This is a genomic window from Rhodococcus sp. WB9 (assembly GCF_007558985.1).
Classification (GTDB): domain Bacteria; phylum Actinomycetota; class Actinomycetes; order Mycobacteriales; family Mycobacteriaceae; genus Rhodococcus_F; species Rhodococcus_F opacus.
Map to the genome: position 1 here is coordinate 5,495,001 of NZ_CP041769.1, position 230,686 is coordinate 5,725,686.

The 230,686-nt window shown below is 67.6% G+C and carries 210 protein-coding genes, 2 tRNA genes, 4 pseudogenes and 1 riboswitch (2 of these 217 only partly in view); of the genes and pseudogenes, 98 read left to right on the forward strand and 118 right to left on the reverse strand.

Going from position 1 to position 230,686, the window contains the following annotated elements; translation table 11 throughout:
• On the forward strand, positions 1–338 hold the 3' portion of the coding sequence (locus FND50_RS25660) for a cob(I)yrinic acid a,c-diamide adenosyltransferase (protein WP_144287553.1). It extends 238 nt beyond the left edge of the window; 338 of the gene's 576 nt are visible here — the last part of the coding sequence; the start codon falls outside the window, past its left edge; it ends in the stop codon at positions 336–338.
• Here the strand turns inward: FND50_RS25660 and FND50_RS25665 are convergent, their stop codons facing one another.
• The 21 genes from FND50_RS25665 to argS all read right to left on the reverse strand — a co-directional run bounded on the left by FND50_RS25665 (position 339) and on the right by argS (position 22,064).
• A complete protein-coding gene (locus tag FND50_RS25665) occupies positions 339–761 on the reverse strand; it encodes a DUF2550 domain-containing protein (RefSeq protein ID WP_005571048.1) in 423 nt (140 codons plus the stop codon). It lies immediately after the preceding gene.
• Between the two features lie 48 nt (positions 762–809).
• Positions 810–1,178, reverse strand: coding sequence for a F0F1 ATP synthase subunit epsilon (locus tag FND50_RS25670; protein ID WP_005252961.1), 369 nt, complete (start codon positions 1,176–1,178; stop codon positions 810–812).
• Between the two features lie 6 nt (positions 1,179–1,184).
• On the reverse strand, positions 1,185–2,636 hold the full coding sequence (gene atpD / locus FND50_RS25675) for a F0F1 ATP synthase subunit beta (protein WP_005252960.1): 1,452 nt from the start codon (positions 2,634–2,636) through the stop codon (positions 1,185–1,187).
• 3 nt (positions 2,637–2,639) lie between these two features.
• Positions 2,640–3,620 carry a F0F1 ATP synthase subunit gamma gene (locus FND50_RS25680; protein WP_005264500.1) on the reverse strand — a complete coding sequence of 327 codons (981 nt, stop codon included), beginning with the start codon at positions 3,618–3,620 and terminating at the stop codon, positions 2,640–2,642.
• Between the two features lie 48 nt (positions 3,621–3,668).
• Positions 3,669–5,312 (reverse strand): F0F1 ATP synthase subunit alpha, encoded by a 1,644-nt coding sequence (gene atpA / locus FND50_RS25685; protein ID WP_005252958.1) that lies wholly within the window; start codon positions 5,310–5,312, stop codon positions 3,669–3,671.
• Positions 5,313–5,374: 62 nt separating this feature from the next.
• On the reverse strand, positions 5,375–6,202 hold the full coding sequence (locus FND50_RS25690; protein ID WP_186301153.1) for a F0F1 ATP synthase subunit delta: 828 nt from the start codon (positions 6,200–6,202) through the stop codon (positions 5,375–5,377).
• A gap of 5 nt (positions 6,203–6,207) precedes the next feature.
• Positions 6,208–6,768: a F0F1 ATP synthase subunit B gene (locus tag FND50_RS25695; protein WP_105422742.1), complete on the reverse strand. Its 561-nt coding sequence runs from the start codon at positions 6,766–6,768 to the stop codon at positions 6,208–6,210.
• 7 nt (positions 6,769–6,775) lie between these two features.
• Positions 6,776–7,021 carry an ATP synthase F0 subunit C gene (locus FND50_RS25700; RefSeq protein ID WP_005252955.1) on the reverse strand — a complete coding sequence of 82 codons (246 nt, stop codon included), beginning with the start codon at positions 7,019–7,021 and terminating at the stop codon, positions 6,776–6,778.
• 86 nt (positions 7,022–7,107) lie between these two features.
• On the reverse strand, positions 7,108–7,890 hold the full coding sequence (atpB, locus tag FND50_RS25705) for a F0F1 ATP synthase subunit A (RefSeq protein WP_005264492.1): 783 nt from the start codon (positions 7,888–7,890) through the stop codon (positions 7,108–7,110).
• Positions 7,891–8,217: 327 nt separating this feature from the next.
• Entirely contained in the window at positions 8,218–8,691 is a 474-nt protein-coding gene (locus FND50_RS25710) for a hypothetical protein (RefSeq protein WP_007300049.1), read from the reverse strand.
• Between the two features lie 38 nt (positions 8,692–8,729).
• Positions 8,730–9,911: a glycosyltransferase family 4 protein gene (locus FND50_RS25715; protein WP_144287555.1), complete on the reverse strand. Its 1,182-nt coding sequence runs from the start codon at positions 9,909–9,911 to the stop codon at positions 8,730–8,732.
• Complete coding sequence (locus FND50_RS25720; protein ID WP_011594474.1) at positions 9,908–10,564, reverse strand: L-threonylcarbamoyladenylate synthase; 657 nt, start codon at positions 10,562–10,564, stop codon at positions 9,908–9,910. The genes FND50_RS25715 and FND50_RS25720 overlap by 4 nt, the downstream gene beginning before the upstream one ends.
• Positions 10,561–11,490, reverse strand: a complete 930-nt coding sequence (gene prmC, locus FND50_RS25725; RefSeq protein ID WP_144287556.1) for a peptide chain release factor N(5)-glutamine methyltransferase — start codon at positions 11,488–11,490, stop codon at positions 10,561–10,563. Before prmC ends, FND50_RS25720 begins: the two co-directional genes overlap by 4 nt.
• Positions 11,491–11,543: 53 nt before the next feature.
• Positions 11,544–12,623 carry a peptide chain release factor 1 gene (prfA, locus tag FND50_RS25730; protein ID WP_144287557.1) on the reverse strand — a complete coding sequence of 360 codons (1,080 nt, stop codon included), beginning with the start codon at positions 12,621–12,623 and terminating at the stop codon, positions 11,544–11,546.
• Between the two features lie 92 nt (positions 12,624–12,715).
• Positions 12,716–12,958 (reverse strand): 50S ribosomal protein L31, encoded by a 243-nt coding sequence (rpmE, locus tag FND50_RS25735; RefSeq protein ID WP_005252948.1) that lies wholly within the window; start codon positions 12,956–12,958, stop codon positions 12,716–12,718.
• Positions 12,959–13,184: 226 nt separating this feature from the next.
• On the reverse strand, positions 13,185–15,287 hold the full coding sequence (gene rho / locus FND50_RS25740) for a transcription termination factor Rho (RefSeq protein ID WP_144287558.1): 2,103 nt from the start codon (positions 15,285–15,287) through the stop codon (positions 13,185–13,187).
• Between the two features lie 328 nt (positions 15,288–15,615).
• The gene (gene thrB / locus FND50_RS25745) at positions 15,616–16,560 is read right to left on the reverse strand and encodes a homoserine kinase (RefSeq protein ID WP_039952663.1); all 945 of its coding nucleotides are present in this window, start codon (positions 16,558–16,560) and stop codon (positions 15,616–15,618) included.
• Positions 16,561–16,604: 44 nt separating this feature from the next.
• Positions 16,605–17,687 (reverse strand): threonine synthase, encoded by a 1,083-nt coding sequence (gene thrC, locus FND50_RS25750; protein WP_005264471.1) that lies wholly within the window; start codon positions 17,685–17,687, stop codon positions 16,605–16,607.
• Entirely contained in the window at positions 17,684–18,997 is a 1,314-nt protein-coding gene (locus FND50_RS25755) for a homoserine dehydrogenase (protein WP_005252944.1), read from the reverse strand. The genes thrC and FND50_RS25755 overlap by 4 nt, the downstream gene beginning before the upstream one ends.
• On the reverse strand, positions 18,994–20,415 hold the full coding sequence (gene lysA, locus FND50_RS25760) for a diaminopimelate decarboxylase (RefSeq protein WP_144287559.1): 1,422 nt from the start codon (positions 20,413–20,415) through the stop codon (positions 18,994–18,996). Before lysA ends, FND50_RS25755 begins: the two co-directional genes overlap by 4 nt.
• The gene (argS, locus tag FND50_RS25765) at positions 20,412–22,064 is read right to left on the reverse strand and encodes an arginine--tRNA ligase (protein WP_144287560.1); all 1,653 of its coding nucleotides are present in this window, start codon (positions 22,062–22,064) and stop codon (positions 20,412–20,414) included. Before argS ends, lysA begins: the two co-directional genes overlap by 4 nt.
• Before the next feature lie 218 nt (positions 22,065–22,282).
• Between argS and FND50_RS25770 the strand changes: the two genes are divergently transcribed.
• Entirely contained in the window at positions 22,283–23,200 is a 918-nt protein-coding gene (locus FND50_RS25770) for a DUF3105 domain-containing protein (protein ID WP_144287561.1), read from the forward strand.
• Positions 23,193–23,903, forward strand: coding sequence for a DUF305 domain-containing protein (locus tag FND50_RS25775; protein WP_144287562.1), 711 nt, complete (start codon positions 23,193–23,195; stop codon positions 23,901–23,903). Before FND50_RS25770 ends, FND50_RS25775 begins: the two co-directional genes overlap by 8 nt.
• Before the next feature lie 9 nt (positions 23,904–23,912).
• Here the strand turns inward: FND50_RS25775 and FND50_RS25780 are convergent, their stop codons facing one another.
• A complete protein-coding gene (locus FND50_RS25780; protein WP_144287563.1) occupies positions 23,913–26,315 on the reverse strand; it encodes a phosphoketolase in 2,403 nt (800 codons plus the stop codon).
• Positions 26,316–26,481: 166 nt separating this feature from the next.
• Between FND50_RS25780 and FND50_RS25785 the strand changes: the two genes are divergently transcribed.
• Positions 26,482–26,557 (forward strand) — tRNA-Arg (locus tag FND50_RS25785).
• A gap of 211 nt (positions 26,558–26,768) precedes the next feature.
• On the forward strand, positions 26,769–27,929 hold the full coding sequence (locus FND50_RS25790) for a N(5)-(carboxyethyl)ornithine synthase (RefSeq protein ID WP_186301154.1): 1,161 nt from the start codon (positions 26,769–26,771) through the stop codon (positions 27,927–27,929).
• 29 nt (positions 27,930–27,958) lie between these two features.
• Here FND50_RS25790 and FND50_RS25795 read toward each other — a convergent pair whose 3' ends face one another.
• The 12 genes and pseudogenes from FND50_RS25795 to FND50_RS25850 all read right to left on the reverse strand — a co-directional run bounded on the left by FND50_RS25795 (position 27,959) and on the right by FND50_RS25850 (position 40,571).
• A complete protein-coding gene (locus FND50_RS25795) occupies positions 27,959–29,617 on the reverse strand; it encodes an AMP-binding protein (RefSeq protein ID WP_144287565.1) in 1,659 nt (552 codons plus the stop codon).
• Between the two features lie 53 nt (positions 29,618–29,670).
• The gene (locus FND50_RS25800; protein ID WP_144287566.1) at positions 29,671–30,459 is read right to left on the reverse strand and encodes a RhlG family 3-oxoacyl-ACP reductase; all 789 of its coding nucleotides are present in this window, start codon (positions 30,457–30,459) and stop codon (positions 29,671–29,673) included.
• Positions 30,460–30,470: 11 nt separating this feature from the next.
• A complete protein-coding gene (locus FND50_RS25805; RefSeq protein ID WP_144287567.1) occupies positions 30,471–31,454 on the reverse strand; it encodes an NADPH:quinone oxidoreductase family protein in 984 nt (327 codons plus the stop codon).
• Between the two features lie 35 nt (positions 31,455–31,489).
• Positions 31,490–32,590 (reverse strand): acyl-CoA dehydrogenase family protein, encoded by a 1,101-nt coding sequence (locus FND50_RS25810; RefSeq protein WP_144287568.1) that lies wholly within the window; start codon positions 32,588–32,590, stop codon positions 31,490–31,492.
• 56 nt (positions 32,591–32,646) lie between these two features.
• Positions 32,647–33,881, reverse strand: a protein-coding gene (locus tag FND50_RS25815) for an IS3 family transposase (protein ID WP_260850705.1) whose coding sequence is annotated in 2 segments (ribosomal slippage) — positions 32,647–33,560 and positions 33,560–33,881 — 1,236 coding nt in all. Because the reading frame shifts where the segments join, the coding sequence is not laid out codon by codon here.
• Positions 33,882–33,951: 70 nt separating this feature from the next.
• Positions 33,952–35,115, reverse strand: a pseudogene (locus FND50_RS25820) (acyl-CoA dehydrogenase family protein); the annotation flags it as partial.
• Positions 35,116–35,120: 5 nt separating this feature from the next.
• Positions 35,121–35,882, reverse strand: a complete 762-nt coding sequence (gene fabG, locus FND50_RS25825; protein ID WP_144287569.1) for a 3-oxoacyl-ACP reductase FabG — start codon at positions 35,880–35,882, stop codon at positions 35,121–35,123.
• 10 nt (positions 35,883–35,892) lie between these two features.
• Positions 35,893–36,927 (reverse strand): phosphotransferase family protein, encoded by a 1,035-nt coding sequence (locus FND50_RS25830; RefSeq protein ID WP_144287570.1) that lies wholly within the window; start codon positions 36,925–36,927, stop codon positions 35,893–35,895.
• A complete protein-coding gene (locus FND50_RS25835; RefSeq protein WP_144287571.1) occupies positions 36,920–37,702 on the reverse strand; it encodes an SDR family oxidoreductase in 783 nt (260 codons plus the stop codon). Before FND50_RS25835 ends, FND50_RS25830 begins: the two co-directional genes overlap by 8 nt.
• 1 nt (position 37,703) lies before the next feature.
• Positions 37,704–38,957 carry an acyl-CoA dehydrogenase family protein gene (locus tag FND50_RS25840; protein ID WP_065491809.1) on the reverse strand — a complete coding sequence of 418 codons (1,254 nt, stop codon included), beginning with the start codon at positions 38,955–38,957 and terminating at the stop codon, positions 37,704–37,706.
• The gene (locus FND50_RS25845) at positions 38,944–39,756 is read right to left on the reverse strand and encodes an enoyl-CoA hydratase-related protein (RefSeq protein WP_144287572.1); all 813 of its coding nucleotides are present in this window, start codon (positions 39,754–39,756) and stop codon (positions 38,944–38,946) included. Before FND50_RS25845 ends, FND50_RS25840 begins: the two co-directional genes overlap by 14 nt.
• Positions 39,753–40,571 carry an SDR family oxidoreductase gene (locus FND50_RS25850; protein ID WP_144287573.1) on the reverse strand — a complete coding sequence of 273 codons (819 nt, stop codon included), beginning with the start codon at positions 40,569–40,571 and terminating at the stop codon, positions 39,753–39,755. The genes FND50_RS25845 and FND50_RS25850 overlap by 4 nt, the downstream gene beginning before the upstream one ends.
• 162 nt (positions 40,572–40,733) lie before the next feature.
• On the opposite strand from FND50_RS25850, the gene FND50_RS25855 reads away from it, so the two are divergent.
• The 4 genes from FND50_RS25855 (at position 40,734) to FND50_RS25870 (ending at position 44,877) form a co-directional block, all read left to right on the forward strand.
• On the forward strand, positions 40,734–41,213 hold the full coding sequence (locus FND50_RS25855; protein ID WP_005252926.1) for a MaoC family dehydratase: 480 nt from the start codon (positions 40,734–40,736) through the stop codon (positions 41,211–41,213).
• Positions 41,214–41,267: 54 nt separating this feature from the next.
• The gene (locus tag FND50_RS25860; protein WP_144287574.1) at positions 41,268–42,788 is read left to right on the forward strand and encodes an AMP-binding protein; all 1,521 of its coding nucleotides are present in this window, start codon (positions 41,268–41,270) and stop codon (positions 42,786–42,788) included.
• A 5-nt stretch (positions 42,789–42,793) separates the two neighbouring features.
• The gene (locus FND50_RS25865; protein ID WP_144287575.1) at positions 42,794–43,807 is read left to right on the forward strand and encodes an NADP-dependent oxidoreductase; all 1,014 of its coding nucleotides are present in this window, start codon (positions 42,794–42,796) and stop codon (positions 43,805–43,807) included.
• An 86-nt stretch (positions 43,808–43,893) separates the two neighbouring features.
• Positions 43,894–44,877, forward strand: coding sequence for a zinc-binding dehydrogenase (locus FND50_RS25870; RefSeq protein WP_144287576.1), 984 nt, complete (start codon positions 43,894–43,896; stop codon positions 44,875–44,877).
• Positions 44,878–44,929: 52 nt separating this feature from the next.
• Here the strand turns inward: FND50_RS25870 and FND50_RS25875 are convergent, their stop codons facing one another.
• Positions 44,930–46,306 carry an MFS transporter gene (locus FND50_RS25875; RefSeq protein WP_144287577.1) on the reverse strand — a complete coding sequence of 459 codons (1,377 nt, stop codon included), beginning with the start codon at positions 46,304–46,306 and terminating at the stop codon, positions 44,930–44,932.
• Between the two features lie 192 nt (positions 46,307–46,498).
• Here FND50_RS25875 and FND50_RS25880 point away from each other — a divergent pair, with 192 nt between their 5' ends.
• Positions 46,499–47,125, forward strand: coding sequence for a TetR/AcrR family transcriptional regulator (locus FND50_RS25880; protein WP_144287578.1), 627 nt, complete (start codon positions 46,499–46,501; stop codon positions 47,123–47,125).
• Between the two features lie 6 nt (positions 47,126–47,131).
• Here the strand turns inward: FND50_RS25880 and FND50_RS25885 are convergent, their stop codons facing one another.
• From FND50_RS25885 to FND50_RS25920, 8 genes are all read right to left on the reverse strand, one after another.
• The gene (locus FND50_RS25885) at positions 47,132–47,770 is read right to left on the reverse strand and encodes a TetR/AcrR family transcriptional regulator (RefSeq protein ID WP_005252917.1); all 639 of its coding nucleotides are present in this window, start codon (positions 47,768–47,770) and stop codon (positions 47,132–47,134) included.
• A gap of 1 nt (position 47,771) precedes the next feature.
• Positions 47,772–48,764, reverse strand: coding sequence for a phosphotriesterase (locus FND50_RS25890; protein WP_144287579.1), 993 nt, complete (start codon positions 48,762–48,764; stop codon positions 47,772–47,774).
• A gap of 80 nt (positions 48,765–48,844) precedes the next feature.
• Positions 48,845–49,495 carry an SUMF1/EgtB/PvdO family nonheme iron enzyme gene (locus FND50_RS25895; protein WP_144287580.1) on the reverse strand — a complete coding sequence of 217 codons (651 nt, stop codon included), beginning with the start codon at positions 49,493–49,495 and terminating at the stop codon, positions 48,845–48,847.
• Between the two features lie 7 nt (positions 49,496–49,502).
• Positions 49,503–49,904 (reverse strand): nuclear transport factor 2 family protein, encoded by a 402-nt coding sequence (locus tag FND50_RS25900; RefSeq protein ID WP_005252906.1) that lies wholly within the window; start codon positions 49,902–49,904, stop codon positions 49,503–49,505.
• Entirely contained in the window at positions 49,901–51,031 is a 1,131-nt protein-coding gene (locus FND50_RS25905; protein WP_005264576.1) for a 3'(2'),5'-bisphosphate nucleotidase CysQ, read from the reverse strand. Before FND50_RS25905 ends, FND50_RS25900 begins: the two co-directional genes overlap by 4 nt.
• Complete coding sequence (gene cysC / locus FND50_RS25910; protein WP_144287581.1) at positions 51,021–52,871, reverse strand: adenylyl-sulfate kinase; 1,851 nt, start codon at positions 52,869–52,871, stop codon at positions 51,021–51,023. Before cysC ends, FND50_RS25905 begins: the two co-directional genes overlap by 11 nt.
• Entirely contained in the window at positions 52,871–53,788 is a 918-nt protein-coding gene (gene cysD / locus FND50_RS25915) for a sulfate adenylyltransferase subunit CysD (RefSeq protein WP_005264578.1), read from the reverse strand. The genes cysC and cysD overlap by 1 nt, the downstream gene beginning before the upstream one ends.
• 120 nt (positions 53,789–53,908) lie before the next feature.
• Positions 53,909–54,832, reverse strand: coding sequence for a helix-turn-helix domain-containing protein (locus tag FND50_RS25920; protein WP_144287582.1), 924 nt, complete (start codon positions 54,830–54,832; stop codon positions 53,909–53,911).
• Between the two features lie 92 nt (positions 54,833–54,924).
• Here FND50_RS25920 and FND50_RS25925 point away from each other — a divergent pair, with 92 nt between their 5' ends.
• Genes FND50_RS25925 through FND50_RS25935 form a run of 3 tightly spaced genes read left to right on the forward strand, consistent with a single transcriptional unit; the run spans position 54,925 to position 58,062 of the window.
• Positions 54,925–56,091 (forward strand): hypothetical protein, encoded by a 1,167-nt coding sequence (locus tag FND50_RS25925; RefSeq protein WP_144287583.1) that lies wholly within the window; start codon positions 54,925–54,927, stop codon positions 56,089–56,091.
• Between the two features lie 5 nt (positions 56,092–56,096).
• A complete protein-coding gene (locus FND50_RS25930; protein WP_144287584.1) occupies positions 56,097–56,885 on the forward strand; it encodes an SDR family oxidoreductase in 789 nt (262 codons plus the stop codon).
• A 19-nt stretch (positions 56,886–56,904) separates the two neighbouring features.
• The gene (locus FND50_RS25935) at positions 56,905–58,062 is read left to right on the forward strand and encodes a sulfotransferase (RefSeq protein ID WP_144287585.1); all 1,158 of its coding nucleotides are present in this window, start codon (positions 56,905–56,907) and stop codon (positions 58,060–58,062) included.
• On the opposite strand, the gene FND50_RS25940 is transcribed toward FND50_RS25935, so the two are convergent.
• Positions 58,046–58,714, reverse strand: coding sequence for a low molecular weight phosphatase family protein (locus FND50_RS25940; protein ID WP_144287586.1), 669 nt, complete (start codon positions 58,712–58,714; stop codon positions 58,046–58,048). The two genes, FND50_RS25935 and FND50_RS25940, sit on opposite strands and share 17 nt — an antisense overlap.
• 304 nt (positions 58,715–59,018) lie before the next feature.
• On the opposite strand from FND50_RS25940, the gene FND50_RS25945 reads away from it, so the two are divergent.
• Entirely contained in the window at positions 59,019–59,627 is a 609-nt protein-coding gene (locus tag FND50_RS25945) for a ClpP family protease (RefSeq protein ID WP_144287587.1), read from the forward strand.
• A gap of 4 nt (positions 59,628–59,631) precedes the next feature.
• The gene (locus FND50_RS25950) at positions 59,632–60,216 is read left to right on the forward strand and encodes an ATP-dependent Clp protease proteolytic subunit (protein ID WP_005264590.1); all 585 of its coding nucleotides are present in this window, start codon (positions 59,632–59,634) and stop codon (positions 60,214–60,216) included.
• 9 nt (positions 60,217–60,225) lie between these two features.
• Here FND50_RS25950 and FND50_RS25955 read toward each other — a convergent pair whose 3' ends face one another.
• From FND50_RS25955 to FND50_RS25975, 4 genes and pseudogenes are all read right to left on the reverse strand, one after another.
• On the reverse strand, positions 60,226–60,573 hold the full coding sequence (locus FND50_RS25955) for a helix-turn-helix domain-containing protein (protein ID WP_144287588.1): 348 nt from the start codon (positions 60,571–60,573) through the stop codon (positions 60,226–60,228).
• A 64-nt stretch (positions 60,574–60,637) separates the two neighbouring features.
• A pseudogene (locus tag FND50_RS25960) lies at positions 60,638–60,856 on the reverse strand (beta-ketoacyl-ACP synthase); the annotation flags it as partial.
• Between the two features lie 220 nt (positions 60,857–61,076).
• Complete coding sequence (locus FND50_RS25970; protein ID WP_144287589.1) at positions 61,077–61,925, reverse strand: alpha/beta fold hydrolase; 849 nt, start codon at positions 61,923–61,925, stop codon at positions 61,077–61,079.
• Positions 61,922–63,709 carry an amidohydrolase family protein gene (locus tag FND50_RS25975; protein ID WP_144287590.1) on the reverse strand — a complete coding sequence of 596 codons (1,788 nt, stop codon included), beginning with the start codon at positions 63,707–63,709 and terminating at the stop codon, positions 61,922–61,924. The genes FND50_RS25970 and FND50_RS25975 overlap by 4 nt, the downstream gene beginning before the upstream one ends.
• 99 nt (positions 63,710–63,808) lie before the next feature.
• On the opposite strand from FND50_RS25975, the gene FND50_RS25980 reads away from it, so the two are divergent.
• The 3 genes from FND50_RS25980 (at position 63,809) to FND50_RS37125 (ending at position 65,008) form a co-directional block, all read left to right on the forward strand.
• Complete coding sequence (locus tag FND50_RS25980; protein WP_005568289.1) at positions 63,809–64,417, forward strand: TetR/AcrR family transcriptional regulator; 609 nt, start codon at positions 63,809–63,811, stop codon at positions 64,415–64,417.
• A 31-nt stretch (positions 64,418–64,448) separates the two neighbouring features.
• Positions 64,449–64,688, forward strand: a complete 240-nt coding sequence (locus tag FND50_RS37120; protein ID WP_260850709.1) for a dihydrofolate reductase family protein — start codon at positions 64,449–64,451, stop codon at positions 64,686–64,688.
• Positions 64,689–64,873: 185 nt separating this feature from the next.
• Positions 64,874–65,008 carry a hypothetical protein gene (locus FND50_RS37125; protein WP_260850710.1) on the forward strand — a complete coding sequence of 45 codons (135 nt, stop codon included), beginning with the start codon at positions 64,874–64,876 and terminating at the stop codon, positions 65,006–65,008.
• A 41-nt stretch (positions 65,009–65,049) separates the two neighbouring features.
• Here the strand turns inward: FND50_RS37125 and FND50_RS25990 are convergent, their stop codons facing one another.
• Positions 65,050–65,568, reverse strand: a complete 519-nt coding sequence (locus tag FND50_RS25990; RefSeq protein ID WP_144287591.1) for an SRPBCC domain-containing protein — start codon at positions 65,566–65,568, stop codon at positions 65,050–65,052.
• On the reverse strand, positions 65,565–65,867 hold the full coding sequence (locus FND50_RS25995) for a helix-turn-helix transcriptional regulator (RefSeq protein ID WP_144287592.1): 303 nt from the start codon (positions 65,865–65,867) through the stop codon (positions 65,565–65,567). Before FND50_RS25995 ends, FND50_RS25990 begins: the two co-directional genes overlap by 4 nt.
• Before the next feature lie 196 nt (positions 65,868–66,063).
• On the opposite strand from FND50_RS25995, the gene FND50_RS26000 reads away from it, so the two are divergent.
• Positions 66,064–67,677, forward strand: coding sequence for a class I adenylate-forming enzyme family protein (locus FND50_RS26000; RefSeq protein ID WP_144287593.1), 1,614 nt, complete (start codon positions 66,064–66,066; stop codon positions 67,675–67,677).
• A 54-nt stretch (positions 67,678–67,731) separates the two neighbouring features.
• Positions 67,732–69,036: an MFS transporter gene (locus FND50_RS26005; RefSeq protein WP_144287594.1), complete on the forward strand. Its 1,305-nt coding sequence runs from the start codon at positions 67,732–67,734 to the stop codon at positions 69,034–69,036.
• 48 nt (positions 69,037–69,084) lie between these two features.
• Here FND50_RS26005 and FND50_RS26010 read toward each other — a convergent pair.
• Positions 69,085–69,156 (reverse strand) — tRNA-Cys (locus FND50_RS26010).
• A gap of 93 nt (positions 69,157–69,249) precedes the next feature.
• Here FND50_RS26010 and FND50_RS26015 point away from each other — a divergent pair.
• The gene (locus FND50_RS26015; RefSeq protein ID WP_043790418.1) at positions 69,250–70,500 is read left to right on the forward strand and encodes a multidrug effflux MFS transporter; all 1,251 of its coding nucleotides are present in this window, start codon (positions 69,250–69,252) and stop codon (positions 70,498–70,500) included.
• 54 nt (positions 70,501–70,554) lie between these two features.
• Positions 70,555–71,088: a MarR family winged helix-turn-helix transcriptional regulator gene (locus tag FND50_RS26020; protein ID WP_005252880.1), complete on the forward strand. Its 534-nt coding sequence runs from the start codon at positions 70,555–70,557 to the stop codon at positions 71,086–71,088.
• 57 nt (positions 71,089–71,145) lie between these two features.
• Here FND50_RS26020 and FND50_RS26025 read toward each other — a convergent pair whose 3' ends face one another.
• The 13 genes from FND50_RS26025 to FND50_RS26085 form a co-directional block, all read right to left on the reverse strand.
• A complete protein-coding gene (locus tag FND50_RS26025; RefSeq protein ID WP_065491826.1) occupies positions 71,146–71,922 on the reverse strand; it encodes an enoyl-CoA hydratase in 777 nt (258 codons plus the stop codon).
• Positions 71,919–72,818 (reverse strand): 3-hydroxyisobutyrate dehydrogenase, encoded by a 900-nt coding sequence (mmsB, locus tag FND50_RS26030; protein WP_144287595.1) that lies wholly within the window; start codon positions 72,816–72,818, stop codon positions 71,919–71,921. Before mmsB ends, FND50_RS26025 begins: the two co-directional genes overlap by 4 nt.
• Before the next feature lie 32 nt (positions 72,819–72,850).
• Positions 72,851–73,921, reverse strand: coding sequence for an enoyl-CoA hydratase/isomerase family protein (locus tag FND50_RS26035; RefSeq protein WP_144287596.1), 1,071 nt, complete (start codon positions 73,919–73,921; stop codon positions 72,851–72,853).
• The gene (locus FND50_RS26040) at positions 73,918–75,066 is read right to left on the reverse strand and encodes an isobutyryl-CoA dehydrogenase (RefSeq protein ID WP_144287597.1); all 1,149 of its coding nucleotides are present in this window, start codon (positions 75,064–75,066) and stop codon (positions 73,918–73,920) included. The genes FND50_RS26035 and FND50_RS26040 overlap by 4 nt, the downstream gene beginning before the upstream one ends.
• Positions 75,067–75,076: 10 nt before the next feature.
• Positions 75,077–76,579, reverse strand: a complete 1,503-nt coding sequence (locus FND50_RS26045) for a CoA-acylating methylmalonate-semialdehyde dehydrogenase (protein WP_005564060.1) — start codon at positions 76,577–76,579, stop codon at positions 75,077–75,079.
• 110 nt (positions 76,580–76,689) lie between these two features.
• Positions 76,690–77,181, reverse strand: coding sequence for a pyridoxamine 5'-phosphate oxidase family protein (locus FND50_RS26050; protein WP_144287598.1), 492 nt, complete (start codon positions 77,179–77,181; stop codon positions 76,690–76,692).
• 36 nt (positions 77,182–77,217) lie between these two features.
• Positions 77,218–78,540: an HNH endonuclease signature motif containing protein gene (locus tag FND50_RS26055; protein ID WP_144287599.1), complete on the reverse strand. Its 1,323-nt coding sequence runs from the start codon at positions 78,538–78,540 to the stop codon at positions 77,218–77,220.
• 78 nt (positions 78,541–78,618) lie between these two features.
• Positions 78,619–79,332: a copper homeostasis protein CutC gene (locus FND50_RS26060; protein ID WP_144287600.1), complete on the reverse strand. Its 714-nt coding sequence runs from the start codon at positions 79,330–79,332 to the stop codon at positions 78,619–78,621.
• On the reverse strand, positions 79,333–80,112 hold the full coding sequence (gene nagB, locus FND50_RS26065) for a glucosamine-6-phosphate deaminase (protein WP_005265206.1): 780 nt from the start codon (positions 80,110–80,112) through the stop codon (positions 79,333–79,335).
• A complete protein-coding gene (locus tag FND50_RS26070) occupies positions 80,100–81,284 on the reverse strand; it encodes an N-acetylglucosamine-6-phosphate deacetylase (protein ID WP_144287601.1) in 1,185 nt (394 codons plus the stop codon). The genes nagB and FND50_RS26070 overlap by 13 nt, the downstream gene beginning before the upstream one ends.
• Positions 81,281–82,960, reverse strand: a complete 1,680-nt coding sequence (gene ptsP / locus FND50_RS26075) for a phosphoenolpyruvate--protein phosphotransferase (RefSeq protein ID WP_144287602.1) — start codon at positions 82,958–82,960, stop codon at positions 81,281–81,283. The genes FND50_RS26070 and ptsP overlap by 4 nt, the downstream gene beginning before the upstream one ends.
• Positions 82,960–83,235, reverse strand: coding sequence for an HPr family phosphocarrier protein (locus tag FND50_RS26080; protein ID WP_005563035.1), 276 nt, complete (start codon positions 83,233–83,235; stop codon positions 82,960–82,962). The genes ptsP and FND50_RS26080 overlap by 1 nt, the downstream gene beginning before the upstream one ends.
• Positions 83,232–84,485 (reverse strand): PTS transporter subunit EIIC, encoded by a 1,254-nt coding sequence (locus FND50_RS26085; protein WP_144287603.1) that lies wholly within the window; start codon positions 84,483–84,485, stop codon positions 83,232–83,234. Before FND50_RS26085 ends, FND50_RS26080 begins: the two co-directional genes overlap by 4 nt.
• 247 nt (positions 84,486–84,732) lie before the next feature.
• Between FND50_RS26085 and FND50_RS26090 the strand changes: the two genes are divergently transcribed.
• Positions 84,733–84,963: a glucose PTS transporter subunit EIIB gene (locus tag FND50_RS26090; RefSeq protein ID WP_144287604.1), complete on the forward strand. Its 231-nt coding sequence runs from the start codon at positions 84,733–84,735 to the stop codon at positions 84,961–84,963.
• Positions 84,960–85,424, forward strand: a complete 465-nt coding sequence (locus tag FND50_RS26095) for a PTS glucose transporter subunit IIA (protein ID WP_144287605.1) — start codon at positions 84,960–84,962, stop codon at positions 85,422–85,424. Before FND50_RS26090 ends, FND50_RS26095 begins: the two co-directional genes overlap by 4 nt.
• Before the next feature lie 19 nt (positions 85,425–85,443).
• Here the strand turns inward: FND50_RS26095 and FND50_RS26100 are convergent, their stop codons facing one another.
• The 6 genes from FND50_RS26100 to FND50_RS26125 all read right to left on the reverse strand — a co-directional run bounded on the left by FND50_RS26100 (position 85,444) and on the right by FND50_RS26125 (position 95,143).
• Complete coding sequence (locus tag FND50_RS26100; RefSeq protein ID WP_005563042.1) at positions 85,444–86,187, reverse strand: GntR family transcriptional regulator; 744 nt, start codon at positions 86,185–86,187, stop codon at positions 85,444–85,446.
• Between the two features lie 113 nt (positions 86,188–86,300).
• Complete coding sequence (locus tag FND50_RS26105) at positions 86,301–86,780, reverse strand: DUF1990 family protein (protein WP_144287606.1); 480 nt, start codon at positions 86,778–86,780, stop codon at positions 86,301–86,303.
• Between the two features lie 69 nt (positions 86,781–86,849).
• Entirely contained in the window at positions 86,850–87,281 is a 432-nt protein-coding gene (locus FND50_RS26110) for a YkvA family protein (protein ID WP_144287607.1), read from the reverse strand.
• A gap of 10 nt (positions 87,282–87,291) precedes the next feature.
• The gene (locus FND50_RS37645) at positions 87,292–91,482 is read right to left on the reverse strand and encodes an AAA family ATPase (protein ID WP_144287608.1); all 4,191 of its coding nucleotides are present in this window, start codon (positions 91,480–91,482) and stop codon (positions 87,292–87,294) included.
• A 59-nt stretch (positions 91,483–91,541) separates the two neighbouring features.
• Complete coding sequence (locus tag FND50_RS26120) at positions 91,542–92,315, reverse strand: SWIM zinc finger family protein (protein WP_005563047.1); 774 nt, start codon at positions 92,313–92,315, stop codon at positions 91,542–91,544.
• Complete coding sequence (locus tag FND50_RS26125) at positions 92,312–95,143, reverse strand: DEAD/DEAH box helicase (RefSeq protein WP_144287609.1); 2,832 nt, start codon at positions 95,141–95,143, stop codon at positions 92,312–92,314. The genes FND50_RS26120 and FND50_RS26125 overlap by 4 nt, the downstream gene beginning before the upstream one ends.
• Before the next feature lie 353 nt (positions 95,144–95,496).
• Here FND50_RS26125 and FND50_RS26130 point away from each other — a divergent pair, with 353 nt between their 5' ends.
• The 3 genes from FND50_RS26130 (at position 95,497) to FND50_RS26140 (ending at position 97,557) form a co-directional block, all read left to right on the forward strand.
• Positions 95,497–96,399, forward strand: coding sequence for an NADP-dependent oxidoreductase (locus FND50_RS26130; RefSeq protein ID WP_144289160.1), 903 nt, complete (start codon positions 95,497–95,499; stop codon positions 96,397–96,399).
• Positions 96,400–96,470: 71 nt separating this feature from the next.
• Positions 96,471–96,788: a hypothetical protein gene (locus FND50_RS26135; RefSeq protein WP_005252838.1), complete on the forward strand. Its 318-nt coding sequence runs from the start codon at positions 96,471–96,473 to the stop codon at positions 96,786–96,788.
• Between the two features lie 64 nt (positions 96,789–96,852).
• Positions 96,853–97,557, forward strand: coding sequence for an HNH endonuclease family protein (locus FND50_RS26140; protein WP_144287610.1), 705 nt, complete (start codon positions 96,853–96,855; stop codon positions 97,555–97,557).
• A gap of 20 nt (positions 97,558–97,577) precedes the next feature.
• Here the strand turns inward: FND50_RS26140 and FND50_RS26145 are convergent, their stop codons facing one another.
• Positions 97,578–99,152, reverse strand: a complete 1,575-nt coding sequence (locus FND50_RS26145) for a molybdopterin-dependent oxidoreductase (RefSeq protein ID WP_144287611.1) — start codon at positions 99,150–99,152, stop codon at positions 97,578–97,580.
• Between the two features lie 85 nt (positions 99,153–99,237).
• Between FND50_RS26145 and FND50_RS26150 the strand changes: the two genes are divergently transcribed.
• From FND50_RS26150 to FND50_RS26175, 6 genes are all read left to right on the forward strand, one after another.
• Complete coding sequence (locus FND50_RS26150; RefSeq protein ID WP_005264949.1) at positions 99,238–100,053, forward strand: shikimate 5-dehydrogenase; 816 nt, start codon at positions 99,238–99,240, stop codon at positions 100,051–100,053.
• A gap of 1 nt (position 100,054) precedes the next feature.
• Positions 100,055–100,522, forward strand: coding sequence for a DUF6328 family protein (locus FND50_RS26155; protein WP_144287612.1), 468 nt, complete (start codon positions 100,055–100,057; stop codon positions 100,520–100,522).
• Between the two features lie 197 nt (positions 100,523–100,719).
• Complete coding sequence (gene uraD / locus FND50_RS26160; RefSeq protein WP_144287613.1) at positions 100,720–101,229, forward strand: 2-oxo-4-hydroxy-4-carboxy-5-ureidoimidazoline decarboxylase; 510 nt, start codon at positions 100,720–100,722, stop codon at positions 101,227–101,229.
• The gene (uraH, locus tag FND50_RS26165; RefSeq protein ID WP_144287614.1) at positions 101,226–101,570 is read left to right on the forward strand and encodes a hydroxyisourate hydrolase; all 345 of its coding nucleotides are present in this window, start codon (positions 101,226–101,228) and stop codon (positions 101,568–101,570) included. The genes uraD and uraH overlap by 4 nt, the downstream gene beginning before the upstream one ends.
• A 2-nt stretch (positions 101,571–101,572) precedes the next feature.
• A complete protein-coding gene (gene pucL / locus FND50_RS26170; protein WP_144287615.1) occupies positions 101,573–102,466 on the forward strand; it encodes a factor-independent urate hydroxylase in 894 nt (297 codons plus the stop codon).
• Between the two features lie 10 nt (positions 102,467–102,476).
• A complete protein-coding gene (locus tag FND50_RS26175) occupies positions 102,477–103,910 on the forward strand; it encodes a nucleobase:cation symporter-2 family protein (RefSeq protein ID WP_144287616.1) in 1,434 nt (477 codons plus the stop codon).
• Positions 103,911–103,955: 45 nt separating this feature from the next.
• Here FND50_RS26175 and FND50_RS26180 read toward each other — a convergent pair whose 3' ends face one another.
• The 3 genes from FND50_RS26180 to FND50_RS26190 are packed head-to-tail and all read right to left on the reverse strand — an operon-like array spanning position 103,956 to position 106,937.
• Positions 103,956–105,233 carry a sodium:proton antiporter gene (locus tag FND50_RS26180; protein WP_144287617.1) on the reverse strand — a complete coding sequence of 426 codons (1,278 nt, stop codon included), beginning with the start codon at positions 105,231–105,233 and terminating at the stop codon, positions 103,956–103,958.
• Positions 105,230–105,739, reverse strand: a complete 510-nt coding sequence (locus tag FND50_RS26185) for an O-acetyl-ADP-ribose deacetylase (RefSeq protein WP_005566675.1) — start codon at positions 105,737–105,739, stop codon at positions 105,230–105,232. The genes FND50_RS26180 and FND50_RS26185 overlap by 4 nt, the downstream gene beginning before the upstream one ends.
• Positions 105,740–105,746: 7 nt before the next feature.
• Entirely contained in the window at positions 105,747–106,937 is a 1,191-nt protein-coding gene (locus tag FND50_RS26190; protein WP_144287618.1) for a benzoate/H(+) symporter BenE family transporter, read from the reverse strand.
• 58 nt (positions 106,938–106,995) lie between these two features.
• Between FND50_RS26190 and FND50_RS26195 the strand changes: the two genes are divergently transcribed.
• The gene (locus FND50_RS26195; protein WP_144287619.1) at positions 106,996–107,457 is read left to right on the forward strand and encodes a thioesterase family protein; all 462 of its coding nucleotides are present in this window, start codon (positions 106,996–106,998) and stop codon (positions 107,455–107,457) included.
• 22 nt (positions 107,458–107,479) lie between these two features.
• Here the strand turns inward: FND50_RS26195 and FND50_RS26200 are convergent, their stop codons facing one another.
• Positions 107,480–108,508, reverse strand: coding sequence for a phosphotransferase family protein (locus FND50_RS26200; RefSeq protein WP_037206299.1), 1,029 nt, complete (start codon positions 108,506–108,508; stop codon positions 107,480–107,482).
• A gap of 115 nt (positions 108,509–108,623) precedes the next feature.
• Between FND50_RS26200 and FND50_RS26205 the strand changes: the two genes are divergently transcribed.
• The 6 genes from FND50_RS26205 (at position 108,624) to FND50_RS26230 (ending at position 114,517) form a co-directional block, all read left to right on the forward strand.
• On the forward strand, positions 108,624–108,992 hold the full coding sequence (locus FND50_RS26205; RefSeq protein WP_005262604.1) for a DoxX family protein: 369 nt from the start codon (positions 108,624–108,626) through the stop codon (positions 108,990–108,992).
• Positions 108,993–109,235: 243 nt separating this feature from the next.
• Entirely contained in the window at positions 109,236–110,333 is a 1,098-nt protein-coding gene (gene pdhA, locus FND50_RS26210) for a pyruvate dehydrogenase (acetyl-transferring) E1 component subunit alpha (protein ID WP_144287620.1), read from the forward strand.
• The gene (locus tag FND50_RS26215) at positions 110,330–111,313 is read left to right on the forward strand and encodes an alpha-ketoacid dehydrogenase subunit beta (protein ID WP_144287621.1); all 984 of its coding nucleotides are present in this window, start codon (positions 110,330–110,332) and stop codon (positions 111,311–111,313) included. The genes pdhA and FND50_RS26215 overlap by 4 nt, the downstream gene beginning before the upstream one ends.
• Positions 111,314–111,343: 30 nt before the next feature.
• The gene (locus FND50_RS26220; RefSeq protein WP_144287622.1) at positions 111,344–112,588 is read left to right on the forward strand and encodes a dihydrolipoamide acetyltransferase family protein; all 1,245 of its coding nucleotides are present in this window, start codon (positions 111,344–111,346) and stop codon (positions 112,586–112,588) included.
• 61 nt (positions 112,589–112,649) lie between these two features.
• Positions 112,650–113,798 carry an MFS transporter gene (locus tag FND50_RS26225; RefSeq protein WP_144289161.1) on the forward strand — a complete coding sequence of 383 codons (1,149 nt, stop codon included), beginning with the start codon at positions 112,650–112,652 and terminating at the stop codon, positions 113,796–113,798.
• An 86-nt stretch (positions 113,799–113,884) separates the two neighbouring features.
• Positions 113,885–114,517, forward strand: a complete 633-nt coding sequence (locus FND50_RS26230) for a hypothetical protein (protein ID WP_007300562.1) — start codon at positions 113,885–113,887, stop codon at positions 114,515–114,517.
• Positions 114,518–114,584: 67 nt separating this feature from the next.
• On the opposite strand, the gene FND50_RS26235 is transcribed toward FND50_RS26230, so the two are convergent.
• The 3 genes from FND50_RS26235 to FND50_RS26245 are packed head-to-tail and all read right to left on the reverse strand — an operon-like array spanning position 114,585 to position 117,451.
• Positions 114,585–116,009: an NAD(P)(+) transhydrogenase (Re/Si-specific) subunit beta gene (locus FND50_RS26235; RefSeq protein ID WP_144287623.1), complete on the reverse strand. Its 1,425-nt coding sequence runs from the start codon at positions 116,007–116,009 to the stop codon at positions 114,585–114,587.
• The gene (locus tag FND50_RS26240) at positions 116,009–116,338 is read right to left on the reverse strand and encodes an NAD(P) transhydrogenase subunit alpha (protein WP_144287624.1); all 330 of its coding nucleotides are present in this window, start codon (positions 116,336–116,338) and stop codon (positions 116,009–116,011) included. The genes FND50_RS26235 and FND50_RS26240 overlap by 1 nt, the downstream gene beginning before the upstream one ends.
• Complete coding sequence (locus tag FND50_RS26245) at positions 116,339–117,451, reverse strand: Re/Si-specific NAD(P)(+) transhydrogenase subunit alpha (protein WP_007300560.1); 1,113 nt, start codon at positions 117,449–117,451, stop codon at positions 116,339–116,341. It lies immediately after the preceding gene.
• Positions 117,452–117,720: 269 nt separating this feature from the next.
• Between FND50_RS26245 and FND50_RS26250 the strand changes: the two genes are divergently transcribed.
• Positions 117,721–118,122, forward strand: a complete 402-nt coding sequence (locus FND50_RS26250) for a DUF488 domain-containing protein (RefSeq protein WP_005254155.1) — start codon at positions 117,721–117,723, stop codon at positions 118,120–118,122.
• Positions 118,119–118,283 (forward strand): hypothetical protein, encoded by a 165-nt coding sequence (locus FND50_RS36335; RefSeq protein WP_172651258.1) that lies wholly within the window; start codon positions 118,119–118,121, stop codon positions 118,281–118,283. Before FND50_RS26250 ends, FND50_RS36335 begins: the two co-directional genes overlap by 4 nt.
• Before the next feature lie 27 nt (positions 118,284–118,310).
• Here the strand turns inward: FND50_RS36335 and FND50_RS26255 are convergent.
• Positions 118,311–119,851, reverse strand: a pseudogene (locus tag FND50_RS26255) (AMP-binding protein).
• Positions 119,852–120,017: 166 nt separating this feature from the next.
• On the opposite strand from FND50_RS26255, the gene FND50_RS26260 reads away from it, so the two are divergent.
• Together FND50_RS26260 and FND50_RS26265 are read left to right on the forward strand one after the other, a co-directional pair.
• Complete coding sequence (locus FND50_RS26260) at positions 120,018–120,836, forward strand: maleylpyruvate isomerase family mycothiol-dependent enzyme (protein ID WP_144287625.1); 819 nt, start codon at positions 120,018–120,020, stop codon at positions 120,834–120,836.
• A gap of 5 nt (positions 120,837–120,841) precedes the next feature.
• Positions 120,842–121,525, forward strand: coding sequence for a Type 1 glutamine amidotransferase-like domain-containing protein (locus FND50_RS26265; protein WP_144287626.1), 684 nt, complete (start codon positions 120,842–120,844; stop codon positions 121,523–121,525).
• Between the two features lie 29 nt (positions 121,526–121,554).
• Here FND50_RS26265 and FND50_RS26270 read toward each other — a convergent pair whose 3' ends face one another.
• Entirely contained in the window at positions 121,555–121,884 is a 330-nt protein-coding gene (locus FND50_RS26270; protein ID WP_011594545.1) for a hypothetical protein, read from the reverse strand.
• A gap of 513 nt (positions 121,885–122,397) precedes the next feature.
• On the opposite strand from FND50_RS26270, the gene FND50_RS26275 reads away from it, so the two are divergent.
• The 6 genes from FND50_RS26275 (at position 122,398) to FND50_RS26300 (ending at position 127,785) form a co-directional block, all read left to right on the forward strand.
• Positions 122,398–123,771 (forward strand): FAD-binding oxidoreductase, encoded by a 1,374-nt coding sequence (locus FND50_RS26275; RefSeq protein ID WP_144287627.1) that lies wholly within the window; start codon positions 122,398–122,400, stop codon positions 123,769–123,771.
• A 182-nt stretch (positions 123,772–123,953) separates the two neighbouring features.
• The gene (locus FND50_RS26280; RefSeq protein WP_043943812.1) at positions 123,954–125,069 is read left to right on the forward strand and encodes a DUF4185 domain-containing protein; all 1,116 of its coding nucleotides are present in this window, start codon (positions 123,954–123,956) and stop codon (positions 125,067–125,069) included.
• A 65-nt stretch (positions 125,070–125,134) separates the two neighbouring features.
• The gene (locus FND50_RS26285) at positions 125,135–125,410 is read left to right on the forward strand and encodes a GNAT family N-acetyltransferase (RefSeq protein ID WP_005252788.1); all 276 of its coding nucleotides are present in this window, start codon (positions 125,135–125,137) and stop codon (positions 125,408–125,410) included.
• Entirely contained in the window at positions 125,394–125,936 is a 543-nt protein-coding gene (locus FND50_RS26290; protein ID WP_144287628.1) for a DUF3558 domain-containing protein, read from the forward strand. The genes FND50_RS26285 and FND50_RS26290 overlap by 17 nt, the downstream gene beginning before the upstream one ends.
• Positions 125,933–126,460, forward strand: a complete 528-nt coding sequence (locus tag FND50_RS26295) for a DUF3558 domain-containing protein (RefSeq protein ID WP_144287629.1) — start codon at positions 125,933–125,935, stop codon at positions 126,458–126,460. The genes FND50_RS26290 and FND50_RS26295 overlap by 4 nt, the downstream gene beginning before the upstream one ends.
• Before the next feature lie 83 nt (positions 126,461–126,543).
• Entirely contained in the window at positions 126,544–127,785 is a 1,242-nt protein-coding gene (locus FND50_RS26300; RefSeq protein WP_144287630.1) for an MFS transporter, read from the forward strand.
• On the opposite strand, the gene FND50_RS26305 is transcribed toward FND50_RS26300, so the two are convergent.
• On the reverse strand, positions 127,778–129,331 hold the full coding sequence (locus FND50_RS26305; RefSeq protein WP_144287631.1) for a carboxylesterase/lipase family protein: 1,554 nt from the start codon (positions 129,329–129,331) through the stop codon (positions 127,778–127,780). The two genes, FND50_RS26300 and FND50_RS26305, sit on opposite strands and share 8 nt — an antisense overlap.
• Positions 129,332–129,443: 112 nt before the next feature.
• Here FND50_RS26305 and FND50_RS26310 point away from each other — a divergent pair, with 112 nt between their 5' ends.
• The 5 genes from FND50_RS26310 to FND50_RS26330 all read left to right on the forward strand — a co-directional run bounded on the left by FND50_RS26310 (position 129,444) and on the right by FND50_RS26330 (position 133,619).
• Entirely contained in the window at positions 129,444–130,121 is a 678-nt protein-coding gene (locus FND50_RS26310) for an NrtR DNA-binding winged helix domain-containing protein (protein ID WP_144287632.1), read from the forward strand.
• Positions 130,122–130,178: 57 nt separating this feature from the next.
• Positions 130,179–130,274, forward strand: a riboswitch (TPP riboswitch).
• On the forward strand, positions 130,268–130,990 hold the full coding sequence (locus tag FND50_RS26315) for a TenA family protein (RefSeq protein ID WP_144287633.1): 723 nt from the start codon (positions 130,268–130,270) through the stop codon (positions 130,988–130,990). It overlaps the preceding riboswitch by 7 nt.
• Positions 130,975–132,015 carry an ABC transporter substrate-binding protein gene (locus FND50_RS26320; protein WP_005254141.1) on the forward strand — a complete coding sequence of 347 codons (1,041 nt, stop codon included), beginning with the start codon at positions 130,975–130,977 and terminating at the stop codon, positions 132,013–132,015. Before FND50_RS26315 ends, FND50_RS26320 begins: the two co-directional genes overlap by 16 nt.
• Positions 131,993–132,814, forward strand: coding sequence for an ABC transporter permease (locus FND50_RS26325; protein ID WP_144287634.1), 822 nt, complete (start codon positions 131,993–131,995; stop codon positions 132,812–132,814). Before FND50_RS26320 ends, FND50_RS26325 begins: the two co-directional genes overlap by 23 nt.
• Positions 132,807–133,619 carry an ABC transporter ATP-binding protein gene (locus tag FND50_RS26330; RefSeq protein WP_005570526.1) on the forward strand — a complete coding sequence of 271 codons (813 nt, stop codon included), beginning with the start codon at positions 132,807–132,809 and terminating at the stop codon, positions 133,617–133,619. The genes FND50_RS26325 and FND50_RS26330 overlap by 8 nt, the downstream gene beginning before the upstream one ends.
• A gap of 13 nt (positions 133,620–133,632) precedes the next feature.
• On the opposite strand, the gene FND50_RS26335 is transcribed toward FND50_RS26330, so the two are convergent.
• The gene (locus FND50_RS26335; RefSeq protein ID WP_039952828.1) at positions 133,633–134,988 is read right to left on the reverse strand and encodes a wax ester/triacylglycerol synthase family O-acyltransferase; all 1,356 of its coding nucleotides are present in this window, start codon (positions 134,986–134,988) and stop codon (positions 133,633–133,635) included.
• A gap of 177 nt (positions 134,989–135,165) precedes the next feature.
• Here FND50_RS26335 and FND50_RS26340 point away from each other — a divergent pair, with 177 nt between their 5' ends.
• A complete protein-coding gene (locus FND50_RS26340; RefSeq protein ID WP_007300546.1) occupies positions 135,166–136,155 on the forward strand; it encodes an alpha/beta hydrolase in 990 nt (329 codons plus the stop codon).
• A 21-nt stretch (positions 136,156–136,176) separates the two neighbouring features.
• On the opposite strand, the gene FND50_RS26345 is transcribed toward FND50_RS26340, so the two are convergent.
• On the reverse strand, positions 136,177–136,509 hold the full coding sequence (locus FND50_RS26345) for a ferredoxin family protein (RefSeq protein WP_144287635.1): 333 nt from the start codon (positions 136,507–136,509) through the stop codon (positions 136,177–136,179).
• Complete coding sequence (locus tag FND50_RS26350; RefSeq protein WP_144287636.1) at positions 136,506–138,083, reverse strand: FAD-binding protein; 1,578 nt, start codon at positions 138,081–138,083, stop codon at positions 136,506–136,508. The genes FND50_RS26345 and FND50_RS26350 overlap by 4 nt, the downstream gene beginning before the upstream one ends.
• A 289-nt stretch (positions 138,084–138,372) precedes the next feature.
• Between FND50_RS26350 and FND50_RS26355 the strand changes: the two genes are divergently transcribed.
• The 5 genes from FND50_RS26355 (at position 138,373) to FND50_RS37135 (ending at position 142,300) form a co-directional block, all read left to right on the forward strand.
• A complete protein-coding gene (locus tag FND50_RS26355; RefSeq protein ID WP_144287637.1) occupies positions 138,373–138,921 on the forward strand; it encodes a hypothetical protein in 549 nt (182 codons plus the stop codon).
• Positions 138,922–139,046: 125 nt separating this feature from the next.
• Positions 139,047–139,964, forward strand: coding sequence for a PPE domain-containing protein (locus FND50_RS26360; protein WP_144287638.1), 918 nt, complete (start codon positions 139,047–139,049; stop codon positions 139,962–139,964).
• Between the two features lie 14 nt (positions 139,965–139,978).
• Positions 139,979–140,641, forward strand: a complete 663-nt coding sequence (locus FND50_RS26365) for an ESX secretion-associated protein EspG (RefSeq protein WP_144287639.1) — start codon at positions 139,979–139,981, stop codon at positions 140,639–140,641.
• Positions 140,642–140,711: 70 nt separating this feature from the next.
• A complete protein-coding gene (locus tag FND50_RS26370; RefSeq protein ID WP_144287640.1) occupies positions 140,712–142,070 on the forward strand; it encodes a T3SS (YopN, CesT) and YbjN peptide-binding chaperone 1 in 1,359 nt (452 codons plus the stop codon).
• Positions 142,071–142,165: 95 nt separating this feature from the next.
• On the forward strand, positions 142,166–142,300 hold the full coding sequence (locus FND50_RS37135) for a hypothetical protein (RefSeq protein ID WP_005254130.1): 135 nt from the start codon (positions 142,166–142,168) through the stop codon (positions 142,298–142,300).
• 51 nt (positions 142,301–142,351) lie between these two features.
• On the opposite strand, the pseudogene FND50_RS26375 reads toward FND50_RS37135, so the two are convergent.
• A pseudogene (locus tag FND50_RS26375) lies at positions 142,352–142,837 on the reverse strand (citrate/2-methylcitrate synthase); the annotation flags it as partial.
• On the opposite strand from FND50_RS26375, the gene FND50_RS26380 reads away from it, so the two are divergent.
• Complete coding sequence (locus FND50_RS26380) at positions 142,779–143,390, forward strand: short-chain fatty acyl-CoA regulator family protein (protein WP_397492563.1); 612 nt, start codon at positions 142,779–142,781, stop codon at positions 143,388–143,390. The pseudogene FND50_RS26375 and the gene FND50_RS26380 overlap by 59 nt on opposite strands.
• A gap of 117 nt (positions 143,391–143,507) precedes the next feature.
• Here FND50_RS26380 and FND50_RS26385 read toward each other — a convergent pair whose 3' ends face one another.
• The 6 genes from FND50_RS26385 to FND50_RS26410 form a co-directional block, all read right to left on the reverse strand.
• Positions 143,508–144,071, reverse strand: coding sequence for a TIGR03086 family metal-binding protein (locus FND50_RS26385; protein ID WP_313905287.1), 564 nt, complete (start codon positions 144,069–144,071; stop codon positions 143,508–143,510).
• Positions 144,072–144,616: 545 nt separating this feature from the next.
• The gene (locus tag FND50_RS26390) at positions 144,617–146,203 is read right to left on the reverse strand and encodes a glycosyltransferase family 39 protein (protein WP_144287643.1); all 1,587 of its coding nucleotides are present in this window, start codon (positions 146,201–146,203) and stop codon (positions 144,617–144,619) included.
• A gap of 79 nt (positions 146,204–146,282) precedes the next feature.
• Positions 146,283–147,416 (reverse strand): class I SAM-dependent methyltransferase, encoded by a 1,134-nt coding sequence (locus tag FND50_RS26395; protein ID WP_144287644.1) that lies wholly within the window; start codon positions 147,414–147,416, stop codon positions 146,283–146,285.
• 83 nt (positions 147,417–147,499) lie between these two features.
• On the reverse strand, positions 147,500–148,474 hold the full coding sequence (locus FND50_RS26400; protein WP_144287645.1) for an NADPH:quinone oxidoreductase family protein: 975 nt from the start codon (positions 148,472–148,474) through the stop codon (positions 147,500–147,502).
• Entirely contained in the window at positions 148,462–150,129 is a 1,668-nt protein-coding gene (locus FND50_RS26405) for an AMP-binding protein (RefSeq protein ID WP_144287646.1), read from the reverse strand. Before FND50_RS26405 ends, FND50_RS26400 begins: the two co-directional genes overlap by 13 nt.
• Positions 150,129–151,418, reverse strand: a complete 1,290-nt coding sequence (locus FND50_RS26410; RefSeq protein ID WP_144287647.1) for an MFS transporter — start codon at positions 151,416–151,418, stop codon at positions 150,129–150,131. Before FND50_RS26410 ends, FND50_RS26405 begins: the two co-directional genes overlap by 1 nt.
• A gap of 300 nt (positions 151,419–151,718) precedes the next feature.
• On the opposite strand from FND50_RS26410, the gene FND50_RS26415 reads away from it, so the two are divergent.
• From FND50_RS26415 to FND50_RS26445, 7 genes are all read left to right on the forward strand, one after another.
• The gene (locus FND50_RS26415; RefSeq protein ID WP_144287648.1) at positions 151,719–152,462 is read left to right on the forward strand and encodes an SDR family NAD(P)-dependent oxidoreductase; all 744 of its coding nucleotides are present in this window, start codon (positions 151,719–151,721) and stop codon (positions 152,460–152,462) included.
• 42 nt (positions 152,463–152,504) lie between these two features.
• On the forward strand, positions 152,505–153,692 hold the full coding sequence (locus FND50_RS26420) for an acyl-CoA dehydrogenase family protein (protein ID WP_144287649.1): 1,188 nt from the start codon (positions 152,505–152,507) through the stop codon (positions 153,690–153,692).
• Positions 153,693–153,728: 36 nt separating this feature from the next.
• A complete protein-coding gene (locus FND50_RS26425) occupies positions 153,729–154,922 on the forward strand; it encodes an acetyl-CoA C-acetyltransferase (protein ID WP_144287650.1) in 1,194 nt (397 codons plus the stop codon).
• Positions 154,923–154,926: 4 nt separating this feature from the next.
• Positions 154,927–155,511, forward strand: a complete 585-nt coding sequence (locus tag FND50_RS26430) for a TetR/AcrR family transcriptional regulator (RefSeq protein ID WP_007300526.1) — start codon at positions 154,927–154,929, stop codon at positions 155,509–155,511.
• A 54-nt stretch (positions 155,512–155,565) separates the two neighbouring features.
• On the forward strand, positions 155,566–156,141 hold the full coding sequence (locus FND50_RS26435) for a TetR/AcrR family transcriptional regulator (RefSeq protein WP_005252730.1): 576 nt from the start codon (positions 155,566–155,568) through the stop codon (positions 156,139–156,141).
• 110 nt (positions 156,142–156,251) lie between these two features.
• Complete coding sequence (locus FND50_RS26440; RefSeq protein ID WP_144287651.1) at positions 156,252–156,725, forward strand: helix-turn-helix domain-containing protein; 474 nt, start codon at positions 156,252–156,254, stop codon at positions 156,723–156,725.
• Positions 156,726–156,808: 83 nt separating this feature from the next.
• Positions 156,809–157,222 (forward strand): ester cyclase, encoded by a 414-nt coding sequence (locus tag FND50_RS26445; protein ID WP_037203123.1) that lies wholly within the window; start codon positions 156,809–156,811, stop codon positions 157,220–157,222.
• Positions 157,223–157,288: 66 nt separating this feature from the next.
• Here the strand turns inward: FND50_RS26445 and FND50_RS26450 are convergent, their stop codons facing one another.
• Together FND50_RS26450 and FND50_RS26455 are read right to left on the reverse strand one after the other, a co-directional pair.
• The gene (locus tag FND50_RS26450) at positions 157,289–158,383 is read right to left on the reverse strand and encodes a Glu/Leu/Phe/Val dehydrogenase (protein WP_144287652.1); all 1,095 of its coding nucleotides are present in this window, start codon (positions 158,381–158,383) and stop codon (positions 157,289–157,291) included.
• Positions 158,384–158,389: 6 nt separating this feature from the next.
• On the reverse strand, positions 158,390–161,902 hold the full coding sequence (locus FND50_RS26455; RefSeq protein ID WP_313905288.1) for an indolepyruvate ferredoxin oxidoreductase family protein: 3,513 nt from the start codon (positions 161,900–161,902) through the stop codon (positions 158,390–158,392).
• Between the two features lie 138 nt (positions 161,903–162,040).
• Between FND50_RS26455 and FND50_RS26460 the strand changes: the two genes are divergently transcribed.
• Both FND50_RS26460 and FND50_RS26465 read left to right on the forward strand, forming a co-directional pair.
• Positions 162,041–162,553, forward strand: a complete 513-nt coding sequence (locus tag FND50_RS26460; protein ID WP_005252722.1) for an Lrp/AsnC family transcriptional regulator — start codon at positions 162,041–162,043, stop codon at positions 162,551–162,553.
• Positions 162,554–162,576: 23 nt separating this feature from the next.
• Positions 162,577–163,038, forward strand: a complete 462-nt coding sequence (locus FND50_RS26465) for a 6,7-dimethyl-8-ribityllumazine synthase (RefSeq protein ID WP_073360679.1) — start codon at positions 162,577–162,579, stop codon at positions 163,036–163,038.
• A gap of 67 nt (positions 163,039–163,105) precedes the next feature.
• Here the strand turns inward: FND50_RS26465 and FND50_RS26470 are convergent, their stop codons facing one another.
• The gene (locus FND50_RS26470) at positions 163,106–163,747 is read right to left on the reverse strand and encodes a restriction endonuclease (RefSeq protein WP_144287654.1); all 642 of its coding nucleotides are present in this window, start codon (positions 163,745–163,747) and stop codon (positions 163,106–163,108) included.
• A 191-nt stretch (positions 163,748–163,938) separates the two neighbouring features.
• On the opposite strand from FND50_RS26470, the gene FND50_RS26475 reads away from it, so the two are divergent.
• A complete protein-coding gene (locus tag FND50_RS26475) occupies positions 163,939–164,994 on the forward strand; it encodes a 2,3-butanediol dehydrogenase (protein ID WP_005252717.1) in 1,056 nt (351 codons plus the stop codon).
• Between the two features lie 3 nt (positions 164,995–164,997).
• Here the strand turns inward: FND50_RS26475 and FND50_RS26480 are convergent, their stop codons facing one another.
• Positions 164,998–166,509, reverse strand: coding sequence for a PucR family transcriptional regulator (locus FND50_RS26480; protein ID WP_144287655.1), 1,512 nt, complete (start codon positions 166,507–166,509; stop codon positions 164,998–165,000).
• A gap of 121 nt (positions 166,510–166,630) precedes the next feature.
• On the opposite strand from FND50_RS26480, the gene FND50_RS26485 reads away from it, so the two are divergent.
• The 3 genes from FND50_RS26485 (at position 166,631) to FND50_RS36340 (ending at position 168,760) form a co-directional block, all read left to right on the forward strand.
• Complete coding sequence (locus FND50_RS26485; RefSeq protein ID WP_144287656.1) at positions 166,631–168,082, forward strand: cytosine permease; 1,452 nt, start codon at positions 166,631–166,633, stop codon at positions 168,080–168,082.
• The gene (locus FND50_RS26490; RefSeq protein WP_144287657.1) at positions 168,075–168,479 is read left to right on the forward strand and encodes a nuclear transport factor 2 family protein; all 405 of its coding nucleotides are present in this window, start codon (positions 168,075–168,077) and stop codon (positions 168,477–168,479) included. The genes FND50_RS26485 and FND50_RS26490 overlap by 8 nt, the downstream gene beginning before the upstream one ends.
• Positions 168,480–168,607: 128 nt before the next feature.
• Entirely contained in the window at positions 168,608–168,760 is a 153-nt protein-coding gene (locus FND50_RS36340; protein WP_005254109.1) for a hypothetical protein, read from the forward strand.
• Positions 168,761–168,769: 9 nt separating this feature from the next.
• On the opposite strand, the gene FND50_RS26495 is transcribed toward FND50_RS36340, so the two are convergent.
• The 5 genes from FND50_RS26495 to FND50_RS26515 all read right to left on the reverse strand — a co-directional run bounded on the left by FND50_RS26495 (position 168,770) and on the right by FND50_RS26515 (position 175,640).
• On the reverse strand, positions 168,770–170,131 hold the full coding sequence (locus tag FND50_RS26495) for a bifunctional lysylphosphatidylglycerol flippase/synthetase MprF (protein ID WP_144287658.1): 1,362 nt from the start codon (positions 170,129–170,131) through the stop codon (positions 168,770–168,772).
• Between the two features lie 97 nt (positions 170,132–170,228).
• Entirely contained in the window at positions 170,229–170,567 is a 339-nt protein-coding gene (locus FND50_RS26500) for a ferredoxin family protein (protein WP_144287659.1), read from the reverse strand.
• On the reverse strand, positions 170,564–172,159 hold the full coding sequence (locus FND50_RS26505; protein ID WP_144287660.1) for an FAD-dependent oxidoreductase: 1,596 nt from the start codon (positions 172,157–172,159) through the stop codon (positions 170,564–170,566). The genes FND50_RS26500 and FND50_RS26505 overlap by 4 nt, the downstream gene beginning before the upstream one ends.
• A gap of 141 nt (positions 172,160–172,300) precedes the next feature.
• The gene (locus FND50_RS26510; protein ID WP_005254105.1) at positions 172,301–172,729 is read right to left on the reverse strand and encodes a pyridoxamine 5'-phosphate oxidase family protein; all 429 of its coding nucleotides are present in this window, start codon (positions 172,727–172,729) and stop codon (positions 172,301–172,303) included.
• A gap of 1 nt (position 172,730) precedes the next feature.
• Entirely contained in the window at positions 172,731–175,640 is a 2,910-nt protein-coding gene (locus tag FND50_RS26515; protein ID WP_144287661.1) for an FAD-binding and (Fe-S)-binding domain-containing protein, read from the reverse strand.
• On the opposite strand from FND50_RS26515, the gene FND50_RS26520 reads away from it, so the two are divergent.
• Together FND50_RS26520 and FND50_RS26525 are read left to right on the forward strand one after the other, a co-directional pair.
• Positions 175,625–176,437, forward strand: a complete 813-nt coding sequence (locus tag FND50_RS26520; RefSeq protein WP_260850721.1) for a DUF998 domain-containing protein — start codon at positions 175,625–175,627, stop codon at positions 176,435–176,437. The genes FND50_RS26515 and FND50_RS26520 overlap by 16 nt on opposite strands.
• Positions 176,438–176,481: 44 nt before the next feature.
• Positions 176,482–177,264, forward strand: a complete 783-nt coding sequence (locus FND50_RS26525) for a DUF427 domain-containing protein (protein WP_144287662.1) — start codon at positions 176,482–176,484, stop codon at positions 177,262–177,264.
• Between the two features lie 2 nt (positions 177,265–177,266).
• Here FND50_RS26525 and FND50_RS26530 read toward each other — a convergent pair whose 3' ends face one another.
• On the reverse strand, positions 177,267–178,565 hold the full coding sequence (locus tag FND50_RS26530) for an NtaA/DmoA family FMN-dependent monooxygenase (protein WP_144287663.1): 1,299 nt from the start codon (positions 178,563–178,565) through the stop codon (positions 177,267–177,269).
• A gap of 79 nt (positions 178,566–178,644) precedes the next feature.
• Between FND50_RS26530 and FND50_RS26535 the strand changes: the two genes are divergently transcribed.
• From FND50_RS26535 to FND50_RS26545, 3 genes are all read left to right on the forward strand, one after another.
• Positions 178,645–179,535 (forward strand): IS982 family transposase, encoded by an 891-nt coding sequence (locus FND50_RS26535; protein WP_144287664.1) that lies wholly within the window; start codon positions 178,645–178,647, stop codon positions 179,533–179,535.
• Between the two features lie 105 nt (positions 179,536–179,640).
• Positions 179,641–181,152: an ATP-dependent DNA ligase gene (locus FND50_RS26540; protein WP_144287665.1), complete on the forward strand. Its 1,512-nt coding sequence runs from the start codon at positions 179,641–179,643 to the stop codon at positions 181,150–181,152.
• 88 nt (positions 181,153–181,240) lie between these two features.
• Positions 181,241–181,717, forward strand: coding sequence for a hypothetical protein (locus FND50_RS26545; RefSeq protein WP_144287666.1), 477 nt, complete (start codon positions 181,241–181,243; stop codon positions 181,715–181,717).
• Between the two features lie 6 nt (positions 181,718–181,723).
• Here FND50_RS26545 and FND50_RS37140 read toward each other — a convergent pair whose 3' ends face one another.
• The gene (locus FND50_RS37140; RefSeq protein ID WP_260850723.1) at positions 181,724–181,915 is read right to left on the reverse strand and encodes a hypothetical protein; all 192 of its coding nucleotides are present in this window, start codon (positions 181,913–181,915) and stop codon (positions 181,724–181,726) included.
• A 387-nt stretch (positions 181,916–182,302) separates the two neighbouring features.
• On the opposite strand from FND50_RS37140, the gene FND50_RS26555 reads away from it, so the two are divergent.
• Positions 182,303–183,031, forward strand: coding sequence for an SDR family NAD(P)-dependent oxidoreductase (locus tag FND50_RS26555; RefSeq protein WP_144287667.1), 729 nt, complete (start codon positions 182,303–182,305; stop codon positions 183,029–183,031).
• 2 nt (positions 183,032–183,033) lie between these two features.
• Here FND50_RS26555 and mddA read toward each other — a convergent pair whose 3' ends face one another.
• Positions 183,034–183,816, reverse strand: coding sequence for a methanethiol S-methyltransferase (gene mddA / locus FND50_RS26560; RefSeq protein WP_144287668.1), 783 nt, complete (start codon positions 183,814–183,816; stop codon positions 183,034–183,036).
• A gap of 134 nt (positions 183,817–183,950) precedes the next feature.
• Between mddA and FND50_RS26565 the strand changes: the two genes are divergently transcribed.
• From FND50_RS26565 to FND50_RS26605, 10 genes are all read left to right on the forward strand, one after another.
• Entirely contained in the window at positions 183,951–187,163 is a 3,213-nt protein-coding gene (locus FND50_RS26565) for a DEAD/DEAH box helicase (protein WP_144287669.1), read from the forward strand.
• A 19-nt stretch (positions 187,164–187,182) separates the two neighbouring features.
• Positions 187,183–188,502 carry a DUF2786 domain-containing protein gene (locus tag FND50_RS26570; RefSeq protein WP_144287670.1) on the forward strand — a complete coding sequence of 440 codons (1,320 nt, stop codon included), beginning with the start codon at positions 187,183–187,185 and terminating at the stop codon, positions 188,500–188,502.
• 45 nt (positions 188,503–188,547) lie between these two features.
• Entirely contained in the window at positions 188,548–190,044 is a 1,497-nt protein-coding gene (locus tag FND50_RS26575; protein WP_144287671.1) for a DUF3375 domain-containing protein, read from the forward strand.
• Positions 190,041–190,646: a DUF4194 domain-containing protein gene (locus FND50_RS26580; RefSeq protein ID WP_144287672.1), complete on the forward strand. Its 606-nt coding sequence runs from the start codon at positions 190,041–190,043 to the stop codon at positions 190,644–190,646. The genes FND50_RS26575 and FND50_RS26580 overlap by 4 nt, the downstream gene beginning before the upstream one ends.
• A complete protein-coding gene (locus tag FND50_RS26585) occupies positions 190,643–193,930 on the forward strand; it encodes an ATP-binding protein (protein ID WP_144287673.1) in 3,288 nt (1,095 codons plus the stop codon). Before FND50_RS26580 ends, FND50_RS26585 begins: the two co-directional genes overlap by 4 nt.
• Positions 193,927–195,078 carry a DUF3322 domain-containing protein gene (locus FND50_RS26590; protein WP_144287674.1) on the forward strand — a complete coding sequence of 384 codons (1,152 nt, stop codon included), beginning with the start codon at positions 193,927–193,929 and terminating at the stop codon, positions 195,076–195,078. The genes FND50_RS26585 and FND50_RS26590 overlap by 4 nt, the downstream gene beginning before the upstream one ends.
• 45 nt (positions 195,079–195,123) lie before the next feature.
• The gene (locus FND50_RS26595; protein WP_144287675.1) at positions 195,124–195,546 is read left to right on the forward strand and encodes a thioesterase family protein; all 423 of its coding nucleotides are present in this window, start codon (positions 195,124–195,126) and stop codon (positions 195,544–195,546) included.
• 42 nt (positions 195,547–195,588) lie between these two features.
• Positions 195,589–195,759 (forward strand): hypothetical protein, encoded by a 171-nt coding sequence (locus FND50_RS36345; protein WP_186301155.1) that lies wholly within the window; start codon positions 195,589–195,591, stop codon positions 195,757–195,759.
• A gap of 44 nt (positions 195,760–195,803) precedes the next feature.
• A complete protein-coding gene (locus FND50_RS26600) occupies positions 195,804–196,235 on the forward strand; it encodes a hypothetical protein (protein ID WP_144287676.1) in 432 nt (143 codons plus the stop codon).
• Positions 196,236–196,402: 167 nt separating this feature from the next.
• Positions 196,403–197,899: a stealth family protein gene (locus FND50_RS26605; RefSeq protein WP_186301350.1), complete on the forward strand. Its 1,497-nt coding sequence runs from the start codon at positions 196,403–196,405 to the stop codon at positions 197,897–197,899.
• Here FND50_RS26605 and ppk2 read toward each other — a convergent pair whose 3' ends face one another.
• The gene (gene ppk2, locus FND50_RS26610; protein WP_144287677.1) at positions 197,900–198,844 is read right to left on the reverse strand and encodes a polyphosphate kinase 2; all 945 of its coding nucleotides are present in this window, start codon (positions 198,842–198,844) and stop codon (positions 197,900–197,902) included.
• A 56-nt stretch (positions 198,845–198,900) separates the two neighbouring features.
• On the opposite strand from ppk2, the gene FND50_RS26615 reads away from it, so the two are divergent.
• Positions 198,901–199,254, forward strand: a complete 354-nt coding sequence (locus FND50_RS26615; RefSeq protein ID WP_144287678.1) for a helix-turn-helix domain-containing protein — start codon at positions 198,901–198,903, stop codon at positions 199,252–199,254.
• Here the strand turns inward: FND50_RS26615 and FND50_RS26620 are convergent, their stop codons facing one another.
• The 3 genes from FND50_RS26620 to FND50_RS26630 form a co-directional block, all read right to left on the reverse strand.
• Entirely contained in the window at positions 199,255–200,184 is a 930-nt protein-coding gene (locus FND50_RS26620; RefSeq protein WP_144287679.1) for a phosphodiesterase, read from the reverse strand.
• 137 nt (positions 200,185–200,321) lie between these two features.
• Positions 200,322–201,194: a slipin family protein gene (locus tag FND50_RS26625; protein WP_144287680.1), complete on the reverse strand. Its 873-nt coding sequence runs from the start codon at positions 201,192–201,194 to the stop codon at positions 200,322–200,324.
• The gene (locus FND50_RS26630; RefSeq protein WP_144287681.1) at positions 201,191–201,658 is read right to left on the reverse strand and encodes an NfeD family protein; all 468 of its coding nucleotides are present in this window, start codon (positions 201,656–201,658) and stop codon (positions 201,191–201,193) included. Before FND50_RS26630 ends, FND50_RS26625 begins: the two co-directional genes overlap by 4 nt.
• A 139-nt stretch (positions 201,659–201,797) precedes the next feature.
• Between FND50_RS26630 and FND50_RS26635 the strand changes: the two genes are divergently transcribed.
• From FND50_RS26635 to FND50_RS26655, 5 genes are all read left to right on the forward strand, one after another.
• The gene (locus FND50_RS26635; RefSeq protein ID WP_144287682.1) at positions 201,798–202,607 is read left to right on the forward strand and encodes a HugZ family protein; all 810 of its coding nucleotides are present in this window, start codon (positions 201,798–201,800) and stop codon (positions 202,605–202,607) included.
• Between the two features lie 279 nt (positions 202,608–202,886).
• Positions 202,887–204,686, forward strand: coding sequence for a phospholipase D family protein (locus FND50_RS26640; RefSeq protein WP_144287683.1), 1,800 nt, complete (start codon positions 202,887–202,889; stop codon positions 204,684–204,686).
• On the forward strand, positions 204,683–206,587 hold the full coding sequence (locus FND50_RS26645) for a DEAD/DEAH box helicase family protein (protein WP_144287684.1): 1,905 nt from the start codon (positions 204,683–204,685) through the stop codon (positions 206,585–206,587). The genes FND50_RS26640 and FND50_RS26645 overlap by 4 nt, the downstream gene beginning before the upstream one ends.
• Positions 206,575–207,909, forward strand: coding sequence for a helicase-related protein (locus FND50_RS26650; RefSeq protein ID WP_144287685.1), 1,335 nt, complete (start codon positions 206,575–206,577; stop codon positions 207,907–207,909). The genes FND50_RS26645 and FND50_RS26650 overlap by 13 nt, the downstream gene beginning before the upstream one ends.
• Positions 207,906–208,580 carry a hypothetical protein gene (locus FND50_RS26655; protein ID WP_144287686.1) on the forward strand — a complete coding sequence of 225 codons (675 nt, stop codon included), beginning with the start codon at positions 207,906–207,908 and terminating at the stop codon, positions 208,578–208,580. The genes FND50_RS26650 and FND50_RS26655 overlap by 4 nt, the downstream gene beginning before the upstream one ends.
• Positions 208,581–208,781: 201 nt before the next feature.
• On the opposite strand, the gene FND50_RS26660 is transcribed toward FND50_RS26655, so the two are convergent.
• Positions 208,782–210,095, reverse strand: coding sequence for a hypothetical protein (locus FND50_RS26660; RefSeq protein ID WP_260851064.1), 1,314 nt, complete (start codon positions 210,093–210,095; stop codon positions 208,782–208,784).
• 279 nt (positions 210,096–210,374) lie between these two features.
• On the opposite strand from FND50_RS26660, the gene FND50_RS36350 reads away from it, so the two are divergent.
• Positions 210,375–210,590, forward strand: a complete 216-nt coding sequence (locus tag FND50_RS36350; RefSeq protein ID WP_186301157.1) for a hypothetical protein — start codon at positions 210,375–210,377, stop codon at positions 210,588–210,590.
• Between the two features lie 56 nt (positions 210,591–210,646).
• Here FND50_RS36350 and FND50_RS26670 read toward each other — a convergent pair whose 3' ends face one another.
• The 10 genes from FND50_RS26670 to FND50_RS26715 all read right to left on the reverse strand — a co-directional run.
• Positions 210,647–213,097, reverse strand: coding sequence for an AAA family ATPase (locus FND50_RS26670; protein ID WP_144287687.1), 2,451 nt, complete (start codon positions 213,095–213,097; stop codon positions 210,647–210,649).
• A 70-nt stretch (positions 213,098–213,167) separates the two neighbouring features.
• Positions 213,168–214,163 carry an HNH endonuclease gene (locus tag FND50_RS26675; RefSeq protein ID WP_260850724.1) on the reverse strand — a complete coding sequence of 332 codons (996 nt, stop codon included), beginning with the start codon at positions 214,161–214,163 and terminating at the stop codon, positions 213,168–213,170.
• A 51-nt stretch (positions 214,164–214,214) separates the two neighbouring features.
• Complete coding sequence (gene mcrC, locus FND50_RS26680; protein WP_144287688.1) at positions 214,215–215,372, reverse strand: 5-methylcytosine-specific restriction endonuclease system specificity protein McrC; 1,158 nt, start codon at positions 215,370–215,372, stop codon at positions 214,215–214,217.
• Positions 215,372–217,549 carry an McrB family protein gene (locus FND50_RS26685; RefSeq protein WP_144287689.1) on the reverse strand — a complete coding sequence of 726 codons (2,178 nt, stop codon included), beginning with the start codon at positions 217,547–217,549 and terminating at the stop codon, positions 215,372–215,374. The genes mcrC and FND50_RS26685 overlap by 1 nt, the downstream gene beginning before the upstream one ends.
• A gap of 50 nt (positions 217,550–217,599) precedes the next feature.
• Positions 217,600–218,769, reverse strand: a complete 1,170-nt coding sequence (locus tag FND50_RS26690) for a TRAFAC clade GTPase domain-containing protein (RefSeq protein WP_144287690.1) — start codon at positions 218,767–218,769, stop codon at positions 217,600–217,602.
• Complete coding sequence (locus tag FND50_RS26695; RefSeq protein ID WP_144287691.1) at positions 218,766–219,788, reverse strand: hypothetical protein; 1,023 nt, start codon at positions 219,786–219,788, stop codon at positions 218,766–218,768. The genes FND50_RS26690 and FND50_RS26695 overlap by 4 nt, the downstream gene beginning before the upstream one ends.
• 28 nt (positions 219,789–219,816) lie before the next feature.
• Positions 219,817–222,561 (reverse strand): hypothetical protein, encoded by a 2,745-nt coding sequence (locus FND50_RS26700; RefSeq protein ID WP_144287692.1) that lies wholly within the window; start codon positions 222,559–222,561, stop codon positions 219,817–219,819.
• Positions 222,558–224,567 (reverse strand): hypothetical protein, encoded by a 2,010-nt coding sequence (locus FND50_RS26705; RefSeq protein ID WP_260850726.1) that lies wholly within the window; start codon positions 224,565–224,567, stop codon positions 222,558–222,560. The genes FND50_RS26700 and FND50_RS26705 overlap by 4 nt, the downstream gene beginning before the upstream one ends.
• 14 nt (positions 224,568–224,581) lie before the next feature.
• Positions 224,582–227,287: a magnesium transporter gene (locus tag FND50_RS26710; protein WP_144287693.1), complete on the reverse strand. Its 2,706-nt coding sequence runs from the start codon at positions 227,285–227,287 to the stop codon at positions 224,582–224,584.
• 1 nt (position 227,288) lies between these two features.
• On the reverse strand, positions 227,289–230,686 hold the 3' portion of the coding sequence (locus tag FND50_RS26715) for a tubulin-like doman-containing protein (RefSeq protein WP_144287694.1). The gene runs 178 nt beyond the window's last position; 3,398 of the gene's 3,576 nt are visible here — the last part of the coding sequence; its start codon lies off the right edge, out of view — the gene reads right to left on this strand; its stop codon occupies positions 227,289–227,291.

Below are 230,686 nucleotides of genomic sequence, written 5' to 3' on the forward strand. Positions count from 1 at the left end.
CGGTGGAGGCCGAACCGAAGTACCCGCCGCTGCGGATCTCCGACGAGTACATCGACCGCCTCGAGGGCTGGTGCGACAAACTGAACGAACGCCTGGCGCCGCTGAATTCCTTCATTCTCCCCGGCGGCACGGCACTGGGAGCTCTTCTGCACGTGGCGCGGACCGTGACCCGGCGGGCCGAACGGTCTGCGTGGGCGGCCGTGGACGCGAACCCGGAGACTACCCACGCACTCCCCGCGAAATACCTCAACCGGCTGTCGGATCTGCTGTTCATCGTCAGCAGGCTCGCGAACCCCGAGGGCGACGTGCGCTGGAAGCCCGGGGCCGGAAAGTCCTGATCAGAGTCGGCGACCGCGAACCGATCGGCCGGACGGCCGTGATTCGACCCAGGACAGGAACGCGGTCAACGCTCCACCGTCCAATGCGATCTCGTACGAGCTACCGCGGTCCTTGACCGACAGGATGATGATTTCCTCGGACATGATGTCGAATTCGGAGCCCTCCGGGCTGCGACGACCTGCGACTTCGATGCCCTGACGGTCGATGCGCGAATCAGGGCCCGGACGCAAACTCGACAGTTTGAAGAAGACGAGGGAACCCTCGCCGTAGCGGATGACGCCGTGGCGCCACCCGGTGTCCCCCGGGGCAGGCGTCACCCGGAGGATCGCCGCGGTGCCACCGCGGCGCAGTACTGCAAGCCGATACAAAAAGACCGCGACGAAGGCCGCGAGCAGCACAACCAGAATGATCAACACAGTCATTCCGATTGTCACTGTTCGTCGGCTCCGTCGCGGTCTTTCTCGTGCAGCCTAAGCGCGCTCTACAGCGCGGATCCGACCCTTGGCGACAGCAATCGCCTCGAGATCGTCTCCGCTCTCTGCGAGCACGGCCTTGGCCGCTTCCACATCGATGTCCTCTGCCAAGTCGGCTGACTCGGCGAGGATCGTGACTGTCTTCGCGGTCACGGACAGGAACCCGCCGTGCACAGCAGCGACGATACGCTCACCGTCGGCCGTCGTGATCGCAACCACTCCGGCCTCGACCAGCTGTCCGAGAACCGGCTCATGCCCAGGCATGACGCCGATCTCGCCCTCGGTCGTCTGTGCGCTGACGAGAGTCGCCGAACCAGACCACAACCGTCGCTCCACAGCGACGAGTTCCACGGTCATCTCAGCCATCGTCGACTACTTCCCGGCGATCTTCTTGGCTGCAGCCTCGACGTCGTCGAGTCCACCACAGCTGTTGAACGCTTGCTCGGGCAGGTGATCGAACTCGCCCTTGCAGATGCGGTCGAACGCCTCGATAGTGTCGCGGAGCGGCACCACGGAGCCGGGCTCACCGGTGAACTTCTCGGCGACGATGAAGTTCTGGCCGAGGAACTTCTGCAGACGGCGGGCACGGCCGACGAGGACCTTGTCCTCTTCCTGCAGCTCGTCCATACCGAGGATGGCGATGATGTCCTGCAGTTCCTTGTACTTCTGCAGGATGCGCTTGACCTCGTTGGCGACCCGGAAGTGCTCGGCACCGACGATGCCGGGCTCCAGGATGCGGGAGGTGGAGGTCAGCGGGTCCACAGCGGGGTAGATACCCATCTGCGAGATCGGACGCGACAGCTCGGTGGTGGCATCGAGGTGCGCGAACGTCGTGGCCGGCGCCGGGTCGGTGTAGTCGTCGGCGGGCACGTAGATCGCCTGCAGCGAGGTGATGGAGCGACCACGCGTCGAGGTGATGCGCTCCTGCAGCTCACCCATCTCGTCAGCCAGGGTCGGCTGGTAACCCACGGCCGAAGGCATACGACCGAGCAGGGTCGACACCTCGGAACCGGCCTGGGTGAAACGGAAGATGTTGTCGATGAACAGCAGCACGTCCTGGCCCTGGACATCGCGGAAGTACTCCGCCATGGTCAGCGCGGACAGGGCGACGCGCATACGCGTTCCCGGCGGCTCGTCCATCTGGCCGAAGACGAGGGCCGTGTCCTGGAGGACGCCCATCTCTTCCATCTCGAGGTGAAGGTCGGTGCCCTCACGGGTGCGCTCACCGACGCCTGCGAACACCGAGGTTCCGGAGAACTCGCGGGCGATACGGGTGATCATTTCCTGGATCAGAACGGTCTTGCCGACACCGGCGCCACCGAACAGACCGATCTTTCCACCCTTGACGTACGGGGTGAGGAGGTCGATGACCTTGATGCCGGTCTCGAGGATCTCCGTCTTACCCTCGAGCTGGTCGAAGGCCGGTGGCTTGCGGTGGATGCCCCACTGCTCGCCGTCGCGACCCGTTCCGGGAGCGTCGAGGCAGTCACCCAGCGCGTTGAACACGTGGCCCTTGACGACGTCACCGACGGGAACCGAGATCGGCTTGCCCGTGTCGGACACCGAGGTGCCGCGGATCAGGCCGTCGGTGGGCTGCATCGAGACGGTGCGCACCAGGTTGTCGCCGAGGTGCTGTGCGACCTCGAGGGTCAGCGTCTTGGCGACCGAGGGGAGCGTGATCTCGGCGTGCAGGGCGTTGAACAGTTCAGGAATAGCGCCACGCGGGAATTCAACGTCCACGACGGGACCGATGACCCGCACGACGCGGCCGGCAACGGACGAACCCGAGCCTGCCCCGTTGTTTTCGGTTACTGCTGCGGTCATTGCTTAGTCACTTCCTGCGCTCGAGGCAAGCGCATTCGCGCCGCCGACGATCTCGCTGATTTCCTGGGTGATCTGGGCCTGGCGAGCCTGGTTTGCCTGACGGCTCAACGTGTTCACCAGTTCGTTTGCGTTGTCCGTCGCCGCCTTCATGGCGGTACGACGGGCAGCCGACTCCGACGCCGCAGCATCCAGCAGCGAGGAGTAGATGCGGGTGCTGATGTACTTCGGCAGCAGGGCACCGAGCAACTTGTCGGGTTCCGGCTCGAAGTTGTATCCGGCGACCGGTTCCGAGTTGCTGGATCCGTGACCGTTGGACAGCATGTCTTCGCCGAGTTCGACGCGCTCCTCGGAGACCATCACCTCGAGGGGAGCCATCCGGCGAACCTCGGGAGACTGGGTCAGCATCGACACGAAGCGGGTGTACACGATGTGCAGCTCGTCGACGCCTTCGATGGTGCCCTCGCCGTTCGGCGCGGGGACCTCCGAGCCGGATCCGGCCATGAACAGGTCGACCAGGTGCCGGCTCGCCTTGGCAGCGTCGGAGTAGCCCGGATCCTGGGAGAACCCGGTCCACGCACCTCCCAAGTCGCGGCCACGGAACGTGTAGTACCCCAAGCCCTTGGATCCGAGCACGTAGATGACCGGATCCTTGCCCTCGCTGCGCAGCAGCTGGAACAGCTCCTCGGCCTCCTTGAGGACGTTGGAGTTGTAACCGCCGCACATACCGCGGTCGCTGGTGACGACCAGAACCGCGGCCCGCTTGGGATCGGTGCGCTCGTTGAGCAACGGGTGGTCCAGCGAAGCCGACGCGCTCGCCAGCTCCGACAGAACCTTCGTGATCTCTTCGGCGTACGGCTTCGCCGCGGCGACGCGGGACTGTGCCTTCGTGATGCGCGAGGTCGCGATCAGTTCCTGGGCCTTGGTGATCTTCTTGGTCGAGTTGACCGACTTGATGCGAGACCTCAGTTCGAGAATGCTTGCCATCGATCGATCACTCTCCCTTCATGTTTCGCAGCATCATGGGCAGGCCGCTCACTTGCTGACGGTGGTGCGCTTGACGTTGATCTGCTCGTGGCCGACCTCGCCGGCGTCCAGAGCTTCAGCCTCGGCCTCGTTCACGACCCGGCTTCCGTCGGACGCGATGAAGGTTTCCTTGAACTTGTCGGTGGCCTCGACCAGTGCCTTGGCGTTGTCGGCGTCGAGGGCCTTGCCGCCCTTGATGCTCTCGTACACGCCGGAGGCGGTGCGGTGCAGCTCGTCGAGCAGCTCGGCCTCGAAGCGACGGACGTCACCGACGGGCACGCTGTCGAAGACACCTTCGCCGGCGAGGTAGATCGACACGATCTGGTCCTCGACGGGGATCGGGCTGTACTGATCCTGCTTGAGCAGCTCCACCAGGCGGGCACCACGCTCGAGCTGTGCCTTCGAGGCGGCGTCCAGGTCGGAAGCGAAAGCGGAGAACGCTTCGAGCTCACGGAACTGAGCCAGTTCCAGACGCAGCGAACCGGAAACCTTCTTCATGCCCTTGGTCTGCGCGGCGCCACCGACTCGGGAAACCGAGATACCGACGTTGATGGCGGGACGGACACCCTTGTTGAACAGGTCCGACTCGAGGAACACCTGACCGTCGGTGATGGAGATGACGTTGGTCGGGATGTAGGCCGAGACGTCGTTGGCCTTGGTCTCGATGATCGGCAGTGCGGTCAGCGAGCCTCCACCCAGGGCGTCGGACAGCTTGGCCGAACGCTCCAGCAGGCGGGAGTGCAGGTAGAAGACGTCACCGGGGTATGCCTCACGTCCCGGCGGGCGACGCAGCAGCAGCGAGATGGCGCGGTACGCCTCGGCCTGCTTGGTCAGGTCGTCGAACACGACCAGGACGTGCTTGCCCTGGTACATCCAGTGCTGGCCGATGGCGGAGCCGGTGTAGGGCGCGAGCCACTTGAAACCGGCGGAGTCGGAGGCCGGGGCGGCGACGATGGTGGTGTACTCCATCGCGCCCTGCTCCTCGAGGGCAGCCTTGACGCCCGCGATGGTGGAGCCCTTCTGGCCGATCGCGACGTAGATGCAGCGAACCTGCTGCTTCTCGTCGCCGGTCTCCCAGTTGGCCTTCTGGTTCAGGATCGCGTCGATGCAGACGGCGGTCTTGCCCGTCTTACGGTCGCCGATGACGAGCTGACGCTGTCCGCGGCCGATCGGGGTCATCGCGTCGATGGCCTTGATGCCGGTCTGCAGCGGCTCCTCGACGGGCTGACGCTCGAGCACCGAGGCAGCCTGCAGTTCGAGGGCGCGGGTCTCGTTGCTCTCGATCTCGCCCAGGCCGTCGATCGGCTGACCGAGCGGGTTGATGACGCGGCCGAGGAAGGCGTCGCCGACGGGTACCGACAGCACGTCGCCGGTCCGCTTGACTTCCTGGCCTTCCTGGATGTTCTCGTAATCGCCCAGGATGACGGCACCGATCTCGGTGGCATCCAGGTTGAGCGCGACACCCAGAATTCCGCCGGGGAACTCCAGCAGTTCGTTGGCCATCGCCGAAGGCAGGCCACTGACGTGCGCGATGCCGTCGCTGGTGTCGGTCACAAGGCCGACCTCTTCGCGGGAGGCCTCCGGGGAGTAGCTCGCGGTGTAGTTCTCGATCGCACTACGGATCTCGTCGGAGGAGATCGTCAGCTCCGCCATGTTTTTCCTGCTCTCGGTGTCTGGTCTTCGAAAAGATCTGGGGTATGGGGTTCGGTTGCGGACTACTTGAGGGACTTCCGCAACGCTGCGAGACGTCCCGCGCCGCTGCCGTCGATCACCTCGTCGCCCACCCGGACGACCAAGCCGCTGAGGAGTTCAGGATCGACCTCCACGTGAACCGTCACCGGCTTCCCGTAGGTACGGGTGAGGGTGGCGGTCAGCCGATCCGACTGCTCACTGGACAGCGGAGCAGAGCTGCGCACCTTGGCGACAACTGCTTCCCGCTGTGCTGCTGCCAGATTCGACAGTTCGTCGAAGGCGTCCGCGGGTGCGGAGTTCTTCAACCGGCCCACTGCCTGGGTCGCCAGCGCCTCGGCGACAGCGGTGACCTTGCCGTACAGCAGCTTGGAGAGCAGTTCACGCTTCCTCTTAGCCGGCACGGAACGGTCGGACAGTGCCTGCTCGAGCTTCGGGTCACCGGCAACGATGCGGCCGAGGCGGAAGAGCTCGTCCTCGACAGCGTCGAGCTGTCCCTGATCGGCCGCTGCCTTCAGCAACGATTCCCGACCGACGAGCACCAGCGAGTTGAGCAGGTCGGAGGTGACGGACCAGTCCTGGCCCACCGCCGCCTTCAGGACGGCGAGGGTCTCGGCCGAGACCTTGCCACCGAATACCTGCTCGGCCAGACCTTCGCGAACGTTCCCGGGCGTCGAGGTGTCCGACAGGGCACTCCGGAGAGTGCGCTGCTCGTCCAGGACCTCGACGACCGAGAACAGCTCGGCCCCGATCTGGGCCGCGGCCGCTGTGGCTGCTCCGGCAGAGACGGATCCCAAGGCCGAAGACAACGCAGCACGGGTCTGCGTCAAGGCCTCACGGCTCGCTGCGTACATGGTGCTCACTTCCCTGCTGCGGAATTTGCGCCGATGGTGTCGAGCTCGTTCAGGAAGCGATCGACCGTGCCGGCCCGCTTGACGTCGTCGGCGAGGGACTCACCGATGACCTTCTCAGCGAGGTCGACCGCGGTGCGGCCGAGATCGGCGCGCAGTTCGGCGACAATCTGCTGACGCTGGGCAACCAACTGGTTGTTGCCGGCGGCCACGATGCGGTCGCTTTCTTCCTGAGCCTGTGCCTTCATTTCGGCGATGATCTGCTGCCCCTGGGTGCGCGCGTCCTCACGGATCTGCGCAGCCTCGGTGCGAGCTTCGGCGAGCTGGGCGCGGTACTGCTCGAGCGCCGCCTTCGCTTCGGCCTGGGCTTCTTCGGCCCGCTTGATGCCGCCGTCGATCTGCTCGGTTCGCTCGGCAAGGACCTTCTGGAACATCGGAAGGACGTACTTCCAGAAGACGAAACCAACGATGACCAGGCAGACGATCGACCAAACGATGTCATACGTCGCGGGGAGGAGAGGGTTGTGACTCTCTTCCTCTGCCGCGAGCAATGCGATGTTGGCTGCCATGACGGTCTTAGAAAATGAAGCCGGCGACGAGGCCGATCAGCGCGAGGGCTTCGGTGAAGGCGATACCGAGGAACATCGTGGTACGAACCTGTCCGGCCATCTCGGGCTGGCGAACCATTCCCTCGATCGCCTTACCGACGACGATGCCCACGCCGATGCCGGGGCCGATCGCGGCGAGACCGTAGCCGATGGCTCCGAAGCCCGTCGAGTTGGTTTCCTGGACAGCTTCCTGAGCGAGGTAGGCGAGGCTCATGGTGTTCCGTTCCCTTTCTGTTGACCTCCGCCGGATTCGGCGGGAGGCTCAGTTCTTGGTGTAGCTGGTCGTGAAAACTTGTGGTGCTAGTGCGAATCCGCGTGCAGCGCCAGATCGATGTACACCGATGTGAGCAGCGCGAAGACGTAGGCCTGCAGGAAGATCACCAGCAGTTCGAAGAAGGTGAATGCAATGCCGGCGGCAAGCGAGGCCACACCGAACACGGCCTGGAAGCCACCGGAGACGAAGAAGAAGTACTGGGTGGCGCTGAAGAACAGCACCAGCAGGATGTGGCCGGCCAGCATGTTGGCCATGAGACGAACCATGAGGGTGAACGGCCGGAGGACGAACGTCGAGATGAACTCGATCGGCACGAGCAGGAAGTGCAGCGGAAGCGGAACACCGGGGACCACGATGCTGCTCTTCACGTACTTGAAGAAGCCGTACTTCTTGATGCCGACGTAGTTGAACACGATGTACGCCAGAGCGGCGAGCACCAGCGGCATGCCGATTCGCGCGTTCGGCGAGATATTGATGAAGGGGATGATGCTGCCGAGGTTGCTGGCGAGCACCAGGAAGAAGATGGTGGTGATGACCGGCAGGAAGCGCTTGCCCTGCTCCTTGCCGAGAATCTCTTCCGCGATATTGATCCGGACGAAGTCGAGCGCGATCTCACCGATGTTCTGGACACCGCGCGGAATGATCTTCGGGCTGCGCATCGCGATGACGAAGAAGAGCATCATCAGTCCGGACAGCAGGATGCGAACCAGCATCAGGCGGTCGAGTTCGAACGGAGTCCCTTCGAACAGGACCGCGGGCGGGAAGAAGTCGTTCAGGGAAGGCGCGTGGAATTCTTCTCCAGCAGCCACGTTGATGACGCTCAGCGTTCTCTCCCGTAGTCGGTCCGCAGCCTTCGTTGACTGCGGTTCGATCGGACATTGACGATCAAACAAGTCGACAAGCTCGACTCGCGTATTCGTCAGCTGCTGCGGACTGATCGAGTCCAGCGTCTGTCGGTGTCGGCGACTCTCGTCGACTCGGCGGCCCTGAAAGCGCGGCCACCTACAAGCATGCAATACCGGCGAGTAACTTACTCGCACTCTCATTGCTCTCGCTTGACCCAGACCTTAGCAAGTCATCTACGACGTTGTGTAGACGGGGTCCGGGTCGATTCAATTTTACTACATCTCGTAGTACTACTTATCGTCCGATTCCGGCGATCCGGCGTCGTCCGACGGCGTGGGCTCGACGTACGGCGCCTTGGTTCCCAGAACTCCGAACGTCTCCGCCCCCAGCACGATCACCAGCGACAGCACCATGACCAGCACCAATGCCGTCTTGTCGTAGAAGTCGAGCGGTTTGAGGATCGCCAGGACCGTGATCGCGAGGATCATCTTCAACAACCACGTACCGAGCAGTACCGCTCCCGCCGTCAAGGCCGGAAGTTTCGCGGTGAACAGCACACCCAGTGCGGTGCACAGGATGAACCCTCCCCCGACTGCCGCACCGAGAAGAGCGCCGTACAGACCGGGCTTGCCCGCGACGAGAAACGCGATGATCGAGCCGACCACTGCCAGCACGATCAGACCGAGAACTCCGTAGCGGACGGCAGCCCGCAACGATGCGGTGTGATCAGGGGCGGAGGCGGGGGTGAACGTCACGGTCGCCAAGGGTAGTGGATCTTCGCCGGTCCGCCGCAACCCTCCGGTCAGCCGCGACGGTCGTGCTGCTGTCCGCGAATCGACGGAACGGCCGTGACGACCAGCGCGAAGACGAGGCCTCCCGCAACCAGGAGGACGACGACGCGACGGTCGAACAGGGCCGATCCGACCGCGCCGAACGCCAGGACACCGACCCACAAGTAGATGAGCAGCACGACGCGACGGTGCGAGTGCCCGATCTGCAGGAGCCGGTGGTGGAGGTGCATCTTGTCGGGACTGAACGGGCTCACCCCCGCACGGGTGCGCCGGACCACGGCGAGCAGCAGGTCGAGGATCGGGATGAACATGACGGCACCGACGAGGAGCAGCGGAGAGAGAAGTCCGAGCAGGTCGCGGGTGCCGTACGCCGTCAGCGGGATGCGACCGGACGCGCTGGTGGAGATGGCCGCGAGCATCAGGCCGATCAGCATGGAGCCGGAGTCGCCCATGAAGATCTTGGCGGGCTGGAAGTTGTGCGGCAGGAATCCGAGACACGCACCTGCCAGCGCCGCGGCGATCAGCGCGGGCGGATACGCGCTGACGTCGCCGCCCTGATCGTGCAGAAGCCCCACCGAGAACACGCAGATCGCGAGCGAGGAGATCAGACCGAGGCCCGCCGCGAGGCCGTCGAGGCCGTCGACGAAGTTCATGGCGTTCACCATCACGACCGCGACACCCACCGTGACGAGACCGGCCTGGAGCTGGTCGAGGATGACGGTGCTGCCGTCCCCGAACGGCATATAGATGATGAACCAGCTCACCCCCATCACGACGAGGATCCCCGCCGCCGTGACCTGGCCGACGAACTTGGTGAGCGCGTCCAGGCCCCACCGGTCGTCGACCACACCCACCAGCACGATCACGAACCCCGAGACCAGGGCCGCGGGTATGTCGGCGGTGAACTCGAATCCCCTGGTGAGGGCAGGTAACTGCTGCGCGAACAACAACGCGACGAGCATTCCGAGATACATGCCGACCCCGCCGAGGCGCGGCGTCGGAGTGACGTGGACGTCGCGGTCCCGCGGCACGGCCACCGCCCCGAACCGGAGTGCGAACAGCCGCACGGCCCCGGTGGCCAGGTAGGTGACCACCGCAGCGGTGAAGAGGACGAGCAGGAGTTCACGCAGCGGGACACCCGCGCCCCCACCTGCTTGGGCCAGCGCCACGCCGGCCGATTCGGCAGCACTCACTGGGCGGACAGGCTCTCCGCCGTCACTCCGAGCACGTCGGCGACATCGCCGGTGGGCACGGCACCTTCACGCAGAATCCGGGGGGTCGCACCGGTGAGGTCGACGATCGTCGATGCCTGCCCCTGCTCGGCCCGACCACCGTCGAGGTACACGCTCGCCGATCCGCCGAGTTGCTCGCGCGCCTCCTCCACCGTCGTCGCGGGCGGCTGCCCGGAGACGTTCGCGCTCGACACCGCCAGCGGTCCGACTTCACGCAACAGTTCGAGGGCGACCGGGTGCAGCGGCATGCGCAGCATGACCGTGCCCCGGGTGTCGCCGAGATCCCACGCCAGCGAAGGCGCTTGTTCCACAACGAGACTCAGCCCGCCCGGCCAGAACGCCCGGATGAGGTCGCGCGTCTGCGGGCGGACGCTGTACACCAGGCCGTCGATCGTGTTCCACGAGCCGACGAGCACGGGAACCGGCATGTCGCGTCCGCGACCCTTGGCCCGCAGGAGGGCGGCGACAGCCTCGCTGTCGAATGCGTCCGCGCCGATTCCGTACAGCGTGTCCGTGGGGAGCACGACGAGCCGCCCGGCCTTCAGCGCATTCTTGGCCGCACTCATTCCGGCGGAGCGTGAATCGGGAAGGCCACAGTCGTAAACGGTACTCACCCGCCCATTCTTTCACCCTCGGCGACGGCCCCTGCACGCCGCGCCTCGATATCCGTTGCGACGCGCCGGGCGACCACGAAGCGCGGCTTGCCTGCGAGGTCCGGGTGCTCCGCGACCTCGCCGAACACCCGGCGGGACGCGAACAGTGCCGCCACGTCGGACCCGTTGGAGTCGTCGTGCTCGATGCCGACCGCTCCCCCGATCCGCAACCAGCGCGCGACGTTGGAGATCATCGGCTTGATGACGGACAGACCGTCCGGTCCGGCGAACAGCGCGCTGTGCGGATCGTGGTCGGCCACCTCGGGTTCGAGCTCGACACCTTCCGGGATGTACGGCGGGTTCGCCACGATCAGGTCGACGCCGCCTTCGAGCCCGGCCAGCAACGTCCGATCGGTCACGTCGCCCTGATACAGCCGGATCGGTGCGTCACCTGCCTGTTCGCGGGCATCGGCGTTGCGCCGGGCCCACGCGAGAGCGTGCGGTTCGAGTTCGACGGCGTGCACGACGGCGTCGGGGCGGGCATTGGCGATCGCGAGCGCGAGCGCGCCCGACCCGGTGCACAGGTCGAGGACCACCGGCGGATGCTGATCGCAGCTTCCGAGGAACGCGAGCGCCCAGCCGAGCAGCAGTTCCGTCTCGGGACGCGGCACGAAGACCCCGGGGCCGACCTCGATGTCGATGTCCCCCATCGCGGCGGTACCGAGGATGTACTGCAACGGAATCCGCTTGGCGCGCTGGTCGACCATCTTCTTGTAGGCGTCGATCACCGACTCGTCGACCAGCGGGACGAGGCCGAGCCGGGTCCGCTCCACCCCCAGCAGGTGGGCCGCGAGCAGTTCGGCATCCGCACGGGAGCTACGCACCCCGGCCTCGTCGAGTTGCGCAGTTGCGTCGATCAGGGCCAGGCGAAGAGGAAGGCGACTCACAGGTACAGACTGCCACGCGGCTCGCCGTCCGGTGGCGCGGTCCCGCTTCGCGGTTACTCCGCGGCGAGCCTCGCCTCGCGGTCCGATTTGCCCAAGGCGTCCAGCAGAGCATCGAGGTCGCCGTCCAGGACCGCATCCAGGTTGTGGGACTTGAAACCGATCCGGTGATCGGTGATGCGGTTCTCCGGGAAGTTGTAGGTGCGGATGCGCTCCGAACGGTCGACGGTGCGCACCTGACTCTGCCTGCCCGCCGACGCCTCGGCATCCGCGGCTTCCTCGGCGGCGGCCTGCAGCCGCGCGGCCAGCACCTGCATGGCGCGGGCCTTGTTCTGCAGCTGTGAGCGCTCGTTCTGGCAGGTCACGACGATTCCGGTGGGCAGGTGCGTGATCCGGACCGCGGAGTCGGTGGTGTTGACACCCTGACCACCCTTGCCCGAGGAGCGGTAGACGTCGATGCGCAGATCGGTTTCGTCGATCTGCACCTCCTCGACCTCTTCCGGTTCCGGGTAGATGAGGACACCGGCGGCGGACGTGTGGACGCGTCCCTGCGATTCCGTGACGGGCACGCGCTGCACGCGGTGGACACCACCCTCAAACTTCAGTCGCGCCCATACCCCGTCACGCACATCGCCCTTCGACTTGATCGACAGCGTCGCGTCCTTGTATCCACCCAGATCGGACACCGTCGCGTCGAGGATCTCGACACGCCAGCCGTGACGCTCGGCGTACCGCACGTACATCCGGGCCAGATCGGAGGCGAACAGCGCGGATTCCTCGCCGCCCTCCCCCGACTTCACCTCGAGCACCACGTCGTCACCGTCGTGGGGATCGCGGGGGGCCAGAAGGTCGGTGAGGGTCTTGTCGAGTTCCAGGACCTGCGCCTCGAGTTCGGGTACCTCGGCGGCAAAGCTGGAGTCGTCGGCGGCGAGTTCGCGTGCGGCATCCAGATCGTCCTGCGCCGACTTGAGCCTGGTGTACGTCGCCATGATCGGCGCGAGCTCGGCGAATCGCTTGCCCGCCTTGCGGGCCGCGGAAGCGTCGTTGTGCAGGGCCGGGTCCGCCAACTGCTGCTCCAGGCCGGCATGTTCGGCCAGGATGTCGTCGATGGCCGACGGCTGGGTGGTCCCTGCCATGATTCGCTCCGCTCTGCGTTTCTTTCGGGAATGGGCACAAAAAAGCCGACGCCCGGCCTGCAATTATCGCAGGACGGGCGTCGGCGAAACAGCTAGGACTCTGCAGATTCCTTGGCTGCGCCCTTGCCGGCGCGCTTGCCGTAGCGAGCCTCGAAGCGGGCGACACGTCCACCGGTGTCGAGGATCTTCTGCTTGCCGGTGTAGAACGGGTGGCACTGCGAGCAGACCTCGACGTTGATACGTCCGGTCTCCTTGGTGCTGTGGGTCTCGAAGGTGTTTCCGCAACCGCAGACCACGGTGGTGGCCACGTAGTTGGGGTGAATGCCTGACTTCATGGTGTCCCTTTCAATGGTCGCCGGGTCGCCTTCGCCGTTCGAAGACGTGAACCGGAACCGGACTCAGCCGCTCAGTATGCCAGATCGCAGGTTCGCGATCCCAATCGGCATTTGTGCTTGCGGTGTGGTCAACGCGGGTGGTCCGCGTTTTGTTCCACGGTGATTCTCGAGGGAAAACAGCGGGGCCCGGCGACCGAGAGTCGCCGGGCCCCGCGTCGGGTCGAGATCAGTCGTCGATCGCGCCCGGAGCAGTCTTCGACACCTGCATGAGGAACTCGATGTTGCTCTTGCTCTTCTTGAGGCGGTCGATCAGCAGATCGATGGCCTGGTGCGAGTCGAGACCCGAGAGCACGCGCCGGAGCTTGTGCAGCACCGCCGCCTCGTCCGGGCTGAGCAGCAGCTCGTCCTTACGCGTACCCGACGGGTTCACGTCCACGGCCGGGAACACACGACGTTCCGCGATCTTGCGGTCGAGCTTCAGCTCGGCGTTACCGGTGCCCTTGAACTCCTCGAAGATCACGGTGTCGCCGGTGGAACCGGTCTCGACCATGGCCGTCGCGATGATCGTGAGCGAACCGCCGTTCTCGATGTTGCGCGCAGCACCGAGGAAACGCTTCGGCGGATACAGCGCGGTCGAGTCGACACCACCGGAGAGGATGCGTCCCGAGGCCGGCGACGAGTTGTTGTACGCACGGCCGAGGCGGGTGATCGAGTCGAGGAGGACGACGACGTCCTTGCCCGCCTCCACCAGACGCTTCGCACGCTCGATGGCCAGCTCGGCGACCGAGGTGTGGTCTCCCGGCGGACGGTCGAAGGTCGAGGAGATGACCTCGCCCTTCACCGAACGCTGCATGTCGGTGACCTCTTCGGGACGCTCGTCGACCAGCACGACCATGAGGTAGCACTCGGGGTTGTTGGTCGCGATGGCGTTGGCAATGGCCTGCAGAACGCTGGTCTTACCGGCCTTCGGCGGGCTCACGATCAGCGCACGCTGTCCCTTGCCGATCGGCATCACCAGGTCGATGACACGGGTCGTCAAGATGTTCGGCGTCGTCTCCAGACGCAGCCGCTGATTCGGGTACAGCGGGGTGAGCTTGCCGAACTCGGGGCGCTTCTTGGCCGCTTCCACGTCGCCACCGTTGACGGTGTCGATGCGGACCAGCGGGTTGAACTTCTGGCGCTGGTTGCCCTGCTCGCCTTCGCGTCCGACCCGGACGGCGCCGGTGATGGCGTCGCCGCGGCGGAGACCGTTCTTGCGGATCAGGTTCATCGACACGTAGACGTCGTTCGGTCCGGCCAGGTAGCCGGAGGTCCGCACGAACGCGTAATTGTCGAGGACGTCCAGGATGCCGGCGACCGGCTGCAGGACGTCGTCCTCGCGGATCTCGGTCTCGCGGGCGTCACCGCCGCCGCCTTCGCCGCGGTCGCGTCCACGACGACGTTCGCGGAAGCGACGTCCGCGGCGTCCGCGACCGCCTTCCTCGTCGTCGCCCGGGCGGTTGTCGTTGTTGCGCGGGCCGTTGCTGCCCTGGCTGCGGTCGCCACGGTTGTCGCGATCGCCCCGGTCACCGCGGTCGCCCCGGTCACCGCGGTCACCGCGGTCACCGCGAGTGTCGCCACGATCACCGCGGTCGCCGCCCCGCTCACGTCGGCTGCGGTCGCCGCCCTGTTCGCCGGAGCCGTCCTGCTTGGCCGGCTTCTCGGCGGAATCCTGACGGTCGTCGGCCTGCTTGCGCTCGGCCTGCTGCGTGTCGGTGGCATTCGCCGAGGCGGTGTCCTGAGCGTTGCTGCCCTGGTCACCCTGCTCGGGTGCGCCTGCCCGACGCGCGGATCCGCGGCGCTGACGCCCGCGACGGCCGCCTTCGGCGGTGTCGGAGTCGGTGGGTGCGCCGTCGCCCGTCGCGGGTTCGGCCGACTTGGGCTCGGCGGTCTTCTCCGTGGTCTCCGCCTGCGGAGTCACTTCGAGTTCGGTCTGAGCGGACTGTTCGCGCTTCGCGCGCGTGGCCCGGGTCCGGGGAGCGGCTTCCGTCGCGGCAGCGGCCGGGGCGGAAGAGCCGCCCTGACGCTCCTTGATCGCGGCAATCAGGTCGCCCTTGCGCATCCCCGAAATGCCCTTGATGCCCAGCTCACCTGCGAGAGTGCGGAGCTCGGTGAGCACCATTCCGGACAGCCCGGCACCCCGGCGCGCCTCGGCGCGCTTGGTGGAGGCTGTCACGGCACCGGTGCCGGGTGCGGTCGATGACGCCTGTGAAGAGTCGCCTGCCTGCGCGCCAACGGTATCCACCGAGGAGGCGCGCACAGGAGCGGCGATGAGGTCCGTATCGGTCACGGAGGTCCTTTCCTTCCCTCACTCGCGCTGCGCAGAGTCGAGGGTTCGTCCCGTAATTCGGTTTCGAATACCGAATTCGGATGTGCCGTACGTAGTTGCATGTGAAGAACTGCCGGCTTGCCCGCCATCACATCACCCTTGAAACAGGCGCGTACTCGCAATCCCTACACGACAGATAGTGCGGAGGATCGTGCCAGGAGCCGTCAACCCCGATTGACCTGGAGTAATTGCCCTGGTGAAGCACCGGCGTCTGATGCGCACGATGTACGGACATTGCCCAGGATAGCTGTGAACGACCGTAGGGGCAAGGAGACGCCCCTACGGCGTGTCAGCTGGTCCGGACGCCGTCCGCCACGTCCAGTTCGAGAACCTGCAACCCCTCGGCCTCGGCCTGCGCTCGAAGATCCACGGGGAAAGGCTCCGTGGTCAATGCGAGGACGGTCGGTCCGGCTCCCGAGACGGTGGCGGCGATACCCGCCTTGCGGAGGACGGCGATCCATCGCGTCGTGAGCGGGAGAGCCGGAGCGCGCTGCGTCTGATGCAGTCGGTCCTCGGTGGCCGCCATCAGGAGGTCGGGACGCTCTGTGAGCGCCACCACAGCGAGGGCCCCGCGGCTGACGTTGAACGCCGCGTCCCGGTGGGGAACCGTCTCGGGCAACAGACCCCGCGTGTGGGCGGTCGACGAGCGCTCCCCCGGCACGAGAGCGACGACGCGGATCGCTGGATGGACCTTCAGCGCGACCGCCGAGTAGATGTCGGTGGCCGCGGGCGCTCCGTCGGTCTGCTCGCCCGCGCAACTCCACGACACCACGGCACCGCCGAGCACGCTCGCCGACGCGTTGTCGGGGTGCCCTTCGAATTCGGACGACAGCTGGACGAGCTGATCGAGCGACAGTCCGAGTTCGGGGTCGAGCTTGATCGCCAGGCCGTTGGCGGCCGCCAGCCCCCCGACGACGGCGGAGGCCGACGAACCCAGGCCCCGAGAATGGGGTATCGCGTTGCGGCACACCACATCCAGGCCTTCAGCCCACACACCCGCCGATTCCAGGCCACGTTCGATGGCCCGGACCACGAGATGGGACGGACCCCACGGCACGTCGTCGGCACCCTCGCCTTCGACCCGGATCTTCAGCCCCGAACCCGTGGTGGTCACGGTGATCTCGTCGTACAGTCCGAGCGCGATACCCAGCGTGTCGAAGCCCGGGCCGAGGTTGGCGCTCGACGCAGGCACGCGGGCGGTCACGGTGAGGCCAGTGGGGAGGGTCTGTGTCATGGCAGCGGTGTGGTCCTGCGGCGTGGTGGGCGTGGGCGCCACCACTACGCCAGCTCGAGGGCCGACGCGACCGCGACAGGATCGACCGGGATCGGTTGAACCTCAGGCATACCCGCCAACGCCGTGTCGGGGTCCTTGAGGCCGTTACCGGTGACCGTGCAGACGACGGTCAGCCCCGAGTCCAGCCAGCCCTCCTTGCGGGCGGCGAGCAGACCTGCGACGCTCGCGGCCGAGGCGGGCTCGACGAACACCCCTTCGGTCCTGGCGATCAGCCGGTACGCCTCGAGGATCTCGTCGTCGGTCGCGGCCCGGAAAGCGCCGTGCGACTCTTCCTTGGCGGTGACCGCGCCGTTCCAGGACGCGGGCGAGCCGATGCGGATCGCGGTCGCGATCGTCTCCGGGTCCTTCACCGGTGCGCCGTGGACGAGCGGGGCGGCGCCGGCGGCCTGGACGCCGAGCATGCGCGGCTTCACGCTGGTGAGCCCGTCCGCGTAGTACTCGGAGTACCCGCGCCAGTACGCGGTGATGTTACCCGCGTTGCCGACCGGGAGCGCGTGCACGTCGGGGGCCTTGCCCAGTGCGTCGCAGATCTCGAAGGCCGCGGTCTTCTGGCCCTCGATGCGGACCGGGTTGACCGAGTTCACGAGCCCGATCGTGGGGAACTCCGCGGTGGTCTTGCGGGCCAGTTCGAGACAGTCGTCGAAGTTGCCCTGCACCTGGATGATCCGCGCGCCGTGCATGACGGCCTGCGCGAGCTTGCCCATCGCGATCTTGCCCTGCGGCACCAGCACGGCGCAGGTCATCTTCGCCTTGGCGGCGTACGCGGCGGCGGAAGCTGACGTGTTACCCGTGGACGCGCACAGAACAGCCTGCTGACCGCGGGCGAGCGCGTCGGTGACGGCCATCGTCATGCCGCGGTCCTTGAACGAACCGGTCGGGTTGAGCCCCTCGACCTTCAGGTAGACGTCGCAACCGGTGAGTTCCGAGAGGTGCCCGGCGGGCAGCAGCGGGGTACCGCCCTCGCGCAGGGTGACCGTCTTCCAGTTAGGTCCGATGGCGAGGCGGTCGCGGTAAGCCTCGATCAGCCCCGGCCAGGGGATGTGAACGGGGTTACGGGTGCCGGTCATTGTTCGGTGCCTTCCAGTCGCAGCACGCTGGTCACAGCGGTGACGAATTCGAGTTTGCTCAGTGCCTCAACGGTTTCCGACAGAGCAGAATCCGTCGCGACGTGGGTCACGACGACGAGGCGGGCACCGTCGCCGGCGCCTTCCTGCCGCACGGTGGAGATGCTGACGCCGTGCTGCGAGAATTCGGCAGCCACCGCCGACAGGACCCCGGCCTTGTCCGTCACCTGCATGTTGACGTAGTAGCGCGTGGGGATGTCGCCGATCGGCGCGATCTTCAGCTTGGCGTACTTGGACTCGCGGGGTCCGCGGCCACCGTTCACCTTGTTGCGCGCGGCCATCACCAGGTCGCCCATCACTGCCGACGCGGTGGGGGCGCCGCCTGCGCCCTGCCCGTAGAACATCAGGCGTCCGGCGTTCTCCGCCTCGACGACGACGGCGTTGAACGCACCGTTGACCGAGGCCAGCGGATGTTCCAGCGGCACGAGCGCCGGGTAGACCCGCGCGGAGATCCGCTCCTTGCCCTCGGGGGTGGTGATCCGCTCGCAGATGGACAGCAGCTTGATCGTGCAGTCGAGTGCACGAGCCGACGTCAGGTCGGCCGCGGTGATCTTGGAGATCCCCTCGCGGTACACGTCGGCGGCCGTGACCCGGGTGTGGAATGCGATCGACGCGAGGATCGCCGCCTTGGCGGCGGCGTCGTAGCCCTCCACGTCGGCGGTCGGATCGGCCTCTGCGTATCCCAGGCGTCCGGCCTCGGCGAGGGTCGCGGCGTAGTCCGCGCCGGTCTCGTCCATCGCCGACAGGATGAAGTTGGTGGTTCCGTTCACGATTCCGGCGACCTTGTTCACCCGGTCACCGGCGAGGGACTGGATGAGCGGGCGGATCACGGGGATCGCGCCGGCCACGGCGGCCTCGAAGTAGAGGTCGACGTTGTGCAGTTCCGCGGCCTCGGCCAGTTCACCCGTGTGATCGGCGAGCAGCGCCTTGTTGGCGGTGACGACGGACTTGCCGGAGTTGAGCGCCGAGAGGATCAGCTTGCGGGGCAGGTCCATGCCGCCGATCACCTCGACGACGAGGTCGACGTCGTCGCGGGCCACGAGTGACTCCGCGTCGGTCGTCTGCAACTCCTCGGGAATTCCGCGGTCCTTGCCGGGGCGGCGCACGGCCACTCCGCGCAGTTCCAGCGGGGCACCGACGCGAGCCTCGAGGTCTTCGCTGTGCTCCCGCAGGATGCGCACGACCTCGCTCCCGACGTTGCCGAGGCCGAGGACGGCCACACCGATAGCGCGATGCGCCGATTCGCTCGTCACTCCTGTACCTCCAAGCTCAGCAGGTCTTCCACGGTTTCCCTCCGGAGGATCACGCGCGACTGTCCGTCGCGCACCGCCACCACGGCAGGGCGGGCGAGCAGGTTGTACCTGCTCGACATCGAATAGCAGTATGCACCGGTGGCCGCGACGGCGAGCAAATCGCCGGCGTCGATGTCCTCGGGCATCCAGGTGTCGCGGATCACGACGTCGCCGGACTCGCAGTGCTTACCGACGACGCGGGACACCACCGGTGCCGCGTCGCTGACCCGCGAGACCAGTTTGGCCTCGTACTCCGCCTGGTACAGCGCGGTACGGATGTTGTCGCTCATTCCGCCGTCGACGCTGACGTACCGGCGGGTGAGGTTGGCGCCGACGGTGACGTCCTTGATGGTGCCGACCTCGTACAGCGTCACCGTGCCGGGTCCGGCGATCGCGCGTCCGGGTTCGACGGCCAGCGTCGGCTCCGGCAGACCGGCGAGCGCCGACTCGTTGCGCACGATGTCGCCGAGTTTGGCGGCGAGCTGGTCGACCGGCGGCGGGTCGTCGGTGGGGACGTAGGAGATTCCCATGCCGCCGCCGAGGTCGATGATCGAGATCTGGGCGGTCTTGTCCACGCCGAACTCCGCGACGACGTCCCGCAGCAGCCCGATCACGCGGTGTGCGGCCAACTCGAAGCCGTCGACGTCGAAGATCTGCGAGCCGATGTGGCTGTGGAGTCCGACCAGCCGCAGATTGTCGGCGGCGAAGACCCGGCGGACCGCGTCGATCGCCTTTCCGCCCGCGAGCGAGAACCCGAACTTCTGGTCCTCGTGGGCCGTGGAGATGAATTCGTGGGTGTGTGCCTCGACTCCGACCGTCACGCGGATCAGAACGTCCTGCAGCACACCGGCTTCGGCGGCCACCTTGTCGAGGCGGTCGATCTCCGTGGCGGAGTCGACCACGATGTGCCCGACCCGGGCCGACACGGCGGCGTTCAGCTCGGCGACCGATTTGTTGTTGCCGTGCATGGCAATTCGCTCCGCCGGGAATCCGGCGTGCAGGGCGACCGCCAGTTCACCGCCCGACGCGACGTCCAGGGACAGGCCCTCGTCGGCGACCCAGCGGGCGATCTCGCCGCACAGGAACGCCTTGGACGCGTAGTGCACCTTGGCGGTGGGCCCGAACGCACGGGCCATGTCGCGGCAGCGGGACCGGAAATCGTCCTCGTCGACCACGAACAATGGGGTGCCGTACTTCTCGGCCAGTTCGGTGACCGGGATGCCCGCCAGGCTGACGACTCCATCCGCGGCGCGGTGCGCGTTGCGGGGCCACACCTCGGGAGAGAGTGCGGCGAATGCGGCCGCGTCGGCGGGACGTTCGGGCAGACCTGGTGCGTGCAGCTGTTCGGCGTGCTTGGGACCTGCGGGGTGCGCGTTCACATCTGCTCCGGTGCGCTGACGCCGAGCAGGGCCAGTCCGTTGGACAGGACCTGACGGGACGCGTCGCACAGCGCCAGTCGCGCGATGTGCAGCGGGCCGATTTCCTCGTCGCCCTGGGGCAGGATCCGGCAGGCGCCGTAGAACCGGTGATAGGCACCGGCCAGCTCCTCGAGATACCGCGCAATGCGGTGCGGCTCACGCAGATTCGCGGCACTGGTGACGACGCGCGGGTACTCGCCGAGGGTGCGGATCAGATCGCCCTCCTGCTCCGAGACGAGCAGCGAGAAGTCGGGATCCGTGACCGCGACACCGAGGTCGGCGGCGTTGCGGGCGATGGCCGACAGGCGGGCGTGCGCGTATTGCACGTAGTACACCGGGTTCTCGTTGCCGGTGCTCGTCCACAGTTCGAGGTCGATGTCGATGCTCGAATCCACCGACGACCGGATCATCGCGTACCGCGACGCGTCGACGCCGATCGCCTCGACGAGGTCGTCGAGGGTGATGACCGTCCCGGCGCGCTTGCTCATCTTCACGGCCACACCGTCGCGGACGAGGTTCACCATCTGGCCGATCAGCACCTCGACGGTGTCGGGGTCGTCGCCGAACGCGGCCGCAGCCGCCTTGAGCCGGCCGATATACCCGTGGTGGTCGGCACCGAGCATGTAGATGCACAGGTCGAAGCCGCGGGAGCGCTTGTCCTGGAAGTAGGCGATGTCACCGGCGATGTACGCCGCGTTGCCGTCGCTCTTGATGACGACGCGGTCCTTGTCGTCGCCGAAGTCGGTGCTCTTGAGCCACCAGGCGCCGTCCTCCTGGAACAGGTTGCCGGAGTCCTTGAGCGTCTCGACGGCCTTCTCCACCGCACCGGACTCGAACAGCGAGTTCTCGTGGAAGTAGACGTCGAAGTCGACGCCGAACTCGTGCAGGGTGCGCTTGATGTGGGCGAACATCAGGTCGACGCCGATGGCGCGGAAGACTTCCTGTTGCTCGCCCGCGGGCAGTTCCAGCACGTCGGGGCGCTGCTGCTGCACCTGGGTGGCGATGTCGGCGATGTACGCGCCCGCGTAGCCGTCCTCGGGGGCGGGTTCGCCCTTGGCGGCCGCGATCAGCGAGCGGGAGAACCGGTCGATCTGGGCGCCGTGGTCGTTGAAGTAGTACTCGCGGGTGACTGCCGCGCCCTGGGTGGACAGGATCCGGCCCAGCGCGTCGCCTACGGCCGCCCAGCGCGTTCCACCGAGGTGGATGGGGCCGGTGGGGTTGGCCGAGACGAACTCGAGGTTGATCTTCTTGCCGTCGAGCGTGTGTCCGGACCCGAACGCGGCACCCTCCTCGAGGATCTTCGCGACGATCGCGCCCTGCGCGTCGGCGGCCAGGCGGATGTTGAGGAATCCCGGGCCCGCGATGTCGGCGCTGTCGATGCCCGCGGCCGCGGTCAGCGCCTCGGCGAGCCAGCCGGCCAGCTCACGCGGGTTGGTACCGACCTTCTTGGCCACCTGCATCGCGACGTTGGTGGCGTAATCGCCGTGCTCGGGATTGCGCGGACGCTCGACCGTGAGAGTTTCGGGGAGCACGGACACGTCGAGTCCGCGTTCGGCGAGCACTTTCGCGGCGGTTCCGCGGAGCAGTTCGGCAAGGTCAGCTGGAGTCACAGGTATCTATCCTATGGCCAACGCGTCCCGGGCGGTGATCCGCCTTCCCGCGAGTCCCGCCGCGGGCCCGGCGACCGCCGGCGAGCGTGGCCGCGGCCACTCTCCCAGGTTGCGCTCAGGGTGGGAAAGTACAGTGGTGTCGCCCTGAGTCCCGGCCCTCAGCTTCCGGTTACCGGGGGTCGAGCGCCCGTAACCCACACACCGAAAGATCACAATCGATGCCAAGCGGTTCGGAAAGTCGCGGTCCCGATAAGAACTCGGGCGCGAAGTCGGCGAAGGCCATCAAGGCCGCCAAGAAGAGGAGCGGCGGCGCGAAAGTCAAGGGTGGCGCGTCCGCTCCGCGGACCATCCCCTGGCTGACGATCGGCGCCGGAGCTGCCGTTCTCGCACTCGTGGCGATCCTCGCGATCAACCTGGTCCCCAAGTACCAGGCCAAGGAAGAAGCCGCGAAGTACGCGCCGAGCGCCGAGAATCCCGACCCGTCGGTCAACATCGACGGCGTCGTCAAGGTCGACTACCCGGCCGGCATCCACATCCAGCCGACGCAGCGCGTCGCGTACGACCAGTCGCCCCCGTTCGGCGGCCCGCACGACGCCATCTGGGCGACGTGCACCGGCACCGTCTACCCGAACGCGATCCGCACCGAGAACGCCGTGCACTCGCTCGAGCACGGCGCCGTGTGGATCGCCTACAACCCGGACGAGCTGTCCGCCGACCAGGTCGAGACGCTGAAGGACAAGGTGGACGGCGAGACGTACACGCTGATGTCGCCGTTCCCGGGCCTCGACAGCCCGGTCTCGGTGCAGTCGTGGGGCCACCAGCTGAAGCTGGACAGCGTCGACGACGAGCGCATCGACCAGTTCATCACCGCGCTGCGGATCAACAAGAACACCTACCCGGAGGTCGGCGCGAGCTGCTCATCCATCCCGGGCTCCGGTTTCGACCCCGACAACCCGCCGCCGTTCGACCCGAGCGCACCCGGCGCGGACGCGGTGCCGATGGACGGTGGCGGTATCAGCCCCGACCAGTCCGAGTCCGGTGGCGCGGGGACGCAGCTGCCCAGCGGCATGCAGCTCCCGAGCGACCTGCAGCTGCCGTCCGATCTGCAGCAGGCGCCGGAGGGCGGCAATGGCTAGTTCTGCCGAACCCGCAGACAATCCAGCCCCGTCCCGGCCCAGTCAGCGCACAGCGCTGCTGGTCATCGGGCTGATCGGCGCCATCGCCCTCGGATTCGCGCTCGGGTTCCTCGCCCGGCTTCCGCTCGACGACTCCGGCGCCCCGGTTCCCGAGGCCGGTTCCGTCGATGTCGGATTCGCGCAGGACATGAGCGTGCATCACAGCCAGGCGGTGGAGATGTCGGCGATCGCGCTGGCGGGCGCCACCGACCCGGCGGTGCGCGGCCTCGCGTACGACATCCTCACCACGCAGCAGAATCAGCTCGGGCAGATGCAGGGCTGGCTCGCGCTGTGGGATCAGCCGGCGCTGCCGTCCGGCGGCTACATGGGCTGGATGGAATCCGAGCACTCGGACGGTCACGACCACGGATCCGCCGACAGCGGGCACATGGGATCGATGTCGAAGATGCCGGGCATGGCGTCCTCGGAGGACATGGCCGCGTTGCGTCAGGCCACCGGTCCGGCCGTCGACGCCCTGTACCTCCAGCTGATGCTGCGTCACCACCAGGGCGGACTTCCGATGATGGAGTACGCGGCCCAGCACGCGTCGGAGGACGCGGTGCGCTCTCTCGCGCAGACGATGGTGGACACCCAGCAGAGCGAGTCGACGGTGATGACGAACATGCTCACCGCGAAAGGCGCTGCTCCCCTCCCGATGAACTGACTTCCGGCTTCACGACCACGTCCAGTCGCGCACCTCGGGCATGTCCTCGAGGTGCGCGACGACGTACTCGCCGTGCCGTTCGAGTTGCCGGAGGCAGAAATCGGCCAGTTCGCCGGCACCGGCCGGCTCTCTCCGCGTGCGTCGCAGGGCCTCGAGGACCAGGTGGTAGCGGCTCATCCGGTTGAGCACGACCATGTCGAACGGGGTGGTCGTGGTGCCCTGTTCGCTGAAGCCGCGAACGTGGAACCGGTCCGGGGCGGGACGCCCGTGGATCAGCTCGTGGACGGCGCGCGAGTACCCGTGGAACGCGAACACCACGTCCGTGTCCGCGGTGAACAGGTCGAGGAACATGCGTGCGTCGAATCCGTGCGGGTGTTCGGTGGGGGTGAGCAACCCCATCAGGTCGACGACGTTGACCACCCGGGTGACCAGGTCCGGCGTGTGTTCGCGCAGCAACTGCGCCGCGGCGAGGATCTCCTGGGTCGGGACGTCCCCGGCGGCGGCGAGCACGACGTCCGGGTCGGCGCCCACCGTGCCTTCCGTCCCCGCCCACTCCCACACCGACGCCCCGGCCGCGCAGTGCGCATGCGCCTCCGCGAGGGTCAGGTACTGCAGGTGCGGCTGCTTGTCGACCACGATGAGATTGACGTGGTCGGTGCTGCGGAGGCAGTGGTCGGCGATGGAGAGCAGAGTGTTCGAGTCGGGTGGCAGCCAGATCCGGACGACATCCGGTGCGAGCGGGATGACGGCGTCGATCATGCCCGGCCCCTGATGACTGAATCCGTTGTGGTCGTTGCGCCAGCACGTGCTGGTCAGCAGGACGTTCAGCGACGCCACCGGTGCCCGCCACGGCAGATCCACCGCGTGCTGCAGCCACTTCGTGTGCTGGACGAGCATCGATACGCTCACCATCGCGAACGCCTCGTAGCTGGCGAACAGCCCGTGCCGCCCCGACAGCAGATATCCCTCCAGCCATCCCTCGCAGAGATGCTCGCTGAGCACTTCCATCACCCGGCCGCGGGCTGACAGTCCGTCGTCGTAGTCGGTGACCGGCAGCTGCCAGCAGCGGTCGGTCACCTCGAACACGGCGCCCAACCGGTTGCTGGCCGTTTCGTCCGGGCAGAACAGCCGGAAGTATCCACCGCCGTCGGGCGTGGTGGTGGCGACGTACAGGTCGCGGAGCAGTTCCCCGAGCACCCGGGTGGTCTCGTGGAGGGTGGTGCCGGGCTTCTCGATCGCGAGCGCGTACTTCTCCAGCGGCGGCACGGGAAGATCGGCACGCAGGCGGCCGCCGTTCGCGTACGGCGACGAACCCATCCGCTTGTCGCCCTGCGGCGCGAGCCGCTCGAGGTCCGGAACGAGTGCGCCGGAGGAGTCGAACAGTTCACCGGGGCCGTAGGACCGCATCCACTCCTCGAGCTGACGCAGATGCGCCTCGTCGGTCCGCACTCCCGACAGCGGAACCTGATGCGCCCGGTGCGTGCCCTCGACGAGCACGCCGTCGACGGTGCGCGGACCGGTCCAGCCCTTCGGGGTCCGCAGCACGATCGCCGGCCACTTGGCTGCGCTGCGCCGGCCGGCCCGCGCCTCCCGCTGCAGGTCGGAGATCGCTGCGTGCGCGTCGGTGAGGGCGCGATGCAGCGCCGGGAAGACCTGTCTCGGGTCGTCGCCGGAGACGACGGTCGGCGCCCAGCCCTGACCGCCGAGGAACTCCTCGATGTCTGCGTCGCTGCTGCGACCGTAGACGGTGGGCCCGGCGATCTTCGCTCCGTTGACGTGCAGGATCGGCAACACCGCTCCGTCACGTTCCGGATCGAGGAATGCGGGGAGTTTCCACGAACCGGACAGTGGTCCGGTCTCGGCCTCGCCGTCTCCGATCACGCACGCCACCAATAGGTTCGGGTGATCGAATGCCGCCCCGGCGGCATGCGCGAGAGCGTAGCCGAGCTCGCCGCCCTCGTGGATGCTGCCCGGCGTCTGCACACTGACGTGACTCGGGATGCCACCCGGCGTCGAGAACTGCCGGCAGAGACGGTGGATACCGGCAGCATCGCGGGACACGCCCGGGTACACCTCCGAGTACGTCCCCTCCAGGTACGTGGCGGCGACGAGCGCAGGGCCACCGTGTCCGGGACCCGTCACGTAGAGACAGTCGGTATCGGTCCGGCGGATGAGACGGTTCAGCAGGGCGTAGATCATCGACAGACCCGGGCTCGTCCCCCAGTGCCCGAGGAGCCGGGGTTTGATGTGTTCGGGACGCAGCGGCGCACGCAGAAGCGCGTTGTCCTGCAGGTAGATCTGCGCGACCGTCAGATAGTTGGCCGCCGCCCACCACCGCAGGTCCAGATCGAGGTCGGAATCGGAATAGTGCCCGCCGGAATCCTGCGACCCGGCCTGCCGTCCATCGGTCATTCTCGACCCCTCCCCGAGAGTTCGCGAGCGTCCACGTCCTCCCGACACTAGGCGTGTTCGGGCCGCTACCGGGGCGAGTCCACGAAGTAGGGGGACCGATTTGGTCGATCCCACTACCCATGCGCTACGATTGGCCAGCCCAATCGGCACACCGAATTTCCGGTGCGCCCCCGTAGCTCAGGGGATAGAGCGTTCGCCTCCGGAGCGAAAGGTCGCAGGTTCGAATCCTGCCGGGGGCACCACGAGGAACTGCGTCGCCTGTCGCGGCGCAGCCTTTCTCTCTGGTGCTACCAGTCTTCCCCGAGTGATCTCCTCGGGCTTTGTCGAGAGCTGCAGCAGCGCCGGCAGATGCCGCGCACATCGATCGAACGCTGGCCTCCTCCATTGCGGGTTCCGCGGCAACAACTCTCTGCCGAAGACTCTCTCCGGCAGTGTCGACCAAGGGACACCCCTGTGCAGCAACACCGCTCTCATCCACTCACCCTCGGCGTCGTCGCGCGTTCGAGCAAAACCGACGAACGCCGGCTCCCGATCCACCCGCTCCACTTCGACCGGATCAACCCCGATCTCCGTGGCCGCATCCATCTCGAGTACGGCTACGGAGAGCCCTTCGGTGTCTCCGACGAGCAGCTTGCCCAGTCGGTGGGCGGTCTGCGCACCCGGGAGCAGCTGATCGAGCACAACGACGTCCTCCTGCTGCCCAAACCTCTCGCGAAGGATCTGGCGGATCTGCGTGACGGCCAGATCCTGTGGGGGTGGCCGCACTGCGTCCAGGACACGGAGCTCACCCAGGTGGCCGTCGATCGCCACCTCACGTTGATCGCGTTCGAGGCCATGAACCACTGGAGCGTCGAGGGGTCGTTCCAGCTCCATGTCTTCCACAAGAACAACGAGCTCGCCGGATACAGCTCGGTGCTGCACGCCCTGTCGATCGCGGGTTCGACCGGCGACTACGGCCGCCGTCTCCGCGCCGTGGTCCTCGGCTTCGGTGCCACCGCCCGCGGCGCCGTCACCGCGCTGAACGCCCTGGGCATTCACGACGTCCACGTCGTCACCCAGCGCGGGGTCACCGCCGTGAGCTCGCCGATCCATTCCGCGGAGATCGTGCAGTTCGATCACGACGACGCCGATCCGCGCCGCAGCCACGTCACCACGGACGAGGGCCGGATGCCGCTCGCGGGGTTCCTCGCCCGGCACGACATCATCGTCAACTGCGTCCTGCAGGACACGGAGTCGCCGCTGACGTTCCTGATCGACTCGGACGTCGAAACCCTCCTGCCCGGCAGCCTCGTCGTCGACGTGTCCTGCGACGAGGGAATGGGCTTCAGCTGGGCCCGGCCCACGTCGTTCGCCGATCCGACGTTCATGATCGGCGAGAACGTCCGCTACTACGCGGTCGATCACAGCCCGTCCTACCTGTGGAATTCGGCGACGTGGGAGATCAGCGAGGCCCTGCTCCCCCATCTGGGGACCGTCCTCGACGGACCCTCCGCCTGGGACCGCAGCGACACGATCCGGCGGGCCGTCGAGATCCGCGACGGGGTCGTGCAGAACCCCCGGATCCTGTCGTTCCAGCACCGCGCGGCGGACTACCCGCACCCCGTTCTCGCCTGATTGCCGGAGCGAACGGGACGGCGGCGGGCTCAAGCCGGGGTGCTGCGGCGCATTTCGCGTCGGAGGATCTTCCCGCTGGCCGTCTTGGGCAGTTCGTCGACGATCACGACCCGCCTCGGGGCCTTGTAGCTGGCCAGCCGCTCCCGGCAGTACTCGACGAGGTCGTCCGTCTCGACCGTCTGCCCGGGCCGGAGGCTGACGAACGCGGCGACGGTCTCGCCGCGGTAGCTGTCCGGCTCGCCGACGACGGCGGCCTCCCGGACTGCCGGGTGCCGGTACAGCACGTCCTCGACCTCGCGCGGCCAGACCTTGAACCCGGACGCGTTGATCATGTCCTTCTTGCGATCGACGACGTACACCCAGCCCTGGGCGTCCATGAAGCCCACATCGCCGGTGAGCAACCGGCCGCCGGGCAGCGACTGCGCCGTGGCGTCCGGTTTGTTCCAGTACGCGGGCACGACCATCGGCCCGTCGACGGCGATCTCCCCGACTTCGAGCGGGTCGAGGTCGTGCCCGTCCTCCCCGACGATCCGGATCACGGCGGACGGAAGGGGCAGGCCGATCGCCAGCGTGCCCGACGACGGATCGACCGGCGCCTCCAGGTTCGGCGGGACGACGACGCACGGTGCGCTGGTCTCGGTGAGCCCGTAGCCGTTGCGGATGTACTTTCCGGTCAGCTCCCGGAACCGTTCGACGATGGCAGGGGGTAGCGGGGCGCCACCGGACATCACGGCCTCCAATGAAGCGAAGCGCTCACCGGAGAAGTCGGGGTGGGCCATCAGCGCCATGTAGGCGGTGGACGGGCCGACCATGAACACCGGCCGCTCCCGCTCGAGGGCGTCGAGGACGACCCCTGCGTCGAACCGGTACGCGAGGATCAGCGGCGACGCCAGGTCGATCGCGGTGAGCAACTGGCACACCATGCCCGTGATGTGGAACAGCGGTGCGAGCGCGAAGATCGGCGAACCGGCGGGCTTGCTCTCGTACAGCCGCAGGATCGAACTGTTGACGGTGAGATTCCGGTGGGTGTTGGTCGCTCCCTTGGGGACTCCACTCGTTCCGGAGGTGTAGGACACGAGCGCGATGTCGTCCGGGACCAGACCGGGATCCGGCACGCCGGTACCCGCGCGCGCCCGGGCCACCTCGAGCAGGTCCGGCACGCCCTCGGCGCGCACCCGCGTCACGCCCCCGAACACCCGTGCGTCGCCGGACGTCTGGATGTCGAGTTCACTCGCGGTCAGCGCGATCCGCACCCCCGCGGCGGATGTCCGCTCCGCCACCCGATCGGCCCACGCGTTCTCGCTGCACACGATCGCGGTGACTCCGGCGTCGGTGAGGATGTGAGAGAGCTCGTCCCGGTACATCGGGTTCAGCGGGACGACGACACCGCCCGCCTTCCACGTGCCGAGCAACGCCAGCACGAACTGCGGGATGTTCTGCAGGTAGATCGCGAGCCGGTCGCCCTTCCCGAATCCGTTCTCGGTGAGGTAGGCGGCCACACCGTCGCTGAGTTCGTCGACCTCGCGGTAGTCGAGGGTGCCGCCGAGGTACCGGATGGCCGGCCCGTCCGGGGCGGATTCGACCGCGGCCGAGAACATGTGGAGCGCTGTCCGGGCGGGGATCTCCCCCACGGAACGCGTGTTCTCGTCGTACCGATCCATCCAGGGCCTGTCGTCGTACCAGCTCATCGCCGCCGTACCGCCTCTCGCTCGTTCCGTGTCCCGACTGTCTGACGTGCTGTTCAGCGTGTTCCCGACAACCCGCCGTCGACGGGGACGACGGTGCCGGTGAGGTAGGCCCCGGCACGCGAGGAGAGGAAGATCGCGGTGCCCGCGACGTCTTCCGGGGTGCCGACCCGGCCGAGCGGGACCGATCCCTCGACCGCCTCCTTCCGCTCCGGATCGTCCAGGACGAAGGCCATCATCTTGCTCGGAAACGGTCCGGGGGCAATGGCGTTGACGGTGATCCGCTCGGCGGCCAGTGTCGCTGCGAGCTTGCGGGTGAGCATGTGGACCGCGGCCTTGCTCGCCCCGTACGAGAAGTTCTCGCTACCCGACACCACGAGTCCGTCGATCGATCCGATGTTGATCACCCGGGCGGGGTCACCGTCCGTCGCCGCGGCCCGCAGACTCGGCAGCAATGCCTGGGTGAGCATGAACACGCCCTTGACGTTGATGTCGAAGATCTTGTCGAAACCGGCGGCGGGGAAATCGTCGACCGGCGCACCCCACGTCGCTCCGGCGTTGTTCACCAGGACGTCCAGTCGGGGCGACACCTCGGCGACCCGCGCGACGAGGCCCTCGATCCCCTCCTCGGTGGACAGGTCGGCGGGGTGTGCGTGACACGTCCCCGGCCCGGCGGCGGACAGTTCGGCCGCGGCCTTCTCGCACGCCTCGGCCTTGCGGGCGGAGATGATCACGGTAGCCCCGGCCAGGGCGAATCCTTGCGCGATCATCCGGCCGATACCCCGCGAACCTCCGGTGACCACCACTGTCTTGCCTGCGACGTCGAACAGTGAACCGATGTCCATGTGCGTTCCCTTCAGGGTTGGAAGACGAGGCGGCCGACGGTGCTGCCGTCACCGAGCCGGCCGATGCCGTCTGCGACGTCCGCGAGCGAGAGCCGCTCGCTGATGAGCGGCGTGATCGCACCGGAGTCGGCGAGACGGGTCAGTTCCTCGTGGCAGTCGGCGATCGCCTGCTGGTTGTACTGCTTGTACAGACCCCAGTGCAGGCCGATGATCGAGTAGTTCTTGATCAGGGCGTGATTGAGGCCGGGTGTCGGGATGGTGCCGCCGGCGAAACCGATGATCAGGATCCGGCCTTCGAACGCGATGCACTTGGCGGACTTCGCGTAGGCGTCGCCGCCGACCGGGTCGTAGACGACGTCCGCGCCGCGTCCGCCGGTGAATTCCTTGACCAGCGGAACGAAATCGTCGGTGTGCCGGTCGATCACCAGATCCGCCCCCAGCCGGCGGCAGTACTCGACCTTGTCGGAGCCTCCGACGACGCCGATCACCTTCGCTCCGGCAGCCTTGCCCAATTGCACTGCGGCGCTGCCCACTCCGCCCGCGGCGGCATGGACGAGCAGCGTCTCCCCCGGCTTCAGCTGGGTGCGCCGGTGAAGGGCGAACCAGCTCGTCTGGTAGCCGATGCTCAACGCCGACGCCTCGGCGTCGTCGAGCGCGGACGGGGCGGCGAACGTGTTGGCCTCGTCCATCACGGCCATCTGGGCGAATCCGCCGCCGGGCAGGTTGGGGTTACCGATCACCCGGTCGCCGACGGCGAAGCGGGTCACGCCGTCACCGACCTCCAGCACGTCACCGCACAGCTCGACTCCGGGTGTGAACGGCAGCGGCGGCTTGATCTGGTATTCGCCGCGGCACAGCAGCACGTCGGGGAAGTTCGCCGGGGCGGCGAGAACCTTCACCAGCACCTGGCCGGGGCCTGCCGTCGGATCCGGGACCTCCTCGAGTTGCAGCGCGGTGCGCGGCTCGCCGAGTTCGTGGACACGCCATGCCTTCATGGATTGCTTCCTGACTGTCGGTGGTGCGGCTCGGGTTACGCGGGCAGGTCGATCAGGTCGGCGAGGCGCGCGCGGTGACGGTAGGCGGTGCCGAACGCGAGCTGATCGCTCTTCGCCCTCTTCAGATACAGGTGCGCGGGGTATTCCCACGTCATGCCGATCCCGCCGTGCAGCTGGACGCACTCCTCGGCGGCGTGGACGGCGACGTCACTGCAGTACGCCTGCGCGACGGCAGCCGCGACCTCGGCGTCCGCGTCGCCCCGGGCGGCAGTGTCCGCGGCGTAGCGGGCAGCGGCGGCCGCGGAGGTGACCTCGAGCCACAGGTCGGCGAGGCGGTGCTTGATCGCCTGGAACGACCCGACGGCGCGGCCGAACTGGGTTCGCTCCTTGACGTACGCCAGGGTCGTCTCGAAGCACCACTGCGCGAGCCCGAGTTGCTCGGAGGCGAGCAGTGCGGCACCGACGACGAGGGCGTCACGGACCGCCGCCGCGGCGTTGCCGTCGTCGACGCGGGTGGATGCGGCGGCGTCGAACGAGACATCCGACAGTGGCCGGGTCATGTCGAGCGCGAGCACGGGCATGACCGAGACGCCGGCGGTGCCGGCGGGCACCGTGTGCAGTTCGAGTCCACCCGGACCCTCGACCGGCACGATCAGGATGTCGGCCTCCGAGACGCCCGCGACACTGGTCACGGTGCCGGTCAGGGCGTCGCCGTCCCGGCACACGGTCGGGGTGAACCGGCCCGGTGCGGTCGCGAGCCCGACCGTGAGCGCACCGGTGGTCGTCCCGTCGGCGAGTGCGCCGACCGTTCGCGTGTCTCCCGCCTTCAGCAGCGCGACCGTCGCGAGTACGGCGCTGGAAAGGTACGGGACGGGCGCGACGGCACGCCCGATCTCCTCCATGACCACCGCAGCCTCGCGTGCGCTCGCGCCGGCGCCGCCCAGGTCCTCGGGGACGAGCAGGCCCGCCAGTCCGAGTTCGACGGCGAGGGATTTCCACACTCCGGAGAAGTCGGCGGGTGCCCGGTCGTACGCCCCGACCACCAGTTCCGGTGGGCAGCGGTCGGCGAGGAGGCGGCGGACGGAGTCGCGCAGGGCGTCTTCCGTGTCGGAATACAGCAGATCTGCGGTGCTCATCGGGGCAGGTCCTTCCAGGCGATGTCGGGCGTTCCCCGAGATGTGGACACCTATTCCTATGCGGCGGTGGCCAGCGTAGCCGATCGCTGCTCGAACTCGACCGGACAGATTTGGCCGAGAGTGGAATGCCTCCTTCTGGTGTTGTATCGCGTGATCCAGCGGAACACGGCAGCGCGCGCCTCGCCCGCACTGTTCCAGCGTTTCCGCCCCTTCAGCGTCTCCCGTTTCAACGTCGCATTCAGCGACTCGGCGGCCGCGTTGTCCGCCGACGTTCCGACCGCACCCCGCGACCTGGTCACCCCCAACTCGCAGCAGAGTTCGGCGAATTCCGCCGATGCATATTGAGCTCCGTTGTCGGAGTGGAATATTGACCCATCGAGCCCGGCGGCGCCACGACAGGCGGCCGCCGCCCGCAGCGCATCGGTGACCAACTCGGTGCGCATATGGTCGGCGATCGACCACCCCGCCAACCGTCTCGAACCCAGGTCCAACACCGTCGCCAGATACAGAAATTCACCGTCACCCACCGGCAGGTAGGTGATGTCCCCGACGTACCTGGTGTTCGGTGCGCTCGCCGTGAAATCCCGCCGGACCAGGTCCGGCACCGGGACCGCGTCCGGGGCGGGAATCGTGGTGCGCACCGGTTTGCGCAGATGCAGCCCGACGATCCCCTTCACGCGCATGACCCGTTCGACCCGCTTGTGATTGACCTCGATCCCGGCATCGCGCAGTTCGGCGGTCACCCGTGGGGCCCCGTAGGTGCCGTCGGAGTCGTCGTGGATGGCGCGGATCCGGGCGGCCAACTCCTCGTCGGCGGAGGCGCGGGCGTCCCGGGCCGGCGCGGCGGCCCGCCACCGGTAGAACCCCGAGCGGGAGACCTCGAGGATCTGGCACAGCCACTTCACCGGAAAGGTGTCGCAGTGGTCGTCAACGAATTGGAAGTGGCTGCTCACCAATTCGTCTCCCCGGCGAAATATTTCGCGGCCCTCCGCAGGATCTCCCGTTCGGTTTCGAGCTTGCGGATCTGGGCCTTGAGCTGCCTGTTCTCTTCCTCCAACACGGACTCGGACGATACCCCGCCGGCCCGCGATGCCGGCCGCGCCGCCCCACTGGCCCGGAGCTCGGCCGCGGGAGCGCCGGTGCGTTTGCGTTCGGCCCGCACCCAGGTGCGCAGCGTCTCACGGCTGACTCCCAGATCCTTGCCGATGCCCTCGAACGTGTGGTTCGGATCGGACAGGTACAGCGCGACGGCATCGGCCTTGAACTCCGCCGAGTACGCCTTCATCGCCATCAGTGACATCTCTTCCTCTGGGTCTTAACGACCCAGTGTTCATGATGTCCTCACTCAGGGGGGAAGCCCCGTCCTTGTCGACGCGGTGTTCCGGCGGGAGGCCGAGGACGCGTTCTGCGATGACGTTGCGCAGGATCTCGGACGTGCCGCCCTCGATCGAGTTGCCTTTCGCGCGCAGGTACCGGTAGCCGGGTTCACGGCCGGTGAAGTCGACCTTGTCGGGGCGGCGCATGGTCCAGTCGTCGTACCGCAGCCCGGCCTCACCGTGGAGTTCGATGTCGAAACCCGAAATGGTCTGCGCGAGCTGGGCGAAGGCCAGCTTCAGGCCGGATCCCTCCGGGCCGGGTTGCCCGGCCTCGAGTTGTTGCCGCAGGCGTTCCCCGGTCAGCCGGGCGACCTCCGCTTCGACCCACAGCCGCAGCAGTTCGTCGTGCATCGCCGGATCGCGGAGTTCGGGTTGCTCCCGCCAGGCCTGGGCGACCGGTCCGATCATGCCGCTCTCGCGGGCGGCCGCGGAACCGCCGATCGCCACCCGCTCGTTGTTGAGGGTCGCGGTCGCCACCCGCCAGCCCTGCCCCTCGTCGCCGAGCCGATCGGTATCGGGAATGTGGACGTCGGTGAGGAACACTTCGTTGAACTCGGCCTCACCGGTGATCTGCCGCAACGGCCGGACGTCGATACCGGGATCGCTCATGTCGCACAGGAAGTACGTGAGCCCGGCGTGCTTGGGCACCGTCGGATCCGTCCGGGCCACGAGGATCGCCATCTGTGCATTCTGCGCCCCCGACGTCCACACCTTCTGCCCGTTGACAATCCAGCCGTCACCCTCACGGACGGCTCGCGTCGCGACCGCGGCCAGGTCGGAGCCCGCCCCCGGTTCGCTGAACAACTGGCAGTAGATGTGCTCGCTGGTGAAGATCGGCCGCAGGTACTTCTGCTGTTGTTCCTCGGTGCCGAACGCGGCGATGGTCGGCGCGGCCATACCCAACCCGATCCCGTTGCGGCCCTTGGCCGGACCGGGCGCTCCGGCGGCAGCGAGTTCGGCGTCGACCTGCGCCTGGAAGCTCTGCGGCAGACCGAGCCCGCCGCGCCCCGGCGGGAAGTGGACCCACGCGAGGCCGGCGTCGAATCGGGCTCCGAGGAACCCGGTCGGATCCGACAGGTCGTTCTGTTCGACGAGGGTCGCGACACGATCGCTGAGGTCGCGTGCGATCGCCTGTTCGTCAATGGTCATATTCCTCAGTCCTTCGGTCCGCCGGCGACGTAGATCACTTGTCCGGATACAAATCCGGCACCCTCACTCGCCAGGAACGACGCGGTGTTGGCGATGTCCTCGGGCAGCCCGACGCGGTTCACCGGGATCTGCGACGCCGCCGCCTTCTTGAAGTCCTCGAAACCGACACCCACCCGCTCGGCGGTGGCGGCGGTCATCTCGGTCTCGATGAAGCCGGGCGCGATCGCGTTCGCGGTGACACCGAACTTGCCCAGTTCGATGGCGAGCGTCTTGGTGAAGCCCTGCATGCCCGCCTTGGCGGCGGAGTAGTTGACCTGCCCGCGATTACCGAGCGCGGACGTGCTCGACAGGTTCACGATGCGCCCGAACCCGGCGTCGACCATGTGCTGCTGCACGGCCCGCGACATCAGGAACGCACCGCGCAGGTGCACGTTCATGACCGCGTCCCAGTCGTCGACGGTCATCTTGAACAACAGGTTGTCGCGGGTGATTCCGGCATTGTTGATCAGGATCGTCGGGGCACCGAGTTCGTTCACCACCCGCTCGACCGCCGCGGCGACCGACGCCTCGTCGGCGACGTTCGCGCCCACGGCCAGCGCCCGGCCGCCGGCGGACTCGATGGCGTCGACGGTTGCCGCACACGCGGACTCGTCGAGGTCGAGCACCGCCACCGCATACCCGTCGCTCGCCAGTTTCTTCGCCACCGCGGCACCGATGCCCCGTGCCGCACCGGTGACGATTGCCGTTCTCTTCATGAAGTTCTCCATCGTCGTTCGATCAGATTCCGGCCCGGGCGGCGATGTCGCACGCCTTGGCCACCAGGTCGTCGATGCGCTCGACGGTCGGGGTGCCCGCGGCCGCCTTGTTCTGCGGTTCGTCCCGCGCGCGGCGCATGACGCCCTCCGCGATGACCGCGACCTTCCACAGGCCGAGGACGTGCCAGAACGCGAGGGCTTTCGGGTCGCGGCCGGTCTCGTCGAGGTACACCCCGGCGATCTCCACCCGGTCCGGGAAACCGTCGAGGGTGGACGCAGGGAAGTCGCCGCCGGTCGTCTCGCCCGGCTCCGGCCAGTACGCGAGCAGGCTGCCGACGTCGGCGAGGGGGTCGCCGAGGGTGCACAACTCCCAGTCCAGGGCCGCGGTCACCTCCCCGGTCTCGTGGGAGGTGATGACGTTGCGCAGGTGGAAGTCGCCGTGCACCAGTGTCAGTTCCCGCTGCTCCGGCACCGAGGCGGCGAGCCGTCGCGTCAGGTCGTCGAGGGCGGGCAGCTCGCGGGTCTTCGACTTCTCCCACTGCCCCGACCACCGCTTGAGCTGACGCTGCGCGTACGGCTTGTGGCTGGCCAGGTCGGTCAACCCGGTCCGGTCGAGGTCCACCGCGTGGATCTTCGCGAGCGTCCGCGGCAGCGACAGACCGATCGCCCGGCGGCGTTCCTGGGTCAGGGACTCCGCGATCGACATGCGATCGACGACCTGTCCGTCGACGAACTCCATCAGCAGCAGCGGTACCTCGCTCACCTCCGGGTCGTCGGTGAGTCCGAACACCCGCGGGGTGGGCACCACGGTGTCCTCGAGGGCGGAGAGGACCCGAGCCTCGCGGGCGACGTCGTGGGCCGACGCCAGCAGGTGTCCGAGGGGTGGACGCCGGAGCACCCATCTGCCGCCCGCCCGGTCCTGGACCAGGTAGGTGAGGTTCGACTGGCCGAGTCCGATCCGGCCGAAGGTCAGCGGTCCGGCACTGTCGATGCCGAGCGTGCCGAACCAGCGGCTCACGGCCTCGGTGTCGATGCCGACGACGTCCACGCTAGACACCGAGCTGGGCCCCCTGCCGGAACGGGAGGGCGTCGCCGAGCAGTTGACCGCCGTCGATCACCATGGTTTCGCCGGTGATCCAGCTCGCGGCATCGGAGACGAGGAACGCGACCGCGGACGCGATGTCCGCGGGTTCGCCGATCCGCCCCAGCGCCGTGGACGCCGACACGGCCGGCTCGTGTTCCTTCCACAGCGCCTCGGCGAGCTTGGTCCGCACCACACCGGGAGCGACGGCATTGACCCGCACCCTCGGTGAGAGTTCCAGTGCCAGTTGCTTGGTGAGATGGATCAGCGCGGCCTTGGACGCGTTGTACAGACCGATGTTCGCCTCGAACGCCATGCCGCCGATGGAGGCGGTGTTGACCACGGCGCCGCCGTGCTCGCCCATCCATGCCTTCGTGGCGAGCCCCGTCCACAGCACCGGAGCCCACAGGTTCACGTCGAAGGTCTTGGCGAATCGCGCGTGGTCCTGGTCGATGATCGGCCCGAACGACGGGTTCGTCCCCGCATTGTTGACCAGGATGTCCAGGCTGCCGAAGCGTTCGAGGGTGACGTCGACGCAGCGCCGGGCGGCTTCTTCGTCGACGGCGTGGGCGGCGATTCCGATCGCGGTGCCCCCGACCTCGGCCGCGGCGGCATCGGCCGATTCCTGGGACCGTGAGGTGAGCACCACGTTGCCGCCGGCGGCCGCGATGGCCTTGGCGACGGCCAGGCCGATGCCCCGCGACGCGCCGGTGACGATCGCGGTGCGCCCGGTGAGGTCGAGACCGACCATGTCAGCTCACCGCAACCTTGTGTCCGTTGGTGGAGGCGCTGACGGCGGTGTCGCGGTACTGCCGGAGTTCCTGCCGCGCGATGGCGCGCTTGTGGACCTCGTCGGGACCGTCCGCCAGGCGCAGGGTTCGCAGGTGCGCCCAGGCCATGGCGAGCGGGAAGTCGTCGGTGACACCGGCCCCACCGTGCACCTGAATCGCCCGATCCACAATCTTCAACGCAATATTCGGAGCCGCCACCTTGATCGCCGCGATCTCCGTCCGCGCCTCCTTGTTCCCCACCGTATCCATCAGATACGCCGCCTTCAGCGTCAACAACCGGATCATCTCGATCTCGATCCGCGCCTCCGCAATCCAATCCTGAATATTCGCATTCTCACTGACCGGCTTCCCGAACGTCACCCGCGACGACGCCCGACGACACATCAACTCCAACGCCCGCTCCGCCATCCCGATCGCCCGCATGCAATGGTGAATCCGACCCGGACCCAACCGCGCCTGCGAAATCGCGAAACCCTCCCCCTCGCCCTTCAACACATCCTTGACCGGCACCCGAACATCCGCGAAGTCGATCTCCGCATGCCCCTCACGATCCTGATACCCGAACACCGGCAACCCCCGCATCACCGTCACCCCCGGCGCATCGATCGGCACCACCATCATCGACTGCTGCCGATGCGGCGCCGCCGACGGATCCGTCTTCCCCATCACGATCAACACCCGGCAATTCCGATGCAACGCATTCGACGCGAACCACTTCCGCCCGTTCAGCACATACTCGTCACCGTCCCGGACCATCGACAACTCCACATTCGTCGCATCCGAACTCGCCACCGCCGGCTCCGTCATCGCGAACGCCGACGCCATCGTCCCCTCCAGCAACGGCGTCAGATACTTCTCCTTGTGCTCGGCCGTACCGAACAACTCGAGCACCTCCATATTGCCCGTATCCGGCGCATTACAATTACACGCCTCCGACGCGATATGACTGCGCCCCATGATCTCCGCCAACGGCGCATACTCGAGATTCGTCAACCCCGCACCCGTCCCCGGATGCGGATGAAACAGATTCCACAACCCCCGACGCCGCGCCTCAACCTTCAACTCCTCCAACACCGGCGGCTGGAAATGCGGATCCCCCGACTCCCGCATCTGCTCCTCATACACCGCCTCCGCCGGATACACATGCGAATCCATGAACTCCAGCAGATCGATCTGCAACTGCTGGGCGCGATCCGAGATGTCAAACAGGGACATGGGAACTCCTGACGGGTAGTGAGGGAAACGTGGGTGTGCGCTTGTCGAGGTGACTCTGTACGCCCTCGACGAGATCGGCTCCGCGGAACGCCTGCAACATCAGGCCTTCCGCTCGGGCCACGGACTCGGCGTAGGTGCCGTCCGCATCGTTCTGCAATTGGTCCTTGATGACGGCCATCGACGTCGGGGAGCAGTGCGTCGCCAGCTGTTCGGCATAGGCGACCGCGGCGTCGACGACCGAACCGTCCGGCATGAGGTGGTCGACGAGTCCGATGCGCAACGCCTCCTCGGCATCGACCATGCGGCTCGACAGCAGCAGGTCGGTGGCGCGGCTGCGTCCCACGAGCCGGGGCAGCAGCCAGGAGATGCCGTATTCGGCGATCAGTCCCCGCTTGGCGAAGGCGGTCGTGAACCGGGCGGACGCCGAGGCGAACCGGACGTCGCAGTAGAGGGCCTCCACCATTCCGAGACCGGCGGCGACCCCGTTGATCGCCCCGATCAGCGGTTTACGCAGTGTCGCGGGAAGGTCGCGGGGGCGCGGCCGGAGGAGGTCCGCTTCGGACACGTCACCGACGGCCTGCAGGCGTCCGAGGTCGGCGCCGGCGCAGAACCCGCGCCCGGCTCCGGTCACCACGATCGCGCGGACGTCCGGGGCGTCCTCTGCGTCGCCGAGCAGCGTGAAGTACCGGTCCTCGAGGTCGTCGGTCCAGGCGTTCAGCTTGTCCGGCCGGTTGAACGTCAGCACCAGGACCGGTCCGCGCCGCTCGGCGAGGACCAGGTCTGCGTGCTCGGGTGTCACGCGCGCTCCAGCAGCGAACTCTGGTAGCGGCGCATCCCGCGCAGCCAGCGGTCGTAGTCGGATCCCTTCTGCCGGTACATGGTGAGGACGCTCTCGTGGGGCAGGATCAGGAACGTCTCCCGGTCCACGGCGTCGAGCACGATGTCGGCGACCTGCTCGGGCTGCAGCACGTCGCCTGCCGAGACGACGGCGCGGGTGGCCGCGACGCCGAGTGGATCACCCGAGTTCTCGCCGGAGCGCATCAACTTCGTCTCGACGCCCATCGGACAGAGGCAGCTGACGCGAACTCCGTTGTCCCCATAGGTGACCGACAGCCATTCGGAGAACGCTACGGCCGCGTGCTTGGTGACCGCGTAGGTGGCCGAGCCGATTTGAGTGAGGAGCCCGGCCGCGGACGCGGTCGACACGAAGTACCCCTCGCCCCGCTCGACCCACTTCGGCACGAGCTGCTGGGCGGCGCGGATGTGGGCGCGGACGTTGACGTCGATCGCGAGATCCCAGCCGGCGTCGTCGGCGTCGAGGCCGGGTGCTCCCGCGATGCCGGCGTTGGCGAAGTAGAGATCGACCGGGCCGAACTCGGTCTCCGCGCGATCGATGATGCGGCGGATCTGATCGGCGTCCGCGACGTCGGCGCCTTCGGCGACGGCCGTTCCGGGGTGACGTGCGTTGATTCCGTCCGCAACCGCGGCGGCGGCGTTCGGGTCGAGATCGGCGACCAGCACCTTGGCGCCCTGGTCGGCGAGACGGTCCGCGATCGCCCCGCCGATTCCGCCTCCACCGCCGGTCACGATGGCGACCTTCTGTGCAACCTTCACGAGGTGTCCTCTCCTTCGCCGTGCGTTGTGACTCGCGTCTCTCTTTTGTATAGTTGAATCCGTCGTCAAGTTCAAGTGTCGGAGTTCGGCGAACACCTCGAAGTTCGACGCAGCCAACGTGACACATCCAGGCCCTGCACCACCCGGAATCGAGGGAGACAGATGACCGACACCACCGCACTGCCCGTTCGCCCCGCGAGCTTCGACGAGCTCACGGCGTTGATCGGCAAGGAGCTGGGCCCCACCGACTGGCACGACGTCACCCAGGAACGCGTCAACGCCTTCGCCGACGCGACCGGCGACCACCAGTGGATCCACATCGATCCCGAGCGCGCCGCCGCCAGCCCACTCGGCGGCACCATCGCGCACGGGCTGTACAGCCTGTCCCTCGGACCGGCGCTGTCGGCGACCCTGCTGCGGTTCGACGGTTTCGCCCACAGCCTGAACTACGGCTACAACAAGGTCCGTTTCCCCGCGCCGGTGCCGGTGGGTTCACGCATCCGCATGCGCGCCACCGTGCAGTCCGCGGAACAGGTCGGGGGCGGCATCCAGGTGACGATGAGCCAGGTCGTCGAACGCGAGGGCTCCGACAAGCCGGTGGTCGTGTCCGAGTCCGTCGCCCGCGTCGTCGAGGCCGGATAACCGCCCGTGCCGTCGAGGCCGGAAAACCCCTGTACCGCGTCGGAGGTTGACGACATGGCAAATGTGATCGATCCGGTGTCCCGCCACGCGGACGCCACTCCCGGCAACATCGCACTACGGGGTGCGGACAGTACCCTGACCTACGGACAGTTGCGCGACGCGAGCACCCGGTATGCGGGAGCACTCACCGAAGCGGGCCTGTCCCCCGGCGACAGAATTCTCCTGGCCGCACCCTCCGTGCCCGAGTTCGTGGTGGCGTATCTGGGAATTCAGGCGGCGGGGTGCGTCGTGGTCCCCGTGAACACGATGTCCACCCGGCCCGAGTCCGAGTACGTTCTCACCGACGCCGGCGCCGCGCTCGCCGTCGTGTGGCACGAACTCGGGCCCGCGATCGGCGACGCCGCATCCGCGTTGGACATCCCCGTCTGGACGCTCGCACCCGACGCCGCCGCACCGGACGCCGAGCCGGTTCCCGTCGTCGAGCGGGACCGCGACGACACCGCCGCCGTCCTCTACACGTCCGGCACCACCGGGCGGCCGAAGGGCGCGGAGCTGACGGTCGGGAACCTGCTGTCCGGCGGTGAGATCGGCGCCGAATGCAGTCGCGGCTCGACCGACGACCGGACGGGCACCGGGCTTCCGCTGTTCCACGTCTTCGGCCAGGCCTCGGTCATGATGGCGACGTTCACGGGCGGCGGGTCGCTGTCGCTGCTGGCCCGGTTCGACCCGGCCGCGATGCTCGCTCTCCTCCGACGCGACCACCTCACGATCATGGCCGGGGTGCCGACGATGTGGAACGCGATGCTCCACGCCGCCGACGGCGCCGACTCGCAGGACTTCACGCAACTCCGCATCGCCATCTCCGGGGGCGCGTCTCTGCCGGGCGAAGTGGCCCGCGAATTCGAGTCCCGCTTCGGGTGCACCATCCTCGAGGGATACGGGCTCACCGAGACCACCGCGTTCGGCACGTTCAACGACATCGACCGCGGCGGAAAGATCGGCTTCACCGGACGCGCGGTTCCCCGGCTGGAGGTCCAGGTGCGGGACCACGACAACACCGCCTGCCCTCCCGGCACCGTCGGCGAGGTGTTCGTGAAGGGGGCGACCGTGATGAAGGGTTACTGGAACCGGCCGTCCGACACCGCGGCCGTCCTGGACTCGGACGGCTGGCTGCGCACGGGGGATCTGGGCGAGATCGATGCGGACGGGGATCTGCGCATCGTCGACCGGGCCAAGGACCTCATCATCCGCGGCGGCTACAACGTGTACCCGAGTGAAGTCGAGGAGGTGTTGTACACACACCCCGACATCCTCGAGGCCGCCGTCGTGGGTGTTCCCGACGATCACTACGGCGAGGAGGTGGCCGCGGTCGTGGCCACCGTCCCCGGTTCCGGTCTGGACGGCGGCGAACTGACCAGCTGGGCGCGGGAACGACTGTCCGCATACAAGATTCCCCGGATCGTCGCGATCGTCGATTCCCTCCCGAAGGGGTCGACCGGAAAGATCCTCAAGCGGTCGATCGACCGGACCGCACTGAAGAACGACGCACTGACCGCAGAGGTACCCGAAAGGTGAACACCGTGACATCCCTGAACAGACAGGTTCGACTGGCGAAGCGTCCGGTCGGCCGTCCCGACGACTCCACCTGGGAGATCACCTCGGAACCGATCCCCGAACCCGCGGACGGCGAATTCACCGTGAAGGTGGACTACGTGTCCCTCGATCCCGCGATGCGCGGGTGGCTCGACGACGTGAAGTCGTACGTGCCGCCGGTGGCGATCGGTGAGGTGATGCGCACCCACGCCGTCGGCCGGGTGGTGGCGTCGAAGAACGCGAAGTTCCCGGAGGGACAGCTCGTCTCCGGACAGTTCGGCGTGCAGGAGTTCGCGCTCTCCGACGGCCGCGGCGCACTCGCGGTCGACGAGTCGCTCGCCCCGGCGCCGACGTGGCTGGGCGCGCTCGGGTTCCCGGGGATGACCGCCTACTTCGGCCTCACCGACATCGGCAAGCTGGAGAAGGGGGACACCGTGCTCATCTCGGGGGCGGCCGGAGCGGTCGGGAGTATCGCCGGGCAGATCGCCAAGCTGAAGGGCGCCACGGTGATCGGCATCGCCGGCGGCCCGGAGAAGTGCGCGTGGCTGACGGAGGAGCTGGGTTTCGACGTGGCGATCGACTACAAGTCCGAATCGGTCGGCAAGGCCCTGCGCGCCGCCGCACCGGACGGAATCGACATCTACTTCGACAACGTCGGCGGCGAGATCCTCGACGCCGCACTGGCCCGGCTCCGCAAGAACGCCCGGGTCGCGCTGTGCGGTGCAATCTCCGGATACAACGCCACCGACCCGCAGCCCGGCCCGTCCCGGTACCTGTCGCTACTGGTCAACCGGGCGTCGATGACGGGGTTCATCGTGTTCGACTACCTCGACCGGTTCCCCGAGGGCATGGAGGCGATGTCGGAGTGGATCCGCGCCGGCGAGATCGTGACCCGCGAACAGGTCGAGACCGGGGGCGTCGAGGCCTTCGGCCGCACACTCAATCTGCTGTTCGACGGCGCCAACACCGGCAAGCTCGTGCTGCAGATCGGCAACCACTGACAGCACGCTCGGAAGGGCTCGTCGCGGCCGTCACCGTACTACGGTGGCGGCCGTACCCGTGCGACGACGAGATGACGAGGTAGGCCATGCGCGCGATCACCATTTCACGTTTCGGCGAAGTAGACGTCCTCGAGACGGCCGAGCTCGCCGTTCCGGAGCCGGGGCCCGGCCAGGTGAGTATCGATGTCTCGCACGCCGCGGTCGGGTTGGCGGACGTCCTCATGCGTCGTGGTGAGTTCGGCGGGACACCACCGATCGTGCCGGGCCTCGAGGTGGCGGGAACAGTGCGGGAAGTCGGTGCCGGCGTGCACCATCTGCGGGCCGGCCAGCCTGTCGTGACGCTCTCTCGCCCCACCGCGGGCGGCTATGCGGAGGTGTCGGTGGCCGATGCGGCCATCACGATCCCGCTCGATTCCGTGGACCCTCGCCTCGATGCCGCCGAGGCGGTGGCGCTGGTCCCGAACACCACTACGGCGCTGCTGTCACTGGAACTCGTGGGCAATGTCGGTCCGGGAAGCCAGGTGCTGATCCACGGCGCCGCAGGTGCCCTGTCGGGCATCACCGCGCAGGTGGCCCGTCGGCTCGGCACCGCGCAGGTGCTGGGCACGGTTCGGTCTGCCCGACGTGCCGCGGAGGCCGAGCGGTACGGATACGACCTGGTGGTGTCGAGCAACGGATTTCGCAGCGCCCTGTCGGACGCGGGCATCGATTCGGTGGACATCGTCGTGGACCCGGTCGGCGGCCGGCTGCGTGCCGAGAGCCTCGAGGTGCTCGCGCCGCTGGGCCGGCTTCTCGCCGTGGGCAATGCGAGCGGAGAGGACGACGTGCGAGTCGGTGCCAACGAGTTGTGGCTCGCCAACCGCGCCGTCCTGGGTTTCAACGTCGGCGGACTGCTGATGCAGGATCCGACCGCCGCGGAGGCCGCCGCGCGCCGCGCGATCGAGTGGGTGGCCGCGGGCACGGTGAGCATGCCGCACACCACGCTGCCGCTGGCGCAGGCCGCCGAGGCGCACCGCCTGCTCGAATCCGGGGACTGCGAGGGCCGGATCGTGCTGACGGTGCCGAACTGACGGCTGTGGGGTGGCTGGGTCCCAGCCACCCCACGTCGCCTTGTAGTGCCGGTCAGTAGAACTGGGCGCCGGGTACGGCGGTGGGATCGTTCCGCACCTCGGCGGTGTTGGTCTCGCGGAGCTTCCACGCGCAGAGGAACGTGACCAGCCCCATCAGTGCGACGAAGACGGCGACGAACGTGGTGGTTCCGGTCTTGGCGATCAGCGCGGTCATGATGAACGGAGTGCCGCCGCTGACCGTGATCGCCGCCAGCTGGTACGCGAGGGAGGCCGCCGAGTACCGGACGTTGGGAGCGAACAGTTCACCCATGTACGCGGCGATCGGCCCGTATGTCATGGACTGGAAGACGCTGCCGACCGTGACGGCGATGAAGAACAGCAGCAGGTTCCGGGTGTTGATCAGCCAGAAGTACGGGAACGCCCACACGATGATCATCGCCGCGCCGATCAGGATCATCGGCCTGCGCCCGATCTTGTCGGACATGTGCCCGGACCACAGCACGACACCGACCGTGAGTCCGGCGCTGAGCAGCGAGATCGCGAGCAGGTCGTTGCGCTTCATTCCCAGTTCCGCGGTGCCGTAGCTGAGCACACCGGCGATGGAGATGTAGAACAGGGAGTTGGTGGCCGCGAGCAGGCCGCAGCCGAGCAGGATCTTGCGCCAGTGTTCCTTGATCGCCTCCGTCAGCGGTGCGCGGACGACGGTCTCGTTCTTCTTCTGCGCCTCCTCCTGCAGGTCCCGGAATTCGGGGGTGTCCTCGACCTTGGTCTGGATGTAGAGCACGACCGGGAACAACAGTGCGCTCGCGAAGAACGGGATCCGCCAGCCCCAGCTGAGGAACGCCTCGTTCGAGATCGCCGCGGTGGCGCCGAGGAACACCAGGTTGCCGAGCAGGACGCCGAAGGAGACGCCCATCTGGCCGAAGGTCCCGGAGAATCCCCTGCGCTTGGGGCTCGCCGATTCGGTCAGCAGCAGGACGATCCCACCCCATTGACCACCGCACGCCAGGCCCTGGACGAACCGCAGGACCACCAGCAGGATCGGGGCTGCGACGCCGATGGTCGCGGCGCCCGGAAGGCAGCCGATGAGGAATGTCGCCAGTCCCATGAACAGCAGGCAGGTGACGACGGCCGGCTTGCGGCCGTACTTGTCGCCGAAGTGGCCGGCGACGAGGCCGCCGAGTGGGCGTGCGACGAAGCCCGCCCAGAACGTGCTGAACGAGAGCAGGGTGCCCATCAACGCCGACGAGTCGGGGAAGAAGACGTGGGGAAAGACCAGTGCCGCAGCGGTTCCGTACAGGAAGAAGTCGTACCACTCGATCGAGCTGCCGACGAGTCCCGCCGCAAGCAGTTTCCGATGCGCACGCTTGCGCGAGACGGCTGTGTCGCCGGCTGCGTCCTTACTCGGCTGCACCGCGGATGTAGTCATCCGATCACTCCTCGGGATAGGTCTTCGTATGGATGTGGGAGTCAGATTTTTCAGAACATGACGCCAACTTCAAGTCAGTGAGCGCTTGCTTAGTGTGTTTGAATAGCTGTGTGATGTCAATCACTCGAGGGGATTGATCTTGCCGGATCCCGCCGATGGCGACGAAGCTCGATGCGGCGGAGAGGACCACCGATGACCGAACTGCGAGACGACGTGTCCGCGACCGAGGAGCCGAGCCCTGGTCCGCCGACATCCGAGGAACGCCTGCTCCGGGCGGCGACGACACTGTTCTCCGACAAGGGTTTCGAAGCCACCCGCACGAGGGACATCTCCACCATGGCCGGGATGAGCCCCTCCGCGATGTACGTGCACTTCCCTTCCAAGGAAGATCTGCTGTTCCAGCTCGTCCGCCGGTCGAACGAGCGCGCGCTCGCGCTGGTGCTGAAGGCCGTGGCGCCGTTCACCGACCCCATCGACCGCGTCCGGGCACTGGTCCGCGAATTCAGCATCATGCACGCCCGGAACTTCCGCCGCGCGCGCATCGCCCAGTACGAGAGCAGACATCTCGACCCCGAACACCGCGAGGTGGTCGCCGAGACCCGGCTCCAGATCCGGGTCGCGGCAATTCGAGAGGTGCAGAACGGGATCGATCAGGGGGTGTTCCTGATCCCCGACCCCCGCGTCGCGGTTCTGGCGATCATGTCGCTCGCGGTGGACATCTGCCGGTGGTACAGCCCCGACGGCGAATTCACGCCGGAGGAACTGGGCGACATCAACGCCGACCTCGTTCTGCGCATCCTCCACGCACCCGGCTACTGACGGTCCTCACACGCGGTCGGGGACGCGCAGCGCGTTCGTCCACATCCGCGCGAGTCCGGCGGTCAACTGCTCGAACGTGAGCGATCGCCGCTCGCTCGGCGGTCCGACGAAATAGCTGTAGGCCATCCTTCCGACCATGGCGGACAACGCCTTCGACGTCAGCATCGGGTCGAGCGAGGCGTCGGCGAGACCGCGGTCCTGCAGGTCGGCGATCGCACGCGCGTTGCGCCGGTAGAACGTCTCGTCCCGCGAGCGTTCCAGTTCGCGGAATGCGGGGTCGACGTGCGCGACCTGCTCGAGCAGGGCCAGCAGTCGCGCGTTCCGGCGGCACGCGTGCAGGTAGGCGCGGATGCTCGCCTCCACGACCGCGTGCACGTCGCCTTCGTCCGCGACCCGTCCCATACCCGGATGCAGCAGGTCGTTCTGCGTCACCTCGACGACCGCCGCGAACGCCTCCTCCTTGTTGGTGAAGTAGGTGTAGAACGATCCGGTCGAGAGTCCGGCCTCCTTGCTGATGTCGACGAGACGGGCGTCGAGGTACCCCTCGCGCTCGAACACCACCCGGGCCGCGGCGACGAGACGATCGCGGGTGCGGACGCCCCGGGCCGTGACCGGTGGTGTGGGTGCAATTCGCGGGCGCGACATGTCAGTAGGGGTCGACGTTCTCGAAGTATCGCCGAGGCACCTCGACCAGCATCTCGGTGATCATCTTCTCGGTCACACCCCGCTCGCGGACGTAGGGCAGCACGTCGTTCTCGATGTGCAGGTAGTGCCACTGAGGGAGTGCGGCCATCAGGTTGGGGTCGATCCAGTCGATGTAGCAGGAGGCGTCCTGCGACAGGACCATCTGCCCCGCGAATCCCCGGCGGCACATCTCGACGAGCGTGTCGGCGCGGGCTTCGAACGTCGTCTCGAGGTTGATCCCGAACCGGTCCATCCCGAGGACGAAGCCGGCCTCGGCGAGGCTGGTCAGATGCTCGATGTCGGTGCTGTCTCCGCTGTGACCGAGGACGATCCGGTCCGGCCGCACCCCCTCCTCTTCGCACATCACGCGTGTGACGTGCAATCCGGCCTCGCTGCCGGGGTGAGTGTGCACGGTGATGGGCACGCCGGTGCGCCGATGCGCCTTCGCGACGGCCCGCATCACCCGCTCGACACCGGGCGTGGGCCCCTGATGGTCGATCGCGCACTTGAGCAGTCCCGCGCGGACCCCGGTGTCGGCGATCCCCTCTTCGATGTCCTTCACGAACATGTCCACCATCGGGTCGGGAACCTCGGCCCCCACGATCGCGTCCAGCGCCGGACCGCGGTAGTGGAAGAAGAACGGCACGTCGTCGTAGGTGTACAGCCCTGTTGCGGCAACGATATTCAGCTCGGGAAGCTGTTTCGCGACCCGCTGGATTCGCGGGATGTACCGGCCGAGCCCGACGACGGTGGGGTCGACGATGGTCCGGACACCCTGCTCCGCCAGCGCGCGCAGCTTGGTGACCGCGTCGGCGACCCGCTCGTCCTCGCTCCCCCACTCGTCCGGGTAGTTCTGTTGCACGTCGGGCGTCAGCACGAACACGTGCTCGTGCATGTAGGTGCGTCCGAGTTCGGCGCTGTCGATCGGCCCGCGGACCGTGTTGACCTGGCTCATGCAGACTCGCCCTCTCCGGGTGTGACCGTCGTCATATTCCCGAGCTCAGCCTAGAGCTAACTTGAACCTGACGTCAACATTTAGTCAGGAGTGGATGCACCCCGGGCGAGACGGAATCCGACGTCGTCGATGCGGTAGGTCGGGTGACTGCGCCTCCGCACGGAGGCACGGCAACTCCAGTGCTCGTCGAACCACCCACCGCCGCGCAGGACCCGGTACGTGCCGTACACCTCGGGGTCGTACAGATCCCAGCACCACTCCCACACATTGCCCAGGGTGTCGTGCAGGCCCCATGCGTTCGGCTGCTTCCCACCCACGTCCCGCGACCGGCCGTCGGAGTTGCCGCGGTACCACGCGATCGCGTCGAGCGGGCCGTACCGCGGACCCGTGGTGCCCGCCCGGCAGGCGCGTTCCCATTCGGCCTCGGCCGGAAGCCGGTACCCGTCGGCCATGGTGTCCCACACGACGTCGTCACCGGTCACCCGATAGGCGGTGGCGAGCCCGGCGCGCTCGGACAGGGTGTTGCAGAACAGGATCGCGTCCCGCCACGACACTCCGTCGACCGGCAGCCGCGTTCCCCGCGTCGTGCCCGGCCACTCGCCGGTGACCTCGGCGTACTCTCCCTGCGTCACAGGATGGACGGCGATCTCGAAGGCACCCAGCTCCACGCTCCAGCTGCGGGTGGTTCGGCGATCCGACAGCGTGACCCGCCCGGCCGGGACGGCGATCATCGGGCCGCTATCCACCGCCGGCAGCAGCCTGGATCGGTGCCATGTCGAAGTAGTCGCGCCAGGTGGTGATCTTGCCGTCGGTGATCTCGAAGACACCGACGACGGGCAGTTCGACGACGTTGCCGTTCAGCGTGAACACGTCGATCCGCTCGTTCATCACCACGCCACTCGATTCCTCGGCGTTGGGGCTCTGCCCGCCGTCGGTGACCTGCCGGTGCACCCGGAAGTCGATGCCGCCGAAGGCCGCGATGAAGCCGGCGACGAACTCGCGGATCGCGTCACGACCGATGACGGGTTCCATCGGAATGTTGTGATAGACGGCGTCTTCGGCGAAGTACTCCGCGATCTTCGCCGGATCGGGCTCGATCCACTCGGCACAGAATTGGGTGACCAGTTGATCCGGGGTCATCGGTTCTCCCTTTCGATCGCGGACGGTTCGATGATGGCCATGACGGACTGGATCGCCCCGGCCGGGATGTCGAAATGTTCCGTGATCCGGACGGACGTCACCTCGGTGGGCGTGGCCCCGAGGTCGAGCACGAACCGGGCCACCACGTTGTCGCCCCACTCGTGGAAGGAGAGTTCGCGCACGGCCTGGATGGCCTGATACTGCAGGCCGTTCTCGAGTTCGTCCCGGATGAACGCCCCCGATTCGCCCGTGTGCTGCCCGTTCTCCACCCGCCAGGCGTTGTCCGCAAGACGCACCTTGGTGGCGTCGTGGCTGACCAGTGCATCGATGTAGGCCCTGGCCATCGCGACCCGGCCGCTGTCGGCCGTGTCGGTGGCGTGTGTCGCGATCGCGGCGAGCAGCGGCCGGGCCAGCTCCGGACGGCAGATCAGGAGGTCGGGCAGGTACGGGTGGGATTCGTTGTAGTCCAACGGGGTTCCGTCGATCCGTGAGCAGTGCAGGCCCGCGGCCTCGGCGACGCCGACGGGTGCGGCCGAGTCCCATTCCCACTGCCCGCCCGAGTGGATGTAGGCGTCCACGTCTCCGCGGAGCACCGCCATCGCCTTCGCTCCGGCCGAACCCATGGTGGTGACCTCGGCGCCGATCTCCGTCGCGACGGCGTCGACGAAGGCAGGCGGCCTGCTGGCGGACACGACGATCCGTGGTCGTGCCGGGAGTTGTTCGGTATGCACCGCATGGCTGTCGTCGTCACTGGCATACACGGCGCCCAGTGCCGGTTGCGCGACCGCTGCCGCCGTGATGCCCCGACCGCGTTCCCACAGCGCGACGTGCACGGCCCAGTCCGAGTGCCCGGGCAGTCCATACTCCTTGGAACCGTCGAGCGGGTCGATGATCCACACCCGCGAACTCTCCAGCCGCGACCGGTCGTCGGCCGACTCCTCGGAGAGAATCGCGTCGCCGGGTCGCTCCGCGGAGAGCTTGCCGAGAATGAACGCATCGGCGGCGACGTCGCCCCGCCTGCCCAGTTCACGCCCGTCCGCCGATCCGAGTCCCGCGGTGCGGATGTCCAGCAGCAGGGCACCGGCACCGGAGGCGATGTCGGCCGCGAGTCGTGCGTCAGTGATCACGTCTCAACAATTCCATAATTCTCTCGGCTTGTTCGGTCGGCGTGCCGTCCCCGGGGCGGAGGACGAGTTCGGCGTTCTCCGGGGCCTCGTACGGGTCGTCGACCCCGGTGAATCCGGTGATCTCCCCCGCGCGGGCTTTCGCGTACATGCCCTTGGGGTCCCGCGCCTCGCACTGTTCCACCGGAGTGTCGACGAACACCTCGACGAAGTCGAGCCCGGCAGCCCGGTGCTGCTCCCGGACGCGGTCCCGGTCGGCGCGGTACGGGCTGATCAGCGACGCGATCGCGACCACCCCGGAGTCGGCGAGCAGTTGCGCCACGGCGCCGACGCGGCGCACGTTCTCGGCGCGGTCCTCGGCACTGAAACCGAGGTCGGCGTTGAGACCGTGACGCAGGTTGTCGCCGTCCAGCCGGTAGGCGGGCACCCCGGCCGCGACCAGGCGCCGCTCGAGTTCCACCGCGACCGTCGACTTTCCCGACGCCGACAGCCCGGTCAGCCACACCGTGCGACCCCGTGTCGCCCGCTCGTCCCGCGAGACGGCCGCGGCGTGCCACACCACCTTGGAACGCGACAGTGTCGGCCCGGTGATCATGCCGGCGGCGACGGTGTTGTGGGTCGACTCGTCCACGAGGATGAAACTGCCCGTCACGTGGTTGCGGCGGTACGGGTCGAACATCAGCGGCTGCGACGTCCTCAACTGGATACGGCCGATCTCGTTGAGCGAGAGCGACTGTGCGGACTCGTCGCGGTGCAGGGTGTTCACGTCGAGACGGTAGTCGAGCCGCACGACGGATGCCCTGGTGGCGCGGGTGGTGTGCAGCAGCGTGTACCGCGCATCCGGTGTCAGCGAGGACTGTACGCTGAACCAGCAGACCATCGCGTCGAGTTCCTGCCCGACGAGCGGACGGTTGTTGGGGCGGCACAGCACATCTCCGCGGCTCACGTCCAGTTGGTCGGCGAGCTGCACGCACACCGCCGACGGTGCGAACGCCTCGTCGAGACGGGTTCCGCCTGGACCCCAGATGGCGCTGACGGTGGAGGTGAATCCGGACGGCAGTGCCACCACCTCGTCGCCCGGCTTGAACACGCCGCTGGCGACCGTGCCTGCGTACCCGCGGAAATCGTGCAGCGCGGAATCGGTCCGGCGCTGCGGCCGGACCACGTACTGCACCGGGAACCGCGCGTCGATGAGGTTGCGGTCGGAGGCCACGTGCACCTGCTCGAGGTAGTGCAGCAGCGACCCTCCCTCGTACCAGGGCATGTTGACGGTGCGTTGCGCGATGTTGTCGCCGCGCAGTGCCGACACCGGAATGAACGTGAGGTCGTGGACCTCGAGCTTGATCGCGAACTGCCGGAACTCCTCCTTGATCTCCTCGAACCGGTCCTCGGACCACCCGACGAGATCCATCTTGTTGACGCACAGCACCAGGTGCGGAATTCCGAGGAGGCTGGCGATGAACGCGTGGCGGCGCGTCTGCTCGAGGATCCCCTTGCGGGCGTCGACGAGGATCAGGGCCAGGTCGGCGGTCGACGCGCCGGTCACCATGTTCCGGGTGTACTGCTCGTGCCCCGGCGTGTCCGCGATGATGAACTTGCGGTGCGGTGTGGCGAAGTAGCGGTGCGCGACGTCGATGGTGATGCCCTGCTCGCGTTCGGCGCGCAGACCGTCGGTGAGCAATGCCAGGTCGGCGTGCTCGTCGCCCCGCTCACGGCTGGTGCGTTCGACTGCCTCGAGCTGATCCTCGAAGATCGCCTTCGAGTCGTACAGCAGCCGGCCGATCAGGGTGGACTTGCCGTCGTCGACGCTGCCCGCGGTCGCGACCCGGAGTAGCTGCGGCATCAGAAGTACCCTTCCTTCTTACGATCTTCCATGCCGGCCTCGGAGATCCGGTCGTCGGCCCGGGTGGCCCCGCGCTCGGTCAGCCTGCTCGCGGCGACCTCGGTGACCACGGCCTCGGCGGTGGTTGCCGACGACTCGACGCAGCCCGTGCACGTGGCGTCGCCGACGGTCCGGAAGCGGACGAGTGCCTCGTACGGCTCGTCACCGGGAAGCAGGGTCAGGAACCGGGTGTGCGCCAACAGCATTCCGTCGCGGGGCACGACCTCCCTGCGGTGCGCGTAGTACAGGGGCGGCAGTTCGATCTTCTCCTCGCTGATGTACTGCCAGATGTCGAGTTCGGTCCAGTTCGACAGCGGGAACACCCGGATGTGCTCACCCTTGCGGTGCCTGCCGTTGTAGAGGCTCCACAGCTCCGGTCGTTGGGCCCGCGGATCCCACTGCCCGAACTCGTCGCGGAAGCTGAACACCCGCTCCTTCGCGCGGGCCTTCTCCTCGTCGCGGCGGGCGCCGCCGAAGATGGCGTCGAAACCGTTGTCCCGGATCCCGCGCAGCAGCGCCGCGGTTTGGAGCCGGTTGCGGCTGGCCCGCGGACCCGTCTCCTCGCTGACGCGGCCTGCGTCGATGTCGTCCTGCACGCTGGACACCACCATCCGCAGGTCGAGGCGGTCGACGGTCCGGTCGCGGAACTCGATGACCTCGTCGAAGTTGTGGCCGGTGTCGACGTGCATGACGGCGAACGGGAGAGGTGCGGGCCAGAACGCCTTGGCGGCCACGTGGAGCATCACCACCGAGTCCTTGCCGCCGGAGAACAGCAGAACCGGACGCTCGAACGTGGCGGCCACTTCTCGGAAGATGTGCACGGCTTCGGCTTCGAGCGCGCCGAGGTGGGACAACTCGTACACGGGCGGTGCGGTCATGGGCGACTCCTCGTCGCGAGTGCCTTACCGGTCACTGGTCCATATTTGGACCAGCTCGGTCGAAAATGATTGCACCTCCGAGAATAGAACGTGTTTCAGATTGCGGTCAATGCCCGTTCGTCACCGCGGTCGGCGGCCGCCCACCTCCGCCGTGATCGCGTCCGCGGCCGCGGCGAGAGCCTTGCCCCGCCGCGCGATGTCGGACGGCGCGAGTTCGGTGCCCACATAGAGCGTCAGGACCATGGCCTGATGGCCCTCGGCGTCGTACGTCGGCGCGGCGATGAGGCTGACGGGGTGCGGTGCGGCGGGGTCCGCGTGCTCGGCGTCCAGGTAGACCCGCTCCCCCAGGCTGGACACCATCTCACCGAGCACGTCGCGCAGCTCCGGCGGCAGGTCGTGCGCGGCGACCCCGGCCATGAGCGTGTGCAGGCGCTGACCGACCGGGGTGAGCGTCTCCACGAGATACCCGGTGCGGGAGCACTCGTCCACCACGGTGCGCAACCGGTCGCGGTCGAGGCGCACCGGCAGGGTCGGCTCCCGGCGCAACCACGACTGCAGCGCGTCGTCGCCGTCCCACAGCACGTACATCAGGCCGACGGGCGGCGCGAACGGGTACATCTCCCCCACCTTGGCGGCCGCCCGCACACCAGGCGGACTCGTCAGCTCCAGGACGGCGATGCGGTCGCCGACCACCGCCGACGCCGTGCACGTGGTCCGGAACTCCTCACTGAGCACGGCGAGATGCGTGCGCGCCACCGGCCCGGCCGCGAATCCTTGCTGCGCCGCGCGGCCGGCCGCGATGAGGGCGGGCCCGAGGCCGTACGTCTTCGTGGCGGGATCCCGGACGAGATAGCCGCCGCGGCACAGTTCGGTGAGGATTCCCAGGCAGGTGGGCTTGCTGATGTCGAGTTGCCGGGCCAGTTCCGACAAACCGAAGCGGTGCTCCTTGCGCGCCACCAGGAAGTCGAGCACCTGCACCACACGTTCGGTTGGCGGCGACCGTCTGCGCTGCGCCCTGTCGGGCGTCTCGTCCTCGTGTCCCATTGACCACTCCTTAGAACACGTTCTATTGTCGGTTCACAATGTTCTACCACGCAGGTACATATTTGTACCACCCCCATCGTGAGGAGCACGGTGTGCTGACCGACCCATTCGCCGACGCCATGGCCGAGGCCGAGAAACTGATCGAGAGCGCCCCCCACATCCGCACCGAGCAGGATCTGCTGGAGGGCTACCAGTACCTCGCCGGCGGCATTCTCGCCACGACGCACGCCGCCTGGGCCACCGAACGGTCGCACCCGACGTTCATCTCGGGCACCGGCCCGCACATGAAGATGGGCCTCGACAACCCCGACACCCTGTACTTCGGCGCGCGGATCGACGACGACGTCGAATACGTGGTGACCGGGCGGCGTGGCACCACGGCAGACCTGAGCTTCCAGGTGCTGAGCGGAAACTACACGGCCGCACACGTTCCCGGCAGCGTCACCGCGTTCGACGACCGGGAGATCGACATCGCCCCCGACGGCTCGTTCGAGGTGCGGTTCGGCCCGGGCGAGAGCGCCGGCAGGCGCAACTACTTCACCCTCGCGCCGGGTTCGTCGCAGCTGGTGGTCCGGGAGGTGTACAGCGACTGGAGTCAGCAGCGCGGCACCATCCGCATCGCCAGGGCGGATACGACGGGTACGGCTCCGGGTCCGCTCACGCGGGAAGCCGTCGAGAAGCGGTACGCCCGCGCGGGCACAGCCCTGGTGTCCCGGGTGAAGACGTGGCTGCAGTTCCCGGAGTGGTTCTATCTGAACCTGCCGGTGAACACGATGACCGAACCGCGGCTGACGCCGGGCGGCCTCGCCACGCAGTACTCGTCCGTCGGGCATTACGAACTCGCCGAGGACGAGGCCATCGTCATCACCGTCCCGAAAGCCGACGTGCCCTACCAGGGTTTTCAGCTGGGCAGCATGTGGTACATCTCCCTCGACTACGTCAATCACCAGACCTCGCTGAACGTCGCCCAGTCGCAGGTGGATCCGGACGACCACATCCGGCTCGTCGTCAGCGAGCGCAATCCGGGCGTCGCCAACTGGATCGCCACCGTCGGGCACCTCCGCGGCTACCTGCAGTTCCGCTGGCAACGCGTCTCCCGCGAACTGACCCCGGACGACGGCCCCCGCATCGAGGTCGTGAAGTTCGACGAGATCCATCGGACGCTGCCGTACTACGACTCCAACAAGATCTCGCCCGAGGACTTCGCCGCACGCATCGCCGCACGCCAGGCCGCGGTCGCCGACCGGATGCTGGAGTGAGCGCCATGACCACTCCGCAACTCCTGCAGGACAAGGTGGTCGTCATCTCCGGCGTCGGACCGGCCCTGGGCCGAACCCTCGCCGTCCGCTGCGCCGACGCCGGCGCGGACGTGGTGCTGGCCGCCCGCACCGCATCACGTCTCGACGAGGTGGCCAAGGAGATCATCGCTGTCGGCCGCCGCGCGGTGACCGTCCCGACCGACATCACGGATCAGGCATCGGCCGAGAATCTGGTGTCCGCGGCCGTCGACGCGTACGGCAAGGTCGACGTGCTGATCAACAACGCGTTCTCGGTTCCGTCGATGAAACCGCTGGCCCGCACGGAATTCGACCACATCCGCAGCAGTTTCGAACTGACCGTGCTCGGGGCGCTGCGGCTGACCCAGCTGTTCACCCCCGCACTCGCCGAATCGAACGGAGCGGTGGTGAACATCAACTCGATGGTGCTCCGGCACTCCCAGGAGCGGTACGGCAGCTACAAGATGGCCAAATCCGCCCTGCTCGCGACATCGCAGTCGCTCGCCACGGAACTGGGACCGCAGGGAATCCGCGTCAATTCCGTTGCTCCCGGCTATATCTGGGGAGAGACGCTGAAGCAGTACTTCACGCACCAGGCCGAGAAGTACGGAACGACCGTCGAGCAGATCTACGAACACACCGCCGCGAACACCGACCTGAAGAGGCTCCCCACCACCGAGGAAGTGGCCGACGCCGTGATCTTCCTGGCCTCGCCGTTGGCGAGCGCCGTGACCGGCCAGTGCCTCGACGTCAACTGCGGCGAATTCCATCACTAGCGACGAGAACCGGAGCATCATGAGCGAGCGCACCACCGTCGGCACGGTCGAGGACCTTCACGCCTCGGCCACCCGCCTGACCGGCCTCACCGACTTCGGCGTGGACGACTACACCGAGGCCCTCGGCGTCCTGCTGGACTCGTACCACGTCGACGAGCAACTGACCCCGCTCGGCAGCAAGGTGTCACGGGTGTTCCTCCGCGGCGCCCTGGTGGCGCGGCTGCTGAGCGAGGCGGCGTGGAAGCAGAACCCCGAGCACGCGGACGTGCGGATCGAGCGGCCGATCTTCGTCACCGGGCTTCCCCGCACGGGAACGACGGCGCTGCACCGGCTGCTCACTGCGGACCCGTCGCATCAGGGCCTGGAGATGTGGCTGACCGAGATGCCCCAGCCCCGTCCGCCGCGCGAGACCTGGGAATCGAATCCCGTGTTCCAGAAGATCGAGGAGGGTTTCAGCCGCCACCACATCGAACGCCCCGAATTCATGGGCGTGCACTACATGTCGGCGAGCGAGGTCGAGGAGTGCTGGCAGCTGCTGCGGCAGACGTTCAAGTCGATCTCCTACGAGTGCCTGGCGTCTCTCCCGACATATTCCCGCTGGCTCGAGGGCCAGGACTGGACGAACGCCTATCAGCGGCACAAGAAGAACCTGCAGCTGATCGGGCTTCCCGACCGGGACCGCCGCTGGGTGCTGAAGAACCCCAGCCACCTGTTCGCGCTCGACGAGTTGCTCGCCGTCTATCCGGACGCCCTGATCATCCAGACCCACCGGCCGCCGCGCACGATCGTCCCGTCGGTGTGCAGCCTGGCGGAACAGGCGACGGAAGGGTGGTCGGAGAAGTTCCGGGGCGGCGTCATCGGTGAGAGCCAGCTCGAGCTGTGGGCCCGGGGGCTCGAGCAGTTCACCGCGGCCCGCGCCCGGCACGATCCCGCTCAGTTCATCGACGTCGGCTACCACGATTTCGTGGCCGACCCGCTCGGCACCGTCGAAGGGGTCTACACACACTTCGGGCTCGAACTCAGCGCCTCGGCCCAGTCGGCGATGGAGGCGATGCACGCCGAAAGTCGCAGCGGCGACCGCCGCCCCTCCCACAAGTACACGCTCGAGGAATTCGGGCTCACGCCCGAGCAGGTGGACGAAAGATTCGCCAACTATCAGTTCAGCGCGACCAGCTGACGGGATAGTCGAGGATCGACGACGCCGCCCGCGCCGCGATCAACGGCCTGGGCGACAGCGGCAGGTGGACGACCGGAGACGGCCGCGGTCCGGGCTCGGGTTCAGGCTCGGGCTCGGGTTCCCGTTTCGTGCCGCTGCCGAGGTCGAGTGTGTCGAGCAGCGGCATCAGTTCGGCGGCGATCCGATCTCCCACCTGCGCGAACGCCGCCTCGCCGAGGCCGACGGGGTCGCTGATGTTCGCATCGTCGATCTCGCCGTACTTCCTTCGGGCGACGGCGAGTTCGGCGACGGTGCGGGCACCGGTGTCGGTGGCGATCTTGCAAGCCTCGCGAAGCGTGAACGTGCAGTGGCTCGTCCCGAGGAGCAGTTCCATCGAACGGTCCCGGATCTGCTCGGTCATCGCGAGGACGAGGTCGGCGCGTTTGATCATCTCGGGCCGCAGGCGACGCGCTCGGAACCCGTCGGCGCTCGCGCCGAGGCCTTCGACGACGCGGGCGGCGACGGGTTCGATCGGAAAGCCCACGAGGGCTCGGACACCGGCGCTCTCGGCGGTGAGGTGCGGCAGACCGTGGGCAAGCGCGTACGCGTGCGTCAGCCGCTCTGCGATCGGTGAGCGGCAGACGTTCCCGCTACAGACGAACAGAACGTGCATGAGGGCACCCTAACCAGCGAGTTCGACTTCGCGCGCGGGCAATTCCACTGGCCGAGCGGTCTGTTTCCGACGTTCACCTGCCCGTGGTGAGTCGTTCACCCACTGGATTCCTCGTGGCCACCTCGAATCACGAACGCCCAGTTCACGGCGCTCGACGCCGGAGTGTCGCCACGTACGCGATCTGCGTCACATTCCCGGGTGGGTGCGGTACCGTCGCCGGGGTTTCCGAACCTCCCGGCGCAGGTCGTCTGCCCACAGCAGACAATCGCCGGTCCGGCACCGGCGCAGCGGTAGTAATGGAGGCATGACCACAGCCGCACTACCCGACCTGAACTACCGCGACCTGTTGGCGGACAGACTGTTTCGCCAGCGCACGATCCTCCTCACCGGCGAGGTGGACGACGCCATGGCCGAGCGGGTCTGCTCCGAACTGGTGCTGCTCGCGGCCGCCGACCCCAAACGCGACATCGTGCTGTACATCAATTCACCGGGCGGCTCCGTCTTCGCCGGCCTGGCCATCTACGACACGATGAAGCTCGTTCCCAACGACGTGGTCACCGTCGCCATGGGTTTCGCCGCCAGCATGGGCCAGGTACTGCTGTGCTCGGGCACCCACGGCAAGCGGATCAGCCTGGCGCACAGCCGCATCATGATGCACCAGCCCTCGGCGGGCATCGGCGGCACCGCCGTCGACATCGCCATCCAGGCCGAGAGCCTCGAACGGATGAAACGACAGTCGCAGGAGATCCTCGCCGCCGAGACGGGGCATCCGGTCGAGCAGATCGCCGAGGACAGCGACCGGGACCGGTGGTTCACCGCCGACGAGGCCCGCGACTACGGGATCGTCGACCGCGTCGTGTCCTCGTTCGCCGAGATCGCCCCGCACACCACCGCCCCGAGAATTGGATTGTGAAGCCATGTCCCAATACACCATTCCCCACGTCATCGAGCGCACCCCGGCAGGCGAACGGTCGTTCGACATCTTCAGCCGACTGCTGAACGAACGGATCGTCTTCCTGGGCACCGAGATCGACGACGGAGTCGCCAATGTCGTGATGGCACAGCTGCTCCACCTCCAGGCGGACAGTTCCGATCAGGAGATCGGGCTGTACATCAATTCGCCCGGCGGCTCCACGACGGCGATGCTCGCGATCTACGACACGATGCAGTTCCTCCGTCCGACCATCGCCACGTACTGCATGGGCCAGGCCGCGTCCGCCGCCGCCGTGCTCCTGGCTGCGGGAACCAAGGGACACCGCCACGTCCTGGCCCACTCCCGGACGCTGCTGCACCAGCCGTCCACCCAGGGCAACGGCACAATCTCCGACCTGGCGCTCCAGGCCGCGGAGATCATGCGGGTCCGTTCGCAGACCGAGGCGATTCTGAGCAAACACACCGGTCAGACCGTCGAGCGGCTGCGGCGGGACACCGACCGGGACCGCATCTTCACAGCCGAGGAGGCCATCGAGTACGGCCTGGCCGATACGCTCGTCGCGGCCTGACGGACGGCGCTAGGCGGCGAGCAGCGTGGGCGCCTGCCGGTTCAGGCTCCTGGTCGCCGGGTTCCGGTTCGCCGCGCCGAGCCGGCGCCCGGACCGGAACAGCAGGTGTTCCACCGGCAGACCGAGCGCCCCACACACCGCGCGCAGCATTTCCGACGACGGCTCCTTCTTGCCACGTTCGATCTCGGAGAGGTACTGCTTCGACATACCGACGGCGGCTGCGACGTCCTCGAGGCTGCGATCCTGGTCCCGGCGAGCCTCGCGGAGCACTCGCCCGTACAGCTCACGCACCAGCGGCTCCTCCCGCGATTGCTCGGGAGCGGCCGTCACCAGCGTCAGTCTGCGCTGAGCTTCCATACCTTCGGAGTCTCCCAGACGACGCACCCGGCCGCGGCGGCGTTCACCGACAGCGGACAGCCGATCAGTACCGTCCGACGGCGAGCGCGACGTTGTGCCCGCCGAAACCGATCGAATTGCTCATTGCGTAATCGATGCGCTGACGGCGGGGTGACCCGGCGACGACGTCCAGGTCGATGGCGGGATCCTGGTTGTCGAGGTTGAGGGGCGACGGGACGATCTGTTCGCGCACCGTCAGAACGGTGAGAATCGCCTCGAGGGCTCCGACCGCGCCGAGGGAGTGCGCGCCGCTCAGTGCCTCACCGAACGCCCGTTCGCCGACTTCGCCACCTCGGCCATCCACACGCTGATCGACGCCGTCGCCGACGCGATGATCCGATGCGGGATCTCCACTCAGTCTCAGGACGCCCGCGAGAATGCGACGGTCGCGGTGTCCGGGCTGCGGGGGCATCCTCCTCGACCGCTTGGTCACCGGCGACGTGGCGCGGACGGACCGATCGGCGTCACGACTGATCGAGCAGGTGGCTGCCGAGTAGTCCGTCGACGCGCTCGGCCGCCTCGTCCGGAATCCAGTGGCTCACACCGCGGAACACCTCGTAGGTGTACGGGCCGTCGACGAAGCGTGCGGTCAGCGCGGGACCTACCGGCCCGATCGCCGAGTCGCCGTCGCTCCACACGAAGAGCGTGGGCACCCGGACCTTCCGGGAGGCCGAACGGGGTGCGGTGAACGGCATGGCCCGATACCAGTTCAGAGCGCCCCGGGCCCGCGTCCGATCGCGCATGGGTTCGAGGTCGCGCTTCGCCCGGTCCGCAGACTGGCCGCTGGCGAGCAGTGCCCGGTAGCCGTAACCGTCCGGGGTGATCAGCCGCTCCGGAATCCACGGCAGCTGGAACGCGAACATGTACCAGGACTTCAGGATCTGGCCACTGGTGAGCATCGCCCTTACGAACGCCGCCGGATGCGGCACCGAGAGCGCAGTGAGCGTGCGAACCCGGTCGGGCCGTTCCGCCGCGAGACCCCAGGCCACCACAGCGCCCCAGTCGTGCCCGACGACATGCGCCGGCCCGAGGCCCGCCTGGTCGATGAGCGCGACGATGTCCGCGACCAGTTCCGAGCCGCGGTACGCCCAGCGGGCGCGGGGCCGGGCCCCGGCAGAATAACCGCGCTGGTCCGGCGCGAGAGTGCGAAATCCCCGCCGGTGCAGCAGCGGTGCCAGTTCGTCCCACGACCGCGAGTCCTGCGGAAATCCGTGCAACAGCACCACCGGCGTGCCGTCGATCGGACCCTCGTCGCGAACGTCGAACACGAGCCCGTCCCGGGTGAACGTGCGGATCCGCTCCATGCCGCTCATCGGACGGCCGTCTCACGCTCGCTGTGGTCTGCGGCCGACGCACCGGCGCGGAGGAACCGTCCCGTCTTGGTGACGCCGAACCCGCCGGTGAACTCCCCGTCGCGATAGACGAGCCTGCCGTTGATCACCGTCGCGACCGCCGCGCCGTCGCTGCGGTTCACCATCCGGCGCAGACCGCCGTACTCGGGGACCTCGGCCTCGAACAATCCGTCCACGGTCGCGTCGAGACCCGCCGGATCGATGACGACGAGGTCGGCGCGGTCCCCTTCGCGCAGGTGGCCGGCATCGATGCCGTACCAGTCGGCCAGCTCGCCCGTCAGCCGGTGGACGGCACGCTCGACGGACAGGAACGGTGTGCCGTCGGATTGCGCGTCCTTGACCTTCTTCAGCAACCGGATCGGATAGTTGTAGAACGCCATGTTGCGCAGGTGCGCACCCGCGTCGCCGAATCCCATCTGCACGCCGGAACTGGCCGCGAGCTTCTTCGCGAACTTGGGACGATGGTTGGCGATGGTGGTCCGCCACCGCAGGTCGGCGCCGTACTTCACGACGAGATCGAGATACGCGTCGACCGGGTGCACGCCACGCAGATCGCCCACCGCGCCGAACGTCTTGCCGATCAGCGCCTCGTCGGGGCACCCGACGATCACCGCGTCGTAGAAATTGCGGTGCCAGATGCGGGGGCTGAACTTGTTGTCGTAATCCTTGCGGAACCGGCGTCGGTAGGACTCGTCCTGCAGCAGGGCGTTTCGCTCCACCTCGTCCTTCAGATGCAGTGCCGCCGCGCCGGCACCGAACTCCTCGAACACCACGAGGTCGATGCCGTCGGCGTAGACGGTGAACGGCACCGGGAGGTGCTGCCACTTGAAGTCGGTCTTGGCGAAGCGGTTGAGCAGCGGCGCCGCGGCGAGCATGAAGTACACGATCGGCGGGTAGGCCTTCGAGTCCGCGGCGGACAGCAGCGACGTCTTGAGGGGCTTGCGTCGTCCCAGACCCGAACTCTCCGCGAAGAATCCTGCGATGTTGGGGTGCAGGTTGATCGTCGGCGCGCTCTGCAGGATCTTGCCGCGGTCGCGCAGGATGCGGTTGAGGAAGCGGAACTCCTTCCACCGCGCATACGTGGACGGCAATGAGCGCGAACGGTATTCGTCGCCGTCGATCTTGTCGAGCGCATTGGTCATCGAGGACAGGCCGAGGAAGCCGGCGTCCACGGCCTCGGTGAGCATCGCGCCCATCCGCTCGAGTTCGCGGGTGCTCGGCTTGGTCCGCTTGTCGGTGCCCCGGCCGAGCCCGAGCACGTGGGTGCGGATGTCGGAGTGCCCGATGAAACCGGCGATATTGGGGCCGAGCGGCAGCGATTCGAGTGCCTCGACGTACTCCGCCGGGCTCTGCCAGATCTTGTTCTCGTCCAGGATTCTGAGCACGGAGTCGTGTGGTACAGCCTCGACCCGGCTGAACAGGTCGGCGCATTCACGCGGCGTCGAGTACACGGTGGACAGGGAGCAGTTTCCGAGGACGACGGTGGTCACGCCGTGTCGCACCGACTCCGGCAGTCCGGGGCTGACGAGCACCTCGGCGTCGTAGTGGGTGTGCACGTCGACGAATCCGGGGACCACCCATTTGCCTGCCGCATCGATGATCTCGGTGTCGGGCCCGACGGGCAGCGGACGGATCGATGCGCGGACGACGACGCCGTCGCGGATGCCGAGATTGCGGCGCCGGGGCGCGGATCCGGTTCCGTCGAACCACAGTCCACCATTGACGACGACATCGAAATCCGACATTGTTGCGCTCCTCACACTCGGTATGTGTTACCCGAGGTTACGTATCCCGTTGAGTAAAAGTCAATGGACGCTTCGAGGGTTCCTCAATAGAGTGCAGGGGTGGCCGCCGCACCCCGCTCTCCCGAAGATCGGCGCGCGCAGATCCTCGACGTGGCCGTCCGGCTTCTCGAGACGGTGCCGTTCGACGATCTGTCGATGGACCAGGTGGCGGCCGAGGCGGGCGTCTCCCCGCCCCTGCTGTTCCACTACTTCAAGAACAAGCAGGGCTTTCGCAACGCCGTCCTCGAGGCCTCGGCCTCCGAACTGCAACGCCGGATGACCCCCGACGCGACGCTGCCCGTGTCCGGGCAGCTCCGGGCCGGCGTCGAAACATTCGCGGACGCGGTGATCGAGCACCCGACCATCTACCTGGCGGTCATGCGGATGGCCGGTAGCGGTGACGAGCGGATGCGGCAGATCTACCGCGGCATGCGGCACACCTTCACCCGCTGGATAGGTGCGTCGCTGGCGGAGTTCGGGGTGCCGACGACACCCGCGCTCGAGGCTGCGATCTCGGGCTGGCAGGCGTTCATGGAAGAGGTCGTGCTGTCGTGGCTCGACGAGCCGACCATGGACCGCACGGACATGATCGATCTGTGCGAACGCGCTTTCTATCACCTGCTTCCGGCGGCAGGCGTCGATGTCGATGCACTCGACGTGACACGCTGATCCGGACCAGCAGACACGAGGGGGGTTCGCGGTGGGCGAGCTGATCTACTCGACGATCATGTCGCTCGACGGCTACATCGCCGACGAGGACGGCAATTTCGACTGGGCCGCACCCGACGAGGAGGTCCACAGCTTCGTCAACGACCTCGAACGTCCGATCGGCACCTACCTCTACGGGCGCCGGATGTACGAGACGATGACGTATCGGGAATCCGTACCCGACCTCGCGAGAGAGCCTGTCTGCGTGCAGGACTTCGCGGAAATCTGCTGAGCAGCCACCAAGGTCGCCTACTCCACGACACTGGAGGCGGCGTCCAGCGCCAGGACCCGCATCGAGCGGGAATTCGACCCCGACGCCGTCCGGCAACTGAAGGCGAGCGCGGCACGGAACATCAGCATCGGGGCCCGGGACTCGCCTCCCACGCCTTCGCGGCCGGGTCGGTCGACGCATGCCAGGTGTTCGTCGCACCCGTCGTCGTGGGAGGCGGCACCCGGTCTCTCCCGGAGCGCGTCCGGTGCAGGCTGGAACTGCTGGACGAGCGCCGTTTCGGCAGCGGCTTCGCCTCCCTCCACTACCGCGTCGCGAGCTAGGAATTCGGAATGTTTCGGGTGACCCTAGGGTCTACCGGATGTCATTGACCGGCCCGCTGAGCCGCCAGGAATTGCCGTCCCGGCGTCGGGTCGACGCCGAAGCGCTCGGCGTAGCTCTCGTGAACTTCCTCCCACTGATCCCACGAGCCGTGCGCCTCCGCCTCGGAGAGGTACCCGCCTGCGAGATGCGGCTCGAGCCGCGACAGGTAGGTCTCCCAGCCGGCCGCAGTCTGCGCTGCGATCGCTCGGTCACCGAAGACATGGATGAAGATCAACCGGCAGCCGTCTCCCTCAGCGGTCAGATCGAAGCTGTACTTCTCGCCGCCGAAGGTCCACGCCAGCCGATGGGGTGCATCGACCTCGGTCACCTCGCCGGTCGCGCCGTAGGCCTCGAAGGTCTCCCCCGTCGCCGGTGTCCACTCGGCGGCTGCGGGAAACCAGCGCTCGAGTTCCGCCGGCACGCTGACCGCCCGCCACACGCGCTCGATCGAGTGGGCGAGCGTGCGCTCGAAGCGCAGTGCCGGGCGACCATCGATCGTCTCCAGGGTTCCGTCGGTCATGGGTTCTCCTCCAGGTGTAGTTCGAGTGCGTCGAGGCGCCTCGACCAGAACGCGCGGTACGGCTCCAGCCACTGGTCGACCTCGGCGAGGGGTTCTGGCCGCAGCGCGTACAGACGCTGCCTGCCGTCCACGCGCACCACGACGAGCCCGGCCTCGCGCAGCACCTTGAGGTGCTTGGACACGCCGGGCTGACTGAGCGCGATGTGCTCCACCAGCTCTCCGGCGGGCCGCTCACCATCACGCAGCAAGTCGAGGATCTGTCTGCGGTGCGGCTCGGCCAGGGCGGCGTAGGCGCTCATTCCCTCATATTGCCAGACGGAAATATGAGCCGCAACCGTCGCCGCGGCCGTGACGGAATCAGCAGTCCCGCGGGCACCGACTTGACACACCCGGGTGTGACACACAACACTTGCCCACACAGACCGAGCGAGTGATCGGTCGGCCGCTCGAATTCGGACATCCCGTTCGGACCGGCGCCGGAGAAAGGAGACAGCGGTGTCGTCGACGTATACCAACGACGGAATCCAGGAGCCACCCGAAGCGACCACTCTCGACGCGTGGCGGTCGCGCGTGGAGGCCCATCCCGATCACCCCGCCGTGGCCTATTTCGATGGCACCCTCACAGCGCGCGAGGTCGACGACCTGTCGGATGCCCTCGCCGTCGCGCTGGACGAGTGGGGTGTGGGGCGCGGCGACCGGGTGGGCATCTACCTGCAAAATGTGCCGCAGTACGCCCTCGCCCTGCTGGCGCTGTGGAAGGTCGGCGCAGCGGCGCTGGTGCTCAATCCGATGTACCGCGGAAACGAACTCCGCCGCCTCGTCGACGATGCCGAACCGATCGGCATCATCTGCGAAGACGTGAGCGCCGCGGCCACGGCAGAAACCCTGCGCGGCAGCAGCGTGCGATTCTCGATCAGCACCAGTGCCCTCGATTTCCAGACCCGCAACGATCCGCGGGTGTTCGAGTCCACCACGCGCGCCACGCCGGCAGCCGACGGCGACCTCGTCGCACTCCTCGCACGCTTTCGCGGCAGGCGGCCTCCCCTGATCGAACTAGACGGCGACGATCTTGCGCTGCTCACCTACACCTCCGGGACCACCGGCCCGCCGAAGGGCGCGCTCAACTCCCACGCGAACGTGCTGGCCACCGCACTCGACTTCGGTGCCTGCGCCGGCGTCGTCGACGGGGACGTCGTGTTCGCCGTCGCGCCCCTGTTCCACATCACCGGTGCCGTGCTCAATGCCGGCGTGGCCCTCGTCCGGGACTGTGTGCTCGTCTTCGCGAACAGGTTCAACGCGGCCGTCGCACTGGAGACGTTCGTGGAACACCGGGTGACCTACACGATCGGCTCGATCACCGTGTTCAACGCACTCTCCGAGGTGCCGGGTGTGAGCGCGGACCACTTCGCCTCGGTCAAGACCCTCTACTCGGGCGGCGCGCCCATCCCGCCAGCGACAGTGGAGAAGTTCGAAGCCGGATTCGGCAAGTACATCCACAACGCGTACGGGATGACCGAGACCACCGCCGGAGTGATCGCGGTGCCACCCGGCCTGCGGGCGCCGGTCGACCCGGCGAGCGGCTCACTGTCCATCGGTCTCCCGCTGCCCCGGGTGGACATCCGCGCCGTCGACCCGAATGGCGACCCCGTTCCGCCCCACACCGCGGGCGAACTGGAAATCGCGGGACCGCAGGTTGTTTCGGGCTACTGGCGCAACCCCGACGCCTCGCGGGACACGCTGCCCGGCGGACGGCTGCGCACCGGGGACGTCGCGATCATCGACGAAGCGGGGTGGGTGTACCTCGTCGACCGGCTCAAGGATCAGATCAACGTCTCCGGCTACAAGGTGTGGCCCCGTGAGGTCGAGGACACCCTCTACGAACACCCGGCCGTGCACGAGGCCGCCGTCGTCGGTCAGCCCGACGACTACCAGGGCGAATCGGTGGTGGCCTACGTCTCGCTCCGCACGGGCGCGACCGCCACCGAGGACGAACTCGTCGCGTTCGCCCGCGACCGTCTCGCCGCGTACAAGCGGCCGCGGCTGGTGCACATCATCACCGACCTCCCGAAGACCCAGACGGGCAAGATCCGTCGCAGCGACCTGCGCTGACGACCCGACCTCTCCGACCTTTCGACTCCGCGACCCCGACGAAAGTGACTGCACGTGAACGTCGACCTCACTCGCCAGGCGCAGCCTGACACCCATTCCGGCCCCACCCTCGCCTCTCGCAAGAAATCGCTCCTCGCCAGCTCCGTCGGCAACGTCCTCGAGTGGTACGAGTGGAGCGCCTACGCGGTGTTCGCCCCGTTCATCGCGGCGGCGATGTTCAGCAACTCGGACCCGGTCTCCGCCCTGCTGTCCACGCTCGCCGTCTTCGCGGTCGGCTTCCTGATGCGCCCGCTCGGCGGGATCATCTTCGGCCGGATCGCCGACAAGCGCGGACGCAAATTCGTTCTCGTCACGACCATGCTGATGATGGCCACGGGCAGCTTGATCATCGGAGTGATGCCCACCTACTCGACCATCGGCGCATGGGCGTCCCTGATCCTGCTCGCGGCGCGCGTCATGCAGGGCTTCGCGCACGGCGGCGAGTCCGCGACCGCGTACTCCTACGTCGGCGAGATCGCGCCTCCGCACCGGCGCGGCATGTGGGGCAGCGTCGCGTTCATCGCGATCTTCGGCGGTTCGGTGCTGGCCTACACGGTCGGCGGTGTCGTCACCTCCTCCCTGTCCGACACCGCGGTCGGTCAATGGGGTTGGCGTATCCCGTTCCTCATCGGCGCGCTTCTGGCACTGTTCGCTCTGTATCTGCGCCGCAGCATGGAAGAGAGCGACGTCTTCGACGCAGCGCAGAACAACGACGATCAGCCGAGCATCCCCCGCCGTGCCGTCGTCCGGGCGATCCTCCTGATGATCGGGATGACCTCGGGCATCACGGCCGCGCACTACACCTGGACGTCGTACATCTCCACGTACGCGATCACACAGCAGGGCATGAATCCCGACACCGCGTACTGGATGCTGGTGATCGCTCAGCTGATCGCTCTGGTCTCGCTGCCGTTCCTCGGGTTGCTCTCCGACAAGATCGGCCGGCGGCCCATGCTGGGCGCCTTCGCGGTTCTGATGTTCGCCCTGCAGTTACCGCTGACGATGATGATCACGTCCGACGGGTGGACCCTGCTCGTCGCCACCACCGCCGCCCTGCTGATCGTCGCGGTCCCCGCGTCGATTCTGTCCTCCACGTTGTCGGAGAGCTTCCCGACGCGACTACGCACCCAGGCGATCGGATTCGCGTACTCGTTCTCCGTCGCGGTGTTCGGTGGCACCGCCCCGTACCTGAACCAGCTTCTCCTCGGACTCGACCTCGGCTGGGTGTTCGGCGTCTACATCATGGTGCTGGCCGCCCTCACCGGCGTCGCGTGCCTGTTCATGAAGGAGACCAAGGGCATTCGCCTCGAAGACGTGTGACCACGCGAAAGAGAACCGGCAGGTGCATCACCTGCCGGTTCTCACCCGAGCGAGTGACGGGATTCGAACCCGTGTGAACGGCTTTGCAGGCCGGTACCTCAACCACTCAGTCACACCCGCATCGATGATTACTGTGCCCGGCCGGTGCCCCGGGCGCGAGGGTTGCGCTCACGGTGATTCTGAAACCGACATGCCGCGGCGGGAACAAACCACATGCCCTCGTTGCTGTGTTGCTTCGTGACCGATACCGAAGAACGCGCCGCCCCGACCGCCGACCGGACGACGACCCGTCCCAGCCTCCGGGTGATCCTGGTACTCGGCGCGATGGTGGCCCTCGGCCCCTTCACCATCGACATGTACCTGCCTGCGCTTCCGGACATCGGAACCGACCTCGGCGCATCGTCGTCCGCGGTCCAGCTGACCATCACCGGCACTCTGCTCGGCCTCGCGCTGGGGCAGTTGATCGTCGGACCGCTCGCGGACAGCCTCGGGCGCAGGCGTCCCCTCATCGCCGGTATCGGTGTCCACGTGGTCGCGTCCGTGCTCGCTGTCTTCGCGCCGACCGTCGCCGTGCTGGGTGTGCTCCGCGTCTTCCAGGGCATTGGGGCCGCCGCCGCAGCGGTGGTCGCGCTCGCCGTCGTCCGCGACCTGTTCTCGGGGAACACCGTGGCCGTCGTGATGTCGCGGCTGATGCTCGTGCTCGGCGTCGCACCCGTTCTCGCCCCGAGTATCGGCGGGGCGCTCCTCATCGCCGTCGACTGGCGCGGCATCTTCGTCGTCCTCGCCGTGATCGGCACCCTGACGGCATTGATCGGGGTGTGGGGTCTGACGGAGACGCTGCCGCCGGAGCGGCGGCGCAAGAGCAGTCTGCGCGCCGTGCTGGGCACCTACAAGAGCCTGCTGGGTGACCGCGCGTTCATGGTGCTCGCACTCGTGTCGAGTGTGGCGATGGGATCGTTGTTCTCGTACGTCTCCGGTGCGTCGTTCGTGTTCCAGGACCAGTACGGCCTGGACGAGCAGCAGTTCGCGCTGCTGTTCAGCTCCGGCGCGATCGCTCTGATCGGCGCCTCGCAACTGAACGTCCGCGCCCTCGCACGGTGGTCACCGCTGCAGATCACGGTGTCGGCCCTCGCCTTCGCGACGGTGGCCGGGCTGGCGCTGGTCACCACCGCCCACTTCGAGTTCGGCGGGCTCGTCGGGTTCGTGGTTCCGCTGTGGTTCCTCCTCGCCGGTGTCGGCTTCGTCCTGCCCAACGCCCCCGCGCTGGCTCTCGGCCGCCACGGCGAGGCGGCTGGCACGGCTGCCGCGCTGCTCGGCGCCCTGCAGTTCGGTGTCGGCGCGCTGATCGCTCCTCTGGTCGGCGTGCTCGGCAACACCGGCGTCGCTCTCGCGGTCACGATGACGGCGTGCGCGGGACTCGGGTTGGTGGCGTTGGCGGCTGCCGCGAAGGCGGAAGCGCACTGACGACACGTTCGGCAGACTTTCGCGGCCCATCACCCGTCATGGGATGATCGACGCATGCCACCACCGTCACCACTTCATCTCGACCCCATCGAAGAGGCCCACCGGCAGTGGACCAAGCACGGCTGGGGTGATGTCGCCGACGGCATGGCTGCGGTGACCTCGGTGATGCGGGCACAGCAGATCATGATGGCCCGGGTGGAAGAGGTGCTCAAGCCGTCGGGGCTCACGTTCGCCCGGTACGAATTGCTGACACTGCTGACGTTCACGCGCACCGGCGCGCTCCCGATGGCGAAGGCCAGCGCGCGCCTTCAGGTTCACCCGACCAGCGTGACGAACGCCGTCGACCGGCTCGAGACGGCGAATCTCGTGCGACGTGTCCCGCATCCGAGCGATCGCCGCGCGACCCTGATCGAAATCACCGACGCGGGAAGGAAACTGGCCGTCGAGTCCACCGAGCGACTCAACGCCCAGGTGTTCTCGAGTCCCGGGGTGTCCGGCGACAAGCTGGAACAACTGGTCACGATCCTCGCCGAACTGCGCCGCGAGGCAGGCGATTTCGACACCGGAGACGCCCCCACCAAGTGGTGAGACGACTGTCGCCCCGCACCGGATCCCGGTGCGGGGCGACAGTCGTTCTCAGGGTTTCTAGCGGTGCTTGAACACGGGCGCACGCTTCTCGACGAACGCTGCCATGCCTTCCTTCTGATCCTCGGTGGCGAACGTCGAATGGAACACCCGACGCTCGAATCGGACGCCCTCGGTGAGGGTGGTCTCGAACGAGCGGTTGACGGCTTCCTTCGCCATCATCGCGACCGGAAGCGACATCTCGGCGATGGTTGTCGCCGTCTGCAGCGCCTCGTCGAGCAGATCAGCGGCGGGCACGATCCGCGACACCAGCCCGGCGCGTTCGGCCTCCTCGGCGTCCATGTTCCGGCCGGTCAGGCACAGTTCCATGGCCTTGGCCTTACCCACCGCCCGGGTCAGCCGCTGCGAACCGCCGATGCCGGGGATGACACCGAGCTTGATTTCCGGCTGACCGAACTTCGCCGTGTCGGCGGCGATCAAGATGTCGCAGAGCATCGCCAGTTCGCATCCGCCGCCGAGTGCGTAACCGGCGACGGCAGCGATCGTCGGCTTGCGGGCCGCGGCGAGACGGTCCCAGGCGGCGAAGAAGTCGTCCAGGTAGACGTCCATGTACGACTTGGGCTGCATCTCCTTGATGTCGGCACCCGCCGCGAACGCCCGATCGGAACCGGTGATCAGAATGGCACCGATCTCCGAATCCTTCTCCAACTCCTCCACCGCCGACACGACCTCGCGCATCAGCTCGGAGTTCAGTGCGTTGAGCGCCTTCGGACGGTTGAGGGTGATGATCCCCACCCGGCCCTTGCGGTCGAGCAGGATGGTCTCGAAGTCGGTCACTGGTCTCCCTTGGTAGAACGGTCGCGGATGTCGTTGATGATGGCCGAGAAGTCCTGACCACCACCACCGGCGGCGTGGAACCGGCTGTACAGCTCGGCGGCACGCAGCCCGAGGTCGGCCTCGACGCCGTTGGTCTTCAGCGCGTTCGCGGCGAGACCGAGATCCTTGTCCATCAGCGCGGCCGCGAAGCCCGGCTGGTAGTCGTTGTTGGCCGGGCTCGTCGGAACCGGTCCGGGCACAGGACAGTTGGTGGTGAGCGCCCAGCACTGGCCGGACGCGTTGGACGCGACGTCGAACAGGGCCTGGTTGCTCAGACCCAGCTTCTCGCCGAGGACGAACGCCTCGCTGATGGCGATCATCGACACGCCCAGAATCATGTTGTTGCAGATCTTCGCGGCCTGACCGTTGCCCGGGTCTCCGCAGTGAACGACCTTCTTGCCCATCACGTCGAGCAGCGGCTTCGCGGACTCGAAGTCGTCCGCCGTGCCGCCGACCATGAACGCGAGCGTTCCCGCGGTGGCGCCGACGACGCCACCGGAAACGGGTGCGTCCACCGAACGGTGGCCCGCCTCGACGGCCTCGTCATGCGCCGCCCGGGCGTCCGCGACGTCGATGGTGGACGAATCGATGAACAGGGTGCCCGGCTTCGCGGCGGGCAGGATCTCCGTGTAGAGCCCGAGAACGTGCTTTCCGCTCGGCAGCATCGTGATCACGACGTCCACCTCACGCACCGCCTCCACGGCCGAATCGGCGACGGTGACACCGTCTTTCACTGCCTGTTCGAGAGCGGCGGGCGCGAGGTCGAAACCGACCACCGTGTGCCCCGCCTTGACGAGGTTGGCCGCCATGGGGCCACCCATGTGGCCGAGTCCCAGAAATCCGACGGTAGTGCTCATAGCAGTCCCTCCTGGACGCGTGTAGCTGGTGGTCAATGCTGCGGCTGCGGGGCCGTCAGGCCGAGTTCGAGGTCGCCGAGTGGTGCGAAGAACGCGTCGACCTGCGCTGGGTCGACCTCCTCGATGGTGGCGGGCGACCATTGCGGGTTGCGGTCCTTGTCCACGACCTGCGCCCGGATGCCCTCGACGAGGTCGGGCGAGTTCAGGCAGGCGACGGACACCCGGAACTCGTCGTCGAGGACTTCCTCGAGACTGCCGGCCTGCCGGGCGCGGCGCAGCGATGTCAGGGTGACCGCGCACGCGGTCGGCGACTTCGAGCGCACCTGCTCGGCCGCCTTCTGCGCCTCGGGCACCCCACTGCCGCGCAACCGGGCGACGATGTCGGCGACCGTGTCGGCGGAGTACGCGGCGTCGATCCAGCCCTGCTGGCCCAGCAACTCCGATGCCGGTGCCGGTTCGGTGAACGCGCCGAGCGCCTCCTGAACGGTCGTCGTCGACAACGCCTCGATGAACTGCTCGATCTTCTCCGACGGGATGAAGTGGTCGGCGAACCCGCAGGCGATCGCGTCGCCGGCGCTGAGCCGGGCGGTGGTCAGGGCGATGTGGGTGCCCAACTCGCCCGGGGTGCGGGCGAGCAGGTAGGTGCCGCCGACGTCGGGGACGAACCCGATGCCGGTCTCGGGCATCCCGATCATCGACCGTTCGGTGACGATCCGCACGCTGCCGTGCGCCGACACCCCGACCCCGCCGCCCATCACGATGCCGTCCATGATCGCCACGTACGGCTTGCCGTAGCGCGCGATGGCCGCGTTGAGGATGTACTCATCGCGCCAGAACTCCCGCGAACCGGTGCCCCCGTCCTTCGCGTCGTGGTAGATCGACACGATGTCGCCGCCCGCGCACAGGCCCCGCTCCCCGGCACCGGTGATCACCACCGCCCGGACCGCGTCGTCGCCGGACCATTCGGCCAGGGCCGCCGCGATCTGCCGGACCATCGCATGATTGAGGGCGTTGATCGCCCTCGGCCGATTGAGCACGATCCGGCCCAGCCCGCCCCGCTTCTCGATCAGAACGTCCGGTTCCGTGGGTACCGCCTCGCTCATGCCGCTCCTCTGTTTCCGATGACGCTGCGGGCGATGACCACCCGCATGATCTCGTTGCTGCCCTCGAGGATCTGATGCACCCGCAGATCCCGGACGATCTTCTCGATTCCGTACTCGGCAAGATAGCCGTACCCCCCGTGCAGCTGCAGCGCCCGGTTGGCGACCTCGAACCCGGTGTCGGTGGCGAACCGCTTCGCCATCGCACACAGCTCGACGACGTCGGGGGCGCCGTCCTCGAGCGCCGCCGCCGCCCGCCACAGCAGGGTGCGGGCCGCCTCCAGTTCGGTGCGCATGTCGGCGAGCTGGAACTGCAGTGCCTGCGAGTCGATCAGCGGCGACCCGAACGCCTTCCGGTCCGTCAGGTAGGCGACGGCCCGCTCCAGCGCGGTCTGCGCGCCGCCCACCGAGCACGCCGCGATGTTGAGCCGGCCACCGTTCAGGCCGGCCATCGCGATCCGGAAACCACCACCCTCGGACCCGAGCAGGTTCGCCGCCGGCACCCGCACGTCCTCGAAGATCACCTGACGGGTGGGCTGGGCGTTCCAGCCCATCTTCACCTCGTTCGGCCCGAAGGACAGACCCGGCGACCCCTTCGGGACGATGAACGCCGAGATCCCGCGGGGACCGCTGTCCCCGGTGCGGGCCATCACCACGTACACCTCGGAGGTGCCGGCACCGGAGATGAACTGCTTGACCCCGGTCAGGACGTAGTCGTCGCCGTCCCGGACCGCCCGGGTGCTCAGCGCCGCCGCATCCGAACCGGCACCCGGCTCGGTGAGGCAATAACTGCCGAGCTGATCCATCGAACACAGCCCCGGCACCCACGCGCGCCGCTGCTCGTCGGTGCCGAACTTGTCGATCATCCAGGTGACCATGTTGTGGATGGAGATGTACGCGGCGATCGACGGGCACCCCTTCGCGAGCTGCTCGAAGATCCGGGCCGCGTCGACACGAGTCAACTCGGACCCACCCACGTCCTCGCGGATGTAGATCCCACCCATCCCCAAAGACGCCGCCTTACGCAGGACATCCACCGGGAAATGCTTGGCCTGATCCCACTCCACGGCATGCGGCGCGAGATGCTCGGCCGCGAAGTCGCGGGCAGTGTCGCTGATCGCCCGCTCGTCATCGGTCAAGGTGAACATGGAGGTCCGTTCAGTTCATGGTGGGGATGACGAAGTGGTTGGTCTCTTCCTTCTTGCCCGAGGGCCAACGCTGCGTCACGGTCTTGGTCTTGGTGTAGAAGCGGAACGAGTCGGGACCGTGCTGGTTCAGGTCGCCGAAGCCGGAGCGCTTCCAGCCGCCGAACGTGTGGTACGCGATCGGCACGGGGATCGGCACGTTGACGCCGACCATGCCGACGTTCACGCGGTTCGTGAAGTCGCGGGCGGTGTCGCCGTCGCGGGTGAAGATGGCGACGCCGTTGCCGTACTCGTGCTCGGTCGGCAGGCGGAGTGCCTCCTCGTAGTCCGCGGCACGGGCGACGAGCAGGACGGGCCCGAAGATCTCTTCCTTGTAGACGCGCATGTCGGTGGTGACCTTGTCGAACAGGGTCGCGCCGGCGAAGAAGCCGTTCTCGTGGCCCTCGAGGGTGAAGCCGCGGCCGTCGATCACGGCCTCCGCACCCTCGTCGATGCCGATCTGGATGTAGTTGTTCACCCGCTCGAGGGCGTCCTTGCTGACCAGCGGGCCGAAGTCGGCGGACTCGTCGTCGCTGCGGCCGATCGTAAGCTTGCCGACCCGTTCGGTCAGCTTGGCAACGAGCGCATCGGCCGTCTCCTCGCCCACCGGGACCGCGACGGAAATGGCCATGCACCGCTCACCCGCGGAGCCGTAACCTGCGCCGATAAGGGCATCGGCCACCTCGTCGAGGTCGGCGTCGGGCATGATGATCGCGTGGTTCTTCGCGCCACCGAAGCACTGCGCACGCTTGCCATGGGCCGCGGCGGTCTCGTAGATGTACTGCGCGATGGGCGTGGAGCCGACGAACCCGACAGCCTTGACGCGGTCGTCGGTGAGCAGAACGTCCACCACTTCCTTGTCACCGTTGACCACGTTGAACACGCCTGCGGGCAGACCGGCCTCGAGGAACAGCTCGGCCAGACGCAGCGGCACCGACGGGTCGCGCTCGGACGGCTTGAGGATGAACGCGTTGCCGGCGGCCAGCGCGGGACCGGCCTTCCACAACGGGATCATGGCCGGGAAGTTGAAGGGCGTGATGCCGGCGACGACGCCGAGCGGCTGACGCATCGAGTACACGTCGATGCCGGTTCCGGCGGATTCCGTGTACTCGCCCTTGAGCAGGTGCGGGGCGCCGAGGGCGAACTCGATGACCTCGAGGCCGCGCTGGATGTCGCCCTTCGCGTCGGGGATCGTCTTGCCGTGCTCGGACGACAGGAGGCGCGCCAGCGAATCCATCTCCTCCTGCACGAGCTGGAGGAACTTCATCAGGACGCGGGCCCGCTTCTGCGGGTTGAACAGCGCCCATTCCCGCTGAGCATCCACCGCGTTCGCGATGATCGCCTCGGTCTCGGCCTTGTCGGCGAGAGGCACACGCGCCTGCACCTCACCGGTGTTGGGGTCGTAGACGTCGCCGAACTTGTTGGAGGCACCGGGGACGCGCTTGCCGCCGACGAAGTGGGATAGCTCTTGAACCATTGTGCGAACCCGTTTCTTACTCGATGAGGGAGTTCCGAATATGTAGCCCATCCTATAGTTGGATGTCCATGTATGTCCAGACCGTGTCATGTCGCGGCAGGAGTAAGCAGTCAGTGCTTTCGCACGACGTGCTCGGGCTCGCCCGGTTTCCAGATGGTGATGTCCATGTGGCCGTCGCCGACCTCCACCGCCGAGCCGCCGGTCAGGTCGGCTCGGTAGCAGTGATCGAATTCCTGCCCCCGGATGTCGAACCCGGTCTCGTCGAACAGCGCCTGCGCGAAACGCTGGTGCAGGGCCTTGTCCTGGACGTCGTCGACGACACCCCACAGTTTTGCGTCGCCCTCCTTCACCTCGGTGTCGACGGTCGCGGTGTGGAGGCAGAAGCGCGGATCGCGAGCCAGATCCCGGAACTTCGTGGTGTTCGGCATTCCGGCGATCCACAACTGCTTCTCGAAGAATCTCGGCTCGACCGGGCTGATCCGCGGGAATCCGTCGGAGCGAAGCGTGCCAAGCATGCAGAGGTTTCCGGTCGCTGCATGTCGACGGGAGAAGATAGCGGCAATCCGCGGAGCAGCTTCGGCGAACTCGTTCCAGCTGGCCATGCACACGACCCTACGACCAATCCCGTGGCCGCCGGGTCAAGACGCACGCAATTGTGCGATGAGTACCGCCTCGACTCCCGACTGCCGTGCCGCGGCCGGGAGCGGTGGGGCCGCAGATCGGTAGAGGTGCCCGGTCGGGGTGCCGAGGTCGAGGAGATGGGTGCGGCCGGGGTTGTGCACCGGTCGGGCCGTCCAGCCTGGTCCTTCCTTCGCGTAGTTGCAGGCCTCGCAGAGCCCGGACCCGTTCTCCGCGCTGGTGGCACCGGATTCGCGGTGTGAGCGGATGTGGTCGTGGTGTCGAATCGGAGCGTCACACCAAGGGGTGCGGCACGTCTGATCCCGCAGGTCGATCAGCTTTCGCAGGCTTTTCGGAAATGTTCGGGATTGGGATTCCAGCGCGGTCAACGACCCCGACTGTGGGCATGCGTAGATGCGCTGCAACGACGTCTCGGCATCTCCATCGATGGCGTCGGCGACCAGTTGCCGCGCGATCCCCGCCGGCACCGGCCCGAAACCCTGCAGCTGCGCCGCCTCGCGCCCGCCGGTCAGCAACGTTTCGCCGGAGAGCACGAGGTTCACCGTCACCGGAATACCCGACGTCACTTCGGCTCCGGTGCCCCGGTCGAACAACAAGTCCACCATCAGCTGATTGCGGGTGCGGCCACCGCCGTTCCCGGTGGCGATCAGGCTGTCCGCGTCCCGCCCCAGGGTCGCCTGCAGGCAGACCGCCTGCTCAACCGGCATCAGCACACTCAGATACGCCGTCGAATCCGACGCGGGGCGTATTGTGACCCGCCGTTCGGACACAGCCTTGCGGTGCCGGGCCACGACCGCTGCGGCGTCGAGTTCCACCGCCAACGCCTTGGCCCATGCGATCAGGCCGCGGTCGCCGACACCGTCGAGAGTGGCCGGGTCCGAGCACAACCGGCGGTCCACAATTGCCCGATCGGCCGCCGATAGGCCGGCCGTTTCGCGCACCACCAGGGTGGCGCGCCATTCGTTCAGCCGGCCGGTCTGCAACATGGCCAGGGCGTGGGGCATCTCGTGCACCAGAGCGTGGGCGAACCCGAGGTATCGACCGCCCCGGTTCGGGGATTCCCTGCGCGCCAACGCAATCTGCGACGCGATGCCGCGGTCCCACTCGGCCCGCGGCAACCCCCGAGTCCTGCGATCCGCGCGGATACACGTGGCGACGTCGTCGGTGATCACCGCCTGCGCCGCACACCCGACCGACTTCAACGCCTCGATCGCGTCGAGCAGATCGATCCCCAACCCCGCATCCCCGTCAGCGGAAATTACCCGCAGCCGTGCCGCGAACGCCCGCAACTCGTCCAGATCCGGTGCCACCAATTCCCCCACGACCAACCTCCCCCAAGGCTATTCGAATACATGTTCGACTCTAACAGGCGAACCACACCTCGGCAATGACCGATGGAATCAGATCCCCAGCGCCTCCGCCGCTGCCCGGGCGAGGCTTTCGTCGACGGCGTCGTAGCCGCCGGACCCGCCGCCCGGACCGCCGCCGTCGGCGACGGTGCGGCGGGCGGAGAGATGCACGGCGTCGACGCCGGTGCCCGCGACCGCGGCGATGTCCTCGACGCGGATCCCGCCACCTGCCATCACTTGGATCCGGCCGAGCGCGTGGGCGACCATGCCGGACAGGGCGTCGAGGCCGTCGATGCACCGCGGCGCTCCGCCCGAGGTCAGGACCCGGATGATGCCCGACCGCGCGAGCGTATCGACGGCGGTCGCCCGGTCGTCGACGACGTCCATCGCACGATGGAACGTCACCTCCACCGCGTACGGGTCGATGCCATCGAGCAGGCGGCGCAGAGCGTCGCGGTCGACGGACATGTCGGGCGTGAGCGCACCGAGCACCACCCCGGACGCGCCGGCGCCCACCGCGGCCCGAACGTCGCGAGCCATCACGGCGATCTCGTCGGCGTCGTAGACGAATCCACCGGGCCGGCAACGGATCAGCGGGTGCACCGCGATCCCCTGGGCCGCAACCGCTTCGATCATGCCGATACTCGGGGTCAACCCGCCGGTCGCGCCGAGTGCGGTGCACAACTCGACGCGCACTGCGCCGGTGTGTCGGGCGATCCGGGCGCCCGCGACGTCCTGGACCGCCAGTTCGAGTACGGGTGTCATCTAGAACGACTGCCACGAAGGCTTGTGTTCCAGCGCATACCGATAGTAGTCGGCGAGTTGCAGCTTGCTCGCTGCGGCTTCGTCGATCACGACGGTGACGTGCCGGTGCAGCTGCATCACCGATGCCGGGCAGAACGCGGAGAGCGGTCCCTCCGCGGCGGCGGCGATCGCCTCGGCCTTGCCCTTGCCGAACGCGATCATCACCAGGTGCCTGGCCTCGCTGATGGTGCCCAGCCCCTGAGTGAGGACGTGGTGTGGGACGTCGTCGACGCTGTCGAAGAACCGCGCGTTGTCGAGGCGGGTCTGCTCGGTGAGGGTCTTGACGCGGGTGCGTGAGGTCAGCGCGGAGCCCGGCTCGTTGAATCCGATGTGGCCGTCGGTCCCGATGCCGAGAAGCTGCACGTCGACGCCGCCCGCGTCGGCGATGGCCGCGTCGTACCGCGCACCTTCCTCGGCGATGTCGGGCGATTCGCCGTTCGGGCTGAGCACGCGGTCGGTGTCGAGGTTGACGTGGTCGACGAACTCCGAGCGGATCACCGAGAAGTACGACTGGTCATGGGTTTTCGGAAGTCCGACGTACTCGTCCAGCAGGAAGGCGCGTGCGTCCGAGAAGTCCAGTCCGGACTCACGGTGCCTGCGGGCGAGTTCCCGGTAGCTTCCGAGCGGGGACGAGCCGGTCGCGAGGCCCAGCGTCGTCGGACCGCGTCGCACGTACCCCTCGACGATGTCCGCGACGGTCGAGCTGACGTCCGACGGCGTCTGCCGGATTACGATTTCCATGCGAGTCCTTCCCGTTCGGCGGGTATTCCGCCGACGAACACGCCGCGGGGGCGCAGTTGGTGATCGGTCACGACGATATCGGCGCGGCGGCCCGGGGCGAGGCTGCCGCGTTCGGACTCCAGGCCGAGCAGCCGGGCCGGAGTCCTGGTGGCGGAAGCGACGGCGTCGGCGAGTCGGATACCGCTGTCGACGACGGCGGTGCGGACCACGTCCAGCAGCCGTGCGGTGCCGCCTGCGATGGCCCCCTCGGACCCGTCGGTGGTCGCGAGCCGGGCGACACCGCGCGAGACGCGCACGTCCAGGGGCCCGAGCTGGTAGTCGCCGTCCGTGACACCGGCGGCGGCCATGGCGTCACTGACGAGGACGATCTGGTCGGGCCCGACGGTGTCGAACACCATCGACACGGTCTCGGGCGCGAGATGCACTCCGTCCGCGATCAATTCGACGACGATGTCACCGCGACCGGCTGCGGCCAGGAATGCCGCCACCGGTCCCGGCGCGCGATGGTGCAGTGGTGGCATCGCGTTGAACAGGTGTGTGGCGGTCAGTGGGCCGCCGGCGGCGTCGGCGATCCTCGCGGACGTGGTCGCCGCGTCGGTGTCGGTGTGACCGAGGCTCGGTAGCACGTCGCGCCGGCGCATCGCGGCGAGAAGTTCGCCGAAGTGCGCGGTCTCCGGCGCGAGCGTCATCGACCGGACGGTGCCGCGCGCGGCATCGCAGATCCTCGCGAACAGGCCGGGATCGCCGGGGATCACGGATGCGGGATCCTGCGCACCGCACCGGGCACCGGAAATGAACGGACCCTCCAGGTGGATCCCGAGGAGCTCACCGCGTTCCACCAGCTCGGCGAGAATCCCGGCCTGGCGGAGCAGGTCCTGCTCCCCCGCCGAGACGAGGCTGCCGAGCAGTCCGGTGGTGCCGTGCTCGCGGTGATGGTCCGCGGCCCGCCGGGCCCCGTCGGCGTCGGCGTTGGGAAACCCCGCGCCGGCGCCGCCGTGGCAGTGCAGGTCGATCAGGCCCGGCAGCAGTATCGACGAACTCGGTTCCGGTAGCGGCACTTCTCCGCGGTACCGCACGGCGGACCCGACCCAGGAGATTCGGTCGCCGTCGGTGGTCACCACACCGTCGGCGATGACGCCGTCCTCCACGACGACCTTGCCCCGCAGGATCATCGAGGCGCTCCGGATGTGAGAGCGGCGACCGCCGATCGTGCGGCCTGCGGGGACCGTGCGCCGCGTGCGGCGGCCGCCATCTCCCGGCACAGGCCGAGGTCGGTGGCTGCCAGACGGGCACGCACGGCACCCAGCGACGGGGCGACCATGGACAGGCTGGTGACGCCCAGCCCCACCAGCACCGGGGCCAGCGCGGGATCGGACGCGGCCTCCCCGCAGACACCGACGGGTGTGCCTGCATCCGCTCCTGCCGCGCCGACCAGGCCGATGAGGTCCAGGACCGCGGGCTGCCACGGGTCGAGCAGTGGGGCGAGACTGCCTGCCATCCGGTCCACGGCACACGTGTACTGGCTCAAGTCGTTGGTCCCGATACTGACGAAATCGAGGTGCTCGAGCAGGTCGCGGGCGCGCAGTGCTGCCGAGGGGATCTCGATCATCGCCCCGGCCTTGGCGATACCGCGTGAGCGGGCGAGCGAGGCGAAGCCCTCGGCCTCCTCGGCGGTCGCGACCATGGGAGCCATCACCCACAGGTCCGCGCCGGTGGCGGCCGCCGCGGCGCCGAGCGCTTCCAATTGGGTGGCCAGGACGTCCGGGTAGACGGTGCCGACCCGCAGCCCGCGCACGCCGAGTGCCGGGTTCTCCTCCGCGCCGAGGTCGAGGAAGGGCAGTGGTTTGTCGGAGCCGCTGTCGAGTGTCCGGACCACCACCTTGCGTCCCGCGAACTGCTCCAGCACCGACGTGTAGGTCGCGATCTGCTCGTCGAGGGTGGGCGCAATCTGCCTGCCGAGGTACAGGAATTCGGTGCGGAACAGCCCGACGCCCTCCGAATCCGCGCCGGCGGCACGCGCGGCGTCGTCGACGGTGCCGATGTTGACGAGCAGGCCGACGGGTGCGCCGTCCCGGGTGCGGCCCGGTCCACTCGTCGCGGCGACCCGCGCTCGCGCCTCGGCGACCTGCTCGGCCGCCTCTGCCTGTCGAAAGTCACTGGGGTCGACGACGATCTCGCCGGTCGTCCCGTCGAGCAGCACCGGCCTTCCCTCGGCCAACCGGTCGAGGTCGGCGCAGTTCACGATCGCGGGCAGGCCGAGCGATTTCGCCAGGATCGCAGTGTGACTCGTCGGCCCGCCCTCGGCGGTGAGCAGGCCGACCACGTCGCTGCCGCCGAGCATCGCGGTGTCCGCGGGCGACAGGTCGCGCCCGACGAGCACGAACGGGTACCCGGGATCGGGGATGCCGGGCATCGGGACTCCCAGCAGCACCGCGACCGCACGATGCCCGAGGTCACGCAGGTCCGCGACGCGTTCGGCCAGGTACCCACCAAGGGCCTCGAGTGTGGCGCAGTAGCCGTCGAACGCGACGCTCACGGCGTGTGCCGTCGGCATGCCGGCGAGAAGGTTCTCCTCGGCGGCGGACACGATTCCTGGGTCGCGGGCCATGGCCGCCGACACGAGCAGGATCTCGGACGCGACGCCGTCCACCTGAGCGGCGCGGGCTTCGAGGTCGGCGGACACGGTCGCGAGAGCGTCCCGCACCCGGGCGACCTCGGCCGTGACCGATTCGCCGACAGGGTCTTCGGCCGATGTCGCGACCGGTGCCCCGAACGCGAGCCAGGGTGCGCAGACCAGGCCCGGACTCACCCCGAGGCCGTGTACGAGAACTTCCGTAACCGTCGACATCAGGCGGCGTCGAGGTCGGAGGCGAGCAGGTCGGCGAGGCGGTCGAGGGCTTCCTCGCTGCCCTCCCCTTCCGCGGTGATCGTCACCTCGGTACCGAATTCGGCGCCGAGCGTCATCACCGCGAGCATGCTGCCTGCGTCCACCGGCGCGGATTCGCCGACCGCGATCTGCACTGCGACCGGTACCGCCGCGGCGGCCTGGGTGAACTTCGCAGCGGGACGGGCGTGCAGTCCGACCTTGGAACCGATGAGGACCGTTCGTGTAGCCATGCTCACTGACCTGCCTTTTCCGTGTCGGCGTTCGTGTCGGCGTTCGTTTCCGCGTCGTCCTCCCGACCGGGAGTGCGCAGGTTCCACTTCTTGATGACGAAGCTGAACAGGACGTAATAGATGACCGCGTACCCGAGCCCGATGGGGATCAGCATCCACGCGTTGGTGGCCTTGCCGAAGTTGAGCACGTAGTCGAAGAAGCCTGCGGAGAACGTGAATCCGTCGTGGATGCCGAGCGCGTTGACGAGCGCCATCGAGGTGCCGGTGAGGAACGCGTGGATCAGGTACAGCGGCCAGGCGACGAACATGAACGCGAATTCGAGGGGCTCGGTGATGCCGGTGAGGAACGCCGTCAGCGCGGTGGACAGCATGATGCCACCCACGAGCTTCTTCTGCGACGGCCGGGCGTTTCGCCAGATCGCCAGTGCGGCAGCAGGAAGGGCGAACATCATGATCGGGAAGAAGCCGGTCATGAAGATGCCTGCGCTCGGGTCGCCGGCGAAGAACCGGTTGAGGTCGCCGCGGACGAGTTCTCCGCTCGCGTTCTGGTAGTCGCCGACGAGGAACCACACGGTGGAGTTCAGGATGTGGTGCAGTCCGGTCGGGATGAGCAGACGGTTGGCCATCCCGTACACGCCGCCACCGATCACCGAGTTCTCGGCGACGGTCTCGCCCACCCACGTGAGGGCGGAGTTGAATGCCGGGTACACGAACGCCATGAGGACGCCGACGACGAGGCCGGTGACGGCGGTGAGAATGGGAACGAGCCTGCGCCCGTTGAAGAATCCGAGGTAGTCGGGCAGTTTGGTGCGGTAGAACCGCTGCCACAGGATGGCGGACAGCAGACCCATCACGATGCCTGCGAGCACACCGTAGTTGATCAGCGCCTGGTCGCCGTTCGGATCGGTCTTGCCTTCGAGGACGACCGGCGACATGGCTTCGAACACGCCGTTGATGACCATGTATCCGACCACTGCGGCGAGAGCGGTGGAACCGTCCGCCTTCTTCGCCCAGCCGATCGCGATGCCCACCGCGAAGATGAGGGGCAGCCAGGTGAACACTGCCTGGCCGGCTGCGGAGATGACGGACGCGGCGGTGTGCATCGAGTCGAACCGGCCGAGGAGGTCGTCCTGGCCGAGCCGCAGCAAGATGCCGGCCGCGGGCAGTACCGCGATCGGCAGCATCAGGCTGCGCCCGAGGCGCTGTAACCCGGCAAACACCGCTGATTCCTTTTTCGGGCTGTCTACGACAGTCATATCGGCCTTCTCTGTGCGCTTCGGTCGCCGAATCGGCGTCTGGTGAGTCCCGAAACCGGCGGCGGCGAGCGCGTCGTACGGCTTCGGGAAAACTATTGTGGACCAGCACCCCCAACGGGTACTGTCCGGTCATAACCAGTTGTTAGTTTGACCAGGTGAGCACAGGATGTCAACAGGCAAATGTGATCCAGCTAACCCATCCGGCACCATCACCTGCAGCTCGAACACGAACTACGAGGGAGAACCGATGTCCAAAGCGGACGCAATCATCAGCGGCCTCGGCGGTGCCGACAACATCGTCGAGATCGAGGCCTGCATCACCCGCCTGCGCACCGAGGTCAAGGACGGCGCCAAGGTCGACGAGGCCGCGCTCAAGGCCGCAGGCGCCCACGGCGTCCTCAAGGCGGGCAGCGTCGTGCAGGTCATCGTCGGCCCCGAGGCGGACACGCTGGCCGAGGACATCGGGGACATCCTGTGAGCCTGTCCGTGCAGGCTCCACTGCCCGGCCGCGTGCTTGCCCTGGCCGACGTGCCCGACCCCGTATTCGCCGGCCAGATGGTGGGTTCCGGAGTCGCGATCGAACCGGCGCGCGACCGTGGCGCCCTCGACGTGCTCGCGCCGATCCCGGGCAAGATCCTCAAACTGCACCCGCACGCGTTCGTCATCCTGGGCTCGGCGGGCGGCGGTGTGCTGGTGCACCTGGGAATCGACACCGTGAAGCTGAAGGGCGACGGGTTCACCCTGCTGGCAGCGGAGGGCGACGACGTCGACGCGGGTGATCCCGTGGTGCGGTTCGATCCGACCGAGATCGACGGCACCGGATACTCCGCCATCTGCCCGATCGTCGTGATGGACTCCAAGCCGGATTCGGTGTCAACCGACACCATCGGATCCGACGTGACCACCGGCGACACCCTGTTCGACTGGACGGCGCCGTAGAACGGAGGGGCGGCCGGGCTCAGACGCTGCGCTGAGTCCGCTCCCCCTGGACTTCCATCTGCAGTTGGTAGCGATCGGACCGGTACCAGCTGCGGGTGTGCTCGACCGGTGTGGGACCGCTGAAGGACACCCGGTCGAAGTACATCACCGGGGCGCCCTTCTTGATGCCGAGCAGGGTCGCGATCTCCTGACTCGCCCCATCGGCGCTCACGGTCTGCTCCGCCCGGTCGATCGGCATTCCGTACTTGTCGGCGGTCGCCCGGTAGATCGAGCCGGTGAGGTCGAGGTCCAGCAGGCCGGGAAGCAGCGCGGCGTTGAACCAGCCGTCGTCGACGCTGACCGGTTCGCCGTCCGCCAGCCGGAGCCGTTTGACGTGATAGGCGCTGGTGTCCGGCGCAATGCGCAGCGCCTTCGCGGTGGCCTCCGGCGCCGCGTCCTCCTCGCTCTGGAGCACCACCGTCGTCGGCTTGTGCCCCTGCGCCCGCATCTCCTCCGTGAACGAGGCCAGGTGGAGTTTCGACTGCACCGGACGATGCGCGACGAACGTGCCCTTGCCACGCACCCGCACCAGGTGACCCTCGTTGACGAGCTGCCCGATCGCCTCACGAACTGTGATGCGACTGACGCCGTAGTCCTGCATCAGTTTTCGTTCACTCGTCATCAGGTCGCCGGGCTGAAGTTCCTTGGTGCACTTGTGCAGCAGGATGGCACGGAGTTGCTCGTGCTTCGGAATCACGCTGTCGCGTAGATGTACGGGCATCATTCCGGCGGCTCCAGCTCTGTCAGGGGTCGGACACATCGGATCAGGCAGTCGGACTGCAAAGGTCCCGTCCGGTCCGGTCCAACCACGAGAATACGTGATCCGGGCGCTCCGGCCTACCGTGCGGCCTCGGCCAACGCCTCGAGATATTTGCGCGTCGTCACCCTCTGCACGACCCGGCCAGCGGGCCCGCCGAGCCGGGTGAACCACCGGCCCGGTTTCGAGAACGCCGAGATGGTCGCGAGGACGGTGCCGTCCGGCCGCTGCTCGACGACGAAGCTCTCCTCGCCGCGCTCGGGGTGACCCGGCAGCGTCCCGTACGCGAATCCCTTGCGACGCGGTTCGTCGAGCATGTACACGACGCGGCAGGAGAACGTCAGCCGGAGCGGACCGATGCCCCATCTCAGTTCGACCGTCGCGCCGGGCGAGGCCGTCGGAGCGTCGGCCCGCACGTCCAGCCCGGCGTCGCGGTGCATCCCCCAGGCGCACAGGTGGGCGGCGGCTGCGGCGAATGCGTCTGCCCCGGAGCCGATCACCTTCTGCTCGGTCAGATGGTGATATCCCGCAGGGAAGGGAACGTCGCGGCTCGCCCCCACCTCGGGGTACGTGAACGCGGGCAGGTCGTCTCTGGAGGTACTGATGGCGGGATCCTCCCGGTCCAGACGTCACGAGCAGGTGGGAAGGCAGGTTACCCGGCGCACGGCCTCGAGGCCTTCAGGGGTGCCCGGCCAGTGCCGATCCACCACCTGCGGACCTGCGCGGCGAATCACCGAGCGAAGCGTGAGGCCGATGATGATCACGTCGTCGGCGTATCCGATGACGGGGACGAAATCGGGTATCAGGTCGATCGGAACCGCGAGATAGACCAGCAGCAGGACGAGCCGGACGCGCACCCCCCGGGGCAGGTCGGGATCGGCTGCGAGGCGGCGCAGGAGACGGAGCACGTCCGAGAGCACCCGGATCGTCTCCCCGATCCGGGTGCTGTCGGGTCTCGATCGCCACAGCACGAGCGCCAGCACCACCCAGACGGCCAGCAGGCCCGCTGCCGCGCCGATCAGGACGGGCCATGCCGCCGCCCACACCTGCCCCGGATCCATGCGGCTGCGCCTAGTGCTCCGACCGGACCGCGGGACGGATGTTCTGGTTCACATGGAAGAGGTTGTCCGGATCGTACTTCGCCTTCACCTGCGCGAGCCGGTCGTAGTTGCCGAGGTAGGAGGCACGCACGCGGTCCTCACCCTCGGACATCATGAAGTTGACGTACGCCCCGCCCGCGGTCGTCGGGTGGAGGGCCTCCCAGTACCGCTTGGCCCAGTCCGTGATGACCTCGGCGTTGGCCGGATCCGGGTCGACACCGACGATCACCCCGGCCCAGCCGCCATCCCGGTACGCGAACGCCGTGGCATCCTCGGCGACCCGCGTCGCCGCGCCGTCGATGGGATACATGTGCATCGTCGAATGACCGGTGGGCAGCTGACGGCCGAACTCCAGATGGATGTCGATGGCGTCGTCGGAGATCTCCCGGACGAAGTCGGCGCGCCAGTACCACTGCAATCCGGCCGGGTACAGTCCGTCGAAGGCGGATTGCAATGCGGTGAAGGGCATTTCGTGGATTCCGACCAGCAGCGGGTTTCCGAAGTCGCGGATCGGTTCGAATACCGCGTCGGCCTTGTCCGGGTCGCCGGTGTAGCACCAGACGACGCCGCACGCCTTGCGTCCCCACAGTTCCTCCGGGAACGGCGGCGCGGGCGGAATGGTCAGCAGCCCGATCCAGCCGTTGAGTTCCTCGGGCAGCGACGGCAGGAGTTCGCGATACCACCGCATCACGTCGGGCGTGTCTTCCAGGTCGTACAGCACCGGCCCGCCGACGACGGTGCCGTGGTCGCCGATGTCGTGACACGCGAACTGGAACGAGGTGACCACACCGAAGTTTCCGCCGCCTCCCCGCAGCGCCCAGAACAGGTCCGGATGGGACCGTTCGCTCGCCGTCACCAGCGTGCCGTCGGCGAGGACGACGTCGGCGCTGAGCAGGTTGTCCACGGTGAGACCGAAACGGCGCGTCAGGTAGCCGATTCCGCCGCCGAGCGTCAGCCCGCCGACACCGGTGGACGCGATGAACCCGGACGGGGTGGCCATACCGAACGGCACGGTCGCATGGTCGACGTCGCTCCAGGTGCACCCGCCGTCCACCCGGACGGTCCGGTCGGCGGGCGACACCGTGGTTCCGCGCATCCCCGACAGATCGATCACGAGGGCACCGTCCCACACGCCGAGACCTCCCGCGTTGTGTCCTCCGCCGCGCACCGTTCGCGCCGGCGCCCCGCCCGCGAACGGTCCGGCGTCCGCGCGCAGTCGCAGCACCTGCGGCAACCACCAGCGGTCGTCGTGTTGCTCGGCGGCGATCCGGGCGGCATCGAGCGTGGCGCGGGCCGCGTCCCTCCACCCGACGCCGATCTGGACCTCCGCCAGCAGTGAGAGCCAGTACGGCATACGCGCGAACGCCCGCTGCCGGCGCAACTCGGCGAGCCCCTCGCGGATCTTCGCGATGCCCGGTTCGCCGCCGAGGAGCCGGCCTTCGAGGATCTGCGACCACTGACTGTAGTAGGCGAAGTGGTAGCGCTCGCACAGCTCCCGCAACTCGGTGAGCGAGGCGAGGAGCGCTGCGTCGTGGCCGCGGATCTGATACAGCACCGATGCGTATCCCAATGCCACCGCAAGACTGTAGGGGTGGCCGCAGGTCCTGCCCAATGCGAGGGCATCCGCACACGACCGCGCCGCCTTCTGCTCGTCACCGATCATCCAGTACGCGTGCGACTCCCACGCGTGGGCATGCACCTCGAGCCTGGTCCCGAGGATGAAGGAATAGTCGTCGGAGAACGATCGCAGCGCGACGTCGAAATGTTCGATCGCATCCCTCGGCCGGCCGAGACCGAGGGCAGCCCCCGCCACGGCGAACTGCGCCTGACCCTCGAACTCGGGATCGGCCGCGGACAGTTCGAGGGCACGCACGCCGATGCCGTGGGCCTGCGCGGTGTGCCCCTGCACGAAGTGTGCCGCGAACAATCCGATCAGGGCACCGAGCACGACTTTCGGCCGGCGTAGACGCTGCCCCAGCTCCACCGTGCGGTCCAGCGTCTGCTCGAGCTCGGCGGAAGAGTACCCGTACAGGGTGGTCAGCGGCGCCGACATGCCCTGCCGCACATCCACCTCGTGAGCGTCCCGGTTGCGGCCCACCGGCATCGCCTCGAGGAGGTCGAGGCAGTCCCGGAAATGCCGGAGAGCCTCCGCGTTCGCGAACACGCTGGCCGCCACCTCGGCGGCGCGCTGCAGATAGTGGAGCGCGCGGTCGGGGCGGCCGCCGCGCCGATACTGCTCTGCGAGTTGCGCTGCCACGTCGTCCGTGCGGCCCGCGTGGAGAAGTTCGAGTCCCTGCGCCAGCCGCCGATGCAGGAGCCAGCGTCGCGGCGGGCTGACCGAACGGTACGCGGCCTCCCGGACCAGGTCGTGCACGAAATCGTAGCCGGTGCCCGCCGGCCGGACGATCCTCCGCCGCCACAGTTCGTCCACCGCCTGGACGAGGGCATCCGCGTCCAGGTCGCTCGCCTCGCTGAGCAGGTCCAGATCGAAATCCGTGCCGAGCGCACCGGCGAGGCCGGCGACGTCCCGCGCGGGTTCCGAGCACTGTTCGAGCCGCCGCTGCAGCACCTCGCCGAGGTCGTCGGCGCCCCCGCCGCGCCCGGTCGCATCCATGCCCGGCACCATCCTGGCGGCCTCCACGACGTACAGCGGGTAGCCCCCGGTCGCGGCGTACAGGACCGCCTCCTCCGACGGATCCAGCGCCCGGCCGCCGAGGGACCTCGCCAGTTCCGCGGTCCCGTCCGCGGTCAACGGGTCCACCTCGACGTCCGTGACCAGCCGTGCCGACCGGAGGGCCCGCAGCGCTTCCCGCACATCGTGACGCGACCGCGCCTCGTCCGTGCGGGCGGTCGCAGCCACCAGTACCCGCATGTGGGTGTCGAGTGAGAGCAGGAAGGCCAGCCAGGCCGTCGTCTCCGCGTCGCACCACTGCAGATCGTCGAGGACGAGCAGGACCGGCCGGCCCGACGACAGAACCGCACGCGTCGTTCCCTCGAAGAAGCGGTGACGCTGCCATGCGTCGACCATCGCCCGGGACGTCGACGGTCGCGGCCCGGGCTCGGCGCTCGGGACGAGCCGTTCGACCTCGGCCCGCCACAACGGATTCAGAGACCCGATCGCGGACCGAAAATCCGGGCTGCGCAGCCACTCGGCGACGGGCGCCAGGGCGACGCGGCCCGGCAGTCCGAAACACCTCGTGGTCGCCACCACCGCTCCGTCTGCGCGAGCGATCTCCGCGAGTTCGGTGGTCAACCGGGTCTTGCCGACACCCGCATCCCCCGAGACGAGCAGCAGTCCCTGCCTGCCGTCGAGGGACTGCTGCCACCGCCGTTGCAACTCCCCGCGTTCACGCTCCCGCCCGATCAGAGCGGGCACCGCGGTGCGGACGCGTTCGGGCCGGCGAGCCGCGCCGGCACCGACCCTCGGGTGCTCCCCCAGCAGGTTGTCGAACAGCCTTGTGGTCGCCGCGCTCGGCGTGACGCCGAGTTCGGTCTCGAGAACGGCCGCGCATCGGTGGTAGGTGGTCATCGCCGCCGCCCGGTCGCCCGACGCGGCCTGCAGTTCCATCAGAGTCCGGTACCCGACCTCCTCCAGCGGGTCGAGCTGGATACGTCGGCGCGCGCACGCCGTGGCGGTCTCCACGTCACCTGACTCCCGCAACACCCGCACCGTCGCCTCGCAGAGTTCGACGCACTGCCTGCGCAGCACCTCGCGGTGCTCGAGGACCCAGTCTTCGTAGGTTCCGGGCATGAGTTCGCCGCGATAGGTGTCGATCGCGCGGTCGGCGTGATCGAGAAATGCCCGCGGATCGGAATCGGCGAGGGCCGCGACGGCGGCCGACCGCTCGTTGCGGAAGGTGTCGACGTCCACCCGGCACGACGACGAGTCCGTCCACGTGAGCGTCGGCCCGTCCGCCGCGAGCGCACCGTCCGATCCGAGGAGGCCGCGGAGATTGTGCAGTTCCCGCCGGAGGTTGGTGCGGGCCTGCTGCTCGCTCGACTCGGGCCAGAACAGCCCCGCGAGGCGGGTCCTGGACTGAGCGAGACCGGCGTGCAGCACGAGGTAGGCCAGCAACGCGATCGCCCGTGACGAGATGGGGCCGAGCCTGACATCCTCCGGGTTCGATACGCGCTGTTCGCCGAGCAGGTAGACCGTCAACATGACTGACCAGCTCCCGGTCGCGGAACGAGGCGAACTTCCGCGTTCTCATCATCGCACGGTCAGCGAAAGTGCTGGTACAGCGCTTTCAGCTCCCGGATCGCGGCGTCCACCGCGCGCTCGTCCTCGCTGACCGATCGGATCGCCTTCCGCAGCAGCAGCGGGTCGAGGTCGTCGATCGCCGCCCGGAAGTCGGCGTCGGGCAGGTCGGGCAGCTGGGACTCGTCTCCGAACCAGTCGTCGACGTCCGCGTCGGAGGAGTCGCCGCCGACGCCGTCGATCAGCATGTCCAGGTCGACGCCGCGCAGCGTCAGGATCTCGAGCGGGTTCTCGTCGATGCGTTCGGTGGTGAGGTACGCGACCGCCGCCGCATGCTTGCACGGCCAGCCGTCGTCCGGGCAGGTGCAGTCGTAGTTCAGCGCGGACGCCCCGGCGGGTAGCAGCAGGGGTCCGAGAACCTCCGGAACTCCGCCGCCCGCCAGCATCGCGAGACTGCCGGGTTGCCGACGCACCAGCGCGACGAGTTCCGCGACCTCCGCGTCGTCGAGGCGATCGATCGAGACGGTGGCGACGAACGGCTGGAGCTGACTGCCCTGGACCTCTCCCGTGACCATCCCCCCGGCGATCTCGAGCGAGATCACCTGTCCGCTGCGCGCGTAGCTCCGCCCGCGGCTCATCCGGCCCTTGTCGGCGACGAACTCGATGATGTCGACGAATTCGCGGCCCCACCACGTGCGCCCGAACGATCCGCGCTGGGATCGTGCCTCCAGCCCGCCCGTCACCGGTCGACGCTTGCCGTATTGGCCGAAGTACGGCCCGGGTCGCCGATTCGTCATTCGCCCACCGCCTCGTCGCCGAGCCGCAGCAGTTCACCGAGTTGCTCGGTGCTCATTTCCGTCACCCAGTTCTCGCCCGTCCCGACGGCGAGATCCGCCAGCTCCTGCTTGGTGGCGATCATCGCGTCGATCCGCTCCTCCAGGGTGCCGACGCACACGAGCTTGCGCACCTGCACGTCCCGCCGCTGACCGATCCGGAACGCCCGGTCCGTGGCCTGGTTCTCGACCGCCGGGTTCCACCACCGGTCGAGGTGAACGACGTGATTGGCCGCGGTGAGGTTCAGGCCCGTCCCGCCCGCCTTCAGCGAGAGCATCATGATCGGCGGCCCGTCGTCCCCCTGGAACGAGGCCACCATGTCGTCGCGTTTCTGCTTGGAGACGCCCCCGTGCAGAAACGGCACGGGGGTACCGAAACGCTCCGCGAGGTACGGGGTCACGAGGTCGCCGAATTCCCGGAACTGGGTGAACAGCAACGCCTTCTCGCCGTCCGCGACCACCGAGTCCAGGATGTCTTCGACGAGCCCCAGCTTGCCGGAGCGGTGCTGTCCGCGCCGCATCACCGCCGACCCGTCGCGCAGGAAGTGTGCCGGGTGGTTGCACACCTGCTTGAGTTTCGTCAGGGCGGCGAGGACGGCCCCCTTGCGCTTCATCCCCTTCTTGTCCTTGATCTGCGCCATCATGTCGTCGACCACCGCCCGGTACAGCGCGGCCTGCTCGGCTGTGAGGTTGGCACGGACCGTCATCTCGAACTTGTCCGGGAGGTCGGCGATGACCGCGGGATCGGTCTTGACGCGGCGCAGCACGAACGGCGACGTGACGGCGCGGAGCCGGGCGACGGCCGCCTCGTCCTGCTCCCGCTCGATGGGCACCACGAAGCGCTTGCGGAACATCGCCTCCGAGCCAAGGATGCCCGAGTTCGCGAAGTCGAGGATCGAGCGCAGTTCGTCGAGCCGGTTCTCGACCGGAGTGCCCGTCAGCGCGACGCGGTGCGCCGCCGGAATGCTCCGCGCCGCCCGCGCCTGCGACGTCTTCGCGTTCTTGATGTGCTGCGCCTCGTCCAGCACGACACGCCGCCAGTCCTGCTCCTTCAGGTGCGCGACGTCGCGGGCCAGCAGCGCGTACGTGGTGATCACCAGATCGCTCTGCGTCACGGCGGCGGTGAAGTCCTCACCGCTCAGCCGCTGCGGACCGTGGTGGACGAGCACCCGCAGCGAGGGAACGAAGCGTGCCGCCTCGCGCTGCCAGTTGCCGACCACCGACATCGGGCACACCAGCAAGGTGGGTGTCGCGGCGGTCTCGTGTGCCAGCAGTGCGAGCAACTGCAGTGTCTTGCCGAGACCCATGTCGTCGGCGAGGACGGCGCCGAGGCCGAGGCGGCTCATGAAGACCAGCCAGTCGAGTCCCCGCTTCTGATACGGGCGCAGCGTCGCGTCCAACCCGTCCGGGATCGGCACTACCTGCGGCTTCGTGTCGCTGTCCAGCAACGCGGCCGCCCAGCCGGTGGCCGTGACCTCCTCGACGGGAAGGTCGGAGAGATCGTCCGCGATCAGGTCCTTCAGCAGGTCCACGATGGCCCGGTCGCCGCTCGCGTGCCGCTCCGCCACGTACCGCGCGGCGCGGGAGAGCACCTCCTGATCCGCCCTCACCCACTCGCCGCGCAACCGCACGAGATCACTCTTCGAGTTGACCAGTCGATTCATCTCCGCGGCGGTGAGCACCGTGTCGCCGAGCGCCAGTTCCCAGTTGTACTGCACCAACTGGTCTTTGCCGACAGCCCGGTTCTCCGCGCTCGCCGGAGTGCTCGGCGAGCTCACCCTCAGGCGCATCGACGGCGACGCCACACTCCACGCCCGCGGCAGCAGCAGGCTGATGCCCTTCTCCTTCAACGCCACCGCACCGTGTCCGACGAGGTCGATGACCACGGCGGTGGGCAACATCAGGTCCAGGCTGTCGGGATCACTGGGGACGTCCTGCAGTCGCGGGTAGGCGGCCACGGCCTCCGTCAGCTTGCGCACCCCGATCTGCAGGCGACTCGCCTCCGTGTGATGCAACGGAATCGGCACCGGCGCTTCGCCTTCCGGACGAAGACAGACCTCCAGTCGCCACAGCACCGCGTCCGGATCCCAGTCCCCCTCCACGTCAACGTCTTCCGGCTCGAGGAGCCGCAGCACCAGTTCTGGTTCGTCCACTTTGAGGCTGTCGCGCCACCCGTCCAGCGAACCCGACAGCTGGGCGGTGCCCTCGTCGAACTGGTCGCCGCGCAGCAGCGCTTCGATCAGCGGATGGTCCGCGTCGGTGGCGGAATCGTCCGGATGCCGGCGTTCGAGGACACGGCGGGCGACGGGGTCGGTCAGCTCGGTGACCATGTCGTCGAGCACAGCTCGGGGGGTCGTGCCGTGACGCTGGACCGGCGGCATCGCGACGGCCAGCTCCGTGAGCCACGCACGCTGCCGCTCACCGCCGAGCAGCCGCCAGCGCGGCCACCAGCCGCCCTCCGCGCGGTGCACCTCGGGCACCACCCGGCCGGCGCGTGCCCACCGCTCGACACCGCGGGCGACGTGGGCGAGGTAGCGCAGATCCCCGGCGACCCGGGGGTCGCGGGCCGACACCGACAGCAGAAACTCCGTCGCGTCCGGCGGTGCGAGCGCGACCGCGGCCCACTCGAGCATCTCCGGCCCCGACGGCGTCGGCATCGGCACCTTCACGTGATGCCGGAACTTCCGTGCCAGCACCCGCCCGACCGCATCCGTCGGCTCCTCGGCGGCCGGATTCCGGTCCTCCACCCACAGCATGAGACCCGAACCCGGTGTCCAGAGGCCGTGCAGCATGCACCCATCCAAGCAGGTGCGGCCGACAGCGCGTGAAATCCCTGCTCGTGGCATGTAACCCTCGACCATATTCCACCGATGAACCAGTTGGCGGCTGTCCACGCCGGTAACTCACCGGGATCGCTGCCGTACGTGATCGCAGTGATCGGAGGAAGACAAAATGGACATGGAACAGATCTTGCAGGTCCTCGTTCAACTCATCCAGGTCCTCGGACCGTTGATGGGTGGCGGCGGAGGCACGGGCTCGTTCGGCTCCTGAGTTCTCACGAGAAAGGCCCGTCGACTCCACGTCGGCGGGCCTTCGTCGTGCCCGAATCCCGACCCCGGTTCGTGATAGGACTGTGGGCGTGAGCATGGCATACGGCTTCAGCGAGTACGGCGGCCCCGAGACGCAGCAGTTCTTCGACGTCCCCGTTCCCTCCCCCGGCCCCGGACAGTTGCTGGTCGCCGTCCACGCGGCCGGCGTGAATCCCGCCGATTGGAAGGTGCGGGCGGGAACGCGCAAGGACACCGTCCCCGTCACCCTTCCCGCCGTTCTCGGCCGGGAGGTCGCCGGTGTGGTCGCGGATGTCGGCCCCCGGGTGACCGGCTTCGCGGTCGGCGATGCCGTGTTCGGCGCGACCGCCACCGGCTTCGGCGGCTACACCGAATACACCCTGGTCAACACGGCCTCTGCGGCGCACAAGCCCGAGCCGGTCTCGTTCGCCGACGCGGCCACGCTCCCCGTCGCGGCGGGAACCGCGTACGACGCGCTGACCACCCTGGATCTGGCGCCCGGCAGCCGGTTGCTCGTCGTCGGCGCGGGCGGCGGTGTGGGGGTGGCGGCGCTGCAGTTGGCCGCGGCGTGGGACGTCACCGTGATCGGAGTCGCGAGCGAGAGCAAGCGAGAGGTCGTCGAATCGCTCGGTGCCATCTGGGTGGCGTCCGGAGACGGACTGGTCGCACGCATACCCGGCCCGGTCGACGCCGTCTTCGACCTCGTCGGGGGTGACGCGCTCGCCGAGGCGGCGCGGGTGGTCGCGGATCCGGCGGCGATCCTCAGCACCGGCGATCCGCTCGCCGCGCGGGATCTCGGCGGCTCGGGGGTGGAACGGCGCCGAACGTCCGCGGTGTTCGCGGAGCTGGCCGCGCTGGTGGCCGACGGGACCCTCGATCCGCGGGTCGCTCACCGATTCCCGTTCGCGCACGCCGGTGACGCTCTCGCGATGGTTGAGTCCGGTCACACGAGCGGCAAGGTCGTGATCGAGTTCGGTTAGCAGGTCTGGCTTTCACCGGTTCCGAGGTAGATGCTGGAGAGACGTAGCTGCCGGACACTCGGGAGTCGGTCATGAGCATCCTGATCCAGGTTCTCGAACAGGGGTACGCGCTCACCACTCCGTGGGAGCAACGGAAGTACGCCTTCGTCGATGCCACGCACATCGTCACGATTCGACTGGACGGACAGTCGGGTGTGTGGCTCGACGGGATGAAACACGGTGAGGCACACAGGCTTGCGGTCACCCCCACCCCCAGCGAGGCGATCTTCTTCCTCCTCCGCACCCTCGATCTGCTCGCGGAATGCCGGCAGAGCGGAGGTTCCTGGGTGATCGGCCACGATGGCACGCACCTGTCGTCGATCGCCGCGGTGCGCCTCCCCTTCACTTGACCTGTCGGGGGCCCGGTGCATACTCCCGGTGGTAGGGGGAGATGGGTCGAGCGCCGGGGGACGCATGAGACTTCTGTACGTGGCCGCGTGGCTGGTGGCGATCCTGACGGTCTGCGGTTGCGGGGTGTCGCTTCTCGACCTCAGCGGCCCCGGCCCCGCACCGGGCAGTCCGCCCCGCGCACACATCGAGGAGTTGCTCGGCCGGGTCGCGACGGTCGAGTCCCGTCCGCACCCCGGCGGATACCAGCGCGGGTGTTCCGGCAAGGAGTTGTGTGTTTTCGGCCCGTCCTGGACCGACGACCAGGACGCCGCCGCCGGCCACGACGGGTGCGACACCCGCAACAACGTTCTCGCGCTCGACCTCCGCTCGGTGGCGTTCCGCGACGGCACCCGCGGCTGCGTGGTGCTGAGCGGGGTCCTCGCCGATCCGTATTCCGGCGAGGTGCTCCAGTTCGACCGAGCCGACGCGAAAGCCGTTCAGATCGACCACGTCTACCCCTTGGCGGCGGCGTGGGACATGGGCGCGTCGACGTGGTCGCCCGAGCGTCGGCTCCGGTTCGCCAACGACGTCACGTTCAACCTGCTGGCCGTCAACGGTGCGGACAATCAGGACAAGGGCGACCGGACCCCGCAGGACTGGCTTCCGCCGAATCCGGCGTACCACTGCTTCTACGCGGGCAAGTACCTGTCGGTGGCGGTGGAGTACGGGCTTCCGGTGACGCTGGCGGACCGCGACGCGCTCGCCGAGGTGGCGGAGCGATGTCCGTGAGCACCTCGGAAGACGGTGCCTCAGGACACGGTGAAGGAACGCGTGTGCCAGCCGGTGGCGCCACCCGGGATCGGCGGCGTCCGCTCCTCCACCTGAACCTTGCCGTCCAGATCCGTGGCCCGCACCTGGAGGGTGTGCAGTCCGGATGTGGCCTGCCACTCCCAGGTCCATTGCCGCCAGGTGTCGATGGTGTACTGCGGGGCGAGGGTCGCGGCCTGCCATTCGCCGTTGTCGACCCGCACCTCCACCTTCTCGATGCCGCGGTGCTGTGCCCAGGCGGTTCCGGCGACGAGAACCGGCCCCGGCGCGGTGGGCGTGAACGATGCGGGCACGTCGATCCGGGACGCGGTCTTGATCGGACCTTTCGCGGACCATCCGCGCTTCGTCCAGTAGGCCTCCGCCTTGTCGAAGCGTGTGAGTTCCCAATCCACCACCCATTTGGTGGCCGACACGTAGCCGTAGAGACCGGGGACCACCTGCCGCACCGGATAACCGTGTTCGAACGGCAACGGCTCACCGTTCATCGCCACCGCGAGGATCGCGTCGCGTCCGTCCCGCAAGGCCTCGACCGGGGTGCCCGCCGTGAAGTCGTCGCTACTCGTGGACAGCAGCATGTCGGCGTCGGGGTGCACCCCGGCCTCGTCGAGGATGTCTTTGATCGGGTAGCCGATCCACGTGGCGTTGCCGGCGAGGTTTCCGCCGACCTCGTTGGACACGCACGTCAACGTGACCACCCGTTCCACAGGCGTCCTCGCGACCAAGTCGTCCCACGTCAGCGTGACCTCGCGGTCCACCATGCCATGGATGCGCAGTTTCCAGTCGTCCGTCGTCAACCGTGGGACCCGTAGTGCGGTGTCGATCCGGTAGAACTCCTCGTTCGACGTGACGAACGGGGTGGCGCCCGGCACGTCGATGTCGGTGCCCGGACCGATCGGGGCCGCCCGGTCCGTCACCTCGGGAACGGCGAAGGCGCTGCGGTTGTCCAGAGCTCCCGCGGCTTGCTGCCCGAGGTACCGGCCGGCGGCTCCCGCGGCCGCGGCGGTCGCGGCGGCGGCCGCGGCCAGCAGAAGAAAAGTTCGGCGCGGCAACCACGAATCCTCGGCGTCCGAGTGCTCGGGTGCCCGCGCGGCGGCCGTCAGCACCCGCAGAACCGCGATGCCGGCGACGACCCCCACCACGGTCGGCAGCGCACACATCCACGTGGCGCTGGGGCGCTGGGTCGAGGCGTAGATTCCCACCAGCCCGAGAGCCGCCAGGATCGCGCTGCCGAACGGGGCGCGGGGACGCTCGACGATGCCCGCGATCGCGGCAAGGAGCACGATGAGGATCGTCATGCCGACGAACAGGGCGGGTTTGTCGTTGGTTCCGAACGTGTCGATCGCGAACTCGCGAGCCCAGGCGGGACTGCGGTCCACCGTCGTCGATCCGACCGCATAGAACGGCGACGAGTTCGGGTCGATCAGCACCGACAGCAGTTCGCCCACCCCGAGCACGATGCCGGCGGCGATCACTCCGGCAAGCGCGCGGGAGAGCAGGTGCCGCCGTCTCCGGGGCGTCCGCGCCGCCTCGTGCCGGTCACCGATCGTCGTCGTCATCGCAGCCCTGCTCCTTTGTCGTCGTCACCGTGTATTCGGAGCTGAGAACGCGCACGGATGGGAGCCCACTACTAGTATTTACCGGATGAACCAGCTCGACAAAGACACTCTTCTCTGCATCTCGCTCTCCGGCCGACCGAGCAACATCGGCACCCGGTTTCACAATTATCTGTACGGCGAGCTGGGCCTCAATTTCGTCTACAAAGCGTTCACCACCAACGACCTCCAGGCTGCGGTCGGCGGCATCCGCGCGCTGGGGATCCGCGGTGCCGGTGTCTCCATGCCCTTCAAGGAGCGGATCATCGAGTACGTCGACGTGATGCACGAATCGGCGTCGGTCATCGAATCCGTCAACACGGTGGTCAACGAGGACGGGGTGTTGCACGCCTACAACACCGACTACCAGGCCATCGCGAACCTGTTGCGCGACAACGCATTGCACCACTCGCTGTCCGTGGCGGTGGCCGGGAGCGGCGGAATGGCCAAAGCTGTGGTCGCCGCCGTGCGCGACTACGGCTTCACCGACGTCACCGTGGTCGCCCGCAACGAGACGACGGGCGGCGCCCTCGCGAAGCAGTACGGATTCGACTGGCAACCCGAACTCGGCGCGGCACGGCCGGGGCTCCTGATCAACGCCACCCCCGTCGGCATGGCGGGCGGTCCCGAAGCCGAAGATCTGGCGTTCGAACTCGACGCGATCGACGCGGCGGAGGCCGTGTTCGACGTGGTTGCCATGCCCGCCGCGACGCCGCTGATCCGTGCCGCGGCCGAACGCCACAAGACCGTCATCACCGGTGCCGAGGTGATCGCGCTGCAAGCCGCGGAGCAGTTCGTCCTCTACACCGGCGTGCGCCCGTCCCCCGAAGAGATCCGCAGGGCCTCCGAGTACTCACGGTCGTGAGGTGAGCACCGCCGAGACACCCGCGCAACGGCTCGCACGCAACTTCAGCGAGCTGCTGCAGGAACTCCGTGTCGCGCAGGCAGGCGTGCAGATCCTGTTCGCCTTCCTCCTCGCGGTCGCCTTCACCGAGGCGTACGAGGAGCAGCCGTTCGGCCTGCGCATGCTCCATCTCGTCACGGTGCTCCTGGCAACGGTGTCCTCGGCCCTGCTCATCGCCCCGGCGGTCTGGCACCGGGTGCTGTTCCGCCAGGGCCGCCGGGTCGACATCCTGCGCAGGGCCAACCTGTTCGCACTGTGGGGTGTCGGATTTCTCGCCGCAGCCATGACCGGCACCGTGCTCCTGATTGCCGAAGTGGCAGTGGGCGGTCCGGCCGCGATCGTGATCGGCGTGGTGGCCGCGCTGATGTTCGCGACACTGTGGTTCGTGTGTCCCCGCCTGTTCGATCACGATATCGGCGGCGCGGACTAGAGACCCGCAATTCGGCGCGACCTTGTTCGTACACTGTTGTCCTACAACAGCTTTCACAGGTCATGACTCCAGCACGCCACGGATCGCACACGCATCCGAATCTGGATCAATTCAATTTTGGGTCTTGACATGAATTGTGACCCCTGTCACGCTTCTCTATACGGAATCATTATTTCGCATTGTGGAAGAAGGGTCGCATGGATCTCGACGCAGGACTCCAACGATTCAACGAGGCTTCACACTCCGAGGCAACGGAACTGGCGCGAATCTGCCTGGATATTCCCCGGTGGGCAGACGAACTCGTGGCCGCCCGGCCGTACACCGATCGCGCCTCGCTTCTCACCGCCGCCAGGTCGGGCGCCGGACCGCTCTCCGCGGACGAGATCGAGCAAGCCCTCGCGCACCATCCCCGAATCGGTGAACCCCCGGGAGGCGACGACACCCAGGCACACCTGGCACGCTCGGAGCAGTCGAACGTCGATTCGTCCGACGCGGCGGCGCACAAGCGGCTCACCGACGGCAACCGCGCCTACGAGGACAAGTTCGGCCGGGTCTTCCTCGTCCGCGCCGCCGGTCGCAGCACGTCCGACATCCTCACCGCACTCGACCGCCGGCTCCTCAACGACGAGGACAGCGAATTAGCCGTTGTCGCAGAGGAACTGCGCGACATCGCCGCACGTCGGCTCGCCGGGATGCTGGACGCATGAGCGAGATCAGCCACGTCACCACCCACGTGCTGGATGCGGCCGAAGGCATGCCCGCGCGGGAGGTGCCGGTCACGCTGACGGTCCAGCGGCAGTCCGACTGGATCACCGTGGCCGAGGCCGTCACCGACGACGACGGACGCGTCACAACTCTGGGTCCCGCCCGACTCGAGCCGGGCACCTACCGGGTCGTCTTCGACACCGGACGCTATTTCGCCGCGAAGGCACGTCCTGCGTTCTACCCCGACATCACCATCACGTTCGCGCTGACCGACAGCGAACAGCATTACCACGTACCAGTCCTTCTCAGCCCGTTCGCATACTCGACCTACCGAGGGAGCTAATCATGAGCAAGATCGTGCTCGGCCAGAACCAGTACGGCAAGGCAGAAGTCCGGTTGGTCAAGATCACCCGCGACACGAAGCGACACGAGATCGAAGACGTCACCGTGACGTCGCAACTGCGCGGCGACCTCGACGCGGTGCACACCGAAGGCGACAACGCGCACGTCGTGGCTACGGACACCCAGAAGAACACGGTGTACGCGTTCGCCCGCGACGGCGTCGGCTCGATCGAGACGTTCGCCATGCGACTCGGACAGCACTTCACGGGGGAATTCGAGTGGATCACCGGCGGCCGATGGGAGATCGAGCAGTACTCGTGGGCACGGATCCCCGTCGACGGCGAGGGCCACGACCATTCCTTCGTCCGATCGAGCGACGAACGGCGAAACACCGTGGTCACCATCGACGGCGACCGGACTTGGATCGTGTCCGGGCTCAGCAACATGGTGGTGCTGAAGTCGACGGGCTCGGAGTTCCGGGGCTACCCGAAGGACAAGTACACCACCCTGCAGGAAACGTCCGACCGGATCCTCGCTACGTCGGTGAGCGCCCGGTGGCGGTACCTCACCACCGACGTCGACTTCGACAAGACCTTCGAGAACGTGCGGGCAGTCATGCTGGAGGCGTTCGCCACGACGCACTCGCTCGCGCTGCAGCAGTCCCTGTTCCAGATGGGTTCGGCGGTGCTCGAGGCGCACCCCGAGATCGCCGAGGTGAAGTTCTCGATGCCGAACAAACACCACTTCCTCGTCGACCTGGAACCGTTCGGACTCGACAACCCCGGCGAGGTGTTCTTCGCGGCCGACCGCCCCTACGGGTTGATCGAGGCGACCGTCGAGCGCGAGGACACTCCCGACGCCGGCCGCGCCTGGGATTCCGTTCCCGGATTCTGCTAGGAGCGCGGCGATGAAACGGATCGGACACCGAGTTGCCGGAACTCCCGGACCCGAGGACGAGCGGTTGCCACTCGGAAAGTCGTACGTCTACGGGTTGCAGCACATCCTGACGATGTACGGCGGCGTGATCGCGCCTCCCCTGATCGTCGGCGGCGCCGCCGGTCTGACCGGCGTCGAGATCGGGCTGCTCGTGTCGGCGGCATTGTTCGTCAGCGGCGCGGCCACACTGCTGCAGACCCTCGGCGTCCCCTATTTCGGGGCAAAACTTCCCCTGGTGCAGGGCATTTCCTTCGCCTCGGTGTCCACCATGGTGGCGGTGGCCAGTGGTCCGGGCGGACTGCGATCAGTGTTCGGAGCCATCATGGTCGCCGGCGTGATCGGCCTGTTGATCAGCCCGTTCTTCTGCAGGATCGTGCGCTACTTCCCGCCCGTCGTCACCGGGTCGATCATCACGGTCATCGGCATCTCCCTCCTGCCGGTCGCGGTGCGCTGGGCGATGGGCGGCAACGCCAAGGCCCCGGACTGGGGGTCGATGTCCAACATCGGGCTCGCCGGATTCAGCCTGTTCGTCGTGTTGCTGGTGAGCCGGCTGGTCCAGGGAACCCTGTCGCGGCTGTCCATCCTGATCGGCATCGTCGTGGGAACCCTGTTCGCCGCACTGATCGGCAAGGCCGACTTCGGCGCCGTCGCGAAGGGCGCGATCTTCGAACTGCCGCAGGTGTTCTCGTTCGGCACTCCTCTGTTCCAGATCGGCGCGATCATCTCGATGACCGTGGTGATCCTCGTGATCATGACCGAGACGACGGCGGACATCCTCGCGGTCGGCGAGATCGTGGAAACGAAGGTCGATGCTCGCCGGGTCGGCGACGGTCTCCGCGCCGACATGCTCGCCACCACCGTGGCACCGGTGTTCGGCACGTTCCCGGCCAGCGCGTTCGCTCAGAACGTCGGGCTCGTCGCGATCACCGGGATCAAGAGCCGATACGTTGTCGCGGCCGGCGGTTCGGTTCTGTTCGCTCTCGGACTGTTCCCCGTCCTGGGCCAGCTGGTGGCCTCCGTGCCGCTGCCCGTCCTCGGCGGTGCGGGGATCGTCCTCTTCGGTTCGGTGGCCGCGAGCGGAATCCGGACCCTGTCCAAGGTGTCGTACGACGGCAACCTCAACCTGGTGATCGTCGCGGTGGCCCTCGGATTCGGTGTGATACCGATCGCGGTGCCCGAGTTCTACTCGGCCTTCCCGGAATGGGTGCACATCGTCTTCGACTCGGGAATCAGCGCGGCCAGCATCGTCGCGGTGCTGCTCAACATCCTGTTCAACGAGATCAAGGCCGGCAACCGGCCCACTCCCTCGGTGGTCTCGGCGGCGCCGCCCGTCCTCGTCCACCCAGCCGAGGACTCGGAGCACCCGGCAGACACGGCGCGCACCTCCGCCGTGCGCAATGAGTAAACAGCCGGAACAGGCCACCCCTGGTCGAGCGGTGCAGTCGCGACGCTATCGGTCCGCGACTGCACCGCCTTCCCTGCGAAGATCGAGCAGGCGCATCACCCGCGTCGCACTCACCCCGTGGACGAGGACGGAGAGGACGACGGTGAAGGCCACCGTCGACCACAACCACTTCTCGTCGTCCACGCCGGCTTCCGCAGCGGCGTAGGCGAGATAGTAGATCGACCCGATTCCGCGAACCCCGAAGAATGCGGTGACCCGGCGCTCGGGGCCGGACATCTCCTCGCAGCCCAGCAGCGAAAGCCATCCCACCACCGGCCGGATGACGAACACGAGGGCTGCCGCGACGAGAACCCCGCCCCACGTCAGTCCGGTCAGCAGACCGGAAGTGAGTGCCACCCCCAGCAGGAGCAGGACGGCGAGGGTGAGCACGTGTTCCAGTTGTTCGATCAGGCTGTGCATCTCGGCGTGGTAGTCGTGGGCCCGCTCCGTCCGACGGATGGCGACGGCGCAGGCGAAGACGGCGAGAAAGCCGTATCCCCCGGCCAGTTCGGTGAGTCCGTAGACGGCGAACGTGGCGGCGAGCGCGAAGATGGGTTCGCTGCGTTCGGCCAGGCGCATGTGTGTGATCGGGAAGCGGAAGACCGCGCGGCCGAACAGGTCACCGGCAATCCACCCCAGGGCTGCGCCGATGACGACCCTTCCGATCAGTTCCCAGGCCGCCCACTGCACGACCCACTGCTCGATCGGCCCCTTGCCGATCATGAACAGCGCCAGATACACGAACGGGAAGGCGAGAGCGTCGTTGAGCCCGGCCTCCGAGGTGAGCGCGAACCGGACCTCGTCGTCCTCCTGATGGGACTGGCCGCCCGACGTGGGACCTTCGACCTGCACGTCGGACGCCAGAACCGGGTCGGTGGGCGCGAGGACTGCCCCGAGCAGGATCGCGACGGCGGGGGTCAATGCCGCCACCCACCAGCCGAGCAGCGCGACAGCGGCGATACCGAGAGGCATCGCGATCAGCAGCAGACGCCACGTCGAATTCCACGTGCGCCAGCCCAGTGGTCTGTCGATCGCCAGTCCCACGCCCATCAAGGCGACGATGACGCAGGTTTCGCTCAGGTGTTCCGTCACGGCGGGATGCAGTGCCGGCGACAGGGTGTCCGTTCCCGACTCGCCGAGAAGCAGGCCGCCCCCCGCTCCGACCGCCAGGACGATCAGCGGCGCCGAGACGGCACGGTCCTGGAACAGGCGCGGAACGGTGGCGGCCAGCAGAAGAGCCAGTCCTGCCGTCAGATACGCGAGATCTGTGTTCAGCGCCGTCACCCCACCTCGCCGCGCAGCAGCGACGCCATCCGTGCGTCGAACGCCACGAACAGCACCCGGGGAATTCCGGCGTCCGACTCACGGACGGCACCGACCGCCTGCCGGACGGCGTCGTCCGCGGGCCAGCCGTACACCCCGGACGAGATCAGCGGGAACGCAACGGACAGGGCACCGAGGTCGGATGCCACCGCCAAGCTGGTGATGTAGGCGCTGCGCAGGGTGGCCGACCGATCGTCCGTAGCGGAATACACGGGGCCGACGGTGTGAATCACCCATCGGGCCGGCAACCGGCCCGCCGTCGTCGCGACCGCCTGTCCCGCCGGGAGTCCATCCTGGAACGTGGTGGCCCGCAGGTGCCTGCATTCGGCGAGGATCTCGGGTCCGCCGGCCCGGTGGATGGCGCCGTCCACTCCACCACCCCCGAGCAGTCCGGAGTTGGCGGCGTTGACGATCGCGTCGACCTCGATCGTCGTGATGTCACCGTGCACTACCTCGATGGTGGTCATCACCCCATTATCGCCGCGAGCTCACCGCGACCCGCACGATCAATCCGGCGACCAGCGCCCAGAACGCGGACCCGATGCCGAGGATGCTCACCCCCGACGCGGCGATCAGGAAAGTGACGACGGCGCCTTCCCGTTCGCGGACGTCGTCGAGGGCGGAGGCCAGTGCGCCGCCCAGGGTGCCGAGGAGGGCGAGGCCGGCGACCGCCTCCACGACGCCCTCGGGGGCCGCGGCGATGAGCGTGGCCACCGCTGCGGAACACGCGGCGAGCACCAGGTAGGCCCAGCCTGCCGTGAAGGCCGCGACCCAGCGCTTCCTGGGATCGGGATGTGCGGACGGCGCGGCGGCGAGGGCGGCGCTGATGGCCGCGAGGTTGATGGCGTGACCGCCCGCGGGCGCGCCCACCAGGGTCCCGACACCGGTCACCAGCATGGCCGGCCGCCACGGCACCCGGTAGCCGAAGGAATTCATGACGGCGGTCCCGGGGATGTTCTGGGACGCCATCGTCACGATGTACAGCGGGATCGCGATCCCGATCATCGCCTGCCACGTCCACGCCGGTGCCGTGACGTCGAGCCTCGGCAGGAGCGCGCTGGTGTCCAGTCCGTCGTTGCCGGAGGCGAGACCGATCGCGATCACCACTGCGGCAGCCGCGAACGCCGCCGGCACCGCCCACCGCGGCGAGTACCGCTGCAGAACCAGCCACACGAGAACCACGGGCGCGACGGCCAGCGGTGCGTCACGCAGCGCCAGCACCGGCGCCAGGCACAGCGGCAGCAGAACGCCCGCGAGCATCGCCTGCGCCAACGCCGGAGGGATGGCCGCGATGAGCCGTCCCAGCCGCGGCCACAGCCCAGTGAGAATCACCGCCGCCCCCACGACGACGAACGCCCCGACCGCGGCGGGCCAGCCGCCGCTCACCGTCCCCGCGCCGGCGAGGAGAGCGGCGCCCGGCGTCGACCACGCCAGCGTGATCGGCATGCGGTAGTGCCGCGACATCCACAACATGCCGAGCGCCTGCGTCACACACAGCGCCAGCAGTCCCGACGCGGCCTGGGCGGAATTCGCGCCCACCGCCGTCAGTCCGGTGAGTACGACCGCGAACGAACTGGTGAAGCCCACCAGGGCGGTGACGATTCCGGCGCTGATCGGCTGGGCCGCGGAATCGGGTGAACGCACATCGCTGTCGGGCACAGACATAGGACGCGATTCTGCCCGACGCGTGGTCCCGGCGATCCGTGGCATTAGGGTCGGCACGGTGAAACACGACGACGCCCCCGCCCTGCCGACCGCCGCCGACTTCCCCGCCCTGTGGCCGGTGCCGACCCGCTGGGAAGACAACGACCACTACGGGCACGTCAACAACGTCACGTACTACTCGTACTTCGACACGGCCGTCAACGGCTGGCTGATTGCGACGACGGGCACCGACATCCGCGATCTGCCCGCCATCGGTGTGGTCGCCGAGACGTCCTGCAAGTACGTCAGCGAACTCACCTTCCCGGACCGTCTGCAGGTGGGGTTGTCCATCGAGAAGCTGGGCACCCGGAGCATCGTGTATGCGCTCGCGATCTTTCGCGAGAACGACGACGCGCTCGAACTCGCGGCTCTCGGCCGCTTCGTGCACGTGTACGTGGACGCGAAGACCCGGAGACCGGTGCCGATTCCTGCCGAAATCCGGAGCGCTGCAACCCTTCTGGTGGCACCGGACGCCGTCTGACCGTCCGGCACCACCAGGGGGTTCAGCGCAGTCCCTCAGCCTCCGCCGTGGCCACCGCCCGGGCGATGATGCCGTCGATCAGCGCGACCGTGGGCGCACCGGTCTCGGCCTTGTTCCGGGGGTCGTCGATCACCCGGCGCAGGACGCCTTCGGCGATGATCGCCAGCTTCCACAACGCCAGAACGTGCCAGTACCCCACCTGAGTGACATCGCGTTTCGTGTGGTGGACGTAGGCCTCCACGAGTTCGGCCCGGGTGGGGAATCCCTCCAGAGTGGAGGCGGGGAACGGTCCGGCGTCCGCGTCGCCCGCCTCGGGCCAGTAGGCCAGCAACGCGCCGACGTCGGCGAGGGGGTCGCCCAGCGTGCACAGTTCCCAGTCGACCACCGCGACCACCTCACCCTCCTCGGGCGAGGTGATGACGTTGCTCAGGTGAAAATCACCGTGCACCAACGACAGTTCGGTCTGCTCCGGCATGTTGCGCTCGAGTATGCCCGCCAGGTCCTCGATCGCCGGGACGTCACGGGTACGGGACTTCTCCCACTGATCCCTCCAGCGCTTCAACTGCCGTGCCGCGTAAGGCTTGTGGCTGGCCAGATCCTCCAGCCCGGCATCTTTGAGATCGACCGCATGGATCTTTGCGAGAGCCTTCGGCATCGCCAGCCCGACGGCATTCCTCTGCTCGGGTGTCAGCTTCTTCGCCACACCGACATTGTCGATCACCACCCCTGCGACATAGCTCATCAGCACGAGCGGCGCGTCCGTGACCTCCGGATCGTCGGTGAGCCCGAGGATCTTCGGCACCGGTACGTCGGATCCCTGGAGAGAGGACAGAATCCGGTGTTCGCGGACCACGTCGTGCGCCGACGCGAGCAGATGCCCGAGCGGTGGCCGCCGCAACACCCACCGACCACCACCCGCGTCACTGACCGCGTACGTGAGATTCGACTGACCGTTCCCGATCCTCTCGAAGCTCAGCGGCGCGATAGCTCCCACACCGAGTCCGGCAATCCACGCAGAAACGGCATCTTCGTTCAGCCCCACAGCATTCACGCGCTCGATGCTAACCGCTCGGAAGCCCGATGCGGAGGGAACCGGTCCGCGCCGCAGGTCGCGGCCCTAGGGTGGCAACAGTGAGGCCGATTCGGCCGGAACTGGAGGGACCGACGTGGAAGTTTTCCTCATCGTGTGCGGCGTGCTCCTCGCCGTGAGTGCCGTCGCCGTGAGCATTCCCAAGCTGAGACTGAAGGGAACCGCGTGGACGGGGTTGCAATCCCGGGGCCTGAGCAGGCAACAGGTCCGGCTGATCGGCGTGGCGGAACTCGCCGGCGGTGTCGGTGTTCTCGCCGGCCTCTACTGGACTCCCCTGGGAGTGATCTCGACGGTGGCGCTGCTGATTCTCCTCTTGTGCGCAATCGCCTTTCACGTCCGACACGGTGACTACGGCAACCCCGACACCCGGGCCGTCGCAATGCCCGCGGTCTACCTCGCGATGCTGGCCGTCCTCGCCTCGATCGGGTTCGTGTTCGCGGGGTGATCCGGGGTTCTCGGACCCTTGCAGCAACAACCTGGCGTCGGTGATGTCCGAATTGGTCATTAGACGCAGCATGACACCCTCGCCACCCCCAAAACTGGGCATTTTGCTCGACGTCAGCGGTGCCACTTGCGCACTTCGCGTTCTCGTGGATGCTGTGAAGTAGGACACACACTTGCCCTACCGCAGTACCCGTCTCCTACGGACCCACAAGGTTCACGGACTCGACAACACGAGGTGACCCCGATGGTCGACAAGATTGCCTATCCGGTCCAGCTCATCCAGCCGGACGGCCGACGGGTCTTCAGACCCGACTACACGAGCCTGGTCCGCGACATCGGACCCGATCAACTGCGCGGCCTCTACGAAGACCTCGTGGTCGCGCGTCGGATGGATGTCGAAGCGGTCGCGCTGCAACGCCAGGGCGAACTGGGACTCTGGGCTCCCCTGCTCGGGCAGGAAGCCGCACAGGTCGGCTCCGCCCGCGCCCTCCGCCCCGACGACTACGCGTTCATCAGCTACCGCGAACACGCCGTCGCCTACTGCCGTGGTGTGGACCCGGGGGTGATGACCCGCATGTGGCGGGGATGCGCCCATTCCGCGTGGGATCCGAGTTCCGTGAACGTGACGAATCCCGCGATCGTCGTCGGCTCCCAGGGGTTGCACGCCACCGGGTACGCCATGGGCGCCCACCTGGACGGCGCGGAGATCGCGACGATCGCCTACTTCGGCGACGGCGCCACCAGTCAGGGCGACCTCGCCGAGGCCCTCGGCTTCTCGATGAGCTACAACGCGCCGGTCGTATTCTTCTGCCAGAACAACCAGTTCGCGATCAGCGAACCGGTCCACCTGCAGAGTCCCGTCCCCATCGCGCAGCGCGCCGCCGGTTACGGCATGCCCGCCCTCCGCGTGGACGGCAACGACGTCCTCGCGGTCCTCGCGGTCACCCGCCAGGCCACTCAGCGGGCGCGCGAAGGCAGTGGGCCGACGTTCATCGAGGCCGTCACGTACCGGATGGGTCCCCACACCACGTCGGACGATCCCACCCGGTATCGGGCGGCGGCCGAGACCGAGGTCTGGAAGGCCCGCGACCCGATCGACCGGATGAGGCGCCTCCTCGACCGGGAAGGCCTGCTCGACGACACGTTCCTCGCCGGGGTGCAGGCCACCGCCGACGACCTCGCGGCGCGACTGCGGTCCGGGACCATCGATGCGCCCGATCCCCAGCCGCTCGATCTGTTCGAGCACGTGTATTCCACCGACCACCCACTCATCGAGGAGGAACGCGAGCAGTACGCCGCGTACCTCGCGGGCTTCGCCGGCATCGAGGAGGCACTGTCATGACCACCACCACGCTCTCGCTCGGCGCCGCACTCAACGCGGGCCTCCGACGCGCCCTCGAACACGACCGCAAGGTCGTGATCATGGGTGAGGACGTCGGACGCCTCGGCGGTGTCTTCCGCGTCACCGACACCCTGCAGAAGGATTTCGGCGACAACCGGGTCATCGACACCCCACTCGCCGAATCCGGCATCATCGGCGCCGCGTTCGGCATGGCCCTGCGCGGTTACCGGCCCGTCTGCGAGATCCAGTTCGACGGCTTCGTCTACCCCGCGTTCGACCAGATCGTGTCCCAGGTGGCCAAGATTCACTACCGCACACAGGGCAGGGTCACAGCACCCCTCACGATCCGGATCCCGTACGGCGGCGGCATCGGTGCGGTCGAGCACCATTCGGAGTCGCCGGAGGCATACTTCGCCCACACCGCCGGACTGCGCGTCGTCACACCCAGCAACCCGGCGGACGCGTTCCACATGATCCAGCAGTCCGTCGCGGCGGACGACCCGGTGGTGTTCTTCGAACCGAAGCGGCGGTACTGGGACAAGGCCGAATTCGACGTGGACGCCGAACCGGACGTGCCGCTGCATCGGGCCCGGGTGGCCCGGGAGGGCACGGACGCCACCATCGTCGCGTACGGCTCCGTCGTGCCGACGGCCCTGTCGGCCGCGTCCATCGCCGCCGACGAGGGGCACTCCCTCGAGGTGATCGACCTGCGCTCCCTCTCGCCGATCGACTTCAACACCATCGAGGAGTCGGTACGCAAGACCGGAAGACTCGTCGTCGCGCACGAGGCGCCGACGTTCCTCGGCCTGGGCGCGGAGATCGCCGCCCGCATTTCCGAGCGGTGCTTCTACCAGCTGGACGCGCCCGTCCTGAGGGTCGGCGGATTCGACGTTCCGTATCCCCCGGCGAAGCTGGAACTGCACCATCTGCCGGACGCCGACCGCCTGCTCGACGCGGTCGATCGCAGCCTCGCGGCCTGATCGCACCCATCGGAGGAGAGGAGCCGTCCGTTGGCGCAGGAATTCCGCCTACCCGATCTCGGTGAGGGCCTGACGGAGGCCGAACTGGTCTCCTGGGCCGTCGAGGTGGGCCAGACGATCGAACTCAATCAGGTGATCGGAGAAGTCGAGACGGCGAAGGCGCTCGTCGAGTTGCCTTCGCCGTACGCGGGTGTCGTGGAGGAATTGCTGGTTTCGGCCGGTGCGACCGTGCCGGTCGGGACGCCGATCATCCGGATCGCGACGGATGCGGCCACCGAGGAACCTCCCACGCGCACGCCCGTTCTGGTGGGATACGGGCCCGAGGCCGCTGCCGAGAGCAAACGGGCCAGGCGGACGCTGGTGACCGCTCCGGAAACCGGCACGTCCGGCGCGGACCGTCGGCGCCCCGACGCCTCGCCGGCAGCCCGGGTCGCCGCACGTGAACTCGGAGTCGACCTCGCCGTCGTCGCGGGGACGGGGCCGTCCGGTGCCGTCACCCGGACTGACGTGGAATCCCATGCGGGTTCGGTCGGGCAGGCGGTGCCGTCGACACCGGACTCACCGGAGCCGTCGGAGCGCGAGACCCGCACCCCGATCCGCAGCATCCGGAAGCAGACCGCGGCGGCGATGGTCCGCAGCGCGTTCACCGCCCCGCACGTCACCGAATTCGTGACCGTCGACGTGACCCGGTCGGTGGAACTGCTAGAGCGCCTGCGGGACCTCCCCGCATTCGAGGGATTGTCGGTGACACCGCTGAGTCTGGTGGCGAAGGCGATGATCGTCGCGTTGCGGGAGAACCCCAGCCTCAACGCGTCGTGGGACGAGGAGAACCAGGAGATCGTCACCAAGCACTACGTCAATCTCGGCATCGCCGCGGCCACACCCCGCGGTCTGGTCGTCCCGAACATAAAGGAGGCGCAGTCGCTGAGTCTGCTCGAACTGTGCCGCGCGATCACCGAACTGACCGCGACCGCGCGCAGCGGCAGAGCCGAACCCGCGCAGCTCACCGGCGGGACGGTGTCGATCACCAACGTCGGAGTGTTCGGTGTCGACGCGGGCACGCCGATCCTCCACCCCGGCGAATCGGCCATCCTGTGCCTGGGCAGCGTCACCAGGCGACCGTGGGTGCACGAGGACGATCTCGCGGTGCGGTGGGTCACCACCCTGAGCGTGTCGTTCGATCACCGAGTGGTCGACGGCGAGGAGGGGTCGAGGTTCCTGTCGTCCGTCGCGGCGATGCTGCACGATCCCGCCTCACTGCTCGCGCACCTCTGATCCTCGGTACGTTTGGTCGGTGAATACTTCCCGAGCGTCCGCGGTCGACACCCGCGCACCAGTGGACGAGCTGCTCCGCCGGGCTCGTGCTGGAACGTTCGGAATCTTCGGGATCAACGGGTTCCTGCTCGGCATGTGGGTCGTGCACATTCCGGCGATCGAGGACCGGACCGGTATCAGCCACTCCACGCTGGGTTCGCTGCTGCTCCTGCTGGCGGTCGGTGCGATCGGCGGCATGCAGGTCAGCGGTCCACTGGCCGACCGATTCGGCAGCAGGCGGATGGTGATCATCGCCGGACTCGTACTGTCGGCCGCCACCGTGGGTCCCGGGCTGGCCTCCGCGGCCTGGCAACTCGGTCTCGCCCTGCTCGTGTTCGGCTTCGCGAACGGCGCACTGGACGTGTCGATGAACTCGCAGGCCGTCGAAGTCGAGCAGCGGTACGGGCGGCCGATCATGTCGGCGTTCCACGCCCTGTTCTCCGTGGGCGGGGTGGCAGGATCGCTGCTCGGGGCCGCGACGCTCGCCGCCGGATGGGCACCCGTGACGGCGCTGCTGGTCGCCGGCGGTGTCGGGGTCGTCACCGTCGCCGCGGGCTCACGGTGGCTGATGGCCGACCGTCCCCGCTCTCGGCACGACACCGCTCCCGCCGAGAAGGCACAGGGCCGGCTGTCCACGCGGGTCCTCGCACTCGGTGGCATCGCCTTCGTCCTCATGCTGTCGGAAGGGGTCGCGAACGACTGGAGCACCCTGCAGGTCAAGGAGCACCTCGGAACGTCCGATTCCGTCGCCGCCCTCGCGTTCGGAGCGTTCTCGGTGATGATGACGGTGGGCCGGTTCACCGCGGATCGCGTGAGCGGCGCGCTCGGTCCCGTCGCCGTCGTCCGCTACGGCACCCTGATCGCGGCCGTCGGAATGCTGCTCGTCGTCGTCTCGGGACTGCTCCCGCTCACCGTCCTGGGCTGGGCGCTGTTCGGCCTGGGATTGTCGGGCTGCGTGCCGCAGATCTTCACCGCCGCGGGCAACCTCGGCGCGGGTTCCGCGGGCACCAACATGTCCCGTGTGGTCGGGCTGGGGTACGTCGGATTCCTCGCCGGCCCGGCCACCATCGGCTGGATCACCCAGGTGGTTCCGCTGACCGTCGCGATGGTGGTGCCGCTGACCTGCGTGCTGGTGGCGGCCACGTTCGCGGGGGCGGTCCGGCACACCTGACACGTTTGCCGCACGAACAGGACCGTTCACCGACCTCACAGCGGCCTCTCATCGATCGTTCAGCGTCGGTTGGCACACTGTGTGGCGTGACCGAATCGACTAGCAGGCTGCGTCGCAGTGTTCGTCGCCTCGCCTTCGCCGCGGCGGGTGTGGTGGCACTGTGCGCGCTCTACCTCATCCGCCCCGAATCGTCGGGTCTCGTCCTCCCGGAGGCACTCCGACCCGTCGCCGAACCTGTGATCCAGGCGATCGACGTCACCACGGTGCTCGCAGCGACCGTGGTCCTCGCCATCGTCGCGGCGATGCGAAAACTTTCGTACGGCATGGGTGCGGTACTGCTGCTGTGTATCGGCGCGAACCTCACCAGTGCCGCAGTCCGGGCGTGGGAATCGGATGCGCCGTCGGTGCTCCTGCCGAGCGGGCACGTCGTCGCCGTCACCGCGCTGTACGGTTCGGCGCTGCTGGTCTCGGCACCGCGGTTCCGGCCCGTCATCGCGGGCCTGGGTTTCGCCGTCGTCCTCGGTGTCGCGGGGGCCGCCGCGCTGGTCGAACCCGTCGGCATCTTCGGCCTCGCGGCCGGCCTGATCATCTTGGCGATCTGGTGGACACTGGCGTCCACTCTGATGTTGTACTCCCCCGTGGCCGCCGAGCGTGAAGAGCGACGGCCCGACACCGCGGCCATCGCCTTCTCCCGGCACCGCGGCAGTCTGCGCCTCTGAGGCGCTTCGCGCCCGTGCGCCTTTCTGGTAGTTGGTGCTACCACAAAGGCGCACGGGCCCGGAGGGCCTACAGGGCCTTGAGTTCCTCGGTGACCTCGGCGACCGACTTCTTCGCGTCCCCGAACAGCATGGAGGTGGTGTCGGCGAAGAACAGCGGGTTGTCGATGCCGGCGAAGCCGGAGTTCATCGACCGCTTCAGCACGATCACCGACTTCGACTGATCCACATTCAAAATGGGCATCCCGTGGATCGGCGACGACGGGTCGTTGCGGGCGGCGGGGTTGGTGACATCGTTCGCACCGATCACCAGGGTGACGTCGGTGCGGGCGAACTCGTCGTTGATGTCGTCCATTTCCTTCATCGCGTCGTACTCGACGTCGGCCTCGGCGAGCAGCACGTTCATGTGCCCGGGCATCCGGCCGGCGACCGGGTGAATGGCGTACTTGACCTCGACGCCCTTCGACTCGAGCAGCTTGGCCATGTCCTTGACCGCGTGCTGGGCCTGCGCGACGGCCAACCCGTAGCCGGGGACCACGATCACCTGGTTGGCGTACGCCATCTGGATCGCCGCATCCGCCGCCGAGGTGGACTTCGCCGTCTTCACGGTCCCGTCCCCGACCGCCGCCGCGACGCCGCCGCCACCGAACCCGCCGGCCACGATCGCCGGGATGGACCGGTTCATCGCCTTCGCCATCAGGTTGGTCAGGATCGAACCCGACGCACCGACGATCATGCCGGCCACGATCATCGCCTGATTATTGAGCGCCAGACCGGCGGCCGCCGCGGACAGACCCGTCAACGCGTTCAGCAGCGAAATCACCACGGGCATGTCGGCGCCGCCGATCGGCAGCACCACCATCAACCCGAGCACCGCCGCCAGCACCAGCACACCCACGATCCACCACTGCGACGTGGGTCCGGTCGGCTCGATCGCCTTGATCCCGATGGCCACCGCCAACGCGACGGCCCCGATCAGCAGCACCGCATTGAGCGGCTGCTGCAACCGGCCGATGCCGATCGGCCGGCCCGGCAGGGTTTCCTGCAGCTTGAGGAACGCGATCACCGAACCCCAGAACGAGATCGACCCGATGATCGCCGCGAACAGCGACGCGATGACGATGTGCACCGTCGGCGACTCACCGTGCTGGAAGGCGGTGAACCCGTCCGAGTCCAGGAACTCGGCGTACGCGATCAGGGCGACCGTGCCGCCACCGACACCGTTGAACAACGCCACCAGCTGCGGCATCGCGGTCATCTTCGTCCGCAACGCCGGCGGCACACCCAAGATCACACCGATCACCAGACCGGCGACGATCAGCACCCAGTTGGAGGTGTCCCGGATCGCGATCAACGTCGCGACCACCGCGACACCCATGCCGACCGCGGCGATCTGGTTACCGCGGACCGCGGTCTTCGGGCCGGTCAGGCCCATCAGACCGTAGATGAACATCGCGAACGCCACGATGTACAGAACGTTGACCAAGTACTCCATTACCGGTCCCCACCCTTCTCGACAACAGCGGCAGGGGCGGTGGGCTTGGACTTGAACATCGCCAGCATCCGGTCGGTGACCACGAAACCACCGACCACATTGATCGTTCCGAAGACCAGCGCGACGAACAGGATCACCTGCAGGCCCCACGGCGGGTTGTCGACCTTGCCGAGCACCACCAGCGCGCCGAGGACGACGATGCCGTGAATGGCGTTCGTGCCCGACATCAACGGGGTATGCAACGTGTTCGGGACCTTCGAGATCACCGCGAACCCCACGAACCCGGACAACACCAGGATCGCGATGTTCGCCAACAATTCGGTATACATCTAGGACACACCCTCCTCACGGGTGACGCAGGACGCGGCGAGGACCTCGTCCGAGAAATCCGGGGCCAGCGCCCCGTCGACGAGCATCAACTCGAGCAGCGCGGAGATGTTCTTCGAGTACAGCTCCGAGGCGTGCTCGGGCATGGTGGCGGGCAGGTTCAGCGGCGAGCAGATCGTCACCCCGTGCTTGACCACGGTCTGACCGGGCTCGGTGAGCTCACAGTTGCCGCCGGTCTCCCCGGCCAGGTCGACCACCACGGAGCCGGGCTTCATGCCCTCCACCGCGGCCGCGGTCACCAACCGGGGGGCCGGACGGCCCGGCACCAGGGCGGTGGTGATGACCACGTCGAAGCCCTTGATCGCGTCCTCGAGCGCCTGCTGCTGCTGCGCCCGCTCCGCCTCGGTCAGCTCGCGGGCGTAGCCGCCCTCACCGGCGGCGTCGATCCCCAGATCCAGCCACTGCGCACCGACCGAGCGAACCTGATCGGCGACCTCCGGGCGCACGTCGTAACCGGTGGCCCGGCCCCCGAGACGCTTCGCCGTCGCCAACGCCTGCAGACCGGCGACACCGACACCGAGCACCAGCACCGTCGCCGGCTTGACCGTGCCGGCGGCGGTGGTGAGCATCGGGAAGAACCGGGTCGACTCCGACGCCGCGAGCAGCACCGACTTGTATCCGGACACGTTCGCCTGCGACGACAGCGCGTCCATCACCTGGGCGCGGGAGATCCGCGGGATCGCCTCCACCGCGAACGCCTGCACCCCGGCAGACTTCAGCGCGGCGACCTGATTGTCCTGGTTGCGGGGGGCGAGGAACCCGATCAGGGTCTGCCCGGCATGCAACCGGCCCACCTCCTCGTCCGACGGCGGCGCGACCTTCACGACCACGTCCGCCGACCACGGGTCGGCGATCTTCGCCCCCACCTCGGTATACAACTCGTCCGGGATCAGCGCGCCCAAACCGGCACCCGACTCGACCACCACGTCGACGCCCTTGGCGATCAACGACGCCACGATCTTCGGCACCAACGCCACCCGACGCTCACCGTCGTTCGACTCCCGAACGACGCCGACCGTCGGGCGCGCAGTGGACGCGCTCTGCGATGTATCCATGTATCGACTTCCTGCGGTAGATGGTGTGTGTGCCGCGACGAGCGGCGATCAACCGATGATGAGCGGAAATATTTCCCCCGACTCGACTGAGTTAGCTGATAGTAGCCAGAGAATGCGTGACGTAGGGAACAGAGAAGTCCGTGGGTAGGCGTCTGAATCGAGTCCGAACAGTCGTTCTCACAGATCTTTCTGCTCGTTTGTGAACCCGGTCACAGGGTGTTTGGTCGTAGTCTGACGGTAGACAGCCGCAAGGAAGCGGAGGTTCGGCCATGAGCACATCGAAGGAACGGAGCGCGGAGGACGTCACCGCGGATCCACCGGTCGTCGTCGAGCGGGTCTACGACCATCCGACCGAGGGCGACGGACTCCGACTGTTCGTGGACCGGCTCTGGCCGCGGGGGCTCCGCAAGGACGCGTTCCATTTCGACGACTGGGCCAAGGACCTCGCGCCGTCGACGGAGCTGCGTCACTGGTACTCGCACGACGTCGCCGCATTCAGCGAGTTCCGCGAGCGGTACGTCCACGAGCTCGACTCGCCGAGCGGACGGAAGGCTGTCGCGCGGGTGCAGGAACTCGCGCAGGGGCGGCCGATCGTTCTCCTGACCGCGACGAAGGACGTCAGTCACAGTCACGCCGAGGTGCTCGCCGAATACATGCTGGAACGGTTGTGACCACCCACCGCGACGAGGCCCCGCCCATCACCGACCCGGACGACGACCTCGGCGGCGATCCCGTCTGCTGGCTCGACCGCGTGTGCCCCGACTGCGGGTTGTTCCTCACCGATCACACCGCGAGCACCTGCCCGCGCTGCGGTTCGGCGCGGGAGAGGTGACGTGCGGGACAGGTGATGTGCGGGACTTCAGCCGGCGTTCAGGTACCGGGCACGAAGTTTGTGCTTGACGAGTTTGCCCGTGGGGGTGCGCGGCAGGTCGTCGGAGAAGTCGATGCTGCGCGGCGCCTTGAAGTGACTCACCCGGTCGCGCACGTAGTCGAGCAACTCGCGGGCGACGGCATCGGACGGTTCCACCCCTTCGACGAGTTGCACTACGGCTTTGACCTGTTCGCCCATCTCGTCGTCGGGCACGCCGATGACCGCGACATCGAACACCTTGGGATGCATAGTGAGGACGTTCTCCGACTCCTGCGGGTAGATGTTCACCCCACCCGAGATGATCATGAACGCGGCGCGGTCGGTGAGGTAGAGGAGCGGTCGGAGTCGATGTACCCGATGTCGCCGCTCGTGGTCCAGGTCGGATGGTCGGGGTGTGTCGCGGATTCGGTCTTGGCCGGGTCGTTGTGATACTCGAACGGCCGTTCCTCCCTCTCCCAGTAGACGGTTCCGATGTCACCGACGGGTACGTCCGCACCGTTGTCGTCGCAGATGTGCACGATGCCCATGACCCCGTCGTGGCCCACCGATCCCGGCTTGGCAAGGGCCTGGGCGCTGTCGATGAACGTGGCACCGGCACCCTCCGTGGACGCGTAGTACTCGTGGATCACCGGGCCCCACCACTCGATCATCGAGAGTTTCACGTCGGGCGGGCACGGTGCCGCAGCGTGAATGGCCACCTTCAGACTCGACACGTCGAATTTGTCGCGAACGTCTTTCGGCAGCTTGAGCATCCGGACGAACATCGTCGGCACCCACTGGCTGTGGGTCACCCGATATTCCTCGATGAGCCGCAGCGATTCCTCGGCGTCGAAGCGGTCCATCAGGACGATCGTGCCGCCGACGGAGGTGATGGTGCCGCAGAAGCGCAGCGGCGCTGCGTGATACAGGGGTGCGGGACACAGATAGACGGTGTCGGAATCGAATCCGTACATCGGGGCGAACACCGCGGTGTACGGATCCATCGTGGTGTCCACTTCGCCTTCGGGTAGAGCGGGTTTGATCCCCTTGGGCCTGCCGGTGGTGCCCGACGAGTACAGCATGTCCTGCCCGCGGGGCTGCGAATCGAGCGGTTCGGCCGACTGCGCCGCCACGGCGTCGTCGTAGCTGTCGAATCCGTCGAGCACGCCGCCGTACACGAGACGGTGCCGGACGCGGGGAAGCTGATTGGGGTCGCGCGGCACGGCGCCGCCCGCGTCGGCGGACACGATGAGCACCTCGGCTCCGCAGTCGTCCACGACGTAACCGGCTTCCTCCGGGGTGAGGTGCCAGTTCACCACGGTGATGTACAGCCCGGATCGCAGCGCCGCCCAGTACACCTCGAGGACCCGGAGGTCGTTGCTCGACACGAGCGCCAGGTGGTCGCCGACCTTCAGGCCGAGCGAGCGCAGATGCCGTGCGAGGCGGGTGGACCGCTCGTCCAACTCCCGGTAGGTCAGCCGCTCCCCCGTCGAGGGACGAATGACAGCAGGCTTGTCCGGGGTAGTCGCCACGAAGTTTCCAGGGAACATCCGCACTCCTTTGTTAATGGAGATTCTCACCATCGGTCTACCACACCGAACCCGGGACGGGGAGACCTTCGACGCCGTCACCGGCGCATTCGTCCGCCCGCGGCGAAAACGCTCGGACGCTCCGGCGGGAGGTCCTAGAGTTGAGGCAAAAGGAGGCGTACCACCCGTGAATGCCCTGCAGAAGGAACCGATCCTCGACGCATTGTTCGAGGAGTGGGATGTACTCGACGAGGTGTTGTCCTCGTTGTCCGGCGACGCGTGGTTCACGCCCACCGCGCTGCCCGGGTGGACCGTCCACGACGTGACCGCGCATCTCATCGGCACCGAGTCACTGCTTGCCGGAATCTCCGCACCGCACACCAGCATCGACGTCCGCGGCCTCGCGCACGTGCGCAACGAGATCGGGGCGTTCAACGAAGAGTGGGTCGAGGGCCTGCGGGGCTGCTCCGGCCCCGAGATGCTCGAGCGTTTCCGGGCGATTGTGGCCCGCAGGCGGTCGGAGCTGAGCGAGATGACCGACGAGGAGTTCGAGGCCGAGACCACCACACCGGTCGGTCCGGCGCCCTACCTCCGGTTCATGCGCATCCGCGTGTTCGACTGCTGGATGCACGAGCTCGACCTGCGCGACGCCCTCGCGCTGCCCGGCAACGAGGGCGGCCTGCGCGCGGAGACCGCGTTCGAGGAGATCGCGGGCGCTGTCGCGTTCCTCGTCGGCAAGCGCGGCAAGGCCCCGGACGGGTCGAGGATCACCCTGGAGCTGACGGGACCGCTCGCGCGCAACATTCACATCGCCGTCGACGGCAGAGCCGCGGTGGTCGACGAACTACCGTCCGAGGCCACCACGACCGTGACCGTCGACTCCCGACTCTTCACCCGGTTGGCGGGCGGCCGGACGACGGCGGCGGATCACCGCGACGAGATCGCATTGCGCGGCGACACCGCCGCGGGCAAGAGGATCGTCGACAACCTCGCGTTCACGATCTGACCGCGGTGCGCCTGTTCCTGGCCTCGTATCGGTTCGGTGCGGATCCCGCGCCTCTGCTGTCGCTGGTCGGCCGTCCGGGGCGCGTGGGGGTGATTGCCGCGGCCGCGGACGCGTGGCCACGGACGGCGCGGACGTCCGCGGTCGTGAGTGACGTGATGCCGCTGACGCGGCTGGGCTTCACCCCGGAGGAGGTGGATCTGCGCGACTACATCGGCAGCGACGGGCACGCGCGGTCCACCGCGCTGAAGGAGCGGCTGGAGGGGTTCGGCATGCTGTGGGTGCGCGGCGGGAACACGTTCGTGTTGCGCGCGCAGATGGCCCGGAGTGGGGCGGACCGGGTGATCCCGGAACTACTGCTGACCGATTCGCTGGTGTACGCCGGCTACAGCGCGGGGGCGTGTGTGATGACACCGACGCTGCACGGCCTCGACTCCTCCGATGACCCGGCGGAGGTGGTCGCAACCTGCGGCATGGAGCCGCTCTGGGACGGCCTGGGCGTGGTGAGCTTCGCGATCGTGCCCCATCACGCGCCTGCGGAGCTTCCAGGGGCCGAAGACGCCGTGCCCTTGGAGGACGCGGCCGCCGTTCGGCGCACTGTCAACGCTTTGAGGCTCGCCGGCATCGAGTACCGCACCTTGACGGACGATCAGGCGATCGTCGTGAACGGAGATCGAACCGAACTCGTGTGACGACGGCGAGCCCTGCGACGGGAAGGCCTTCAGCCGAAGACGGCGACCGGCACGGACGGAGTGAACGGGGCGACACGGTCGAGTGCGGCCCAGGTGACCTCGCAGCGCTTGGCGGTGACTTCGTCGGCGTCGGCGAGGAGCGTGTTCAGGAGGGTCTTCGGGTTCAGGCGCCATTCCTGCACCATGGACCGAACTTCCTCGTTGGTGAACAACCCCGAACCGGCCAGTGCGAAGATCCATTCGTCGAACTCGCCACGGTGGATCTGTTCGATGGAATCGTAGTCGATACCACCGTCGAGGAACTCGTACGAGAACATCGCGGAGATGTAGCTGCTGGGATCTCGGTGGAGTGCATTCATCGGTGCGGGTCCTTCCAGGGTCGGTGCGGCAAAACCCGGCCCCAACCGTGTTCTAGCTCACATTTCGTGAGAATCTCCGTTTGGGTGTAACGCCTCGCCGGTGTTTGACGATGCAAGACGCTAACCCGTAGAAGTGGGTTTTTGCATTGCCTGGTCGATACGATCCGGTAACGGAGTGACGAATGTGACCTGTGTTACACCCGATTCGTCCGGTTCCTCGCGGTTCGCGGGACGCCCCTACCTGCATTTTCTCCTCCGGACCCGGTTGCATACCCCATCGCCGGAACCTCGGAAAAAATTCACCCCCCTGATCCCACATCGTGAGACTCCTACGCGTAAGTAACCAACAGATGGACTATTGGGGTCTCACTTCCAGGCCGAACGTCCAGGTTGGAGCGATATCCGAACAATTGGGTCGGAATCGGTTCAGTTGGACGCCTGACCAATTCGAGGACACCGGTGGCCCGCTGGGTTACCGTCGGGGCCTCCGACACCCGCAGTTCAGGAGTCACGATGACGGTCACCGACGACGCACTCGCGACGCTCGCCGACGCGCTCCCCCAGGGATGCCTCGTCACCGATCCGGACATCCTGGTCTCCTACCGCCAGGACTGGGCGCGCGATCCCGACGCCGTCCTCCCCCTCGCCGTCGCCCGTCCGACCACCACCGAGGAAGTCCAGGTGGTGATGCGCTGGGCGACCGAGCACCGGGTCCCCGTGATCCCGCGCGGAGCGGGATCCGGGCTCAGCGGCGGCGCCACCGCCGTGGCGGGCTGCGTGGTGGTCAGCACCGAACGCATGCGCCGGATCGAGGTGGACCCTGTCACGCGGATCGCCGTCGTCGAACCGGGACTGCTCAACGCGGAGGTCAAGGCCGCCGCCGCCGAGCACGGGCTCTGGTATCCGCCGGATCCGTCATCGTACGAGATGTGCTCGATCGGCGGCAACGTCGCGACCAACGCCGGCGGCCTGTGCTGCGTCAAGTACGGCGTCACCACCGACTACGTCCTCGCATTGCGCGTCGTTCTCGCGGACGGGACGGACGTGCGCCTGGGCGGGCCGCGACTGAAGGACGTGGCCGGCCTGTCGCTGACCAAGCTGTTCGTCGGGAGCGAGGGAACCCTCGGCATCGTCACGGAGGCGACGCTGAGACTGATCCCGGCCCAGCCGCCGTCGAGCACCCTCGTCGCGTCGTTCGCCTCCGTCCAGGCCGCCGCCGACACCGTCCTGGCCATCACCCGCACGCTGCGGCCGTCGATGCTCGAATTCATGGACCGCACCTCCATCGGCGCCGTCGAGGACGCGCTGAAGATGGGCCTGGACCGGACGGCGGAGGCGATGCTCATCGCGCGCTCGGACGCGCCCGGTGCGATTGCGGCCGAAGAGATTTCCGTGATGGCGGACGCCTGCACGGCGAGCGGCGCGTCCGAGGTCTTCACCACCGACGACCCAGACGAGGGCGAAGCCTTCGCCGCGGCAAGACGATTCGCCATCCCCGCGGTCGAGCGTCTCGGCAGCCTGCTCCTCGAGGATGTCGGGGTCCCGCTCCCGAAACTTCCTGCGCTGGTGGAGGGAATCGCGGCGATCTCCCGCGAGCGTGACGTGATGGTCGCGGTGATCGCGCACGCCGGCGACGGAAACACGCACCCGCTCATCGTGTTCGATCCCGAGGACGCCCCAATGGCCGAGCGTGCTCACCTCGCCTTCGGCGAGATCATGGACCTCGCACTCTCTCTCGGCGGCACGATCACCGGCGAGCACGGCGTCGGCCGGCTGAAGAAGGCCTGGCTGCCCGACCAGTTGGGCGAGGACGTCATGGAATTGACGCAGCGGATCAAGAACGCACTGGACCCGCTAGGGATCCTCAACCCCGGAGCGATCCTGTAGCTACTCGGGCCGGGTGCGATACCCAATGGTTACCCTAGGGGCTGGTGTGACAGGTGAGGTATTGCTAGCGTGACCGGACCCGACTCCATTCCTCGCAGAGAGGTGCGCTCGTGACCAGACTCCGCCGTGTCGCCTCCCTGGCGATGCCCGCCTTACTCGCTTCTACCTGCACGTTTTTCACGATGACGCCCCCTGTTGCCACGGCTGCCCCGTGCCTCGGAACCGGCAGCCTCGGCTCGAGCGGCTCGAACCAGGGCATCAACCCCATTCCCTGGCTCAACGGAAGCGACGGTCGCCTTCCCGAGCTACGTGGCAAAACTCAGGCTATCGCGCACATCACCGGGCCGCGCAGCTCCAACGACACGATCGGCAGGTTCCGGGTGCTCGGCACCGACCTCGGCATCATGTGGGACAACGGCGGAGGTGAGATCCTCACCGCGTTCGGTGACACCGTCGGACTGAGCGACAATCCGCTGTGCGGTCTGGTCGGCGACTGGCGCAGCAACATCCTGTTGCGCAGCTCCGACAAGGACCTCACCGACGGAATGGGCATCGACAATTCCCCGATCGACACCCCGAACCACTCCAAGGAGATCATCCAGAGCAAGAAGATCCCGGGTGTGGAGCAGACCGTCATCCCCACCACCGGCATCTCGGTCGGCGAGGGTCCCGGTGCGACGCAGTACATCAACTACATGTCCGTGCGGAGCTGGGGCGCCCCCGGCGAATGGGACACCAACGCGTCCGGCATCGCATACTCCGTAGACAACGGCGAGAACTGGGTCACCGACCCCCTGACGCTGCGGCCCAACGTGCCCGGCACGGGCGCCGAGAACTTCCAGATGGGCTCGTACGTCAAGCACGACGGATTCGTCTACGCGTTCGGCACGCCGTCGGGTCGCTCCGGCGACGCCCGGCTGTCGCGGGTGAAGGAAGCGGACATCCGGAACCTCACGCTGTACGAATACTGGGACGGCAAGGCGTGGGTGAAGGCCAACGCCACCGTCGCCGCACCGGTCATCCCCGGACCCGTCAGCGAGTTGTCGGTGCAGTTCAACCAGTACCTCGGTCAGTTCGTGGCGATGTACACCGACGCCGGCAATTCGGTGGTCATGCGCCGGTCCGACCACCTCGAATCCGGCTGGAGCGAACCCGAGGTGCTCGTGAGCAGCCGGGACGTGCCCGAGTTGTACGGCGCGTACATGCACCCGTGGTCGCAGGGATCCGATCTGTATTTCCTGGCCACCACTTGGTCGGACTACAACGTCATGCTGCTGCGCACCAACCTCGCCGACTGACGGTAATCTGCGGGTGACAGCGTGCGCGGGACAGCGCGCACGCCACACGAGCAGAGGAGCGGTCTGTGGCGGCCACGGTGGAGCACGACGTGTCGGAATCCCGGTTCGAGATCTACCTCGACGGCCAGCTGGCCGGATACGCCGACTATTTCGAGCGGAACGGTGCCCGCGACTTCCACCACACCGTGACGTACCCCCAGTTCCGTGGTCAGGGTCTGGCCGCGGAAGTGGTGAAGGCCGCCCTCGACGACACGAAGGCCAGCGGGCTCACCGTGATTCCGTCGTGCTCGTACGTCGAGAAGTACATCGCCGAGAATCCGAGCTATGCGGAGCTCGTCTGACCCGGTCCGCCTGACCGTCCGCGCGATATGTGTGGTCGCCGCGGCGGTCGTACTGGTCGGCTGCGGTGCCGGCGACCGTTCCGAGACCGCTCCGGCGGCGTCCGCGCCGACGACGTCGGTGTCCGCGCAACCCGGCGCGTTCGTGGGGGAATGCGGCTCGCTGACCGACGCCGAGGTGTACGAGCGGGCCGGGATCACCGGGCTCACCCCGGTGTCGCGCAACGGCATCAAGTGCCGGTGGGAAGCGGACGGCGGCGAACGGTACGTGATGTTCACCTGGTACCGCGGCAGCCCCATCGACCGGGAACGGTCGGTGGCCAAGGGCATCGGTCACGAGGTCCACGACCTCGAGATCGCCGGGCACCGCGGGTTCTCCTCGCAGAACGTCGGGTTCTGCGAGGTCGCGCTGGGCACCGGTTCCGACTTCGTGCACTGGCTGGTCCGCTACGGCGCGGGCACCGCACCCTCCGATCCGTGCGCGGCCCCGACCGCGCTCGGCCGGCTGACGTTGGAGAAGGTCAGGTGAGCGCCGCCCGCCGGCTCGCCGCGGCGGTGGCGTCCGCGGTGGTGCTCGCCGGCTGCGGCACCTCCGTCACCGGCAGTCCCCTGCCCGAGGGCGCGGCCGCCTCCGAAGAGGGCGGCTCACCGCAGTTCGACAAACTCCTCCGCGAGTGCGACGCCGTCCCCAACGACAAGATCGCGGAGACCCTCCACGGCGCCGGCATCGACCAGTACTTCTTCGGCGCGGTGTGCATGTGGACGGTGTCGTCCGCCGCCGGATCCATCGACGTCACGTTCGGCTGGTTCGAGAACAACTCGCTGCAACGGGAGCGGAGTGTGGCGGACCAACTGGGCTATCAGGTGGAAACCACGTCGGTCGCGGGCACGTCGGCGTTCAGCGCCCGGCGTCCGGGTGATTCGGCGACGTGCGGGATCACCGCCGCCTACTCCGGCGTCATCACGTGGTGGGTGCAGCAGCGGTCGGGTACCGGCGATCCGTGCGACGGTGCGCGCACCCTCGCCGAACTGACCCTGCAACGCAACCAGTAGCGGCCGAAATTCGCTCGCGGTGGCCACGACCTCGCTGTTAGCGTCGAAGGACCACCGATCGAGCCGACCAGAGGACCCTTGCCGTGACCGCCACCGAGACGGCTGTGACTCGCCGGTTCGGGCCCCTGATCCTCCTGAACCTCGCGACGCTGTTCTCGTCCACGGGCAACGGCATCGCGATCGTCGTGCTGCCCTGGCTCGTGCTCGAGAGGACCGGTCGCGCGTCGGACGCCGCGATCGTCGCGGGCGCGGCCACCCTTCCGCTGCTGGTGTCGAGCCTGTTCGCGGGCACGTTCGTCGACCTGTTCGGACGTCGCCTCACGTCGATGATCTCCGACTGCCTGTCTGCCCTGTCCGCGGCGGCCATCCCGGTGATCGCGAACACGACGGGCCTCACCGTGACGGTGATCGCCGTCCTCGCCGCGATCGGCGCCGCGTTCGATCCGGCCGGGATCGCGGCGCGGGAGTCGATGCTGCCCGCCGCCACGAAGTCGGCGGGGTGGTCCCTCGACCGGATGAACAGCCTCTACGAGGCGAACTACAACGTGGCGTATCTCGTCGGTCCGGGCATCGGCGGTGTCCTCATCGCGACGGTGGGTGCGGTGAACACGTTGTGGGTCACCGCCGTCGGCTTCGTGCTGTCCGTGGTGACCATCGCGTTCCTGCGACTGGAGAACGCCGCCAGACCCGACACGTCCACGCGCCCGACGTCCATCTGGCACGGCACGCTCGAGGGGCTGAAGTTCGTGTGGCACAACCGGCTCCTGCGGACGATCGCGCTCGTGGACATGGCGGTGCTCGCGCTGTACATGCCCGTCGAATCGGTGGTGTTCCCGGTGTACTTCACCGAACTCGACAAGCCCGCCCAGCTGGGTTCGGTGCTGATGGCGCTCAGTATCGGCGGCGTGGTGGGCGCCCTCGCGTACGGACCGCTCGCGCCGTTCCTGTCGCGCAGGACGCTGATGGTGGTGGCGGTGACGGTGCTGGGCGCGGCCATGGTCGCGATGGCGTTCCTGCCGCCGCTGTGGGCGATTCTGGCGCTGGCCCTCCTCCAGGGTCTCGTGTTCGGTCCGGTCGGCCCGATCGCCAACTACGCCATGCAGACTCGCAGCCCGGAGCACATGCGCGGTCGGGTCACCGGCGTCATGACGTCCACCGCGTACGCCGCGGGCCCGCTGGGCTACCTGCTGGCCGGTCCCCTCCTCGACAAGTGGGGAATCCAGCCGACGTTCTTCGTGCTCGCGATCCCGGTCCTGATCATCGGGCTGGCATGCTTCGCGCTGCCCGTACTGAAGGAACTCGACGACAAGGTGCCCGTCAGTTGAACCCCATGACGTCGTTGCCCCAGGCGATCCGCATCTCGTGGTCCGGGTCCTTCACGAGGGTGTCCGCGCCGTCGATCAGCAACGTCGAGCGGTTCTCCTCGTCGTAGGGGGCCCAGTGCTTGGACCCGTCCAACGCGGCGGGGACACCGTGCCGCGCGAACGCGAGCCACCGGCGCTGGATCCGGCCCGACACCTCGAGCGCCGTCTTCCGGCCGCCGAGCCAGAACGTCGGGTCGATGTTGAGGGTGTCGAAATTGCCGAAGACGTACGGGAGTTCGGTGGCGTGGCCGGCTCCGATCCGTGCGGCCTTGAGCATCGGCGTGGCCTGATCGAACCGGTACATCCACGTCGGCGAGTGCCGGCTGTGGGCGTCGGCCACCCACAGGGCGGGCATCCGGAACGCGGCGTCCCGCGACATCGCGAGCGCGCCCTTCGCTTTTCCGCGGTCCGGGTACGCAGACAGGATGTCGGCGAGGCGGGCGGCGGGCAGTTCCGGGTGATCGGTCGCGATCGCCCTCAGCATCTCCTGCACCGAATCCGAAGTGACCGGCAGCAGAGGCGATTTCATGAACTTGAAGATCGACGACTCGTCCTTGTTGGAACCGATGATGAGGGGAATGCGGTGCGAGTAGCCCTTCTGGAACGCGGCCACCGGGTAGCGGGGCAGGAAGTCGCGGTCCACCACGGGTGCCATGGCGAGCGTGCCCGGGATCCTCGTCGGCACCTCGTTGACGAGTGTGTCGCTGGCCTCGATCACCGTGCGGTACGGAAGGTGCAGCAGTGTGTCGATCTGCCCGGGTTCCACCTCGAGGATGTCGAGGAACTGTTTCGCGACGGTGGCCGCCCGCTCGCTCCCGTAGACCGACGTGGCGGGCGGACTCTGGGCGATCGCGCGGTGGAACAGCCCCTCGGCGCTCGGACACGTCATCAGCGTGGTGATCGACCCGGCTCCGGACGACTCGCCGAACACCGTCACCTCGTCCGGGTCACCGCCGAACGATGCGATGTTGTCGCGCACCCATGCGAGGGCCGCGACCTGGTCACGCAGCCCGCAGTTGGTCTCGAACACCCGCTCGGCCGTCGAGAACGACGACAGGTCGAGGAAGCCGAGCGCTCCCACCCGGTAGTTGAACGAGACCAGCACGACGTCGCCGAGGGTGGACAGGATGCGCCCGTTGTAGATGCCCTGGGCTGCGGTTCCCAGGCAGTAGGCACCGCCGTGGATCCACACCATCACCGGCCGCGGAGTGCCGTCGGGTCTCGGGGCCCAGACGTTGACGGACAGGCAGTCCTCGTCCATCTCGAGTCCCGCATCGATGGGGACGGCGGTGCCATGCCCCTGCGGCGCCATCGGGCCGAAGTCGACGCAGTCGCGCACACCTTCCCACGGTGCGGGCGGGACCGGCGCGCGAAACCGCAGGTCGCCGACGGGCGCCGCGGCGAACGGAATGCCCTTCCACGCGTAGACGTCGCCCTCGGGATAGCCACGCACCTCGCCGTCCCGGGCACGGACGACGAGCGTGTCGCCGGACTTGTCGACCTCCACGGACGAATCTCCTCACGCAGCACGTACCGGGAATCTCTCGCCAAACTACCAACGAATAGCAGGCAGGACCGATCGAACGCGAGATAGATCAACCGTGCGCTAACATTCCTGCGTGGCCGCATGGACCGATTCCGACGGCAGGAGCCTCCTCGACTATCCGCGCCCCTCCGTGGCGGTCGACGTCGCCGTCCTCACCGTCGACGGAACGGAACTGAAAGTGCTTGTGGCTCTTCGCCGTTCAGGCCAATTTACCCTTCCCGGCACCTTCCTCCACGAGGGTGAACGACTGCGGGACGCCGCCGAGCGGTGCCTGCGCATCACGGCCGGGCTGACGGGCACCGAATTCCATCAGCTGGCGATGCTCGACGACCCCGGCCGCGACGATCGCGGGTGGGTGCTGTCGATGACGCACGGCGCCGCGCTGCCCCGCACAGCGCTCCCCCGCGACACGATGTTGATCACCGTCGACGACGACCGGGTGACGCAGGAGATGGCGTTCGACCACGCGGACGTCGTCGCCCTCGCCGTCGCCGACCTGCGCGAGCGGTACGCGCGGGCCGTCGACCCGTCCGGCCTGGCCGGCGACACGTTCACGGTGCTCGAACTCCGCCGGGTGTACGAGGTGGTGTTCGGACGTCCCCTGCCGAAGGACTCGTTCCGGCGGCACATGAGGCCGGCCCTGGAGAACACCGGCGACATGGCCGTCGTCGGGACCGGCCGGCCCGCCGAGATCTACCGGCGCGGCCCCGCGTCTCTCCCGCCGACCGCGGCCGCGTTTCTCGCCGGCTGAGCCCGTCGACCGACCCGGGCCTTTCCACCCGCGGCACGGCCGGTGCTAGGGTCGGCTTGTTCTGACACGGGGTGCTCCGCACAGGCGGGGCTGAGAACACACCCGGGAACCTGCTCAGGTAATGCTGACGAAGGGATGTCAACGTTGTGAATAGCTCTGTCCACGATGCTGCCGGCGCCGGCCAGCACGCCCGATTCACGGACCACTTGTGGGACCGGACCAAGGTGCTGCGCGAGGCGATCGACGAACTCGAGTTCCTGCGCCGCCTCGGCGACGGAACGCTGCCGCTGGACGTGTTCCGCACTTACATCGAGCAGGATTTCCTGTACCTGACCGGGTACGCGAAGGCTCTCTCACTGGTCGCCGCGCATGCGCCGGGCCCGGTCGAGGCCGGGTTCTGGGCGGGCTCGGCCGCCGAGGCCGCCACGGTCGAGGCGACGCTGCACCAGAATCTGCTGACCAGCGGACGACTCCCCGAGTCGGACGTGGAGCCGCAGCATTCGCCGGCCTGCCTCGGGTACATCTCGTACCTGACGGCCGTCGCCGCCACCGAGTCGTACGCGGTGGCTGCGGCCGCGGTGCTGCCGTGCTTCTGGATCTACGCCGATGTCGGGCACCGGCTCGCGGCGAGCGCCCGTGAGGTGCTCTCCGCCGACCCGTCGCACCCCTACGCACAGTGGGTGACCACCTACGACGCCGAGGAGTTCCACGCCGCCGTCGCGACGGCCCGCGAACTCGTGGACGCCGCGGCCGAGGCCGCGACCGATGCCCAGCGTGAGGCGATGGCGGAGGCGTTCGTGATCGCCAGCCGCTACGAACACATGTTCTGGGACACCGCTCTCAACAAGCAGGAATGGCCGGCGTCGTGACACTCTTCTCTCGTACCAAGCGCGCTGCCACCGCAGCCGTCGTCCTGGTCTCCGCCCTGTCGCTGCTCACCGGTTGCGCCGGTGACTCGCAGTCCGGCGACACCATCCGGTTCGCACTCGACTGGACACCGAACACCAACCACACCGGGCTGTTCGTCGCCCAGCAGGAAGGCTGGTTCGCGGACGCCGGACTCGACGTGCAGGTGCTGCCCTACAACGACACCTCGCCCGACACCCTGGTCGACGCCGGCAACGCGGAGTTCGGGGTGAGCTTCCAGAGTTCTGCGACGTTCTCGAAGGCCGCGGGCGCACAGACCACGTCGGTGATGGCTCCGCTGCAGCACTGGGCGACGGGCATCGCGGTGAAGGCGGATCGCGCCGACATCACCCGCCCCCGGGATCTGGACGGCAAGATCTACGCCGGGTTCGCGGACCCGGACGGCGAGGAGACGCTGAAGCAGATCATCCGGAACGACGGCGGCAAGGGCGAATTCACCACCGTCACGCTCGGCACCTCGGCGTACGAGGCCGTGTACTCCGGCACCGCCGACTTCACCGTCTCGTTCTTCGGCTGGGAGGGCATCGAGGCCGAGCACCAGGGCACCCCGATGCGCTACTTCCACTACACCGACTACGGCTTCCCGGATGCGTACGCGCTCGTCATCGAGGGCAACGAGCAATGGATGGCCGACCATCCCGAGCAGGCCCGCAAGTTCGTCCAGGCCCTGCAGCGCGGATACCAGTTCGCCGCCGACCGGCCGGACGAGGCCGCACAGATACTGATCGACGCCAACCCCGGCGCCTTCACGGACGAGTCCCTCGTGCGAGAGAGCCAGCAGATGCTGTCCTCCGAGTACATGAAGGACAGTTCCGGAAAGGTCGGGACACAGACGGCCGAGCAGTGGGCGGGTTACTCCGGTTTCCTGTTCAAGCACGGCCTGCTCACCGGCCCCGACGGGGCACCGCTGACCACGGAACCCGACTGGTCGACGTATTTCACCAATGAGTACCTCGCTCAGCCCTGACCCCAGTCTCCGCACCACGGCCCCGGGCGCGTCCCCGCTGCTGCGGCGGGTGCTGCCCGCGGTCGTGGTCGCGGCGCTGCTGGTCGTCGCATGGCAGGTGTACGTGACGGTCAGCGGTATCCGGCCGCAGGTGCTGCCGTCGCCGCTGCGGGTGGTCCAACAGGGCTGGCGGGCGCGGGACGCCATCTCCGGTCACGCCTCCGCGACACTCCAGGTGACGCTGATCGGGTTCGCCGTCTCCCTGCTCTTCGCGTGGGCGCTCGCCGTGCTCGTGGACTTCTCGCCGTGGCTGCGACGCGCGTTCGTTCCGCTGTTCGTCGTGTCGCAGACGCTGCCGATCATCGCGATCGCGCCGCTGATGATCATCTGGTTCGGATTCGGTCTGCTGCCGAAGATTCTCGTGATCGCCCTCGCCACGTTCTTCCCGATGACGATCGGTCTGATCGAGGGTTTCGCCGCGGCCGACCGGGAGGCGGGCGCGTTGTTGCGCAGCATGGGTGCCTCACGGTGGCAGGAATTCCGCTACGTGCGGCTTCCGTCGGCGATCCCCCGGTTCTTCACCGCCCTGCGCATCGGCATCACGTACGCCGTGGTGGGTGCCGTGTTCGCCGAGTACGTCGGGGCCACGTCCGGTCTCGGCATCTACATGGCGACGCAGAAGAACTCCTTCCGCACCGACCTCGTGCTGGCGGCGGTGCTCGTGACCGCCGTGATCAGCGTCAGCCTCTACCTGCTCACCTTCGCGGTCGAGCGCGTCGTCGCCCCGTGGATCAAGAACGAAAGGGCCCGGCATGAGTGAGACCGCGCGCGTCGCACTGTCCGGTCTGAGCAAGGGGTTCCCGGTCCGCGGCGGCATCCGGCCCGTCCTCGACGACGTCTCGTTCACCGTCGAACCGGGTGAGTTCGTGTCAGTGATCGGCCCGAGCGGGTGCGGGAAAAGCACCGCGTTCTCCATGCTCGCCGGTCTCGACCAACCCGACGCCGGCACCGTCACGATCGGCGGCGAACCGGTGCGTCCCGCGGGGAGTGGGCCCGCCAAGTGCGCGTACATGCCGCAGAAGGACCTGCTGTTCCCGTGGCGCACCGTCCTCGACAACACCACCCTCGGACTCGAGGTGCAGGGAGTGCCCCGGAAGCAGGCGCGGGACAAGGCCCGGGAGCTGTTCTCCGTGTTCGGTCTCGGCGGGTTCGAGGACGCTCGCCCCAGCCAACTGTCCGGTGGGATGCGACAGCGGGCCGCGATGCTGCGGACCGTCGTCCAGGACCGTCCGGTGCTGCTGCTCGACGAGCCGTTCGGCGCCCTGGATTCGTTGACCCGCACCGAGATGCAGACCTGGTTGCAGGACGTGTGGCAGCGCTACCGGTGGACCGTGCTGATGATCACCCACGACATCCGGGAGGCCGTCTACCTGTCGGACCGGGTGGTCGTGCTGTCCGCGCGGCCCGCGACCGTGCGGCGCGAGGTGACGGTGGGCCTGCCGCGTCCCCGCGAATTGTCGATGATGACGTCGCCCGAGTTCGCGGACGTCGAACACGAACTGCTCGGGGTGCTCCACGAGGAATCCCGGCGGGCACTCGTCGAGCAGGAGTCGGCCCGGCGCTGAAATACGCGGCCTCTCAGAGCAGTGCCGCCTCGAGTTCGCCGAGAGCCGTCTCGAGATAGAAGAGGATGCGTTGCAGGCTCGGCACCGAGCGGCGGCACCCGATGACACCGAAATCGAGGTTACCGCCGTTGGTGGTGAGTGTAATGTTGAGTGCCTGCCCGTCCAGCACCACCGATGTGGGGTAGATGCCGTCGAGCCGGGACCCGTTCCAGTACATGGTCTTCCGCGGTCCCGGGACGTTGGAAATGATCACGTTGAACGGCGGCGGCGTGAAGCGGACAAACCCTGGCACAGGCGTCAGGGCGATCGGCGACATGTTGAACGCGGACCACGCCAGCGCCTGCATCGAGGTGAGGCTGCCGAACAGTTCCTTCCCCTGGGACATGGAGGCGGAGATCGCCGTCAGACGCTCGGCCGGGTCGTCGACGTCCGTCGCCAGGTTGCACAACGTGACCCCGACCGCGTTGCCGCCGGCGTCGGCCTTCTGCTCGTCGCGCAGCGACACCGGAACCATCGCGATCAGCGGCTCGTCCGGTAGCGCATTCTGTTCCTCGAGGTACCCCCGCAACGCCCCGGCGCACATGGCCATCACCACGTCGTTGACACTGACCCCCGCCGCCTTCCGCACGGCGTGGACACGTTCGAGCGGCCACGACTGCGCGGCGAACCGGCGCGCGCCACCGATCGGGACGTTCAGCATGGTGCGGGGCGCCTCGTAGGGAAATCTCATGTCGTGCTGCCCCATCGCGGTGCGGGCGATGCGCAGCGACGCCGGTGCGAGACCGGCCACCTCACCGACCGTGCGACGGACCCCGTTCACCACCGACCAGAGGTCGGGGGCGGCTCCGTTGGCCGACGCTCTTCGCGGCAGGTTCCACGGCGGCGGTGCGTCGCGCACGTCCGGGTCGGTCGACAGCGTCCGCATCAGCAGCCGCAGCCCGGAGACACCGTCCATCAGCGAGTGGTGCAGCTTGGTGTAGATGGCGAACCGGCCGTCGCCGAGACCCTCGATCAGATACATCTCCCACAGCGGGCGATGACGGTCCAGGAGCGTGCCGTGCAACCGGGACGTGAGCGTCAGCAGTTCCCGGACGCGGTACGGGGCCGGGAGGGCCGAATGACGCACGTGGTATTCGAGGTCGACGTCCGACTCGTCGGCCCACCACAGGTTCCCGAGACTGCCGACGGGGCCCGCGGGCTTCTTCCGGAAAGTGGGGTCGACGTCCGTGTGCTTCAGCAGAGTTTCGTGCATCGACTTCACGTAGTCGGGGCCGGCATCCTCCGGCGGTGTGAACAATTCGAGCGATCCCACGTGCATCGGATGCTCTCGCGATTCGCCGAGAAGGAATATCGAATCGGTAACCGGCATGATCCCCACCTGGACGTTCACCCCCGCTCGGTCACTATCCCATTACGACTTTTGCCTGGATGCTACGTCGGGCGTAGCGTCCGTGCGACCAACTTCGATGTAGACCGTACGGCGCAAAGAGGTGGAAACCTAAAGGCAGCAAGTCGATGGGCACCGAGGCCGGATCGGAGGCAGGCTATGAGCACTGCGACTTTCGACTTCTGCCCGTCACCCCTCCCGGTGACGCGGCGGGAGTTCGCCGGGACCAGCCTGCAGTCGACGGCCCTCGCGCACACACTCCGCCGCACGGTCCGGCCGTTCCTGGACGGGTGGGCGCGCTACCCCGAACTGCCGTGGCCCACGGGAGTCGTCGACCTGTTCGGATACTCGCTCGGTCCCATCCGCGGAACTGTGCGCAGGCCCATCCGGCTGCCGAACTGCCGCGCCGAGTGGATCCGGCCCCCGGGTGAGCTCGCCGACCGGGCGATCCTCTACCTCCACGGCGGGGCGTTCCTGTGCTGCGGGATCAACTCCCACCGCCAGATGGTGTCCAGGATCTCGGCGGAGTCGAAGGCGTCGACGCTGAACGTCGCGTACCGGATGATCCCGCGGAACCCCATCCGGGCGGCCGTCGAGGACGGCGTCGACGGGTACCGGTGGCTGCTCTCGCACGGGTACACCGCCGACCGCATCGTCATCGCCGGCGACTCGGCAGGCGGATTCCTGACGTTCATGGTGACGCTCGAAGCCCTGCGCCAGGGGTTGCCGCGTCCCGCGGCCGACGTCGCGCTGTCGCCGCTGACCGACCTCGACCCGGTGAACAAGCTGGCCCATCCCAACGCCGACCTCTGCGCTGTCTTCCCCAAACGCGCGGTCGGTGCCCTGTCCAGGCTGATCGAAAGACTGGACACGAGGGGCGGGCACGAGCCGTCCACGTCACCCGTGGACGGCTCACTCGCCTCCATGCCGCCGGCGCTGATCCAGACCGGCTCGCGGGAAATGGTGTACGTCGACGCGGAACTGATGTCCGAGCGGCTGTCCCAGGCGGGTGTGCCGTGCGAACTGCAGGTGTGGGAACGGCAGGTGCACGTCTTCCAGGCCGCCGCCGGTCTGCTTCCCGAGGGCACCCGCGCCATCCGCGAGATCGGCCGGTTCATCCGCAAAGCCACACCCGTGAGTACTTCTTAACCGCCGGACGTTAACAAGTACTCACGGGGTGAAGAGGTGGTTCCGGTCGAGTGTGGAACCCGGCGTGCGACGGCCACCCCACCCGATCACGGCGCGGTAGGCGCCGAGCGCCCCCGACTCCGCCAAACCCTCGGCGTCGGTGTGCGTCGAGTCCTCGGGAACCGGGGTGTCGAACGGCGCGACGTACAGCGCGTCGGTGGGACAGTTCGCCTCACACATGAAGCACGTCTGACAGTCCTGCTGGTGCGCGACGACGGGTACCCCGTCCGCGCCGCGACGGAAGACGTCCGTCGGGCAGACCTTGATGCAGATGTCGCACCGCATGCAGCGGTCGGCGACGACGACCTCGATCACGACGCGACCGTCCGGGCCTCGGCGGTGCCGCGTTCCGGCCGCACCCACACCTCGCCCAGCCCGCCCGACAGCAGTCGACGGGTCTGCGCCGGATCGGTGTCCGGTAGGTCGGTGCGCACGTGCATCCCCCGGGTCTCGGTCCGGGCCAGCGCGGAGTGCGTCGCCCACCGCGCGACGGCGAGCATCGCGGCGGCCGACCGTGCCTGCAGCAGCTCCCGTTCGGTGCCGCCGAGCAGATCGGCGGCACCCGACCACGCCTCGTCGAGGGCTGTCACGCTGTCCCGCAGACTCGTCGCGCTGCGCCGGAAGCTGCGTCGCAGTGGCAGGGTGTGCTCCTGCACGAGTCCGACGATGGAGCGCGACGCCTGCCGGCGGGCCGACGGTCCGCGCAGTCCCGCCGCGCCCGCGCCGCGCACCCCGTCGGGGACGGGGCGCTTCCGAGCGAACCGGGCTGCACCCGCGCCGGCCCACGTCCCCGAGGAGATCGCCCACGCCCCGTTGTGGCTGCCGCCGCCGCTGCGGCCGCCGGTGACGAGTTCACGGGTGGCCGCGTCGCCCGCCACGAACAGGCCGGGAACGTCGCTGGCGCAGTCGGTGCCGGCGACCCGGATACCTCCGGTTCCGCGCACCGTGCCCTCCAGCACTGCCCGCACGGGATACTTCTGTGTGAACGGGTCGATGCCGGCCTTGTCCAGCGGCAGAAAGTAATTCGGTTGCGACGTGCGCATGGCCGCGCGGATGTCGGGCCTGGCTCGGTCCAGTCGCGCGTACACGGGGCGGCCGGCGGCGAGGTGCGCCATCGCGGCGCCGCGTGCGGAGAAACCGCCGTCCCCGAGAGTCCGACCGTCCGCGTCGTAGTACGTGGCGAACTGCATCATCAACCCCTTGGTGTGCCCACTCCACGCCGGTGCCAGCGCGTAGGCCGTAGAGAATTCCATGCCCGAGAACCACGCCCCGACCTCGGCCGCCATCAGGAGTCCGTCGCCGGTGTCGACGTTCGTTCCGAAGCTTCCCGACAGGAATGCGCAGCCGCCGGTCGCCACGACCACTGCCCCGGCACGCACCGACCACGGGGCGTATCCGTTCTGCCGTTGCAGACCCGCGGCACCGGACACGGTGCCGTCGCCGGTGGTGAGCAGTTCCAGGGCGGGGCTGTGGTCGAGGATGGTGACCCCGGCGCGGTGCACGCGCCTGCGCATCCGGCGCATGTACTCCGGCCCCTGCAGGCTGGTACGCACCTCCCGGCCGTCGTCGCCGGACGGAAACCGGTAGCCGGCGCCTGCCAGTTCATCCACCCGGTGGTGGGTTTCCTCGAGCACCCGGTACATCCAGGCCGGCTCGGACAGTCTGCCGCCGTCCTCGAAGCGGGCCTGCACCGACCGTTCGCGTGCCGGACCGGGCGGGACGTTCCACAGGTTGTTGCCGCCCGATGCGGTGGGGCCGCTGGTGCCGCAGTAGCCCTTGTCGGCATGGACGACCCGCGCGCCCGCCCGGGCCGCCGCCAGTGCCGCCCACGTTCCGGCGGGTCCGCCGCCGAGGACGAGGACGTCGGCGTCGATCTCGAGCCGGCTCACGAAGCGAACAGCATCGCCGACGCGGCGACGGCCGCCCCGGTTCGTTCGGACAGCGGACGGCGGAACAACCAGTCGAGCAGACACATCGTTACCCCCGGTCGGAGCGGTATGGACACCGCTCGATCGTCGGCTGACCGGCTCGCCCGAACAAGAGTTCTCGTCAGCGTGCGCCGAACCTCGGCAACCATCCAGCGAACCCGCCCGGACGACTCGTCTTCCGGACACATGCGGCAGCAGGCGGCACCGCCCTCTATGGTGGACGCATTTGCACGCCGAGGACGGGTAGCGCATGGACGACAGGACTGTAGCGATCGGGGCACTCGCGATTGCCACCGTGTCGGCGGTCTCCGGCTTGATGATCGGTGCCGCGGGCGGCGCGTTCGGCAACCGCGGGCCGGACGTCGTGCCGCCACCGCTGACGTCGGAGGGCCTGCAGGCCGCCGGGCCCTACAGCGCCGCACCGGCCACCTTCCAGGTGTTCGTCCCGCCGACCCCCACTTGGCAGATGGCCGACCTCACCACCCCACGGGCCGTCACGCTCACCACCGAACCGGCGCCGGTGACCACCGCGCCGCCGCCCGCGCCCTCGACGACCCCTGCCCCGCCACCGCCCGTCCGGACCACGGTCGCGCCGCCTCCCCCGACGATCAGCCTGGCCCCGGTCACCACACCCGTGACCCGGCCTCCCGTCATCACGACGACCGAGCAGACCGTCCCCCGGATCGCGGCCCCGCCGACGGCGTCACCCGCGGCGCCGACACTGCCGCCGGTCACCACCACGACGACGACGCGTCCGGTGATCACCATCCCGCCCGTCACCACCAGACCGCGGGGCTGAGGCTTACCCGAGCCTTTCCGAGATCGGGAGCGGTGACAAGCCCGGTACAGGAGTCGGTAGGGTGGCTTCCCGCCGGATTGGGGGGTCCACTCCGGGACCGTGAGTGTCCAGCATCGGAGGTCGGGATGAGTGGCGGGGAGAATTTTCGGTCGGGCGAGTGGGATCACCGAGCCATCAGGTGTGCGGTCGACGCGCTGAGGCCCGCCGAGTCCGGTGCGGTGGCCGCGGCCTGGGACGACCTCGGACGCCGATTCCAGGAGTCGGTCACCGAGTTCCACGACGCGACCCGTGCCGCCGTCGACACCGGCTGGCGTGGGCCGACCGCGGACGCGGTGGCGTCGGCGCTCGACCACTACGCCGCCCAAGCCGGGCAGGTCGGCGGCCGATTCACGGATGTGGCGGATGCGTTGCGGCACGCGACCACCGGAGCCGAAGCGGTCCGCGGCGCGGTGGGTCGGCCCGGCGAACACCCGACCGACTGGACCCGGGTGCTGCCCGTCAACTGGACTGCGGAAGCCGACGCCGACGCCGCAGAACAGAACGCGAAGGCCGCCATGGACACCTTCTACACCTCGGCGTATCGGGTCGCGGACGAACAACTCCCCGTTGCGGGCCTCGCCGCGACCGATGCCGCGGCAACGGCAAACGGTCAGCCGGTGGGCTTCGACATCGGACCGAACGGGGTGCACGGCATACCCAGCGATGAGCAGGTGGCCGAGCCCGAATCCGAAACCGTCCCGCGGAATGAGCACCGCAAGAGCGGCGAGGTGCTGCTCGAGGACTCGTCGGCGCCCGCACAGGCTGCGCCGGTTTCGATCGCGGGTGCGGCGCTGGCCGGGGCCGTCGGCGGCGGGGTGGCGCAGTACGCGCGCAGCATCGTGTCCTCTCACCAGACGACCACCCCCGAACGGCCGGGCGCTCCCGCCCTGCCAGCCGCCCGGGAAGACGAGGAGGAACCCCCGACGTACCTCGAAAGCATCGACGAGGGAAGCGAACTCGTCGGAAGATTGCCTCTCGTGACACCCGCGGTGATCGGCCGATAGTCGTGGGGCACTGGGTGTTGACCGGCCCGCAGTTCTCGGCATTGTGGGACCGGACCGGCCAGGACCGCATTCCGTATCCGTTCAGGGTCACGAGCACGCTGGCCACCGCCGACGAGTACGCGGCGGAGCAGCGCCGGATCCGCGCCGCCTTCTCCGGACCCGAACACGACGCGCTCGAGTCGGCGCTGCTGGTGCTCGCCGAACCCGACCTCCGGATCGAGATCTCCGGTTCGGCAGGTGCGGACGGCGGTACCCCGGTCCGCATGACGGGAGCCATTGCACGCGGGCACGGGATCGCGGCGGTGCAGCATCCGGGCGAAGTGGTGATCCGGAGCTGCGAACCGTACGACGTCGGCCGGCAGCTGATCGCTCAGCTCCCTGACACCGACGCCGGCGCGGCGACGGGCGTCGTGGTCCCGCCGACACCGGCCGGGAGCGCACGGGCGGCCCGGATCCTCGACCGGCCGTCGACGAGCCAGGGGGTCGTCACCGTGATCCGCGGCGCGCGGCACTCACCACGCCCCGTCGGCGGTCTGGCGTGGCGGGACATCGAGGGCGACGGCCGGTACCTCGTGTGGGGCGATACCGCCGTGGCGGTGGAACCGGGCACGTCGTGGGACCTCCTCGACGCCGTCACCCGGCTGACCGGACGGATCGCGGCCGGTCACCCCGTCTGAGCCCACCGCCCCCTCCTGCACTGCGGTCTCGACGATCGCCGCTACCGTATAGAGCGGAAGTAGGTGACTCGTGGCCGACCCGGACGGAGCAGACATGCAGGACTTCGATCTGGATTCGAGCGTGAACCGCGACTGGGCGGAGTTCCAGCGGCGCCTCGCGGACTATCTGGCAGCGATGCAGGACGAGGACCTTCTGGTCCTCGAATCGGGATTCGAGGAGCTCGACGAATCCCAGGGCCTGATGCCGTGCATTCAGTTCGTCGTGTGGGACGGTGACACGGTGCGCTGCGAGGTGCCGTCGAACCATTACCTGCACCCCGACCGCGCACTGACCGAGGCCGAGCAGACGTACCTCACCGAGCTGGGCTGGAACCGGCCGACGCGCGGCCCGGACGACGAACCCGACGACGGCTCCCCCGCGTTCTACGTCGACAAGAAGCTGTCGTGGTCGGATCAGCTGGCCGCGATGGCCGTGGCCGCGTTCCGCGACGTCTGGGGAATCACGCATCCCGCGTTCCTGAGCACCGAGACGTCGAGTACGGATCCCGAGGCCACGTTCGACCCGGTTTCGGTGCGGCCGCCGCTGGTCGCGCAACTCGACCCCGCGGCCGCCGTAGTCCCCCGCGACGTCGAGCATCTCCACGAACTGATCACGCTCGCGTTGGTGCCGATGCTCGGGCTGCTGCCCGAACGCGACCCGGACGGCGACGTCCCGATCCGGATGGGCAACACCATCCTGTTCGTCGGCCCGCTCGCCGACACCGTCGACGTGCAGCTGTTCGCGCCGCTCGTGCACGACATCAGCGACCGCACCCGGGCGGCCGAGGTCACCGCCGACCTCAACCGCACGTGGTCACGGATCAAGTTCGTGCTGGTCGACGACCGGTTGTCGGCGTTCCTGGAAGTGTCGGGCAACCCGTTCGTCCCGCAGCACCTCACGGACAGCTGCAAGGCGTTCTCCGATTTCCTGAGCACCGTCGACAACGAGTTCGCGTCGCGGTTCGGTGGCGAACTGTTCTTCCACCGCGACTCCGGCCCGGACGCCGAACCGGAGCCGGATGCGGCACCTCGCACCGAGAACCGGATGTCGTCCACCGACCTGCCGAAGGAACTCCAGACGCTGTTCCATCTCCATGCCGGGCCCGGAGGCGACACCGATCCGGCTGTCGTCACCGACGTCTGCGGTCACGACCGCGACCGGATCCTCGTGCTCCTGGACACCGGCATCGCCTGGGTGTCCCGGTTGCGTGAAACCGACGATGCGTCGGCGGACCAGTGGGAGCGCATCGTCGGCACCCTGCGCCACGCCCTCCGCACCGTCGTGCTGCCACCGGCGGCGAGCGCTCCCGACCCCAAGCCGCGGCCCGAGCAGATGGGGCTGTTCACCAACCCCGAGGAGCAGACCCTGTTCGACGATCCGTCGTCCTAGAAGCCGCCCTTTCGACGATCGGTCCGGGTTTCCCGGGATGTGGCGTACTGTCAGCACTATCGGAGCCGTCCAGGTTCCGCATTCAGGGATGGTCCATGGCTGACAAATCGCCCCGCAATTCCATGTCGAAGAAGTCCGGTAAGTCGCTGAAGGAGAAGCGCGCCGACAAGAAGATGAAGACCAACGGACAAAGCGATCCGGAAATCGTCTCGCACGTCAAAAAGCGCTAGCGCCCGTGCGCCTTTCTGGTAGCGGCAGCAACCACAAAGGCGCACAAGCCGTCAGGCGACGACGGAGCGCTGGGGGACGCCCGAGTGCTCGCTGAGCGGGCGAATCAAACTGTTCGACGCGCCCTGCTCGATGATGTGGGTGGTCCACCCGGTGATCCGGCTCATCACGAACATCGGCGTGAACATTTCCACGTCGAATCCCATCAGGTAGTACGCCGGACCGGTCGGGAAGTCGAGATTCGGCGCGATCCCGGTGGCGCCGGCCATCGTCTTCTCCAGGACGTCGTATATTCGCACCCACTTCTCACCGCCGGTGGCGGCTGCGATGTCGAGCAGTGCCGCCTTCATCGTCGGCACCCGCGAGTCGCCGCTCTTGTAGACCCGGTGGCCGAAACCCATCACCTTCTCCTTGGCGGCGAGTTTGCCCAGCAGCCACTCCTCGGCGCGGTCCGGATCGCCGATCTCGACCATGTCGTGCATGACGGCCTCCTTGGCGCCGCCGTGCAACGGATCCTTCAACGCCCCGATCGCCGCGGAGGACGAGTCGCTGACCGCCGAATCCGCCGCGCTCGCGCGAATCGGGTTGGCTCACTACTTCGCCGGGGCGCTCATCCTGCCGTACACGCTGTTCCTGGGTGCCGCCGAATCACTCCACTACGACATCGACCTGCTGGGCCTGAAGTTCGAGGTGGGGTTCGAGACGATCTGTCGCCTGCTGTCGACGCTGCACCGGCCGGGCCAGCGCGGCGTGTCGTTCTTCTCCGTCCGCACCGATCGCGCCGGGAACATTTCGAAGTGCCAGTCTGCCAACGCATTCCACTTCTCCCGAGCCGGCGGCAGCTGCCCGCTGTGGGTGGTCCACGAGGCGTTCGCGAATCCCGGCCGGATCCTCACGCAGGTGTCGAACGGGCGCGCCTACCTGTGGATCGCGCGCACCACCCACAGCGGCGGTCTCGGATATCTCGCCCCGGAACGCAATTTCGCGATCGGCCTCGGCTGCGACATCGGGTACGCCGATCGGCTGATATACTCACGCGTGCGCGCAACGCGCGTTCCCGCAGCTGGGCCGGTAGGCGCTCCGCGCCCGTGAGTGGTTGACGGGTCCAGGAACTCGTCAACCACTCACGGGCGTAACGCTACTCGTACCTGAACTTCGGCGATCGCCTCCGCCCTGTCGGTGGCATCGGCACGGATTGCAAGTAGTGCGCTAGGGCCGTCGCCCGAACCAGTCGAGGAGTCGAGTCTGCTGCGAAGCGTCGGGAGGCACTGTGCCACTCGGGCCCTCGCCGTACGCGCCGAAGGCGAGCATGTCGTCCAGATGTGGTTCGACCACACGAGACAGCCCGGCGACCACAGGCGGGTCGAGAGTTTCATCGAGGCCCGCCCCGCGGAGGAGGTCCCACCCGTGAACCACAAGGTCGACGAGCCGGAAGCGCAGGAACGCTTCGGCAGGGACGTCGCCCTTCGGGCCTGGAACTGGCTGTTCCGGTGGTGCGGCGGCGAAGGCCTCGGCCTGGTGTCGCGACGATTCGGCCACCGCGGCAACCGGGTCGTCTCCGAGCTGGTCGTCTGTGAGCATGTTCCGGGCTTGTTCACGACCGACGCCGGCAAGCAGGAGCGCAGTGAAGCGGTTTCCCACCACGACATGCTCGACCAGGTCACGCACCGACATCTGTGACGGTGTGGGCAGGTCCCATGAGTCCACCGGCAGGTGGCGCACCACGCGCTCGAATTCGGCCGAGGCAGCGAGAATGAGTTCCACCTCTCGCACGGTAGCGGTCGTGGACTAGCTCCGGAAAGGTGCGTCGTCGCGGATGTCCTTCTCGGGAACGGCGTACGGCCGGGTTTGCTTGCTGGGCTCGTCAACTAGCGGCGGCGGCAAGTGCCCGAGTCCGTCCCGCGGTGCCGTCGAGATTGTGCTCCGTCGAACAACGAGGCGACTGGACCGGTGGGCCTACCTGACCGGGGCCCTGTGGCTGCTTTCCGTAGAACCCGTAATTGGTTTGGTGCGCGGTACCGAGCAGCCTGTTTTGGGCGTCATACACCGTGCAAGACTCTTCCCGGTCGTTGCCAATTCTCTTCGTGGCGTAGACGCCGAGCACCGCCCCACTGGCGTATGCCCCCGGATGCGTGACGCAAGTGTCCTGAAATGTTGCTGCCTGGGCGGCGGGTGCGGCCACGGCCCTCGTGCCCACTGCCGCGGCGGCGGAAATCAGGGTGCTCGCCGCGATCTGACGCCAATGTGCGTCGCCCACCCTGCGAAAGCCCAGGCATGAGATGGTGGTCGAGGATCCGCCACCGGAACGGAAAAGCGCGCTAAGTGCCGCGCCGGACGAAGTGCACGACCTGGCTGACGTTGAGTTGCCACCGCTCGTCCACGTCGAAACCGTACGACCGCACGACGCGGAAGTTGGCGCCGAGCGCCACCGGATCACGGGAATCGAGGGCCGCCCCGGTGTGGCTGTCGACCCCCGCGGATCGGTCGGTGAGCAGCCAGATCGCCGGACAACTCCTGATCTGGTCCGCGATGCGGTCGGGCGCCAGCGTCTCGTCCCACAACTCGCCCAGTTCCGCGGCCGTCGATCCCCGCGAGATGTCGCGGAGAGCGGCGAAGGCGGGCGGATCGACGGTCTCGACGGTGCGCATCGGGCCGGGATTCCAGACGTTCTTCAGGTCGTAGAGCACGCAGTCGCCGGGTGCGGCCCCGGATTCGACGAGGTCGGCTACGCGGCTGTAATCCATGCCGCTCGGCTTGGCGTACGGTCCGCGCTGGACGAGGTAGTGCGGCAGGGCGATGGCACCGAACAGTGCGAGGATCACCGCGAGAAGCGGCAGCGATCGTCGTCCGGCGAGGCCGGCGATCCACACAATCGACTGTCCGAGGAGCAGTGCGCACGCGGGGGCGGTGAACGTGAAGTAGCGACCCAGATACACGTTCTGCGACGTCAGCGAATACAGCAGCACCAGCGCGGTGGGCACCACGAGCCAGGGCACCGCGGTCGCGAGAAGCCCGGCCTGGTCGCCGTCCCGGCGGTCACGCTCCCGGACGATGCCGACCGTCACTCCGGCGACGACGAGCAGTCCTGACACGACGGCGACGGGGAGGGCGTTGTCGAAGTACTGCTCGACGAGCACGATCCACACGAGATCGAAATTCCGGCCGGCGATCCACGAGACCTGATCCGCCTGCGATTGCACCAGCACGATCACCGGCGCCGCGATCGCGATGCCCGCGCCGGCAGCCAGGACGAACGACCCGACGCAGCGACGTCCGGTCTTCGTCACCGCCAGGGTCACGACGTGCGCGGCAACGATCAGGATGCTGTAGAGGAACACCGTGGTCGAGACCGCGACAAGCAGCGCATACAGCACCCAGGCGGTGCCCGTCCGCCTGCGCACGGCCACGACGAACACGACGGTCACCCACACCGCCAGCGCCGCGGACAGCGCGTACGAGCGTGCCTCGATTCCGGCGGACGTCACCCGCGGCAGGATCGCGAACACGAGCGCCGCGACCAACGCCACCCGTCGCGTGGACACCAGCCTTCCGAGCACGACGAGGCCGGCGGCGCCGATCCCCACGGCCAGCACACTGGGCAGTCGCAGCCAGAACTCCGTGAGCGGGACGACGCGCAGCCAGCCATGCATGCCCAGGTAGTACGCGCCATGGACGGCGTCGACGTCGAACAGCAACCGCACCATGGCGGGGATGTCGCGCCCGGCGACCGAGACGGTGGCCGCCTCGTCGTGCCAGAACGACGGCGACCAGGACCGGAATCCCGAGATCGCGACTGCCACGAGTCCGAGGAGGAGCGGGTCGCACCATCTCGTCCACCCGAGGGTTCCCCGCTCCGCACCGCTGCGCCGGGGCTCGGAAGCCAGCACGGGCAGGGGCGACGTCATTCCGCGGTTCCTCGAAGTAGGTGAAATCAGTGACCTACATGGAGACCGTTCCGGACCGCGTCGCCGTTACGTCCGGCTGCTACCCGGCGGGCGAGTCCTGCGCACCGAGCCGCCACAGCGACGTCACTTCCCGCTTGCGCGCGGCGTGCAACGCATCCGATCGGTCGGCGACCTTGCCGTGCCGGGGCACCACGTCCCGGCGTCCGAGGACGGTCAGTCCGGCGTCGTCGATCAGGGTCAGTAATTCCTCGCGGGTCCGCAGTCCGAGGTGCTCGGCTATGTCGGACAGGATGAGCCAGCCCTCTCCCCCGGGCTCGAGGTGCTCGGCCAACCCGGCCAGGAATCCGCGGAGCATCCGGCTGTCCGGATCGTAGATCGCGTACTCGATCGGCGAGGTGGGTCGGGCGGGAATCCACGGCGGGTTGCACACGACCAGCGGTGCCCGGCCGTCGGGGAACAGATCCGTTTCCACCACCTGGACCTGACCGGCGTAGCCGAGCCGGTCCAGATTCGCCCGGGCGCAGGCGAGCGCATTCGCGTCGAGTTCGGTCGCGATCACCTTCTCGACGCCGCGGTGCGCGAGGACGGCGGCCAGCACACCGGTGCCGGTACCGATGTCGAACGCCTGCGTGTGCGACGGCAGCGGGGTGTCGGCGACGAGGTCGACGTATTCGCCGCGAATCGGCGAGAACACGCCGTAGCCGGGGTGGATGCGCGCCCCAAGGGCGGGGATCTCGACGCCCTTCTTCTGCCACTCGTGGGCGCCGATCGCCCCGAGCAGGTCGCGCAGGGTGGTGACGGTGGGCTGGTCCGTGGGTCCGTACGCCTCGAGCACCGCCTGACGCACGTCGGGGGCGCGTCGCAGCGGGACGGTCTGGTCGGCGTCGAACGGCACCAGCAGCATCCCGAGGATCCCCGCCCTCCGCGACTGCGTCTGCCGATGCAGGTGGAACGCGGTGGCGGGGTCGGTGGACGTCTTGCGGGTCTTACGGTCGGTACGGGCGGCGACAGCGGTGCCGAGCTGGCGGGCGTTGTGGAAGTCGCCGCGCCACAGCAGCGCCGTCCCCTCGCACGCCAGGCGGTACGCCTCGTCGGCGGTCATCGAGTCGTCGGCCACCCGAATCTTCTTCGGGGGCGTCGCCCCGCTGGTGGACCGCCACACCGCCGAATGCTCGGTGCCGTCCTCGGTCCAGCGGACGAACTCGGTTTCCATGAGGGAGAGCCTAGGCGCTTCGCACCCGTGCGCCTTTTTGGTAGCTGCAACTACCAAAAAGGCGCACGGGCGGCGGAGCCGCCTCACCGGAGGGTGAGGACGCTCTTCCCGACGGTTCGGCGGTGTTCGAGATCGAGCAGGGCCTCGGCCGCCGCCTCGAACGGGTACCGCGTCGGCTCCGGTATTTTCAACGCGCCCGACGCGAGCAAGGGACATAATTCGCTCCACTGCGCGGACAGTCGTCGGGGGTCCCCGGCCCACCACGAGCCCCACGCGACTCCCACTGCGGACGCGTTCTTCAGAAGCAGCCGGTTCACTTTCACCGAGGGGATGTCCCGGCCGGTGAAACCCATCACGAGAATCCTCCCGCCCGTCGCCAGGGATCGGACGCTGTCGGTGAAACGATCGCCGCCGACGGGGTCGACCACGACGTCCACCCCGCGGCCGTCGGTGATCGCGAGGACCTCGTCCCGCCAGTTCCCGGTGGTCACGACGTCGGAGGCGCCGAGGCTCCGCACGTACTCCGCCTTCTCCTCACTGCTGACGACCGCGATGGTCCGCGACGCGCCGAGGTGGGGCGCCAGGGTCATCGCGGCGGTGCCGATGCCTCCGGCCGCGCCCTGGACGAGCACCGACTCCCCCGTCTCGAGGCGTCCACGACGTACCAGCGCGAAATGCACGGTGAGGTAGTTGAACAGCAGGGCGGCGCCCGCGGCCATCGAAATCATGTCGGGGAGGAGGAAAGTCGTCTCCGGCGGCAGTGCGACCACGTCGGCCATGGCGCCGCCCACCCCGGTCAATCCGACGACCCGGTCGCCCGGAAAATATCCGCTGTCGGCGGGTGCTGACCGCACGATCCCGGCGACCTCGCCGCCCGGGACGAAGGGCAGTTCCGGCTTGTACTGGTACCGGCCCTGGGTGAGGAGAAGATCCGGGAACGACACCCCGACGGCATGAACCTCGACCAGGATGGCGGATTCGTCCGCGTCGGGTTCGTCGACCTCGACCGGGGCGAGCGCCTGGGGACCGTCGAGCGCGGTGACCATCAGTGCGCGCATGCTGTTGCCCCCGCTGATGTGATCGGGAGTTCGCGGACCGCTGCCCGGCGCAGCTTGCCGACTTCGGTGCGCGGGAGTTCTGGCCGGAACTCGACGACTTTGGGTGCCGCGTAGGGTCCGACGCGCTGCGCGACGAGATGTGTGAGTTGCGTGACGAGGTCGCCCTCGTCGGCCCGGGTGTCCGCGCGGACGACGACGGCCCGGACCACTCCGCCGCGGATCGGATCGTCGTACGCGACTGCCGCGGCGTCGGCGACCGCCGGGTGCTGCAACAGCGCGTTCTCGACCTCGACCGGGCTGATGTTGTGCCCTGACGCGATGATCATGTCGTCGTCCCGGCCCAGAATCTGCCACCGTCCCTGGGGGTCTGTGACGGCTCGGTCCTCGGTGAGGAATACGTCGCCGCGCCAGCGGTCGGCCCACAGGTCGGGGGTGTTCTCGTAGCCGCTGGACATCTGGTGCCGGGGCCGCCGTACCGCGATCAATCCCGGTTGGCCGTCGGCCACCGGTTGCCCGTCCCGGTCCGCGAGGAAGGTGTCGAAACCCGGAATCGTGGCGGCCATCCAGCCCGGACCGGACCGCGTTTCGGTGCCCTGGGTGTCGCCTAGGAGCATGCCGACCTCGGACAGTCCGTACCCGTTGCGCACGGCGGGGGCACCGGTGCCGGCCCAGTCCGCGGCGACCGCCGCGGTGAGCGGTTCGCCGGCAGCGGCGACGGTGCGGAGCGTCGGCGGCACTCCCTCCTGTGCGAATGTCGCCGTCAGTCGCCGCAGGGCGGCCGGCGCGGTGGTGAGGATCGTGGCCTTCTCTTCCCGGATGACGCGATGCCAGGCCTCGGGGACGAACTTCCCGGAGTACATCACCCGCGGCACGCCCAGCGCCATGACGGCGGCACCGGTGCTGTACAGCCCGAACGCCCACGCCGGGTCCGACGTCGAGAAGACGACGCTGTCGCGGGTCGCCCCGAGAACGGCCTTCGCGTAGGGCATGACCGAGACGAAGGTGGCGTGGGTCATGGTGCACGCCTTCGGTGTTCCGGATGTTCCGCTGGTGAACAGCAGGGTGGCGGTGTCCCCGAGTGCCGTGGTCGCGAGCGGGCCGTCGGCGTCGGCCCGGTCGACCTCCGTCCAGAAGGACCGGTCGTCCGCGTCGGCCGCGACGTCGCCGACGACGAACACCGCGGGATCGAGTCCGTGGGTCGCCTGCGCTTCCGCGAGGGCCGGCCGGTACCGCTGATCGACCACGACCGCGCGGACTCCCGCCGCGTCGAGGCGCAGGCCGATCGCGTCCGGGGCGAACCCGCCGAACAGCGGCACGTACACGAGCCCGGAGCGCCACGCCGCCAGTGCGGTGATCCAACTCTCGACCTGTCGCGACAGCAGTCCGCCGACGCGATCTCCCCGCGTCAGCCCCGCGCGTGCGAACACCCGTGCCGCCTTGGCGGCGAGCCTGTCGAGTTCGCGGTACGTCCAGCGGTCGGCCGAGCCGTCCTCGTGCCGCACGGTCAGCGCCACCCGGTTCGGGTCGGCCGCGTAGCGGGTGCAGATTTCGTGGGCCGTGTTGAAGTCGCCGCCGAACGGGTCGCGGTCCAGCAGGGATTCGATGTCCTGCCAGGCACCGGCGAGTGCGGACGATGCGAGTCTGTCGAGAGACATCAGTGATTCACCTTTGCAGTTTTCGTCAGGGTCAAGACCAGGACCGTGATGGCACACGCCGCGGCGATGTACGCGGCCAGGGCCCACGAACCGTCCGTCTCGGCAGCGATCGCCACCGCGATGAACGGTGCGGGAGCACTGAACACGACACCACCGAACTGATAGGCGACGGACGCGCCGGTGTACCGGACTTCGGCCGGGAACAGACCGGTGACGTAGCCGGCCACCGCGGAATAGGTGACGGCGTGACCGATGGTGATGATCAAAATCATCGCCAGCAGGACGGCGACACCCACGCCGGTGGTCAGCAACCAGAAGAACGGGTACGCGATCGCGGCCATGTAGAGGGACCCGTAGATCAACATCTTCCGTGCTCCGATCCGGTCCGCGATCATCGACGCGTAGGGCACCGACAGGATGTCGAGAACACACGCGACGAGGATGCTCAACAGAATCGTCTGCCGCGAGATGCCGAGTTCCTTCGGACCGTACGACAGCACGAAGACGGTGACGAGGTAGAACGGCACGAGGGAGGCGGCCTGGGTGAGAATCCCGACGCCCAGCGCGCGCTTCTCACCCCGCAGGACCGCGAGGATCGGGAATTCGGCAATCTTCTTGTTGCGCTTGACGTTCTCGAATTCCGGCGATTCGACGACCTTCAGTCGCACGTACATGCCGACCGCGACCAACCCGGCACTGGCGAGGAACGGAAGCCTCCATCCCCACGCCTGCACCTGGTCCTCGGGAAGCTGCTCGACCAGAAGGAACGCGAGCGTCGCGAGCACGAGTCCGGCAGGCACGCCGGCCTGCGGCCAGCTGCCGTAGAACGCCCGCTTCTCGCGCGGTGCGTGTTCGACTGCCATCAGCACCGCGCCGCCCCATTCTCCGCCGACCGCGAAGCCCTGTGCCAGGCGCGCGAGGACGAGCAGCACGGGCGCCGCGAGACCGATCGCCCCGTAGGTGGGAATGAGTCCGATCGCGACCGTCGACGACCCCATCAGCACCAGGGAGAACACCAGCATCTTCTTGCGGCCGATCCGGTCTCCGAAGTGCCCGAAGACGATCGCGCCTGCGGGACGCGACACGAACGCGACACCGAACGTCGCGAATGCGGCCAGCGTTCCCGACAGCGGACTCAACGACGGGAAGAACGCCTTCCCGAATACCAGGGCGGCCGCTGTCCCGAAGATGAAGAAGTCGTACCACTCGATTGCCGTTCCGACGAAGGACGCGAAGGCAACCTTCCGCGGTTTGACCCGAGTGACCTCCAGGTCGTCGATGACTCTCATATCGAATCTCCCATCGCTGCTGATGTGGGGCGGTGCGGCTGCCGTGTCGATCCGGTGCCACCGCGGTTGTGATCGGGCCGTCGGGCCTCGCCCGGGGTTCGCCGATCGGACATCGCATCAGCACCGTCGCCCCGTGTGGCCACGGTCACAGGTCTAGCACAACCCGGACGTCGATAGCAAGCATTTTTGTACCGATCGATCCACTTTGGACTTCGCCCAAATATCGAGCTCAAACCCGAATTACCGCGAGTTTCACCAACACTCTGGACTATTTTTGGATCGATCAGTACATTCCTGGGAATGTACGACAACGATCACGACGCTCCCCGCGTCGCGCTAGTCTCCGGCGGCTCCCGCGGCATCGGAGCCGCCGTCACCACGGCACTGACGCAGCGCGGCTGCCGGGTGGGCTGCACGTACCGGACCAGACGTGACGGCGCCGAGAAGCTCGCCGCGGACGCCCCTGAACAGGTACTCCCGATCCGTTTCGACCTGCACGACGACACCACGGCGCCCACGGCGGTGGAGCGCGTCGTCTCGCACTGGGGACACCTCGATTCGCTCGTCCTGAACGCGGGCCAGTGGTCGGGCGGGCGGCTCGTCGAGACGGACCCGGATGCCTGGTGGAGCGTGATCGAGACGAACCTTCGCGGCACCGTCGCCCTCGCCCGGGCCGCGCTACCCCACCTCGCGCACGGCAGGTCACCGAGCATTGTGCTGGTGTCGTCGGTCGTCGGCCTGATCGGTCACGCCGGCGACACCGCGTACGCGGGTGCGAAGTCCGCGATGATCGGCTTCGGTCGCTCACTCGCCAAGGAGGTCGCGCGTGACGGCATCCGGGTCAACGTGCTGGCCCCCGGCTTCGTCACCACCGACATGACCGATGCGGTGCCCGACTCCGCACGCAAGCGCATCGAACGAGAAACCGTCCTCGGCCGATTCGGCACCGTCGACGAAATCGCCAAGGCCGCAGTCTTCCTCAGCGAAGACGCCACATTCTGCACCGGCTCCGTCCTCACCGCCGACGGTGGCTGGGCGCTGTGACACACCACGACTGCAACGACCAACAACGAAGGGACACACACCATGACCGCGACACTCACGCATTCGGTCGGCATTCCGGAGTCGGAGTACCTGGCGCTCCGGGACCGCATTTTCGAGGCGATCTGGTCCGAACTCGATCCACTCGAACAGCGGATCGAGGACGACGAGCAGGTTCCGCACGACATCGTCATGCCCATCCTCGAGCGGATCGGCGCACTCGGCCTGCTCGTCCCCCGCGAGTACGGCGGCAGCGGTCTCTCGATCGCCCAGTACCTGCCGATCATCGCCGAATTCGCCAAGGTGCAGGGCGGGCTCCGGGTCATCGTCCACGTGCACAACTCCTTCGCCCACGCACTCTCCGAGATCGGCAGCGACCGGCAGAAGGCGGACGTGCTGCCGGGCACGGCCACGGGCCGGAACTCGGTCGCGTTCGCGCTGACGGAGCCGGGTTTCGGGACGGGCGCCGACCTCGGGTCGACCGCGGTGCGCGAGGGCGACGACTACATTCTGAACGGCGAGAAGTGGTTGATCACCAACTCGGACATCGCGTCTCACTTCATCGTCTTCGCGAAGACATCCGACACCGACGTCTCCGCGTTCCTCGTTCCCCGCGCGACCGCCGGTCTCTCGATCGCAGCACTTCCCGAGACGATGGGATGCAAGGGCACCGAGCACGGACGCGTCACCCTCGACTCCGTCCGGGTGCCCGCCACCGCCCTCGTCGGCGTGGAGGGGCAGGGAAACGAGCACCTCGAACGCGCACTGGAGATCAGCCGGGTGTTCATCGCGGCAAGCTCCCTCGGCACGTCCGAGCGCGCCCTCGAACTGTCGATCGCCCACGCGAAGAGCCGTGTCACATTTGGCAAGCCGATCGGCACACGGCAGGCCATCCAGCGCTACCTGGCGGAGATGGCCACCGATGTCTACGCCCTGCGCGGGATCCTGGCCGACGCAGCACAGAAGTGGGATGCCGGCGAACGGATTCCCGCCGAGGCCAGCATGTGCAAGCTGTTCGGCCTCGAAGCCGTCGGCCGGGTGACCGACCGGGCTCTGCTCATCCACGGCGGAATCGGATACACGCGCGCGCATCCGATCGAGCGCCTCTACCGGGATGCCCGCCTCAACTGGCTCGAGGAGGGGACCCCGACGATCCAGTACCTGGTCACGGCGGGACGCCTGCTCGACGGGTACGCGTTCTCCGACGCCTTCGAGACGTCGCGTCAGCCCTGACATCCGCACGACAGCCGCCCTCGAAGGAGGAGAACAATGACGGACCACGACCCCACCGTCCTCGTCGCGGGGGCGCGAACCCCGTTCGGACGCTTCATGGGATCCCTGTCGAGCCTGAGCGCCCAGGAACTGGGTAGCCATGCGATCGGTGGTGCGCTGGAATCGGCCGGCGTCGCCGCACGCGCCGTCGACCACGTCGTCATGGGCCAGGTGCTCACCGCGGGCAGCGGCCAACTGCCGGCGCGCGTCGCGGCGGCAGCCGCCGGAATCCCCATGACCGCACCGGCACTGACCATCAATCGGATGTGCCTCTCGGGAATCGACGCGATAACGCTGGCGCACCAGATGATCTCCGCCGGCGACGCGGACATCGTCGTCGCCGGCGGTCAGGAATCGATGAGCACTGCGCCGCACCTGCTGACGAACAGTCGTCGCGGACACAGGTACGGCGACACGGTTCTGATCGACCACCTCGCGTTCGACGGGCTCCAGGACGCCTTCACCGGGTCGTCGATGGGGGCGCTGACCGAGTCGAGGAATCCCGAGTACGGGATCACCCGGGAGGCCCAGGACGAGTGGGCCGCACGCTCGCACCGTGCGGCCGCACGCGCGCGCAAGGACGGCGTCTTCGCGGCCGAGATCGTTCCCGTTCCGATCAGATCCGGGCGGGGTGAGTCGACCGACGTGAGCCACGACGAGGGCATCCGGGCCGACACCTCGGCGGCCGACCTCGCCGGTCTGCCTCCGGCTTTCGCCGCAGGCGGCTCGCTGACGGCGGGCAACTCGTCACCGATCTCCGACGGTGCCTGCGCCGTCGTGGTCACACGGAAGTCGACGGCCGTCCGGCTCGGACTGTCGTGGCTGGCCGAGATCGGATCACGCGCTGTGGTCGCCGGACCCGATTCGGGTCTGCACGAGCAGCCGTCGAACGCCATCCAGGCCGCGTGCCGACGCGAGGGGATCGCGCCTCGCGACCTCGATCTCGTCGAGATCAACGAGGCGTTCGCCGCCGTCACACTCGTCTCGTCCGAACGCCTCGGTCTCGACGCGGACCGGGTGAACGTCAACGGCGGCGCGATCGCGCTCGGCCACCCGATCGGCGTCTCGGGGGCACGGATCGTCCTGCACCTCGCGCTCGAACTGCGACGCCGCGGAGGTGGCGTCGGCGCAGCCGCGCTGTGCGGGGGCGGCGGCCAGGGGCAGGCCCTGATCGTGCACGTCGAACGGTGATTCGATGGGCACCAAGTACGACCTCAACCGCGCCGAAATTCTGCGCGTGTCCGCCGAGCTGTTCGCGAGGTCGGGCTACCACGGCACCGGGATCGCCGACCTGGGCACGGCGGTGGGGCTCGGCCGCGGGGCGCTCTACCACTACATCGGCAGCAAGGAGGAGGTCCTGTTCGCGATCAGCAGCCGGCAACTCGCGCAGATGAACACGGTCGCCGACGAACTCGCCCTGACCGAACCGGATCCGGAGCGCCGCCTCCGCGGTCTCGCGCGGGCTCTGCTCCGCAACATCGCCGAACACCGCGCGGAGTGGACGGTGTTCTTCCGCGAGTACCACGCCCTGACCGGTGATCGGCGTGTGCGAGTCGTCGCGGCCCGCGAACGGTACGAATCGCATTGGCGGCACGCGTTCGACCAAGGCGTCCGGGACGGGGTGTTCACACTGTTGCCGCCGTTGATGATCAAGGGTGTGCTCGGCATGTTCAACTACAGCTACCTCTGGCTCACCGCCGACGGGGCCCGCACCCCCGAAGAGATCGCCGACGGGTTTCTCGACGCCCTGATCACCGGGCTGGCCGCGCCGAACCCGTGATCTGGGCCGTCTAGACTCACATCTTCGACCGCCGGGAGACAAAGGGGCCCTTCGATGAGCGACAAGTACGACGCCAACCGGGACCGAGTCCTGCAGGTGGCCGCCGAATTGTTCGCGAAGTCGGGCTACCACGGCACCGGGGTCGCCGAGATCGGTGAGGCCACCGGGCTGGGCCGGGGCGCGCTGTACCACTACATCGGCAGCAAGGAGGCAATCCTCTACGAGATCAGCAGCCGGCAACTTGCGCAGATGAACACGGTGGCCGACGAACTCGCTTTGTCCGAGGCCGATCCGGAGAAACGGCTGCGTGGCCTCGCACGTGCGCTCATGCGGAACATCGCCGAGCACCGTGCGGAGTGGACGGTATTCTTCCGCGAGTACCACGCACTGACGGACGAGCGGCGGGATCGCATCATCGCCGAACGTGAACGCTACGAATCACATTGGCGGAACGCGCTGGAGCAGGGTATCCGCGACGGACAGTTCCGTGCTCTGCCGCGGCTGATGGTCAAGGGCCTGCTGGGCATGTTCAACTACAGCTACCTGTGGATCACCCCCGCGGGCGCCGAGACACCCGAAGAGATCGCGGACGAGTTCCTCGACGCCGTCGTCACGGGGATGCGGGCGTGAGGCGCTTCGCGCCCGTGCGCGGTTAGCGAGTCTCTGCACTCGTTCGCCGCGCGCGGGCGGCGGACCCACTGGCTTGGACCTGCCAAGCCAGGAAGGACTATCCTCGTTGCATGAGTCCGTCGTCGGCCACCCCTGCCCGTTGCTCCATCGCGCGCACCCTCGAACTCCTGGGCGACAAGTGGACGCTGCTCATCGTCCGCGAAGCCTTCTGGGGTCACAGCCGGTTCTCGGAGTTCACCCGCAGTCTCGGGGTGGCGTCCGACGTGCTCACCGCACGGTTGGCGATGCTCGTCGACGAAGGAATCCTCGAACGCCGCGCCTATCGTCAGGAGGGGTCGCGGGAACGTCAGGAGTACGTGCTGACCGAGAAGGGCAAGCAGTTGCATGTCGTGATCGGGGCGCTGGGCCAGTTCGGGCGCGACCATCTGCCGCGGCCGGGTAGCACCTCCCCCGAGTACACCGACGAGACCACCGGCGAGGCCGTGTCCCTCGCCTTCGTCACCGACGACGGTCGCCGCGTTCCGGCATCGACTCTGCATGTACAGCAGGGTGCTCCGGCCCCGGCCGGCAATCCGCAGGGTTAGCCGGAACTCGTGAGGAACGGGGCGCGACCGCGTCGTATCCATGCTAACTTGGAAATTCCAAGTTAGCGAGACGCAAGGCAACCATGTCTGTACAACACGGAGTTCACGCAGTCGAGAATTTCTGGGCCCGGGTGTGGCAGTCACCCCAGGATCCCCACGCGATCGACGAGCTCGTCGTCGACGATTTCGTCATCGTCACCGGTGGGGAGGCCATCCGCGGCCGCGACACCTTCAAGGAATGGGTGCTGAAGTTTCAGTCGACCGTCGAGGATCTGGAGTTCATCCCCGTCGAAACGTTCCAGAACGAGGACGGTTCCCGCGTCGCATCGCTGTGGGAAATGACCGGCCGCAATCGCGGATTCATGGGCACCGAACCGGACGGGCAACCGATCCATCTGACGGGTACCGCGGTGTGGAACGTCCGGGCCGACGGGATGCTCGAATCCAACCGCGTCGAGCGCAATGCCTGGGAGCTGCACCGGCGGCTGACGGCCTAGGCGCTTCGCACCCGTGCGCCTTTCTGGTAGCTGCAACTACCAAAAAGGCACACGGGCCCGGAGGGCCTACCTGGCTGCAGCGATCCGGGCCTCGGCGACGGCGTCGGCTGCGGCGCCGGCGAGGATGCCGTCTCGCTTCGCGACGTCGAGGATCTGCACGACGGTGGCGAAGATCTTCTCGACCTGCGCGCGGACGTCGTCGGCGGACGTGCCGAGCCGCTCGCCGGCGACCTGGATCAGTCCGCCGCCGTTGGCGACGTAGTCGGGGACCCAGGTGATGCCGCGTTCGCCGAGGTCGTGCTCGACCGCGGGGTGGGCGAGCTGGTTGTTCGCGGCCCCGCAGATCACCTGGGCGGTGATCGCGGCGACGGACTCGTCGGTGAGCGTGGCGCCCATCGCGCAGGGTGCGTAGACGTCGAGTTCCTGGTCGATGACGGTGGACGCGATCTTGACCTCGGGGAAGTCGCGGGCGACGCGGTCGAGTGCGGCGGCGTCGACGTCGGTGGCGACCACCGATGCGCCGTCGGCGAGCAGCAGCTTGATCAGCTGGTAGCCGACCTTGCCGGTGCCCTCGACGCCGACGGTGCGGCCGGCGAGGCTCGGGGTGCCCCACTTGGCCTGGGCGGCGGCGCGCATGCCCTGGAACACGCCGAGGGCGGTCATCGGGGCGCTGTCGCCGGACCCGCCGGCGGACGTGTTGCGTCCGACGACGTAGTCGGTGGCGCGGCCCATCACGTCGAGGTCGTCGGAGTTGGTGCCCACGTCGCCGGCGGTGATGTACCGGCCGCCGAGCGTCTGGACGAAGCGGGCGTACGCCTCGAGCAGTGCCTCCGACTTTCCGGTGGCGGGGTCGCCGATGATGACGGCCTTGCCGCCGCCGAGGTCGACTCCGGCGATCGCCGACTTGTAGGTCATGCCCCGCGACAGGCGCAGCACGTCCTTGAGGGCGGCGGCCTCGTCGGCGTACGGGTAGAAGCGGGTTCCGCCGAGGGCCGGTCCGAGGGTGGTGTCGTGAATCGCGACGATCGCCTTGAGCCCGGTGGCGGGGTCCTGGAAGAACGTCACCTGCTCGTGGGCGGTGTCGGTGGGGAAATCGGTGCGCTCGAACACTCCAGCGTTGTCGGGCAGTGCGGTGTCGTGACGTTCCGCGGTGAGAGTCATGTCTTCTCAGGACCTTTCCGGAGTGGTGGCGATCGTGATGGTGGAGGTGTCGACGCCGAGTTCGGCGAGACGCTGGAGGTAAACGGTGACGTTGCGCAGCTTCACGTCCTCGTAGCCCCGGACGAGGTCGGGGGTCGCGGCGATCAGCGTTGCGGTGTCGTAGGTGTCGGCGGAGAGGTCGGCGACGAGGCCGGCCACCGTGGTCTCGTAGTGCGCGAGCAGCTGACGCTCGAGACGACGGACCTTGGCGTAGCCGAACGGGTCGAACGCGGTGCCGCGCAGGAACTTCGCCTTGGCGAGGGTCTTGAGCGCGACGTGCGAGCGGGGGCCGAAACCGATCTTGGTCTTGCGGCCCATGGCCTTGAGGACGGGCGGGTGCAGCTTGTAGGTGAGCTTGCCCGCGCCGGGGACCTCGCCGGCGGCGGCGTCGAGGAACGCCTGGTCGGTGAGCATCCGGGCCACTTCGTATTCGTCCTTGTAGGCGGTGAGCTTGTGTAGGCCGGCGGCGACGGCCTCGCTGAACTCGGTCCGGCTGCCCAGCTCGCGCTCGGCGTCCCACGCCTGCTGCACCAGGGCGATGTAGCGGGCGGCGACGCGGTCGCCCTGGAAGGCAACGAGGTTCGCGGCGCGGCGTTCGGTGAGTTCGAGCGTCGTGCCGTCGAGGGTTGATCCGGCGAACAGGTGCGTCGGGACGACGGTGTCGCTGCGCTGCGGCACGGCGGCCGAGCTGGTGGCGGAAAGGAAGGCCTCCCGGTCGGCGACGGCGACGCGTCCCCAGTGGAACGCGGCCTTGTTGGACTCGACGGCCACCCCGTTGATCTCGAGGGCCTCCTCGATGAACCGGGCGGGGACGGGCAGTCCGCCGGCTTGGTAGGCGGCGCCGACCAGCAGGAAGTTGGCGGCGGCCGTGCTGCCGAACAGTGCGGTGGCGGCGGCGAGACCGTCGATGGCGGTCAGTTCGCGGGCCGAGACGTCGAGACGCTCGAGCAGCTTGTCCTCGTCCGGGTAGCGGACGGCGGGGTCGTAGACCATGTCGCCGGTCGGGGTCTGGCTGGTCGACGCGACGGTGATGGTCCGGTCGGAGCTGCCGAAACCGGCGTACTTGGCGTCGGCCGCGGTCAGCAGGTCGAATGCGAGGACGCAGTCGGCGGTCGCGGGGCTGATCCGGTTGGACGGCGCCGAGCTTCCCGACCGCGTCTTCTGATCGCTGAGCCGCAGGTGCGACGTGACGGGTCCGGCCTTCTGGCTGAGACCGGTCTGGTCGAGTCCCTCGACGTGCAGCCCGGCGCGCAGCGCGGCCATGCCGAGCACCTGGTTGACGGTGACGATGCCGGTACCACCGACACCGGCCATGAACAGGTTGTGCGTTCCGGTCCACACGGCGGGGTCGGGGTCGCCGACCTCCGGCGGAACCGGGATCTCGCGCAACGTCTTCGGCGCGCCTTCCTCGGGCAGCTGGACCGTCACGAACGACGGGCAGTCGCCCTCGAGGCAGGAGTAGTCGGTGTTGCAGCTGGTCTGGTCGATCTTGGTCTTGCGGCCGAATTCGGTGTCGACGGGCTGCACGGACAGGCAGTTGGACTTGACGCCGCAGTCGCCGCAGCCCTCGCAGACGGCCTCGTTGATGACGACGCGGGTGCGGCGGGCGGGCAGCTTGCCGCGCTTGCGCTTGCGGCGGGCCTCGGCGGCGCACTGCTGGTCGAAGATCAGCACGGTGACGCCCTCGATGTCGCGCAGGACGCGCTGCGCCTCGTCGAGCCGGGTCCGGTCCCACAGCAGCGTGTTGGCGGCGAAGTGGGCACCCTTGTGCCGCTTGGGGTCCTCGGCGCACACGATGATCTGCTTGACGCCCTCGGACGCCAGCTTGTGGGTCAGCTGCGGCACGGTCAGCCCGGCCTCGGCGTCCTGCGCCCCGGTCATCGCGACGGCGGAGTTGTAGAGCACCTTGTACGTGATATTGACGCCGGCGGCGACGCACGCCTGCACGGCGAGCTGACCGGAGTGGAAGTAGGTGCCGTCGCCGACGTTCTGGAACATGTGCTTGACGTCGCTGAACGGGGCCTGCCCGATCCACTGCGCGCCCTCGCCGCCCATCTGGGTGAGCATCGTGACGGCGCTGTCGGTGCGACCGGACATCGTGACCAGGGTGTGGCAGCCGATGCCGCCGCCCGCGATCGATCCCTCGGGCACCGCGGTGGAGCGGTTGTGCGGGCAGCCGGAGCAGAAGTACGGGGTGCGCGACGTCGGGAGGACGGTCAGCTCGAGGCGCGGCGGCGGGGCCGGCGTCAGCGCGACCCGGTCCTTCAGGACGCGGCGCAGCGGTCCGGTGAGACGGGCGGCGGTCAGTTCACCGTCGACGGGGATCAGGTTCTTGCCCTGCGCGTTCTTCTTCCCCAGCACCGCGGGTGCGCTGGCGCCGCCGTAGAGGATGTCCTTGAGCTGCGACTCGACGAACGGCATCTTCTCCTCGACGACGAGGACCTGCTCGACGCCGTCGGCGAGTTCGCGAACCTTGTCGGCGCCCAGCGGGTAGGGCATGCCGATGCGGAGGATGCGGATGCCGGCGTCCTCGAGCTGGGAGTCGCCGAGCCCGAGGTCGAGCAGGGCCTGGCGCAGCGAGTCGTAGGCGGTGCCGACGGCGGCGATGCCCAGCCACGCGGTGCGCGGGTTCACCTCGATCTTGTCGATTTCGTTGGCGGCGTTGAACGCCTCGACCATCGCCCAGCGCGGGCCGTACAGGTCGGCCTCGGCGTAGACGCTGTCGGGCGGGGACGCGAGCACGCGCTGCCGGTACGACCACGGCTTGCCGTTCCACTCGATCTCGGGGAGCACGATGTCGAGGTCGGCGAAGTTCCGGTCGAGAGTCCACAGCCCGTCGGCCACGTCGGCGACGATCTTCATGCCCGACCAGCAGCCGGAGATCCGCGACAGCGCCACACCGTAGAGGCCGAACGTGATGACCTCCTCGGCGTTGCGCGGGAAGAACACGGGCATGCCCATCGCGGCCATGGACCGCTCGCTGGCACAGGGGATGGTGGAGGACTTGGCGTTGGGGTCGTCGCCCACGAGGACGAGGACGCCGCCGCGGGCGTTGGCGCCGTACATGGCGGCGTGCCGGATGGAGTCGCTGGCGCGGTCGAGGCCGGGACCCTTGCCGTACCAGACGCCGACGACGCCGTCGTGGGTGCGCTCGCCCTGCGGGAGGTCGACCTGGCTGCCCCAGACGGAGGTCGCGGCGAGTTCCTCGTTCATGCCGGGCACGAACTTCACGTCGTGGTCGGTGCTCAACGTGGGGATGGCGGCGATGGTGCGGTCGAGGCCGGCGAGGGGGCTGCCCTGGTAGCCGGAGACGAACGTCGCGACGTTCAGTCCCGCGCGGCGGTCGCGTTCGTGCTGCTCCACCAGCTGGCGGGCGATGGCCTGGACACCGGTCATCAACACCGGGCCCGAGTCGGCCCGGTATCGGTCGGCGAGATCAAAGGATGCTGCACTGGTGCGAGCGTCGTCTAGCTGAGTCATCTGCGATTCCCGATCCGTCGCGTTGAGCATTTCGTGATCTTGATCCTGTATCTGGTCTAAGATTTGGTCAACGCAAATCGGATCAACTAATCATTTCACGCAACAGGTGACGGTCGTCACTTCCCGGAGGTACCCAAAGTGCTCAGCATCGACAAGCTCGACGTGCAGTTGCTCGGACTGCTCGGCAAGGACTCACGCATGAGCGTGGCCGAACTCGCCAACTCGCTGGGCGTCGCCCGCAACACCGTGCAGTCCCGGATGAAGCGCATGGAGACCAGCGGACTGCTCACCGGCTTCCGCCCCAACCTCGACCTCGCCGAGGTCGGGATTCCCATCCAGGCGTTCGTCGGGCTCGAACTCGAACAGGGCAAGCTCACCGCCGTCGGCAACCGTCTCGTCGACCTGCCGGAGGTCATCGAGATCCACGCGACCACCGGCCGCGAAGACCTGCTGGTGCGGGTGGCCACGTCCACGCACGCGGAGCTGCAGAAGTTGCTGGAGAAGATCGCGAACCTGCCCGGCATCACGCATTCGACCACCACGATCGCGCTGACCAGCCCGCTGCCGTACCGGATTCAGCCGCTGCTCGAGCACCTCACCGACGACTCCGGGTGGGGCCGGTCCACGGCACTGCCCCGTTCACAGCGCTAGCACCGGTGCAGTAGTTTCAGACCATGAGTGAGAGTCAGGGACGAATCGCGTTCATCCAGGCCACGTGGCACCGCAACATCGTCGACCGCGCACGCGAGGGCTTCACCGACGAGGTGACCACGCTGGGATATTCGAAGGACGAACTGGACTTCTTCGAGGTGCCGGGCGCGTTCGAGATCCCGCTGCACGCACGCCGCCTCGCCCTCACCGGGCGTTACGACGCCGTCGTCGCCGCCGCGCTCGTCGTGGACGGCGGCATCTACCGCCACGAGTTCGTCGCGACCGCGGTGATCGACGGCCTCATGCGCGTGCAACTCGACACGGATGTGCCGGTGTTCTCGGTTGTGCTGACGCCGCACCACTTCCACGAGCACGACGAGCACCTCAACTACTTCCACGATCACTTCGTGAAGAAGGGCGCCGAGGCCGCTCGCGCCTGCGTCGCCACCGTCACGTCGCTGAAGTCGCTCCCGACCGCGAACTGAGATTCGCCCACTCCGAACCCGATACGAGAAACCACCGTCAGCACGTTACTGACGGTGGTTTCTCGTCTTACCGGTCGTTCGCGTGCCGGTGCTGGACGTAGAGGAGCCAGAACACGGGCGCGCCGACGACGGCGAGGATGGTCGCGAACACGCGGAGCCCGACGTTCCCTTCGCCGAAGGGGGCGATCATGAGGACAATCGTGCAGACGACGGCGCCGAGGAGTCGCCAGTGCGCGCCGAAGAAGCCTGCGACCATCGCCCATGCGTTGCGGGCGACGATGCGCGCCGGCGATTCGGGCTCGGGTGGGGGCGGCGGGGGCGGGGCCACCGCAACCGTCGAGTTACGCGCGGCGGCCACCAGTTTCGGGGCGTGGGCGCCGACCGGCGGGGTTTCGCCGTCGGGCTCGCACCGGAACAGGGCGATACCCACCGCGTCCGCGTAGTCGACGGCCTCGTCGGTGTATCCGGGGCCGGAGAAGTACAGGAGTTTCCGGGCGTGGCTGGTTCCGCGGGTGTCGTAGAGGTTCGTGAGGTCCGACTTGCCTGCACTGCCGCCACGCCACTTCACCTGCGCGTATGCGCGTGACGAGTAGACGTCGATGCCGCCGTCCGCGCCTCCGAGTAGCGCTGTGGCGTCGCCGTAGCCGAGCTTCTGCATCTGCTCGGCGGCGTTGATTTCAGCTTCAGCCGCCGTGCGTATGCGTGCCATGCCTCACTCCCCCAGATCGAACCAGTCTTTCCCCTCGAAGGTACCCGCAGATCGGGCGAAACCAGCTATCCGCCGGTGAACGTCACACCGGCGCCATCGAATTGCAACACACTGCAACTCTTCCCGCTCCCGGCCGCGCGACCGTACCGTTCCCCGAATCAGCACATTCACAACGTAGTGAGGGCGGATTCATGAGGGCAGCACGCTTCCACGGGCGACGCGACATCCGGATCGACGACATCCCGGAGCCGGAATTGCGGCCGGGCGCGGTGAAACTCCGAGTCGCGTGGTGCGGCATCTGCGGCACCGATCTGCACGAGTACCTGGAGGGCCCGATCTTCATCTCCCCGCCGGGACATCCGCATCCGCTCTCGCACGAGAACGCGCCGGTGACGATGGGCCACGAGTTCTCCGGCACGGTGGAGGAGGTCGGCGAGGGCGTCACCGATGTCGCCGTGGGCGACAACGTGGTGGTGGAGCCGTACTTCGTGTGCAACGAGTGCGCGTCCTGCAAGGCAGGCAACTACCACCTGTGTACGAAGATGGGTTTCATCGGATTGGCCGGTGGCGGAGGAGGACTCAGCGAGAAGGTGGTGGTCGACCGCCGGTGGGTGCACAAGATCGGCGACATCCCGCTCGACGAGGCAGCCCTGATCGAACCGCTCAGCGTCGCACACCATGCGGTCGTCCGCAGCGGGGCCAAGGCCGGCGACGTCGCGCTGGTCGGCGGTGCGGGGCCGATCGGACTCCTCGTGGCCGCGGTGCTGAAGGGTCTGGGTGTCACCACGATCGTCACGGAACTCAGTGACGCCCGGAAGCAGAAGGCGCTGTCCAGCGGCGTCGCGCATCACGTGATCGACCCGTCGTCGGAGGACGTGAAGGCCCGGGTGCTCGAGCTGACCGACGGTGTCGGCGCCGATCTCGGGTTCGAGTGTGCCGGGGTCGACGTCGTCCTCGACACCATCCTCGACGCCGTCCGGCCCGCAGCCGTGGTGGTGAACGTGTCGATTTGGGGCAAGCCCGCGACGGTCGACATGCAGAAGCTCGTCCTCAAGGAGATCGACCTGCGCGGCACCATCGCCTACGTCCGCGATCACGAGGCGGTGATCGAGATGGTGCGCAGCGGCGTGATCGACCTTGCCCCGTTCATCACCGGGCGGATCGAACTCGACAATCTGGTCTCGGAGGGCCTCACGACGTTGATCGAGCACAACGATACGGCGGTGAAGATCCTGGTCCGGGCGTGACCGTCAGTCGGGTTCGTCCGAAGACGGGGTCACCGCCCTGGCCTTGAGTGCCAGCCACAGCTCCATGCGGTCGTCGGCCTGGTCGAGGTTCCGCCCGGTCAGTGCCGCGATCTTGTCGATCCGGTTCCGGACGGTGTTGCGGTGCACGGAGAGGGCAGCCGCGGCGGGGTCCCATGCCCCGTTTGCTCGCAGCCATTCCTCGAGCGTTCGCTGGAGTTCGACGCGTTCGCGCGGCTCGAGCTGATCGAGGGGTGCAAGGACGGCGGTGGAGAAGCCGCTGAGCACGTCGGCCGAGCCGAGCCGGAGCAGCAACTGGACGGTCTCCCCTTCCTTGGCGTCGACGGCGCGACCCAGTCGGGCGCTGACGGCGACGAGGGACCGCGCCTGCATCGCCGACACGGCCAGCGCGTCCACGGGAACCAGCGCGCCGATCCCGATCGCGCATCCCTCCGCCACGCTCGACAGCAGGTCCGCCAGCCCGGCGACCTCGGGGTGCGCGATCTCGAGGTCCGAGTTGCGCTGTCTCAGGACGGAATCCGGGAGGGCCGAACCGATCCGGACGGTCAGGTCGGCCACCGCCTCGGGAGTGGAGCGCACGACGGCGATCTGCAGGGGGTCCCGGGGCAGCCCGATGCCGGCCGCGATCTGATGCGCGCGCTCCCTCCGGAGTCCGGGTCTGAGCAGCTGCGCCAGCGCCGCCGCCCGCCGCTGCCGCTCGGGTTCGCCGGCCACGTGACGGCGTTCGAGTTCGAGCGACAGCAGCGAGACGAGAACATTGGACGCGTGCCGCAGCGCGTTGTCCGCCGACCGCTCGAGCACGACGAACGCGAGCGGGTTCTCGATGCGAACGGGATGCAGTTCGAGTTCCCGCCGATCGGCACCGCCGAACGCCGTCCAGCCCTTCGCGCGGGTGGTGTAGCGACCCACCTGGTCCTGGGCGTCCTGCAGGAACGCCGCATCGACGCCGTCGGAGAGTTGGACCACCCCGCCCGACGCGTCCAGCACTGCGCACAGTGAGCCGCTGACGGAACGCCATTTGCCGAGCAGTCCGCTCAGTGGCGACGGTCCGGCCGCGACCGCGGTGAGCTGATAGCTGAGTTCGATGGCGTCCTCGAGCGCGCGTTTCTCCTCCTCGGCGATCCGGGAGAAGATCCACTTGGTGATGGCGATGAACGGCACCGAGTCGGGGGCGATGAGCAGCGGGACGCCGAATTCCCGCGCCGCCGCGACGAGCGGCGCGGGTGGCGCCTGATAGGGCAGCCCGTGCCCCAGACCGAGGCACAGTGCGGCGACCCCGCCCGCGACGCAATCCCGCACGTAGTCGCGGCACCCGGATTCGGTGGTGGGAAGCATCAGGCCGACGGTCATCAGCAATTCGCCCCCCTGGAGCCAGTCCCGCGGACGCGTCAGTTCGGACACATGCGCTGCGGTGATGGGGTTGCCGACTCCCGCCGTCCCGCTCATCGACGTGAGCCGCAGTGTGGGAGCAGACAGGACGTCCTGGACGGTGATCACCGGCGACCTCTTGTACTCATTGCCCAACCGTAATAGACGAACTGTACATCTCGCCTCTGGTGCCGGGGCGGCGCAGTGCGCAGAGTGGTGATCAGAGCCACAGCACCTCCAAGGAGTTTCAGTGTCAGATCACTCCGGCGACACCGCCGCGCCCCTCGGTGGCACCATCGAGACCCGCTCGATCGACTACGTCCCCGAGGACGAACGTCACGGGAAGGTCCGCGACCAGGGCCCCTTCTGGTTCGTCGGAAACTTCCAGCCATTCACGGTGGCCATCGGCTTCGTCGGCCCCGCCCTCGGCCTGTCGTTGGGCTGGACGGTCGTCGCGGGCATTCTCGGCATCTTCTTCGGAACGTTGTTCATGGCGTTCCACGCGTCACAGGGGCCGGTGCTCGGACTCCCGCAGATGGTGCAGTCCCGCGCGCAGTTCGGCTATCGCGGTGTCGTCCTCGCACTCATCGGGACGTTGTTCACGTACGTCGGGTTCAACGTCGTGGACGTCGTCATCATCAAGGCGGGTCTGCACAGCATCTTCGGGTGGAACGCGGCCGTCATCGCCGTGGTGATCACCGCGGTCGCGACGCTGCTCGCGATCTTCGGTCACGATCTGCTGCACCTGTCGTTCCGGGTGCTGTTCTGGCTGTCGCTGCCGCTGTGGGCGATCCTCACGTGGGGCGTCGTGTTCGGGCACGCCGGCGGCGACGCGGGCGCCGCGACGGGCGGGTTCACCCTGCTGGCGTTCATCGCCCAGTTCAGTGTCGCAGCCTCCTACAACATCACCTACGCGCCGTACGTGTCGGACTACTCGCGGTACCTGCCGCGCAACACGCGCACGTCGGCCATCGTGTCGGCCGTGTTCCTCGGCGCCTCGGCGTCGCCGGTCTGGCTGATCCCGGTGGGCGCGTGGATGGCCACCCGGCTCGGAGCCACGGATGCGCTCGCAGGCATCCACGACGCCGGCAACTCGGTGGTGCCGTTCCTCGGCAGCGTGCTCGCCCTCGTCGCGACGCTCGTGCTGGTGGCGACCATGGGCCTGAACGCGTACAGCGGCATGCTGACCGTGATCACCGGCATCGACTCCTTCCGGAAGGTCACCCCGTCCCGCCGGATCCGGGTGGTGACCGTCCTCGCGCTGGCCGCGGTCTGGCTGGTGCTGAGTCTGCTGTTCACCGATTCGACGACCGTCCTGAACACGACGTTGCTGATCATGCTGTACCTCCTCGTGCCGTGGACCGCCGTCAATCTCACCGACTTCTTCTTCGTGCGCCGCGGGCATTACGCCATCACCGACCTGTTCACGCCGGACGGGCTGTACGGAATGTGGTCGTGGCGCGGTATGACGGCCTTCTTCGCCGGCATCGTCGCGTCCGTGCCGTTCATGGTGCTGCCGTTCTACGTCGGACCGATCGCCGCGGCCCTCGGTGACGTCGACGTCGCGTTCGCGGTCGGACTCGCCGTGTCCGGGATCGTGTACTGGGTCCTGTCCCGGTCGCTGGACCTCGACACCGAGGAACGGTTCATCGAAGACAGCCAAGCCGCCCTGGCAGTCGAGGAGACCCCGGCTCATGGCTGACACGACGACGGCAGACGTCCAGCACGCGATTGACGCGCTGATCCGGGCATTCGGCGAGCACGACACGACGGCCTACTTCGAGGCGTTCAGCCCGGACGCGACGTTCGTCTTCTACACCCACCCGGTGCCGCTGCCCAGTCGCGAGGCCTACCGCGACCTGTGGGCCGAGTGGGAGTCGGACGGGTTCCGCGTCCTGGCGTGCCGCTCCAGCGAGCAGAACGTCACGTTCCCGGCCCCGGATGTCGCGGTGCTGACGCATCGGGTCGGCACCACCGTTCGGGATTCGACGGGAACGGTCGAGCTCGACGAACGGGAGACGATCCTGTTCCGGCGGCGCGAAGAGTCGGGCTGGATCGCCGTCCACGAGCACTTGTCGCCCCAGTCGATCACAACTTGATAGCTGACCGATAGCTGGCTTGACGTGGACCGCGTCACATCAGGACCCCGTCGAGTTGCGGAGGCAGACGCCCGGCGGTGTACTGGTCAGTAAACCTGCCCGGCTCGGCCTATCGCGAAGGTGCACAGATGACGGACGAACGGCCCGGCAAGAATCAGACCCCACCGGACAAGACGACGCGACCGACACCGAAGGAGGCGACCCCGGACGTCTCCAAGACAGATCTCGCGGCCGTCGTCGATGCGCTCACCGCGACGAACGAGAAGAATTTCGACTTCTGACCTCGCGCCTCAGGCCCGCTCCCGATGCGGCACGAACTCGAACGTCAGGCACGCGAACGCCACGGGCAGCAGGTAACGGAACCGCAGGAGGACGTATCGCCGGTTCCCCACGGAATGGAATTTGCCGAGGTAGCGATACAGCGACTCGAGCGAGATCAGCACGTCGCCGAGGTGCAGGACACGACGGAAGAGCCGGGCACCGGCGCCGGATGCGTCGGGGTCGAGGAGTTCGGGGAACGCCGCGAACGACAGCGAGACGTATCGCGCACCGGACCGATCGGCGTACCGGATGACGTCGACGGTCATGCGTTCGTCGGTGCCGTTCGGCGCGCCCTCGCCGCGCCACGGAACGTCGAGGCTCAGTTCGCGGGCGGAATCGGCGGTGCCGTAACGCTGGAACGCGACGGCGCGCCCGGTGCAGTCGCGGGCGACGACGAGAAGAACACCGGGGAGCGTGCCGTCCAGCAGGTGGTCGAGGATCATCGAGAACCCGCGGTGCTGATGTCCGGCGCGTGCGTCCTCGACGATGTCCGTCAACTCCCGCCGCGTCGGTTCGTCGAGCGCGGCTTCGGAAACGATCTCGGTGGTCAGCCCGGCGTTGTGGGTGCGCTGCACGGCCTGCCGGAGGTTGCGGAACTTTCTGCCGTGCAGGGTGAAGTGTCCGACGTCGATCACCACGTCGCGGCCGATCGGGACCGCCGTCAACGGCTTCCGGGTGTCGCCGCCGATCTCCCACAGCCGGGCGACGCGCTCCCCCGCGCCGAGCACCGCGACGCGCCAACCACGTTCGGCGGCGAACTCGGAGAACTCGTCGAGGAGGGCACCGAATTCGAACGCGTTGCCGATGGGATCGCCGGAGACGACCGCTATTCCGGACCGCGCCCGATAGGCGATCGCCGCGGTGCCCGACGCGTTGAAGTAGTACGACTTCGCCGAATTGAGGGCGAACGGCGACAACGGGTCGTCCGTGGTCTGCTGGATCAGCGAGAAGACACGGGCACGGTCCTCGGGCTGCGGCACACTGCGCACCGGCAGCATCAGGACGGGTCCGGTGGCCACGAGGAGGAGGAATCCCGGAGTCGAATGTGCGCTGGTGTACGCCACATCCGCGGCCGCCACGAACAGCACCGCGGCCGCCGAATGTGTCATGGTGACGGGCCGCCGCAGGTGCAGACCCCGGGCCACCAGCAGGACGGCGATTCCGGCCGCCACCATCCACGTGCGAATCGGCCCCGACCGCCCGGCCATCCACAGGAGCACGAGGCCGACCACGACGGTTGCGCCGACGAGCGCCATCCGCGCCGCGGGCGATTCGGGCCGGTACACCCGCAGCCCGGGCACGGTCATCGGTGTCGACTTCGAATTCTGCATCCGCACCCCTGCCCCAGGTGGCGACTGTTCCGGTGCCTCCAATCTAGCGGCTCCACCGCCCGTGAGTGGTTGACGAGTCTCTGGACTCGCTACGCACTCACGAGTGCAGCCGCGGCGGCGGTGCCCCGTGCGGCAGGGACGGCCCGACCGCCGTGAGTGAGCCTGCGGCACGCCCCTTCCCCCAGCCGAGCTTCTCGCGGTACCGGCCGATGTGGTCCTGCGGGATGTCCTGCCCGTCGACGAGCGGCGTGGACTGCGGATCCACGTAGAGCGCGTCGACCGGGCAGTACGCCTCGCACATGAAGCACGTCTGGCAGTCTGATTGCCGCGCGATCACCGGGATCCCGGTGTCGGTGCGGTCGAACACGTTGGTGGGGCACGCGTCGACGCACTTGTCGCAGCCGATGCACGCCTCGGCCAGCAGCACCTCGATCACGAGGCCACCCGCAACAGCCCGCTGTGTGCCGCACCGGTCGCGGTCCAGACGTCGTCCAGCCCACCAGTGAGTACGTGGTGGTGCTGCGCGGGGTCGAGGTCCGGGTAGTCCGCGCGCTTGCTCATTCCACGGGATTCCGTCCGCGCGAGCGTCGAGTGGTACATCCACCGCCCCACCGCGGTGATCGCCGCGGCCTGACGGGCCCGGACACGGTCGTCGCCGGAGTCGCCGCCGAGCCCCAGCGACAACGCCGTCCACAACGACTCCAGCTCGTCGAGCGCACCCTGCACCCGCACACCGTCCCGCAGGTAGTTCTTCTCGTACGGGATGAGTTCCGCCTGCGCGGCCGCGACGACGGCGGACGCCTCCAGCCCCGACCGCTGCGTGGGCCGCAGACCGGCCCGCCCGGCGGGACGCAGTTCGCCAGGCCGGACCCGACGTTCGGTTCGCGCGAACCGCGCGGCCCCCGTGCCCGCCCAGCTGCCGGACGACATCGCCCACGCCGAGTTGTGGCTGCCGCCGCCGGTGAAGCCGCCGCAGATGCGTTCACGGGTGGCGGCGTCGCCCGCCGCGAACAGGCCGGGGACGGACATCGCGCAGGTGTCGTCGACCACGTCGATGCCGCCGGTGCCGCGCACCGTCCCCTCGGCGAGCATGCTGACCTCGAAGCGGTCGGTGAACGGGTTGATGCCGCGACGGTCGAATTGCAGGAAGAAGTTGGGCTGGCCGAGCCGCATCTTGCGCTGCACGTCGTCGTCGGCGCGGTCCAGTTGGGCGAACACCGGCTCGGACAGCAGCGTTTTCGCGATCACCGAACGCCCCTTGGTGGAGCCGGCGCCCTCGAGGACGCGCCCGTCGGCGTGGAAGAACGTGGCGTAGCCGTAGTAGGCGGTCTTGGTGATGGTGGAGTTGGCGGGGACGATCGCGTACGCGTTGGAGAACTCCATGCCGGAGAACGTGGCGCCCACCTCTGCGGCCATCAGCGCGCCGTCGCCGGTGTCGACGTTCGTGCCCAGGGCGCGGGACAGGAACGCGCAGCCGCCGCTCGCGATCACGACGGCGCCCGCGGTGATCCGGTAGTCGCGGTCGTCGTGGCGCTGGTAACCCGCCGCGCCGCGCACCTGGCCGTCGGCGTCGACGAGCAGTTCGAGGGCCGGCGAGTGGTCGAGAATCCGGACGCCTGCCTTCTTCACCCACGCCCGCATCCGCCGCATGTATTCGGGCCCTTGGAGTCCGGTGCGGATCTGCCTGCCGGTCTCGGGGCAGACGGGGAACGGGTACCGGCCTTCCTCGGCGAGGAGATTCATGTTCGCGTACGTCTGGTCGAGGACGCGGTCCATCCAGTGGTGGTCGGCGAGATGGCCGCCGAGCGCTTCACGGCTGGCCTTGGCCTTCGTCCGTGCGGACGGGTCGGGGTCGACGTACCAGACACCGGTGCCCGAAGGCGCGGTGGCGCCGCTGGTTCCGCAGTACCCCTTGTCGACGAGGACGACGTCCGCCCCGAATTGCCGTGCGCGCAGCGCGGCCCACGTTCCGGCGGGGCCGCCGCCGATGACGAGGACGTCGGTGCTCAGGTCGAGAAGTTCGGTCATGAAGGGCGCTCCTGTCGAGGCGGAACAATTGCCCTTCAACGCTTCCGCACATCGGCCCGTGCCGCCATCGTCAGAATCAGCGTGAGCTGAACGCCCGTGCGCCTTTCTGGTTGTCCCAGCTACCACAAAGGCGCACGGGCGCTACGCGCCCTTGCCGTAGTCGACGCTCAGCCAGTGCTCCGGTCGCATGCGGATGACGATGGCGCTGTCGTCGTACGCCTGCTCGACGAAACTGTCGACCTCCTCGGCGGGGAGGTAGCGGGTGGCGAGTTCGCGGACGACGTCGGCGGTGGGTGATTCGTCGAACTCCACCGGACCTTCGACGCTGACGTACCGGTAGGGCGGCTTCTCGTCCTGGGCGACGAGGCTGAAGCGGCCGGCGGCGCGGATCAGCCGCTCCTTCAGCGACCCGCGACCGGTCCAGACGTACACGTGGCCGCCGGGTTCGTAGCCGTACCAGATGGGCACGGCGAGCGGTGCCCGTCCGTCGCGGTCGACGGCGATCACCCCCACGTGCACGTCGGCGAGGAACTTCTCGCGCTGTTCACTGGTCATCGACAACTGCGACATGTCAGTCTCCGCTCTGGTGTTCGGGTTTCGACGGTGGTGCGGGGTCGAGCAGCTGGGCGAGGTGTTGCGACGATCGGGTCGGGTCGAGTTGCCGCACCTGCATGTGGCAGCTGAATCCGTCGGTCAGCACGACTGCGTCTTCGGGACTGTCCCGCAGTGCGGGGGCGAGTGCCTGTTCCGCGACCTGCATGCTGAGGTCGTAGTGGTCAGCTTCGAACCCGAAGTTTCCTGCGACGCCGCAGCATCCGGAGGCTTCGCGTACACGCTCGACGCCGATCGCTTGCAGCGCCTTCCGCTGACCGGCCGCGCCGAACACGGCGTATTCGTGGCAGTGGGTCTGCACGGTGACGTCCTCGGGCAGCGCCGCGCTCGGGGTCCAGCCCGCCTGTGCGCGCTCGAGGACCGCGCCGGCGAAGCTCTGCACGCGGGCGGCGACGCGGCGGGCGGCGTCGGTGTGGACGAGTTCGGGCAGGTCCTTGCGGAACGCGGCGGCGCAGCTCGGTTCGAGGACGACGATCGGACGGTCGGTGCCGTCGTCGAGGAGTTCGGCCGCCTTGGTGAGCGTCTTTTTCGCTTGCTTCAGCTGTCCGGTGGAGATCCAGGTGAGCCCGCAGCACACGTCGCTGCGGCACTGCGAGCTGAGGCCCGCCTCGGCGAGTACCCGCGACGCGGCGCCGACCACCTCGGGGCGGAATCCTCGGGTGAACGTGTCGGCGAGCACCACGACGTCCGCGGTGCCGTTCCGCGACGTCTCCCCGACCTCGCGTCGAATCTGCTTGCGGGACGCGAACTCCGGCATCGAACGGTGCGGGGTGAGACCACCCAGCTTGGCCGCGACCTTCGCCAGCCGGCCCGCGGTGAGCCGATTCACCACGGGGGCGGAGCGTTCGGCGATCTTCAGCCACACCGGCAGCCAGCCGAGGGAGTAGTGCGACAGCGGACGCACCCGGCCGCGGTAGTGGTGGTCGAGGAATTCGGACTTGTACGTGGCCATGTCGACGCCCACCGGGCAGTCGGTGGAGCAGGCCTTGCAGGACAGGCAGAGGTCGAGGGATTCCTTGACGTCCTCGGAGCGCCATCCGTCGGCGACGGTCGGCGAGTTGCGGACCATCTCCTGCAGGGCGCGGGCCCGGCCGCGGGTGGAGTCCTTCTCGTCGCCGGTCGCGCGGAAGCTGGGGCACATCACCCCGCCCGTCGACGCGCGGCAGCGGCCCACCCCGATGCACCCCTCGACGGCGTGGACGAACGGTGCGACGGGGACGTCGCTGGTGGGGGTGAGGTCGAAGGTGGTCTGCCACGCCCGCGGGTTCACGCCGTCGAGGGCGAGGCTACCTAGCAGCGGTTCGGGGTCGACGATGCTGCCCGGATTCAGCACGGCGGTCGGATCCCAGAGCCGTTTGAACGTCGCAAACGCCGCCATCATGATGGGGGTGTACATGATCGGCAGCAGCGCCGACCGCGCGCGACCGTCGCCGTGCTCGCCCGACATCGATCCCCCGAACCGCACGCACAGTTCCGCGGCCCGGTGGATGAACCGCGACATCACGTCCCGACCCTCCTCGGTGCGCTGGTCGAAGTTGATGCGGATGTGCATACAGCCGGCGCCGAAGTGCCCGTACATCACACCGGTGAGACCGAATTCGGCGAGCAGGGCCTTGATGTCGACGAGGTAGTCCGCGAGCTGGTCGGGTGCGACGGCGGAATCCTCCCAGCCCGTCCAGGATTCGCCGCCCTCGACGAGCCGGGCCGACAGTCCGGCGCCGTCCTCGCGTACCCGCCACAGCGACGCGCGTTCCGCTGGGTCTCCGACCACCCGCGAGTCGACGAGCCGTCCGGCCGCCCGCAGCTTCGAGACCAGTTCGGCCCCGCGCAGTTTCACCTCGGCGAGGTCCTCGCCGTCGAGGTCGACGTACAGCCAGGCCTCGCCGTCGGGCAGCCCGACCACGGAGTCGGCGCCGCGGAGGTGCCGCATGGTGTCGACGATCGCCGAGTCGATGCCCTCGATCGCGGCGGGTGAGTATTCGAGGATCAGAGCGTTGTCCCGGGCGGCGTCCACTAGGTCGCGGTATCCGAGGCACAGCAGCATCGCCGCGGGCGGCACCGGAACCAGCGCGACGGTGGCGGCCACGATCACCGCGCACGTCCCCTCGCTCCCCACCAGGGCGCGGGCCACGTCGAAGCCGTTCTCGGGCAGCAGGTTCGCCAGATGAAATCCCGACACCTGACGCGGGATCCGGCCGAGTTCGAGCCGGAAGTCGCCGAGATGCTCCTGCGTCAGCGCGCCCAGTCCGGCGGCGATCCGCTCGGCCTCGCTCACCGCAGACGCGTCGTCCGGATCGGTGGCCCACAGCCCGTCGCGGGTGGCGGTCAGCCGGTGCCCGTCCGCCGTCACCAGGTCGAGCGCGACGACGTGATCGGACGTGCGGCCGTAGCGGACGGAGTGGTTGCCGCAGGCATCGTTGCCGATCGCGCCGCCGACGGTGGCACGGGACTTGCTGGACGGGTCGGGCGCGAACGTGAACGCGCCGTCCGTCGCCAGTTGCACCTGCTTCTGCAGATCGGTGAGGACGATGCCGGGTTCGACGACGGCCGTTCGGGCGGACGCGTCGACGGCCCGCACCCGATTCATGTGCCGGGAGAAGTCGAGCACCACTCCCCTGCCGATCGCGTTGCCTGCGAGTGACGTGCCGCCGCCGCGGCTGGTGATGGGAATGCCGCGGTCCGTGCAGGCCCGGACGATCGCCACCACGTCGCCGGCGCTGCGCGGAAACGCCACCGCCAGCGGCGGCACCCGGTAATTGGAGGCGTCGAAGGAGTATTCGGCGCGCCGCCGCGATCCGATGTCGAGGTCGATGCCCAGCCCGGCGAGCGCGGCGCGCAGGTCGGCCGCGGGACGTGTCAGCGCAGCCACGCGTCGAGGTGTCCCGTCTCGTCGGAGTCAGCTACCGGGATTCGCGTCAACGGGGCCATCGCTACATCGTCGAGCCGCTCCCGAAGATTGTCAACAATCCACTCGGTGAGCCGGGTACGGTTCGGAGGGGTGAGCGTCGTGCGAACGCCGTCACCCGCCCAGCGACTGTCGGCTGTGCGGGCCGGAGCCACGGCCTGGTACTCATCGCCCTGTACTTCCTCGCGGAGGTCGTGACCGCGCGCGCCTGGCCGCGGCCGTACGAGGTGCGGACCAATTCGGTCAGCAACCTGGGCGTCACGGGCTGCGACGGTTCCGCGGCCCAGGCCGCCGCGGTCCGGCTCTGCTCGCCGCTGCACGCGGTGATCAACAGCGCGTTCGTGCTGACGGGGGTGCTCATCCTCGTCGGGGTGGTGTGCCTGCGGGAATTCCTGCCACCGGGACGGCTCCGACACACCGCGCTGGCTCTGTTCGGTGTGGCCGCCGTCAGCGCCGCCCTGACGGGTTTCATCCCGATCAATGTGGACGCGCACCTGCACCAGATCGTCGCGACCCCGACCTTCGTCGCGCGCAACGCCGCCATGATCGTCGTCGCGATTGCACTTTACGAACGATGGCGCATCTTCGCGCTCTGGACCGGTGTCTGCTGCCTCGTCGGGGTCGTCGGAATGGCGGCGATCCTCCTCCCCGGCGAACCGTTCGGCATCACCGAACGCCTGGCCCTCTACCCGTTCACGGTGTGGGTCGCGACCGCCGGTGTCGCCGCGCTCCGCACCCGTGCGCCGTTCCGGTTGCCCTGACTACCAAAAAGGCGCACGGGGCGCCGAAGGCGCACCATGGAGTGATGTCCACAGCTCTCACGCATGCCGCCGCCACCCAGCAGTTCGCGGAGAACGGCCGCATCTCCATCGAACCCAATCACAAGCGCATCCGGGTGGTCTTCGCCGGTCAGTTGGTTGCCGACACCACCCGTTCGGTGTACCTGTTCGAGAAGGGGCACCTGCCCGTCTATTACATTCCCCGCGACGACGTGAACTTCGACCTCCTGGAGCCCGTCGACGCGACCACGACGTGCCCGTGGAAGGGCAAGGCCCGGTATTGGGATCTCGTCGTCGGCGACCGTCGCGCCGCACAGTCCGTGTGGGGCTACGACGTACAACTGGACGACTCCCTCGACCTCAGCCCTTACGTCGCGTTCTACTGGCACAGGATGGACGCCTGGTACGAGGAGGATCAGCAGGTGTTCGTCCACGCCCGCGACCCGTATGTCCGGGTCGACGTGCTGCCGTCGTCCCGGCACGTCGAGGTGTTCATCGGGGACACGCTCGTCGCCGACACCGTCCGCCCGCGGCTGCTGTTCGAGACGTCACTGCCGGTGCGCTACTACATTCCCCACATCGACGTGCGATCCGAATTCTTCACCGCCTCCGACACCCGGACGTCCTGCCCGTACAAGGGGACGGCGTCGTATCTGTCGTTCACCGGGGCCGACGGCTCCGACCCCGTCGAGGATGCCGCCTGGTTCTACCCGTTCACCACCGCGGAGGCGTCGGGCATCGACGACCACGTGTCGTTCTACCCCGACCGCGTGCGGATCGTCGTGGACGGCGCAGAGGTGGAGAACTGACGTCAGTCGCGAGGGGGCAGCGGCGGTAGTTCCAGATTGTCCCGGAACGTGTCGCCCACGTAGTCGTTGCCGACGATTCCGCGACGCCGCAGTTCGGGCAGCAACCCGTTGACGACGAAGTCCCGGGTCCGTTCCTCGGCGAGCCCGCCGAGGGAGATGACGTCGAGAACACCCGCGTCGTAGCGTTCCTGGACGGCGTCGGCGAGTTGCTCGGGTGTCCCCGCGACCGCCCAGTGGCCGGTGTCCTTGGACGCGATGATCAGCTCGCGCAGGGTCCGCCCGGACGCGGCGAGCCGGCTGAAGATTTCGACCCGGCCGCGGCGGCGATTCACCGACCGGACGTCGGGCAGGACGTCGGCCGGGATCGGCTTGTCGAGCGGCAGCCCGGACAGGTCGATGTCGCCACCGAGCATGTCCTCGAGCCTGATCCGGCCGGCGTCGAGATCGGTGGCCTCTTCCTGTTCCCGGACCAGCCGGCGCACTTTCTCCTCGGACGCGCCGTAGGTGGCGTGGAAGGAGCTCATGATCAGCGGCAGTCCGTCGGCGCGGCCCAGTTCGGTGGCCCGCGCCCGAATGCTCTTGGTGTAGGTGACGGCGTCCTCGAGGGTCGGCAGCGATGTGAACACGACCTCCGCGAATCGGGCCCCGAGTTCGACGCCGGCTGCGGATTGGCCGGCCTGGAACTGCACGGGACGGCGCTGCGGCAGCGGCGGGATGTTCAACGGTCCCTTCACCGTGAAGTACGTGCCCGCGTGGTCGATCGGCCGCACTCGATCGACCGCGAGCGCGGTTCCTCCGGCACCGTCGGACGTGAGTGCCCCGGGTTGCCAGCTGTCGAAGAGCGCGTTGATGACTTCGAGGGATTCCGTGGCGCGGGCGTAGCGCTCCTCGGGGCTCGGCAGGTCCCGGTCGCTGTAGTTCTCCTCGCCCAGTGAGGACGTGACGGCGTTCCAGGCGGCGCGACCGTTGCTGACGTGGTCGAGGGTGCCGAACAGCCGCGCGAGGTTGTAGGGGTGGTGAAACGTGGTGGTCACCGTCGCGATCAGCCCGACGTGTGAGGTCACGGCGCTGAGCGCCGACAGGAAGATCAGCGGTTCCTGCGCGCCGATCGCGCCCTGCGCTCCGAAACCCAGGAGGTCGGCGGCGAACAGCGCGTCGAACTTGTTCGCCTCGGCGATCTTCGCGATCTCGATCGACGACGCGACGGTCGACTGCTGCGGATCGATGGCGGCGGCATAGGTGCTCACGGCGCCGCTGACTCCCGTGACCGTCTTCAGCGGCCGGCGACGTGGGGTGCTCATCGTCGATAGCCTAGATGGTTGATTCCTTGAAGGCGTGTCGCTGCGTGGGTGGTAGGCGGAGGGTTTCCAAGATCAAAGCGTGACCAAAGAACTGGAAACCCTCCTGACCGAACTCTATGTCCTCATCGATGATCATGTCGTCGAACCCCGCTCCGGGCGGGGCCGACGCCCCGAGCTCTCCGACGCCGAACTGCTGACCCTGGCGGTCGCGCAGATGCTGCTCGGATTCCACTGCGAGCGCCGGTGGATCCGGCACGCCCACCACGACACCGAGTTGCGCGCGATGTTCCCCTACCTTCCCGGCCAGTCGGGCTACCACAGACGCGTCAGAGCATCGAGAGGACTGCTGTGCAAGGCAATTCGGCTCCTCGCCGAGGCTACCCCGTCATGGTTCGACGACCTGTGGATCACCGACGCCACCCCGGTGCCGTGCGGGATGTCCCGGGAGACGGTGAAACGGTCGGATCTGGCCGGGCATGCCGGGTACGGCTACTGCGCGTCCCACTCGCGGTACTACTGGGGCCTGAAGCTGTACCTGGTCTGCGCCGGGGACGGGATGCCCATCATGTGGTGCCTGGCGCACCCGAAGATCGGCGAACGCGACGTCGTCGCGGCACTGCTGGACCGCAATCACCACCTGATCCGTTCCGGACAGGTGCTGCTCGCCGACAAGGGCTTCTCGGGCAAAGAGTTTGCCGCCACCACCGCGGCGATGGGCCTGCGGCTGCTGCGGCCGGACCGCAAGGACGAAACCTACAAGAACGGCAATCTCGGCGGGGTGCGGCAGTGGATCGAATCGGTCAATCACACGTTGAAAGGGCAGCTTGGCCTGGAAGAACACGGTGGCCGCACCACCCACGGGGTGTTCACCCGCGTCGCCCAACGCCTGCTGGCGATGGCCGCCGGCATCTGGCACAACTGGAACACCGGCACCCCCGCGAAACGATCACTGATCGCCTACGACCACTGACTCCGTCCAAGGAATCAACCATCTAGGAACGAGCGCCCGGTCCGCCCAGCGTTTCGATCAGGCGGATTCTGACCGCCTGCGGGACGTTCCGGTTACCGTCGGGGTGTGCTGTTCTCGCAGATCGTCGCGACGTCCCGGGACGTGGGGGCCACGCGGTCGCGCAAGGTGAAGGTCGCGGCGCTGCGCGAGGTCCTCACCCAACTGGAGCCGGCCGAGGTGGAACCGGTGGTGGCGTGGCTGTCCGGGGAGCTTCGGCAGGGCCGGATCGGGATCGGCTGGCGGACACTCGCCGACATTCCCGCCACCCCGGCCGACGTCCCGTCCGTGACGGTGTCGGACCTCGACGGGACCGTCACCGCCGTCGCCGGGATCTCCGGTTCCGGATCCGCCGCCCGCCGCCGCGAACTGCTCGCGGACCTCTTCGCCCGCACCACCGTCGACGAGCGGGACTTCCTGCTGCGGCTGCTCACCGGCGACCTGCGCCAGGGCGCGCTCGAGGGAGTGATGACCGACGCGATCGCGGCGGCCGCCGACCTTCCCGTCGAACCGGTGCGCCGGGCGTTCATGCTGTCGGGACGCCTTCCCGCGACGGCGGTCGCGGCGTTCGACGGCGGCGTCGACGCCCTCACCGCGTTCCGGCTGGAGGTGGGCCGACCGGTCCGGCCCATGCTCGCCTCCCCCGCCGAATCACTCACCGACGCGTGGACCGAACTCGGCGGCGACGTCAGCGTCGAATACAAACTCGACGGTGCGCGGATCCAGGTGCACCGCAACGGCGACGACGTGCACATCTTCACCCGCACCCTGCGCGAGATCACCGGCAGCGTGCCGGAACTCGTCGAACTCGTCGCCGGTCTGCCGTGCACGTCGGCGGTGTTCGACGGGGAGACGCTGGCGCTCACCGACAGCGGCCGGCCCCGACCGTTCCAGGAGACGATGAGCCGCTTCGGCGCCGAGTCCGCCCGCGACCTGCTGCTGCACCCCTACTTCTTCGACTGCCTGCACCTCGACGGCGTCGACCTTCTGGACGCACCGTTGGAGGAGCGGCTGGACGCCCTGGAACGCGTTGCCCCGCAACACCGCATCCCTGGGCTGATCCGGCCCGACAGCGACGGCGCCGCCACCCATTTCGACGACGCCCTTGCCGCCGGCCACGAAGGTGTGATGGTCAAATCGCTCGCCGCGCCGTATGCGGCGGGACGACGCGGCCGCGCCTGGCAGAAGGTGAAACCGGAGCACACACTCGATTTGGTGGTGCTCGGCGCCGAATGGGGTTACGGGCGGCGCACCGGCTACCTGTCCAACCTGCACCTCGGTGCGCGCGACCCGGACGGCGGCGAACCGATCATGGTGGGCAAGACGTTCAAGGGCCTCACCGACGCGCTACTGCAGTGGCAGACGGACGAATTCCCGCGCCACGAACGCAGCCGCGACGATCACACCGTATATCTGCATCCCGACCTCGTCGTGGAGATCGAACTCGACGGCGTCCAGGTCAGCCCGCGCTATCCCGGCGGACTCGCGCTGCGATTCGCGCGGGTCCTGCGCTACCGCCCCGACAAGACCGCCGCCGACGCCGACACCATCGACGCCGTGCGGGCCCTGCTGCCGGGCTGACGGGCGCTCGCTCGACCTGCGTGGCGGGCGTGTGCGCGGTAACCTCCCCGGCACAGATAAGGACGCCGTGCTGTGAGGGGGTCGACTGGTGAACTTCGTTTTCCGTTTCGTGCCGTCCCCCGTCGAGCGCACCGTCCGGAAAGTGGCCACTGCAGCCGAGGGACCGGTCCGCGTCGCCGTGTGCGCCGTGACCGTGCCGATCGAGGTCGCGAAGACGTCGTTCCACATCCTCCGGCTCACCGAGGAACTGCTCGAGGAGGTCGTGTTCCTGCTGCGGACGATGCGGCCGGTGGTCGAGGCGGTGAGCACCACCCAGCAGTCCGACAATTTCGACACGGTGTTCCGGACGCTCGAACAGATCCAGCAGTCGGCCGACGCGATTGCCCGCACCCCGATCGGGGTCGTCCGGAGCGTGTTCGCGCCGGCCCGACCGTCGCCCGAGCAGGTCGACTATCACCCCACGATCATCGACGCCGAGCCACCGAAGCCGTCCGGTGTGGCGGTCCGGATCGCGTCCGTCACGGTGACGGCGCCGAGCATCACGTTCGGCAGGCCGAATCGCTGACCCGGGCTATCGTCCGGGAAAGAAGTCGGCGCTCTGCACGTATTCCATTGCGGCGGTGAACGTCGGGTCGCCCATGCGCCTCGTCATCTCGGCCTCGTCGACGTCCTCGATGTGGGTCTGGACCCACCAGAGGTTGCCGAACGGGTCGCGGACGCGTCCCACGAGGTCGCCCCAGAACAGGTGCGTCGCCTTCGTCACCAGCGTGCCCGCCGGCGGCGACGGCCTGCGCGAGCACCGCCTCCGCGTCGTCGACGTACAGGCGGAGGAACCCGGGCGTCGGCGGCCAGTCGGGTCGCGCGTCGAACATCATCACGACAGCGTTCCCGATCCTCACCTCGGCGTGCCCCATGGTGCCGTCCTCGCTCACCATCCGTCCGAGTTCCTCGCCGTCGAACGCCGCCTTCACATAGTCGATGAGTGCAGCGGTGTCGCGGGAGATGATCCACGGCGTGACGGTGGTGTAGCCCTCGGGAATCGGATCGACGGTCATGCGGTCCTCCTGCGTCGGCGGATCGGTTTCTCTCACCGTAGAACCGATAGCGGTCAGCTGTGGTCCGCATTTGATCGCCCGGATACGCTCGTAGCGTGTCCGAACACATCCTCGTCACCGGTGGATCCCGCGGCATCGGCGCAGCGGTGGTGCGCCTCGCCGTCCATCGCGGCTATCAGGTGACGTTCACGTTCCAGAACGACGACGAGGCCGCGGAGCAACTCGTCCATCACTGCGGTGTCCGCGCCACCGCCGTGCGGGCGGACGTCCGCGACGCTGATGAGGCCGTCGCCGTCGTCGATGCGGCCGACCAACGCGGTCAGCTGGTCGCGCTGGTCAACAATGCGGGGACCACCGGCCCACTCGGCACGTTCCTCACCACCCCGGACGAGGTGGTGCGGGAGGTGTTCGACGTCAACGTGTTCGGGGCGATGAACTACGCCCGCGCGGCCGCCGAGCACTGGATCCGGCAGGGACGCCCCGGCGTCATCGTCAATCTCAGTTCGATCGCGGCCCGCACCGGCGCACCGGGCGAATACGTCGGGTACGCGGCCTCCACGGCGGCCATCGACAGTGTCACGGTGGGACTCGGGCGGGAACTGGCGAGCGCGAACATCCGCGTCGTCGGTATCGCTCCCGGTACGACGGACACCGACATCCACGCCGCGGCCGGCGATCCGGAACGACCCGGGCGAGTGGCCGGGAAGGTGCCACTCGGCCGGGTCGCGGAGCCCGAGGAGATCGCCGAAGCGGTGTTGTGGGCGCTGTCCCATCAGGCGTCCTATGTCACCGCCACGACCATCGACGTCGCCGGGGGTCTGTGACGCTAGCGCCCTCGCGAGCCGACCCTCGGGACGAGCATCGGCACCCGCGAGCGGTAGGTGCGGTAGTCGTCGCCGAACGTGTCGACCAGGTCGTGCTCCTCGAAGCGCACCGCCACCAGGATGAATCCGGTAGTCCCGACGGCGAACAGCAGTCGGCCCCAGGTCATCGTCGGCGCCACCCAGAACGCGATGATGAAGCCGGCATACAGCGGGTGCCGAATCACCCGGTACAACACAGGGGTCCGAAAGTGGCTGGGCAGGGCCGACTTTCCGCTCTGATTCCGCAGCACCTGGCGCAGCCCGAACAGGTCGAAGTGGTCGATGGCGAACGTCGCCGCCAGCACGAGTGCCCACCCGCCGAGCGACACGACGTAGATCACGACGCGGACCCAGTCGGTCTCCACGTCCCAGATCTGGTCGGGCAGCGGACGCCACTGCCACATCAGCAGCGCCAGCGCGGCCGTGGCGAACAGTACGTATGTCGAGCGCTCCATCGGTTGGGGGACGATCCTGGTCCAGCGTTTCTTGAACCAGGGCCTGGCCATCACCGAATGCTGCATGGCGAAGATCGTCAGCAGCACCACGTCGATGACCACGGCGACGGCGACAGGGGCGTCGGGACCATCGTTGATCGTGTGGGGCACCACGAGCCCCTCGACCCATCCGATCGCGTACAGGAACACGATCAGGAACGTCGCGTAGACGACCATTCCGTACACGGTGATCAGTGTTCGGGCAACACCACCTGTGCGGTGCGCCTGGGGTGATTCGACCATCTCGGCCATGCTGTTCTCTCCGATCGCTGGGATTCCCCCGACGCTCCGAAGTCTCCGATCGGGCGCGGTGCGGAACAAGGAACCCTGGGGTGGGAGTGACCGCACCCCGCGACCGTGTCGGATCGGTTGACTACTCTGTGGCCATGCTTCCCGGGGACTTGCGCGACATCGACGTGGCGTCGATCAAGGCGGTCCTCGGCACCACCACCTACACCCGCGGCGAGCAGTACGCCCGCGACCACGCGGTCATCCAGATGGCGTGGGATCCGGCGGCCAAGGAGCTGTGGGGTGAGGTGGCGGGCACGGCGAGGGAGCCGTACTCCACGTCGGCGTTCATCGTCTCCAGCAGCGGCCGCACCGTGTACCGGTACGGGATCTGCACGTGTCCGGTCGGCATGAACTGCAAGCACGTCGCCGCCCTGCTGCTCACCGCGATGAAACAGGCGAGGTCCCAGGCGCAGGCGGCGGTCGCGCCCACCTGGGAACGCTCGCTCGGTTCCCTGCTCACCGCCGATCCCTTCGGCGACTCCGGCAGGCGGTCGCCGCTCGCCATCCAGTTCCGGGTCCAGGCGTCGGCCGCCGACGCGGCACCCCAGTTGCTGGTGCGGCCCGTCCAACCGGGCAGCAAGGGCTGGATCGTCGGCGGGTTGGCGTGGAACAAGCTGGGCAGCCAGTTCCAGCATCCCGCCGAGCAGATCCGGGTGCTGCACGAGATCCATCTGCTGTCCGTCGGGGGTCTGACCTACCGCCGCCAGAACCACACCGATCTCGACCTCGGCGTCTTCCCCAGCCGCCAGCTGTGGTCGCTGATCGACGAGGCGACCCGGGTCGGTGTGGAGCTCATCCACTCCTCCAAGCGTCTGGGCGCACTCACCCCTTACCGCTCGGCCGAGGTCTGCCTCGACGCCACCCGCGACGACGCCACCGGCGCTCTCGTTGTACGGCCGGTGGTCCGCGTCGACGGCGAACCCGTCGACGCAGTGACCGTCGGCTTCATCGGAGTCCGGGCCCACGGCCTGTTCTACGTCGACGCGGACGAGCGCATTCACCTCGCGCGCCTCGACTCCGTCGTGCCCGGCCCCTTGCAGGATCTGATGCGCCGCCGCACGCCCATCGAGGTGCCCGCCGCCGAAGAGTCCCGTTTCCTGACGGACTTCCTGCCGAAGCTGCGCAACCTGGCCACCGTGATCTCCTCCGACGGCTCGTTCGTCCCACCCGCGATCTCCGAGCCCACCCTCGTGATGCGGGCGTCGTATCACCCCGACCACGAGGTCGCCGTCGACTGGGAATGGCTGTACACCGTCGGGGACGACGAGCACCGTGCGCCGCTGGCGGCCCGGACCCCCGGCGACGAGTACCGGGACGATGTCCGCGAACGCGCACTGCTCGACGAACTCGACATAGCCTGGGACAGATACGGGTTGGGGTCGGCCGGTCCCGAAGCGACGGCGTTGCGCGGACTCGACACGATGCGGTTCACCACCGAGGTCCTGCCCCTGCTCCACGGCAAGTCCGACGTGTCGATCGACGTTTCGGGCGAACCGGCCAACTACCGGGAGGCCGGCGATTCCCTGGCCATCGGGGTGTCGGTCACCGCATCCGAGGGCGGCACCGACTGGTTCGACCTCGGCGTCACCCTCACGGTGGAGGGCCGGGACGTACCGTTCGACCAGGTCTTCTCGGCGCTGGCCGCGGGGAAGACCGAGTTGCTGCTGCCCGACGGCGCCTACTTCTCCCTCGACAAGCCCGAACTCCACACGCTGCGGAAGCTGATCGACGAGGCGCGGGCCCTCCGCGACCGCGCGGACGGGACGTTGCGGCTGAGCCGTTTCCAGGCGAGCCTGTGGGACGAGTTCGCCGCGCTCGGCACCGTCGAACGTCAGGCGACGCAGTGGCGGCAGCAGGTGGACGGCCTGATGTCGCCGACCACCATCGGGCCCGCCGAAGCCCCGAGCACGCTCGACGCACAGTTGCGCCCCTATCAGCTGGAGGGGTTCCGCTGGCTGGCGTTCCTCTGGGAGCACGGGCTCGGCGGCATCCTCGCCGACGACATGGGGCTCGGCAAGACGCTACAGGCGCTGGCCCTGATATGCCATGCGCGGCAGTCAAATCCGGCCGCGCCGCCGTTCCTGATCGTGGCCCCCACCAGTGTTGTGTCGAACTGGGAGTCCGAATCGGCGCGCTTCGCCCCGGACGCGAACGTCGTCGCGATCGCCGACACCGTGAAACGCCGCAAGGTTCCGCTGGACGAGCTGGTACAGGGTGCAGACATCGTCGTCACGTCGTACACCCTGTTCCGCTTGGAGTTCGAGGCCTATGCGGAGTCCGCGTGGTCGGGGTTGATCCTCGACGAGGCGCAGTTCACCAAGAACCATCAGTCCAAGATCTATCAGTGCGTCCGCCGGCTCGAGACTCCGTTCAAGCTGGCGATCACCGGCACGCCGATGGAGAACAACCTGATGGAGCTGTGGTCGCTGCTGTCGATCACCGCCCCGGGACTGTTCCCGAATCCGGCCCGGTTCACCGACTACTACCGCAAGCCGATCGAGAAGCAGGGCGACACCGAGCTGCTGGCGCAGCTGCGCCGCCGGGTGAAGCCGCTGATGCTGCGCCGCACCAAAGAGCAAGTGGTGAAGGATCTTCCGGCCAAGCAGGAGCAGGTGCTCGACGTCGAACTGCACCCGCGGCACCGCAAGGTCTACGACACTCACCTACAGCGTGAGCGGCAGAAGATCCTCGGCCTGCTCGCCGACGTCGACAAGAACCGCTTCACGATCCTGCAGTCGCTGACCCTGCTGCGGCAGATGAGTCTCGACGCCGGGCTGGTCGACGACGAGTACCACGACGTCCCGTCCGCGAAGGTGGACGCCCTGCTCGAGCAGCTCGCGGACGTCGTCGCGGGCGGTCACCGGGCGCTGGTGTTCAGCCAGTTCACCGGATTTCTCGGCAAGATCCGGGACCGGCTCGCGGACGCCGGGATCGCGCACAGCTACCTCGACGGCAGCACCCGGCGTCGCGGGGACGTGCTCCGCGAGTTCAAGGAGGGCGCCGCCCCGGTGTTCCTGATCAGCCTGAAGGCCGGCGGCTTCGGGTTGAACCTCACGGAGGCCGATTACTGCTTCATCCTCGACCCGTGGTGGAATCCGGCGACGGAGGCGCAGGCCGTGGACCGGGCGCATCGCATCGGGCAGACGCGGAACGTGATGGTCTATCGGCTGATCGCGAAGGACACGATCGAAGACAAGGTGATGGCGCTGAAGGCGAAGAAGTCGGCGCTGTTCGCGAGCGTGATGGACGCCGATACCTTGCTGAGCTCCAGCCTCGACGCCGACGACATCAGGGGGTTGTTCGAATGATCGCAGTGAGGAGTTCGCGTTGAGCCGCAACAGTCAACAGAACCGCGCCGCACGAAAGCGCAAGAAGCAGCAACGCGGCAATGCCCGGGAACTTCGTGGGGTCCGTCACGACATCGAGGCCGAATCGCTGGTGTTTGCCGGAGTGGAGTTCGCTTACGGGCCCGCGGCGAATACCGGGTCACTTCAGCGGACGGTCCGTCAGCTGGCAGATCTCGAGGGTTCCGGTTTTGTGGACGCTCTTCCGGACTGGGTCTCGCAGATACTCGACGGGTCGATGGACCACGTATTCGACACGGGGTGGCAGCCGACGGAGTTCGTTCACGCGGTGCGCCGGGAATTCGGTACGCGCGCCGCTCGACTGACGGTAGCCGTGATCGGCGCGCACGCGGGTCGCACCTCCGCGCACAAGATCGCACCCGCGCCGTGGCGGGAGCAACTCGCCGAGTTGAACATCACCGCAGACAGCGCACCCGCCCGCGGCTGGTTGTCCGCCTGGCGTGCCACGGAGAACGCCGACCCCGCCGACATGTGGACGGCGATCCTGTCGTTCCTCGGCTACGTCAATTATCTGATTCCTATGAAGCCGCTGCTCGCGACCCCGGCGAACTGGAGCGCGGGCACGGCCTCCTCACCCTCCGCAACACACGGACCCGAACCCAAGATTCTGGCCCGCATCCGCGGCTTGCTCGCCAAGGCCGAAGCGACTCCCTACGCAGAGGAGGCAGAAATCCTCTCGGCGAAGGCGCAGGATCTGATGACTCGCTACGCCATCGACAGTGCCGTCGTCGACGCCGCCGCACACACCTCGCTGCGCGATCAGGTCGTCACCCGTCGATTGCTCGTCGACAATCCGTATCCCGAAGCGAAGGTTCAGTTGCTGCACTGCGTGGCAGAGTCCAACAGTGTCCGTGTCCTCTGGCATCAGCGGTTCGGCCTCGTCAGCATGGTCGGGATGCCGATCGACCTGGACCTGTGCGAAATGCTGTTCACTTCGCTGCTCGTTCAGGCTTCTCACGCGTTGAGTGAGGCAGGCGGCGACCGGGTGAAGCGCTCACCCAGCTTCCGCCGATCGTTTCTGCTCGCGTTCGCCTCGAGGATCGGGGAACGGCTGGCGATCGCCCGGGAACAAGCCGGTCGCGACGCATCCAGTCAGTACGGCAAGGAGTTGGTGCCGATCATGACCGAACGCACCGAGGCTGTGGGTTCGGTATTCGAGAAACAGTTCCCGTCCGTCGTCACGACGTCGCATTCAGTGACCAATGCACACGGTTGGCAGGCGGGTCGGGTGGCCGCCGAGTTGGCAGATCTCAGCGGTGGGAGAGAACGAATCGCTGAATGAGTCAGGGCACGATGTGCCCGGCTCGAAGACAACGGGAGGAAACCGATGTCCATCACCGCCGACGTTCATCGGCTTCTTCGTCTGCGCCAGGACCACGCAGCCTGGACGTTGCTGCGTGCCGATTCCGCGCCGGCAATTCTGGCGCTTTTGGGCCGTCACTTCGAGCATGGGACCCGCCGTCTCCCGGCTCCGGAACTCTTCGCCCGCTTGGACTCCGACCTTCAGATCATGCGCGACGAGGGCCTCGACTTCCCGCGAACCGGTCAGGCCTATTGCACCGAGTGGGTGCGGTCCGGTTATCTGCTCCGACGAGCAGCGGCCGGTACCCGTGAGGAGACTCTGGAACCGACGGAGGGCGCGTTCGCCGCGATGGCCTTCGTCGCGGGCTTCACCAGCCAGGCGAGTTCGGCAACCGAATCTCGCCTGACCACGCTCTCCACCCAGTTGCAGAGCCTCGCGCGCGATTCCGACCCCCGCGCGGAAACTCGTCTCGCCGCGCTGCTGACCGAACGGGCGTCGATCGATCAGCAGGTCGCAGCAGTGGAGTCGGGAGTATTCCCAGTCCTCGACGGCGAACGCGCTGTCGAGCGCTCTGCCGAGATTCTTGCGCTGGCCTCGGAGGTACCCGCCGACTTCGCCCGGGTCCGCGCCGAACTCGAGGAGCTCAACCGCGATCTGCGAGCCCGCATCCTCGATGACGAAGGTGACCGCGGCGACACTCTGGGAGATGTGTTCCGCGGGGTCGACCTGATCGGCGATTCCGATGCCGGCCGCAGCTTCACTGCCTTCTACGACATGATTCTCGATCCGGCGCGGTCGTCTCAGATCGACGAGTGGATCGATGCGGTGCTGCAGCGGCCGTTCGCCTCCCTGTTGACCAACGATCAGAAACGACGGTTCCGGGCGTTGCTGACCGAGATGGAAACCGCTGGTTCCGAGGTGCATTCGACGATGACATCGCTGTCACGGTCGTTGCGTCACTTCGTCCAGTCGCGTCACTACGAGGAGCACCGCCGGCTGCAGCGATTGCTGCGGAGCGTGCAGCAGAGTGCTGTCGCCGTGGCCGCACGTCGTCGTCCCTACGACCTGCTCGACCTCGAACTGGTGCGCGTGGGTATGAGCATCGAATCGGTCGCAGCTCTTCGCCTGCACAACCCCGCCGACAACCTCGTCACCGAACCGGTGCTGACCCACGACGCCGGTACCGTCGATCTCGACGAACTTCGAAAGCTCGTCCGAGAATCCGAGATCGATATGGACGAACTGTCCGACAACGTCGCGGCGACGCTGCGCGCGCACGGTCGCGCCACGATCGGTGACGTCCTGCGCGAGCACCCTGCCACCCAAGGACTCGCCAGCGCTGTGGGACTGATGGTCCTTGCCACCCAGCATGGGCACGCGATCGACGGCACCGAAGACATCCACTGGATCTCGGGAGCCGGAGTATCACGTCGAGCGACAATTCGTCGTCGCCTGTTCGATCCGGCCGCCGACGAGTTCACCGCTCGTCCGGCGTTCGCGCCCACGGGGAGTTCGGCATGAACGACGAGCCGATGGCCGGCGGCCATTACCCCGGAGACACCGGCGAACTGGACCTCGAGACGCGGCGCGCGTTGGTGCAGCTACTCAAGGGTCCGCTCGTCACCGCGGCCAAGCACCCCGAAGTGTGGCGCGCGGTGATCCGGGACGAGCGCCTCCTCCGGTCCCGACTCGCCGACGTCTTCCTCGATCTCGTCATCGACGACGAGAACGAGCTGGCGTTCACACGCCCCGCCGAGACCGGCAATGCCAATACTCCTACGGTGCTGCGTACCGAGCGTCTGACATTCATGGACACGGTCATGCTGCTCGCCTTGCGCCAGCGTCTGCTGCGCGCGCAACCCGGCGAACGGGTGATGGTCGACCTCGACGAACTGCGCGAACAGCTCGAGATGTATCGCCTGGCCGGCGACACCGACCCGGCCGGTTACGCGAAGCGGGTCAACGCGTCGTGGAAGAAGCTCGACAAGTACTCGCTGCTCACCAAGACGTCGACCGACGACCGGATGGAGGTCTCCCCCGTGTTGCGGCAGCTGTTCGACGCCGAACAGGTCGCTCTCGTCGAAGTGGAGTTCCGGCGGATTCTCGAGGAGGGCACACCGTGATCCATCCCGGTCAGCGTCGCCTCGCGCGCGTGCAGGTCGTCAACTGGGGGACGTTGCACGGCCACCACGATCTTTCCGTGGCCCGCAAGGGTTTCCTGATCACCGGTAATTCCGGCTCCGGCAAGTCCACGCTCATCGACGCCATCTCGGCTGTCCTCGTCCCGGGCAATCAGCTGCGATTCAATGCGGCCGCGCAGGAGGCCACGAACTCGGGACGCAACTTCGTCACGTACATCCGGGGCGCGTGGCGACGCGAGGCGGGCGCCGACACCGACGGTCTGGTCGCCTCGTACCTGCGCACCGGCGCGACGTGGAGCGGCGTCGCCCTCACCTACCGCGCCGACACCGACGATCCGCCGATCACCCTCGTCAAACTCATGCATCTGGGGCGGGGGCAGAACGCCGCAGCGGACGTCACCCACCTCCATCTGATTCTCGAACACGAACTCGACCTGACCGACTTCGCGTCGTTCACGACACGGGGCATCGACACGAGGGCCATCAGGAGGCGGTGGCCGGAGTCGACGGTCAGCCCGGCGTACGGGCCGTTTGCCCGCAGTTTCCGCTCCCGCCTCGGCATCTCGTCGGAGGGCGCTCAGCGCCTGCTGCACCGCACCTTGTCGGCGAAAAGCCTCGGCAGCCTCGACCAGTTGTTCCGCGACTACATGCTCGACACTCCGAACACCTTCACGATGGCCGAACGCGCGGTCAACCAGTTCCACGACCTGCAGGAGGCGCACCGCGTCGTTGTCGACGCGCGGCGTCAGGTGGAGATGCTCGCACCTCTCGTCGACCTTGCCGACACCCGGCAACGCGGGCTTCGGTCCCTGCGCGACACGGACGAGGAGAACGCGCACCTCGGAGCGGTCCACGCGGAGATGACCTTGTCGCTCCTGCGCGGTGAACGCACCGAACGCCATGCCCTGACGCCTCTGCTGGAGGCGGGTGCGAGCGAAGCCACCGCCGCAGCCGAGCGTGCACGGCAGGAGACCCTCGATCTGACCATGAAACTCGAGGGCATCGGGGGCGGCAGACTGGCCACCCTCCACGCGCAGCGAGACGCCGAACTGAAGACGCTGGCGCGCGTCCGAATCAGGCGCCAGCAGATCGCCGAGGCGGTGTCGGCCTGGGAGGGAACCGTTCCGGAGACCTCCGAGGAGTTCGCGCGACTGCGGGGACAACTCGAGGATCAGGCGCGTCAGGCCACCACCGCCCACGAGGAACGGCACGGCGCCCGCTACGCGATCGCCGAACAGCGCGGCACCGCGCAGAAGGGGCGCGCGGCGTTGATCGCCGATCGCGAGGTCGTCGCCCGTAGACGTTCCAACATCGATCCGACTCTGCTCCGCGCGCGCGAGTCGATCTGTTCCGCCGCAGGTGTTCCGGACGACGCGGTGCCCTTCGCCGGCGAGTTGATCGCGGTGCGGGACGAATACTCCGAGTGGACCGGACCCATCGAGCGAGTCCTCGGCGGCCTCGGCCGCACCCTGCTCGTCCCGGACGACGTGTATCCGGCGGTTGCCGCGGCCGTCGATGCCACCCACCTCGGCGCGCGCCTGGTGTATCGCCGAGTGCGGGTGGGCGTCACACCGTCGGCGGTGCCGAAGACCGGGGCGTTATCGCTGGTGCGTCGCGTGGAGGTCGCCGACGGTCCGCTCGCCGCGTGGATCCATCACCATCTCGCCGACCGCTACGACTATGCATGCGTCGACACCGCCGCCGGCTTCACGGATCACGCGCGCGCCGTGACACGCGCCGGGCAGGTCAAGCACTCCGCGGAGCGACACGAGAAGGATGACCGCAGCCGCATCGACGATCGCCGGCGGTGGATTCTCGGATTCGACAACGAAGCCAAACTCGAGGACATTCGCCGGCGAATCGCAGATCTCGATGTCACGATCGCAGGTGCGACGAGCCGACTCGACGCGCTGGATCGTGAGGACCAGCAGATCGCCGTGCAGAACCGCGCAGCACAGACAGTCCTCGATGCGCAGTGGGTGGATGTCGATGTGAGCGGTGCGCAGGCAGCCGTCGACGCTGTCGACAGCCGTCTCGAATCATGGCAGCAGGACAACCCGGAGCATTCTGCGGTGTCGGTCGCCCTCGAGCTCGCCAAGAAGGCGGAGAACGAGGCCGACGCGGCCCGGCGCCAAGCGGATACTGCGTTGACGGTGCACCGAACGGCGGTGACGGAACTCGAGACGCGAATCGCGCAGGCCGAACTCGACGCGGATGACGCGGCTCCCGATGCTGTCGCCGCGCGGATCAGGGCGCGATTCCAGAAATTCGCGCGCCGGGTCACGTCGGACAACATCGACAAGGCCCTGTTCGAGGTCGGCCAAGGCATCGGCAAGGACAGGGCCGAGGCGCAGAGCGCGGTGTCCGCCGCCGACGCGTCGATCGTCAGAATCCTCTCCCAGTATCTGGCGCGATGGGAGTCCCGAGGCGGTGAGCTGCGGATCCACGCCGAATATGTCGACGACGCACTGACAATCCTTCAACGCCTGCGCTCCGACGGTCTTCCCCGGTACGAAGATCGGTTCTTCCAGTTGCTGCACGACCAGTCTCACCGCAATATCGGCGAACTCGCTCGCACGATCCGCAAGGCGCCCGCCGAGATCCGTTCCCGCATCGATCCGGTGAACGACTCACTGCATCGTTCCGCGTTCGACACCGACCGGTGGTTGCGCATCGACGTCCGCGAGCGACGGTCGCCGGCGGCGGCCGATTTCCTCGACGACCTGACCCGGATCACGAGTGGTGGATGGGACATCGAGCAGCGTCCCGCAGCCGAGGAGAGATTCGAGCGGATGACGGCTGCGCTGGAGCGCCTGGCGTCGAAGGAACCCGCGGATCAGCGGTGGCAGCGCCAGGTCCTGGACACTCGCCTGCACGTCGGGTTCATCGGCGTGGAGGTCGACGGTGCCGGAGAGGCTCGCAACTACCACGATTCGAGCTCGGGATTGTCTGGCGGCCAGGCACAGAAACTCGTGTTCTTCTGCCTGGCAGCGGCGTTGCGGTATCAGCTCGCCCCCGACGGCGCAGACCTTCCCCGGTACGGCACCGTCATCCTGGATGAGGCGTTCGACCGGGCCGACTCCGCGTACACACGCCGAGCCCTGGACGTATTCGCGCAGTTCGGTTTTCACATGGTGCTCGCGACCCCACTCAAGTTGCTCGGCACCCTCGAGGAGTACATCGGCGGCGCTGTCACCGTGAGCATCCGCGACCGGATGCACACCGAACTCAGCCTCATCGAATTCGACGACGTGGGCACCACATGAGTGTGCGGTGTGTTCTGCCGCCCGCTGCCGCGGCGAAGACGCTGACCACCTACAGCAGTCGCCGACGTCGCTGGCTGGCCGATTCCGCACTTGCCGACCAGGATTCGCTGACGATTGCCCTGCATCCGCCGTCCGAGCACCAGATTGCCGAGGATCCCGACGCGGTCGTCGCGTGGGTCCGCTCCTGGCGCGCCTACACCGGCGCCGGCCACGTGGAGTGGGCGATACGCCGGTGGCCGAGCTTCGGCACACAGGACGTGCCAGTACGGCTGACACTTTCCGGGGCTGATCAGATTGCGTCCGCGGGTGGCCGCGAAACCGAATGGCACACTCTGGTGATGCGCCGTGACGCACTCGTCGACCGCCTGGGTCCCGGCACCCCGGCGTTGTCGGCGGCGGTTGCCGCGACCGCGGCGAAATGGCTCGACCTGGACGACGACGACTTCGTCAGGCTGACGACCATCGCGCGGTGGCTGAGCGACCATCCGAACTCCGGGTATTTCATTCGTCAGCTCCCCGTTCCGGGCGTCGACACGAAATGGCTCTCGCGTCATCGCGGAATGGTGGAGACGCTGCTCGAGGGCGTTCGCGGCAGCCGGGAACTCGGCATCCGGAGCCTGCCCAACCTGCGCGAAGTCGCACTGTGCGATCCCGAGCTCATGGGCGGAACTCCGAGGCGCTTCGCAACCTCGTTGGAGGAACTCACCGCGTTGCCGCTGGCCCCGGCGCGCACCCTGATTCTCGAGAACAAAGAGGGTCTGTATGCGCTACCTCGGCTGGCGGAGACGGTGGCGCTACACGGTGGCGGGTACACGGTTCACGAGTTGGCCGGAATCCCGTGGGTCGTCGACTCGGAGGTCTGGTATTGGGGCGACCTCGACAGTCACGGTTTCGCCATCCTCGACCGTCTGCGCCGACATCTTCCGCACGTGCGGAGTCTGTTGATGGACACGGACACCCTGGATCGGTGGCGGCCCCTCGCGGTCCGCGAGCACAAGCCCACCTTCAACGAGGTATCCCATCTCACCGTGTCCGAAGCCGCCGCCCTGCAGTCCCTGCGCGAGGGCGACCTCCGCCTGGAGCAGGAACGCATACCCTGGCCGTACGCCCTGGAGAGACTCCTCGCTGCAGTCGGTCCGGGTCAGTAGTCCCCGGGCGCGTGGTGACCGTTGCCCCTGGGTAATGTCCGAGTCATGCCTCGTTACACGATTGCGCTGCGGAACAACGCCGGGCCGGACGCGCCCGCGTCCGTGAGCCGCCATGTGCCGTTCTACTGCGTGCACGAGGCGGCGGGCGCGGCGTGGAAGCGGGCGCTCGTCGAGGCGTGCGGCGACCTGCTCGACCCGGTCACGCAGACCGCGGTGGTGAACGTCGTCAGCAACTTCGGACGCGAACTGTTCACCGGCGACGCGGACGTCGTCGTCACCCTGGACCGGATCGGCGCCACCTCGCTGACCTTCCTGATCACCCTCCACCAGGACGGCGTGCCGGCCGCGGAGCTGACCGTCGTGCTCGTGCACCTCGATTCGAGCCGGGTGAACTCGGCGCCGTGGTCGCCGGCGCAGATCGCGGCGCTCGAGGCGTTGCGGAGTGAACTGGCTGATCAGACGCTCTGACCTGCCGGCTCGGCCGTACGTAGAAATCTGTATTGTTTTTCTATGACGAGCTTGACCGACCTCCAGGCTCTGGAACGAGACCTGCGCGACCTCGCTTTGGTACTCGCTCGTGCAGCCACCGACACCGGCGTTCGCACCGATCTCGATGCGGCGATCGAGCGGTACGGCTTCACGCGCGCAGATCTGGGATCCGACCCGACGAGCCCCGCCTGACCTCGATCGATCGAAGTTTCAACAACGCGTGATCTGGGCATTTGATGCTTATGAGTATCGAAGACGGGCCCGGTGACACGCTGAGCCCCAGCGAGAGCCTGGACTCCGACGACGTGCGCAACAACGACGGCGACGACGTCGTCGATCCGCCCGACGGGTGGAGTGAGGCCGACAAGTTCGGCACCACGGCGCGCGAGGAGCGGGAGGGTGAGTCCCTGGACGAGAAGTTGTCCGAGGAAGAGCCCGACGTGATGCTCGAGGAGCAGAGCGAGGTGTCGTTGGCGGATCTCCCCGACGACCAGCTGACCGAGGACGTCGACCGTGTCATCGACGACGAGGAGATCGACATTCCGGTGTTCGGAAACAAGCACGCCGACGTGGTCGAGGGCGTCATCGTGCAGGACTCGCGCACCGACCGGGGGCAGATCGACGGGTCCGCGGAGGACGGCGACTCGTTCTTCACCGTCCTGGACTGACCGAGCCCCCGAAACGGGGGCCTACACTGGCACTGATCGCACTCGCGACAGCCACCGAAAGGCCCGACATTACGCAATCCTCCGCTCCGCATGACGTCTACTTCGTACCCCCGGAGCAGGAGACCGCGGACGCCGTCGCCCATGCCTCCGCCGCCGCGGCGTCGAGACTGCGCGACCGCGCCGACGTGGTCCGGTTCAAGGGCCGCTTCGCGCTGCCGATCACGCACACCACGCCGCACGAGGCGATGGTCGAGGACCTGCTGTTCGTCCGCGACGTCCTCGACGGCGCCGGGATCGAGTATCTGCTGGTGCGGGGCAACGACGAACGCCCGGTCATCGCGGTCAACTGGGCGCAGCGGAAGGCGTTGCGGGCGGCCCTGGTCGCCGCGTGTGAGGACCGTCCGTTCTACTCCAAGACCGTCGACGCGAAGGGCCCCGCGGTCCTGGTCTCCGACGGCAGCCTGTCCGCGACGTCGAAGGCCCGCATCTTCCGGCTGTTCCGTCCGCGCGTGCACCTGGCGAGCGGGCTGAGTTACGGGGCCTCGACGGGGGTGCAGATCGAGTTGTGGTCGATCAGCGACGACGAGATCGTGCTGCCGATGGAGAACTCCCTGACCCGGCGGGTGGTGCGCTCGGAGGAGGCCGTCCGCGGCACCGTCGAGCGGTTCGGACGGGTGTGGCCCACCATCGAGAACATGTTCGCCGACCATGCGTCGGACATCAATTTCGACGTCGACCTGGTGTTCTCCTGGGTGGACGGCTCGTCGGCGGAGTTCCAGGCGCAGCGCGCCAAGCGGATGCAGAGCTACGTGGTCGGCGAGGGTGACGATTCCGCCGCCCGGTTCCGGCAGATCGACGAGCTGAAGTACGCGCTGCGCTCGGTGCACATGTACGCGCCGTGGATCCGCCGCATCTTCGTCGCCACCGACTCCGACCGTCCGGCGTGGCTCGCCGACGACCCGCGGGTGACGTTCGTGCCGAGCGAGGAGTTCTTCGCCGACCCGTCGGTGCTGCCCACCCACAACTCGCAGGCCGTCGAGAGCCAGCTGCACCACATCCCCGGTCTCGCCGAGCATTTCCTGTATTCCAACGACGACATGTTCTTCGGCCGCTCGGTGGGTCCGCAGATGTTCTTCTCCCCCGGTGGGATCACGATGTTCATCGAGGCGAGCACCCGAATCGGGTTGGGCCACAACGACGACGAGCGCAGCGGCTTCGAGAACGCGGCCCGCGTGAATCGCCGGCTGCTGCAGGACCGGTTCGGTCTGATGACCACCCGGCACCTCGAACACGCCGCCACCCCGCTCCGCAAGAGCGTCATGGAGGAGATGGAGAAGGAGTTCCCCGACGAGTTCGCCGCTACGGCCGCAAGCACTTTCCGCGCCAGCTCGAACATTTCGGTGACGAACTCGCTGTATCACTACTACGCGTTGATGAGTGGCCGCGCGGTGGTGCAGACGTCGGCGCGGGTGAAGTACGTCGACACGACGATGAAGTCGGGGCTCCGCGACATGGACTCGTTGCTTGCGAAGCGGTCGATGGACTTCTTCTGTCTCAACGACGGCAGCGCGCCCGAGATCGACCTGGAGTTGCGGACCAGGAAGGTGACGCAGTTCCTGGAGAACTACTTCCCGATCCCGGCGCCGTGGGAGACCGGCGTCTGATCAGACGGCGGGAAACGCGTCTTCCGGGCGCTCGCCCTCGTCGTAGACCGTTGCGGGAGAGCCGATGAGGAGCGGGTCGGGGGTGCCGACCACCCGTAGGTCCTTTCCGGTGTAATCGAATTTGTGGAGCACCCACCGGATCGCCTCGATCCGGGCGCGCTTCTTGTCGTTCGATTTCACGACCGTCCACGGCGCCTGCGGGGTGTCGGTGTAGAAGAGCATCGCGTCTTTGGCCTCGGTGTAGGCGTCCCACTTGTCGAGGCTCGCGAGGTCGGTGGGCGACAGCTTCCACTGCTTGACGGGGTCGGTGCTGCGGGCGACGAACCGGGCGTGCTGCTCCTCGCGGCCCACCGAGAACCAGAACTTGACGATGTGGATGCCCGACTGCACGAGCATCCGCTCGAACTCCGGCGCAGACCGGGTGAACTCCAGGTACTCGTTGGGGGTGCAGTAGCCCATGACGCGTTCGACGCCGGCCCGGTTGTACCAGGAGCGGTCCATCATCACGATCTCCCCGCCCGCGGGCAGGTGCTGGACGTACCGCTGGAAGTACCACTGGGTGCGTTCGCGTTCGGTGGGCTTCTCCAGCGCCACCACCCGCGCGCCACGAGGGTTGAGGTGTTCGGTGAACCGCTTGATCGCGCCACCCTTGCCGGCCGCGTCCCGGCCCTCGAAGATGACGACGACCTTCTCGCCGTTCTCCTTCACCCACGCCTGGAACTTGAGCAGCTCGATCTGCAGTTTGCGTTTGCGGTTCTCGTACTGCCGCCGGGTCATCTTCTCGTCGTACGGGTACCCGTGCCGCCACGGCTCGTCGGTCTCGTCGATGGCGTGTTTGCGGCCGGACTTGCGCAGCAACTCCCCGATCTCGTCTATCTCGGCTGTCACGTCGATCTGACCGGCACGCGCGAGTTCGAAGGCGTCGGGATCGTGCAATTCGTCCACACAGCAAGACTACCGCCGCGAGGCCTCGCCGTCCGGGCTCATGAGATCGTGGACCCATGAGCATCGACCACATCGTTTCCGCGCTCGACCCGACGGTCGCGGCCGAGCTCGGGGCCGCCCTCGACGGGTCGCCGATCGTCACCCTCGACGGAACGGTTCTGCCCGACCCCGCGCGCGACGCGGTGCTCGAACTGCTCACCCTGCTCGCCGACGGGCAGAGTGTGGCGCTCGGTGCGGTCGCGGACCTGCTCACCACGTCGCGGGCCGCGGAGATCCTCGGCGTCTCCGACACCTACGTGCGCCGGCTCGCCGACTCCGGCGCCCTGCCCATCGAGATGCGCGGCACCCACCGCCGGTTCCGACTCTCCGACGTCATGGCGTACCGGGAGAAGTTCCCGCGCAGGAGCTGACTACACCCGCACCCGCGTGACGGCCTGTTCACCGGCGTCCGGGATCCGCACGCCCTCGGCTGCGAGCCGCTGCTCGGTTTCGTCGGCGGTGACGTATTCGCCGACGGTGTCGTAGCTGCCCATCGGGACCACCGAATGCACGATCGTCTCCGGGTACACGTGTACGAGGTTGTAGCCCTGGGCGCCGTCGCGTCCGCGCAGCGCCCCGGCCGGGACGTTGAGGTCCTGGGTGTAGCAGGTGGCCGACGCGACGGAGACGGGGATGCCCGCGAACGTCGCCGTTGTCGAGTAGTGCAGATGTCCCGCGAGGATCGACCGGACGTCGCTGCCGCGGAGCACGTCGGCGAGGCGCGGCTGATCACGCAGTTCCACCAGCACCGCCAGGTCAAGGACGCACGGCACCGGCGGGTGATGCAGTGCCAGGATGGTCCCGTGCGGCGCCGGAACCGTGAGTTGCTGTGCCAGCCAGATCAATTGGCTCTCAGAGATCTCGCCGTGGTGATGTCCGGGCACGGTCGTGTCGAGGGTGACGATGCGCAGTCCGTCGACGTCGTAGACGTGATCAATCGGCTCGTAGGACGGTTCCTGCCCGAGCAGTTCCGTCCGGAAATGGCCGCGATCGTCGTGGTTGCCCATCGCCCAGATCACCTGCGCACCGAGCGACGCGGCGACCGGTTCGACGATCGCCCGCAGCTTCTCGTAGGCGCCCGGCTGACCGCGGTCGGTGAGGTCGCCGGTGAACACCAGGGCGTCCGGGCGGGCGTGCGACGACTCGATCTCGGTGAAGATCTGCCGCAGGGTGGCCTCGCTGTCGACGGCCCCGTACAGCAGGTCGTCGTCGACGAGGTGGGTGTCGCTGAGGTGCAGCACGAAATGTGACGGTCGCGGATACTCGGCCGTCCGTATGTCGGCTGCCTCGGTGCCGCTCATCGGTCTCTCGCTTCCGCTCGCCCCGACGGGGGCAGGTGCCCGGGTGGACGCCACTGTGTGTCCACCCTAGCCAAGCGCACTCCGGTCACCTCCCGGGGCACGCGCGGTGGCCGGAGGGTGAACGGTGGGGCACGACGTCAGTTTCGTGCGTGGTGCGGTGTGCGCGCCTCCGGGCCGGCGGGCGGGATCATCGCGGCGAGGTTGGCCTGCGCCTCGAACCGGGCGCGCTCGTCGCCGTCGTCCGCCGCTGCCGCGTCCTTGGCCGCGGTGAGGAACGGGCGGACCAGGTCGAGGGGCATCGGGAAGACGACGGTGGAGTTGTTCTCGCCGCCCATGGCGCTGAGGGTCTGCAGGTAGCGCAGCTGCAGCGTCGTCGGGTTGCGGCTGATGACGTCGGCGGCCTCGACGAGTTTCGCGGAGGCCTGGAACTCGGCTTCGGCGTTGATGATCTTGGCGCGGCGCTCGCGTTCCGCCTCGGCCTGCCGGGCGATGGCCCGCTGCATGTTGGCGGGGATCTCGACGTCCTTGATCTCGACGGTGGTGACCTTCACACCCCACGGCTCGGTCTGCTGGTCGATGACCTTCTGCAGGTCCTCGTTGAGGCGTTCCCGCTCGCCCAGCAGGGCGTCGAGGTCGGCCTTGCCGAGGATCGAACGCAGGGTGGTCTGGGCGATCTGCAGGGTGGCGGCCAGGAAGTCCTCGACCTCGACGATCGCGCGGTCGGCGTCGACCACCCGGAAGTAGGCGACGGCGGTGACCTTGGCAGGCACGTTGTCGTGGGTGATCACTTCCTGAACGGGGATCTTGAGGGTCACCGTCCGCAGGCTGACCCGCTCCATCCGGTCGATCGCCGGGATCAGCAGCACCAGTCCCGGGCCCTTCAGGTCGACCAGCCGGCCCAGCCGGAACACGACGGCCCGCTCGTACTCGCGCAACACCCGGATCGAGCTGCTCGCGAGGACGGCGAGGAGGGTGATGACGACGCACAGGATGACGATGATGGTGGTCATAGTTGGAGCTCCCATGGTTCGCGGCGGCGCACGGTGAGGGTGAGTCCGCGGATCTGCTCGACGATGACGGAGTCGCCGGCGGTCGGTGCCTCGTCGTCCCCGAACAGTGTTTGCGCCTTCCACAGGCTGCCGGCGGCCTCGACCTGACCTTGCCGTCCCTTCCAGTTGCGGACGGTGGCATCGGATCCGATGAGGGATTGCATGCCGGTGCGCACGGGCGCGTGCCCGGCGGCGAGCGCCTTCCGGCCGCCCACCACCGCGAGACCCACCCCGACCACCGCGACTCCCGCGGCTGCCGGGATGGCGATCATCTGCGCGGTGTCGCTGGACGTGAACAGCAGCCACACCCCGGCGCCGACGAACAGTGCCCCGAGCCCGCCGAGCACACCCGCTGTCGGTGCGTGCGCCTCCACGACGATCAACAGCACACCCAGCACCAGCGCCAGCACGCCCAACGCGGTCATCTCGCATCACCCACGATCACGCTTCACGAGGACCCGGTCGCACTCGCATAGCCTCTTCGCGATCGAGCCCTCAGTTCAACGGTAAGCGCAGGTCGACGGCAATGCCACCGGCAATTTCCGGCGGGGTACCGTTCAACGAATGACGAACCTAGATCACGGAGATCCCGGTGACGCCCCGACCGTGCCGCCGCCGCTGGAGGAGGTCGCCAACCCGGCCCGCCCGTCCGCTGCCGAGGAGGCCCGGACGGTCGCGGCCACGACGAACGTAGGCACCCTCGCGAGCCTGACCAGGGACGGCGACCCATGGGCGTCGTTCGTCACCTACGGCCTGCTCGACGGCTCCCCCGTGCTGTGTGTGTCGCAGATGGCGGAGCACGGCCGCAACCTCGCGCACGATCCCCGCGCCAGCATCGCGATCGTCGCACCGAACCCGCCTGCCGATCCGCTGGCCAGCATCCGCATCACCCTCGCCGGGTACGTCTATCGCCCGGAAGGCGACGAACTCACCGCCGCGCGCGAGGCGCACCTGGCGGCTGTCCCCGCGGCGCACGTCTACATCGACTTCAGCGACTTCTCGCTCTGGGTACTGCGCGTGCAGCGCGTGCGCTGGGTCGGCGGCTACGGGCGAATGGACTCGGCGAGCGAAGAGGACTACGCCGCCGCGACAGCAGACCCCGTCACCCCGCATGCCGGCCCGGCGATCGAGCACCTCAACGCCGACCACGCGGACGCCCTGCGCGCGATGGCCCAGGCGCTCGGTGGTTTCCCCGATGCGAAGACGGTCACCTGCGAGGGCGCCGACCGCTACGGACTGGACCTGCGCGTCACCACCCCCCGCGGCGTGGCCGTGACCCGCGTCGGATACGCAGAGCCACTCGACTCCGTCGACGAGTTGCGCGCGGCGACAGTCGCTTTGACACAACAGGCCCGGGCGCTCACCGGTCGGTGAGCACGTGACGCCTGGGGCGACTCCCTCCCCGACCGACCAGCCCGGATGAGAGCGGCGAGCTTCGTGCTCGCCGCTCTCGCGGACCGAAAATGTGTGTGGTCGGTCCCTAGAATCCCCAATAGGCGCAACCATCTCCACTGACCAGACCGTCGCGGCACGCGCGATATGCCTCGAGGCAGCCTCCGGTCGCACAGCCAACTGGCCAGTCGCCGTTCGAATCCTGCGCGACATCATCGACGGATGTGAGAACTGATGCTCAGCCCTGATACACGGGTGCTCTTGACCGATGCCCTCCAGCCACCAACGGGGTATGAAGTCGACTCCGTGGTCACCACCACCTACTCGTTGGACCTGACCGCATTACTCGTTGCTCCGCTCGCCCTTGCGGCCCGCAGTCACGACGCCACGGACATCGAATCTTTGGCGCCGATCGCGATACTGGATTCGCTTCGCCGGTACGTGCGTTCGATGACGGTGTTCTGCCAGGCAGGTGCGCTTCGCACACCTGGGAAGTTTCGTTCGCTGATGTCGTTCGCCGAGGATGCAGTCGTCGAAGTTCAGGCACCCACCGAAGGCAGGTTATTCCATCCAAAGATTTGGCTGATTCGATTTGTCGATGAAGACAAAGGAGTATATCTGCATCGGTTTCTGTGTTCCAGCCGAAACCTCACCTTCGATGCTTCATGGGACACTCTCCTCGTCCTTGACGAAGAGGAGACCGCCCTCGACATCGTCGACCCCACACCTCTTGCGGACTTTCTCACAGCGCTTCCAGCTCTTGCGGTGACTCCCATGGCCGACGGGCGCTCTCGCTCGGTGCGCGACATCGCTGGCACCGTACGAGAAGCCCGCTTCACGTGCCCGGCTCCGTTCACCTCACTGGCCATGTACCCGTTGGGACTAATCGCGGACGCCGAATCATTGCCCGTGCCCCGGTCCGCCGATCGCGCGATAGTCATCTCTCCGTTCTTCGATGTGTCGACAGCTCGAACATTTTCTACTATTGGGTCGAATACACGTGTAATCTCCCGGGCCGAGACCTTCGACCGCACGGGATCTGCCGCGTTCACCAGTTCAGAAAACTACGTTCTGCAAAATGTCGCGGACCGGCCCGGCGGTGACGATGAACCGTCGGAATCTGCTTCCGAGATCGATGGCGTGCCTACAGGACTGCATGCGAAGACATTCCTCTTCGACCACGGCAAGGAAGCCCTGCTGATCACAGGATCTGCCAATGCCACCGGGGCGGCACTACACGGCAACGTCGAGTTCTCTGTTGGCCTTCGAGGCCCTGTCGCCAAGTGCGGCGTCAACGTCCTGTGGGACGGCGGTCGCGAGTCAACGGGCTTTGCCAAGATTGCGGAGCCCTATACGATCCCGTCTGCACAACCAGACGCTGAGTGCGAGGCGCTCGCCCATATCGAGAAGGACATGGCGGACTTTCGGGCAGAGTTTGCTGCCACCAGACCTGAGCTGCATTTCGACCTGCGTGGTGATGACACTGCCGAATGCGTCCTTCGAATTCCTGGGAACAGCACTCTCAGTTTCGATGGGGAAGTCCTGGTTACGCTCATTTCACTGCGAAATGAATACGTTCCGTTGAATTCTGCGGTGGCCTGGACGGGAGTCGCCACCTCAAATATCACACCGTTTATCAGTGTCCAGACGCGGCGCGGTTCGATTGTGCGCGTCGGGGTCGTCAAAGCCTCGCTATGTGGCGATACGACTGCACGGGACAAGTTCATTCTGCGCCAGCATATTTCCAATCAACGTGCTCTTACTCTGTGCTTGCTATTTCTCCTCGGCGGCGTAGTGCCCGGCGAACTGGACGAGCTGATCGAGATCCAGCGTGGCGAGCAGGGGCAGCTCGCCAGTCGCCATATCGATGACGCCGCACTCTTCGAGCCCCTTGTGCGAGCAGTGGTCGGGGATCGAGCCGCCTTGGAACGCATCGACAGCCTGATCCGCGACCTTGACGAACCCGCAACGGGAGGAACGCTCATCAACGATGAGCTGCGTAGCTTGCTCGACGCAGTCCGTGCCGCACACTCTGCAGTCGCGGGAGGAGTTCTCAAGTGACCGAGAAGCCCGACCTTGAAAGAACACTGGCACCGTTGAAGCAATTCCAACGGGACACCGTCGCGCATGTCGCCCGTCGATTATGGAAAGATCAGGACACATCCGATAGGTTCCTGGTTGCCGACGAGGTCGGACTCGGAAAGACCCTTGTTGGTCGTGGCGTGATCGCCGAAGCAATCGAGCACCTCTGGGACATTGAAGAACGAATCGACATCGTCTACATCTGCTCGAACGCGCAGATTGCACGGCAGAACCTCGCCAAACTCATTCCCGGCGGCACTCATGTTCCCCACGCGGACCGCCTGACCCTACTGCTCAGAAACATTGCTGAATTCCAGAGCCGCAAACTCAATTACATCTCGTTCACCCCCGGGACTTCTTTCACGGTGGGCGAGACGGGTGGTAGAGCGGACGAGCGTGTCCTGCTGTATCACCTCCTCCGGCGGGGTTGGAGCAAAGAAGAAATGACGTCGAAGGCTTGGCCGAAGTTCTTCCGCGGCGGCACCGGCAGGGAGTCCTTTACCGCGCAGATGAAAGCCTTCAACAGGGGAAGCATCACCGGCGAGGTAGCGGAGGCTTTCGTCGATGATCTCGAAACCGCTCCCGCGATAGATTCGGAGTACAAGTCCCTCGCTGACGAGATCTGGGGCGTTGCGCACGAACAGTTCGCGTACTTGCGAGGTGATCCGGACCCTGACCTACGTCGCTACCGCGATCGACTCATTGGCCGAATGCGAAACCTTGTTGCCCACGCGAGCATCCGAGCGCTCGAACCCGACCTCATCATCCTCGACGAATTCCACCGTTTCAAGGTGCTCCTCGATGATGAGAACCCTGAAGCGGAGCTCGCGAAGGCGCTGTTCAAACAGCCCACGGCCAAGGTTCTCATGCTTTCCGCAACCCCCTTCAGCATGTATACGCTGCCCGACGAGCCTGAGGGCGCCGACCACTACCAAGACTTCTTCTCCACTGTGAAGTTCCTACTCGGTGGACACAAAAATTCGAACGACGAGGTCGAGGTGCAACTGAAGAGTCTTGCGAGTGACCTCGAAACCATGCGCACCGCAGCAGTTTCGACCGAGAACTCCATCGACGCAGGGAAAGCGGCGCGCGATCGCGTCCAGGGCCTACTTACGCGCGTGATGTCGCGAGTCGAACGGCTGGCGTCAACACCGGATCGCGACGGAATGCTCACCGAGGTGTCGGTCCCGGTGAACGTGACATCGTCCGACCTCATTGCTTACGCCGGCACTCAGGGTATCGCGGATTCATTGGGTCGGGAACGCGGTCGTCGGGACATCTTCGAACTGTGGCGTTCGAGCCCATACCTCTTCAACATCATGGAGAATTACCAGGTCAAGCAAGCATTCAAGCGCGCCCTGGAATCACCAGATCCTTCCGTCCGCGCGAAGGTTAGTGAGGCCGTGAAGCAGGCTCACGGCCTATTGAATTGGTCCGATCTCGATGGCTATCGTCCCCTCGATGCCGGCAACGCGAAGATGCGAGCACTGCTGGAGGACACCGTCGACGGCGGGGCGTGGAAACTTGCGTGGCTACCGCCGTCACTCCCCTACTACTCACCAGACGGCGTGTTCGCAGACGAGGCATTGCAGACATTCACCAAGCGTCTTGTGTTCTCTGCATGGACGGTGGCGCCAAAAGCAATCGCGAGCGTGCTCAGCTACGAGGTAGAGAGGCGAGGAGTCGCAGCTGTCGCACCGGATCGTAGGTACCCGGATCGTGCCACCGTGAATCCGATCCGACAACCTCGCAACGAAGAAGCCACGAGAACCTTGCACCTGAAGCGCTGTTCCAGCCCTCTGCTGTCATCGCGGAACTGTGCGACCCCCTTTCGCTCGCACAAGAACTCGGCGACGGCCGGCACGACGTGTCCAGCCTGATCGACCTCGCCGCCGTTCGTGTACAGAGCAAATTCGACGAGTTGATCGACCAACAGAACATCACCCCATCGTCCCGCGCTCGCAGCGACCCTTCGTGGTACTGGGCCCTCCCTCTCCTTCTCGACGGACTGCAATATCCCGGACTACCAAGTCCTGTCGAGATTCCCACCTTCTTCGCCAAACGCGACATCCCGACAGAACTCGATGTCGAATCCCTCGGTGGATTCCCCGAAGACCTCATCAGGGTCGTCACCGAACTCGGAATCGGCTCACCCGCGAATTGTGTGTACCGCGCACTGCGTCGAGCCACCGGCGCATCCCACGAGCACGGCGATGAAGCCGTGTGGGATGCCGCTTACGACGCCTCCAACGCCTTCCGCACTCTGTTCAACCAAGCTGAAATCGTCACAGCCGTACGACTTGCCCATGACGGAGAGCAATATTGGCGGTTGGTTCTCGACTACTGTATCAACGGCAACCTGCAGTCAGTTCTCGACGAGTTCTTTGCTCTCGGCGGAATCGAGCGCACACACAACGACTGCGACCTGAGCCCCCTCACCGAGAAGCTCGCAACAGCGCTCAGAGTGCGAGCAGGTAGCGCCCAAGTCGATGTGTTCCGGACCGAGGGCGAGGATGTGATTCTCGATCCCTCACACTCGATCCGCCATCACTTCGCGATGCGAATGGGGCAACGGGGCACCGAGACTGAACAGTCGCGCGAGCGAGCGGTTGACGTTCTGTCGGCCTATAACTCCCCTTTCTGGCCGTTCGTGCTCGCCTCCACCTCAGTTGGCCAAGAAGGACTCGATTTCCACACGTACAGTCACGCGATAGTTCATTGGAATCTGCCGGGCAATCCTGTCGACATGGAGCAGCGCGAAGGGCGCGTACACCGATACCGCGGACATGCGATCCGCAAGAATGTCGCTGCGACATATGGTGCGGCGGCATTTGCACACGGCTGTGAGGACCCGTGGGCAGCAGTCTTCACGGCGGCGCAGGCAGCGAAGCAGCCCGATGAGTCCGACCTCGTCCCGGACTGGGTGTTCGCACCTCAAGGCAGTGCCAAGATCGAACGGTACGTACCGGCTATGCCGATGAGTCGCGAATCGCTCCGCTATGAGCGGTTACTCCGGACAGTCGCGGCCTATCGACTCACACTCGGCCAGCCGCGTCAAGAGGACCTGGTGCGTTACCTGGGCGAGGGGAAAGCAGACGCCGAAGTATTGCGAATCGACCTGTCCCCGCCAAGTCGGGATCTGCACGAATATAGCTCACAACACCGAAGCACGCATTCCGATACCGTACGGTCAAGGGTATGAACAGCAATGCCGCGCTACCGATCTTGCAAGCGGATGCCAATTGGTCCGACGCGATCACGGCACTGCGCGACTTGGCCGAACGAGGCGGCACTAAGGCCCGTCAAGATGCCGAATCCTACGCAGCCGTCTACGCCGGATGCCGCGGAGCTATGGTGGTCGACGTTGTGGCGTCGAGGCAGCGACGTTATGACACCAGAGTTCAGAACATAGTCACGAGATGGAAAACATCGAATCAGGAGCATTCGATGGCTTGGTTGGCGGATCACCCGCTAGACCATCAGTACTACGGGCTGCAAGCCACCGAGGCAGACACAATCGGCACCATTGCGAAGAACCTCCGGCAGTTTGCAGATTCCGAGGGACTCGCCGAGGACGACGACGCGGCGTGCAGGTTATGGGCCACCCGCGTTGACTGCGTCGAACACGCACCACGACTCGATCCGATCGTCGGTAGTGTGAAGGGAATTGGGCCAGCACTGTTCGCTTACCTGCGGATGAGATCCGGTGCCGATGCACTGAAAGTGGATGTCAGAGTGAAGAAGAGCCTCAAACGCTTAGGCTTCACGGTCCCCGCTGACGACCACGCAGTTATGATCGTTGTCAAGGCCGTAGCCGAGGAGGTCGACCTTCCCGTTCTCGCGCTCGATCAGCTTCTGTGGCACATGGAATAGCTTCCAGTGGGCGCGACAGCACCAGTAAGATGGACGACCGACGACGCGACTTTCCTGAGCCGCACTGACCTGTCGTCGTCGCGTTCGCCCACACACATCAAGCGATACCGCGAGACACGATGGCTGAACCCACGCCCGACATTACCCACTCCCGACCTGCGAACTTGCTCCATGAAGCATGGACGACTGAACCGCCAATGGCTACTTGTCGCCGCTGTCTACCATATCCGTTTCGGTCGCAGCGCCGTCGTCATTGCCGTCGTTCTCGGACTTCTGTCTGGACTCGTCCAGAGATTCTGCCGGCCCGACCCACTTCGCGAAGCTGGAAACACCCGCGGCTATCTGCCTACGACTTGCGTTCGCAATGCCCGCCACCTGAAGGCGCGCCGCGACCAATGCCTCCCTGACACTCGCGTGATCGCCACCCAGCCAATCGTCAACCTGGAGGGTGCGCGCATCGATGAAGCCGTCGACAATGCGTGCCAGCGGCTCTCGGTACTTTGTCAGCGTACGACCGGCCATAGGACGATGGACCTCGGTTACTCGGAGAACCGCATGGGCATCAAGCGCACGGCGGAGTGACGACGCAAGGTCGCGATCTGCGTCCAGGTGTTCACGTAATGTCATCCTCGCGCTGTCCAAGGTCTGTGCCAGGAAATCAGGTTCAGACACCCGGACACGTTCGAGCCTCAGCTTCTGCCACAGGTATAGCGACTGCTGCGAAACAAGAAGCAGCCGTAGCGTTTCGCCCAGCATTCCTTTGTTGACTGCCTTCTTGAGCTGATCGGCACGCTTGTCGGCGGAATCTTGGACGTGAAGCTCTGATAGCAGCTGAACGGCATGATGCCGAAGTCGTTCAATCCCGACCTCTAGATCTGCGCCGAGCGCCGCGATGCTCGACCAGTCCGTATCAGTCATGGTCGCGCCGCTATCGATCTCGTTCACCCGCCTCTTCAGCAGGCGAAGGTGGCCATATACGTCACCGAGACGTTGCGCGGAGGCCAGCCGAAGAATGTCATCGACCTTGTCTTCGATCACGTCGAGTCTGGCGTCGATCCGATCAGCCATCTGTGCGAGTGCCATTTCAAGTGCGGCCAGCCCGAGCAGAATCTGACCGGTCCCGGGCACGAGGGCGGCAGGGGCGACCTGCGGGTTTGCTAGGATCTTCCCGGTCGACGCGCTCCGCGTCATCCGGTGGAATGTGACTACGGTTCCAGATGCGGGTTTGGCCGCTTGCTCCCAGAGTTCTATGCCTGACACATATCGCGCTACTGGACGAGTCGTGCCTAGCAGCTTCGACGTCATCTTTGTGACTGCGTCTAATTGGCGTTTGGCTGGCTCGGATACCAAACCCAGTCCGTGGGCACGATCCCAGTCCGCAGTGAACACTTCCATCGCGGCGCCGTCACCAACTACGACAGCACCGAACTCGTCAGGTATGACCACAAGCTGCGTGTCGTCCAGCTCAGTCGATCCCAACGCTTCCTCCGACGCGTGGCAAGCATCGTCTGCCATCTTCGGCACCGCACCCTTCTTCAAATAACGTACATACCCGCCTCGCATCCGCGCGGTGCAAGGTTCTTCCGTGTCTCACTGATTTCTAGCAAAGGATGCCATACACCCTGGTCATTCAGTCCTCCTTGTGTCTGAAGAAATCACCACCCGCGACTAGACCTGCACCTGAAGTCGATTGAGCAGTCACCACTGACCACGTGCAGGGTTGTCGGGTAGTAGCGACGTAACTAGCCGGCACATGTGCCGCACCTCCCCCACCGTGGGCGCGAGCTCGTACGCGTGATGGTGGCAGGCATTACTCAGGCCGTTCCAGGCAACACTCGCGGCGTCGGCTATATCTGGTTCGTCGAGAACCCGCAGCACAATGAGCCGGGACGCCATCGACGCGCGACCGACATCGGACACGACTTCCACGCACCGCGCTTCGACGAGCTCTTCCAGCGCCTGCCGAGCGAGAAACGCCGCGAGCCGAGAGGCGTGAACTCGGCCTCGTGAGTCCGGTCCGTCCAAGAGCATCTCAGCCTGGAAAAGAAGCGTCGCAGCTTGCGTACTCACTTCGCGGACTCCAACAGATCGTTCACCGTCTTCTCGAGGTCCCTTGTGTGATCTCGATTCAACACACCGGCACCCTGATGCGCTCCACGACCGCAGATCGACATCGTGTTCGTCCGATGAACTCGCTGCGCTCGCCACCCTGAAACGTTGGCCGTTCGGTCATCATGGATTGCGAGGGCGATCTTTTGCTGTGTTGTCTTCGACTCCAACCACTTTGCTTCGATGACTTCGCGTTCGTCTCCCGCCATGTGGCGCCGGCCGTAGTAGACCTGTCTAGCAGCAGCTTCCACCGCCATGCGGAACAGGCCGGGAGCCACGCGGCCCTTGACATCATCGGGCAGCTTCTCATCACTTACGAGAGCGAAAGCGTCCTTGACGTAACGCTTCGCGGGGTTGAGCGCCTCCGATACCTGCACAACAGACGAAGACGCGCGCGTAACCTCGACGACACGCACATCTACGCCGAGCTGTCGAACCGCGGAAGCCAGGCGATCGTCATGCGAGAAAACGATCACCTGCCGAGTCTCGGCAATGCGCGACATAACCCGCACGAAGCCGTCGACCTTCGCCGGGTCCATTGCCTGAATTGGATCATCGAGAACGACAAACCGGAATGGACTGTTAGGCATAGTTGCCCGCGGAAGGAAGAGAGCCAGTGCAAGTGCGTGCAGCTCCCCCTGACTCATAACTGCCAGCGCCCCCACGGGCTCGCCATCCACCTGAGCCTCGAGGTTGACGCGACGACTGGTGTTGACGCCCTCGAGTGTGATCGGGCCGAGGTCGACGTTGCTCTCGTGCCGGAGCTCCGACCAGATTTCTCGCGCTTGCACTGCGATGGGCTCCAGGCGCTGGTTACGCAGGTTCCTCGCGTTCGTCGTCACCCACTTCTTCGCTGTCTCCAGTCTCTTGGCGATTGGGTCTTCGACTTGCGCCTTTCGCTCGGCGGTTACCCATTCCACGATTCGTTCTGCGATCGGGGACCACCTGTCTTCCCTCGCCGCGACCTCGGCTGCGGCCTCCTCACGCAGCGCTTTCGCTGACTCCGTCACAGCGAGGTACATGCTTTCCAGATGGTTTGCCAGTGCGAGATCACCGTCGGGTGAATCAAGCCACGACTTCACCGCACGCTGGTAGGGCTCCAAGGCGTCGAGGACCACACCGTCCACCTCGGAAGCCTGGGCTACGCCGCTGACGAGATTTGCCGCATCCTGACGCGCCGCCGTGAGTGCAACTTTTCGGCGGCGCAAGTCCTGGAGGCGATCGCGGTCATCTGACATGTCTGCCTCAGCACGTTGTCGCCAATCGCTATCGAGGTCACCCGCACCGCACACGGGGCACTTCATGTCACCGTGTTCGCGATGGAGCGTCAGGGCAGTGTCGAGAAGCTCGCTCCGCTGGGTCGCGATTGAAATCGCCTCGCTCGCAGCATCAGCCGCACCCGAAACGGCTTCGCGGAGTTGTCGGACCGCCCGTTCGACGGCCTCGGCGATCGGCTCGCGGAGATCAGCCAAGGAGTGGAGGCTCCGAAGTGGCTCGGATTCGGTGTGACCACCGCCCGTCGCGGTCTGTGCCGCCTCGTCGACACGCTTTCCCTTGACACTGGCTAGCGCCTTCGACGCGCGGTCGTCGGAGGATGCTTCCAGTAGAAGCATCAGACTCTTGCCCAAAGTGTTTGCCGAGGTGCGAGCCTCCTTCCGGGGCTTGAGCTCAGCGGCTAGTCTCTTCTCGGCGTCCGCGATCTGCTCGAGGCCCAGCAGCTTGGCGAGCGCGTCGTGAAGTACAGACGGCCCTTCCTCCAGGAGTCCACCCAGCTCGTCGTAAGACAGGATCGGCCGGTGCAGGTCGACTGCCGATCCCCAGCCCAAAGACTCTGTGCCATTGACTCGCTTCTGCCCAGCGGTTTGCACCCAGGACTTGGGTGCATCGAGATCCGCATCGTCGGCCCAGTCGATGCCGATCGTTGTGGGTTGATCGCGCTCAACAGCCAGCCGTATCCGGATCTCGCACGGGGATGCATGGTGGATGTTTCGCCAACCCGACCTCCACTGTTTCGACGGCTTGTTCCACCGGTAGCTCGTACCGGTCACGGCATACTCGAGGGCCTCGGAGAAGCTGGACTTGCCTGAGCCGTTGCGGCCACTGACGATTGTCAGGCCCGGTGCCGGATGCAGAGCGAGTTCGGTCTTCGGACCGATACCTCGAAATCCCGTCACAGTGATCGAGTCCAAAAAAGCACCGATCGGGTCGGGCGTCGACTTCGATTCGACACGCGCGCGAGCGTTGGCAGCCGCGGTCTCGGAATCGAGAGCGTCGCTCAGAGAGTCCTCCCCCTCCAAGGCTGCCAAGACTATGAGACCGACTTCCTCCGACAGTTGGTCGTCCGCGTCCGCCAACTCCAAAACGAGGTCAACGAGCGACTGCTCGGACTCGGGTACGTCGTTCGTCACCGAACCGTCCTTCCTGCCTTAACTCCAATGAGCTGGATCCGTGCCGGCGTCGAGCCGGGAGTCTTGCCGATCACGATGCGACGAATATCTGAGTTCGATGCCAGTCGAGGTACACCACGTCAGGGCGAACTGCCACATCGGGAAGTATCAGTTTGTCCGCCAGTGGCGGTTTGCCGAGTGCCGCGCGCAGCGGAGCCTCGATCGTCATGTCACTCTCGATTCCTGGCGAGTAGTGCACGTTGAGATCGGAATCCACTGTGATCAGCCCCGTGTCGAACGCGACGTCGTGGGTGGGGCACGCGGTGAATCCGTTCCTGTTGTCGAGGCGTTCCTTGCCCGTGCTGTCACGCCACGGCTTGATGTGGCTGGCAGTGAGCATCCGCGGACGCCGCTCTCCCGCGATGATGCCGCTCAATCCACAGAACACGCACCGATGCTGATGGTTGGCGAGTACGCCCTGGGCAAAGCGGTGCTGGCCGATGCGGACTGTCGCGGTCAGCAGCCGCTGCGTCAATTCCAGAGGAACGTCGTCCTGTTCGCGCGCTCTCTTCTCCAGAATTCCTTCCAACGACTTCTCGATCTCGCTCTCTACCAGCTCTTCCTGCCCCACCAACCACAGTGCGCCGCCGTCTTCGAGGTCGAGAAAGTCCGGCAATTGCTGACGATCGATCCCCTGCCGCCTCGCTGACCGCAGAATGCGCAGATAGACGTCCTGCATCATCGTGCTGTCCGACAGAAGGTGCGTCGAGACTTCCATCTCGTGACGACCACCGTGGCTACGACTCCCGTCCAAGTTCGCCATCTTGGCCAGGAAGCTCGACGGCGGTCGCTTGAACAACCTGGAAAGGTGCTGCACGGGATATTCGGCCCTGTGCGCGCTCGTACTTCCGTACTTGTGGTGGTCGACCAACAGCGATGCGCACAGCGACAACACCACTTCGCACGGGACGAACTTCACCTGGCGAGTGCCGGCAGGAACGACCTTGCGAGCAAGTACGGATTTCCATTGCTCGTCCAACGATGAATCGGCCGGATCGATGAACTCGGATATAGGACTCGGCGCCAACGTGTCTCCTCACAACACTTCAGTAACCGTGGTTTTGGACAGGTCCGTGAACTACACGCGAACCGGAATCCCGTCGTCGACGTAGATGTCGCCGTCCGGCCCGATGCTGACATCGTCGATCACCCGGTCCAGCTGCGCCTTGATCGTCGGTGGAGTGGCAGCGAGATCAACACTCATGAACCGGATCACGTGCCCATGCACGACCATCGCCTCGTTCAGGTCACCTTCAATCGCGGGATACAGCAGGACGCCAGTCGTGTGACGCGCGAGCGGATCTTCCTCCGACTGCGCTCGCACATACGCATACAGCTGGTAGATATGACCGGTCTTGAATCGCTCGACCCCGTATCGCCCCTTCTCCACGCTGCTCGTGAACTTTGTCTCTACGATGACTCGACGCTGCTGGAGCGGGTTCTCGAGGACCGTGTCGGTCTCCATCCGAGGGAGGTGGGTGCCTATCCGCGCAGTCGCAGCTTCGATCGGCCACTGTCGGATTCTCCTCGGCTGCACCGACCAGGGCGCCTTCAGCGTTGCGGAGTAGAAGCCACGAATTGCCTTCTCATACAGGTCACGCAGGCCGTCACCGCGCCCCGGACGAGCAAACGTCTCCGACCCCGTCGTCTCCGTCGGAATCTGGAGATCGAACATTAGTCGCGCCGCGGACATCATTCGCCGATCATCCGTGTCGTTCCGACCCAGAGACTCCCGCGACATCTCTCCTGCACCAGGACGAACACCCTGCACACCCAGGGATCTCATCGTCGAAGCCAGCGTTCGGCACCGATTCTGCACGTCTGAGCTACGCGTGCGTCGTACTGCTGTCTCCAGCGCTGCTCTCACGTACCTGTTGCGTCGCGTGTCGACCGTGAGGTCGTCGAACCTGCATGCAACCAGCCCCTGACGAAGCAGTTGACGGGACTCCGTCTCCAACAGGTCGATACGCCCCCTTACGCGAGACAGGTTGGCGCGCCGCTCACGAAAGCCACGTGTCAGATTCCTATGCAGGCGACGCTCGACCTCGGTGGCGAGAAGTTCGGCGACCAGGTCCGGTATGTCGTCCGCCTGATCCTCGATTCCGGCGCGCTCCAACTCCTCGTCCTGATACAGCTTCGACGCGTACAACATCAACAACCAGATGTTTCGGACCGGGATGCGGGTGGAACCGCTCAGCACGTACCCATGCTGACCATCCTCGCTGGCGATGTCCATTACAGATCCTCGATGAGCGCCGCCCGTGCCGCCGCCGCAGTCTCAGGCGAGTCGAACCAGTACTCGTCCAGGAGTGGACCTATCTCGCTCTCCACGACCTGGCGGTACCACTGATGAGCATTCGGCCGAACGGCCGCCGGATGGGGTGTCACGTAGCTGTGGCCAACTCGATACTGCTTGCCCAGCCCACGATCATCAGCGATTTGTTCGTTGAGCACGCCCATCCGTTGCTCGATCTTCGTGACGAAACCACTGTCCAATCCTGCCATCTCCGTCACCCACCGCCGCCACGACGCGTTGAACGCGGGCTCCAGTTCGAAGAAGGCGAATCTACGTCGTAGTGCGATGTCCACGATGGCAAGCGAACGGTCCGCGACGTTCATCGTCCCGATGACGTAGACGTTCGACGGGATGTGCACCGGTCGTTCGCCATCGTGATGGTAACTGAGGTGAAGCGCCTCGTCAGGAGTGCGCTTGTCGGCCTCGAGCAAAGTCAGCATCTCGCCGAAGATCTGCGCCAGGTTCCCGCGATTGATTTCCTCGATCACGAGGACGTGGTCAACCGACGGCGCCGACATCGCTGCGCGAATCGTCTCGAGGAAGGGTCCGTCCACCAATGTAAGCCGGCCGTCTCCGCTCGGACGCCAACCTCGGACGAAGTCTTCGTAGGACATGTTGGGATGAAACTGCATCGTACGCAGGGTGGTCCGGCTCTTGCTGCCAATCAGCGTGTACGCGAGCCGCTTGGCGAGCCACGTCTTTCCGGTACCCGGCGGACCCTGCAGGATGACGTTCTTCTTCGTACGGAGCTTCTCCAACATTTCATCGAGCCGCTCCCGCGTAAGAAAACACCCTTCCTCGAGAATCGAGTCGACCGTGTACGACGTCTCGATCGGAGTAGCAGTCTGGTCGCCAGATACTGGATCCGTCTCTTCGTCAGCGGTCAGCGCCGCGAGGGTGACTTCAGGGAAGCTGTGTACCGAGCTGGCATCGGTATCGAGTATCTCGATGAGATCGTCACCCAGTCGGAAGTAATCCTCGCAGGTGAATCCTGCGGAAATGTTGTATCTGTCGAGGTCCATCCCAAGTACGTTCCGCAAGTATGACTGCGTCTTCAGGTCGAGGCTGATGCAGTCCCACGGGCGCACCCAGTGGAGGACCTTCCCCAACTGTGCTGCGCCAACGGGAAGCTCCCGCGCAGAGTCGAAAGCCTCGACAAACGACTTGGTCAACCATTCGGCGTCGTCCTCAGTGGCCGAATCATCGGTAATCGCCAGTACCGCGGCGAACAGGTTCCACAGGGTGTCGATGTCGTCCGGGCCTCGCGTGTCAGCGAAGCGAAACAACCACGAGCTCTGGTTGTTGAACTGCGGAACACCCACGAACGAGGTCGGCACCGGCACCGTGACTCCGAGGAGCGCTGCGACCTCTGCCGCGATGAGGCGCCGATTCTCTTCCGTGGTTCCACGATTGAACAGGCCCATGACCGTGAACGGGCAGATGTCGGTCAGCGGACCTGTCGTGCCATCCGCGAAGCGATCCTGGAGGTTCATCGCCACATTGATTCGATCGTCGATTTCGTGCAAGCCCGCCACGAGCTTCGCACGGTTGTCGCGATAGGCGACGAGCGCATCCGCCGCGGCTTCGTAGAACTCCACGCGGCGGGGCCACTCCTCCGGCTCCTCAACCAGCTCGTCACCAAACCGGTCCCGCCAGAAGTCGGAGTTCCGGAAACGGTCGATATCCTGCGAACTTCCGTTGAAGGCGAAGTCGATCAGTGCATCCTTGAACGGCTCTCCGGGTTCCACCTTCCAAATCGTCTCGCGATTCGTGTAGAAGTACCATTCACGCTTCGGGTCGATCTCGGTCCACTCGACACCGACGCGCCGACCGTCACCATGATTGACGGTTACTACGCCGATCGCCTTGATCGCCATGACCGACACCGACTCGCCCCGGTTGTCGAACGGAAGATCGTTCTTTCGGACATAGGATGACTTGATCGCGATCCGCTCACCAGGCCGAATCGACCGAACCTTCTCCAAATGCTTGTCCGTGTACCCGTTCTCCCAGATCCCCTGCGCGAGGAACCTCGGGAGCTGATCCACACTTCCGCCGTAACTGGCGCCGACAAACCAGCACACTTCCGATTCACGCGGCGTATCGGTATTGATCATGCGAATTCCTGCCATTGACTCGTCTGAACCTGTCATGTCTCTTATGGTCACTACACCCACACCCCCCGCTGCGCGAGGATCCATCGCACAGGGTCGAGGCACCGGAAGGGTGAGATCCCGCTGTCGTGGAGGCGATCTCCGACGGGCGATTCGCCCAGTGCGGAGACGGCGAAGAACCTGCTCGGCAGGGCGTTGCCGGTGGCCGGCTGGTCTACCGACATCACCATCGACCGCGCCTCGAGCTTGTCGAGGAGGCTGCGGACCTCTTCGTGCAGCAGTTGTCCGTCTACCTCGTGGTACGGCGCGCGCTGGAGGCTCGGGTCGCGCAGGAAGGCCGCGCCCCGCTGCGACATGATCTCGCTCCAGTCGCTGCCCTCCACACGCTCGAGTGCTTGCAGCGCATCGAACTTCGATAGCACCACGGCCAGATTCGGGGTCCCGGCGCCGATGATCGACAGCACCGTCCGCAACACCGACCGCGGGTCGCCACCCACCCGCTCCTGCGCCGGCACAAGGTCGTGCAGCTGCTGCCGCACCGATTCGACCTTCAGCGGATCGAACATGAACACCACGCCGTCGGCCTGCGCGAAGAACTGCATATGCGTCGCACTCACGTTGCCCGGGTTCTCGAGGTCCTCCCCTGCCACATCCCGGATGACGAGGTACTGCCGGGTGTCGTCCCGTAGGCCGGGTCCGAGGCTGAAGATCAGCGGCTCACGCTGATACGGGTTACCCGTGTGCGACGCCGGGGTCGACTCGAGAATGCCCCGCTCCTCGAACAGCGGCCGCTCGTAGTGCTCACGGAAGTTCACCTCGGTCTCACCGGTGGCGGGTTCGATCACCCGGTTCAGCCGCTCCCCCAGCAGCTGCAGGGTCTTCACCAAAGCCGCGATGTAGACCGTCTTTCCGGTGGCCCGGGCGCCGGCCATCGCGATGCACGCCGCCCGGCCGTCACGCCAGCCGACGGGCAGCCGGTAGTGGCACTGCGGGCACACCTCCACAACGGGACCGTCGGCCTTCCCCGTCGCGTAGTCGTCTTCGGGGGCCCAGTCGTCGGCGGCGTCGGCCGGGCGCTGGAGTTCGATGATCTTCCCGGACCGCACGGGGCTGCCGTGGTACTTGGTGGCGACGTCGTCGGCCTCGACGTCCGTCGGGGCGACGGCAGTCCATGCATACCGGTCACCGGTCAGGGTCGTGAAACACCGGGGGCACTTCGTCATCGTCGTACGCCTTCCGAAAACAAGCTCGCCGACACATCGGCCAGAAGCGAGGTCACCATTGCAGAGAGATTCGAGAGCTCGGGCTGCGAGCCGGACACGACGGTCGACGGCACCGCGGTGACGCCGGGTCCGCCCTCGGCGGTATCGCCGACGAGAACGAGGTGACGGATCACCGTGTCGGTGCATTCGCTCGACCAGTCGGCGGGAACGGCATCGGTCACCATGAAAGCCAGGGTGCGGGTGTCGCGCTCACTCCGGTCGACGGCAGCCGAACAGAAGCCCATCCCGAGAGCGGCCGAGTCGAGTTCGGCCTGAACCTGATTCGCGACGTCCCGCAGTTCGGTGACGGGCAGGGTGGTCACGGCATGGCCGATCAGCCGGACCACCAGCTCTTCCCGGGTACCCACCACGGCCGCGACGCCGGCGAGCACGTCGATCACCGTGCGGACGCTACCGTCGTCGATTCGCGCCAGCATCGACATGGTGGTGTCGACGTCGACCTCCACGTCGAAGCGGCGCGGTTCGGGCAGCCGGTCGAGCGCGAGGGCACTCCGCGCGGCCGACCGGGCCCGGGATCCCACGTCGGTCAGCGTCACGTCGACGGCGGTGCGGCGGGCGGTGATCGCGACCCTCGGCCCCGCGGGAGCGATCGTCGCCAACTCCACCTGGTGCAGCCCCGACACGTCGACGGGGGTCAGCTCGGCGCGCTCGGAATCGAGGTCACGACTGCTGTCGACGCCGATCGTCACCTGCAGCACCGTCCCGTCCGGGAACGCGGCGCCCTCGCCGTCCGGCCGGGCCACGACGACGATCTCCGAGTCGACCCGCGGCAGGATCAGCAACCCGACCCGCGGATACAGCGCCGGTTCGGCCGGCCTGCCGTCGGGCAGCGTGGCACGCACCGCGACGGCCGTCGTCACCGCGGCCACGGTGACCGCGAGCGGCCGGTTGGGCAGTTCGACGCGGCCCGCCCCGTTCAGCACATATCCCGACATCAGTTCGATCCCTTTCCCCTGCATGCGGTGCGCATGCGTCCTGTCGTCCCGCTCATCGCCGGCCCGACCGATCGTGAGCGAGCAGCACGAACCCTGATTCGACATCTTCGAGCCACGTCGACGCGAACCGCGCATACGCGTCCCCGGCCCGGAATCGGTCGCCGACGTCGTGCCGCTCCCGCATCTCGGCCCGCAGCGAGGCAGACACCTCGAACGTGCCGACGGGACCGCGGTAGTCACCGTCACCCATGACGATCGACGCGACCTGCTCGAGCAGCGACCGCCGCGCCTGCGCCGGCCCCACCTGGAGTCGGCACAGCAGGTCGTCGCGGCTGAGCACTGATTCGATTTGCGGTGCGGCCGGCGAGCTGAGGACCGCCGACCGGATCACCCAGTGCTCGTTCAGGGCACCGCTTCGCACCAGATCGACCAGGGCGGTGATCGCGAAGTCCGAGTCCTGATCCACCGCGCGCGCCAGAGCGTCGAGGTGTTCGGCGGGCATGGTGGGCATGTAGGTGCCGTTGTGCGGCGGGAAGAACTGGAACCCCGCGACCGCGACCACGGCCAGTCGCACGAGCAGATCCGGCGGAAGCTGTGCGGGGCAGGCATCGCCGTAGTCCTCGAGCACCGGCCAGCCGTGCCGTTCGAGTGCACGCCGGAGCCGCGGATCGTCGATCCGGTCCCACTGATCCTGCGCCCGGATGAGCGCCCACGACACCGCCAGCTGGTCGACCGGGTGCGCGGCGCCGGACACCGAGACGGCTCCGGCCCGGTTCGCGTCGATGTGCTTGACGAGCATCTCCACCTCCGGTCCCCACGGCGCGAGCAGGAGAACGGGCAACAGCAAGCGGGGTGCGACGTGGTCGGGGAAGGCGCCGACGAGTTCGCACCACTGCGCAACCGAACTGGGGTAGGTGTCGACCAGCGCATCGACGTCGCTCGCCGCCCAGCCGCCCACACTCGCTTCGTAGAGCGCCCGCCAGAGGGCCAGCGGCGCATAGCTTTCCCATGCCCGCCTGTGGTCGTCGGTGCCGCTCTTCACCACCGAGAACACCGCGTCGGCGACGATGGCACACAGCGGTTCCGCGCTGCGGGACGGTGCGGCGATCAGTTCGCCGGACGTCGGTACCCGAACCTCGTCGACGAGCCAGCGCAACACGTCGGGTGCGAGTCGGGCGCCGAGCGGGCGGCCGGCGAAATCGGGGTGACCGGCGACGGCCGACTGCAGCAGGAGACACGTGTCGGTTCCGACGGCACCGAGCCCGGTGACCAAGGCGGGGCCCGCCTCACGATCACACAGGACCGGGACGACGACGCGGTCGAGCAACGAGGCGGCGAGGTCGTGCCCGGAATCGCCGACGAGGTGTGCGTGCAGGAGCAGATCGAGCGTCTTCACCGCATTGTGCGCGGCGGCAGCGGAGTCGGTTCCCTGACTCTGCACGAGCGTCGAGAGGACCTTCTCGGCTTCCCGTTCGAGATCCTCCGAATGCGGCCACGTCTCGAACAGGGCGAACTCTGCCGGACCGGAATCGCGGATCCACTCGCGGTCGGCGAGGGCCCGATACGTGAGAACTCGGCCGGCCACGTCCCACACCACCGGTGCGGGTCCGCCGCCGTGCTGCCAGTCCGCGACCACCTGCCACGCCTCGCCCATGTTTCCGGGCAGGTGTTCGTCCACCACGTGCGCGACGACTGCCAGCTCGTCGGGGAACGCGGACAGCGTGTCCGGCGACTGCTCGAGCACCACGGCCGTGGCCTCGGGCAGGGCGTCGTGCAGCGCGGGATTCGCGATCACGGCCATGGCGAGCGGCCAGGCGCCGGCGAGGTCGCGGTCCCCCACCGCGGCGGCCAGGGCGTCCTGATGGTCGAGTGCGCGTCGGGCGCTGTCGGGATCGACGAGCACGGTCTGCGCGAGCACCGACCACGCCGTGACCGGCACGAGCTGCCCCGTCGCGGTCCGGTGCGGTTCGCCGCCCCACTCGCCGACATCGGGGGTGTCGGTCTCGCCGAGCACGACACAGCCGGCGATACCGTCCACGGCGTCGCCGGGCGGCACACATGCCAGATGCACTCCCCGCGACAAGGTGTCGACGACGGTCGAACTCCGATCCGCGGTCGACCACCCGAACTTCTGCGCGGCACCGGGCGACATGAAGTGCGAGACCGCACCGATCCACCGGGCCGCGTTCTCCGAGTCGGCGCAGACCAGCACGACGCCCGGGCCGCCGTGCATCGCCTGATCCACCGCGTCGAGGAGGACACCGAGCACACCGACGCGCCACGTTCCGGGATCGAGCAGGAAATCGAGAATGGCTGCGCGATCGATCATTCCGCCGGGTGCGGGCGCACGGTCGGGGAGTTCGGCGGCCGCGACGGCGTCCGCGCCGAACGGTGCCAGCCAGTCGGGCGAACACCACCGTTCGATGGGACGGACGGCGTCGCCAGGCTCCCGGTCGACGACGACGTGCGCGAAGACGTTGCCGGGCCGTCCCGACGCGTCGGCACCCGCGGGCGCCGTGTGCCAGTAGCAGCCGCCGGTCTCCGTCGGCGCGTAGACCAGGCGCCGCGGTCGCGCCGCGATGTCGGCCGGGGTGGGGAACTGCGGGAGGGCCTGCACGGAGTCGAACCGGGTCGCGACACCGGCGCGCATGAACTCCTGCTCGGCAGCGCTGACGCCGTCGCTGACGTCCTTGACCTGCCAGCCGCCGCCCGCCCGGCCCCGATCGGGAGCGTCGAACGACGTGTAGGTGAGTTGACCGAACCGCGGCGGTTCGGGTGTCTGCTGCGGTGCGCTCATTCCACCGGTCCGGGCGGAAGGTCGAGCAGGCGAAGCTGATCGACCGGCGGATCGATCAGCGCGAGAGTCCGGTTGGTCTCCGGCCGCACATCGGCGAAGACGCGCAGGAATCCCACCTTGCCGGTCACGTCCGCGGTCCAGGGCTGCCCGAATTCCTTGCGCAGACCGCGCGGGTGGAAGCTCCGGGCACCGGCCGTGGTCTGGCCCTCGCCGCGGACCTCGAGGGGTTCGCCGTCGCGGGCGCTGAGCGGGAGCCGCCCGGCGTTGAACACGACGACGAACGGCGGTGCCGTCGGCAGTTCCAGTTCGGACGCGAGCCGGATGACGGCGGTGGCGGCGTTACCGGTCGGTGCGCGCTTCGTCTCCAGCCGGTACTCGATGCGTAGCAGACCCGGGTACTCCACGGTGGCCGGGATCCCGACGATCCGTTCGCCCGCCGTGTACGCGACGGGGACGACGTGGACGGAACATCCCCGCGGAGGCAGCGGTTCGGGCAGATGCAGTCCGCCGTCCCGGTCGTAGGTCGAGCGGGAGATCTCGGCCATCGGCCGCTGCTCGGTCGCGTGCTCGGCGGAGATCTCGGGTGCACTGAGATAGACGGATACCGACGCCGCACCCTCCGGCCACGGGAAGGTGAGCACCTGCTCGGAGCAGCGTTCGACGATCCGGACGTCCCGCAGCGGCGGCAGCGGACGCGTCGCGATGAACGTGCGGCCCACCTGAACCTGCCCGTCGAGGGCCGTCACCGGGGTGAAGTACGCGCGCACCCAGCCCCGCGGCCACGACACATCCGTCATCCGGTGGGTGCCGTTCTCGCCCTCGACGGCCGGGTGCACCAACCGCGCGGAGCCGGGGAGTCCACCCGACAACTCGAGGGCGTCCGCGGCCAGCACGGCCCCGTCGAGACCGGCCCGCGGCGCCGACTCCGTGCGATACAGCACCACAGCGCCGATGCCGGGTGGGGTCCATTGCAGATCGAACCGCAGGTTGTCGCTGTCGCCGTGGGTGGTGACGTGCAGATCCTCGACCTCTTCGAGCACCGCCGACACCGCGATCTCGGCCTGCGCGACCGCGGACAGCCGGGTGTGCCCGTCCACCTCCACCTCGCAGATCGCGCGGTACAGGTAGCGCTGCCCGCGGCGGGCGTCGCGATCGACGAACCCGCCGAGATTGGCCTGGTCGGCGAGGATGCGGTGCCGCTGGTCGTTGTCGACGCGCACGCTGCCGTCCAGCGGAATGCGCAACACCCGCACGGTGCTGACGGTGGGCCACGCACTCCACTGGCCGATGACGGCGCCCTCGTCCTCCATCACGACGACATCGGTGACCGGGCTGAGGATCTGGCCTTCCGCGATCAGCACGGGCTGACGGCGGACGGCGTCCCGCTCGTCTCGCCCGACGTGGCACCAGACCTGCAGGTGCCGCACCGCGGCCGCCGGAGGCTCGGTGTCGACGAGCAGCGTGCCGCGGGTGACACCGACGAGCCGTCCCGCCTCCGGCTTGTAGGCGCGATGGTTCTCGCCGGACACGACCCGGTAGAGCACCGTCTGACCCGACTGCGCCAGCAGAGGCTCCCATTCGAGCAGGTGCCCGCCGGTGGGTTCGGTGCTGATGGTCACCGGGCCGACGGGGTGATCCGAGTCGGCGTGCAGGAATTCGCAGAAGTCCTCGGTGCGCAACGACACAAGGTGCTCGCTGCCCGGCGCGGGTGCGGCCACCGGCGGCGCTGGAGCGGCGGGTGCGGTGGGTTCGGACGCGCGGCCGGTGGTCGCCGTCGGAGTGGCCGACAGCACGGCGACGACGTCGTCGACGAACATCTTCGCCTGCCGGGGCAGCATCGGCTCGATCTCCTCGGCGGTGCGCCGGTTCGATCGGACGATTTGCTGCAGATGGGTGTCCTTGACCACGCCGGGACGCAGCCGGCCATCGTCGATCAGCCGCTGCCGCCACTGCTGCAGCGCGGTCAGTGCGCCCTCGGACACTGCGGGTGAGGCAACCTCGGTCACGGTTCCACTCGCTTTCAGAAGTTGAGGCCGTCGACGACCGGGACGACGAACGGGGTTCGCGCGACGCTGTCGTGGCTGGTCGAAGTCTGCCGGGCCGGGCGCAACTCGAATTCGGGAATGTGCTGCATCTCCACCACTTCGGTGCGACGCCCGTGGGCCGAACGCAGGTCCTCGTCCGACAGTCCGTCGGTGTATTGGGTCGTGACGGCCAGCAGTCCGCAGCCGACGCGCACGCGGGTCACCGTCTCACCCGACACCGCGGACAGGCCCTTGGTCGACGCCGTGTCACTGAAGATCGTCCGGTCGAAGAACGCGACCCCCTCCGACTCCGTGCCGATCCCGGCGACGAACTCGTCGACCCCCACCCGCCGCGGCACTCCCCCGTCGAAGTACTCGACGGTCTCGAGCAGTCCGTTGGCGAGTTCTTCTCGGGTTCCGGTCAATTCGGCGAGGGCCCGCTGCCACAGCACGGCGGCACCGGTCGCGCGGATCTTGCCCTGATCGAAGCGCAGCGACCACTCGTCGAGCGCAGAACCGGAACCGGCACCGGGCTTCGCGGCCAGCAGTCCCGGGTCGCGGTCGATGTCGTGACCCGCGGAGCCGAGCGCGGCGCCCGCCGAACCCAGCACGGTGTCCCAGGGATCGGTCAGCCAGCCGACCGTGAACAGGTCGCGGCGCAGCGCCTCGGCCACCCGTTCCACCTGCGCGGAGCCGGGTGTCCCGGATGCGACCGCGGTGTGCCGGGGCAACCCCCACCCGACGACACGCGCCGTCGTCCGGCTCTGTTCACTGGCACCGAGCGGCTCGGCGAGAAACGCGCCCAGGGCGCGGCTCCACGACAGGAACTGGCGGTAGGCCCCGGTGAGGTGCTCGATCTCCCGAAGCGCGACACGCAGATTGGCCCGATCTGCGGCATCGGCCCGCGCGGCCGCGTCCCGCTCGACCAGCAGCCGTTCGAGGAATTGCTGGGTGCGCTGACACACGATGGCCACCACCGCGGCCCACGCCAGCACGCACACGGCTATCGCCGGGCCACCCCACCACCACGAGATGATCTGACGCCACGCGAACACTCCGGCGGCAACGGCGAGCAGGAGGAAGAGCACGGTCGCGATGCGGACGCGACGGAACATGTGCGCCTGCTGCTCGGCACACGCCTCCGCAAGATCCTGACGCTGCTCCGACTTGTCGAGCCGCTCGAGCAGCACCCGGGACTCGTTGACGGTGGCGTCGAGGCGGCTCGTCAGGATCGACCCGAACGACACCGCGAAACTGCGCTGCTTCCGGCTCCACCACGCGGCCAGGGCGGAGCTCGTCCGCCGGGCGTCGAGACCGATCGTCGGGTCCTGCTCCAACTCCCGCAGCCGGTCCCGGGTCTCCGTGACCCCGAGAATGTCTGCCGGTTCGACGGCGTGCAGGCTCAGCGTCGCCGACACCATGCCCGGGATGTCCGTGAACCGATCCCCCGGGCCGGGAATGACATCCGCCGCGGTCCGCAGGATGGCCCGATGCGCGCCCACCTGCACCGGCGGGAGGCCCGCGGAACGCTCACTGGCGTCCGACAGTGTGAGGGCGGCGCGGGCGTAGTCGCGCCACAGCGCCGACAGGTCCGGAGTCACCGGCTGCGGGGTGGCACCGGCCGCATCGAGCATCGCGCCGATCTGCTTGGATGCCGCCTCGTAGTCGGTCCACGCGACCTTGTGTCCGTCCGCGTCGACACCGCCCACGACCACCCGATAGGCACCCCGCGTCGAGGATCCGAACAGCGTGGTCTGCGTTGCCGACGCCACCGACGCCGACGCCCGGTTGGCCACCCGCGCGACCCACTGGGCCGGCGCGTTCCGCAGCACCGCGAACAGGAACGAGAAGAACATCCGCAGGGCCTGCACGAACCGGATGGTGCGCGGCTCGACCGCGCCCGGTGCGTCCGCGCGTTCACCGCTGAGCAGCGCACTGTGCTTGCGCCACAACGCCCGAGCCATCGTCGAGGTCGCCGACGCGACGTCGTCGGCATACAGCACGTTGGTGCCGGCGTCGTGCGGCAGCGGCATCAGCCCGCCGAAATCGAGCAACTCCGAGCGGAGGTCGTGCTCGGCTCGGGCGGTGTCCAGGCGCCGGTAATAGGACCGGACCACGCGCAGCGCGTTGCCCGGGAGCACGGGTTCGTCGTCGAACGGGGCGTGCTGCGCGTCGTTCCACAGTCCGGTCACACCCGCGATCACCGGGGCGGCGTGGCGCCCGACGGAGAGGGGATCCACTGTCGGCGCGAGAGATTCGTGCCCCATGCCCGGTCCACGCGAGTCCTCGGGCGCGATGAGCAGGTTGTGCCAGCCGGCGAGCGTCGTCGCGCCCCCGTCCTCGGCCCCGGGGCGGCGCAACAGCAGTCGCAGTCGGCTGGACCGCGCTCCCCCGGAGTTGGACGTGAGCAGCTCGGAGACGAACCGCACCGACTCCGGATCGACCTGGGTGGCGCCGGCAACCAGAACGCAGATCCGTACCCGGTCGATGCGCCGCGAGGCCAGCACGTCCTGCAGGACCACCGCCGTGTCGGTACCCGCGTCGGTTTCCCGCGCGCGCAACCGGGTGCTGTCGGCGAGCACCGCGGTGTCGTCGATCCACAGGAACGGCGACACCAGTCCGGCGGCGGACAGATCTCGGAGCACGTCCCGCACACCCTGCGCCGGACCGTCCGCGGCGAGGAACACCGTCAACACGCTCATGTCAGAACTGACCGGCGTCGGGGAGGACGAGGGCGTGCGCCATCGCGGTCGGCGCCGCGGCGTGCACCGGAGCGTGGTTCGGCTGCTCCGGTCGCTCCGCACGCGCCTTGCACTCCTCGATCAGGGCGATCAGTTCGCCCGTCGCCCAATACACGTCCGGTGCGATGTCGCGGAAAATCGGCGTCTGCGAGGCGTGTTCGCGCAACCCGACCACCGACAGTGCGCCACCTCCGGGTGCCCCGTCCTGACCGGGCTCCATGTAGTGCTCGCCGACGAGTTCGCGGATCTTGGACAGCCACGCGACGGCATTGCCGGCGCGCTCGGCCACGGAAACGTCCGGTCCGGTGTTCTCCACCTGCGACTGCCATCCCGTGACGGGCACACCCGTGCGCAGCCAGGCGGTCAGCCGCGCCTTCGCGGGCACCTCGTGGATGCCGCTGACCGGGTCTTCCGCAGACGAGTCGTAGACCGCCCGCAGCGCCCGGTAGGGCAGCATCGAGTGCATGACCGGCGGCTCGTGAGACTGCGCCATCGCCAGCAACACCGATTCGAGCACCGCAGGCAGCCAGTCGTTGCTGACCGTGAACCGCGACGGCGGGGTGAGCAGCGGGTTCGGGAAGTCCACCCAGTCACCGATGCCGGCGTCCCACACCCGGACCGGTTCGTCGTACGGGGCCGCGGGCAACCGAACCTGTCCGATTGCCAACCCGAGGAACCAGCCGGCGGTCATCGCGCGCCGTTCGTCGCGGTGCATCGGCAGCGAGGCGGCCAGCGGACGCGACCGGCGCCACCGCCAGAACGACTCCTGCTGCGCCGGGGTCGAATCCGCCCACTGCTTGGCGGCGGGCCCGAGCACGGAGTCGTACGCCAGCGGGGAGTAGTTGGGGTACGAGCCGAAGATGTCGATGCGGGTGAGCCGGTCCTCGTCGGACAGCAGTCGCGCGAATTCCCCCTCCGTCTCGTGATCGATCATCGGGTCCTTCTGCAGCACCTGCGACAGCGTGTCCGCCACCGGCAGGTTGAGGAACGGCACCGACGTGAACTTGTAGCGGTACTCCACCTGCTGTCCCGGGTGCAGCGCCTCGAGCGCCTGCTGGTTGACACTGGCCAGCGGCCGGGCCAGCGAGAGTGCCTCGGTGAACTTGCGCTGCAGTCGTTCCCGCCGCTCCTCGATCGCATACGCGGGCACGGTGTGGTCCTCGATGTACTCGCGGAGCGACACCCGGCAGAACCGGTCGAACGATTCGCCGGTGCGTCCGACGAACTTCCGCGCCCGATCGAGCAACTCGACGGGACGGACGTGCACGTCGTAACGCGCCGACGACGGCACCAGCGCCTCACGCGTGTTCGGGTCGATCGGGAACGCCCGCGACCGCCAGGCCGCCGTGCGATCGACGAGGGAATGGTCCTCCCCCGGCGCCCGGGTGCCGTCGACCGTCGTCCACAGTCCCGTCACGACGCTCGCGACCGCCTGCTCGACCGCCGCCGCGAACGGCGGCGTCCCGGTCTCGGAGGCCGTGACGGCAAGCGGCAGATCTCCCCGGTACTGGTCCATGAAGTCCGCCGACGGGGTGAGCATCACCTCGTTGTTGGCTTCCGCGAACCGCTTCGGCACCCGATCGGCCTTGTCGGCGGGCCACGCGCCGTACTGGTCCGTCGCCAGCCGGGCGAGCCCGACATCGCTGGCGGGCTTGTTGCGGGCGCGGCGCAGCGCGGTCTGCTCCTCGTTCAACGCGTCCAGGAGTGGCTGCAGGACCTCCGGCACCAGAGCGGCAATCACCTCGGCGACCTTGCCGGACAGCGACGCATACAGCTGGCGGTACACGTTGTCGCGGCAGTCGGCGACGATCCGATCGAGGATCTCCGCGTCACTCTCGATGCTGCCCTTGAGGTTGGTGAGCACCTGCGACGCGTCGGCGGTCTGTGCCGTGATGTCCTCGGGCGCCCGGCGAGACAGGTCCTCGGCACCAGTCCGCACCGAGTCCTTGCAGTACGTGAGCAGACGGCTGACCAGCGCGGTGGCATACGGGAGACCCAGCTGGGCGATCGACCTGCCGACCGTCCCCTCGATCCGGTCCACCAGACCCTTGTGCCACACGTACGCGTGCGCGACCGCATGCTGCTCGGCCGAACTCGTCAGCGCCTGACGACGGCGTCCCAGCGCCTGCCGGATCTCCGGAACCCACTGTCCCGCCACCAGACCAGAACCCGACGGGAGATGCCCGCGCAGTTCGAGTTCCACCGTCTGGCCGGCCATACGGTTGGCATCCGTGGACGGCAGCACCACGGACGTGAGCCAGGCGCCCACCCCCATCTGCGCACCCCGCGCATCGGCGTGCGCGATCGGGAGTCCCATCGCCGCGAGCAGGCTGTTCCACTGACCGTCGAGAATCGAGTTGACCTGATCCTCGTCGGACACCGGGCTACCGGGTGAACGGTGACCGTCCAGCAGGCGGTCGACGGAACTGCGAGCCAGCCGCTGCGCGGAGTACTCGGCGTAACGGTCGCGGCCCATGCTCAGGCTGGAGAAACCGTAGGTTCCCCACGGCAGGTTGTCCCACTGACCGCCCCACCCGATGTTCTCCCGCTGGCCCGGCAATCCCGCACCGTTCGTGAGGTCGTACTGCACGAACTGACGAGTCGCCGCGCCGCTCATCATCATCCCGGCGAGGCCGCGGGCCAGGCCGCGGTAGATCGCCTTCTGCGAGCCGTCACCGAACGGTGCGCCCTCCACACCGACCTTGCGGCCCACCGGGAACACGCGCGCGAACGGAACCTTCTCGCCCGCCCCGTGCTGCTGCCCGAGTGCGCGCAGGATCTCCACGTCGTGCTCACGCGCCGAACCGAGCTGGCTGGCGACGATCTCACCGAGCATCGCCAGCGCGTTGGCCCGGACACCGGTGGTCGCGCTCTTGCCGAGACCGTCGAAGATGTCCGGGGCCACCATGAACACGCCCATCAGACGCGGGTCGAGCCCCGGGATCAGCGTGAGCAGACGGCACACGTCGAGGGCCATGGACGCGCCGGCGCCGCCTGCCATCGACGACACGACGAGCACGATCGGCGACTCACCCTGCTCGAAGGAACCGCCGCCGGGCACGTTCAGCGAAGACATCTGGCTGGCCGTCTCGACCGTCGACAGCTGATCCCACGCCCGCTGCAGGGTGTCGCGGATTCCGCCGGCCTTGCTCAGAGTGATCATGCGGCCGAGTGAGCGGTACTGGCCCGCACCCGATCCGATGGGCACCGTCACCGACGACGGGTCACGAGGTGCCCACGTGGCGATCTCGTCGAGGCTCTGCTTCGCGGTGAGCTGGTTGGTCAGCGCATTGTCCAGCACCGCGTACGAATCACCCTGAGGGCCGCTGCCGAAGTAGAAACCGCCCTGATCGCGGACGT

Excerpts from the sequence above, each read along its gene's own strand:
- FND50_RS26340 (WP_007300546.1), top strand. The coding sequence starts at position 135,166 with ATGAGCACTGCGACTTTCGACTTCTGCCCGTCACCCCTCCCGGTGACG.
- FND50_RS26325 (WP_144287634.1), top strand. The coding sequence starts at position 131,993 with ATGAGTACCTCGCTCAGCCCTGACCCCAGTCTCCGCACCACGGCCCCG.
- FND50_RS25795 (WP_144287565.1), bottom strand. The coding sequence starts at position 29,617 with ATGAGCTGGTACGACGACAGGCCCTGGATGGATCGGTACGACGAGAAC.
- FND50_RS26475 (WP_005252717.1), top strand. The coding sequence starts at position 163,939 with ATGAGGGCAGCACGCTTCCACGGGCGACGCGACATCCGGATCGACGAC.
- FND50_RS26465 (WP_073360679.1), top strand. The coding sequence starts at position 162,577 with ATGAGTGAGAGTCAGGGACGAATCGCGTTCATCCAGGCCACGTGGCAC.
- FND50_RS36345 (WP_186301155.1), top strand. The coding sequence starts at position 195,589 with ATGACGAGCTTGACCGACCTCCAGGCTCTGGAACGAGACCTGCGCGAC.
- ptsP (WP_144287602.1), bottom strand. The coding sequence starts at position 82,960 with ATGTCGACGGTTACGGAAGTTCTCGTACACGGCCTCGGGGTGAGTCCG.
- FND50_RS26145 (WP_144287611.1), bottom strand. The coding sequence starts at position 99,152 with ATGACGACGACGATCGGTGACCGGCACGAGGCGGCGCGGACGCCCCGG.
- FND50_RS25930 (WP_144287584.1), top strand. The coding sequence starts at position 56,097 with ATGACCACTCCGCAACTCCTGCAGGACAAGGTGGTCGTCATCTCCGGC.
- nagB (WP_005265206.1), bottom strand. The coding sequence starts at position 80,112 with ATGGAAATCGTAATCCGGCAGACGCCGTCGGACGTCAGCTCGACCGTC.
- FND50_RS26660 (WP_260851064.1), bottom strand. The coding sequence starts at position 210,095 with ATGGCAGACGATGCTTGCCACGCGTCGGAGGAAGCGTTGGGATCGACT.
- FND50_RS25940 (WP_144287586.1), bottom strand. The coding sequence starts at position 58,714 with ATGCACGTTCTGTTCGTCTGTAGCGGGAACGTCTGCCGCTCACCGATC.
- FND50_RS26360 (WP_144287638.1), top strand. The coding sequence starts at position 139,047 with ATGAGTGGCGGGGAGAATTTTCGGTCGGGCGAGTGGGATCACCGAGCC.
- FND50_RS25970 (WP_144287589.1), bottom strand. The coding sequence starts at position 61,925 with ATGAGCGGCATGGAGCGGATCCGCACGTTCACCCGGGACGGGCTCGTG.
- mmsB (WP_144287595.1), bottom strand. The coding sequence starts at position 72,818 with ATGAGCACTACCGTCGGATTTCTGGGACTCGGCCACATGGGTGGCCCC.
- prfA (WP_144287557.1), bottom strand. The coding sequence starts at position 12,623 with ATGGCAGGGACCACCCAGCCGTCGGCCATCGACGACATCCTGGCCGAA.
- FND50_RS25900 (WP_005252906.1), bottom strand. The coding sequence starts at position 49,904 with ATGACCCCGGATCAACTGGTCACCCAATTCTGTGCCGAGTGGATCGAG.
- FND50_RS26035 (WP_144287596.1), bottom strand. The coding sequence starts at position 73,921 with ATGAGCGAGGCGGTACCCACGGAACCGGACGTTCTGATCGAGAAGCGG.
- FND50_RS25955 (WP_144287588.1), bottom strand. The coding sequence starts at position 60,573 with ATGGAAGCTCAGCGCAGACTGACGCTGGTGACGGCCGCTCCCGAGCAA.
- FND50_RS26355 (WP_144287637.1), top strand. The coding sequence starts at position 138,373 with ATGGACGACAGGACTGTAGCGATCGGGGCACTCGCGATTGCCACCGTG.
- FND50_RS25880 (WP_144287578.1), top strand. The coding sequence starts at position 46,499 with ATGACCGAACTGCGAGACGACGTGTCCGCGACCGAGGAGCCGAGCCCT.
- FND50_RS26045 (WP_005564060.1), bottom strand. The coding sequence starts at position 76,579 with ATGGTTCAAGAGCTATCCCACTTCGTCGGCGGCAAGCGCGTCCCCGGT.
- FND50_RS26330 (WP_005570526.1), top strand. The coding sequence starts at position 132,807 with ATGAGTGAGACCGCGCGCGTCGCACTGTCCGGTCTGAGCAAGGGGTTC.
- cysD (WP_005264578.1), bottom strand. The coding sequence starts at position 53,788 with ATGACCGCACCGCCCGTGTACGAGTTGTCCCACCTCGGCGCGCTCGAA.
- FND50_RS25945 (WP_144287587.1), top strand. The coding sequence starts at position 59,019 with ATGACCACAGCCGCACTACCCGACCTGAACTACCGCGACCTGTTGGCG.
- FND50_RS26655 (WP_144287686.1), top strand. The coding sequence starts at position 207,906 with ATGAACAGCAATGCCGCGCTACCGATCTTGCAAGCGGATGCCAATTGG.
- FND50_RS26690 (WP_144287690.1), bottom strand. The coding sequence starts at position 218,769 with ATGACGAAGTGCCCCCGGTGTTTCACGACCCTGACCGGTGACCGGTAT.
- FND50_RS36340 (WP_005254109.1), top strand. The coding sequence starts at position 168,608 with ATGACGGACGAACGGCCCGGCAAGAATCAGACCCCACCGGACAAGACG.
- FND50_RS26470 (WP_144287654.1), bottom strand. The coding sequence starts at position 163,747 with ATGGCACGCATACGCACGGCGGCTGAAGCTGAAATCAACGCCGCCGAG.
- FND50_RS26100 (WP_005563042.1), bottom strand. The coding sequence starts at position 86,187 with ATGATGCCCGTACATCTACGCGACAGCGTGATTCCGAAGCACGAGCAA.
- FND50_RS26395 (WP_144287644.1), bottom strand. The coding sequence starts at position 147,416 with ATGGAAACCGAGTTCGTCCGCTGGACCGAGGACGGCACCGAGCATTCG.
- FND50_RS26530 (WP_144287663.1), bottom strand. The coding sequence starts at position 178,565 with ATGAGCACCCCACGTCGCCGGCCGCTGAAGACGGTCACGGGAGTCAGC.
- FND50_RS25995 (WP_144287592.1), bottom strand. The coding sequence starts at position 65,867 with ATGAGCGCCTACGCCGCCCTGGCCGAGCCGCACCGCAGACAGATCCTC.
- FND50_RS26600 (WP_144287676.1), top strand. The coding sequence starts at position 195,804 with ATGCTTATGAGTATCGAAGACGGGCCCGGTGACACGCTGAGCCCCAGC.
- FND50_RS25860 (WP_144287574.1), top strand. The coding sequence starts at position 41,268 with ATGGCAAATGTGATCGATCCGGTGTCCCGCCACGCGGACGCCACTCCC.
- FND50_RS25920 (WP_144287582.1), bottom strand. The coding sequence starts at position 54,832 with ATGGGACACGAGGACGAGACGCCCGACAGGGCGCAGCGCAGACGGTCG.
- FND50_RS26135 (WP_005252838.1), top strand. The coding sequence starts at position 96,471 with ATGAGCATCCTGATCCAGGTTCTCGAACAGGGGTACGCGCTCACCACT.
- FND50_RS26130 (WP_144289160.1), top strand. The coding sequence starts at position 95,497 with ATGGCATACGGCTTCAGCGAGTACGGCGGCCCCGAGACGCAGCAGTTC.
- atpA (WP_005252958.1), bottom strand. The coding sequence starts at position 5,312 with ATGGCGGAGCTGACGATCTCCTCCGACGAGATCCGTAGTGCGATCGAG.
- pdhA (WP_144287620.1), top strand. The coding sequence starts at position 109,236 with ATGGTCGACAAGATTGCCTATCCGGTCCAGCTCATCCAGCCGGACGGC.
- FND50_RS26380 (WP_397492563.1), top strand. The coding sequence starts at position 142,779 with ATGACGGCCTCCTTGGCGCCGCCGTGCAACGGATCCTTCAACGCCCCG.
- fabG (WP_144287569.1), bottom strand. The coding sequence starts at position 35,882 with ATGGAGAACTTCATGAAGAGAACGGCAATCGTCACCGGTGCGGCACGG.
- FND50_RS26120 (WP_005563047.1), bottom strand. The coding sequence starts at position 92,315 with ATGACGAATCGGCGACCCGGGCCGTACTTCGGCCAATACGGCAAGCGT.
- FND50_RS25800 (WP_144287566.1), bottom strand. The coding sequence starts at position 30,459 with ATGGACATCGGTTCACTGTTCGACGTCGCAGGCAAGACAGTGGTGGTC.
- FND50_RS25950 (WP_005264590.1), top strand. The coding sequence starts at position 59,632 with ATGTCCCAATACACCATTCCCCACGTCATCGAGCGCACCCCGGCAGGC.
- FND50_RS26615 (WP_144287678.1), top strand. The coding sequence starts at position 198,901 with ATGAGCATCGACCACATCGTTTCCGCGCTCGACCCGACGGTCGCGGCC.
- FND50_RS26565 (WP_144287669.1), top strand. The coding sequence starts at position 183,951 with ATGCTTCCCGGGGACTTGCGCGACATCGACGTGGCGTCGATCAAGGCG.
- FND50_RS26150 (WP_005264949.1), top strand. The coding sequence starts at position 99,238 with ATGAACCAGCTCGACAAAGACACTCTTCTCTGCATCTCGCTCTCCGGC.
- FND50_RS25690 (WP_186301153.1), bottom strand. The coding sequence starts at position 6,202 with ATGTACGCAGCGAGCCGTGAGGCCTTGACGCAGACCCGTGCTGCGTTG.
- FND50_RS26415 (WP_144287648.1), top strand. The coding sequence starts at position 151,719 with ATGTACGACAACGATCACGACGCTCCCCGCGTCGCGCTAGTCTCCGGC.
- FND50_RS26490 (WP_144287657.1), top strand. The coding sequence starts at position 168,075 with ATGGCTGACACGACGACGGCAGACGTCCAGCACGCGATTGACGCGCTG.
- uraD (WP_144287613.1), top strand. The coding sequence starts at position 100,720 with ATGGATCTCGACGCAGGACTCCAACGATTCAACGAGGCTTCACACTCC.
- FND50_RS25875 (WP_144287577.1), bottom strand. The coding sequence starts at position 46,306 with ATGACTACATCCGCGGTGCAGCCGAGTAAGGACGCAGCCGGCGACACA.
- FND50_RS25975 (WP_144287590.1), bottom strand. The coding sequence starts at position 63,709 with ATGTCGGATTTCGATGTCGTCGTCAATGGTGGACTGTGGTTCGACGGA.
- FND50_RS26435 (WP_005252730.1), top strand. The coding sequence starts at position 155,566 with ATGAGCGACAAGTACGACGCCAACCGGGACCGAGTCCTGCAGGTGGCC.
- FND50_RS25840 (WP_065491809.1), bottom strand. The coding sequence starts at position 38,957 with ATGTCCCTGTTTGACATCTCGGATCGCGCCCAGCAGTTGCAGATCGAT.
- FND50_RS26695 (WP_144287691.1), bottom strand. The coding sequence starts at position 219,788 with ATGCAGGGGAAAGGGATCGAACTGATGTCGGGATATGTGCTGAACGGG.
- FND50_RS26635 (WP_144287682.1), top strand. The coding sequence starts at position 201,798 with ATGACGAACCTAGATCACGGAGATCCCGGTGACGCCCCGACCGTGCCG.
- FND50_RS26440 (WP_144287651.1), top strand. The coding sequence starts at position 156,252 with ATGAGTCCGTCGTCGGCCACCCCTGCCCGTTGCTCCATCGCGCGCACC.
- FND50_RS26510 (WP_005254105.1), bottom strand. The coding sequence starts at position 172,729 with ATGTCGCAGTTGTCGATGACCAGTGAACAGCGCGAGAAGTTCCTCGCC.
- FND50_RS26125 (WP_144287609.1), bottom strand. The coding sequence starts at position 95,143 with ATGCTGCACGGCCTCTGGACACCGGGTTCGGGTCTCATGCTGTGGGTG.
- FND50_RS37135 (WP_005254130.1), top strand. The coding sequence starts at position 142,166 with ATGGCTGACAAATCGCCCCGCAATTCCATGTCGAAGAAGTCCGGTAAG.
- FND50_RS25805 (WP_144287567.1), bottom strand. The coding sequence starts at position 31,454 with ATGAAGGCATGGCGTGTCCACGAACTCGGCGAGCCGCGCACCGCGCTG.
- rpmE (WP_005252948.1), bottom strand. The coding sequence starts at position 12,958 with ATGAAGTCAGGCATTCACCCCAACTACGTGGCCACCACCGTGGTCTGC.
- FND50_RS25680 (WP_005264500.1), bottom strand. The coding sequence starts at position 3,620 with ATGGCAAGCATTCTCGAACTGAGGTCTCGCATCAAGTCGGTCAACTCG.
- FND50_RS26015 (WP_043790418.1), top strand. The coding sequence starts at position 69,250 with ATGCCCTCGTTGCTGTGTTGCTTCGTGACCGATACCGAAGAACGCGCC.
- mcrC (WP_144287688.1), bottom strand. The coding sequence starts at position 215,372 with ATGGACATCGCCAGCGAGGATGGTCAGCATGGGTACGTGCTGAGCGGT.
- FND50_RS26450 (WP_144287652.1), bottom strand. The coding sequence starts at position 158,383 with ATGACTCTCACCGCGGAACGTCACGACACCGCACTGCCCGACAACGCT.
- FND50_RS26590 (WP_144287674.1), top strand. The coding sequence starts at position 193,927 with ATGAGTGTGCGGTGTGTTCTGCCGCCCGCTGCCGCGGCGAAGACGCTG.
- FND50_RS26040 (WP_144287597.1), bottom strand. The coding sequence starts at position 75,066 with ATGTTCACCTTGACCGATGACGAGCGGGCGATCAGCGACACTGCCCGC.
- FND50_RS26405 (WP_144287646.1), bottom strand. The coding sequence starts at position 150,129 with ATGTCTCTCGACAGACTCGCATCGTCCGCACTCGCCGGTGCCTGGCAG.
- FND50_RS26185 (WP_005566675.1), bottom strand. The coding sequence starts at position 105,739 with ATGACCACCATCGAGGTAGTGCACGGTGACATCACGACGATCGAGGTC.
- FND50_RS26335 (WP_039952828.1), bottom strand. The coding sequence starts at position 134,988 with ATGCCGGTTACCGATTCGATATTCCTTCTCGGCGAATCGCGAGAGCAT.
- FND50_RS26050 (WP_144287598.1), bottom strand. The coding sequence starts at position 77,181 with ATGGCCAGCTGGAACGAGTTCGCCGAAGCTGCTCCGCGGATTGCCGCT.
- FND50_RS26270 (WP_011594545.1), bottom strand. The coding sequence starts at position 121,884 with ATGAATGCACTCCACCGAGATCCCAGCAGCTACATCTCCGCGATGTTC.
- FND50_RS26275 (WP_144287627.1), top strand. The coding sequence starts at position 122,398 with ATGACGGTCACCGACGACGCACTCGCGACGCTCGCCGACGCGCTCCCC.
- FND50_RS25700 (WP_005252955.1), bottom strand. The coding sequence starts at position 7,021 with ATGAGCCTCGCCTACCTCGCTCAGGAAGCTGTCCAGGAAACCAACTCG.
- FND50_RS26700 (WP_144287692.1), bottom strand. The coding sequence starts at position 222,561 with ATGAGCGCACCGCAGCAGACACCCGAACCGCCGCGGTTCGGTCAACTC.
- FND50_RS26620 (WP_144287679.1), bottom strand. The coding sequence starts at position 200,184 with ATGAGCGGCACCGAGGCAGCCGACATACGGACGGCCGAGTATCCGCGA.
- FND50_RS25870 (WP_144287576.1), top strand. The coding sequence starts at position 43,894 with ATGCGCGCGATCACCATTTCACGTTTCGGCGAAGTAGACGTCCTCGAG.
- thrB (WP_039952663.1), bottom strand. The coding sequence starts at position 16,560 with ATGACACAGACCCTCCCCACTGGCCTCACCGTGACCGCCCGCGTGCCT.
- FND50_RS26235 (WP_144287623.1), bottom strand. The coding sequence starts at position 116,009 with ATGGAGTACTTGGTCAACGTTCTGTACATCGTGGCGTTCGCGATGTTC.
- FND50_RS26250 (WP_005254155.1), top strand. The coding sequence starts at position 117,721 with ATGAGCACATCGAAGGAACGGAGCGCGGAGGACGTCACCGCGGATCCA.
- FND50_RS26630 (WP_144287681.1), bottom strand. The coding sequence starts at position 201,658 with ATGACCGCGTTGGGCGTGCTGGCGCTGGTGCTGGGTGTGCTGTTGATC.
- FND50_RS26190 (WP_144287618.1), bottom strand. The coding sequence starts at position 106,937 with ATGTCTGTGCCCGACAGCGATGTGCGTTCACCCGATTCCGCGGCCCAG.
- mddA (WP_144287668.1), bottom strand. The coding sequence starts at position 183,816 with ATGGCCGAGATGGTCGAATCACCCCAGGCGCACCGCACAGGTGGTGTT.
- FND50_RS26595 (WP_144287675.1), top strand. The coding sequence starts at position 195,124 with ATGCCTCGTTACACGATTGCGCTGCGGAACAACGCCGGGCCGGACGCG.
- FND50_RS26420 (WP_144287649.1), top strand. The coding sequence starts at position 152,505 with ATGACCGCGACACTCACGCATTCGGTCGGCATTCCGGAGTCGGAGTAC.
- FND50_RS26290 (WP_144287628.1), top strand. The coding sequence starts at position 125,394 with ATGCGGAGCTCGTCTGACCCGGTCCGCCTGACCGTCCGCGCGATATGT.
- FND50_RS26455 (WP_313905288.1), bottom strand. The coding sequence starts at position 161,902 with ATGACTCAGCTAGACGACGCTCGCACCAGTGCAGCATCCTTTGATCTC.
- FND50_RS25770 (WP_144287561.1), top strand. The coding sequence starts at position 22,283 with ATGCCAAGCGGTTCGGAAAGTCGCGGTCCCGATAAGAACTCGGGCGCG.
- FND50_RS25810 (WP_144287568.1), bottom strand. The coding sequence starts at position 32,590 with ATGAGCACCGCAGATCTGCTGTATTCCGACACGGAAGACGCCCTGCGC.
- FND50_RS25775 (WP_144287562.1), top strand. The coding sequence starts at position 23,193 with ATGGCTAGTTCTGCCGAACCCGCAGACAATCCAGCCCCGTCCCGGCCC.
- FND50_RS26020 (WP_005252880.1), top strand. The coding sequence starts at position 70,555 with ATGCCACCACCGTCACCACTTCATCTCGACCCCATCGAAGAGGCCCAC.
- FND50_RS26175 (WP_144287616.1), top strand. The coding sequence starts at position 102,477 with ATGAAACGGATCGGACACCGAGTTGCCGGAACTCCCGGACCCGAGGAC.
- pucL (WP_144287615.1), top strand. The coding sequence starts at position 101,573 with ATGAGCAAGATCGTGCTCGGCCAGAACCAGTACGGCAAGGCAGAAGTC.
- FND50_RS26085 (WP_144287603.1), bottom strand. The coding sequence starts at position 84,485 with ATGACTGTCGTAGACAGCCCGAAAAAGGAATCAGCGGTGTTTGCCGGG.
- FND50_RS25855 (WP_005252926.1), top strand. The coding sequence starts at position 40,734 with ATGACCGACACCACCGCACTGCCCGTTCGCCCCGCGAGCTTCGACGAG.
- FND50_RS26090 (WP_144287604.1), top strand. The coding sequence starts at position 84,733 with ATGTCCAAAGCGGACGCAATCATCAGCGGCCTCGGCGGTGCCGACAAC.
- FND50_RS26525 (WP_144287662.1), top strand. The coding sequence starts at position 176,482 with ATGTCCACAGCTCTCACGCATGCCGCCGCCACCCAGCAGTTCGCGGAG.
- FND50_RS25990 (WP_144287591.1), bottom strand. The coding sequence starts at position 65,568 with ATGACCGACGGAACCCTGGAGACGATCGATGGTCGCCCGGCACTGCGC.
- FND50_RS25670 (WP_005252961.1), bottom strand. The coding sequence starts at position 1,178 with ATGGCTGAGATGACCGTGGAACTCGTCGCTGTGGAGCGACGGTTGTGG.
- FND50_RS26390 (WP_144287643.1), bottom strand. The coding sequence starts at position 146,203 with ATGACGTCGCCCCTGCCCGTGCTGGCTTCCGAGCCCCGGCGCAGCGGT.
- FND50_RS26215 (WP_144287621.1), top strand. The coding sequence starts at position 110,330 with ATGACCACCACCACGCTCTCGCTCGGCGCCGCACTCAACGCGGGCCTC.
- FND50_RS26575 (WP_144287671.1), top strand. The coding sequence starts at position 188,548 with ATGTCCATCACCGCCGACGTTCATCGGCTTCTTCGTCTGCGCCAGGAC.
- FND50_RS26410 (WP_144287647.1), bottom strand. The coding sequence starts at position 151,418 with ATGAGAGTCATCGACGACCTGGAGGTCACTCGGGTCAAACCGCGGAAG.
- FND50_RS26070 (WP_144287601.1), bottom strand. The coding sequence starts at position 81,284 with ATGATCCTGCGGGGCAAGGTCGTCGTGGAGGACGGCGTCATCGCCGAC.
- atpD (WP_005252960.1), bottom strand. The coding sequence starts at position 2,636 with ATGACCGCAGCAGTAACCGAAAACAACGGGGCAGGCTCGGGTTCGTCC.
- thrC (WP_005264471.1), bottom strand. The coding sequence starts at position 17,687 with ATGACCGGCACCCGTAACCCCGTTCACATCCCCTGGCCGGGGCTGATC.
- FND50_RS37645 (WP_144287608.1), bottom strand. The coding sequence starts at position 91,482 with ATGTTGACGGTCTACCTGCTCGGCGAACAGCGCGTATCGAACCCGGAG.
- FND50_RS25665 (WP_005571048.1), bottom strand. The coding sequence starts at position 761 with ATGACTGTGTTGATCATTCTGGTTGTGCTGCTCGCGGCCTTCGTCGCG.
- FND50_RS26060 (WP_144287600.1), bottom strand. The coding sequence starts at position 79,332 with ATGACACCCGTACTCGAACTGGCGGTCCAGGACGTCGCGGGCGCCCGG.
- FND50_RS25895 (WP_144287580.1), bottom strand. The coding sequence starts at position 49,495 with ATGATCGCCGTCCCGGCCGGGCGGGTCACGCTGTCGGATCGCCGAACC.
- FND50_RS26425 (WP_144287650.1), top strand. The coding sequence starts at position 153,729 with ATGACGGACCACGACCCCACCGTCCTCGTCGCGGGGGCGCGAACCCCG.
- FND50_RS26110 (WP_144287607.1), bottom strand. The coding sequence starts at position 87,281 with ATGGATCCGGGGCAGGTGTGGGCGGCGGCATGGCCCGTCCTGATCGGC.
- FND50_RS25890 (WP_144287579.1), bottom strand. The coding sequence starts at position 48,764 with ATGAGCCAGGTCAACACGGTCCGCGGGCCGATCGACAGCGCCGAACTC.
- FND50_RS26430 (WP_007300526.1), top strand. The coding sequence starts at position 154,927 with ATGGGCACCAAGTACGACCTCAACCGCGCCGAAATTCTGCGCGTGTCC.
- FND50_RS25695 (WP_105422742.1), bottom strand. The coding sequence starts at position 6,768 with ATGGCAGCCAACATCGCATTGCTCGCGGCAGAGGAAGAGAGTCACAAC.
- FND50_RS26240 (WP_144287624.1), bottom strand. The coding sequence starts at position 116,338 with ATGTATACCGAATTGTTGGCGAACATCGCGATCCTGGTGTTGTCCGGG.
- FND50_RS26445 (WP_037203123.1), top strand. The coding sequence starts at position 156,809 with ATGTCTGTACAACACGGAGTTCACGCAGTCGAGAATTTCTGGGCCCGG.
- FND50_RS26505 (WP_144287660.1), bottom strand. The coding sequence starts at position 172,159 with ATGACCGAACTTCTCGACCTGAGCACCGACGTCCTCGTCATCGGCGGC.
- FND50_RS26625 (WP_144287680.1), bottom strand. The coding sequence starts at position 201,194 with ATGACCACCATCATCGTCATCCTGTGCGTCGTCATCACCCTCCTCGCC.
- FND50_RS26400 (WP_144287645.1), bottom strand. The coding sequence starts at position 148,474 with ATGCGCGCACTGATGGTCACCGCGCTCGACGGTCCCCAGGCGCTCGCC.
- FND50_RS26320 (WP_005254141.1), top strand. The coding sequence starts at position 130,975 with ATGGCCGGCGTCGTGACACTCTTCTCTCGTACCAAGCGCGCTGCCACC.
- FND50_RS26580 (WP_144287672.1), top strand. The coding sequence starts at position 190,041 with ATGAACGACGAGCCGATGGCCGGCGGCCATTACCCCGGAGACACCGGC.
- FND50_RS26710 (WP_144287693.1), bottom strand. The coding sequence starts at position 227,287 with ATGAGCGTGTTGACGGTGTTCCTCGCCGCGGACGGTCCGGCGCAGGGT.
- cysC (WP_144287581.1), bottom strand. The coding sequence starts at position 52,871 with ATGCCGCAGCTACTCCGGGTCGCGACCGCGGGCAGCGTCGACGACGGC.
- FND50_RS26245 (WP_007300560.1), bottom strand. The coding sequence starts at position 117,451 with ATGGATACATCGCAGAGCGCGTCCACTGCGCGCCCGACGGTCGGCGTC.
- FND50_RS26280 (WP_043943812.1), top strand. The coding sequence starts at position 123,954 with ATGACGCCCCCTGTTGCCACGGCTGCCCCGTGCCTCGGAACCGGCAGC.
- FND50_RS25780 (WP_144287563.1), bottom strand. The coding sequence starts at position 26,315 with ATGACCGATGGACGGCAGGCCGGGTCGCAGGATTCCGGCGGGCACTAT.
- FND50_RS26495 (WP_144287658.1), bottom strand. The coding sequence starts at position 170,131 with ATGCAGAATTCGAAGTCGACACCGATGACCGTGCCCGGGCTGCGGGTG.
- uraH (WP_144287614.1), top strand. The coding sequence starts at position 101,226 with ATGAGCGAGATCAGCCACGTCACCACCCACGTGCTGGATGCGGCCGAA.
- FND50_RS25935 (WP_144287585.1), top strand. The coding sequence starts at position 56,905 with ATGAGCGAGCGCACCACCGTCGGCACGGTCGAGGACCTTCACGCCTCG.
- FND50_RS26140 (WP_144287610.1), top strand. The coding sequence starts at position 96,853 with ATGAGACTTCTGTACGTGGCCGCGTGGCTGGTGGCGATCCTGACGGTC.
- FND50_RS25885 (WP_005252917.1), bottom strand. The coding sequence starts at position 47,770 with ATGTCGCGCCCGCGAATTGCACCCACACCACCGGTCACGGCCCGGGGC.
- FND50_RS26685 (WP_144287689.1), bottom strand. The coding sequence starts at position 217,549 with ATGATCAATACCGATACGCCGCGTGAATCGGAAGTGTGCTGGTTTGTC.
- FND50_RS25835 (WP_144287571.1), bottom strand. The coding sequence starts at position 37,702 with ATGGTCGGTCTCGACCTCACCGGGCGCACCGCGATCGTCACCGGCGCG.